This is a genomic window from Nonomuraea sp. NPDC000554 (genome assembly GCF_040300065.1).
Taxonomy (GTDB): Bacteria; Actinomycetota; Actinomycetes; order Streptosporangiales; family Streptosporangiaceae; genus Nonomuraea.
This window is the reverse complement of record NZ_JBEPDC010000009.1, coordinates 1-230,686: the sequence shown is the minus strand read 5'-3', so window position 1 is coordinate 230,686 and position 230,686 is coordinate 1. Positions and strand designations below refer to the sequence as shown.

Genomic DNA, 230,686 nt, shown 5'->3' with positions numbered 1-230,686 from the left:
GAGACACGCGACATCGAGGCCGCGGTGTCCGTGGCGGTCGAGCGCTTCGGCCGCGTCGACGTCCTCGTCAACAACGCGGGCATCGCCGCGCCGTCCGGCAAGGTGACGCACGAGATCGACGAGGACGAGTGGCAGCTGATGATCGACGTCGACCTCTCGGGCGCCTGGCGCGCCATCCGCGCGGTGGGCCGGCTCATGGTCGAGCAGCGCTCAGGCAGCATCGTCAACATCGCCTCGACCGCCGGCCTGGTCGGCTACCGGCACTTCGCCGGGTACGTGGCCGCCAAGCACGGTCTCGTCGGCCTGACCAAGGCGGCCGCGCTCGACTACGCCCCGCGCAAGGTCAGGGTGAACGCGCTGTGTCCCGGTTCGGTCCGCGACGACTCGCAGGTCGAGGGCCGGATGCTGTCGGAGATCGCGCGCTCTCTCGACGTCCCGGTCGGCGAGCACGAGGAGACCTTCGTCCAGGCCCAGCCCATGAACGCCCTCATCGAGCCCGACGACATCGCCTCGGCCGCCGTATGGCTGGCCTCTGACGAATCCCGGCAGGTCACCGGCAGCGTGCTCACGGTCGACGGAGGCTTCACAGCACGCTGACCCACGCCCTCGGACCCACGCCCTCGGAACAACACCCGCGGACCACGCCCGCGGCCCCACGCCCGCGCCGACTCGCGCTCACCGGGCCGTCCTGCCACTTCGGACCACTCCTGCTCTGGAGATCACGCGTGCCCCGAACCGATTCCCCCACTCCTCTCATCCCGGCCGACCGCCCACCATCCGCGCACTGCCACACCTGGCGCGTCAGGCTGCCCGACGGGGCCGACGCCGTCCGGATGGCCCGCGTCCTCGACGACGCGGCCCGCGCCTGGTGGGGTGCGGCCGCCGACCGGTCGCCCCGGCTCTGGGCCGAGCGCGTTCCGGCTGCCGGCGACTCCCCGACGGCGTGCCGCCGGCTCGAGTCCGAGACGCACCGGTCCCTGCGCGTGGAGGGGCCCGTGCTGCGCGCCGTGCTGCTGCAGTACGCGGACGGCCCCGCCGACCTCGTCCTCGCCGCGCACCGGGCGAACCTCGACCCCCTGTCGCTGCGGGCGGTGGCCGACGTCCTCACCGGACGCGCGCCACACGACCGGTTCACCTTCGCCAAGGCGGACCGCACTCCCGTCGCTGACACCGAGACGCTCAAACGGTGGCGCGAGGCGGACTATTCGGGACGCATTGAGTGGGCAACCGGCGACGACGCCGCAGGTGACCGCACCGGCACCGTGACCGTGGCGATACGCGGGTCGGCGGACGCGCGGGCCGCGGTCGCGGTGGCGGCCGGGCTGGTCCTGGGACGGTACGCGAACCAGGAGAACCCGGTCCTCGGCGCGCTGGCCCCTCTCCCCCGGCCGGAAGGGACGCTGGGGGCGTTCGACACCGGGGTGCTGCTGGCACCGGACCTGTCAGGCATGCGCAGCACGGCCGAGCTGGTGGCCGAGGCCGCCCGGATCCTCGACGGTCACGGCGGGCAGTGCGACTCGCGGCAGTACGCCGAACTCTGCGCGGAAGCCGGAGGCCGGGTGGTGGCGGGCCTCCTCTGCGACGGGCCGGCGGCCGAGGACGGCACGTACCTTCCGTGCCACACCGCGCCGTTCCCGCTCACGCTCGTGCCCGTCCGCGCCGGCGACGGCGGCCTCCGGCTGGAAGTGCGCCATCGGCTCGCCGAGGTGGACGGGGAGTCGGCCAGGCGCTTCGCCCGCCATGTCGCCCGCGCGTACGAGCAGCTGGTCGACGCGCACGACGACCTGATCCCCGCCGACGTCGAACTGCTGGACGAACCCGAACGGCAGCAGGTCGTCGCCCTCGGCCGCCCCGCGCGGCCACTGGACTGGCGGCCGGAGCGGATCGACGAGGTGTTCGCGGCCCGCGCCGCGGCCCGCCCCGACGCTGTCGCGCTCACCTGCGAGGGGCGCTCACTGACCTACGCGGAACTGGACGAACGAGCCGACCGGTACGCCGCCGCGCTGCGCGCGGAGGGGGTGCGCGCGGGTGAGCGGGTCGGCATCTGCCTCGATCGCTCGCTCGACCTCGTGGTCACCATGCTCGCCGTGCTCAAGGCGGACGCCGTCTACGTGCCGATGGACCCGGCCTACCCGGCCGACCGGCTGGCGTTCACGGCGCAGGACGCGGCCCTGCGCGTGGTGGTCGCACACGAGGACTTCCCCGGCGGCGAGCATGTCCGGGTCGTCCCGCCCGAACGCCTCGCGGCGCACGACGGCTCCGTGAACGACAGGCAGGTGAACGGGAGCGGGGGACGGCGTGGGCCCGAAGGGGCCGCGTACGTCATCTACACCTCGGGCTCCACCGGCCGCCCGAAGGGCGTGGTGGTACCGCACCGCAACGTGGTCGCCCTGCTGTCGGCCACCCGCGACGACTTCGGACTCGGCCCCGGCGACACCTGGACGCTCTTCCACTCCAGCGCGTTCGACTTCTCCGTCTGGGAGATCTGGGGGCCGCTGCTCACCGGCGCCCGCCTGGTCGTGGTGCCCTACTGGGTCTCCCGGTCGCCGGAGGAGTTCCACCAGCTGCTGGTACGCGAGCAGGTCACCGTACTCAACCAGACCCCGTCGGCGTTCGCGCAGCTCATGGAGGCCGACCGGCGCCGGGCCGAGCAGCTTGCGGTCCGGCTGGTGGTCTTCGGCGGCGAACCGCTGGACGCCCGCCCGCTGCGGGACTGGCTCGACCGGTACCCCGAGAGCCGGTGCCGCCTGGTCAACATGTTCGGCATCACGGAGACCACGGTCCACGTGACGGCACAGACCGTGACGCGCCGGGAGGCGATGGCCGGGTCCCGGTCGGTGGGGCACGCGCTGCCCGGCTGGCACCTGTACGTCCTGGACGAGCGTGGCCGTCCGCTGCCCTGTGGGGTGCCCGGCGAGATCTACGTCGGCGGGGAGGGGGTCGCCCTGGAGTACTTGGGACGTCCCGAGCTGACCGCGCAGCGCTTCGTGCCGGATCCGTTCACCGGCGGGCGCATGTACCGCAGCGGTGATCGGGGGCGGCTGCTGCCCGACGGCCGGCTGGAGCACCTGGGCCGGCTCGACACCCAGGTCAAGATCCGCGGCTTCCGCATCGAGCTGGACGAGATCCGCAACGTCCTGCTGGACGACCCGTCCGTCACGGCGGCGGCCGTGGTGCTGGGCGGCGACCCGGCGGGCGACGCCGCGGGGGTGCGCATCGACGCGTACGTGGTGTTGGACGGCGTGCTGGACGACGTGCTGGACGGCGGCGACACGGCGGGGGTGCGGCTGCGGGCCGCCAAGGTGCTGCCCGAGTACATGCTGCCCACCACGGTCACGGCGCTGGCCGCGCTACCGCTCACCGCGAACGGCAAGCTGGACGTCCGCGAGCTGCCCGCACCCGCCGCCGGGCCGGCGCGGACCTCCGCGAGGAACGTCCCGGCCGCGCAGGCACCCGGGGGCCCTGGGGGCGCGGAGGACCGCGAGGGACTGCCAGGCGCGGAGGACCGCGGAGGACTGGCGGGTGCGGAGGGCCGCGGGAGTTCCGCGGGTGACCTCGCGGCCGTGCTGGCCGTGGTCTGGGAGTCGGTGCTCGGCGTGCCCGTCGGCCTCGACGACAACTTCTTCGAGCTCGGCGGCAACTCGCTCTACGCGATGCGGATGGCGGCGTCCATGCGTGACCGGGGCCTTCCCGCCCTGCCGATGCGCGAGCTGTATCTCAACCCGACGGTGCGCGGCCTCGCCCGGGTCCTCGACGGAAGGCGCGCCCATGAGTGACCTGCTGGGATGGCTTTCGGACTCCGCGGATCCGGACACGCTCGAAGGACACGGCCGGGGGCCGTTCCCCGTCGCGTGCCCGCCGCACGCGGGGGTTCCGGAGGTGTTGGCGGCCTGGGGCGCCCTCCTCTATCACCACACCGGCCAGCGGGATCTCGCCTTCCACGTCATGCGCGGCGGCAGACGGGACGTGGTCCGCTTCACGATCGACCCTGCGAGACCGATCACCGAGGCGGCGACGTCGGCGGCACAGGCGCTCGACGCCGCGCAGCAGCACGAAGCCGCGCAACCATCCGAAGCCGGACGACCGTCCGAGGGCGGGCAGCCGTTCGAGGGCGGTGTGGAATCCCTTCCCGTGCTGGTCCACCGGCCGGGCGGGGAAGCGGTGCCATCCGGCCCGCTCGTCCTCGTCCTGGACGAGACCCCGCACCTGCGGCACGACCCCGCCAGAAGCCGTGCGGACATGGTCGCCCGGCACGCGGGCCATCTGGCCGCCGCCCTGGCCGTGGACTTCTCCCAGGTCGCGGTCCGGGACCTGGACCCGCTGTCCCCGTCCGAGCGGGCCGAGCTGCTGGACGGCTGCAACGACACGGCCCGCGACTACCCGAAGGACAGCCGGGTCGAGCAGCTGTTCGCCGAGCAGGCCGAGGCGACGCCCGGCCATCCGGCCGTGGTGCATGGGAGTACCGTCCTCACCTACGCGGAGTTGCACGGCCGCAGCACCCTGCTGGCACAGTCGTTGCGCCGGGACGGACTGCGCCCGGCGGAGCCGGTCGCGTTGCTGCTGCCGCGTACCCCTGACCTGGTCGTGGCGGCGCTCGCCGTCCTCAAGGCGGGCGGCTTCTACCTGCCGGTGGACCCGGGCTACCCGGCGGACCGGGTCTCCTACCTGGTCGCGGACAGCGGCGCGAGGTTGCTGCTGACCACGGGAGAGCTGATCGACCGGCTCGGCGAGGTGGCGGGGCGGGTCCGCGCCGTCGCGATCGACTCCCACGACTGGACGGCCGAGCCCGAGGCCCCGGCCCCTGGTGACACGTCCCCGGTCGCGGCAGCCGACGACGCGGCCGCGGCCGCGTCGGTAGAGGACCCAGCCCCCGGTAACGCGTCGGTCGAGGACCCGGCCCTCGGTGACGCGTCCGCGGTCGCGTACCTGATGTACACCTCGGGGACGACCGGCCTGCCCAAGGGCGTCATGGTCCCGCACCGGGGCATCGTCCGGCTGGTACGGGGCGTCGACTACGTCCGCCTGGACTCCACCACCAGGATGGCGCAGATCGGGGCGACCGCGTTCGACGCCTCCGTCTGGGAGATGTGGGGCGCGCTGCTCAACGGCGGCACCCTGCACCTGCTCGGCAGGGAGACCTTCCTCGACGGCGAGGAGCTGAAGCGGGCCCTGGCCGATCAGGGCATCACCACCGGGCTCTTCACGTCCGCGCTGTTCAGCCAGCTCGCGGACGAGGACCCGACCGTGTTCGGGCCGCTGCGCGACCTGCTCGTCGGAGGTGACGTGCTCTCCGCGAAGCACGCCCGAGCGGTGCTGCGCGCCAACCCGGGGCTGCGGCTCGTGAACGCGTACGGGCCGACCGAGAACGCGGTCATCTCGACCTGCCACCCCGTGACCGAGCCGGTCGGCGCGCGGGTGCCCATCGGCCGGCCGGTGCCCAACACCACGGCGTACGTCCTGAACCAGGACCGCCAGGTGCTCCCGGTAAACGTTCCCGGCGAGCTGTACGTCGGCGGCGACGGGGTGGCGCTCGGCTACCACGGACGCCCGGAGCTGACCGAGCGCGCGTTCGTCCCTCACCCCTTCCAGCCGGGCGACGTGCTCTACCGGACGGGTGACCGGGTCCGCCGGCTGCCCGACGGGTCGCTCGACTTCCTCGGCCGGACGGATCACCAGGTCAAGGTGCGCGGCTTCCGCGTCGAGCCGGGCGAGGTCGAGGCCGCGCTGCTGAACAGTGCCGGGGTGGGTGGCGCGGTGGTCGTGGAACGGCGCGTTCCGGGCTCCTCCGACAGCCATCTGTGCGCGTACGTCTCCGGCGACGGGCCGCTGGACGCGGCGCGGATCCGCGCGGAGCTCGCCTCGGTGCTGCCCCCTCACATGGTGCCGGCGTACCTCGTGGTGCTGCCCGCGCTGCCGCTGACCGTCAACGGCAAGGTGGACCGGGCCGCGCTCCCCGTCCCCACCTCCGACCCCACCGCGACGACACCGAACGGGGCGGCGCGGGACGAGGTGGAGCTCGCGCTGGTCGAGCTGTGGGAGGACGTCCTGGGCGTGCGCGGGATCGGCGTCGAGGACCCGCTCGACCAGCTGGGCGGCAGCTCGTTGACGGCGACCCGGGTGGCCGCCCGCGTCCGGAGGCGGTTCGGCGTGGCCTGCCCGGCGTCCGCGGTGCTGGCCGCCCGCACGGTCGCCGCGCTGGCCGAGGTCGTCCGCGCCGCCGGCGGCGCCGGTCCGGACGTGGAGGGGCCGCGTCCCGGCCTCGCCACCGAGCGGACCCCGCTGTCGCCCCAGCAGAAGGGCGTCTACGTCGAGCAGGTCAAGGACCCTTCGGGCACCCAGTACAACCTGCCGATCGTCGTCGACCTCCCGGGCCCGGTGGACCCCGGGCAGCTGCGCGCCGCTCTGGCCGCGCTCGTCGACCGGCACGAGATCCTGCGCACCGACGTCGCGCTGGACGACGACGGGCAGCCGTACCAGCGCGTCCACGAACGGCTCGCCGTCGTGCTGGACGAGGTCGACCTGCCCGGCGGCGCGGACCCCGACGACTGGACCGTGCGGTGGGTCCGCGCCTTCGACCCCCATCGGGCTCCCCTGTGGCGCACCGCCCTGGTACGGCACGGCGCGGGGACGCGGCTGGTCCTCGACGTCCACCATCTCCTCACCGACGGCTTCTCGCTCGCCCTGCTCATGGCTGAATGGGCGGCGCTGATGCGCGGCGACCGGCTCCCCGAGGTGGAGCTGCGCTACCGGGACTTCGCGCAGTGGGCGAACGGGCCGGAGAAGCGGAAGCTGTCCGAGGCCCACCAGGAGTTCTGGGCCGAGACGTTCGCGCGGCCGGTCACGCCTCTCGACCTGCCCACCGACCTGCCCCGGCCGCCGGTTCGCCGCACCGAGGGAGCCCACCTGCCGTTCGCGTTCGGCGCCGGGCGCAGCCACGCGGTCAGGGAACTGGCCCGCGCCGAGGGGCTGACGGCCTTCCACGTGCTGCTGGCCGCGTACACCGCCTTCCTCGGACGCGTGAGCGGCCGTGACGACGTGACGGTGGGGACCCCGGTTTCCGGGCGGCATCTGCCAGGCGTGGACGGGGCGCAGGGAATGTTCGTGAACACCCTCTGCCTGCGGGTGTACCCGGACCTCCGGCTGCCGTTCCGCGCGCATCTGCGGGCGGTGGCCCGGCACGCCCTGGCCGCCCAGGACCACCAGGACCACTCGTTCGACGCCCTGGTGGCGCTGCACGGGGAGCGGGACTTCAGCCGCCACCCGCTCTTCGACGCCTTCTTCGCGGTGCAGGACACCGGGCTCCACCAGGTGGACTTCCTCGGCGGCGGCCCCCGCTGGCGGCCGGACGCCACCCGACGCACGATCTTCGACCTCGACCTGCAGATCGACGACGCGCCCGACGGTTTCGAGGCCCGGTGGGCGTACGCCACGGACCTCCTGCTGCGCCCCACGGTGGAGCTGTTCCGCGACGAGCTGCTGGCCCTGCTGGACGCCGCGCTCGCCGAACCCGACACGCCGCTCGGCGAGCTCGGGCGCCCGCCGTCTCCTCAGGACGACCTGCCCGAGCTCGCGTTCGATTTCGACTTCTGATCCGACACCTGGAGAGCGCCATGCAATCTATCGAGACCCGGGGCAGGCTCAAGGTCGCGGCCGCGCAGCGCCCCCGCGAGGGAGCGTTCTGGCGGGCCGAGCTGGCGGAGCTGCCCGAGCGCGCCGGTTTCCCGTCCGACGCGACCGGGCCCGGCGACGGGACGGGCACGGCCGCCGCGCTCGACCTCGACGACGCCCTGACAGGCCGGCTGGAGAAGCTGACCCGGGGGCAGGACACCGCGCTGCGCTCCGTGCTGATCGCGGCGGTCGGCGCGCTGCTCCAGCGCTACACCGGCGCCGGGGAAGCCGTGCTGGCCACGCCCTCCATTCCCGTGGCGGGACGTCCGGAGCCGCTGGCGTCCTCGGTGGTGCTGCGGCTGCCGATCACCCGCGACACCACGCTGCGCGGGCTGCTCGGCGAGGTCAAGGACCGGCTGCGCACCGCGCTCGCCCACCAGGACTACCCGATCGAGCTGCTCGCCGAGGAGTTCGGGAGCGCGGCACGGGACGGGGACGACCCCTTCGCCGACGTCCTCGTCGACGCGGTGCGCGACGGCGGGGAGCCCGTCGAGCGGCCCGGCTTCCCGCTCGCCTTCGCCTTCGTGAGGAGGCCGGGCGGGCTGGCCCTGGAGTTGCGGCACCGTCCCGGCAGGCACACCGCGGACACCGCGCGCCGGCTCCTCGCCCACTGCGCGCTGCTGCTCGACCAGGCCACCGCCGCGCCCGACGCGGCGCTGGCCGCCCTCGACCTGCGTACCGACGCCGACCGCGCGGTGATCGCCCAGGCGAACGACACGGACGCCGTCTTCGAGGACACGGTGCGGCTCGACGAGCTGTTCACCCGGCAGGTCGCCGAGACTCCGGACGCCGTGGCCGTGGTGGGTGACGGATTCAGCCTCACGTACACCGAACTGGACGTCCGGGCCAACCGGCTGGCGCACACGCTGCGCGCCCGCGGCGTGGGCCGCGACCACCTCGTGGCCGTGCTGGCGGACCGTTCGCCGGAGATGCTCGTGGCCGTCTACGCCGTGCTGAAGGCGGGCGGCGCGTACCTGCCGATCGACCCGGGGAACCCGCCCGACCGCGTCGCCTACATCCTCCGCGACAGTGCCGCCCGCCTCGTCCTCTGCCAGCCCCGCCATCTCGGGCTCGTGGGTGAGGACATGACCGCGCTGGATCTGACGGACGAGGCCGCGTACGCGGCGAAGACGAGCACGCCACCCGTCGTGGGCGACGCCCGCGACCTGGCCTACGTCATCTACACCTCGGGTTCGACCGGCGACCCCAAGGGTGTGCAGATCGAGCACCGCTCGGCCGTCAACCGCATCAGGTGGATGCAGAAGGCGTACCCGATCACCGGCGCCGACGTCGTCATGCAGAAGACGCCCACGTCCTTCGACGTCTCCGTGTGGGAGCTCTTCTGGTGGATGTTCGAGGGCGCGTCGGTGTGCCTGCCGGAGCCCGGCGCGGAGCGGGACCCGGAGGCGCTGGCCGCCGCCGTCGAGCGGCACGGCGTCACCACGATGCACTTCGTCCCGCCGATGCTCGGCGCGTTCCTGGACTTCGTGGCGGGGGCGGGTGAACAGGCCAGGCTGGGGACGCTGCGGCAGGTGTTCGCCAGTGGTGAGGCGCTGCCGCCCCACCTGGTGCGCCGCTTCTCCGAGGTGGCCGGCGACGCCCGGCTGACGAACCTGTACGGGCCCACCGAGGCCGCCGTCGACGTCACCCACTACCCGTGCCGGGGCGACGAGAGCCGGGTGCCGATCGGCCGGCCGATCGACAACACGCGCGTCCACGTGGTCGACGCGGATCTGCGCCCGCAGCCCGTCGGCGTCCCCGGAGAGCTGTGCATCGCCGGGGTGCAGCTGGCTCGCGGGTATCTGCACCGCCCCGAGCTGACCGCCGAGCGGTTCGTCGCCGCCCCGCACGCGGGCGAGGAGCGCGTCTACCGCACGGGAGATCTGGCCCGCTGGCTGCCCGACGGCACGATCGAGTACCTCGGACGCATCGACCATCAGGTCAAGGTGCGCGGATACCGGATCGAACCGGGCGAGATCGAGGAGCGGTTGCGGCAGTACCCCGCCGTGCGGGACGCCGTCGTCGTCGCCCGCACGAAGGACGACGGGCAGACCTACCTCTGCGGGTACGCCCTGTCACCGGAGCCGCTCTCCGAGGACGAGCTGAAGGACCATCTGCGGCGGTCGCTGCCGGAGTACATGGTTCCCGCCCGCGTGGTCGCCCTGGAGTCCTTTCCGCTCACCCCGAACGGCAAGCTGGACCGCCGCGCGCTGCCCGAGCCCGGCCGCGTTCAGGCGGCCGAGTACCTCGCCCCGCGCACGCCACGGGAGGCGGACCTGGCCCGGATCTGGGCCGAGGTCCTCGACTGCGAGCGGGTCGGGGTGCACGACAACTTCTTCGCGCTCGGCGGCAACTCGATCCACTTCGTCAGCGTGCTGGCCAAGGCCCGCGCCCACGGCCTCGACTTCACCTTCCAGCAGTTCTTCCAGAACCCGACGGTCGCCGAGCTGGCCGCCCTCCCGGACGGCGAGGGGAACGCGGGCGTCCCTGCGTCGCGCCCGCTGGAACCGTTCGAGCTGCTGATACCCGAGGACCGGGCGAAGATCCCCGCCGGGGTGTCGGACGCCTACCCGATGACCCAGCTACAGGCCGGTCTGGTCTTCCAGAGCGAGTTGTCGCACAACACGGTCGAATATCACGACATCATCAGCTACACGATCCAGAGCGCGTTCGACGCCGAGTGCTTCGAACGGGCGGCGCGGGCCCTCGTCGCCGGGCATCCCATCTTCCGGACCAGCTACCACCTCACCGGCTACAGCGAGTACCTGCAGCTCGTCCACGAGGACGCGCCGACGCCGCTGCACATCGCCGACCTGCGCGGCATGACCGAGGACGAGCAGGACGCCTGGTACCGCGCGTGGGCGGAGCAGGAGAAGGCGCACCGCTTCGTCTGGACCGAACCCGGCCTCGTCCGGCTGCACGTGCACGTGCTGGGCGACGACCTGTTCCGCTACACCCTCAGCCAGCACAACTCCGCGCTCGACGGCTGGAGCATCACCCTGGTGCACACCACGCTGTTCGACGCCTACCACCGGCTCCTCGAGAACAGACCGGACCCCGCCGCCGACAACACCCTTGTCAACCACGCCCGCGACTACGTGGCGCTGGAGCGCCGGTCGCTGGCGACCGAGGAGCACCGCTCCTACTGGGCCGGGCTGCTCGAAGGCAGCGCCTTCACCGAGCTGCCCCGGACGAAGGACTCGGCGGACCCGGACGTCTTCCCCGTGGTGTTCCACGAGGTGGAGTTCCCGCGCGGCCTGTCCGACCGGATCGTGGCGCTGGCCGACGCGCTGTCCGTGCCGGTCAAGAACGTCGCGATGGCCGCGCACGTCAAGGTCCTGTCCCTGATCGCCGGCGAGCGCGACGTCATGACCGGTTACGAGCACAGCGGCCGGCCCGAGGCGGAGAGCGCCACGCGCGCGATCGGCCTGTTCCTCAACACGGTGCCCTTCCGGATACGGACCGACGAGGGCTCCTGGGAGGACCTCGTGCGCGAGGTCTACCGCTCGGAGGTCGAGCTGCTTCCCGCGCGGCGCTACCCGATGGCGCAGATGAAGCACGACCTGGGAACCCAGCAGGCGCTGTTCGAGACGGCCTTCAACTTCACCCACTTCTACCTGCTAAAGCAGCTCGAAGCGCGCGACGGCTTCTCGTTCCTGGACGTCCGGGCCAACTCGGAGACGGAGTTCGTGCTGCGCGCCGAGTTCTCCCGGCACTTCGTCACCGACGAGGTACGGCTCAGCCTGCACTACCACGCGCACCTCTTCGAGCCCTGGCAGGTGGCGCGGATGGGCGCGTACTACGTCGCCGCGTTCGAGCGGATGACGGCCGACCCGGCCGCTCCGCACCACCTCGCCGTGCTGCTGCCCGACGAGGAGAGCACCGCGCTGGCCGCGGCCGAACAGGGCGAGGGCCTTCCGGCGACCGTGGCCGACCTCCTGCCCGACCTCGTGCCCGACGCTGCCCGGTCGTTCCACGCGCGGGTCGTCGACGAGCACGGCCTGCGGGCCCCCTTCGCCACGCCCGGCCAGGTCGTCCTGGTCGCCGACGGGGACGAGACGGTGCCCACCGGGCTGTACGGACGCCGCCTGCCCGACGGCCTCCACGTCCTGGGCCGCCTCCCGGAGCGTCCCCGCCTGACGTTCCACCGTGCCCAGACGCGTTCCAGGGCCGAGGTTGCCGACGAGACGAGTCGCCGTCCCGTCACCGGCGTGCAGCTGCGCATCGCGGAGGCGTGGTCCAGGGTGCTCGACGTGCCGCTCGAGAAGGTCACCCTCGACGACAACTTCTTCGGGCTCGGCGGCAGTTCGCTCTCCGCCATGCGGGTGATCATGGAGCTGGACGGCCTCGTGTCGCTCACCGACCTGATGCGCAACTCCACGCTGGAGCCGCTGTGCCAGGTGGCCCAGGCCCACCTGGACGAGGGCGCCGGAACGCGGTCAGCCGGCCAGGACCTGCTCCGCCCCCTGTCGCAGGATCCGTCCCGAGCCCGGTGCGCCCTCGTGTGCTTCCCGTACGCGGGAGGCAACGCCATCAACTTCGAGCCGCTGGCCACGACCCTCGACAAGGCCGGCGGGGACGTCGCCGTCTACGGCGTGGAGCTGCCCGGACACGACCCGGGCCATCCGGACGAGCCGTTCCTGTCCCTGGAGGACGCGGCCCGGCGGGTGTCGGAGGAGATCCGCCGTGTCGTCGACGGGCCGGTGATGCTCTGGGGTCACTGCGTCGGTTCGGCCCTGGCGGTCGAGACCGCCCGGCTGCTGGAGGCCGAGGGCGTCCGCCCGCTCCACGTCTTCGTGGCCGCCAAGCTGCTGCACGACGCCGAGACCACCCGCGCGTCCGTGGCCCAGGCGGACGCGATGGCGGACGACGCCATCGTGCGGTGGCTCGTCGACGCGACCGGGTTCGCCGGGCTCGACGTGCTCCGGCCCGAGCAGGCGGCCTTCGTCGCGAGGACGTTCCGTCACGACTCCGGCTCAGCCAACGGCTACCTGCTGGAGGGGCCCAGGGCCAGGCTCGCCGCCCCCCTGACAGCGGTCTACGCCTCGGACGATCCGCTGACGCCGGGCTACGGGCAGCGGTACGAGGCGTGGTCGGCGTTCGCCGGCACGCCCCGGCTCGCGGAACTCGGCGACGGCGGCCACTACTTCTGCCGCACGGCGCCGGACAGCGTGGCCGAGCTGGTGATCCAGCGATGGCTGGAGAGCGCAGCAGATCAAAGGAATGAAGCGCACTGAGATGACCACCACCAACACACCCGAGGCCCTCACCCCTCCCACGCCTCTCCAGCAGCTGCTCGCCGGGGCGAAGAGCACGATGCCCTTCCTCGCGACAGCCATCCCCATGGGCATCGCCGGCGGGGTCCTGGGGTTGTCCAGCGGACTCTCCGGCTGGGCGACCCTGGGGCTGGCGATGGCCGTGAACTCCGGCACCGCCCAGTTCGTCGGTTTCGCCCTGATAGCCGACGGCGCCAGCTGGCCCGCCATCATCCTGACCACGCTCATCCTGGCCCTCCGGATGCTGCTGTACTCGACCATCCTGATCCCGTACGTCAAGGAGGTGCCCCAGCGGTGGCGGGTGCTGCTCGGCTTCGGGTTGATCGACGAGGTCTTCTTCGTGGCCATCGAGAAGCTGAAGAAGGGTGAGCTCACCCACAGCAAGCACCTGTTCTTCCTCGGCGCCTCCGGGCTCCTGTACGTCACCTGGATGCTGTCGACGGTGGTCGGCATGTCCCTCGGCTCGGTCGTGGTGTCCGACGTGCAGAAGCTCGGCCTCGACTTCCCGGTGACCGCCATGTTCGTCGCCATGCTCGCGATCGGGCTGACGAACTGGCGGGTGGCCGCGGCCATCGGCTCCGCGGGCGTGACCGTGATGCTGGCGCAGGGCCTGCCGTACAACCTCGGGGTCGTGCTGGCGGCGATCGTCGGCGCCGTGGTCGGCACCGGGTGCGAGTACGCGACGAAGAGGAAGAGCACGACAGCGAGCACCACGACGAGCACCACGACGAGCACCACGACGAGCAAGGAGAACGCGGAATGAGCATGGCCCTCCTGATCCTGGGCATGGGACTGTGCAGCTTCCTGCCGCGCTACCTGCCCCTGGCCGTCTTCGCCGACAGGGAGATGCCCCCGCTGGTGCAGACCCTGCTCCGGTACACGCCGCCGGCCGTGCTGGCCGCGCTGGTGTTCCCGGCCGTTCTCACCCCGTCCGGCCGCGGTGTCGAGCTGACGCTGTCGAACCCGTACCTGATCGGCGGCGTCGTCGCCTTCGTCGCGGGCCTGATCTCGAAGCGGTTCCTCCTCGTCACGGCGATCGGCATCGCGGCCTTCTATTTGAGCCGTGCGCTCCTCGGCTGAGCCGGGCCGCCCATGCTGGGCGCCGGCCGGCGGGCCAATGTTAGCGCTACGTTAAATCTGCTTGACAGCTTTTTATGAGCACGTTCGCGGTCGGTGGGCGAGTTTCGCTTTCGGGAATCACGGACTCAGCCCACCGATAAGCGAGCGCAGGCGTACTGCGCCGGGCGATGTGCGACGACTTCGCCATTCGACACGAAAATTTTCTGCGGCCCGCCCGCAGGCCCGCAGAACGAGCATTCACGTTAACCGACCTGAATGCCGCGAGAACGCGGCGAACTGCGCCGGCGCATACCTCGCCGTCGCGCGCCGCCAGGCCCGGGCGCCGGCCCGCGCCAGGCCGGATTGATCGCCGCAGCAGCGTCCGCCAGCCGCCCGAAGTGCGGACGCCGAGCCGTCCTGGACGACAAACCCGGTGGGCCCGGCAGCCGTTGGAACGAGACAAGTTTCCAAAAACGCGGCACCCGCATCTCGAATACCGGGATGCCGGGCTCAACCCGCACGTCAACTGATCACGGCCCTGACCACATCCTGATCCACAACATGTCAGGAAGGTGAATGGGCGCGAAACTATACGAATCAGTAGGCCTTGCGCGGTGATCTGGCTCTCGTTAGTGTGTGGACCCATCGGGTGCGGGCTCGCATTAAGAGACGGCCATCTTTCGCGTTCAGCCTGTACCACGGGCGAATCATCGAGAAAGGGCTGACTGGCTCCCTATGTCGACCGTCACCGTTAAAAAAGAATCACGTTCGCTGAACGTGACAATGCGCGTTCTCAATGGCATAGAACGCGCCGGAAACAAACTGCCGCATCCATTCTGGTTGTTCATCATTCTGAGCGTCGCGCTCATGGTGCTGAGCTGGATCTTGGCCTCGGCGGGGGTGTCGGCCGTGAACCCGGCCGACGGCAAGGCCGTCGTCGCGAAGAACCTGCTGTCAGCCGAGGGCGTCACGTTGATGCTCGGCAAGGCCATCGAGAGCTTCACCACCTTCCCCCCGCTGGGCACGGTCCTGGTGGTCATGCTCGGTGTCGCGGTCGCTGACCGCGCGGGGCTGCTTTCGGCGGTGCTCCGGCGCGGTGTCTCCCGCGTGCCGGCCCGGTGGGTGACCTTCGTGCTGGCCTTCACCGGCATGATCTCGCACGTGGCCGCCGACTCGGCCTACATCGTGCTCATCCCGCTCGGCGGTCTGGCCTTCTACGCCGTCGGCCGCAGCCCGATCGTCGGCGTCGTGGTCGCCTTCGTCTCGGTCGCGGCCGGCTTCGACGCCAGCCCCGTGGTCACCCCGCTGGACGTCATCCTCGGAGGCATCACCACCGAGGCCGCGCACACCATCGACCCCAGCTACACCGTCACCCCGCTGGCGAACTACTTCTTCTCCGTGGGCTCCTCGGTCGTGCTGGCCGCCGTCATCACCCTGGTGACGGAGACGGTGCTGACCAAGCGGGCCAAGAGCATGCCGATCGACGAGGACGCCGAGGTCGGCGACCTGGGCGAGCTGACGCTGTCGGCGCAGGAGCGGCGCGGGCTGCGCTGGTCCGGCGTCACGCTGCTGGTGATCGCCGCGCTGGTCGCGCTGGCCATCATCCCGGACAGCTCCCCGCTGCGCGGCGAGGGCGGCAGCCTGGTCACCGGCCCGCTCCTGGCCGCGATCTCCATCCTGCTCGGGCTGGCCTTCGCCATCATCGGCATCGTCTACGGCCGCATCGTCGGCACCATCAAGTCCAGCAGCGACGTGCCCGAGTTCATGGCGCACGGCATGCGCGAGATGGCGCCGGTCATCGTGCTGTTCTTCGCCATCTCCCAGTTCCTGGCCTACTTCAAGTGGACCGGCATCGGCACCATCGTCGCCATCCAGGGCGCGGCCGTGCTGAAGTCCGCGGGTGTCAGCGGCCCGGTGGTCTTCCTGGGCATCCTGATCATCGTCACCCTGATCAACCTCCTGATCACCAGTGGATCCGCCCAGTGGGCACTCGTCGGCCCGGTGTTCGTGCCGATGCTGATGCTGCTGAAGATCTCCCCGGAGGCCACCCAGGCGCTGTACCGCATCGCCGACTCCTGCACCAACGCCATCACCCCGATGAGCCCCTACTTCGTGCTGGTGCTCGGCTTCATCCAGCGGTACCGCAAGTCGGCGGGCATCGGCACGCTGATGTCGCTCACCCTGCCCCTGTCGCTGGCCATGCTCGTGGTCTGGACGCTGTTCTTCCTCGCGTGGTGGGCACTGGGCATCCCGCTGGGCCCCGGCGCCCCCGTCCGATAACCGATCGAAACCCGTGTTTGGAAAGGATCTCTAAGTGACACCGGCTCCCGTGTGGACCCGCCAGGCGTATCCGACCATGCTCGACGACCTGCGCAGACTGGTCGAGCTGGAAAGCCCGAGCAACGACAGACAACTCCTGGATCGGGCGTTCGACGCGATCAACGACTGGGCCGTCGACCGCATCGGGAAGCCGGACGAGTTCACCCGTCATGACGGCGGAGCGCACGGCGACGTGCTGGAGATGACCTACCACGGCACCGCCCCCGGCTTCGTCCTGCTGGTCGGCCACTACGACACCGTGTGGCCGGTCGGCACCCTCGCCGACTGGCCGTGGCAGGTCATCGACGGCATCGCCAGCGCACCCGGCGTCTTCGACATGAAGACCGGCCTCGTCCAGGCCGTTTGGGCGGTGCGCGGGCTGCGCGAGCTCGGGCTGCCGCACCCCTCGGTCCGCCTGCTGTTCAACGGCGACGAGGAGATCGGCAGCCCGGCCTCCCGCTCCCACATCGAGGCCGCCAGCGACGGCGCGCTGGCCAGCCTGGTCTTCGAGGGCGCCATCGACGGCGCCGTCAAGACCTCCCGCAAGGGCGTCGGCATCTTCCACGTGGCCACCACCGGCGTGGAGGCGCACGCCGGGCTCGACCCCACGGCCGGGGCCAGCGCCGTCCACGCCATGGCAGCGCTGATCACCCAGATCGCCGCCCTGGGCGCGCCCCAGCGCGGCACCACCGTCAACGTCGGCCTGGTCAACGGCGGCACCGGCACCAACGTCACCGCCGGACGGGCCACCTGCGGCATCGACGTCCGCGTCTCCGACCCGGCCGAGATGAGCCGCATCGACGCCGCCCTGACCTCGCTGCGTTCGCCGGACCCACGCGTCTCGGTCGAGCTGACCGGCGAGTGGAACCGGCCTCCCATGACCCCCAACCCCGCCTCCGAGGACCTGTTCGCGAGGGCGTACAAGGTCGCCATCGAGCACGGGTGGGACCTGCGCGAGGCAGGCGTCGGCGGAGCCAGTGACGCCAACTTCATCTCCGCCCTCGGCCGCCCCGTCCTCGACGGGCTCGGCCCCGTCGGAGCGGGCTCACACTCGCGGTCCGAGCACGCCATCATCGACTACATCCCCGAGCGCACCGCACTCACCATCGGTCTCATCTCCAGCTTCGCCCACTGAGGCGGAACGCCCCGGACGGCACCGCACGCGCACCAGCGTGCGGTGCCGTCTTCGCTTTCCCTTGTCGCCGGGGCGGGTCGCTCGAGAGCAGCTACCGCATCCATTGGTCCCGCTGTGAAGTAGGTCTGGCCCCACCCCCCCATACGTCCAGGCCCATACCGCGCCATCCATGCGCTCCCTAACGTCGACAGCACGCCAGACGACGCGAGGAAGAAAGAGACATGGAAACCAACCCCCATCACGGCCCAGGCGCGCTGCCCAGCCAGAGCACCGCGTCCCCGTCACGGTTGTGGTTCGTGGACAATCTGCGGACCCTGCTGATCTCGCTGGTGGTCCTGCACCACATCGCGGCCACGTACAGCGGGCTCCCGGCCTGGTACTACACCGAGAAGCCGACCAGCGGAGCCGTCGCGCTCGGCCTGACGGTCTTCCTGCTGGTCGACCAGGCCTGGTTCATGGGCGCGTTCTTCCTGCTCTCCGGCTACTTCACGCCCGGGTCGTACGACCGCAAGGGCCCGCGTGCCTTCCTGCGCGACCGGCTGATCCGCCTGGGGATCCCGCTGGTGACGTTCTACTTCGTGCTCAACCCGATCCTGTACGCCGGCTCCTACCATGGCGGCTCGCCGCTCGACGCCTACCTGCACACCATCGGAACCGGGCCGTTGTGGTTCGTCCTCGCGCTCCTCGTCCTCGACGGGTCCTACGCCGCCTTCCGCCTCGCGACCAGGAAGCGCCGGCCTCGCGAACGAACCCCCCAGTCGCCCACCTACCCGATGGTGATCGGGCTGGCGCTGGCGCTGGCCCTGGTGACATACGTGCTCCGGATCGCGATCCCGGTGGGCTTCGCGGTGCCGATCATCGGCTTCCCGAGCAGCGCCTACCTTCCGCAGTACATCAGCTTCTTCATCCTGGGGACCGTGGCGTACCGGCGCGGCTGGTTCCACGCCACCACCGCCCGGATGGGCAGGGTCGGGCTCGGCATGGCCATCGGCGCCACCCTGGTGTTCCTCCCGCCCGCGTTGGCCGGCGGGTGGGAGGGGCACGGCACCCTCAGCTCGCTGTTCTACGCGCTGTGGGACTCCACCTTCGCCGTCGGCGTCGTTCTCGCTCTGCTCACCTTCTTCCGCCGCAGGCTGAACACCCAGGGGCCGCTTGGCCGTTATCTGTCCGGTCATGTGTTCACCGTGTACGTGATCCACGCGTTCGTGGTGACGGCGGCAGGTTACGCCCTCAGCGTGCTGGATCTCCCCACGCTGGCGAAGTTCGCGATCGCGGCTGTCGTGGTGCTCCCGGCCTGCTTCATGCTCGCCGGCCCGATCCGCCGGCTCCCCGGCGTCCGCCGCGTGTTCTGAACGGGACGCGCGGCTCCCCTATGCCCGCCTCCACGGCGCCGATCTGCGGCAGGCCGACTTCTCCTGCGGCTCGCGGTGTTCATTACCTGCCGAGTAATCGACGCCATTACCTGGCTCCGCAAGACTTGTGACGTATCCGATGACAACCTCCAGGGAGGACTTCCTCATGCCGTACTTCGAGAGCCTCGATGGAACGAGCTTGTTCTACACCGACTGGGGCCAGGGCACGCCGGTGGTGTTCGTGTCCGGCGCCTGGCTCAGCAGCAGCTCGTGGGAGTTCCAGATGCTGCCGCTGTCCGAGCAGGGCATACACTGCATCGCCTTCGACAAGCGCGGTCACGGCCGCTCGGACTGGGTCGGCCACGGGTACGACTACGACACCCTCGCCGACGATCTCGCGGCGCTGCTCGACCACCTCGACCTGCGCGACGTGACCCTGGTGGCGCACTCGATGGGCGGCGGGGAAGTGATCCGCTACCTGTCCCGCCACGGATACGACCGGGTGTCACGCATCGTGCTGATCGCGGCCACCGCGCCGCTGGCGATCAGGACACCGGACAATCCTGAGGGAATCGACCGGGCCGTCTTCGACGCGGTGAACGCGGATCGGACCAAGGACCGCCCGCGCTGGATGGCCCAGAACGCCCAGGCGTTCTTCGCGACTCACCTCGGCAACAAGATCTCCGCCGAGCTCATGGAGTGGACCGTACAGAAGTGCCTCGACTGCTCGGCCAAGGCCGCCGTCGAGGTGATCAAGACGGGGTTCTGCACCGACCTACGCGAGGAGAGCGCCGCCGTCCAGGTGCCGACCTTGATCATCCACGGCGACGCCGACGCCTCCGCGCCCATCCATCTCTGCGGGCGACGGCTGGCGAAACTGGTGCCGGACAACGTCTACAAGGAGTACCCCGGCGCGGCGCACGGCATCTTCATCACCCACGCCGAGCAGATCAACCAGGACCTGCTCGACTTCATCAAGGAAAGCTGATCCTGAAGCCGCACGTCATGGGCTGACGCCGGGCGCGGACGTCCGCCCGGGCACAGCGCTCGGCCGGCCAGGTGTGCCGCCGGTCCGGCAGGGCTCGCCCGGCCGGCGGTGTCAGACTTGAGCCATGGCGGAACTGAACGGGGAGCCCGTACCCCCTGACGCGCTCCAAGCCTTGGGACTGGTCAACTACGGTCACTTCACTACGATGCGCGTGGAGGACCAGTGCGTCCGCGGCCTCTCCCACCACCTCGACCGACTGGCCCGTGACTGTCACCTGATCTTCGGCGCCGACCTCGATCGTGAGCGCGTCCGCGACCATGTTCGCCATGCGCTCCGCGACACGCGCGGCTCGACCGTCGTCAGGGTGACCGTCTTCGACCCGGATCTTGAGCTCGGGCACCCGGGCGCCGAGGCGCACCCGCAGGTCCTGGTCACGCTGCGGCCGGCAGTCCCGCTGCCGCCTTCGCCGATACGGGTGCGAACAGTGCGCTACCAGCGGGATCTGCCGGCAGTGAAGCATGTGGGGCTGTTCGGCCCTCTGCGCAGCCGCCGCGAGGCCCAGCTCGCCGGGTTCGACGATGTGCTGTTCGTCGACAGCACATCGTTCGTGACGGAGGGCGCGACCTGGAACGTCGGCTTCTACGACGGCGAACGCGTGGTCTGGCCGAGCGACGGCATTCTGCCCGGTATCACCATGCGGCTACTCCAGCAGGTTCACGACCAGACGATCACCGCCCCGGTCAACCTCGCCGACCTCGCCACCATGCAGGCGGCCTTCGCCACCAACGCCGCCATCGGCGCGCGCCCGATCACCGCGATCGACGGCCTCACTCTGCCCGGCGATCACCCCATCTTCGAACTGCTCCGCAAGGAGTACGAGCAGATCCCCGCGGAGACCATCTAGCCCCAGGCAGCCCGTACGGCCCCATCCCTCGAACAGAGCCCCCCGGTCCGGTCGCCGCGGCTGGGCCATGTGCCCTGATCATGTGTGGCGGCAGCTTCACGCCAGGTCAGAGTGGATGAAGTGAGACGACTCGGCCTGTAGGCCGGGCTCAGACGCCGCCCCTCTGTGACCCCGAACTTCTCCCCAACACCCCGTTTACGCTGGCTTTTTCGTCGTTTCCCGTCGTTATGCCGCTCTTCTGGTGCTCCGGCGGAACAGAGACGGAACAGGAACGCGGGACCCCGGAGCGCCGTAGTCACCGCTCCCCCATCAAGTCGGCCTCGGCAGACCCACCTCGGCAGCCCCGGAGCCTCACCGCAAGTCCAGAGGTTCGACCCGAGGCATCGGCACCGCACTCATTCGGCGAACTGAACTACGCCAGGACGCGGGAAGACCCCGAGCTCATGCAGGGCCAGACATCCATGCCGGACTCAGGCTAGGACACCGTCCGGCCGCTTGTTCGCTAACGCGGTCTTGCCCAAGCAGCCGGGCGGTTCGTGCCGCCGCAGGCACGGTCGCGGTTCGTCATCACGCTGCGGTTCTTGCTCGCACTGCCGTACCTGCTGTTCGCGCTGCCGCTCAGCACGCCGATCGCGGCCGGCGCGGCCGCGGTGGCGTCGATCGGCTTCGCCTCTACGCTGCTGTTGCAGGAGCGCCTGATCGCGCTGACCCGGTGAGGATGTTCGCGGCCAGGCACTGGGCCTGCACGTCACGGGCATGAAGGGGATGCAGGCGGTCGGGGCTACGCCGGCCGGCCTTACTGCGCAGTACCTACCCGTAGGCGCGGCGATGACCGTGGTGGCTGTGGCGTCGCTAGCCGTTACCGCGGCGCTCAATCCAGGCCTGCGGCTGTCGGACGGGAAACCGCCGCCCAGATCGCAGCTGACCGCTGCGCAAGCAGATCATCGAGTTGACGGCGCGAATCGCCGCGAGGTTGATCATCCACGTGCCGGATTCGGTGTCGGACCTGAACGGCAGCGTGAACGTGTAATGGATGCCTACAGTCGTGCCGATGATCGCGATCCCGGACACGCCGATCGCCACGATCCGACCGCCCGGAATGCGCCAGAAGGTGTCGTCGGCGTACCGGTCGGCGTGCTTGAACCCCCTGATGATCACGGGGCGAGGAAGAAGTAGCCGAACGGGAGCCAGAGCACCCTCGCGCGGGCGGTGGGCGCTGGAGGCGGACGCAACGGCGCCAAGTCACGACTGTGGAGCTGGCAGGGCAACGTAAAACCCTTCCCAGTTCCTCAGCTGGGCGCACATGAGAGGCTCAAGGTTCCGCACGGAAACCGGCTGGGTGATGCTCCCACGATGCACAGCCACCAGGAATCCGGATATGACACTGAATATCCGATCCTCCAGATCTTCTGGGGTACTGATGGCTCTATCGTTTGGACGATGTCGCACGATCGTTGTCGCTGGCTGCCCCGTCACGCTGGCGGCACTCGCCATGGCATGCTCGCCCGCAGCCGCGGCGTCACCCCCGGGAACGCCGCCCACACCGAGCCCCACGCAGATACCGGAGCAGGCCTTCCAGGCACCCCATGGCCTGGTGTTGAGCGTGAAGGAAATCGGCCCCAGCACACAGCCGGCCGACCTCCAGGTCGTCACTCTGTTCACCAAGGCCTCCGGCCAGACGTTCACCGGCGCGATGGCCGACCTCGACAAGCGGCTCGGAGGCACGCTCAGCGCCGTGCGTGACAGCGGCCAGTTCCAGGCGAACGCCCTGGAGACGCTCTTGATCAACCCTCCACCTGGCTCCATCGCCGCCCGGCGGCTGCTCGTCATCGGCCTGGGCGACGCCGGCCAGGCATCGCTGGATCTGATGAACAAGGTGGGCGCGGTCGCCGCCCGCGAAGCGGTGCGGACGCGATCGGCCACGGTGTCCTTCGCGCCCCTGCTGCGCGACCAGAGCTTCTCCCGGTTGGACACCGCGCAGGTCGGTGCCGAGGTCGTCGAGGGCGCACTCCTCGCCTACGACACCGAGGCCCGGTTTCAGCGCCAGGACCTGCAGCCCTGCTTCGCGCTCAAGCACTGGTACTACGAAGCCGGGCCGACCTACTACCCCGGCGTCGTGACGAAGGTCGGCCAGGCGGTGAAGGACGCGACTGCGCAGGTGAACCGGCGTGGTGACGCGCCTTTCGGCAAGACCGGCCCATCGCACGGCGCCTGCCGCATCTGATCGGTTCCGCGACGACCGCTTCGGGCTGGCCATTACGTAGACCCGAAGCCACAATCTTTAGACTTGCAAGAGGAGCCGGTGGCCATCCGTCAACGCGGATGCGCGTTCTACAAATGGACGTTGAAATACAGGGGAAGAATCCGCCATCCAGGTCGTCATCGGGCTTGCTGCGATCAATTCCTGGATAAATGCTCGCTTGATAACGGTCTGCGGTGAAACCGCCGGGGTAGCGTCATGTGTGTAAGTACAGCAAGGTGGTCCGAGAACGAAGACCGCCACGCGGTAGATGCTTCGCGTTGAGGCCAGCCCGTCAGGGTAGCTGGCCCTGAGTGCTGCCGTGTTTCAGGCCATGCGCGACTGGCGCCCGCATCTTCGGATGAACCCGGTTCCTCAATGAATCCGACAGGTTCGAATCGCGAGCGGGCCGAATGTGCCCGAGCGCCGATTGAGCGGGGCACCGTCGCCAAGGAGTTAGCACATGATCAACGCTATGCCCGTCGAAGGCGTCGTCCCTGACGCTGAAGCCGGCAACCCCGCAGATTTGGTCATACGCAATGGTCGCGTGTACACGCAAGATCCGGTGAGGCCCGCCGCTGCAGCCATCGCCGTTCGGGACGGTCGCGTCGTGGCCGTAGGAGACGACCAGGACATGGCTCCGTTCGTCGGTGCGGAGACCCGGGTCGTCGACGCGCTCAACCGGCGGATCATCCCTGGGCTCAACGACTCCCACCTCCACCTGATCCGGGGTGGTTTGAACTACCTTCTGGAGCTGCGCTGGGACGGTGTCCCGTCGCTGCGCATGGCGCTGTGGATGCTGCGCGAGCAGGCTGGGCGCACGCCCCAGGGCCAGTGGGTTCGCGTGGTGGGCGGCTGGACCGGTGAGCAGTTCGCCGAGCAACGCCTGCCCACGGTCTCGGAGCTGAACGCCGCGGCTCCGGAGACACCCATCTTCGTCCTGCACCTGTATCAGTCGGCCATCCTCAACCGGGCAGCTGTTCGCGCCATCGGGTTGACCAAGGACAGCGTCTCGCCTCCGGGCGGCCAGATCGTCCGCAGTCACTCCGGAGAACCTACGGGACTCCTTCTCGCGGCTCCCGCCGCCACGCTCCTGTACACCACGCTCGCCAAAGGCCCGAAGCTGGCCGAGCAGGAGCAGATCGGCTCCACGCGGCACTTCCTGTACGAACTCAATCGATTCGGCCTGACCAGCGCCATCGACGCAGGCGGCGGCTTCCAGAACTTCCCAGAGAACTACGGGGCGGTGATGAAGCTGACCGAGCAGGGTCTACTGACGATGCGCATCGCATACCACCTCTTCCCGCAGACGGCCGGCCAGGAACTGGACGACCTGCGGCGGTGGATCGGATCTGTCCGGCCCGCTGACGGCGACGAGTGGTTGCGGCTGAACGGCGCCGGGGAAAACCTCGCCTGGTCGCCCGCAGACTTCGAGAACTTCACCGAACCCAGGCCGCTGCGGCCGGAAAGAGCCGACCGAGAACTCGAGGTGGCGGTGCGCCTGCTGGTCGAAAACGGGTGGGGCTTCCGGCTGCACGCCACCTACGAGGAGACCATCCGGGCCAACCTCGACGTGTTCGACAAGATAGCGGGCGATGGTGGATTCCCCCGCGGTGTGCCCTGGTTCTTCGACCACGCCGAGACGGTATCCGAAGCGAGCCTCGACCGGATCGCCGTGATGGGCGGAAGCCTGTCCATCCAGAACCGGATGATGTTCCAGGGCAGCGCCTTCCACGACCGCTACGGACAGGCCCAGGCCGCCCAAGCGCCACCCATCCGGCAGATGCTCGATCGAGGCCTGCTCACCGCAGCCGGCACCGACGCCACCCGAGTCTCCAGCTACAACCCATGGCTGTCCCTGGAATGGCTGGTGCGCGGACGCACCATCGGCGGCCGTGGGCTCATGTCACCGGAGAACCGGGTCGACCGGGCGACAGCGCTGCGAATGTACACCGCCGCCGGCGCGGGACTGACCGGCGAAGCCGGCATCAAGGGCATCCTCAAAGAGGGCTGCTATGCCGACCTGGCGGTGCTGTCGCAGGACTTCTTCTCGGTTCCGGTGGAGGACATCTCCCACATCGAGTCGCTGCTGACCGTCGTCGGCGGGCGGATCGTCTACGCCGCAGGCGAGTTCGAAGGTCTCGCACCTCCCCAGCCCGCCATACAGCCGTCCTGGAGCCCGGTCGCCTTCTTCGGCGGGTTTCATCGCACCGTGCCTCCCACACTGCCTTCCGGCGTGCGCCAGGCTCAGGCTTTGACGGAGGCCGTCGCCGAGTCCGAGGAACACCGCCAGTGGCGTGCCGCTCGAGGCTTCACGAAGGACCGCGCGTCCTATGACGAAATCTTCGATTCCTGCTTCGTTCTGTGAACGTCAGGAATCGGGCGAACATATCACTCGAGAAAAGGAAAGAGAAATGGCGAACATCGGCAACGCGAAACCCGATCCCGCGGCATCGCTTCTCACTCCGCAGGACAGCGTCGTCCTTCTGGTGGACCATCAGCCGCAGATGTTCTTCGGCACCACCAGCACAGATCGAGGCTCGATCATCAACGCGACGGTGGGCCTGGCCAAAGGGGCCAAGGTATTCAACATACCGGTCATCCTGACCACGGTCGCGTCGAAGACCTTCTCCGGGCCGCTGTTTCCTCAGCTGGCGGAATGCTTCCCCGGCGTCGCCCCCATCGACCGGACCACCATGAACTGCTGGGAGGATCCCCGAGTGGTCGACGCCGTCAAGGCGTCCGGCCGGCCGAAGATCGTCATGGCAGGCCTGTGGACGGAGGTGTGCATCGCCCTCGCCTCCCTGTCCGCCGTTGACCAGGGTTATCAGGTGTACGTACCCACTGACGCTTGTGGGGGCGTCACAGCAGAGGCGCACGACAACGCCGTTCGGCGCATGGTCCAGCACGGCATCGTGCCAGTGACATGGCTCACCACCGTGCTCGAGTGGCAGCGCGACTGGAGCCGAACCCAGACCTACGACGCCATCACCGCCGTTATCAAGGAGCACGCCGGCGCCTACGGGCTGGGGCTGGCATACGCCCGCGCCATGCTCCCGCATCATGCGGCCGCAGCCTGACACGGCGGTGCCCGGCGTGCGCTGTTGACATGCGGTGTTCGCACAAGAGGACACCACCATGTCCGGCTTCCCGGCAGCCAACAGCCCCTTGGGCGGCAGAAGATGACGCAACGTGATGGCAACAACGCGATGGGGTCCACCACGGCTGCCGGATCCGTCTGGCAGCCGCTGGGCATCCGCATATTCCGCACCTTGTGGCTGGCTCAGCTGGTTTCCAACATCAGCACTTGGATGCAGACCGTTGGCGCTCAATGGCTGGTCACACAGGAGACGCAGTCGGCGAGCATGGTGGCTCTGGTTCAGACGGCGGCCAGCCTGCCCATCCTCCTGCTGGGAATCCTCGCCGGTGCCCTCGCTGACATCTTCAACCGCCGCCGGCTGCTCTTGGTCTCCCAGTTCGCCATGTTCGCCGCCTCAGGAGTGCTCGCCGTCCTGACCGCGCTGGGACACATGAACTCCTATGGGGTTCTGATACTGACCTTCGCGTTGGGCTGCGGCAACGCACTGATGACGCCCGCCTGGCAAGCCATCCAGCCTGACCTGGTGCCGCGGGATCAGATCTCGAGCGCCGCCAGCCTCAACGGCGTCAACATGAACCTCTCCCGGGCTGTCGGCCCGGCTATAGGGGGTCTCGTCGTGGCCCTGGCGGGCTCGGCTGCGGCGTTCGCCGTCAACGCCCTCTCCTTCCTGGTCACCGCCGCCGCGCTCCTAACCTGGCGTCACTGTCCCGAGCCGGACCCCTTGGGGGCCGAGCGGATTCTCCCGGCGCTACGAGCCGGCCACCGATACGTGCGCCACGCCCCTCGAGTACGCCGGGTGCTGACTCGCGCCTTGCTCTTCGTCCCCGCCGGGACAGCCCTCTGGGCGCTGCTGCCCGTCGTCGCCAACAGGCGGCTGGGGCTGGGCGCGAGCGGTTACGGCCTGCTGCTCGGCGCGTTCGGGGCCGGGGCCGTAGCGGGGGCAGTGGTGCTGCCGCGCATCCGGAGCCACTGGTCGAGCAATACCGCTCTGACAGGCGGCGGCGTGCTGTTCGCGCTGGCCATGACCGCACTGGCCCTCACCCGCAACCCGTGGATCGCCGCCGCGGTACTCACCCTCGCGGGGATGTCCTGGGTCTCTGTCTTGTCCACCCTCAATGCCCAGATGCAGGTCACGACGTCCGGATGGGTTCGTGCACGAGCTCTGGCCGTCTACCTGACGCTCTTCTCGGGAAGCATGGCGATCGGCGCCGCCGTCTGGGGCGCACTCGCCGAAAGAGCCGGCCTCATGGGCACCTTGCTGGTGGCGGCAGCGCTCATGGCGATCGGCTCGATCTACGCGTGGCGGTACCTCGCCATACCCGACACCCCCCTCGACCGATCCGCCTCGGTCCACTGGCCTGCGCCCACCATGCTGCTGGAGCCCTCGAAGGCTGACGGACCGGTGCTCGTCACCATCGAATACCACGTACCAGCCGACCGCGCCGAGGACTTCGTCGAGGCGATGAAGGACTTCGGTCTCTCGCGGCTGCGCACGGGCGCGCTTCATTGGGACCTTTATCAGAACGGGGCGGACCCCGATGTCTACCTGGAAACCTTTGTCGTGGCCTCGTGGGAGGAGCACTTGCGGCAACACTCCGCACGGCTCACCGGCTCGGACCGCGCGCTCGAGGAACGGGCTCGCTCCCTGGTAGATCCCACGGAACCCTTCCAGATCGCCCACTACCTTCCAGCGCAACTGCGTGACCGCAAGAAAGCACGACCATGACGACCCGCTGTCCCCTGCGCATGTCGTTCCGACCCCGGCAGAGCCGGCTCGCGGCGCGATCGACGCCAAGATCGAGAAAGACCTGGCGGAACAGCGCCGGAACAAGAAGGAAGCATGAACCCTCACCCCCTGGTCAGAGGGGTGGAAGTGACGAGTCGGCCTGTAGGCCGGGTTCTGTCCTTCGTTGCGAAGGGGCGACCATCCATCTAGGACCGCCGTTGCCGGCGGCCTCAAGCGGTCTACCCGCGCGGCTCGGGCGGGCAGCCCTCGAACGTCGCGCGCGGGACGCTCCGGAGAGCATCCCTTCTTGACCTTGCTCCGGGTGGGGTTTACCGAGCCGCCCACGTCACCGTGGGCGCTGGTGGTCTCTTACACCACCGTTTCACCCTTACCTCCCCATGGGGAGGCGGTCTGCTTTCTGTGGCACTTTCCCGCGGGTCACCCCGGGTCGGTGTTGCCGACCACCCTGCCCTGTGGAGCCCGGACCTTCCTCGGCGGGCCCGTGAAGGCCCGACGCGGTCGCCCGGCCGACTCGTCTGCACCAAGGTTATCAAACGCAACAACATCGGCGCCAAGATCGTCGATCAGCGGCAGGGTGGAAGCGGGGCCCCACCCTGCGGTTGGGTCATCCGACGGCGTAGGCTCGCGTGATCGTCTGCGTGACGCGATCGCCCGCGGCGTCCATCGCCGTGGCGCGCAGCGAGACGAAGCCCGGCGCGCCGGGGTTGGTCAGCAGCGCCGTCCACCCCGACGGGGCGGGGAGCACCGGCACCGCTCGCCAACTCGCGCCGTCGTCGGAGGAGACCTCCAGCTTGACGGACTTCACTGTGCGGCCGGGCGCCCCGGGGTTCCTCTCGATCCAGAGGGGCAACCGGGTCAGGGATCCCGGCTTCGCCCGGTTGGAGTCGTCGAGGCCGGCCGGCGCGTAGCGCACCGCCATCAGAGGCAGCGGCTGAGCCTTGGCCGTGTTCGCCGAACGGAACGTCCAGACGGCGTCCACCGCCGTGCTGAGCGCCGCGTCCGGCGTCTGCCTGCGCGCCGAGGCGCTCAGCGTGTAGGTCGCGGCGCCCGCGGGGAGCTGCGCCGTGAACTGGCACTTCTCCTCGTCCGAGACCGTGCAGTCGGCCAGCTCGGACTTCGCGATCACCTCGCCGCCGCCAGTGAGGGTGAGGGTGCCGGTGGCCGCGGCGTCGGCGCCGGTCCGTCCGGCTACACCGTCGGTGAACAGCCTCCCGGCGGAGAAGCTCAGCTCGTTCCCGGTGCGCTCGCCGCCGGAGGTGGCGAACGCCGGGCCTGTCACCGCGGCGTTCCACACCTCGTGGACGGGCCCGCGTTCCAGGCGCCTGCTGGTGCCGACCACCTCGGACGTGCCCACCTTGAACTCGGTGTCCCAGACGAATCCAGCGGTCCGGTAGTGCGTCATGGTGCCGGGCAGGTCGATGGTACGGGTCGGAATCGAGAACGACCCGTCGAGTTCGGGCATACGGGGCCCCAGCGCCACCTGGCCCTTGGCCGCGACTCCGGATGCCCGGTAGCTCGCGGCCACCTTCATCAGGTCGGCCGTCCGCGCGGTGTAGGTGGGGTCGTCCGGGATGCCGCCCGTGCGGTAGTCGACGAGGTCATAGCGGTATGGACTGGGCGAGGCGTCCTTCTTGTGCCAGACGGTTCTGGTCATGTAGCGCAACCCGGGCTGCCGCGCGGGAAGCACGAAGAAGTTCTGGTTGGGGTCGCCGCTCGCGGACCACCCGAAAAACCACGACCCGTTGGCGAGGGTGAGCTCAAGTGCCTGCTCGGGGACGGCGGTCGGCTCGTCCACCGAGAACCGGACCTGTTTGGCCTGCCGCGCGTCCAGCACCAGGTTCCGGTCACCGTTGTCGATCTTCAGCGGGATGTGCACGGTCGTGTTCTTGGACCCCTCGTAGATGTCCGCGTAGATGTTCCACTCGCCTTTCGGCAGCCGGACCTTCGCCACTCCCTGGCGGAAGGACAGGAACTCGTGGCCACCGGTCTGGAGGTTGTAGAAGTCCCCTCCGCCGACCGCGGGCTTGCCGTCCCTGCCGATGCCGGTGACGGTCACGTTGTAGGACTCCGGCTCCACGTACGCGCCGGCCAGCGTCCGGATGACGGCGGCGCCCGACCGGGCGGTGACGGTCCCGGGATAGTCCCCCGGCTGCTTGCCCTCAGCGTGGATCGTGAGGGTGACCGACGCCTCCCCTCCCGCAGGCACCTCCAGTCGCTGAGCCGACAGCTTCAGCACGTCACTGTCGGCGGTGAGGTCCAGGGTGACGGAAGCGTCGCCGGAGTTGGCGTAGGTGATGGTCCTGGTCGTCTCCCGCTTGCCGGAGCCCTGCCATGGGAAGGCGGCCCAGACACTGCCAGGCACGGCGACGACCGGCTGTGCCAGCGCGCGGACCAGGTCGACCCGCCCGGCGCCCTGCTGGTAGGGCGTGGCGCCCTCCGTGGGCTTGGCGCTGCCGATCAGTGCCGCCTTGAGCCGTTCGCCGTTCCAGTCGGGGTGCCGCTGGGCGAGGATCGCGGCGGCTCCGGCCACGTGCGGCGCGGCCATCGAGGTGCCGCTGTGCGCGACGTAGGGGCCGTCGGCCGTCCCCTTCGCCGCCGCCGCCACGATGCCGACGCCCGGCGCGGTGATCTCCGGCTTGATCGCGTGGTCGCCCTGCCTGGGGCCTCCGCTGGAGAAGCCGGCCACCTGGTCGGCCCTGTCGACCGCGCCCACGGTCAGGGCGGCGTCGGCGGTGCCGGGGCTGCCCACGCTGCCCACGCTGCCCACGCTGCCCACGCCGCCGCTGTTGCCGGCGGACAGGACGAACAGCGCGCCCGTCCGCGCGGACAGGGTGTTCACCGCCTGCTCCAGCGGATCGAGCTCCAAGGTATCGGGCCCGCCGATGCTCATGTTGATGACCTTGGCCTTGACCTCGGCGGCAGCCCACTCCATGCCTGCCAGCAGGGCGGAGTCGGTGATGCCCATGGCATCACCCACCTTGCCGACGGCAATCTTGGCATCGGGTGCCACGCCCCGGTACTTCTCCCCGGCACCGGCGATGATCGAGGAGACGTGGGTGCCGTGGCCCACGTTGTCCCTCGTGTCGGGGTCGTCGGTGAAGTTCCGCGACTGCGCGACCACGTCCTTGAGGTCCGGGTGGTCCGGGTCGTAGCCGCTGTCGAGGACGGCGACCGTGACGCCCTTGCCGGTCATGCCCTGCTTCCACGCCTCGGTGGCGCCGATCTGCTTGACGCTCTGGTCGAGAGTGAACGGGCGGCGCCCGTCGAGCCAGAGCTTGGTCTTCCCGGCCGCGAGTGCCTGCGGGCCGCCGACCAGATCCTTCCAGGTCTCCCCCGCGCCGGACTTGGGCACGCGCAGCGCGGTCATGCCCAGCTCGGCGAGCCGCCGGGTCTGCCGCGCCGCCCGCGGCACGGGCGCGAACCCCGCCGACGACTGCGTGATCAGCGGGATGTCAGTCGTGTCCGCGTCGCCGTACCGCCACTCCAGGAGCTGGGTGACGTCGAACAGCCGCTCGTCCAGGGCGCCCTCGGCCACCAGCGGCATCGCGTCGGAGGGCAGGACGTACAGATGGCCGTTGCGGCGCTGCGTGGCGTACCTCACCTGCCTGCCCGGCCCGGGCTCCACCCGGTGGCCGCCCCCGGTCAGGACGACGCGGTCGCCGGTCAACAGAGTGACGCTGCCCGTCGCCGGTGCCGTGCCTTCTCGCGTGACGCTCGCCTGCCCAGCCGGATCAGGCGCCTGGACGGCCCCGAAGCCGACCGATCCGGCCAGGACGGCGGCCGTCAGTCCTCTGCCTAAACTCATGCGTTCCTCTCAGCCGTACGGAAGATCGAACGCTTGTTATTACCCTTTGACGGCGGCAGAGTTCACGCCGCAGGGCGGCGCCATCACCACGTGCGGCGGCTGAGGGGTCGCATGGGGTCGGGCACCGGCATCAGCGCAGGTGCGCGGTGTCGTTGAAGGACTTCACCACGGACCGGCCGTCGGCGTAGTGCTCGACCAGCGACAGGCAGGCCACGTCGAGGTGCATGCGGTACAGCGCCTCCGGAGGGGCCATCAGGGCGAGCCGTAGCAGCGTCTTGATGGGCGTCACGTGCGACACCACCAGGACGGTGCGGCCCTCGTACCGTTCCAGCAGGCGGTCGGCGGCTCCCTGGACGCGGCGGGCGACGTCCGCGAAGCTCTCGCCGCCCGGCGGGGGCGTGCCGGGGTCGGCCAGCCAGCGGGTCAGTTCCTCCGGCCACTGGCGCTGGACCTCGGTGAACGTGTGGCCTTCCCAGTCACCGAAGTCGGTCTCTCTGAGGTCCTCGTCGGTCTCGATGTCGAGCCCGGTGCGCTGCGCCACCGCTTCGGCGGTCTGCCTGGCCCGCTTGAGCGGCGAGGTGACGATCGCGTCGAGCCGGTACGGGTCGCGCGAGAGCCTGTCGGCGGCGGCGGCCGCCTGCGCCAGGCCGTTGGCCGTCAGTTCGGCGTCACCGAGGCCGGAGAACCTGCGCTCCACCGACAGCGGCGTCTCGCCGTGCCTGAGCAGCAGCAGCGAGGTCGCCACTCTGGTCGGAGGCCCCCACCCGGTGCCCTGGCCGCGCTGCTGGGCGGTCGCCACGGACGCCGTGGGAGCCGACACGTCGAGGAGGTCCGTCTGTTCGGCGGAGGGAGCGGGCACGGAAGGAGTGGGTACGGAGGGAGGAGACACGGACGTCTCCTGGACGCCGCCCGCCTTCCAGGCCAGCCCCTTGGCCGCGGCGTCCATGGCCTCGTTGGCCAGCCGGTCGGCGTGCTGGTTGCTGGCGCGCGGGATCCACGTCCACTCCGTCACCCGCAGCCGCCTGGCCAGCTTGGACGCCTCCAGCGCCAGCGGCCGCAGCCCCTCGTTCTTGATCTTCCACCGCCCGGCCATCTGCTCGATGACCAGCTTGGAGTCCATCCGCACCGCGACGGCGGCCCCCTCGCCCGCCAGGTCGAGCACCGACCGCAGGCCGGCGATGAGCCCCCGGTACTCGGCGACGTTGTTGGTGGCGACGCCGATGGCCTCGGCCGCCTCCGCCAGGACCTGGCCGTCGGAGGCGTCCATGACCACGGCGCCGTAACCGGCGGGCCCGGGGTTGCCCCGGGACCCTCCGTCGGCCTCGATGACGTAGGAGGTCACAGGCCCGACTCTGGGGTGCGGACGAGGATCCGGCGGCACTCGTCGCAGCGCAGCACCTCGTCATGCGGCGCGGCCTTGATCCGGTTCATCTCGGCGATCGACAGGGCCACCTTGCAGCCCTGGCAGCGCCCGCCCCACAGCATGGCGGCGCCCACGCCGTACTGGGCCCTGAGCTTGTCGTAGAGCGCGAGCAGGTCGGCGGGGATGTCCCCGACGACGGCGGAGCGGCGGCCCTGCGTCTCGCCGGCCTCCTTGTCGATCTCGACGAGCGCGGCGTCGCGGCGGTCCTCGGCCGCGGAGCGGGTGGCGCCGACCTCGTCGCGCTGCCTGCGCAGGTCGCCCACCTTGGTGTCGGCGGCCTCGCGACGCTCCATGATCTCCAGCACGACCTCTTCCAGGTCGCCTTGGCGCTTGTGCAGCGAGTTGATCTCCGACTGGAGGCTGGACAGGTCGCGGGCCGAGGTGACGGCGCCGGAGTCGAGGCGCTTCTGGTCGCGGTCGGCGCGGGTGCGGACGGCGTCGACGTCGCTCTCGGCCTTGCTCTGCTCGCGGGCCAGGTCGCCCGCCTCGGTCTCGGACTCGATCACGTCCGTGGCGAGCTTGGCGTACCGCTTCGACAGCTCGTCGATCTCGGCCAGCTCGGGCAGGGTACGGCGGCGGTGGGCCAGCCTGTCGACCACCGAGTCGAGCTCTGCCAGGTCGAGCAGTCGCTTCTGGGCCTCAGGGGCTGCTTTCATGATCAATATCCTCTTGTCCAAGCATCGGTGACCGTGGCGGAGACACGCGTCTCAACGGTAACGCCACTCGAGCTTAGGACGGACGCGGCGCTGTCGAGCCAAGGCCATTCCGTGGCCCAGTGCGCGGCGTCGATCAGCGCGGGCCCGCCCTCCTCGAGGAACTCGCTGGAGGGGTGGTGCCGCAGGTCGGCGGTGAGGAAGACGTCGACGCCCGCCGCCCGCGCCGTGCCGAGGAGCGAGTCGCCGGCGCCGCCGCTGACCGCCACGCGCGACACGGGCCGCGACAGGTCGCCCGCGACGCGGATCCCCCATGAGGTACGCGGCAGCCCGGCGGCGGCCTGCGCGGCGAACTCGCCCAGCGTCGTCTTCGACGGGAGGTCGCCGATGCGGCCGAGGCCGCGCCAGGGGTCGTCGGGGAACGGCTGGAGCGGCACCAGGTCTCCGGTCAGGCCGACGGCGCGGGCCAGCGCGTCGGAGACGCCGGGGTTGGCCACGTCGGCGTTGGTGTGGGCGGTGTAGAGGGCGACGTCGTGCTTGATCAGCGTGTGGACGAGCCGGCCCTTGGGCGTGTTCGCGGCGACGGACGTGGTGCCGCGCAGGTAGAGCGGGTGATGGACGACGATGAGGTCGGCTCCCCAGTCGAGCGCCTCCTGGGCGACGGCCGCCACCGGGTCGACCGCGAACAGCACCCGCCGCACCGGCTGGGCGGGATCTCCGCAGACCAGCCCCACAGAGTCCCAGGACTCGGCCCGGGCGGGCGGGTAGGCCGCCTCGAGCTCCTCGATCACGTCCGTCAGCGTCACTGCAGCCACCTGGGCAGACTATCGGCCTTCCGGGGTAGGCGGAGATCGCGCGAGAGGGTGTCGCCGGGGGCGGCTCCGGCGTACCGTAAGTGGATCCTGACATGCGGAGGGACGGCATGGCGCCTAGGGTCGCGATCATCGGAGCGGGGTTCGGCGGGCTGTGCATGGCGATCCAGCTCGAACGGGCCGGGATCCACTCGTACACGGTCTTCGAGAGGGCCGGCGACCTCGGCGGCACCTGGCGCGACAACAGCTACCCGGGCGCGGGGTGCGACATCCCCTCGCATCTCTACTCGTACTCCTTCGAGAAGTACGCGAGCTGGACGCGCCGCTACCCCGGCCAACCCGAAATCCTCGGCTATCTGGAGCATTGCGCCGATAAATACGACGTCAGGCGGAAAATCAGGTTCGGTACCGAGGTCACCCGCGCCACCTTCGACGGCTCCCGCTGGCACGTCACCACGGCCGGCGACCAGGCGAAGGGAGAGGCGGGCAGCACACCGGACGGAACCGCGGACAGCCCCGCGAGCGGCCGCACGGGCGGACCAACCGGCGGGACGGCGAGCGGCGCGGGAGGCCGCGCGGCCGGCAGGGTCGAGATTTTCGACGTGGTCGTGATGAGCGTGGGCCAGCTCAACCGCCCCCGCCTGCCCGACATCCCGGGAATGGCGGACTTCGCCGGCGTCTCCTTCCACTCCGCCCGCTGGAACCACGACCACGACCTCACCGGCAGGCGCGTGGCCGTGATCGGCAACGGCTCGTCCGCCGCCCAGTTCATCCCCAAGGTCGCGGAACAGGCCGGTCACCTGACCGTCTTCCAGCGCACCCCGAACTGGGTCATCCCCAAGCCGGACGCCGCCTTCGGCCTCCTGGCCAGGTTGGCCTTCCGCTTCGTCCCCGGCCTCCAGCGCGCCTACCGCGAGTGGATCTACCGCTACGCCGAAGGCGCCCTCTACCCCGCGCTCGCCCAGGGCTGGAGCGCCGGCCTGCTCAGGAAGCGCGCCCTGGCCCATCTGGACGCCCAGGTCCCCGACCCCGAGCTGCGCGCCAGGCTCACCCCCGACTACCCGCCGGGCTGCAAGCGGGTGGTCATCGACAGCGCCTTCTACCCCGCGCTGACCAGGCAGAACGTCGAGGTGGTCACGGACGGGATCGCCGAGATCACCCCGAAGGGCGTGCGGACCGCCGAGGGCCTGCACGAGGTGGACACGATCATCTACGCCACCGGCTTCCGGAGCACCGAGTTCCTCTCCCCGATCGAGGTCGAGGGCCGCGACGGCCGCTCCCTGGAGGAGCAGTGGTCGGGCGGGGCCGAGGCGTACCTGGGCATCTCGGTGCCGAACTTCCCGAACCTCTTCCTGCTCTACGGCCCCAACACGAACTTGGGGCACAACTCGATCGTCTTCATGCTCGAGTGCCAGGTCAGGCACGTCATGGCGTGCCTGCCGCACCTGGCGAGGGGCCCGCTGGAAGTGCGTCCGGAGGCGATGGCGGCGTGGCGCAGGCAGCTGGACGCGGCGATGTCCCGCATGGTGTGGGGTGACGGCTGCCAGAGCTGGTACAAGACGGCGGCGGGCCGCGTCACCAACAACTGGCCGGGCCCGACCACCCTGTACAGGAGGCTGACCGCGAGGCCGCCCCGCCCGGCCTACCGCCGTGTGTGAAGGACTGAATTTCCCGGCAAAGCTTGTGCTGGCCGCCATTGGAACGGGCCAGGGACGCGGAGTAGCGTCCGAGTCATGACGATTCCCCTCCACCAGCGTGCTGTCGTGGCCGACACCCACAATGACCTGCTGATGGCGGTCTCCGCCCGGCCGCCGGAGCAGTGGGCCGCCTTCTTCCGCGAACGGTGGCTGCCTCAGCTCCTCACCGGAGGGGTGAACCTCCAGGTGCTCCCGGTCTTCATCGACGACCAGTACCGCCCGGAGGGCGCGCTCAGGCAGACGCTGCGCATGATCGAGTGCGCGCACGTCCTGGCCGAGGGGAACCCCGACGACGTCCGGATCTGCCTCGACGCCGCCGACATCGACCAGGCCCTGGACGAGGGCCGGATCGCGCTGGTCCTCGCGCTGGAGAGCATGCCGGGGCTCGACGCGAGCGTGGAGCTGATCTCGACCGTGCACCGGCTGGGCGTGCGGATCGCGTCGATCGCGCACTGGGGCCGCACCCCGCTGGCCGACGGCAGCGGCGAGGACACCACCGGCAGCGGCCTGACCTCGCACGGCGTCGCCGCCCTGGCCGAGATGGAGCGGCTCGGCATCGTCTTCGACCTCTCCCACCTGGGCGCGTCCGGCGTGGCGCACGTCCTGGAGCTGGCGTCCGAGCCGGTCATGGCCACCCACTCCGCGGCCCGCGCGCTGCGCGACCACCATCGCAACCTCACCGACGACCAGCTTCGCGCGGTGGCGGCGACGGGCGGCGTGGTGTGCGTGAACTTCTTCGCGCCGTTCCTCACCGACCGCGCCGACGTCTCGCTGGACGACCTGCTCGACCACATCGAGCACGTCGCGGACGTGGCCGGCATCGACCACGTCGGGCTCGGCCCCGACTTCGTCCGCGAGGTGATAGCGGAGCTCACGCCGCCCTGCTGCGAGGGCGTGAACAGCCTGGGCGTCGATCCGATGGCCGCGATCCCTGGGCTGGAGGGGCCGTCCGGGCTGCCCATGGTCACCGAGGGCCTGCTCGCCCGCGGCCTCCCCGAGAAGGACGTCATGAAGATCATCGGCGGTAACGTGCACCGGTTCCTGGGGGAGCGGCTGGCGTGATCGAGGACCTTGAGGAGCTGGTGCTCTGCGAGTCGTACTCGCGCGACCTGGAGGCCGTCGCCCGCAGCGCCGAGGTGGTCGCCGCGATGGGCACCCGGTACCTGGGCGCGCGGCCGGAGTTCCTCGTCACCGAGGGGGTCACGCACCTGCGCTGGACGTTCGGCACGCCTCGCGTGCTGCTGCTCGGCCACCACGACACCGTCTGGCCGATGGGCACGCTGCGCACGCATCCGTGGTCGCTGTCCGACGGGGTGGCCCGCGGCCCCGGCGTGTTCGACATGAAGGCCGGGCTGGTGCAGACGTTCCACGCGCTGGCCGGGCTGAGCTCGCTCGACGGCGTCAGCGTGCTGGTCACGGGTGACGAGGAGCGCGGCTCGCCGACCTCGTCCGGGATGGTGCAGGACGCGGCGCGCGGGCTGGCGGCGGCGTTCGTGATGGAGGCCAGCGCCGACGGCGGCGCGCTCAAGACGGTGCGCAAGGGGACGTCCCTCTACACCCTGCGCGTGCACGGCAGGGCGGCGCACGCGGGCCTGGAGCCGGAGAAGGGTGTGAACGCGGGCGTGGAGCTGGCGCACCACCTCCTGGCCATAGCGGCCATGGGCGCCGGCGACACCACGGTCACCCCGACGGTCCTGGCGGGCGGCACGACGCTGAACACCGTCCCCGCCGAGGCCACGCTCGGGGTGGACGTGCGGGCGGCGACGACGGCGGAGCAGCGGCGGGTCGACGCGGAGCTCCACGCGCTGCGTCCGGTGCTGCCCGGCGTGCGGCTGGAGGTGCTGGGCGGGCCGAACCGGCCGCCGCTGGAGGCCGGGATGTCGGCCGAGCTGTACACGCTGGCGCAGGAGCTGGCGGCGGGGCTCGGCCTGGAGCCGCTGACGTCCGCGTCCGTGGGGGGCGCGTCCGACGGGAACTTCGCGGCGGGGGCGGGCTGCCCGACGCTCGACGGGCTGGGCGCGGTGGGCGGCGGCGCGCACGCCGACGACGAGCACGTCGTCGTCGCCGAGATGCCGGGGCGCACCGCGCTGCTGCGCGCGCTGGTCGAGTCGGTCCGCGGGAGGAACACGGCATGACGGGCAGCGACGCCGCCGCGAGCGCGGCGGCGAAGGCCGGGGTGGAGGTCCGCGAGCTGCGCGAGATCGCCGAGTTCGAGGACGTCTACCGGCTTTTCGACGACATCTGGCACCCCGACCCGCGCAACGTGCCGATATCGGTCGAGCTGATGATCGGGTTCGCGCACGCGGGCGGCTACGTCGCGGGGGCGTACGAGGGGGGCAGGCTCGTCGGCGCGTCCGTCGGCTTCCTGGCGGCGGGGGGCGCGCTGCACTCCCACGTGACCGGCGCGGCGATCGGCCGCGGCATCGGGTACGCGCTCAAGCTGCACCAGCGGGCCTGGTGCCTGGAGCGGGACCTGACGCGGATCACCTGGACCTTCGACCCGCTGGTACGCAGGAACGCCCGGTTCAACCTGGTCAAGCTGGGCGCCAGGCCCGAGGAGTACCTGGAGAACTTCTACGGGGTGATGTCCGACGCGATCAACGAGGGCGACGAGTCCGACCGGCTGCTCACCGTCTGGCGGCTCACCGAGCCGCCGGAGGAGGGCGGCGGCCCGCCGTACCAGGTGGGCGTGCGCGCCGAGGGCGACCAGCCGGTGGTCGGACGCTGGGACGGCAGGACGGTGCTGGTCGGCACGCCGGGCGACGTCGAGACGCTCCGGCGGCGGGACCCGGGCGCGGCCAAGGCGTGGCGGCAGGCGGTACGGGAGGTGCTGGGCGGCCTGATGCGCGAGGGCGCGCGCGTCACCGACTTCACCGACCAGGGCGAGTACCGCGTGACCAGAGCCTGACCCCTCCCCCAGCGCTCCGGCACCACCGGGCTCATCCTTCACCAGAACGAGCCCGAAGAGAGGGGTTGACCTCAACCGAACTTGAGGTTGCACGCTCGAAGTATGAAGGTTGTCGAGGTGACGAGGTTCGGCGGTCCCGAGGTGCTCCAGGCCGGGTCGGCGCCCGACCCGGTCGCGGGCCCGGGGCAGCTGGTGGTCGGTGTGGCGGTCGTGGACGTCATGTCGCTCGACGCGCAGTTGCGGGCGGGCTGGGGGCAGGAGTGGTTCCCGTCCCGGCCGCCGTTCGTGCCGGGCACTGGCGTGGCGGGGCACGTGCTGTCCGTGGGCGAGGGCGTGGACGCGTCCTGGGTGGGGCGGCGGGTGGCCGCCCTGGTGCCGGGCGGCGGGTACGCCGAGCGGGCGGTGGCCGACGCCGCCACCGTGGTCGCCGTCCCTGACCGGTTGAGCCTGCGGCAGGCCGCCGCGCTGGTCCAGGTGGGCCCGGCCGCGCTCAGCCTGACGGACGCCGCCGAGCTGAAGCCGGGCGCCCGCGTGCTGGTCCTGGGCGCGGGCGGCGCGCTCGGGCTGCCGCTGGTCGCGCTGGCGAACGCCGCGGGCGCGCACGTCACGGCCGCGGCGCACGGCACGTCCAAGCGGGCGGCCGCCGTCCGGTTCGGCGCGGCGGAGACCGTCGACTACGGGGAGCTGGCCGGGATCGGTTCCGGGCCGGCCTGGCCCGGCGGGTACGACGTGGTGTTCGACGGTGTCGGCGGGCAGGTCGGGACGGCGGCGTTCCGGCTCGTCGCCCGTGGCGGGACGTTCTTCGCCTACGGCGTGCCCAGCGGATCGACCGCCGCGGTCGACCCCGGGGAGGCGGAGCGGCGCGGGGTGCGGCTGGTCGGCATGGAGCAGGTCCAGTTCGCCCCGGACGAGTTCAGGGACCTGGCGGAACGGACGCTGGCCGAGGCTGCGGCAGGCAGGCTCGCCACGCTCGTCGGGCTGGCCGTGCCGCTGGAACGGGCACGGGAGGCGCACGCCGCGCTGGAGAGCCGGGAGCTGGTCGGCAAGGCGGTGCTGCTGGTGACGTCCAGGGCCGTGCGGTACACCCGGCACGGCGGGTCCGACGTGCTCTCCGTGGACGAGGTCGCGATCCCCGAACCGGGCCCCGGCCAGGTGCGGGTCGCGGTCCGCGCGGCGGGCGTCAACCCGATCGACTGGAAGATCCGCCGCGGGTTCGTCGGCGGCGCGGTGACGGAACCGACCGGCACCGGGATGGAGGTCGCGGGCACGATCGACGCGCTCGGGCCGGGGGTCGAGGGCTGGCGGACGGGGCAGCCGGTGTTCGGCCGCGTCCCGGCCGGGGCCGCCGCGGACCACGTCCTGGCCGACCCGCGTGAGCTGCTGCGCAAGCCCGACGGGCTGCCGTACGCGCTGGCCGCCGCACTGCCGGTGGCGGTCGAGACCGCGCATCGGGTGCTGCGGCAGCTCGTCCTGCGGCCCGGCCAGACGCTGCTGATCCACGCGGTGGCCGGCGGTGTCGGGCTGGTGGCCGCGCAGCTGGCGATCGCCAGGGGCGCCCGGGTGGTGGGGACGGCCAGCGAGCGGCACCACGCGTTCCTGCGCGGGCTCGGCGTACACCCCGTTACCTACGGCGAAGGGCTGGAGGAGCGGCTCCCCCGGCCGATCGACCTGGTGCTCGACGCCTCGGGCAGGGACGTGCTGGAGCTGTCGGTCCACCTGACCGGCGACCCCGGCAAGGTGATCACCATCGCCGACTTCGCGGGGGCGGCCGAGCACGGGGTGCGCTTCTCGACCGGCTCCGACGGGCAGGCGATCGGCGAGATCTTCGCCGACGTGCTGCCTCTCGTGGCGCGCGGAGCCGTGCGGATGCCGATCGCGCGGGAGTTCCCGCTGGAGCGGACGGCCGACGCGCACCGGCTCAGCGAGGACGGCCACCTTCTGGGCAAGATCGTGCTCATCACGGAACCGTCCCTTCCGCGATAGCGGGCAGACTGGGCCCATGCTGGAAACCTCGGCCCGCCTGCTGAAGCTGCTGTCGCTGCTGCAAGCGCACAAGGAATGGTCGGGCCCCGAGCTGTCGGCGCGGCTCGGGGTGTCGACCAGGACGATCCGCAACGACGTGGAGCGGCTGCGCAGCCTCGGCTACCCGGTGCACGCCACTCCCGGCGTGGCGGGCGGCTACCGGCTGGGGGCGGGCGCGGCACTGCCTCCGCTGCTGCTCGACGACGAGGAGGCCGTCGCGGTGGCGGTCGGGCTCGGCAGGGCGGCGGGCGGCGGCGTGGAGGGTATCGAGGAGACCTCGGTGCGGGCGCTGGCCAAGCTGGAGCAGGTGCTGCCGTCCCGGCTGCGCCGCCGGGTCAACGCGCTGAACACGTACACGGTCCAGATCCCCGGCAGGGCCCCTTCGGTGCCGCCCGAGGTCCTGACGGTGATCGCGAACGCGGCCCGCGACCACGAGCGGCTCCGCTTCGACTACACCGGCCACGACGGCTCGGAGACCGTCAGGAACGTGGAGCCGTACCGGCTGGTCCACCGGCGCGGGCGCTGGTACCTGCTCGGCTACGACGTCGAGCGGCAGGACTGGCGGACGTTCCGGGCCGACAGGGTGCGGCCGCGCACGCCGACCGGGCCGCGCTTCCCCCCGCGCGACCTGCCCGACGGCGGGGACGTGGCCGCGTTCGTGGAGAAGGGCGTCAGCACCGCGATGTGGCGCTACCACGCGAAGGTGCTGCTGCACGCCCCCGCCGAGCGGATGCGCAGCCTGCCGCTGGGGCTCGAGGTCGAGCCGGTCGACGACGCCACCTGCCTGCTGAGGCTGGGCGGCGACGACCTGGCGGGGATCGCCGTCTGGATCGGCTTCACCGGCGTCGACTTCGAGGTGCTCGACCCGCCCGAGCTGGCCGAGCACGTGCTGCGGCTGTCCGAGCGCTACCGCCGGGCGGCCGGCCCACCCGAAGGGCGGACGGCCGTCAGCGGCCCGGCGTGACCAGGCCCGACTCGTAGGCGAGCACCACCAGCTGGGCCCGGTCACGAGCGCCCAGCTTGGTCATCGCCCTGCTCACATGGGTCTTGGCGGTGAACGGGCTGACCACCATGTGGGCGGCGATCTCGTCGTTGGACAGCCCGCGCCCGACCAGCGCCACGGCCTCGCGCTCGCGCTCGGTGAGCAGGCCGAGCTCGCCGGGCGGCAGGGTGAGCGGCGGCCGGGAGACGAACTCGCCGATCAGCTTGCGGGTGATGTCGGGCGAGAGAAGGGCGTCGCCGCGGGCCGCCACCCTGATCCCGTGCAGCAGGTCGGCGGGGTCGGTGTCCTTGAGCAGGAACCCGGCGGCCCCGGCCTGCAGCGCGTCGAAGACGTACTCGTCCAGGCCGTAGTTGGTGAGGATCACCACGTGCACGTCCGACAGGCGCGGGTCGGCGGCGATCCGCCTGGTGGCCTCGATGCCGTCCATGACGGGCATCTGGATGTCGAGCAGCACCACGTCGGGCAGGTGCTCGACGGCGAGCGCGACGGCCTGCCGCCCATCGCCCGCCTCGCCGACCACCTCGATGCTCTCCTCCGCCTCGATGAGCGCCTTGAACCCGGCCCTGATCAGCGCCTGGTCGTCGGCGAGCAGCACCCTGATCACGAGACACGCACCGGCAGGTCGGCGCGGACGGAGAAACCGCCCTCCGGTCTCGGCCCGGTCACCAGCTCGCCGCCGAGCGCGGCGACCCGCTCCCGCATGCCGGTGAGCCCGACGCCCGGCGGGTCCGCCGAGACGCCGCCCCGCCCGTCGTCGTCGACCTGGACGACCAGGCCGTGGGCGGCGTAGCCGACGAGCACGGTGGCGGAGGCGGGGCCCGCGTGGCGGGTGACGTTCGTCAGTGCCTCCTGGACGATGCGGTAGGCCGCCTGCTCCACCTCGCCCGGCAGCGTCCTGGGCCGTCCGTCGATCTTGAGCGTGGTCGGCTGGCCGGCGGCGCACGCCCGGTCCACCAGGTCGGGCAGCCGGTCGAGGATGCCGGTCGGCGGGTCGGCGTCGTCGCGCAGCACCTCCAGCGTGGCCCGCAGCTCCCGCATGGCCTCGCTGCCCGCCTCCTGGATGGCGAGCAGCGCGGGCGGCGGCTCCTCGCCGCGCTTGCGCGCGAGGTGGACGGCCACGCCCGCCTGGACCTTGATGATCGAGATGCTGTGGGTGAGCGAGTCGTGCAGCTCCCTGGCGATGCGCAGCCGCTCCTCCCCCGCGCGGCGCAGCGCCGCCTCCTCGCGGGTCCGCTCGGCCTCGACGGCGCGCTGCTCGATCTGCTGGAAGACCACGCCCATCACGGCCGAGGCGACGAACCAGCCGGCGACGGCGAGCGCGCCCTTGACGGCGGGCACGAGCGGCAGCCCATGGAGCAGACCGGCGCCGACCATGCCCGCTTCGAGCACCGCCGTGGCGATCAGCGCGAGGGGGTTGTGGCCGCTCTTGACCACGCTGAAGATCGTGATCAGCGCGGGCAGCCCGGCGACCAGCTCCGGCCCGTCCAGCAGCACGTAGCCGAGCGCGCAGGCCGTGGTGATCACCAGGACCGTCCTGGGCGCCCGCCGCTGCGCGTACAGGACGAGGGCGGAGGCCCCGAGCAGCAGATAACCGAGCGGCCCCGTGCCGGTGAGCGCGGCGTTGCCCGCCATCACGGCCGCCACGCCCAGCACCAGCACCACGTCGGGCATATGAGGTCTCGCCATGTCCGCACCTTACGGCGAAACCGGACAGAAAACGTCGTTCCGCGGTGCTACTCCCGGCGCAGTAGCGCCTGGCCGCCGTACTGCGTCCGGCTGCATCCTCGCGCACGACGACGGCACCCTGGTCGCCGGGCCAGCATCGGGGCGAGCGAAAGGAGCCGAGATGACGTATCGAGCGTTGCGGGCCGCCGGTTTCCAGGGGCGGATCCACCTGCCCGGCGAGGAGAGGTACGAGCTGGAGCGGCTGCCGTGGAACCGGGCGTTCGACCCCCGCCCTGACGTGGTCGCCGAGGCGACGGGGCCGGAGGACGTGCGAGCGGCCGTGCAGGTGGCCCGCGCGCTGGGGCTGCCGGTGTCGGTGCAGTCCACGGGGCACGGCACGGTGTCGTCCGCGGCGGGCGGGCTGATGCTGCGCACCTCGGGGATGGCGCGGGTGACGGTGGACCCGTCCTGGCGGACGGCGACCGCGGGGCCGGGGGCGCTGTGGTCGGACGTGATCGCCGCCGCCGCGCCGTACGGGCTGGCGCCGCTGTCGGGCACGCCGTGGGTGGGCGTCACGGGGTACACGCTGGGCGGGGGCGCGGGCTGGCTGTCGCGCGCGTACGGCCTGGCCGCCGACAGCGTGGTGCGGGCGGACGTCGTCACCGCGGACGGCGAGCCGCTGACCATCGGCCCGGACGAGCACCCGGACCTGTTCTGGGCGCTGCGCGGCGGCGGCGGCAACTTCGCCGTGGTGACGGCCCTGACCTTCCGCCTTTACCCGGTCGAACGGGTCTTCGCGGGCATGACCCTGCACCCCGTCGAGCGGGCGGCCGACACGCTGGCCGCCTACCGCGCGTGGGCGCCGGACGAGTCGGACGAGTCGAACACGGCCGTGCTGGTCATGCGGCTGCCGGACGGCGGCCGGGCGCTCGGCGTCAGGGCCGTCTGCCTGGCCTCCGCCGAGGAGGCGCGGCGGCTGCTCGCGCCGCTGCTGGACGCGGCGGGCGAGCCGGTCGGCGGCGGCATGGCCGAGCTCTCCTTCGCGGAGGCGGGCACCGCCATCGCCGGGCCGCCGAGCCCGCCGATGGCGGTCAGCCAGCACTTCGACCTGGTCGAGGACCTGCCCGACGACCTGGTCGGCGCGCTGCTCGGCTCGGGGGCGCGGGCGGTCGAGGTGCGGCACTGGGGCGGCGCGATGGCCAGGCCCGGCGCCGACGCGGGCCCCGCCGGCCACCGGGACGTGCCGTTCTCCGTCCTCACCATGGGCGAGCGGGTGGACCTCAAGGGGCACGCCACCGGGGGCACGTTCCTGAACTTCCTGACCGACCCGTCCAGGACCGCCTCCGCGTACACGGCCGGGGACCACGCCCGGCTGGCGCAGGTGAAGAAGGCCTGGGATCCCGACCGCGTGCTGCGTCCCGGCCACGCCATCCTGCCGGGCTGATCTTCACAGCGCGTCGAGGTACTCCTGCCTGACCTTGGCGCGTGACAGCTTGCCCGTGGGGGTGCGGGGCAGCTGGTCGCGGTACTCGACCACCTTCGGCCACTTGAACCTGGCGATCCGCGGCCCGCAGTGTTCGAGCAGCTCGGACGTGAGCTCGGGGCCCGGCGTGACACCTTCGGCCGGTTGCACCAGGGCGACCACGTTGTGGCCCCACTCCGGGTCGGGCACCCCGATGACGGCCGCGTCCGCGACCGCCGGATGCTCCAGCAGGGCGGCCTCGATCTCGGCGGGGTAGATGTTCACCCCGCCGGAGACGATCAGGTCCGTGCGGCGGTCGCAGAGGAACAGGAAGCCGTCCTTGTCGAGGTAGCCGATGTCGCCGGGGGCGTACCAGTCGCCGCGCATGCTGGCCGCCGTCTTCGCCGGGTCCTTGCGGTACTCGAAGGTGCCCAGGCCCGACCTGATGTAGATCATGCCGGGCTCCCCCGGGGGCAGTTCCTCGCCGTCGTCGTCGAGGATCCGGACCTCGAACGACGGCGCGGGCCTGCCCACGGTGCCCGGCCTGGCCAGCCAGTCGTGCGGCTTGACCGCGAACGCGATCGTCGACTCGGTGGAGCCGTAGTACTCGTACAGGACGGGCCCCCACCAGTCCATGATCCCCTGCTTGACCGCGACGGGGCAGGCGGCGCCGGTGTGGATGACCTGGCGCAGGCTCGACACGTCGTACCCGGCCTTGACCTCGGCGGGCAGTTGCAGCATCCGGTGGAACATGGTCGGCACCATCATCGCGTTGGTCACCTGGTACCGCTCGATCAGCTCCAGGACGGTGACCGGCTCGAACCGGGGCGCGATCACCACGGTGTGGCCCAGGTGCAGCGCGAACTGGGTGTGCGCGCACGGCGCCGAGTGGTACATGGGCGAGGTCACCAGGTGCACGCCGTCGCCCGGCCTGAGGTCGACGACCTCGCCGAGGAACCACGTGTACAGAGGCATGAGCGCCTCCGGCTCGGCGTCGGAGAGCGGGCGTTGCACCCCCTTGGGGAAGCCGGTGGTTCCGGAGGTGTACCACATGACGGCTCCGGCGGACCGCTCGCCCGGCGGGCTGGTCGGCCGGCCCTCGGCGAGCCCGCCGATGCCGGTCTCGGCGCCCGGCACGGCCTGTTCCGGGCCCGCGACCACGATCCTGGCGTCGCAGTCGTCCAGGATGTAGGCGATCTCGGAGTCGGTGAGATGCCAGTTGATCGGCACGTAGTACAGGCCGATCTGGCCGGTGGCCATCAGCATGACGACCGCGTCGAGCCCGTTGCGCAGCACGCCCGCCACGACGTCGCCACGGCGCAGGCCGCGCGCCCGCAGCCCGTGCGAGACCTGGTTGACCGTGGCGAGCAGCTCGCCGTAGCTGACGACCGCGCCGTCGGGGCCGACGACCGCGCGGCGGCCGGGGTCGGCCTGGGCGATCGCGTAGAAGCCAGGGAGGTCGGCGATATCGGTCGCGGGGTCCATCACAGCTCCAGCAGGTCGGCCAGGCGGGCGCGGTGCGCGCGCGGCGGGCCGAGCAGCACCTCGTCGGCCTTGGCCCGCTTGTAGTAGAGATGCGCGTCGTGCTCCCAGGTGAAACCGATGCCGCCGTGCAGCAGCAGATGGTCGCGGGCGACCTCGAAGCAGGCCCGCCCGACGTACGCCTGGGCCAGCGCGGCGGCCTCGGGCAGGTCAGCCGGTGACTCGTCGGCCGCCCAGGCGGCGAACCTGACGATCGACTCGGCCTGTTCGAGCTTGCAGTGCATGTCGGCGAGCCGGTGCTTGACCCCCTGGTAGGAGCCGATGAACCGGCCGAAGGCCACGCGGATCTTGGCGTAGCCGACGACGGAGTCGAGGGCGGCCCGCAGCACGCCGAGCTGCTCGGCGGCCAGCGCGACGGCCCTGAGATCACGCGCCCTGGCCAGCGCCGCGGTGTCGGTGCTGAGCACCCGGCCGCGGGCCGCGTCGAGGACCACCCTGGCCTGCCGCCGGGTGAGGTCGAGCGTGATGCGCGGCTCCCGGGTGGCGGCCTCGGCGTCCACGGCGACCAGCGCGTCACCGGTGTCGACGAGGAGCACGTCGGCGTCGAGGCCGTTGAGCACCTGCCCGGCGGTGCCGTTGAGCACCTCGCCGTCGCGGCTGACGCCCTCGACGAGCGTGGCGGTCAGGCGGCCCTCGGCCAGGGCGGGGAGCAGTTTCTCGTCGGGCGCCTGGGTGAGTGTGATCACGGCGAACACGCCGGCGAGGAACGGGCCGGGCAGCAGGGCGGCGCCGGTCTCCTCCAGGACGACGGCCAGCTCGGCGAAGCCCGCGCCCGCCCCGCCGTACTGCTCGGGCACGATCAGGCCGGACAGGCCCAGCTCGCCGTTGAGCCGCGCGTAGACGTCGCGGTCGTAGCCGTCGGGTGACTCGATCGCGCGGCGGACCTCGGCCGACGGCGAGGCCGTGCTCAGAAACGCGCGGACGGCCTCGCGCAGCTGCCGCTGCTCCTGGCTGAGTACCAGCTTCACCCCTGCGTCCCCACCTTCAGGTCCTTGAACGGCACGGTCTTGTCCACCCTTGGCTCGGGCGGCAGGTTCAGCACGCGGTCGCCGATGATGTTGCGCATGATCTCGTTGGTGCCGCCGCCCAGCGCCATCGCGGGGGCCAGGGAGATCGCGTGCGCGAGCGGGCTGTCGCCGACGACGGAGGCCGGGCCGGCCAGCCTGGTGGCGAGGTCGGCCCGGAACAGGGTCAGCTCGGCGAGCAGCAGCTTGGCGGCGCTGCCCCGGGCGCCGGGGAAGAGGCCCGCCCTCGTCTCCTGGGCGAGGCGCTGGTTGAACAGGGCCAGCGCGCGCGAGCGGATGTGCAGCTCGACCAGCTCGTCCCTGACCAGCGGGTCGGTGGTGTCGGCCGTCTGGCGCAGCGCTTCCAGGGAGGTCGGGTCGTCCTTCTGGCCGCTCATGCCGACCCCGGAGGAGATCGACAGGCGCTCGTGCAGGAGGGTCGTGACGGCGACGCTCCAGCCGTCGTTGACGTCGCCGACGCGGTGCTCGTCGGGGATGGGCACGTCGTCGAAGAAGATCTCGTTGAAGTGGGCCCGGCCGGTCATGTCCTTGAGCGGCCTGACCGTCACGCCCGGGTGGCGCATGTCCACCACGAACATGGTCAGGCCCCGGTGCTTGGGGACGTCCACGTCGGTGCGGGCGAGCAGCAGGCCCCAGTCGGCGTGCTGGGCGACCGACGTCCAGACCTTCTGGCCGTTGACGATCCAGCCGCCGCCGGCTCCGTCACGCTCGGCCCTGGTCTGCAGGCTGGCCACGTCGCTGCCCGCGCCCGGCTCGGAGAAGAGCTGGCACCAGATCTCCTCGCCGCGCAGCAGCGGCCGGACGAAGCGCTCGCGCTGCTCGTCGCTGCCCTTGTCGACCAGCGTGGGACCGGTCATGCCCAGGCCGATCGAGAAGACGTAGGTGGGCAGCGCGAAGTCGCGGGCCTCGGCGGCGAACGCGCGCTCCTCCGCCTGGGTCAGGCCCTGACCGCCCCACTGCTCCGGCCACGTGATGCCGGAGTAGCCGGCGTCGTAGAGTCTGGCCATGAAATCCCTGGCCTGAGTGATATCTAGGGAATCGCCCTTCGGGGCATTTTCGAGCAGCCAGTCCCTGGCGGCACGCCGATACTCGTCAAGGTTCACGTCGTCCCCTTCGCATCAGTGCTCACTTACTCTAACCAGCTCCACGCGACTGGCATAGAGCATCGTTCTGGCGACCTTTTGTCCCGATTTATCGCTGAATCTCCGTTAATTAGAGATGAAGCCACTTAGTGTGATCACCTGGCTACCAGGGGGGAGGCGTGGTCACACGGTTCGGGAGGTCCGTGCGCGCGCGGCTGACATTGCTCGCGAGCGTCACCATGGCGCTGTTCTGCCTGCTGGCCAGCTCGCTCCTGCTGTACGGCCTGCACAACACGGCCCTCGAATACCGCAAGAACGAGGTACTGGGTGTGGCCCTGCGCGTGGTTCACCAGGTCAAGCGCGGCACTCTGCCCGCGGTGGTCCCCACCGACCTCGACGGCATCCAGGTGGCCGACACCGCCGGGCGTGTCACGGCGTCCAGCGCGAACCTCGTCGGACATCCGCGCCTGACCACCTTCGTGCCGGACCCCGACGAGGTCAACAGCACCCAGATCATGTGCGGCCTGCCCGCGTTCCCCGGGCGGTGCGAGATCACGGTCGTCTTCCGGGTCTACGAGAAGGAAGGCGAGTACCTCATCTACGCCTTCGTCGACACGGTGCCCTGGTACGTCACTCCCGGCGTCCTCGCGTCCGTGGCGGGCGCGTCGGCCGGGCTCGTGGCGCTCGCCTGGTTCGGCACCTCGCGCGTGGTGGCGGGGGCGCTGGCCCCGGTCGACCGCATCAAGGACGAGCTGGCCGAGATCACCGCCACCGCCGACCTCCGTCATCGCGTGCCCGCCCCTCGCAACGTCGACGAGATCCGCGCGCTGGCGCGGTCGGTGAACCTGACGCTCGACCGGCTGGAGGCCGTGGTCGAGGACCATCGCAGGTTCGCGTCGGACGCCTCGCACGACCTGCGCAGCCCGATCACCGCGATGCGCGCCCAGGTCGAGGAGGCCATGCTGCACCCGGAGGACGCCGACTGGGAGCACACCGGACAGGCGCTCCTGGCCAGCCTCGACCGGCTCCAGGCCATCGTCGCCGACCTGCTGACGCTCGCCAGGCTCGACGCGGGCGAGCCCGGCGTGTGCGAGGACGTCGACCTGTCGGAGCTGGTCACCGAAGAGGCGTCCAGGCCGCGCTCGAAGCAGGTCGTCAGGACGCTGCAGCCGGGGGTGGTCGTCCGCGGCGACCGGCTGCGCCTGGCCAGGCTGCTGACGAACCTGCTCGACAACGCCGAGCGGCACGCCGACTCCACCATCATCGTGGCCCTCAGGCGGCACGACGGCCAGGCCGTCCTGGAAGTCCTGGACGACGGCGGCGGCATCGCCCCCGACCAGCGCGAGTACGTCTTCCAGCGGTTCGCCCGCCTGGACGCCTCCCGCAACGTCGACGCGGGCGGCACCGGCCTCGGCCTGCCCATCGCCCGCGACATCGCCCAGGCCCACGGCGGCACGCTCGCCCTCGAGGACTCCGACACCGGCGCCAGGTTCGTGCTGCGCCTGCCGGTCAAGGAGGGGTGAGCCGTGTTCACCCGGTGGTCGGTGCGGCGCAGGCTCACGATGGCGGCCCTGATGTACACGCTGGGCGGCTACCTCCTCACCGCGCTCCTGGTCACACCGCTCGTGCACGCGCTGCTCACCGAGCACGCGATCCAGGAGGCGGCCGCGGCCGCGCACCGCGTCTCGATCACCATCGAGCGAAGCTCCCCCGACAACCTCCGGCCCCTGGTCTCCACCGAGAACGTCGATCTCATCCAGGTGGTCGACGAGCACGGCATGGTCCGCCAGAGCAGCATCCGGCTCGCGAGCAAGCCGCCGCTCACCAGGATCCGGCCCGCCGACGACGGGCTGCGCGTCGACAGCACTTTCTGCACCGACCATGTGCCGGGCGAGCGCTGCCTGGTCACCGTCGGCGACCGGATTCCGGTCGGGACGTCGTCCTGGATGGTCTACGCCTACGTCAGCGCCATCCCCTGGTACATCGGCCCGTTCTACGTGGGCGGCATGCTGCTCGGCGTGGTGGCGCTCTCCTCGATCACCGCCGCCGTGGCCTCGCGCACCGTGACGAAGGCGCTGGCGCCGGTGGCGGCCATCAAGACCGAGCTGGCCGAGATCACCGCCACGGACCTGGGCCGCCGCGTGCCGCCGTCCCCGCACGAGGACGAGCTGGACCGACTCGCCAGGACCGTCAACCAGACCCTGGACCGCCTGGAGACGGCGGTCGAGCAGCAACGCAGGTTCGCATCCGACGCCTCGCACGACCTGCGCAGCCCGATCACCGCGATGCGGGCCCAGGTCGAGGAGGCCCTGCTGCACCCGGAGGACGCCGACTGGGAGTACACCGGACGGGCGCTCCTGTCCAGCCTCGACCGGCTCCAGGCGATCGTCACCGACCTGCTGACGCTGGCCAAGCTGGACGCCGGCGTGCCGTCGGCGAGGGAGGCGGTGGACCTGGCCGCGCTCGTGGAGGAGGAGCTGTCCCGGCGCTCGCACACCAAGCTGGTGGAGCTGCGCATGGGCGGGAAGGTGATGGTGACCGGCGACAGGCTCCAGCTCGCGCGCCTGCTGACGAACCTGCTCGACAACGCGGAACGGCACGCCGCGTCCAGGATCAAGGTGTCCGTGGGCGCCGTGGGCGTCCGGGCCGTCCTGGAGGTCGTGGACGACGGCGGCGGCATCGCCCCCGACCAGCGCGAGACCGTCTTCGCGCGGTTCACCCGCCTGGACGCCTCCCGCAACGTCGACGCGGGCGGCACCGGCCTCGGCCTGCCCATCGCCCGCGACATCGCCCGCGCCCACGGCGGCAACCTCACCATCGAGGACTCCGACATCGGCGCCCGGTTTGTCCTCCAAATCCCTCTGCGCAGTAGTTAGAGTTGCCCGCTGTGACTCCAGGTTTCAGCCGATTAAGACGCGAGGACTTACTGAAGACGGCGTGCGAGGTGATCGCGGAGCGAGGGTTCGGGCACACCAGGACCCTCGACATCGCCAGGGCCGCGGGGGTGAGCCAGGCCCTGCTCTTCTACCACTTCGAGACCAAGGACCGGCTGTTCGAGCAGGCCTTCTCGTACGCGGCCAGGCTCCATCTCAACGCGCTGAACCAGATAGAGAGGTCCGAGCGTTCACCGAGGGAGCGGCTGAAGCTGCTGCTCAAGCGCTGCTCGCCCACCGCCGGCCCGGACGGCTGGCGGCTGTGGATCGACGCCTGGGCGGAGTCGATGCGCAACACCGACCTGGAGGAGACCTCGCGGCGGCTGGACGTCCGGGGCAGGACGCTGCTGCGCGAGATCATCGAGGACGGCGTGGCGTCGGGCGACTTCGTCTGCGCCGACCCCGACGGCGCGTCCTGGCGGATCTTCGCGCTCAGCGACGGGCTGGCGATCCAGTGGAACGTGCACGGCAGGCTGCTGTCGCGCCGCCGCGTCGCGCAGCTGGTGCGGACGGCCGCCGCCGCGGAAGTGGGCCTGGACGTCGAGGACCTTTGAGCCGCCTCCCCCTTCCCAGACTTATTGGATGGTTCGTACAATTAGCTGGCGAGGAGAGGAGTTCACGCGATGACACCCGCACCGAGCTCTACCGCCGCCAGGGAAAGCGACGAGACGGTCGCGGACCGCCGCGCCTACCGGTCCGTCATCGAACGGCTGTCGAAGGCGTCGGTCGACAAGCACTGGGAGCCGTACCGGGACATCCCGTGGGACGACCCCGAGTTCCTCGTGGACCAGACCGACCCGCGATGGGAGCTACCGGACGTCGACAAGCTGGGCGGCCACCCGTGGTACCGGTCCCGCCCACCCGAGACCCGGGCGCGGATCGGGCTGTGGCGAGTGGCCACCGCGATGAAGATCGGGCTGCAGTTCGAGAACCTGCTCAAGCGGGGGCTGCTGAACTACGCCTACCGGCTGCCGAACGGATCTCCGGAGTTCCGGTACGTCTACCACGAGACCATCGAAGAGGGACATCACGGGATGATGTTCCAGGAGTTCGTCAACCGCACGAAGCTCCCGGTACGCGGCATGCCGGGACCGCTGTCGCTGATCGCGCAGGTCGCGCCGTGGATCCCGCTGATCTCGACCGAGCTGTTCTTCGTCTTCGTACTTGGCGGCGAGGACCCGATCGACCACGTCCAGCGCAAGGTTCTCAAGGACGACAGGGAGCACCACCCGCTGGAAGAGACGATCATGCGCATCCACATCGCGGAGGAGGCCAGGCACATCTCCTTCGCCCGGCACTACCTGCGCAACCGGGTGCCGCGGATGCCCCGCCACCGGCGGCTCATGCTGGGCGTCGCCTCGCCCGTCGTGCTCGGCGTGATGGCCGGGATCATGCTGGCTCCGCCGGGGCCGATGATCAGGCGCTTCCGGATCCCCGCGAGCGTCGTGGCCGAGGTGTACCTGCGCAACCGGGCCGCCAAGCAGGAGATCCGCGACTCCGTCGCCAGGACCAGGGAGCTGTGCGTCGACATCGGCCTGATCAACCCGCTGACCCGGCGGATCTGGCGGGCCATGGGCATCTGGTCGGACCCCCGCCCGGCCCGCTGACACCGGCCGTTCCCGCCGCCGGTCAGAGTCGCGGCCGCCTCGCGACCAGCACCTCCGTCACCGCGCGGTCGCGGACGTTCGCGACCCCCTCCGACAGGCGCCTGCCCTCGGTGAGCATCCCGGAATCCGGATCCACCGCGACGACCTCGCGCACCCGCGCCGCCAGCGGGATCGCCACCGTCACCGGACCACAGCCCAGGTCCATGACGCGGCTGCCGGGGCCGAGCGCGCGGGCCAGGTGCTCGATCGCCTCTTCCCCGTGATCCGGCCGGTCTTGGCGTAGTAGGAGGCCGCCCCGCCGAACAGGTCCGTCATGAGTGGGACCATAGACGGGTTTGGAAACGCTCGATGGAAGGCTTTGATCGGTGAGGCGGCTACTCACGGTCCTGCTGCTGGCCTGCGCCGCAGCCGGTATCGCCCAACCAGCGCTGGCGCACAACGTGCTGGTCGGCAGCGACCCGAAGGACGGGGCGACGCTGTCGTCGGTTCCCGAGCGGGTCACGCTGGTGTTCGACCAGACGGTACGCCAGGGGTACGCGCAGGTGGGGGTGACCGGCGCCGACGGCTCCGCGTGGGCCGACGGCGCGGCCTCGGTGGCGGCGGAGAAGGTGTCGGTCAAGGTCAAACCGCTGCGTCCGGGCGGCTCGTACGTGGTGGGCTACCGCATCCTGTCGGCCGACGGCCACCCGGTGACCGGCAAGATCACCTTCACCCTGTCGGCCGACGCCCGCCCGTCCCAACCAGACGCCGCGTCTCCTGCCGACACCGCGTCCCCTGTCAACCCTGCCGTCACCGCGAACCCCGGCACCTCGGCCGACCCCGCCGCCACCGCGGGCCCGGCGCATGACGCGAGCGCGGCCGACGCGGCGGAGGCCGCCGCGAACGGCGGGGCCGGGATGGCCGTCGTCTGGATCGTCGGCGCGCTGCTCGTGCTGGCGGCGGGCACGGCCGTCGCGCTGAGGCGCGCCCGCCCCTCCCCCGAGCACCCGGCACCCACCACCCACTCCCCCACGGAGCAGGAAGGCGAGCACCCCCAGAGCGCGGCGCAGCAGGATGAGGGGGCCCGGTCGTGAGCGTCGCCACAACCTCGCCGCAGCTGGTCGGGCGGCGGATGGCGGCCGGGCCGTTCGTGGTGTGCGCGATCGTCGCCGCCGTGGCCGCCAGCACGTTCACCGCCGAGGAGGCCGTGCCGGGGATCCCGATGCCGGGGCCGGTCGTGGCCGTGGGGCTGCCCGTCGTGCGGGTGCTGCTCGACCTGTGCGCCGTGGCCGTCGTCGGGCTGAGCCTGCTGCCCAAGCTGCTCGGGTTCGACCGGCCCGAGTCGACGGAGCCGGTCATGCGCCGGGCGCGTCCGGTGGCCGTCACCGCCGCGTGGGGCTGGGCGATCTGCGCGTTGCTGACGATCGTCTTCCAGACGGCGGAGCTCAACCCCGGCGGCGTCCCCACAGTGGAGATGATCGCCGGATACGTCGGCAGCGTGGGCACCGGCCAGGGCCTGCTGTTCAGCGCCGCCTGCGCGCTGGCGGCGGCCGGGATCGGCCTGATGGCGGTGCGGTTCGGCGAGAAGGTGCCCGCCGAGCTGCGTGTCATCGTGGCCCTGTTCGGGCTGCTGCCGATCCCGGTCACCGGCCACGCGGTGAACTCCGTCTGGCATGACCCCATCATGATCTCGATGGAGTCGCACGTGATGGGGGCGGCGGCGTGGGTGGGCGGCCTGGCGGCGATCGCGGTGTACCTCACGCCGCGCCCGGAGCTGCTGGCCGTGGCCCTGCCCCGCTTCTCGCGGATGGCGACCGTCTGCCTGCTGCTCGTTGGCCTGTCGGGCCTGGTCACGGGGCTGGGCACGATGGCGCTGACGCCCGGCGTGGAGCTGCCGGGCGCGATCGTGACCAGCCCCTACGGGCTGCTGGTCGTGGTCAAGCTGGCGCTGGTGGCGCTGCTGGTACCGCTGGCCGCGCACATCCGCTTCCGCCTGCTGCCCGGTATCCGTGCGGGCCTGGCCACGCGGGTGGCGGGCTGGATGGCGGCCGAGCTGGCGGTGATGGGGCTGGCCTACGGGGTGGCCGTGGCCATCACCCGCGCCTCGATCGGCTGACGCGTCCGCCTGCCGACCAGCCACTCCGAGGCCAGCCACGCGGCGAGCAGCCCAACCCCGGCCCACACCGCCGAGGACGTGGCCAGGGGCGGCGCCCCCAGCAGCCCCGACTGCCCCTTCAGCAGGCCGTACACCTGCCCCATGAGCGAGCTCTGCACGGTCAGCGTCCCGTACACCACGGCCGTCACCACGACGGACCCCAGCACGGCGCGGACCACCGGGATCCGGACGGCGAACGCCAGATCCACGAAGATCGCCCCGACGACCAGGAAGAACGGCACGGCGGACGGCGGGAACCCGGTGTAGGTGAGCAGCGGCCAGATCAGGGTCCTGAAGCCCACGTAGGAGGCGGCCACCAGGGTGGCCGCGCCGAACCTGCCGATCATCAGCCGGGCCACGACCAGCACGGCCACCCCGACGACGACCGCGTACACGGGATAGAGGAAGTCGGGGACCGGCAGCGCGAAGCCGGTCATCATCACCCGGTCGACCGGGCGTCCCATCTGGTCGGCGGCGAAGCGCAGCAGGATCGGCTCCGCGTAGGTGGCGTGGTTGTCCCAGGCGCCGATCGACAGGATGCCGTACTCCTGGTGCTGCTCGGGGAAGTGCACGTTCTCCAGGAAGAACGCGAAGAACGCGCCGAGCACGACCGTGCGCTCGCGCCCGGGCGGCGCGCCGGTGAACCAGCCGCGGATCACTCCGGCGATCATGAAGAACGTTCCAAGGTAGAGCATGATGTGGGACGGGCTCCACGACGTGATGTCGAGGCCGTTGACCCGGTGGTTGATCAGGTCGAGCGGCACCGCGACGAGGAAGATCCCGGTTCCCCACTGGATGAGCCGCAGCGCGGCCTTGTCGACCCCGTACCCGGTGTAGCCGTGGATGACGGTCAGCGCGACGGCCAGGGCGGTGCCCACCGAGTTGAGCAGGTGCGGCGGCGCGAGGTCGTCGCGGAGCCACTTGAAGTGCCAGGACACGTCCCAGGCCGAGCCGAGCACCTTGAGGGCGAACGCCACCAGCCATCCGTAGTACAGGACCCTGAACAGGTCCTGCGGAGTGTCGCGGCCGGGCAGGCCCCGCGTCCAGTACGGCAGGGCCCAGTCGGCGGCGCTCTTGAACATTGCTGGAGGCTTCACGGCAGCACATCTTACGGTCATCCGGCGCCCCAGCCCGCGATGCCCTGGTATCGGGCGAATACCCGGGTGACCTTCCGCGATTCCGGGGCCATCGACCCCGTACGGATCACCTACCAGCCTCGCCAGACGAGTTCTCCACGGGCTTGAGACGGGCGCTACGCACGGGTCGCCGAGGCTTTCAGTGAGTACATGAGGGGGATCCGGGGGCTGCCTTCCGGCCTGCGGAAGTACACGCCGTCGCGGACCAGCGTCGGGAAGCGCTGGAAGAGCGAGTGGTCGTGCTCGTGCAGGAAGTCCAGCCGCAGGCCCGCGCTCGCGAGGGCGGTGACCACCTCGCCGATGCCGTGCTGGAACTGGACCGACGTGTCGTTCTGGAGCACCTCCGACCCCGTGTACGTGTACGGGCACTGCCAGATCTGGGGGCCTGACTCGAAGTAGTCGTGAACGATTCTCGCCCCTTCCTCCTCGTCCAGCGTGTCGGCGATCGGGTGGAATTCGGCCAGGTAGAGGAAGCCGCCCGGACGTAGCAAGGCCGCGACCGTCTCGGCCCACCTGGTCAGGTCGGGCAGCCAGACCAGCGCGCCGATGCCGGTGTAGACGATGTCGTACCGCTCCCCCAGTGCCTGGACCGCGTCGTAGACGTCGGCGGTGACGAAGCGGGCGTCGATGCCTTCCTCCTCCGCGATGCGCCTGGCCTGCTCGACGGCCTTAGCGGAGAAGTCCAGCCCGGTGACCTCGGCGCCGAGCCTGGCCCAGGACAGCGTGTCGAGGCCGAAGTGGCACTGCAGGTGGACCAGGCTGCGCCCGGTGACGTCCCCGACCTCGTCGAGCTCGAACCGGCGGATCGTGCCGGCGCCCGCCCTGAAGGACGGCAGGTCGTAGAAGTCGCTCGCCACGTGGATCGCGACGCGTTCGTCCCAGGTGGCGCGGTTGACGTCCCGATAGTCGATCTCACTCATGCGCCGAGCCTATGGACGGGGCGAAGCGGCGGCCAACTCGTTTTCTAGCGGCGGCGCAGGCGTACGGGCAGGCGTTTGAGACCGTTCTGGAAGTTGGACGTGAGCCGCTGCGGCGTGCCCGCCGGTGTGACGTCCCAGGCGAGCAGTTCACCGAACACCGCCCGCAGCTGGACCCTCGCCAGGTGCGCGCCGAGGCAGAAGTGCGGGCCGAAACCGAAGCTGACGTGGTCGTTGGGGGTGCGGCCGACGTCGAAGCGGTCGGGGTCGGCGAAGACGGACGGGTCGCGGTTGGCGGAGGCGTGGTAGACGACCACCTTCTCGCCCGCCCCGATGCGCTGCCCGTCGAGGACGAGGTCACGGGTGGCCGTCCGCCTGAAGTCCATGACCGGCGGCCAGAAGCGCAGCATCTCCTCCACCGCCGTGCCCAGCAGCGCCGGGTTCTCGCGCAGCCTGGCCAGCTGACCGGGGTGTTCGAGGAGGGTGAGCAGGCCGCCCGGGATGCCGTTGCGCAGCGTCTCGTTCCCCGCGACGGCGAACAGGAAGAACATGTTCTCGAACTCGGCCTCGGTCAGGCCGCCCCTGAGCATGGCGGCCATGACGGACTCGTCGTCCAGCGGGGCCCGGGCGAGCGCGTGCGCGTACGCGAACATGTCCTCCAGCGCGGCTCTCGACCGCGGGTTCGCGCCGGGTCGCAGCTCGGGACGGGAGGCGACGGCGAGGCGGCCGATCGGGCTGAGCGACGCGGCCTCGGCCGTCGACAGGCCCGCGTAGTCGGCGTCCTGGTAGCCGATCACCCGCGAGGCCCAGTCGTACAGCAGCCGCCTGTCCTGTCCCGGCACGCCCATGACGTGCGCCAGGGTCCAGACGGGCAGGTCGGCGGCGACGTCCACGAAGTCGCACTCGCCCTCTGCGAACAGGGACGCCACGCGCTCGGCGATCGTCCTCTCCAGCGCGCGCACCGCCCTCGGGGTGAAGGCCGCCGCCACGATTCTGCGCAGCCTGGAGTGGTCGGGCGGGTCCGTGTTCAACATCATCGACTGGACGAACGCCAGGTCGGCTGGGGTGTCGGGGTCGCGGATCTGGGTGGCGCCCAGGTGCGAGGAGAAGTCGGCGGGGGTCCTGAGCACGTGCTTGACGTCGGCGTGCCGGAACACACCCCAGTAGCCCGGCCCCTCGCGCCAGGGCCCGACCGCGGGCTCCGGAATCCGGCAGACGGGAGCTTCCAGCCGCAACCGGGCGTACAGCTCGTACGGGACGCCCTGCGCGTAAGTGGACGGCAGGAAGACGTCGTCCACAGGGAGCGGACCTTGCCGGGAGTTGTCCACAGGGGCTTGCGGCATCTCCTCGCTCATGGGGTCCAGCGTGCATGATGGGCGCGTGACTCCAGAAGAAGGAGAAGCGATTCTCCGCGACTATTTCGCGCCCTGGGTGCAGCAGCTGGGGCTGCGCGTGGAAGAGACGGGCGAGCGGCACGCGATCGTCCGCCTGCCGTGGTCCGAGTCCCTGGCGAGGGAGGGCGGCGGGCTGAGCGGGCAGGCGATGATGGCGGCGGCCGACACGGCCACGGTCATCGCGATCTCCTCCGCCAGGGGCGGGTTCGTGCCGATGACCACGGTCCAGCAGTCGACCACCTTCCAGCGTCCGGTGGTGGGCAAGGACGTGCTGGTCGACGTCCGCATCACCAAGCTGGGCCGCACGCTGGCGTTCTCCGAGGTCACGCTGACCGCCGACGGGGCGGTCGAGCCCGTCGCGCGGGCCAGCACGGTCTACGCGCTCCTCGGTTGACGCCATGCACGCCATGCGGCGGCAGGCCGCATCTGCGCCGCTTCGGGGCGGCGGGTCGCATCTACGCCGCCCGGGGGCTGCGGGCCGACCGGCCGGCGCCCCACGGCCGTGCTCGCGGGGGATCTGGCCGGAGGTGGGCGCGACCAGCACGGATGACACGTCTCAGCGATCTCTCAGCTCGGATAAGTAGGCTCACGGCATGAAACGAGTGGCCGCGCTGGTCGCGGTGCTGGCCCTTCTCGGGGTGGCGACGTGGCTGGTGTGGCCGTCGGCTCCGCAGGTGCGCGGCCAGGACCAGACGATCACCGTCGTCGACGGGCCCGCCGACGACCAACGCGTCGACCTCGACGCCACCTTCTTCCCCCCGCCCGGCGGCGGGAAGGCGCCTGCCGTGCTGCTCGCGCACGGGTTCGGCGGCAGCAAGCAGAGCATGCGCGAGCAGGCCGTCCGCCTCGCCCAGGAGGGCTACGCGGTGCTCACCTGGTCGGCGCGCGGCTTCGGCCGGTCCACCGGCGAGATCGCGCTCAACTCCGCCGACTACGAGGTCAAGGACGTCAAGCAGCTCATCGACTGGCTGGCCAAGCGTCCGGAGGTGCGGCTCGACAAGCCCGGAGACCCGCGCGTGGGCATCGCGGGCGGCTCCTACGGCGGCTCGATCGCGCTGATGACGGCCGCCCACGACACCCGGGTCGACGCGATCGTCCCTCAGATCACCTGGTCCGACCTGGCCGACGCGCTCTTCCCGGACGCCACCGGCCAGGGGCCCGAGCACGGCGTGTTCAAGCGCATGTGGGCGGGCATCTTCTTCGGCAGCGGCAGCGGCCCGATCCAGGGGCTCGACGCGCTCAGCCGGCGGTCCGGCCCGATGACGGCCGAGCAGGCGCGGTGCGGCCGGTTCCTGCCCGCGATCTGCGAGGCGTACCAGCAGGTCGCCAAGGCCGGTAAGGCCACTCCTGAGGCCGTCGCGCTGCTGCGGCGGTCCAGCCCGGTCGAGGTCGCGGGCCGCATCAAGGCCCCGACGCTGCTCATCCAGGGGCAGCGCGACTCGCTGTTCCCGCTCGGCCAGGCCGACGCCAACGCCAAGGCCATCGCCGCCGCGGGCACCCCGGTGAGCCTCGCCTGGTTCGACGGCGGCCACGACGGCGGCAACGGCGAGGCCGACTGGGTGTACGACCAGACCACGGCCTGGCTGGGGCGTTACCTCAAGGGCGAGAACATCGCCACCGCCCCGGCCTTCACGGTCACCCGCGACGGCGGCCGCGACCCGGGCACCCGCCAGCGCATCCGCCTGCACCCGGAGACCGGCTCCTACCCCGGCCTCGGCGGCACCGCTGCCACGCAGGTCACGCTGAGCGGCCCCGAGCAGAACATCGCCAACCCGCCGGGCGGCGCCCCCGCCTCGGTGTCGACCGTCCCCGGAGTCAGCGGCCTGTTGGGCGGGGGTGGCCAGAGCAACGTGAGCGTGTCGCTCGACATGCCGGGCCAGGGCGCCTCCTTCGAGTCGCCGCCGCTCAGCGCGCCGCTCCAGCTCACGGGCGGCCCGACCGCCAAGATCAGGGTCTACGGCAAGGGCGAGGTGACCCTGTTCGGCAAGCTCTACGACGTAGCCGACACCGCCCAGCCGCCGATCCTGCCCGCCGGCCTGGTCGCGCCGTTCCGCGTCACCATCCCCGAAGGGGCGCAGAGCGCCGACGCCACGATCACGCTTCCGGCCGTCGACTACCGCTTCGCCCCCGGCCACCGCCTGCGGCTCACGGTCACGACCACCGACATGGGCTACGCGACACCGGCGGAGCCCGCGTCCTACCGGGTGGCGCTCGCCTCCCCCTCCCTCGCGGTCCCCACGGTCACGGCCCTCGCCGCTCCGGCGACGGGCATCGCCTGGTGGGTCTGGGCCATGCCGCTCGCCGCCGTCGCCGTGGCCGCCGTCCTCCTGGCCACGGGCCGCACACCGTCCCGGCGCCGCCGCACGACCGCCGCGCTCCCCGAGCCCGCGACCGCCTCAGCTGTCCCCTCGGCCAACGGAGCGGCCCACCTCAACGGAGCAGTCCACCTCAACGCCGCGACCACCGCCGACGGCGAGGACGTACCGCTGGAGATCAACGGGCTCACCAAGGCGTACCGCAACGGGGAACTGGCCGTCGACGGGCTGTCGTTCCGGGTCGAGCGCGGGCAGGTGCTCGGGCTGCTCGGGCCGAACGGGGCCGGGAAGACCACCACGATGCGGATGATGATGGGCCTCATCCGCCCCGACAGCGGCGAGATCCGGATCTTCGGCGACCCCGTCACCCCCGGCGCTCCGGTCCTGTCCAGGCTGGGGTCGTTCGTCGAGGGGCCGGGCTTCCTGCCGCACCTGTCCGGTCGCGACAACCTGCACCTGTACTGGGCCGCCACCGGCCGCCCCACGCAGGACGCCCGGTTCGACGAGGCCCTGGAGATCGCGGGGCTGGGCAAGGCGCTGGAACGGGCCGTCCGCACGTACTCGCAGGGCATGCGGCAACGCCTGGCCATCGCCCAGGCGATGCTCGGCCTGCCCGACCTGCTCGTCCTCGACGAACCCACGAACGGCCTCGACCCACCCCAGATCAGGGAGATGCGCGAGGTGCTCAAGCGGTACGCCCGCGACGGCCGTACGGTGATCGTCTCGAGTCACCTGCTGGCCGAGGTGGAGCAGACCTGCAGCCACGTCGTCGTCATGCACAGGGGTCGCCTGGTCTCCACAGGCCCGGTGTCGGTGCTCCTCGGCGCGGCCACCTCCACCAACGGCCACGGGCCTCGCCTCGAGGACGTGTTCCTCGACCTGATCGGAGAGAAGTCTTGACCGCCGCGACTGGCTACACGCCCCGCCGGACGCTGCCGCTGCGCGTGGAGATCGTCAGGCAGTTCAAACGCCGCCGCACCCTCGTCATGTTCGGCCTGCTGCTCGCCCTGCCCTGGATCCTGGTGGTGGCCTTCCAGTTCGGGCCGCAGCCGAACGGGCAGCAGATGGCGCTGCGCATCTCCGACCTGGCCACGGCCGGCGGGCTGAACTTCGCCGCGTTCGCCCTGTCGGTGTCGGCCACCTTCCTGCTGGTGGTGGCGGTGGCGCTGTTCTGCGGCGACACGGTGGCCAGCGAGGCCAGCTGGTCGTCGCTCCGCTACCTGCTGGCGGCGCCGGTCCCCCGCGACCGCCTGCTGCGCCAGAAGCTCGTCGTCGCCCTCGGCTACTCGGCCGCGGCCGTCATCTGCCTGCCGCTGATGGCCCTCCTGGCGGGCACCCTGGCCTTCGGCTGGAACGACATCCAGGTTCCCGGCACGGGCGAGACGATCCCGGCGCTCGACGTGCTGCCGCGGTTCGGCATCGTCATCGGCTACGCCCTGGTCAGCCAGCTCGTGGTGGCGGCGCTGGCCTTCCTGATCTCCACCGTCACCGACTCCCCGCTGGGCGCGGTGGGCGGCGCGGTGGGCCTGTGGATCGTCTGCAACATCCTTCAGGCGGTCGAGGCTCTGGGGGTCCTGCGCGAGTTCCTGCCGACCTTCTGGAACACGGCCTGGACCGACGCCCTGGCGCCGGAGCTCGACTGGAGCGGCATGGCCAAGGGCGCCTCGGTGTCGATCACCTACGCCGCCATCCTCATCGCGGTGGCCTTCCGCCGCTTCCGCCACAAGGACGTGGTCAGCTAAGACGGGCTCAGGCCCAGTGGGGCGGCTTGTTGTCGAGGTAGAAGGCGTCGGAGTCGTCGTCGCGCCACTCGCCCCACCCGAGGTCCGTGTCGTCGCCCGTCTGCTCAGGGAGAAATTCGCTCACGGAATACATGCTACCGAGAAGAACAAACCCGGCCCCGGCCCGGCCGCAGGTCCAAGGACAGCCCGAATCTGCGGGGGTACGATGCGATGGCAGGTGTCCCCTATTCCCCCGTGAGGTCGCCCATGGCCACCCCGACCGGCTGGCGGCGAGAGGGCAACCTGCCCGCGGAGCTGACCAGCTTCGTGGGCCGGACGCGCCTGCTCGCCAACCTCAAGCGGCATCTCGGTGAGTCGCGCCTGGTCACGGTCACCGGCATCGGCGGGGTGGGCAAGTCGCGCACGGTGCTGCGCCTGGCTCACCAGATCCGCTCGCAGTACCAGGACGGCGTGTGGTTCGCCGACCTGGCGCGGCTGCAGGACGCGGGGATGGTCAAGCACACGATCGCGTCCGCGCTGGGCATCGCCGACCAGTCGCCGCGCACCGAGTCCGAGTCGCTGTCGGAGTGGGTGGCCGACCGGCAGATGCTGCTCATCATCGACACCTGCGAGCACCTGGTGCAGGGGTGCGCCGAGCTGGTCGAGGAGCTGCTGGAGAGCAACCCGAACCTGAAGGTGCTGGCCACCAGCCGGCAGTCGCTGCACCTGCCGTACGAGCACGTGGTGCCGGTGCCGCCGTTGCAGGTGCCGGGCGACGACCCGGCCGAGAGCCTGTTCACGAACGAGTCGGTGCAGCTGTTCGCGCTGCGGGCCGGCGCGGTGCTGCCCGATTTCGTGCTGGACGAGCAGAACATCGGGCCCGTGGCGGAGCTGTGCCGCCGTCTCGACGGCATCCCGCTGGCCATCGAGCTGGCGGCGGTGCGGCTGCGTGCGCTGTCGGTCGACCAGATCCTGGGGTTGCTGACCGACCGGTTCAGCCTGCTCGCGGGCGCGAGCCGCACGGCGCTGCCCCGGCACCAGACCCTGCGGGCGGCCATCGGCTGGAGCCACGAGCTGTGCGAGCCCGCCGAGCGGCTGCTGTGGGCGCGGCTGTCGGTGTTCGCGGGCGACTTCGAGCTCGACGCCGCCCGTTCCGTCTGCGCGGACGAGCGCCTGCCGCAGGAGGACATCACCGACCTGGTGACGGGCCTGGTGGAGAAGTCGATCCTGATGATCAGGAGCGACCACGCGGGCGTCCGCTACAAGCTGATCGACACGCTGGCCCAGTACGGCGAGGAGTGGCTGGAGAAGCTGGGCGAGACGGAGAAGATGCGCCACCAGCACCTGGCGTACTACCTGAGCCTGGCGCAGCGCAGCGAGGACGCCTGGTCGGGGCCGCGGCAGATCTACTGGTTCGTCCGCATGCGGCAGGAGCACGACAACGTGCGGGTGGCGCTGGAGCACGCGCTACGGGCGCCCGGCGAGTCGCTGATGGGGCTGACGCTGCTGTCCTCGCTCTGGTTCATGTGGGTGTGCTGTGGTTTCGTCCGCGAAGGCCGGCTCTACCTGGAGCGCGCCCTGCAGGCGAACCCGGGTCTCAGCAAGGAGCGGTGCAAGGCACTCTGGGTTCTCTCCTACGTGCGCAGCGCCCAAGGCGACAGCCTGGGCGCGCTGGAGGCGGCCGAGCAGTGCAGCACCGAGGCGGTCAAGGTCGGCGACTCCAAGGCGGTCATCCTCGCGTCCAAGATGCAGGGCACGGCGGCTCTGTTGCAGGGCGATCTGCAGAAGGCCAGCGCGCTGCTGGGTGTGGCGATCGAGTTCAACACCGACAACAAGGAGCTCAATCCTGGCTTGCTGCCCGCCATCGTCGAGCTGGCCATCGTGCTCACTTCGCAGGGCGAGACCTACGAAGCCGAGTCACTCCTGACCGACTGCCTCCAGGTGTGCAGGGAACGCGGCGAACTGTTCGTCAGCTCCTACGCGCAGTGGGCGCTCTCATTGACACGACTGCAAGCAGGCAAGGGGGCGCTCGCGCTGACGAACGCCCAGGAGAGCCTGCGGGTCAAGCGACACTTCCACGACACGCTGGGCACCCTGATCGTGCTGGAGACGATGGCCAGGATCTACAGCACGCTGGAAGAGGCCGATCTCGCGGGCCAGCTGCTCGGCGCACTTCATCAGAACTGGAAGACGGCCGGGTTGCCCATGCTCGGCGCTCCGTTCCTCACCGTCGACCACGAGAAGTGCATCAAGGAGTGTGAGCGGCTGCTGGGCGCGGAGAACTACCGGCAGGCGTTCGCGAAAGGCGCCAAACTCGACCTGGATGAGGCGTCCGCGCTCGCGACAGGCGACGACCTGGACACCCCCTCCTAGATCATTCAGACGGTCTGCGTCCAATGGGTGTCGGGCGGCCACGCCTGAACGTAACGCGCGCTGCCCAGGGAGTAGTCGATGTGGCCGCGTACCCAGTGTTCGAGGCCCTGCACGTAGGCCAGCACCGCGGGTGTGCCCCAGACCTCTACGGACGCGCGCCGGGCGATCATCGCCTCCACGGCACGGTCGTGCATCATCGCCACCTCGTCGAGAGCCTTCTGCACCGAGTAGCCGCGATGGGTGACGAGCACGTTCACCAGGTTGTGACGGGCCCTGTCGTGTTTGCGCTCCTTGGCGTACGAGAAGAGGTCGTTGTCCCAGACCACGAGGTCATTGGCGTGCTCGGTAAGCGCCCGGATATCCGGATGGTGCCATTCTTCGGGCGTCAACCTCCGGTGGTTGGCGATATCGATGAGGGCGTAAACGGGATACATCGCACCGGTTCGGCGGCGCATGAACACGTAGTCTTCGGGGGTCGGCACCACATCCGACTCCCTGTTGGCCGCTTCCCAGACCTGCGCGAAAATGTACTCTTTGGTCGCTGTGCACCAGCGGTCGAGCTGGTCGCGCTCGGCGTGAACCGCAATGCGCGCCTTGAGCTCCTGCAGCGACTTGGCGAACACGTTGGTCGCCGGCTGATCGGGCTCGATGTCGTGGATGACCCGGAACATCTCTGGGAGCTCTCTGGCGATGAGGGCCGTGTGCCGGCTGTGGTCCTCGGATTCGCAGAAGCCGTCGTCGAAGGCGAACAACCAGATGCACCAGTCCATGAGGAGCTTGAGCATGTCCCGATCGACGAGCGGGTACGCGCGAGCGGTGAGCCAGCCGAACTTGGCGTTCTGATACCGCTCCAGCATGTCCGGCGCGTTGAGCATGCCTGACTGGAGCAGCCAACCGAAACTCTCTTCGCTTGCCTCGGCAACGTGCGGGTTCACCTCGCTCGCAAACGGACACTGTAACGCGGGGATGCGGAGGGGGGTCGCGCGTTCCGAGGTTGTGGCCATCTCAGTATGATGGCAATGATCAACATTCATTGCTATGTGGCGGAATGGCTCCTTTTCTTCACCTTTTGGCTATAGCCCTACGGTGCGAGCCAGTGCTCTAAGCCGAACATGCGCGCCGTGTCCAACGCGGAGGGCACTCCCTTGTTCGGATCGGCTCCCGCGTCGATATGCGCTCTGACCACGTCCGACTCCTTCTTGAACACCGCACCCGCCAGCGCCGTCTGGCCACGCTCGTTCGTGCGGTTCGGGTCGGCACCCCTCTCCGCGAGCGTCCGTACGGTCTCGGCGTGGCCGTGATAGGCCGCCAGCATCAGCAAAGTGTCACCTTTGCCATTGGTGAGATTTACCGGTACACCGGCCTCGACGTAGGCAATCAATGTCTCCGTGTCGCCCGCCCGCGCCAGGTCGAACATCCGTGTCGCGGACTCGTCCAGCTCCGGACCCACGTCCATCACACCATTCTGCCCCGATAGGGTGCCCTGCACGGAATCGTTCCGGCTTCCCGGAGGTTGCTGGAGAGAGTACCTAGGGAAAGGCTGTCCAACCGTGTACGACCCGAGGGATCTCTACCAGCTCGCAGGCGACGTGCCCGAGCTGGCTGATCCGGTGTTGCTGTACCACTTCGACGGATTCGTCGACGCTGGAGGCGCCGGACGTCTGGCGCTGGGCCACCTGCTGGCCGAACTGGAGCACCAGGTCGTGGCGACCTTCGACGTGGACCGCCTGCTCGACTACCGCTCCCGGCGTCCCATCATGACCTTCGACACCGACAGGTGGGTCGACTGCGAGAGCCCCGAGCTGGCCGTCCATGCCGTCACCGACGCCACCGGCACCCCGTTCCTGATCCTGAGCGGCCCCGAACCCGACAGGGAGTGGGAGCTGTTCGTCAAGGCCGTGGGCGGGCTCGTCGGCGAGCTCAACGTCAGCAAGCTCGTCACCGTGCACGGCATCCCGATGGGGGTCCCGCACACCCGGCCGCTGGGCGTGACCATGCACGCCAGCCGTCCGGAGCTGATCAACTCCCAGACCAGCGCATTCGGCCGCGTCCAGGTGCCGGGGAGCGTCGCCGGGCTGCTGGAGCTGCGGCTCGGCGCGGCCGGCCGCGACGCGCTCGGCTACGCGATCCACGTCCCGCACTATCTGTCGCAGGCCGAGTACCCGCACGCCGCGGTCGCCGCCCTGGAGGCCGTCACGCGCGGCACCGGGCTGGTCTTCCCCATGGACGCCCTGCGCGAGGCGGCCCAGCGCACGACCGCGGAGATCGAGGAGCAGATCCAGGCCTCGGCCGAGCTGTCCACCGCGATCAGCGGCCTGGAGCAGCAGTACGACGCGTTCGCGGGCGGCGCGGAGCGCGAGAACCTGATGGCCGAGCCCGTGCAGATGCCCACGGGCGACGAGCTGGCCGCCCAGTTCGAACGCTTCCTGGCGGAGCGCGACGACGATCACTGAGTGCCGGGTTAACCTGGGCGGATGAGCGACATCCAGGTCGGCCTGATCGGGTACGGCGTCGCGGGCGCGTACTTCCACGCCCCGCTCATCCACGCCACGCCCGGGCTGCGGCTGACAGCGGTCGTGACGCGGCAGCGCGACCGCGCCGAGGAGGTCGCCGCCAGGTACGACGCCGCCGTCGTGCCCCAGGCGGAGGAGTTGTGGGGCCAGTGCGACCTGGTGGTGGTGGCGTCCCCGAACCGCACGCACGTCAGCCTGACCGCCGAGGCGCTCACCCAGGGCAAGGCCGTCGTGGTCGACAAGCCGATGGCGCGCACCGCCGAGGAGGCGCGCTGGCTGATACGGCTGGCCGCCGACCGCGGCCTCATGCTGACGGTCTTCCAGAACAGACGCTGGGACGGCGACTTCCGCACCCTGCGGCGGCTGGTGAACGACGGCGCGCTGGGCGACGTGCTGCGCCTGGAGTCGCGCTTCGAGCGGTGGCGGCCGACGCCTAAGGGCGGCTGGCGCGAGAGCGGCGGCGAGGAGGAGATCGGCGGCCTGCTCTACGACCTGGGCAGCCACCTGGTCGACCAGGCGTTGCAGCTGCTCGGCCCGGTCCACCGGGTCTACGGCGAGTGCGACGTCAGGCGCGAGGGCGTCTCCGCCGACGACGACACGTTCATCGCGCTGTCGCATGCCAACGGCGCCCGATCCCACCTGTGGGCCGGCTCGCTGGCGTCCCAGGCGGGGCCGCGCTTCCGCGTCCTCGGCTCCCGCGCCTCCTACGTCAAGGACGGCCTGGACGTCCAGGAGAGCCGGCTGCGCGCCGGCGTCTCCCCGGACGAGCCCGACTTCGGCGAGGAGGCCGAAGACCAATGGGGCGTGCTCGGCACCGACGACGCCAACCGGCGCGTCCGTACCGAACCCGGGGCGTACCTGGACTTCTACCGCGGCGTGGTGGCGGCGATGCGCGACGACGCGCCGCCACCGGTGCGGCCGGAGGAGGTGGTCGACGCGCTCGAGGTCATCGAGGCCGCGCACCTGTCATCGACCCAGGGCATCGTGGTGCACCTGGGCTGACAGGCCCCCGAAAAGCCCGCTCAGTCAAGCAGCCGGGCCCGCATGGCCGCCGTGTCGTCCGCGGTCCACCCGTGCGACTCCAGCCACGCCAGCGGCCCGTCGTGCCGCTCCTCCAGCACCTGGAGGAACTGCCGCATGTACCGGGGGCGCGGCATGTGGTCGTCGGCCGGACGGGAGTCGAGGTCCGCGCGGTAGGTCTCGCTCGACCGCAGCCGGCCCAGGATCAGCTCCAGCCGCTCGCCCGTGGCCGCGTAGTCGTCGATCATGGCCTGTCTGGTCACGCCCGCCACCTCCAGCGCGAACGCCGTCAGCACGCCGGTGCGGTCCTTGCCCGCAGCGCAGTGGACCACGGCCGCGCCGTCGTTGAGCGACATCGCGCGCAGCGCGGCGATCACCGCCTCCGGGCGGTCGCGCAGGTAGCCGTAGTAGAAGCCGGTGACCCGGAGCTCCTCGTCGAGCTGGCGCTCCTGCCAGGGCAGCACCTTGTCCGCGTCGATGCTGTCGGCCTCGACGTCGGTGTGCGTGCCTCCCTCGGCGAACAGGGTCAGATGGTGATGGGTCACCTCGGGCACCCGGGTGAGCGGTCCCGGGCCTTCGAGCGAGACCTCGGCGTTCGAGCGAAGGTCCACGACGTGGCGCAGCTTCAGCTCGCCGACCAGCCTGGACACGTCGTCCTGGGTGAGCCCCTGGAGGTTGTCGGCGCGGAGGATGCGACCGTAGCGGGTGACCTCGCCGTCGCGGGTGGGCAGTCCGCCCAGGTCACGTACGTTGACAGCGCCTTCCAGAGCGATCCATCTCGTCATCTCGTTCACCTCACGACCCTATATGTCCGCCAAACGTGAGCGAATTCGAGCTTCATAACGCAGCATGAACATATGTATCCACGCGCGCTGCTCCCGAGGATGGTGACAGATCCGACGCTGCCCCCGGAGATCTCGGCCCAGCTGCGGTCCAGCCCACATGTGCTGCGCATGGCCAGAACCGGCCAGCAGGCGAAGTCGTCCTCGGCCGCCACCTGGCTGCTCGTGGTGCCGGGTCTGATGCTGCTCCTGTGGCTCCTCAGCAGGTCGGGCGTCATGCTGGTGGGCGGGGTCGGCCTGGGCATCTTCGGGCTGACCCGCTGGATGGCGGTGGACTCCTCCAACCGGTCCGCCAAGCGGCGGCTGGAGCTCGCCAGGGAGCACGCCCATCGGTACGTCCTGCCGGAGGACCTCGACTACCCGTGCCAGATGCTGCTGCGGCGGGCGCAGAACGCGGTCGACGCGATCCTCAGCTCGGACGTGAACAGGGCCGGACTGATCGACACCATCGACAACCAGGTGACGCTGCCCGAGGAGGAGTGGCAGATCTCCCAGCGGCTGGCGCGGCTGGCGGCCATGCACGCCGAGCACGGCAGGCTGGTCCCGCGTGAGCTGCCGACGGGCATGGAGGACGCGTTCAAGCCGTACGCCTCGGCCCTCGACGCCGCCTGGACGTCCCTGGCGAAACGCGTCCGGAACCTGGAGAAGTACGCCAAGCAGGTGCGCAGGGCCGACCGGGTCTACCACGCGCACATGCGGCTGGAGGCGCTGGCCGCCAGGACGCCCGACTACCAGCAGCTGGTCGCCGACACGGTCCGCGACGAGCTGGCGCACGTGCACATCGCGCGGCTGGCCGACCAGGCCGCGCACGTGCGCAGGATGTTCGAGGAGAGCATCGACATGGCCAGGCGGGCGGCGGGCGAGCTGGTCAGGGCGCCGCTCTCCTGAGGAGTTCCAGCGTCCGGCGCATGCCGGCCTCGTTGCCGAGGCTGCGGTAGATCTCGCGGGCCTGCTCCAGCGGCTCCACCGCCGCCCGCGGGCCCCCCGCGTCGAGGTGGGCCTCGCCCAGGTAGCGCAGGCTGAGCGCCATCCACCAGCGGTCGTCCAGCTCCTCGAACGCCTGGACGGCGCGGCGCAGCGCGGCCTCCGACTCCGCGATCCTGCCGAGCCTGGCCAGGGCCCGGCCTGAGGAGAGCGCGGTGCGGGCCACGCCCCACGAGTCGCCGAGCGCGACCAGGATCTCCTCTGCCCGGCGGACGAAGTCCAGCTCGCGTAACAGGTTCGACGGGTCGCCGACCTCACCGGCGGCGCGCAGGCAGCGGGCCTCCTCCCACAGTTCGCCGCGCTGCCTGAACATCTCGGCCGCGCGGTCTAGGCTGAAGCCCGCCCTGGTGAAGCCGTCCTGGGCGGCCCGGTGGTCGCCGTCCCTGTGCAGGCCGCGGGCCTGGGCGGCCAGCACCTCGCCGTAGGCGCGCAGGGTCTGCGCCTCGGAGTAGCGGTTGCCGTCGCGTTTGAAGATGGCGAGCGAGTCCTCCAGCAGCTCCCTGGCCTCCTCGGGGCGGCGCTCCGCGAGCCGCAGCTCGGCCAGGTTGCGCTGGGTGCGGGCCAGCCACCACAGGTCCTCCTCGGCCTTGAAGGCGGCGATCGCGCCGATCAGGTACTGCTGCGCGCGGTCGAGGTGGCCGTCGCTGAACAGCGTCATGCCGATGGTGCGCGTGGCCCTGGCCGCCCACCAGGTCTCGCCCAGCTCGGTGAAGATCTCCAGGGCCCGCTCGGCGCCCGCGCGTCCCTGCTCGTGCCCGCCCAGCCCGGCCTGGACGGCGGCGCGGTCCAGCAGCGAGATGGCCAGCGCCCGCCGGTCGCCGGTGCGGGTCGCGGCCTCGCAGCCGATCTCGGCCATCGCGTGCCAGTCGGCCCAGTAGGCGCGCAGCGAGTGGCAGAGCGAGCAGAACGCCCTGGCGAGCCCCCAGGTCAGCTCCCACAGGTCGAGCTGCCTGGCCAGGTGGACCATGGCGATCAGGGTCAGCCGTTCGGCGTTCAGCCAGTCGCCCGCGTGCACCTGGACCTCGGCGCTGGAGCGGCGGCCCGCCCTGCTCCAATCCTGCGGCCAGCGGTCCTGCGCGGCCTCCTCGGCCCGGCGGCGGTAGCCGTGCAGGACGCGCTCGAAGGCGGCCCTGCGCCGGTCGGGCTCGTCGGCCTCGGCCAGTTCGGCGGCGAACACCTTGACCAGGTCGTGCAGGCGGTAGCGGAGCGCGCCGGTCTGGTCGGTGCCGGAGCACTCGGCGAGCTGGGCGTCGATCAGCGCTTCGAGCTGGTCGCCGCCGTCGAGCCCGGAGATGTCGAGCAGCTCGCCCGCCACCCAGCCCGGCACGTCCGGGGAGGTGAGGCCGGACAGCAGGCGCAGCAGGCGGCGCTGCATGCCGGTGCAGTCGTCGTAGCTGAGCTGCACCGACGCGCGGACGCTCTTGTCGACCGTCTGCGCCAGTTCGAGCTGGTCCAGGCGGCGGCGCTCGTCGGCGAGCCGGTCGGCCATCTGGCGCAGCGTCCACTGCTCGCGGGTGGCGAGCCTGCCGCCGCAGATGTTGATCGCCAGCGGCAGGTAGTCGCAGAGCCTGACGATCTCCTTGGCCGAGTCGAGGTCGTCCACCACCCGCGCGCCGCCGGCGAGCCTGGCGAGCAGCTCGACACCGTGCGCCTCGCTGAAGACGCCGAGCTGGGTGTCGTGGGTGCCGTTGAGGAACAGCGGCTGGCGGGAGGTGACCATGACCGCGCAGCCGGGCTCGGCCGGGATGAGCGGTTCGACCTGGTCGGCGCCGTGCGCGTTGTCGAGGCCGATGAGGATCTTGCGGCCCTTGGTCCAGGTGAGCCAGAGCTTGCGCAGTTCGTCCAGGCCGCCGGGGTCGGTGGTCAGGCGGACGCCGAGCGCCCGCAGGAACCCGATCAGCACCTCGTCGGGACGTACCGGGGCGTCCACGCCGCCGCGCAGGTCGGCGTGCAGGCGTCCGTCGGGGAACCACTCGGCGACCTCCTGCCCGAACCTGGCCATGAGCGCCGACTTGCCGACGCCGCCCCTGCCGTACAGGGAGACCACGAGCGGCGGCGCGACGTCGCGGGCCTTCCTGCGCGCGCCGAAGACGGCGCGCAGCCTGGCGAGCGACTCGGCGCGGCCGGTGAAGTGCTCGGGGACGGGCGGCCACTGGTCGGGCGCGAGGGAGGGCGGCTCGCCGGCGGCGCTCTCCCCCCGGGGGCGCTCGGTGGTGGCCCAGGTGGTGAGCCCGACGAGGAGCGCGGCGGTGAGCGTCACGCCGACCTTGGCTATGGGTGGGATGTCCCAATCCACGGACGCCGCCAGGATGCTGGCGGCCGCGGCCGCGATGCCCGCGGACACGGGCGCAACCACTGGGATCTTCCTCCGCCTCTGTGGCGGTTTGTCCGGAAGCTGGGCTGTCACCTCACACCCCCTTCGGGGGTGATTCAAGCCGATGGGGCACGGCCCGCGCCAGCCGTACCCCAACGTTCACTCAAAGACCGATCACATGGCAGGTGGCGGTCATCGTCTTGGACGGGTCGCTCTCCGAGGTGGCGGTGAGCTTGACCTTGGCGAGCCTGTCGGCGCCCGCGTCCCGCGCGGCGTTGACCGTGACCATCGCCTGCTTGCCGAAGGCGACGGAGGCCAGCGCGTTGGGCACCTGGGCGGTCCAGCCCTTGCCCTGGACCTCGGCCTTGAGCCGGTAGACGTCGGAGTCGAGGTAGGCGCTGACGTCCTCCGGGTGCTGCCCCTGGGCGGGGGCCGCCTTGCCGGTGTTGAACAGCGGGAAGGTGCAGGTGGACAGGTTCTGGCCGGTGGGGACGCCGGCTCCGGGGAGCAGCCTGACGCCGCGCCGCTGCGGGCCCGCGCCGTCGAGGGACCGGATGGCGACCGTGTAGGAGAGCGTGCCGTCGCGGTCGCGCTTCAGGTCGGTGATGTAGAAGTGCAGGCGGTTGGCCTGGTCGACGTACTCGTACTGGCTGCCGGAGCCGGTGCCGGCGTGGAAGAGCGCGTCGGACAGCTGGCGGTAGTCGCCGATCGTGATCGGGACCTTGGTGCCGTCGGGCTTGACGTAGTCGGTCATGCCGATGTCCTGCGGGTTGGCGTCGATCACCCACTCGAACGGCGCGCGGTCCTGGTTCTTGGTCTTGGCCAGCAGGACTCCGGAGTCGGGGGTGAAGGAGTCGGTGCCGACGCGGTCCACGACCTCGACGGTGTAGTTCTCGTAGCCGCCGCCGTCGCAGAGCGGCTCGGTCTGGGTGGAGCACGCCGGGCTCTTGTCGCCGGTGTCGAAGGCGATGTTGACACCCGACAGCTCGTCCTTGCCCGGCTTCACCGCGCGGGCGATGACCCTGGCGGTGACCAGGCCGGACTCGTCGAGCGCCTCGCGTGACAGGCGCAGCACGTTCTGCTCGTCCACCATCTCCAGCTTGATCTTGTTGCGGAGCATGTGCTGGGCGCCCATCGAGGCGCCCGCGGTGGGCGGGATCAGCCAGCGGGAGTGCGGGCCGCCGGGGCCGTTGAAGCTGCCGCGGCTGAGCATCTCCCAGATGCCGGTGTAGGCGCGGCGGGCCGGCACGCCGTACGGGTTGTTGTAGTTGTCCAGGACGCCGAGGATGTGGCTGAGCTCGTGGGCGTAGACGGCCATGCCGGAGCTCTCCGCCTGGACGGAGTCGACGCCGATGTTGGCGTTGGGCCAGAAGGTCGATCCGGCCTGCCAGGACGTCCAGTCGACGTAGCGGGTCTTGACCCAGTTGGGGAGGTTGGGGTCGTCAGGCCCCCACTCGTCGGTCACGTCCTCCTTGTTCGGAAATTTCATTATTCCGAACTCCTGCCAGGTGGACGACTCGTCCTGGCCGGCGCTCAGGTAGAAGACGAAGTCGAACTGCTTGGCGGCCTCTTCCCCGATGGCGCCGACCCAGGCGTTGTGCCCGTCGGTGCGCAGGTTCTTGTTGCACGAGTCACCCGCCGGGCAGCCGGTGCCGCCCTGGAACTCCATCGCGTACTCGTGGTCCTTGCCCGGCATCTGGTACGGGCCGAAGCCGGTCAGCTCGACGCCGTAGCGCCCGCCCGAGTCCTCCATCCAGTACTCGTGGATGGTGTGGCCCTTGTTGAGCTGGTTGGGGGTGTTCAGGAAGTCCTGGTAGAACCGGGCCACCTGGTCGCGCGGGATGTCGTGCGCCTCGGCGCTCGGGTTGCGGAAGATGGTCGAGTTCTGCGGCTGGGTCACGACGAACGGCTGGTTCGGGTAGTCGAGCAGCACCAGCGCGCCCTTGAAGGTGCGCTTGGAACCCTTGACGCCCGGGTCGTTCCAGTTGGTGCCCGGCACCTTCTTGTAGTCCGCCCACGTCATGTGGTCGGGGTTCTCCCAGTTCTGCGGGTCGATCGGCTTGACGCCGCCGGTGGGACGGCCACGCAACGCCTGGGCCTCGTCCGGCGCGTCGCTCTGCCACGGCTGGGTCTGCGGCCAGTGGTCCTGGCGCCAGGGGTGTTCGGGGTCGCTGGGGGGTGCTGCGGAAGCGGGGGTCGCCATGAGGCTCACCGGGATCAGCACGATGGCCGCCAGCAGGCCCTTCAGCAGCTTCTTCGGGGCGTTCACGGCTTGACGGTATAGACGATGTTGACGGAGATCATCGATCAGCTGTAGGGAAGAATCGTAGGAACCTTTCCGACATTTGTTGAAACACGCAGGTGGAGTGGTGGCTGATCTCCAACGAACCGTGGACGAGCTGGCCGCGCGCCTCGACCGGCCGCTGCTGCTGGAAGACCGGCTGCAACGCGTCGTCGCCTACAGCGAGCAGAGCGGCGCCATGGACGACATCCGCCGCGACTCGATCCTGCGCAGGCACACGACGCCCGAGATCCGCCAGTGGCTGCGCGACGCCGGCATCCACGACGCGCCCGCCCCGCTGCGCACTTCGGGCGCGCCGCATCTCGGGCTGCTGCCGCGCGTCTGCGTCCCGGTGCGGCACGACGCCGCGCTGCTCGGCTTCCTGTGGTTCATCGACGTGGACCCGGCCATGTCCGACGCGCAGATCGCCCAGGCCGCCGCCACCGCCCCCGCCCTGGCGCTGGCCCTGTTCCACGAGAGCCTCGCCACGGGGCTGGCCTCGCACAGGGAGCTGGAGGCGGTCAAGGGGCTGCTGATGGGCGAGCGCGACGCGGCCAGGCAGCTCATCGAGGCGGGGGCGTTCCCGCAGGGGCTGCCGGTGACCGTGCTGGTGGCCAGGCCGCTGTCGGACGAGCCCGACCAGGCGCTGCGGCTCGCGCTCGAACAGGGCCTGCTCGCGCTGCGCCGGCGGCTGAGCGCCCACCACCCGCTGCACCTCGTCCGCTACGACCACGCGGCGCTGCTGGTCGCGGGCGTGCCCGTGGCCGCCGAGGAGGTGCACGCGGCCATGTCGGTGCCGGTCGTGGTCGGGATCGGCAGGGCCAGACCGGCGCTGGCCGAGGCGTCGGGCTCGTACAAGGAGGCGCGGCACGCCGCCGAGGTGGCCGCCAGGGTGCCCGGTCTCGGCCGCTCGGCGGAGTGGGCGCGGCTGGGCGTCTACCGGATGCTCACCCACCTGACCGACCACGAGCTGCACCCAGGGCTGGACCGGCTGCTCGACGACGACCAGCACCTGCCGCTGCTGGAGACGCTGGAGACGTACCTCGACCTGGCGGGCAGCGCGGTGGCCACGTCCAGGACGCTGCGCCTGCACCGCACGTCGCTGTACTACCGGTTGCGGCGGGTGCAGGAGCTGGCCCGCACCGACCTGAGCGACGGCGGCGAGCGGCTCGCGCTGCACCTCAGTCTCAAGCTCGCCCGCCTGTCCGGCCGCTACCGGCCCAGGGAGGCGGGGCCGGCGAGCTGATTGCGTGCCTGGCCGGGCTCACGTTTAATGCCGAGTATTGCCCAGAAGGAGATGATCCGACGGGGAGCTCCGATGCCGTCTCGTGCCAGGCCGGTTCTGCGGAAGCGCACGCCCGCGCCGGTCGTCCTCCACTCCGCCCCGCTGGTGCTGCCGATCAGCGCCGAGCCCGTCCGCGACGGCGCGGTCGCCGTGCGCGGCGACCGGGTGCTGCGGGTCGGAGCCAGAAGCGACCTGCTGGCGGCCCTGCCGGTCGTCCGCGAGCACCGCTGGCCGGGAACCGTCGTCGCCGGGCTGGTCGACGCCTGCTCCTCCGCTCCCGGCCCCGGCGTGACGGCGCGGGCCGAGGTCGTCACGGACCTGGCCGAAGCCGCCGGGTTGGCGGGCGTGGCGTACGTGCGGGTGGCGTGCCGCTCAGAACACGACTGGGAGGAGTCCGGACGCGACGCGCTGATCACCGCGATCCGCGAGGCCGACCTGCCGTGCGCCGTCGGCGTCGCCGCGCACACGCCCGACCCTCAGGTACTGGAGGATGTCGCCGTGCTGGCCAGGACGTTCGGCCTGCGCCTGCTGGCGGACGCCGGCCGGCACTCCCTCGCGGCGCTGGACGAGGCGGGCGTCCTCGGCCCGCACTGCCACGTGGCCTGCGCCAGGCCGCTCGACCCGGGCGAGCGCAAGCTGCTCAGGTTGCGCGGCAGCGTGGCGGCCGTGTGCCCGGCGGCCGCCGACGACTTCCTCGCCCTCTTCGACGAGGGCAACCGCGTGGCCCTGGGCAGCGGCGCCACCGGGCTCCTCGGGCAGGCCCACGCCATCCGCGAGCAGGCCAGGCGGCGCGGTTCCCGGGTGCGGGAGCTGGACCGGAGGCTGGTCGAGGCCGCCACCTCGGGCGGGGCACGGGCGCTCGGCCTGCACCGGGGCGCGGCCAGGATCGGCTCGCTGGGCCCCGGCAGCCGCGCCGACTTCGCCGTGTTCGACGCCGGCGGGCGTCATCCGTACGCGGCTCTCCTGGCCCAGCCGCCCTGCCTGGCCACCGTCGTCGGCGGCGCCATCACCTGACCCGCTTCAGCGGAACTGCTCGTCCACCTGGTCCAGCAGCGCCGCGAGCTGCGAGCGCTGCTCGTCGGAGAGCACTGCGAACAGCTCGCGCCCCGCCTGCCTGCGCGCCTCGCGTGACCTCTCGTCCGCCTGCCGCCCCTCGTCGGTGAGCACGACCAGCGTGGAGCGGCGGCTGGCCGGATCGGCCTCCCTGCGCACCAGGCCCGCCTCCTCCAGCGCGTCGACCACGGGGGTGACCGAGCGCGGCACGATGCGCAGCTCCTCCGCGAGCCGGACCATCCTGAGCGGCCTGCCGGCGTCGGCGAGCACCCTGAGCGCCCGCGCCTGCCCCGGGCTCAGGCCGAGGGGTTCGAGGCGGCGCACGTAGCCGTGCCGCAGCCTGCGGCTGACCCGGTGCATCAGCTCGGACAGTTCGACGTCCTCCATGGCAGAAGTTTAGCCGGAATAACTATGAGCTAGCCTCTGTTTGAGCCTACATCTGAAAGGAGCCGCACTTGGCAGAGGAACCCCGCGCGCCGCTGAGGCGCATCGTCAAGCTCTTCCACGGCTACCGCACCCGGCTCGCCCTGGTGGGCACCCTCATCCTGCTGTCGTCACTGGTCTCGCTGGCCTCGCCGTTCCTGCTGCGCGAGGTGCTCGACGTGGCGATCCCGGCGCGCGACGCCGGGCTGCTCACGCTGCTCGCGCTCGGCATGATCCTGGTGGCGGTCACCACGAGCGTCTTCGACGTGCTCCAGACCCTGATCTCCACCACCGTCGGCCAGCGCGTCATGCACGACCTGCGCACCGCCGTCTACAGCCACCTGCAGCGCATGTCGCTGGCCTTCTTCACCCGCACCAGGACGGGCGAGGTCCAGTCGCGCATCGCCAACGACATCGGCGGCATGCAGTCGGTCGTCACCTCCACCGCCACCTCGATCATCTCCAACCTCACCAGCGTGATCGCCACGATCGTGGCCATGATCGCGCTCGACTGGCGGCTGACCGTGGTCTCGCTCCTGCTGCTGCCGCTGTTCGTGTGGATCAGCCGCAAGGTCGGCAAGGAGCGCAGGCGCATCACGGCCGAGCGGCAGCGCAAGCTCGCCGGGCTGGCGTCCATGGTCCAGGAGTCGCTGTCGGTCAGCGGCATCCTGCTCGGCCGCACGATGGGCCGCTCCCCCGAACTGACCCGGCGCTTCACCGGCGCGTCCGGCGAGCTGGCCGACCTGGAGGTCCGCTCCAGCATGGCGGGCCGCTGGCGGCAGTCGTCGATCCAGATCGTGATGGCCGCGATGCCCGCGCTCATCTACTGGGCCGTGGGCTACACCGGCAGCATCTCCGTCGGCACCCTGGTGGCCTTCACCACGCTCCAGGCCGGCATGTTCCGGCCCGCGGTGTCGCTGCTGCGGCTCGGCGTCGAGGTGCAGAGCTCGCTCGCGCTGTTCGGCCGCATCTTCGAGTACCTGGACCTGCCGGTGGACATCCACCCCGGCACGCGCACGCTCCCGGACGTGCGCGGCGAGGTCCGCTTCGAGCAGGTCGACTTCTCCTATGGCGAGACGCCCACCCTCACCGGCGTGGACCTCACTGTGCCGGCGGGCACCAGCCTGGCCGTCGTCGGCGAGACCGGCTCGGGCAAGACCACCCTCAGCTACCTGCTGCCCAGGCTGTACGACGTCACGGGCGGCCGGGTGACGATCGACGGCGTGGACGTCCGCGAGCTCACCTTCGACACGCTGGCCGACACCGTCGGCGTGGTCTCCCAGGAGACGTACCTGTTCCACGCCTCGATCGCCGACAACCTGCGCTTCGCCAAGCCCACCGCCACCGACGAGGAGCTGGAGGCCGCCGCCCGCGCCGCCCGCATCCACGACCACATCGCCTCCCTGCCCGACGGCTACGACACGCAGGTGGGCGAGCGCGGCTACCGCTTCTCGGGCGGCGAGAAGCAACGCCTGGCCATCGCCAGGACGCTGCTGCGCAACCCGCCGGTCCTGATCCTGGACGAGGCCACCAGCGCCCTGGACACCCAGACGGAGCGGGCCGTCCAGGAGGCCCTCGACGCCCTCGCCAAGGGCCGTACCACGATCACCATCGCGCACCGCCTGTCCACGGTCAGGGACGCCGACCAGATCGTCGTCCTGGACCACGGCGAGGTGGTGGAACGCGGCGCCCACGACGACCTGATGGCCCGCGGCGCCCACTACGCCGCCCTGGTGAACAGAGACCTGGAGCTGGTGTGAGCGGCGTCCGGACGTACTCTCGGTAGCGTGCAGAACACCCGATACGCCCCATCCGGCATGGTGTGCAGCGTCGACCACCTCGCGTCCGCCGCCGGGGTCGCGGCGCTCGACCGCGGCGGGTCGGCCGCCGACGCCGCCATCGCCGCGAACGCCGTCCTGGCCGTCGTCGCCCCGCACATGTGCGGGCTGGGCGGCGACCTGTTCGCGCTCGTCCACGACGGGACGGTGACCGCGCTGAACGCGTCCGGCCGGGCCGGCTCCGGGGCGGACCCGGCCCGGCTGCGCGCCCAGGGGCATCGGCGCATGCCGCACCAGCACGACGTCAGGTCGGTTCCGGTGCCCGGCTGCGTGGACGGCTGGCTCGCCCTGCACGCCAGGTACGGCCGTCTCCCCCTCGCCGACCTGCTCGGACCGGCCGCCCGGCTGGCCCGCGACGGCTTCCCCGTCTCCCCGCTGATGATCCCCGGCGCACGGGCCGCCGCCCAACGGCCGGGCGGCGGCGACTTCGCCCGGGCCCTGACGGCGGGCGACCGCATGTCCAGGCCCGGCGTGGCGCGCGCCCTCGAAGCCATCGGAGCGGGCGGCCGCGACGCCTTCTACCTGGGCGAGTTCGGCGAGGGCCTGATGGAGCTCGGCGGCGGCGAGTACGCGGAGTCCGACCTGGCCAAGCCGAACGCCGACTGGGCCGAGCCGTTGCGGGTGCGCGCGTTCGGCCACGACGTCTGGTCGGTGCCCCCGAACTCGCAGGGCTACCTGCTGCTGATGTCCCTGGCCATCCTGGACGGCCTGGACCTGCCCGCCGATCCCCGCCACCCCGGGTGGGCGCACCTGCTGTCGGAGGCCGCCCGCGTCTCCGGCCACGACCGGCCGGCCGTGCTCCACGAGGGCGCGGAGAACGTCCTGTCCCCCGGTGAGATCGCCCGGCGGCGGACGCTGGTCGCCCCGACCGCGAGACTGCGCCTGCGCGCCCCCGCCGGCGCCGGCGACACGACCTACCTGTGCGCGGTGGACGGCGACGGCCTGGGCGTCTCGCTGATCCAGTCGAACGCGTCCGGCTTCGGCAGCATGCTCTTCGAACCCCGTACCGGGATCAACCTCCACAACCGCGGCATCGGTTTCTCCCTGGAGGCCGGCCATCCCGCCGAGTACGGGCCGGGCCGCCGCCCGCCGCACACGCTGGCGCCCGCGCTGATCACCCGTCCGGGCGGGGAGCTGCGCACGGTCGTCGGCACGATGGGCGGGGACGCGCAGCCGCAGATCCTGCTCCAGATCATCACCAGGCTCCTCAGGCACGGGCAGTCGCCGGGCCAGGCCGTCTCCGCGCCCCGCTGGAAGCTGAGCACCGGCAACGGCTTCGACACCTGGGACACCCCCGACGGCCAGGGGCTGGAGCTGGAGGAGGGCGCGTCCTGGGCGGACGGCCTGGCCGCGCTCGGCCATCAGGTGGCCCCGCTGCCGTACGGGAGCGCGTTCGGCCACGCCCACCTCATCGACGTCCGCCCCGACGGGATGCTGGCCGGAGCCGCCGACCCGCGCGCCGTCATCGGCGCGGCGATCGGGCGCTAGCCCCGTTGGACCGCACGGGACAAGGATGGGCTGTCCCGGCCCAAAGGATGCCAAGTCAGAGGATTCGCGACTGGTCGCTGGGTAGAGAGCGACGTATGACCGAACAACCTCCGGACCGATACGGCTACAGCGACGAGCAGTGGATCGAGGTCGAGGAGTGGAACGACGACCTGGGCCTCCGGCACGAGATCGCGGAGAACGACCCCGGGCACGCGTACACGCTCGACGAGCGGCTGCGCTGGGAGAAGCCGGAGCGCGCGCACGCGCCCCGGGCCGGGCACCGGATCACCCAGCCCGACGAGGGCCTGGGATCCGACACCGAGAAGGACGAGGTCGGCCAGGACTGGGGCGAGGACGGCGGAGACTTCTCCGCCGAGGAGCGCGCCGTCCGCGTCGACCGCGATGAAGACCTCAGCTGAGCCGCTCCAGGGCGGGCAGCAGGGCGTGCAGATCGTCGGCGATCACGTCGGCGGCCTTCGCCTCCGGCCGCTCGGCGTGCAGGTAGCCCCACGGGCCGCGGCGCAGCAGCGCCGTGCGCATGCCCGCCCTGCCGGCGGGCAGCACGTCGTTGTCGAGCCGGTCGCCGACGTAGAGGATCTCGCCGGGCTCGCGGCCCGCGACCTCGGCGACCCTGGCGAAGAACTCGGGCGCGGGCTTGGAGACGCCCCAGCCCTCGGAGGTGTGCACCGAGTCGACCGGCAGGTCCATCGCGATCAGCGCGTCGTAGGCCCTGGCGGGCTGGTTGCCCGCGACGATCACCTGGTATCCGGCCTGCCCCAGGGCGCCCAGCGCCTCGCGGACGTCGGGGTAGAGGTCGTCGGCGTCGAAGTGGTTGCGCAGACTGTCGGGTTCGTCGCGGGCCCAGGCGGCGAGCTCCGCCTCGATGTCCAGGCCGGGGCGCACCAGCTCGAAGGCGTCGCGGTGGGAACGGTCCAGGGCGGCCATCCCGCCGAGCGCGCCCATCATCACGAACCCGCTCACGCCCAGGCGGTCGGCCCAGCGCGACCAGATACGCGTCTCGTCGATGAGCGTCTCACCCACGTCGAGCACCACTGCCTTGATCATCAAACCTCCAAGTCGGTCGTCCCCCCACTTTACGGATCAAATCCGCATCTCTCGAAGGGGACCTTCCATGCAGCAGGGCGACGACGCCAAGAACCGGCAGCTCGACGAGCACCGCGTTCCCGCTGACGATCTCCCGATGACCACCGACCAGGGCGTCCGGGTCGACGACACCGACAACTCGCTCAGGGCGGGCCTGCGCGGGCCCACGATCATGGAGGACTTCCACTTCCGGGAGAAGATCACCCGTTTCGACCACGAGCGCATCCCCGAGCGCGTCGTCCACGCCCGGGGGGCCGGCGCGTACGGCGAGTTCGAGCTCTACGAGCCGCTCACCGACCTGACCAGCGCCCGGTTCCTCACCGACGCCTCCGTCAAGACGCCGGTATTCGTGCGGTTCTCGACCGTCGGGGGGTCGCGCGGCTCCGCCGACACCGTGCGGGACGTGCGCGGCTTCGCCACGAAGTTCTACACCAGCGAGGGCAACTTCGACCTGGTCGGCAACAACTTCCCGGTCTTCTTCATCCAGGACGGGGTCAAGTTCCCCGACTTCGTGCACGCGGTCAAGCCGGAGCCGCACAACGAGATCCCGCAGGCACAGTCGGCGCACGACACCTTCTGGGACTTCGTCCAGCTCCAGCCCGAGACGCTGCACATGGTGATGTGGCTGATGTCCGACCGGGCCATCCCGCGCAGCTTCCGCATGATGCAGGGCTTCGGCGTGCACACGTTCCGGCTCGTGAACGCCGCCGGGGAGGCGACGTTCGTGAAGTGGCACTGGCGCCCCAAGCTCGGCACGCACTCGCTGGTCTGGGACGAGGTGCTGCGCATTCAGGGCAACGACCCCGATTTCAACCGCCGCGACCTGTGGGAGGCGATCGAACGCGGCACCTTCCCCGAGTACGACCTGTGCGTGCAGCTCGTGCCCGAGTCGTCCGAGCACGACTTCGAGTTCGACCTGCTGGACCCGACGAAGATCATCCCTGAGGAGCTGGTGCCGCTGCGGCCCATCGGGAAGATGACGCTCAACCGCAACCCGCAGAACTTCTTCGCCGAGACCGAGCAGGTGGCCTTCCACCTGGGCAACGTGGTGCCGGGCATCGACTTCACCAACGACCCGCTGCTGCAGGGCAGGCTCTTCTCCTACCTGGACACGCAGCTGCTCAGGCTGGGCGGGCCCAACTTCCCGCAGATCCCGATCAACCGGCCGCTCGCGGACGTCCGCAACGACCAGCGCGACGGCTTCCACCAGCACCTGATCCACGAGTCGCGCACCAGCTACGCGCCCAACTCGATCAGCGGCGGCCACCCGGCGGCCACCGAAGGCTACCGCCACTACCAGGAGCGGGTGGACGGCTCCAAGATCCGCAAGCGCAGCCCCAGCTTCGACGACCACTACAGCCAGGCCACGCTGTTCTGGAACAGCATGTCGTCCTGGGAGAAAGAGCACATCGTCGCCGCGTTCCTGTTCGAGCTCGGCCACGTGGAGCGCAGGACCATCAAGGAGGGCGTTGTCGGCCACCTGGCGTCCATCCACCCCGACCTGGCGTCGCAGGTGGCGCGCGGGCTCGGCCTGCGGGCGCCGCAGGGCGCACGGGTCCACGCCACGGCCTCGCTCGCGCTCAGCCAGGCCGACCAGCCCAGGAGCGTGGCCACCCGCAAGATCGCCATCCTGATGGCCGACGGCACGGACGCGGGGGCGGTGAAGGCGCTGAGGCAGCGCCTGGAGGAGCAGGGCGCAGTCTGCGAGGTGGTGGCGCCGCACGAGGGCAAGGTCGCGGACGTCCCGGTGGACCGGCAGCTCAGCGCGGTCAACTCGGTCGTCTACGACGCGGTGGTGGCCTCGGACGGCGCCGTGCTGTCGCAGCTGGGCCGCGCCAAGTTCTTCGTCGCCGAGGCCTTCAAGCACGGCAAGGCGATCGGCGCGGTGGGGACGGGCACGCTGCTCCTGGACGCGGCGCGGCTGCCGGGCGACCAGGGGGTGGTGAAGGGCGACGACATCGCCCAGCCGTTCGCGGAGGCGGTGGCGGCCCACCGCTTCTTCGACAGGGACGTCACCACCCTCCCCGCCTGACCGCAACCCCGGCCGCCTCGCCCTATCAACAGGGCGAGGCGGCCGTTCACTGAGGCCGCGCCGCCATGGGATACTCAGCGTGCCCGTTCGAACACGAAGGGACAGATTCTGATGGTCGCCATGACGATCCGCCAGCAGGCCACCGAATCGGAACGCACAAGCGACAGGAAGACGCCACACACCGCTCGAGATCTGTTCGATGCCCTGCCCCCTCTCCCAGGCTTCCGGGCCGAGGTCATCGAAGGGAAACTCATCGTGAGTCCGCTGGGCACTCCAGAGCACGTCTGGGTCGCGGCCGACCTGCATGACGCCCTGCTTCCGCTCAGGAAGGAGCGCGGGTGGCGCGGAGCGCCGGGTGGCACGAACGTCTGCATCGAAGGGTCCCGCGACTCCCTGGTGCCGGACTATGTGCTGTCTCCTCCCGACTGCCCGCGCTGGGGCACGCTGGAGCTCAAGTCCTCGGGGGTCCTCATGGTCGCCGAGGTGGTCTCGCCGAGCAGCATGCACACCGATCATCATGAGAAGCGGCGCATCTACGCCCAAGGCGGCGTGCCTGTCTATCTGCTGATCGATCCGCGCCCCAAGCACCCGACCGTCACCGTCTTCAGCCACCTTGACGACGGCGCCTATCAGACGCGAACCAGCGTCGCCATGGGCACACCGCTGCTGTTGCCCCATCCGGTCGACTTCGAGCTCGATACCTCGATCTTCAAGGCGTGAGTTGTCCTCAACGTTCCCGGTTCGAACACGGAAGGGAGTTCCGGTGGCGGCCGGACCTCACGCCGAGTTCGTGAAGGCCGACGACAGGCGCATGCCCGCGACGGCCCGAGAGCTGTTCGACGCGCTCCCCGAACTCCCCGGCCTGCGGGCCCAGGTGATCAACGGCAGCCTGATCGTGAGCCCTGTCGGCCCCCCGAACACGCCGACCACGCAATGCGCCTCTTCCAGGCCGTCATTCCGATCTTGGACACGCACGGTTGGGAAGCCTTCACCGGCAACGTCGGCGTGTGCGTTGACGGGCCGCGAGAGCCCGTCGCGCCTGATTTCGTGCTCAGCCCACCCGACTGTCCCCGCTGGGGCGACCGAGAACTGCTGTCCTCAGGGCTGATCATGGTTGCCGAAGTCGTCTCGGCCGGAAGCGCCGTGCGGGATCGGCTGGAGAAGCCCGCCGTCTACGCCACAGGCAGTGTGCCGATCTACCTTCTGATCGACCCCGTCGCGCAGCCTCCCGCACTCACGGTGTACAGCGACATCAAGGACGGCGCCTACAGCGCGACCACCACGGTGTCGATCGGCAGCCCGCTCCGCCTCCCCGACCCCGTCGACTTCGAGCTCGACACCTCGATCTTCAAGGTGTGAGCTTCTCCATCGCCTTGGCGATGCGCTTCTCCGAGACCGGCGTGGGGGTGCCGAGAGTCTGGGCGAAGAAGCTGACCCGCAGTTCCTCGATCATCCAGCGGATCTCCAGCACGTCGGGGTCCGCCCTCCGGGCCGGCGGCAGCTTGGCCAGGACGTCGTGGTAGGCGTCCTCGACCTTGTGGACGCGGTCCATCCACTCCTCGTCACGCCACGGCTCCTCCGGGAGCTTGGTGAGGCGGCGTTCGATGGCGCGGAGGTAGCGCAGGATGTCGGGCAGGCGCCCGTGGCCGGTGGCCGTGACGAAGCCCGCGTAGACGAGCTTGCCGAGCTGGTCGCGGATGTCGTCCGTGGAGGCGCTGCTGCGCTGCGAGTCGAGCAGGGTGCCCGCCGCGTGCCAGACGCTGAGGATCTGCTCCACCTTCGCCAGCACGTCGGCGGCCGTCTCGAACAGCTCTGAACGGACGTGCTGGTAGAGCCGGTCGAACGAGACCGGGTCCCAGGCGGGGCCGCCCAGGTCGGCCATGAGCTTGTCGACCGCCGCGTTCACCACGTCGTCGAAGAGCGCCACCGCGCCACCGTGCGGGCTGCGCGACAGGGCCAGCTTGGCCTGGTTCGACAGGCCGCCCAGCAGGGACTTGGCGGGGTTGGTGACGTTCAGCAGCAGGAGGCGGCGGGTGCCGGGCCAGTGGGAGCGGCGCTGCTCCGCCTGCGTCTCGTAGATCTTGATGGAGATTGAGTCGCCGTCGTCGACGAGGGCCGGGTAGCCCTTCATGCGGCCCTGCTCGAACACCTTGGGGAGGGTGCCGAAGCTCCACGTGTGCAGGCCGGTCTGCTCCAGGTCGTCGGCGGCGGCCGAGAGGGTCTGGCGCAGGCGCGGCGCGAGCCGCCGCTTCAGCGCGTCGAGGTCCTTGTCCTCGGCGATGGTCTTCTTGCGTTCGTCGATCACCCGGTACGTGATGCGCAGGTGGTCGGGCACCTGGTCGAGCTGCCAGGCATCGTGCGGCACCCGCACCCCGGTGAGCCGCAGCAGCTCCCGTTCGACCGCCTCCAGCAGCGGCTCGCCGCCCTGACTGACCCCGGCCAGCACCTGCTTGGCGTAGTTGGGCGCGGGGACGAAGTTGCGGCGCAGGTTCTTCGGCAGCGACCTGATGAGCGCGGTGATCAGGTCTTCGCGCAGGCCGGGGATCTGCCAGTCGAACCCGTCGGAGCTGACCTGGTTGAGCACCTGGAGCGGCACGTGCACGGTGACGCCGTCGGCGTCGGCGCCGGGCTCGAACTGGTAGGTCAGCTTCATCCGCTGGCCGAGCTGGCGCCAGGCGTCGGGGTAGTCGCGGGCGCTGACGTCGGCGCCCTCGTTGACCAGCATCTCCGGTGAGAAGGTGAGCAGGTCGGGAGTGTCGGCTCGGGCCTTCTTCCACCACGAGTCGAAGTGCCGCGCCGACACCACGTCGGCGGGGACCCGCTGGTCGTAGAAGTCGAACAGGGCCTCGTCGTCGACCATGATGTCGCGGCGGCGGGCCCGGTTCTCCAGCTCCTCGACCTCGTCGAGCAGCTTGCGGTTCTCGCGGAGGAACTGGTGGTGGTTGTCCCAGTCGCCCTCGACCAGCGCGTGGCGGATGAACAGCTCCCGGGACAGCTCGGCGTCGATCCGGCCGTAGTTGACCTTCCGCCCGACCACCAGCGGCAGGCCGTACAGCGTGACCTTCTCCAGCGCGATGACCGCGCCCTGTTTCTTCTCCCAGTGCGGCTCGGAGTAGCTCCGCTTGACCAGGTGCTGGGCGAGCGGCTCGACCCAGTCGGGCTCGATCTTCGCGTTCACCCGCGCCCACAGCCGGGACGTCTCGACCAGCTCGGCCGACATCACCCACTGCGGCTGCTTCCTGGCCAGCGCCGAACCGGGGAAGACGGCGAAACGGGCGTTGCGCGCGCCGAGGTACTCCTGGATCGGCCTGCGCCCGTCGGAGGCGCGTTTCTCCATGACCTCCTTGACGCCGACGTGCGACAGCAGCCCGACCAGCAGCGACACGTGCACCTGGTGCGGATCGGCCGGCTGCGCGTTGGGCTGGACGCCGAGCGACTGGCGGATCTGGCTGTAGATGTCCTGCCACTCACGTACCCGCAGGTAGTTGAGGAACTCGGCCTTGCACAGCCGCCGGAAGGCGCTGGAGGACAGCTCCTTCTGCTTGTCACGCAGGTGGTTCCACAGGTTGAGGTAGGACAGGAAGTCGGACTCGGGGTCGGCGAAGCGGCGGTGCTTCTCGTCGGCCTGCTGCTGCTTGTCGGTGGGACGTTCCCGAGGGTCCTGGATCGACAGCGCGGCCGCGATCACCATGACCTCGCGCAGGCAGCCGTTCTTCTCCGCCTCCAGCACCATGCGCCCCAGCCGTGGGTCGACCGGCAGGTTGGCCAGCTTGCGGCCGATCGGCGTGAGCTTGCCGTGGCCGTCGAAGGCGCCCAGCTCATGCAGCAGGCTGACGCCGTCCTTGACCTGGCGGCGGTCGGGCGGCTCGACGAACGGGAACGCCTCGATGTCGCCGAGCCCGATGGAGGTCATCTGCAGGATGACGGAGGCGAGGTTGGTGCGCAGGATCTCGGGGTCGGTGAACTCCGGCCTGGCGAGGAAGTCCTCCTCCTCGTACAGCCTGATCGCGATGCCGTCGGAGGTGCGTCCGGAGCGCCCCTTGCGCTGGTTGGCGCTGGCCTGGGAGATGGCCTCGATCGGCAGGCGCTGCACCTTGGTGCGGTGGCTGTAGCGGGAGATGCGGGCGTAGCCGGGGTCGACGACGTACTTGATGCCGGGGACGGTCAGCGACGTCTCGGCCACGTTGGTGGCCAGCACGATGCGGCGGCCGGTGTGGCGCTGGAAGACGCGGTGCTGTTCGGCGGCGCTCAGCCTGGCGTACAGCGGCAGCACCTCGGTGTTGCGGAAGTCGGCCTTGGCGAGCGCGTCGGCGGCGTCGCGGATCTCCCGCTCGCCCGACAGGAAGACCAGGATGTCGCCGGGGCCCTCGCCGACTAGCTCGCGGCAGGCGTCGACGATGCCCTGCGTCTGGTCGTCCTCCTCGTCGAGCGGACGGTAGCGGACCTCGACCGGGTAGGTGCGGCCGGAGACCTCGATGATCGGGGCGTCGTCGAAGTGCCGGGAGAAACGCTCGGGGTCGATGGTGGCGCTGGTGATGACGACCTTGAGGTCGGGACGTTTCGGCAGCAGCTGCTTGAGGTAGCCGAGGATGAAGTCGATGTTGAGGCTGCGCTCGTGCGCCTCGTCGATGATCAGCGTGTCGTACTGTTCGAGCAGCCGGTCGTTCTGCAGCTCGGCCAGCAGGATGCCGTCGGTCATCAGCTTGACCAGGGTGCGGTCGCTCGCCTGGTCGGTGAAGCGGACCTTGTAGCCGACCACCTGGCCGAGCTCGGTGCCGAGCTCCTCGGCGATGCGCTCGGCCACGGTGCGGGCGGCGATGCGGCGCGGCTGGGTGTGACCGACCAGGCCCCTGACCCCGCGGCCCAGCTCCAGGCAGATCTTGGGGATCTGGGTGGTCTTGCCGGAGCCGGTCTCGCCCGCGATGATCACGACCTGGTTGTCGCGGATCGCGGCGAGGATGTCGTCCTTGCGCTGGGCGACCGGCAGGTTCTCCGGGTAGGACACCTCCGGCACGGCCTCACGGCGGCGGGCCAGCCGTTGCTCGGCACGCTCCACGTCGGCGAGGATCTCCGCGGCGATCTTATCCCTGGCTTCGCGGGAGCGCACCCGGCGCACGCCGTCGAGCCTGCGCCGCAGCCGCCGCTGGTCGCGCGGCATGAGCTCGGGCAGGCGTGACTGCAGTTCGGTGAACGGAGAGGACAACGCGGCGATTCCCATACTGCTGACAAGGATATTTGAGCCCCGCAAGCCCGGAGCCAACGGCCTATCGTGCCTGACGGCCATCGCCTGGCGCATCCGATTATCCCGTGATTGCCCACGGCGGGCCCACTCTCCCCAGAGTTGCGTCGTGGGCAATCACGGTCACTAGTAAGACTCTCAAGGAGCCCGTGTGGTTGCGTCCTCTCCCGACGATCTTTGCTGACGCCCGTCAGGCGCGGGAGCACCGGCGGTCGCGATCAGAGGGCGGCGCGCGCGGCGCCGATGATGCCCGCCTCGTTCTCCAGGGCGGCGGGCACGATGGGGGTGTCGATGTGGACGTGCGGCAGGAACTTGTCGGCCTTCTTGCTCACTCCCCCGCCGATGATGATCAGCGACGGCGAGAACAGCATCTCCACGTGCCGCAGGTACTCCTCCACCCGGTCGGCCCACTTCTCCCAGCTCAGCTCGTGCTCCTCGCGGGCGAGGGCCGAGGCGCGCTGCTCGGCGTCCTTGCCGTGGAGCTCCAGGTGCCCCAGCTCGGTGTTGGGCACCAGGACGCCGTCCCTGAACAGGGCGCTGCCGATGCCCGTGCCGAACGTCAGCATGAGGACGGTGCCGCGCTGGTCGCGGCCCCTGCCGAAGGCGACCTCGGCCAGGCCGGCGGCGTCGGCGTCGTTCAGCACGCGCACGCCGCCGAACAGCTCGTTCGCGTCCACGCCGATCCAGGAGTGGTGGACGTTGGCGGCGGTCATCACCACCCCGTCGACCACGACTCCCGGGAACGTGACACCGATCGGCCCCTCCCACGAGAAGTGCTTGACGATCTGCGCCACCACCTCGGCGACCGGCGCCGGTTTGGCGGGTTGCGGGGTGGGAATGCGCAGGCGCTCCTGGGTGAGCGTGCCCGCGTCCGTGTCCACGGGCGCGCCCTTGATGCCGGAACCACCGATGTCGATGCCGAGAACGTCCATGTCCGTTCACTTTCCCGTAGGAGGCGAATATTCACGAACCCTACTGAACCGGGTCCGTGCTGCCCGCGTATCACCCGTCACAAGCGCTAACAAGGAGGCACGGATGCGGCCACGCATCATCACGCTCTGCGCTGTTGCTGTCGTTCTGGGAGCGACGCTCACCACCCCTGCAGAGGCCACGACGAGGACGCGGTTCGACGTCGTCAACCTCGTGTCGGATATCAAGGGCAAGGCTGTCGTCACCGACGCGAAGCTGGTCAACCCGTGGGGGCTGGCCATGGGCAAGACCCTGTGGGTCTCCGCCACGGGCACCGGCACCGCCACCGTCTACTCCGGCACGGGCAAGAAGGAGCAGACCGAGGTCGCCATCCCGGGCGGTGCGCCGACGGGCCAGGTGTTCAACTCGGGGCAGGGATTCACCGTCAAGGGCAAGCCCGCCACCTTCATCTTCGCCAGCCCCAGCGGCGCGATCACCGGCTGGAACGCCGAGGCCGACCCGAAGAACGCGATCATCGCGGCGTTCACGCGCGGGGCCGACTACAAGGGCCTGGCCCTCGTCCGGACCGGCAACGGCGACTTCCTGCTGGCCGCCGACTTCGCGAACCGGCGTGTCAACGCGTTCAACGAGGACTTCCGCCAGATCAAGCTGGACCGCTCGCAGTTCAGGGACCCGGCGGTCCCCTCCAGCTACTCGCCGTTCAACGTGGCCGTGGCGAACGACCACGTCTGGGTGGCCTACGCCCAGCGTGACCCCGCCACCGGCAAGTCCGTCGCGGGCGCGGGCAAGGGCATCGTCAGCCAGTTCACCCTGGACGGACGCCTCACCGGGCGCATCGCCCGCGTCGGACTCAACGCGCCGTGGGCGATCACCGCCGCGCCGCGCTCCTTCGGCCAGTACTCGGGCGCGCTGCTGGTCGGCAACTTCGGCGACGGCACCATCCACGCCTACAAGCGCAGCCGTCACCTCGGCCCACTGCTCGACTCCGCCGGCAGGCCGATCGTGCTGCCCGGCCTGTGGGACCTGGAGCCCGGCACCGCCGCGACCGGCGGGGAGAACGCGCTCTGGTTCGCGGCGGGCATCGACAAGGCCCAGCACGGCCTGCTGGGCCTGATCAGGTTCGGCGCCGCCAGGGCCACCACGCCGACGCCGTCGACGACCACCAAGACCACCACCAAGGCCACCACCCCGCCGCCCAGTCAGTCGCCCTACCAGGGCTACTGACCCCGCTGACGTTTCCGGCACGGTTGGCGCGAGCCGTGCCGGAAACACGCCTCTCACCAGGGCGGCAGATACAGTCGCAGCGTGAACGATCAATCCTTCAGCGAGTGGCTGCGCCTGCGGTGCGAACCTGAGTGGACGGCGGTGGTCACCCACCCGTTCGCCATGGCGATCACGACGGGTGAGGCCGACATGCGGCGCTATCTGGAGCAGGACTTCCAGTTCGTCGACTCCTTCACCGCGCTGCTCGGGGCCGCTGTGGCGAGCGCGGACACGTTCGAGGCGCGCGTCCCGTACGGGCGTTTCCTGGGGCAGGTGGCGACCGCCGAGGAGAAGACGTACTTCCACCGGGCGCTCGAGGCGCTGGGCGGAAGCACGGCAGCGCGGCTCGAACCGGTGACGGAGGCGTTCAGGCGGCTCATGGACGAGGTCCGGGCCGCACAGGACTATCCGCTGATCGTCGCGGTGCTGTGCGTGGCCGAGTGGAGCTACCTGGGCTGGGCGTCGCGGGCCGTCGAGCCGCCGCCCGAGAGCTTCGTCCACCGGGAGTGGATCGAGCTGCACGAGGGCGAGGAGTTCAGGGCGTGGGTCGGGTTCCTGCGGGGCGAACTCGACCGGCTCGGCCCCGACCTGGACGAACGCAGGCGGGACGAGGTGCTCGGGATGTTCAGGCGGGCCGTCGAGCTGGAGCGGGACTTCTTCGACATGGCCGTCGGCGGTTGATCACTTGATGGGCCAGGTGACGGTGCGCGCCAGCGATCCGCGCGTGTCGTGCCGGTGGCGCTGCCGCGAACGCCGTCCAGCTCGTACGCCGATGGCCCGTATAATGCCAGACCATCCTATCTTCCATCCTGTCCCATCTTTCACTCGAATAGCAGATGTCGGCCGCGCCGGTTCGCGCCCCGAGACAGGGCTGACCTGGTGATCTTGCGGGTGGTATCGCCATGATGTCACCCCTGTGCCGATCCTCCCGGAACGAAGGAAGCCGTTCATGGCCCAGGAACGCGAAGGCCAGAAGAAGCCAGCATCGATCAGCAGCTCGGACCTGTGGAACCTGGAAGCCGACCCGGCACGTCTGGAGACGCTGGCGGAAACCTGGCGCACCCTGGGGGGCAGGGCGAAGTCCGCGCAGGGCAAGGTCCATGACGCCGCGCAGCACGTGTTCTCCAAGGAGTACTGGACTGGCCTGACCGCGGACTCCTTCAACGACTACCGCAAGAGGCTGACCTCCGACGTCGAGGTGTTCAGCGCGTGGGCGACCAACATCGCCGACACGCTCGACATCACGGCCACCACGCTGCGCGTGCAGCAGGGGCTCCTGGACGACGAGAAGAAGAAGATCAGCGCGGTGCCGTCGACCACGGACCTTTCCGGAGTGACCTTCCACCCGAAGGACGAGGAGCAGTCGAGCCTGGTCACGAGCGCGATCTCGGCGGCCAAGGAGATCCGCGGGCGCGTGGACGACGTGCTCGACGAGAAGCGGCAGGACCTGAAGTTCTACACCGAGCAGTTCGACGAGATAGCCAAGCAGTGGAAGCCGCGTTCGGTGCGCCTGGTGAACCTCAACGTCGGTCAGGGCGCCGGCAACTCCCCCGGCAACTCCGCCGGCACGGACTCCGGGAAGGACATCGACACCATCGCGCAGGCGATCACCGACCAGGGCGCGGACCTCGCCACCGTGCAGGAGGTCTTCAAGCACGACATGCCGAACCTCGAGGAGGAGCTCGAAAAGCGCACCGGCGACAACTGGGACGTCAAGTTCGAAGAGGCGAGCACGAAGTACCACGCCGGCGACGGAGTGTCCATCTTCGGCCTCAAAGTGCCCGTCGTCGACGACGTCGCCTTCGCTCCGTTCGGCAATGCCGTGCTCGTCCGCGAGGGCGACGTCATCGACGGCACGGGAGACAGCGACCGGATCAAGCTCGACGTGCCCGGCGGCAAGATCGACGTTCCGGCCAACGAGCCCGGGGGCGGCATCCACCAGATCGACGACGGCGAGGGCCGGTCCGCGGCCAGAACCGAGATCAACATCAAGCCCAGGTGAGCGGGCGGCCTACCAGTTCGGGATCTCCACGTCGACCCGCTGGCCGTCGTGGTCGGAGGTGGCCCCGTCGAACAGCGTGGGCTGCTTGTCCATGATGAAGGCCGGTGAGCCGGCCACGTGGTCGATGCGCGTGCCCACGGGCGAGGTGGGGACGATCTTTCCGTCGTCGTTGGTCGCGCCCGAGTAGACCGTGTAGCCCTCCTGCTTGAAGGCGTGGATGGCGGCACCGGAGGACGTGTTCTTCGGGTCGTCGCCGTTGTTCGTCACGGCGTTGAGGTCGGCGCCCAGCAGCGACGGGCCGCCGTTCATGGCGTCGTGCAGCTTGTCGATCTGGCCGGTGCGCACGTAGTCGTCGTAGCCGTGCAGGCCGTGGCTGTGCACGTGGGCGCTGTAGACGTCGAAGCCCTTGCTCGCACCGGCGAAGAGCCGGTCGGCGACCTTGTCGTCGAGCTCCTTGAAAGCCTTGATGACCTTGCGGAGCCGCGCCTCGTCGGAGTCGAGCACTCCGGCGAGGATCTCCGCCAGCCTGTCGGCGGCGACCTGCAGGTCAGCGTGCGCGGACCCCGCCGGGTTCGCCTTGGCGGTGTTGCCGAACGCGTTGGCGCTGGGCACGCTCGACACCGGGACGTAGGTGACGGCTCCGGGGCCTCCGGCCAGGGCCGTGCGGCCCTCCTCCACCTTCTTGCGAGCCTCGTCGACCTGGTCGGCCAGCTTGCTCACCGGGTCGAACTTCATGCTTGCCTCGTCACCCATGGCCGCCAAGCCTAGCCACCGCGTGATCGGACCGTCCATATCACGCGGTGACCGTCTCGCTGCGACCTCAGAGCACAGCCGCGAGGTCGGCGACGCCCCGGTAGTGGACGCCGGTCATGCCGAGCGCCCTGGCGGCCTCCACGTTCGCCAGGCGGTCGTCGACGAACAGGCAGCGCTCGGGAGCGACGCCCGCCCGTTCCGCGGCGATCTCGTAGATCCGCCTGTCGGGCTTGGCCACCCCCACCCGGGCGCTGCTGACCACGTCGTCGGCGAAGTAGGCCAGCCCCAGCCGGTCCAGGTGCTCCTCCAGGGTGTCCATGGCGTTGGTCACCAGGATCACCGGCACCCGTTCCTGGGCCTTGGCGAGCAGCGCCCTGACGTCCTCGTCCACCCAGAACGGCACGTCGGCGAAGTCGGCGACGGCCTGCCTGGCGCGTTCGTCGCCGCCCAGCGCGACGGCGAGCGCCTCGGCCCACTCCGCCGCGGTGATCGTGCCGAGCACCGCGGGCGTCATGAGCTCGGGGGCGAAGGCGGTCTTCATGACCGGGAGGCCGTAGCGGGCCTCGATGGCGGCCTGCGCGGCGTGGTCGAACTGGCGGAGCACGCCGTCGAAGTCACAGAGAACTGCGTCGTAGGGGGTCACAACCACCCATTGTGCTGGGCCAGGCGGGCTGCCTCGATCCGGTTCCTGGTGTGGGTCTTGCCGATGGCCGACGACAGGTGGTTGCGGACCGTGCTCTCCGACAGGTGCAGCCGGCCCGCCACGTCCGCGATGGTGGAGCCGTCGAGGGCGAAGGCCAGCACGTCGCGCTCGCGGTCGGTGAGGGGGCTGGGCCCGGCGTTGAGGGCGGCGGCGGCCAGGGCCGGGTCGATGATCCGCTCCCCGGCCACCGCCCGGCGGATGGCGGCCGCCAGCTCCTCCACGGGCCCGTCCTTGACCAGGAAGCCGGCGGCCCCGGCCTCCATGGCGCGGCGCAGGTAGCCCGGCCTGGCGAACGTCGTCAGCACCAGCACCGCGCAGCCCGGCAGCGCGGCGCGCAGCTCGGGCAGCACGTCGAGGCCGGTGCGGCCGGGCAGCTCGATGTCGAGCAGCGCCACGTCGGGCCGGTGCCGCTCGGCGGCGGGCAAAATGTCGTCGCCCGCCGGCACCTGGGCGACGATCTCCAGGTCGTCCTCCAGGCCGAGCAGCAGCGCCAGCGCGTCGCGCATCATGCCCTGGTCCTCGGCGATCAGCACGCGGATGGTCATGGGGACACGTTAGTTCCAGAACGCCAGCCGGTGTTCGGCGGCGTAGTCGACGGTCCTGATCGCGTGGGGCGCCAGCGACAGCGTGCCCCTGCCGACCCGCGGCCAGGCGGGCAGCCCGGACGTGTTGGGGTTTCCGGTCCTGGCGAACGCGGCCCAGTAGGCGGTCATCCGGTCCGACAGCTCCTCCTGCGCCGGGGTGAAGCGCGCCTTGGGGTCCGCGAACAGGTACGGCAGGTCGGCGGCGTGGTAGGCGCCCCAGTCGAAGTCGGCCTCCAGCGGCAGGAACATCGGTGCCCTCCTGTCGGCGAACTCGTAGCCGTAGACCGGGACGTGCCTGGCCAGCAGCGTGTTCTGCTCGTGGGTGGCGCGGGCCCACATGCGGTCGGTCAGCACGGCGGCCCAGGCCAGGCTAGGCGACTTATACCGCTTTTCCGGATATTTCCGCAGGATCTGGTCGGCCTTGTCGCCGAACGCCTCCCGTACGAGCTTCGGGTAGTCCGGCGACTCGCCCTGCACGTCGTAGTTCATCCCGACGAACATGCGATGCTCGTCCCTGGTCGCCCCCGCCAGCACCGGCACCCGGTGGAAGCGCCCCTCGCGCAGCGCCTCGGCCGGCGACGACGGCAGCACGTCGTTGCCGTACGCGTAGACCTGGAAGACGTTCATGATGTACGGCACCGCGAGGATCTTCTTCACCGGCAGCGCCCGCAGGCACGCCAGGTCCGAGCAGCCGAGTCGCTGCGCGTACTGCCGTCCCATGGCGGCCACCTCGGCCTCGGGGCGCCAGGCGAACGACGGGGAGGCCGGGATGCCCGGCCCCATGCTGTTGGCGGGCATGTCCATCATGGCCTCGCCGCTCTGCATGATCGCCCGCTGGAACAGCCCGCGCGCGCCGGGCGAGGTGAGCTGCCCGCCGATGGCCATCGCGCCGTAGGAGACGCCGAAGACGGTCACGTTGCCCGGGTCGCCGCCGAAGGCCGCCGCGTTGCGCCGGACCCAGCGCAGCGCCTCCTGCTGGTCCTGGAGGCCGAACGTGCCCGAATTGCGCAGGCCCGGATAGCCGAATCCGCCGAAGACGCCCAGCCGGTAGTTGATCGTCACGACCACCGTGCCCTTGGCGGCCAGCTTCCGCGCGTCGGAGAAGTGGCCGGCGCCCAGCGCGCCGTCGCCGTGGATCCACACCATGACCGGCCGCTTGGTCGCCTTCTTGGCCGGGGTGGTGACGTTCAGGTACAGGCAGTCCTCGTTCTCGCTGCGGGTCGGCGCGTAGTCGGAGCCGACCTGCGGGCACATCGCGCCCGGCTTCGTGGCGTCCCGGACGCCCTGCCACGCCTTGGCGGGGCGCGGCGCGTCCCATCGGACGGCGGTGGCGTAGCGGATGCCGCGGAAGAGGCGGTACGCCCCGGTCACCTCACCGCGGACGGCGCCCGCGTCCGTCCTGACGACCGCGGGGTCGGCGGCGGGGTGCGAGGGGGTCACGCTCCCGGCCAGGAGCACGGCCGCGGTCAGTAGTGTTCTCATGCCCCAACCGTCTCGAACCGGCCTCTGGATCAGGAAGGTTCATGCGTCCGCTATGGCGTGGGACAAAAGTCCTGAAGCGATCGGCGGCACTACCATCTCCGAGACGGGATTCGGCATCGGAACGGTAGGGCATGAAGGATCATCAGCTGCCGCGCGTGCTGTGCCAGCTGTTCGCCGACGGCGGCATGGGGCGCACCCTGTCGGTCGGCCTGCCCGAGGGCGACGTGGTGTGGCCGGATCCCGGCTACACGCTGCAGGGTGAGGCGGCCAGGCCCGCGTTCTGGATGAGCGACTCCCCCGCGGCCGGCGGCGAGTGGGCCCGCTTCCGCGCCGCGCACCCGCGCAGCGGCCTGTGGCCGGTGCTGCTGGACGAGTCGGCGCAGCCGTGGTCGGTCGGGCAGATCGTCCCCGACGAGGCGCGGCAGATCGACCACTTCACCGCCGAGGGGTTCATGGCCGAGGTGTGGCAGGAGTGGGTGGCCCAGATGCCTCCGGACGCGATCGCGGAGCTGGACCCGTTCGGCGCGATCTGTCCTGGTCTGGCCCCGCCGGGCAGGCTGGCGGCCGATCCGGGGGCGGTCGCCGACTGGTACGCGGGGCAGCTGTCGGGCAGGGGCATGCCGCTCGGCCTGGTCGCCGCGCACCGGGGCGCCGACGCGCTGGCCGTGATGGGCTGGCAGGGCGCGCTGCACCACAACGAGTGGATGGTGCCGATGGCGGCCGTGGTGCGGAGCTGGGAGGACCGGTTCGGGGCGCGGGTGGTGTCCGTCGGCTTCAACACGCTGGAACTGAGCGTGGCCGCGCCGCCCGTCGAGCCGGAGCACGCGCTGCACGTGGCGGCCGAGCACTGGACGTTCTGCCCCGACAACGTCGTCCAGGGCCCCGGCGACCTCCAGGCGTACGCGGAGCAGATCCTCGGCGGGCACGCCTGGTCCTTCTGGTGGGACTGACGCTAGGGCTCGGCCGGCGAACCGGCCGAGCCTCCGGTGGCGAGCGCCGGAGCGTGCCCAGTGGACGGCCCAGTGGACGGCGCTGTGAACGGCCCAGTGGACAACGCTGTGGACGCCGTCAAGGGAGCCGGGCCACTGCGCCGTAGTTGCCCGACGAGGCGGGCTGCGACGACGGTTCGCCGGCCTCGGGGCGCCAGCTCGGCACCCAGACCAGGCCGGGTTCCAGCAGGTCGAGCCCGTCCAGCAGGTCCTCGACCTGTTCCTTGGTCCGGATGGCGTGACCTGGCAGCGTCATCGCGAGCAGGTCCCTGATGGCGGGCAGCAACTCCGGCGGGACGCCGTCGAAGGTGGTCTGCAGCAGTGCCAGGTAGCTTCTCTCCGGTACGACCTGGCGCAGCCGTTTGATCACATAGCGGGCCTGCTCGTCGTCGTTGAGGCTGTGGGTCGACACCAGCAGCACGGCCAGGGGCCTGTCCCAGTCGATGAACGTCGTCACGACCCTGTCGGCGAGCACGTCGTCGATCTCGCGCACGTCCCCCTCGACCACGCGGACCAGGTCGTTGACCGGCTCGATGGTGGCCTGGGCGTTCACCAGGACCAGGGGGTCGCTCTCCACGTACACCATGCGGACGGCGGGGTTGCCGGGCGTGTCCCGGGCCACGTCGTGGAGCTGGCGCCCCGGGGGCAGCCCGCTGGGCACTCCACTACCAATGATCATGAACTGGTCAACGCCGTCGGCAACCAGATGGCGGACCACGCGAGCCAGGTAGCGCAGGACGGCCTGCGCGGCGGCGGTGGTGATGGGGGCCGCCAAGTCGTAGCGCCGCATCGCATCGCGATCGGCTACGAAGTGGTTCTTTCCTCCTGCGGCGGCGTCGAGAATCCGGGTGATTCGCGCCTGAGTGGTGTCGAGATTGGCCAGGTTTCGGATGGCACGCTGACGCACTGAGTGTTGCCCCTTTCCCCTCGCCATAAGTAGTAACGGGAAAGCTGGTCTCTCAACCCCACTGATGACCAGAGTCAATATGATCCAAAGGACCATGCTTGACAACACATGAAGCGCTAGTAATTCGGGAAATATCTATTTCCATTTTTACCGGACAAGTCTGACGAGAATCCGCCGAACCCGTGCGCGACCCTTTCACGGTGCGCGTGGAGCAGGTCCAGGGTCTCGTCGCGGGTGGTGGTGGTGACCGACAGCTTGGTGAACGCCTGGTGGTAGGCCTCCACGGAGCCCGGGTCGGTGATCAGCACCTCTGAGTCGATGGCGTGCGAACAGGCGATGTCGGGCTCGAACGCCTCGGCGAAGCGCCAGAGCGTGAACGGGCCCGTGCGGGGCAGGTAGGCCGGCTCCTCCATGGGGACGACGTGCAGCGAGACGTTCGGACGTTTCGCCTGGCTGATCAGTGCGTCGAGCTGGCCGAGGAGCACGTGAGGCTCCGCTATCGAGCGCAGGAGGACACCTTCGTCGATCACCGCCCACACAACGGGACCTTCGTCGGCGTACACCAGTCGCTGGCGGGCCAGGACGATCTCCACCGCCGCGTCGGCCGTCGTCTGGCCCAGATAGTCCAGGCCGGCCACGGAGATCGCGGCTCTCGCATACTCCTCGGTCTGCAACAGCGGCGGGACGAACTGCGTGTGGTACGTCCGGATCAGCGAGGCACGCTGTTCCAGCGCCGCGGTGGTCGCCAGCCACACGGGCACCGAACTCCGGTCGTACCAGGCGGGCTCGCGCTCGCCGCGGGCCAGCGACATGACGTACTCGCGGGCCGGGGTCGTGGTCACGCCGTACAGGGTCAGCAGGCGCTCCACGGTCGCGGGCGCGGGGGCGATCCTGCCGTCCTCGACTGCTTCGACGGCGGTCACTCCCTTGCCCAGGGCGCTCTCGACCTCCTCCGGTGTCATGCGGACCGACAGCCGAAGGGCACGCAGCCGCTCACCGAGCGCCTCACGCTGCGAACCCGTCAGCAGGACCGCCGCCTGCGGGATCTCCAGGGCCGACCTGGGGTGTTCCGACAGGCCCTCGGCCTGTCGCGCGAGCTCGATCACTCCGCGCAGCACGGTCAGCGACCCCTCGGAGAGCCCGGAGGCCGACAGCCCGATCGCGGCCGCCCGCACCTGCAGGTCATCGACCGTGCCCGACTCGAGGAAGTCCTCGCCCACCAGCCACCCCACGCTCACCTGGAGGCATTCGGCCAGGGCGCGCAGGACGCCGAGGGTCGGATTGGTCTGCTTGCCGGTGCGGAGCTGGCTGACATAGGCCCGGGTGATGGGGATGCCGGCCGCGGTGAGCGCGGCCGCCACCTGAGCGCCAGAGAATCCGCGCTTGTTCAGCGCGAGATCGAGTCGCTCGGCGAAATTCGCCACTCGTAGCCTCCTGCTGCCGTGAGCGCCTCCAGAGTAGACGAAGCCGTGATCCTCGTCGCCTGTCCATGGGGGCCTACCTGCATTACCTACCATATGGAAACTGACAGTTGACACAAAGGAGCAATAACGGCCACCATCGGACCGGACGTGGTAACTGACACTTAACAGCCGGACCGGTTCTGCGAAGCCGCCGGCAAGGGGGTGGCCGCACGTGCCCATCGATCCCCATGGCATCTCGTGGTTCGTCAGGACCCCGCGCTCGCCAGCCCAGGACCGGATCATCCAGCGCATCTGCGTCCGCGCGGCGCCAGAGGGAGCACAGGTCCACGTGGCGACCCTGCCGCTCGGCGGAGTCCAGGTCTGGACCGACAGCTCCCGCGACCAGTGGATCATCCACCACCGGATGGCACGGGAACTGCGGCTGGCCGGATGGCACACCGAGACGGGCGCGGAACGCCTCATGGTTCTCGGGTGGAGCGCCGCCTGCCTGATCCACCGCGCCCGGATGCTCGCCGCCGCGCTGTCAGGGCGGCTCGCCGACTACGACCAGACGACGCTCGCCGCGGTCGTCACCGCCAACCGGTTACGCGAGGACGGGTTCCCGGTCGAGGAGATCGTCCCCGAGGTCGTCAGCCGCCTGGAGCGGGAGCTGCGCTGGCCCGCCAGGCTGGCCGACCTCGAAGGGCTCAACCGCACCGCCAGCCTGGAACCCATGCGGCTCAGACTGGCGCAGATCGCCGGTCTGGAAGCCCAGGTGAGCCGCCGCTGCGCCGCGCACCTCGCACTGGCCTCGCAGGTCACCGCGACCGTGCTGGGCGACGACCAGCCCACCTGGTCGAGCCCCGACGCGCCGCGCGCCGGCCTGACCGAGCGGATGGTCGCCGCGAGCGTGCCCAACCAACCTGACGGCCCGCTGACCACCACCGTGGCGGGTGGCGTGCCCGTCGCCGCGACGCCGAGCTACGCGGAGTCGGCGCGATGACGCTGACACCCATCCGAGCGTACGTCGCGGGCCCCGCGCAGGGGCCGGCGTCACGGACGCCGAACAGGGTACGACGCTACTTCATCCTGCGGCTCATCGCCTCAGGCGCGGTTATAGCGATCATGGCGGACAGCACGGCCACCACGCTGGCGATCCCGGTGCTGGGCCGCGACCCGATAGCCGCCGGGCTGCCGCTCGCGGAGATCACCTGGGTCAGCACGATCAACTTCGCGGCCGTCGCCGCGCTGCTCGCCACCGCGGGCCGCTTCGCCGACCTGCTCGGCAGGCGCAGCGTGCTCGCGCTCGGGCTGGCCCTGTACGGGCTGGGCGCGACGACCGTCATCGCCGCCCCGACCTGGCCCATGCTGCTCGCCGGGCGGCTCGGGCAGGGAATCGGCGCGGCACTGATGTTCCCGTCCTCGCTGGCGCTGCTGCTCGGCGAGCTGCCACCGAACAAGCGCGCCGGCGCCGTCGCGCTGTGGAGCGCCTCCTCCGGAGCCGGCGCGCTGGCCCTGCAGGGCGGCGGCGGGTGGCTGGTGGAGGAGTACGGCTGGCGCGGGCTGTTCCTGCCCGGCACGGCGCTGGCGGCGGTGCTGCTGGTGCTGACCCCCGCGCTGCCCCGCTCACGCGGCACCACGCGGCGCATGCCCGACCTGTTCGGCGCGCTCCTGCTGGTGGGCGCGATCGCCGCCGCCGTCCTCGCCATCTCGCAGGGCGAGGTGTGGGGCTGGACGTCCACGCGCACCATCGGCTGCGCGATGGCCGCCGGCCTGCTGCTGGCCGGCGCGCTCGCGACCTCGTGGCAGAACCCCGGCGGCGCGATCGACATCAGGCTCTGGCGCCGCCCCGGCTTCCTGTGGGCCGGTGGCGCGTCCTGCCTGTACGGAGCGGCCTCGTACGTGGTGCTCTCGATCGGGCCGCTGTACCTGAAGGAGTCCGGGTTCGACAGCGTCAGCCTCGGCCTGTGGCTCACTCCCATCTCCGTCGCGATGGTCGTGTCCAGCCCGCTGGCCGCGATGGCCAGCCGGCGCATCGGGCTGAACGGGATCATCTACACGGGCGCCCTCACGCTCGGCGGAGGCTGCGCGCTCCTGCTCGCGCACCCGTACCCCAACCTCTGGTGCCTGCTCGGCGCGCTGCTGCTCGGCGCCGGCTTCGGCGCGCTGTCCACCGGCACGTTCACGGTCGGCACGATGGCCGCGGACCCCGGCCAGTACGCGGCCGCCGCGGGCGCCGTCAACACTTCCAGGATGCTCGGCGGCGCGATCGGCGTGGCAGGAGCCTCTGTGCTGGTCGACCGGCCGATCGTGGACGGGCCGATGCCCGGTTTCGCGTCGGTCCTGATGGCCTGCCTGGCGGTCGCCGTCGTGCTGGCCGTGGCCGCCCTCACACGGGTCGCCAGATCGTCGTCGCGCCGGCGGGCGGCCCGCCCCACGCGGCGCGAGGCCGAGGCGGAACTCATCGTGCTCCGTCGGCTCCTCGCCGAGCTGCGCGACAGCTTCGTCCAGGTGCGCAGCGAGGCCGAACAGGAACTCGCCCGCTTCAACGTGCACGACCTTCCCGCCCCCCGCGTACCCGCCCCTCGCGTACCCGCACCCCCAGCCGCGAACCAGCGCTGACAGGAGTGACCCCATATGGCCGCCGACGCCCTCCGCAAGCCGTACCTCCGCCCTTATGACACCCCCAGCCGCGGGACGCGGCCCGTCCCGCCGCCCGCGTTCGGCGACCAGCGCGACGCCACGCCCACCGAGATCGCGCCCGCCCAGCCGGCGGAGCCGGCCCCGGCGACGGCGCAGACCCTGCACCTGCTGCGACACATCCAGCAGGTCTCCGAACAAGCCATCACCGTGATCGACCAGGCGCTCGACCGCGCGTCCTGACCCCCGGAGGCAAGCCATGCTCACCATCAAGGTCGACTCACCGGCGGACGTCGCCGAGGAACGGCAGCGCGAGTTCGCCGACACCGTGATCGGGGCAGCGGTGAACGTCTTCGGCGTGGAACGCGCCGACGTGCGGCTCGTCCTCACCCAGGACGGGACGGACGACGAGCGCGAGCGCCGGGAAGCGGCCTTCTGGGCCGCGGCTTGGTCGGGCTGCTGATGACCGCCGTCCTCACCCCTCCGGAAACCCTGCCCTACCAGGTCAGCGGGCCCGTCGTGCTGGCGCTGCGGCGCAAGGCCGCGGCGGTGGCCGAGGCCGAGCTGAAGCGGCTCGCCTCGCGCGCCCCCGACCTCGACGCGCGCTCCCGCGCCGAGGTCAGGCGCTCGATCCACCGCGTGGTCGAGGGCTTCCTGCGCGAGCCGATCGTCCGCGTCACCACGTCGGCGGGCTCCCCGCTCGGCGACCGCTACGTCGACGCCATGTGCGAGCTGTTCGGCCTCGAGCGAGGCACGTCGTGAGCCGGGGCAGGGTCGGCGTCCTGGTGCCGCCGGCGAATCCCGCGGCGGAGCCCGAGCTGGCACGGTTGCTCGGGTCCCGCGCCGACATGCACGTCAGCCGCTTCCCGGTACGGCCCGGCTACTCGCTGGCCGAACGCCTGGAGATGTACAACGCCGCCCTGCCCGACATGATCCGCTCGTTCGGCGGCCTGCGGCTCGACGCGCTCGTCATGGCCTGCAGCGGGTCGCGCTACCTGATCGGGCCCGAGCAGGACCGCTACCGGTGCGAGGAGCTGAGCAAGGAGTTCGGCGTGCCGTTCGCCTCCGCCACGCTCGCGACCTGGGAGGCGTTCGAGCACGTCGGGACGCACGACTTCATTCTCGTCTCCCCCTACCAGCCGTGGCTGACCGAGCTGGCCGAACGGTTCTGGGCGGAGGCCGGCCTGAGCGTCACCAAGGTGGTTCCGGTGTTCGCGAAGGGCAGGACCTCGCCCTACGACGTCACCCCGGCCGAGCTCGTCCGCCAGGTCGAGGAGGCCGACCTGCCGCACGACGCGGTGGTGCTCTTCAGCGGCACCGGCATGGCCACGCTGCCCGCGCTGGGCTCGCTCGGCACGGGCAACGACCGGATCCTGCTGACGTCCAACCTGTGCAGCGCCTGGTGGGCGCTGTCGCAGGCGACGGGGCAGCCGCTCACGCTCAGCCGGGTGCCGCACCGCCGGGCCGCGCAGAGGCAGCACTCGTGAACGGCGTCGTGGTGGTCGGCGCCGGCCCGGTCGGGCTGACGGTGGCGCTCACCCTGGCCAGGGCCGGGACGCCCGTCACCGTGCTGGAGCGCGAGAGCGGCCTGACCAGGCAGTCGCGCGCCTCCACCTTCCACCCGGCCACGCTGGACCTGCTGGACGATCTCGGCGTCGCGTCCCGGCTCGTCGGACGCGGCAGGGTCGTCGACCGGGTGCAGTGGCGCGACCGCGCGGGCGGCGTCATCGCCGAACTGCCCATGGCCTGCCTGGACGGCCTGACCAGGCACCCGTACCGGCTGCACGCCGAGCAGTCGTCGCTGACTCCGCTGCTGCTGTCGGCCCTGTCGGCCTACCCGCACGCCCAGGTGCGGTTCGGCACCCGGGTCGACGGGGTGGCCGAGGGCGGCGCGGGCGTCCGGATCCGGCTGGGCAGGAACTGGGCCAGGGCCACGTACGTGATCGCGGCCGACGGCGCGCACAGCACCGTGCGCAGCTCGCTCAGGCTGCCGTTCCCCCGCTCCTCGTACCCGACCCAGGCGCTGCGCGTCTTCACCGACTCGCCACTGGACCGGTTCCTGGCCAAGCTGGCGCCGCTCACCTACGTGCGCGACACCGAGCAGTCATGCAGCCTGCTGGGGCTGCGCGACCACTGGCGGATCGTGTTCAGGATCCCGATCGACGCCCGCGACCCGCTCTCGGCCGGCAACGTGGCCGCGCTGGTGCGCAAGGCGCTGCCGGAGGCCGGCGAGCAGGTCCGCGTCATCGGGGCCGACCGGTACGGCCTGGCCAGGGGCGTGCTGTCGTCCTTCAGGCACGGCCGGGTGCTGTTCATCGGCGACGCGGCGCACCTGACCTCCACCGCCGGCGGGCTGAACATGAACGCCGGCCTCCACGACGCCGTCGATCTCGGCCGGCTGCTCCCGGCGGTGCTCGACGGCTCCGCTCCTCCCGCCGCGCTCGACTCGTGGGCCTGGCGGCGGCGGACCGTCCTGCTCGAACGGGTGATCCCGCGCAGCGAGGCACGCGTCGCCGGCGTGCAGGACCGCAACAGCGCCAGGCTGGCGTCCGCCATGGCCGGAGTGCGCGCCATCGCCGACGACCCGGACGCCACCCGCACCTACCTGGCACAGGCTTCCATGCTCGACACCGTCCCCCATCTGGTGAGGCGTAGCTGACATGCGGATCTGGTTCCAGAAACACACCGTCGAGGGCCGTTCGGCGCTGCTGGACAAGCTGTACGCCGAACACCTGGCCAAGGTCTCAGGGCCTGGCACCCACGTCGAGGTGCACACGCTGCCGCCGGGCACCTACGGCAGCACCCTGCCGGAACATCTGGTCGGCTACGGGCAGATCGGCCTGATGTTCGGCGACTACTTCGCGCGCACCGCCGTCGAAGCCGAACGCGACGGCTGCGACGCCTGGATCAGCGGCGCCGGCCAGGACCCCGGCCTCGCCGTGGCCCGCTCACAGGTCGCCATCCCGGTCGTGGGGTACGGGGACGCGGTCTGGCAGGCGGCGCGGATGGAGCGGCACCGGCTGGGCGTCCTCGGGTTCATCCCCGGCCTGGTCGAACCCATCATCGGCAACATCCGTTCCGCGGGCGCCGAACTGGCCTCGTACCAGGTGGTCGAGGACGGCGCCCGGCTCGTCGAACAGGCCCTCAACAGGGACTTCGAACCGCTGCTCGACGCCTACGGCGAGGCGGCCAGGCGCGCCGCGCAGGCGGGGGCGCAGTGGCTGGTCCCCGCAGAGGGCATCCCCAACGTCATCCTGGTGCACCTGGGCGTCACCGAGCTGCACGGCCTGCCCGTGATCGACCCGGGCGGGCTGGCCATCAAGACCGCCGAGCACCTGTGCGAGCTGCGCGCGCTGCACATCACGGCCCGCGCGAACACCGGCTACTGGCTGCGGCTGGCCGACACGTCCGTGGTGGCGCAGGTCCGCGCGGCCCTGGAAGGGGCGTCATGAGCTTCCCCGTCGACCGTCCGCGCCGACTGCGGCGCACGCCCGCCCTGCGCGGCCTCGTCGCCGAGACCCGCCTGCACCCGGCCGACCTGGTGCAACCGCTGTTCGTCCGCGAGGGCATCACGGAACCCCGGCCCATCACCTGCATGCCGGGCCAGGTCCAGCACACCCGCGACAGCCTGCGCAAGGCCGCCGCTGCCGCCGCCCAGGCGGGCGTCGGCGGCCTGCTGATCTTCGGCATCCCCGAGGTCAAGGACCGCGACGGCCGCGGCGCCTGGGACCCCGACGGCATCACCCAGCAGGCGATCGCCGACGTCGCCGAGGAGGTCGGCGACGCGACCGTGGTGGTCGGGGACGTCAACCTGGACGAGTTCACCGAGCACGGCCACGTGGGCGTCCTCGGCCCCGACGGCGACGTCGACAACGACGCCACCCTGCTCGCCTACGCCGACGTGGCCGTGGCCCAGGCCGACGCGGGCGCGCACGTGGTGGCCCCGAGCGGGATGATGGACGGCCAGGTCGCCGCCGTCAGGGCGGCACTCGACGGCTGCGGCCACGAGCGGGTGCCGATCCTGGCCTACGCCGCCAAGTACGACTCGGCCTTCTACGGCCCGTTCCGCGACGCCGTCGAGTCGCGGCTGAAGGGCGCCCGCTCCACGCACCAGCAGGACCCCGCCAACCGCCGCGAGGCGCTGCGCGAGGTGCTGCTCGACGTCGAGGAGGGCGCCGACATGGTGATGGTCAAGCCGGCCGGCCTCTACCTCGACGTGGTCCGCGAGGTCGCCGACACCGTCCACGTGCCGGTGTTCGCCTACCAGGTGTCGGGCGAGTACGCGGCGATCGAGGCCGCGGCGGCGCAGGGCTGGCTGCTGCGCGAGCGGGCGATCAGGGAGAGCCTGACCGCGATCCGCCGGGCGGGCGCGGACAGCGTCATCACCTACTGGGCCACCGAGGTCGCCGAGCAGCTGCCGCGCTGACCGGCGGGACGACAGGGAGGAGCTGGCATCCGGATGATGTGGCGGGATCTCTCGGACGACGCGCGCGCCGCGATCGGCGAGCTGTGCGACGACTACGGCTCCCACCTGTACGACTACTGCCTGACCGAGCTGTCTCCCGCGGACGCCGAGCTGGCGGTGGCGGGGTCGCTGCTGTCGGCGCACGCCCGCGCCAAGCTGATGCCCGACCAGTCGCGGCTGCGTCCCTGGCTCTACGGGCTGGCCCGCTCCCACCGCGGCGCGGTCGCCTCCCCGGCGAGCACCGGGACGTGGTCGCGTCCGGGAAAGATGCCCGACCTGCTGCCCGAGGCGCTGATCACGCTCCCCGGGCCGCAGCGGGAGCTGCTGGACCTGTCGGTACGGCACGGCCTCACCCACGAGGAGATCGCGGCGGTCTTCGGGGTGGGGGCGGGCCTGGTGGAGTCCATGGTGGATGAGGCCGCCGACGGGCTGGAGAAGTGGTTCGCCGCGGTGATCGCAGCCAGGACCAGTGAGGGGTGTGTCCGGCTCGCGGCACTGGTCTCCGCGTGGGCGAGGGCGCCCGGTAGGCGGACGCGCACGCAGATCAGCCACCACATCCCGGCCTGTGCGGCCTGCCGGGCCGCCCCCAGGACCCTGGGGGCGGCCCGCCTCCTGCGCCAGCTGCCGCTCGCCGCCGCTCCCGGCACCCTGCGGGACTGGCTGGGGCGAGCCCGCCCGATGCCGGACGTGCGGGGCCTGTGGCGGATGGACGGGTTCCCGTTCCAGCCGCACGCCCTGCAGGACCCCGTTCCACCTCCGACCTCCCCGGTCTCCGGCCCCACGACGGGGACCGGGGAAAGCTCCTGGCCCGCGGCGGGCGCGGCCGTCGCGGGCCAGGAGCGCACCACCTCGCCGCCGCCGAAGCACTCCCGCGCGGCCCCGAAACCCTCCCGGGTGGCGCCGTTCCCGCCGCCCGCGGAGCCCTCGCGGGTGGCGCCGTTCCCGCCGCCCGTGAGGCCCGCCCGTACGGTCCCGCTCGCTGCTCCGGTCGCCTCCGTCGCCTCCTCCTCGGCGGTCCTGTACGAGGAGGTCACGTCGGAGGAGGAGCACAGGTGGGAGGAGTTCTGGCGGGACCGTCCAGACGAGGCCGACCCCGAGGCCCGCATCACGTTCAGGTCGGTGGCCAAGGTGGGGCTGCTCATCGGCATCGCGATCCTGCTCGCGGCGCTGGCCTGGTCGGCCGTCCACGCCCGGCAGCGGTCGAGCGTGGTCTCCCAGCCCGGGCCGGCTGTCACGCTCGACCTGGGAGACCACACCGGTTAGAAGAAGGTGAACTCCTGCTCGGGCTGCGGCAGGTCGAAGCGCCTCGGCCCGCGGAAGGTGGTCGCGTCCTTCGGCACGTCCGTCAGCGGCGTGCCGACCGTGGTCGGGACGGAGACGCTGCTCCTGGCGAGGTCGACGGTCACGGTCGCGCCCGTGCCCTCCTCGTCGCTGTAGGTGGCGTCGGTGCCCGCGACCACCAGGGCGAGCCTGTGGCCCTTCCTGAACGTGTAGTCCTGCGGCAGCGTCTGCCATCTGACCGTGCCGTACGTCCCTGGCGGCAGCGGCGCCGGGCTGCTCAGCGAGTCGCGGTTGCGCACGTCGATCCAGCCCCGCGCGACGATCTCCGCGGGACGGGTGGCGACGTTCGTGGCGACCTTCTTGTAGCAGGCGTCGTCGGCCGCGGTGCTCTCGCCGTGGCAGTCCTCCTCGGCGAGGGTGGTGATGCCCTGGCCGCGCCGCCAGTCGACCCGGGTGGCGTCGCCCAAGTCGACGAGCATCGCCGTCAGGTTGGAGGTGGGCTTGTCCAGTTTGACCCGCAGCTCGGCCGTGGGCGTGCCCGACAGGCGCAGGTCGAGCGGCAGCGCGCCGGTGGTGAACGCGACCCGTCCCGGCTTGGACGTGCCCACGTCGGCGATCATGTCCGACTCCTGGAGCGCCACGTCGGTGAACGTGGCGGTCGCGCCCTTGGCCGCGGGCACCAGCCCCAGCGTGCCGTCGCCGGCGGGACGGAGCGGCAGCCTGGCGGCCGACGGGGCCGGCCAGTCACGCTGGGTGATCCACTGGGCCGGGCCCAGCTGCACGTCGGCGCGCGGCTCGGCCATGACGTCGTTGCGCACCCCCTGCAGCCAGCGGTCGAACCAGCGGTGCAGGGTGTCGACCCACAGGTCCCTGCGGCCCTCGAAGTCGAACGGGTCCACGTGCTGGTACTGGCCGACCCAGATCTTGCGCGGCACGCCGCGCCTGGCCAGCCCCTGCCACCAGGTGGAGAAGTTGTCCGGCTTGACGTTCAGGTCGTTGACCGTGTGCACGACGAACACGCTGGCCCTGACCTTGGACACGTCGCCGAGCCGGCCGGCGAGGTAGTCGCGCTCGTTCCAGAAGGCGTTGTAGTCGCCGGTGTCGTCGCCGTCCTCGGCGTCCATCCGGTCCCGGACGGCCTGGCACTTGGCCTCGGGGTCGGTGTCGACGTAGTTCGCCAGCCAGGACGCGTAGTCGTGGTTGTAGATCACGCCGTTCGACCGCTGGTACCTGTACCAGGAGCTGATCGCCGAGATCGGCACGATCGTCTCCAGGCCCTCGACGCCTGTCGCGGCGACGGCGTTGGCGAGGGTGCCGTCGTAGGACTTGCCGATCATCCCGGCCTTGCCGGTGGTCCAGTCGGCGACGGCCGGGGAGCCGTCGGCGCGGAAGGCCTTGGCCCTGCCGTTCAGCCAGTCGATGACCGCCTTGCCGCCCAGCACGTCGGCCTCGCCGCCGATGTCGGGGCAGCCGTCGGACCTGGTGGTGCCGAGCATGTCCACGTTGAGGACGGCGTAGCCGCGCGGCACGAAGTAGTTGTCGTAGAACAACGGGAATTTCGCGACATTTCCGGAAGCGTCGTAGATCTTGCGTTCGCCCTCGTTGCCGCGTCCCGAGTTGTCGTAGTAAGGGCTCTCATCCATGATCACCGGCACTTTGAGCCCCGGGCCGGACTCCTTGGGCCTGATGATGTCGACCCGGACCCTGTCGAGCCGGCCGTCGGAGTCGCTGTCGACACTCGACTCGACGTAGACGTGCTCGCGGACCGCGTCCGCATAGGAGAAGACCGGCTGGGTGCGGCCGTTCTGGAGGGTGATCGTCGGCGTGATCGTGGGCGTGTCCGCCTGGGCGGGGGTCGCGAGAGCCAGGGTGAGGGCGACGGCGAGGAAGGCCGGGCGTAAGGGTGGCACGCGTGTCCTCCTGGGAGAGAAAAGTACCCGCAATCTCTCAAACGGCCAGGAACCTGACAAGATTCTTTCCATGAACGGTGCAGACCGAGTCCGAGGCTGCCTGCTCGGCGGGGCGATCGGCGACGCGCTGGGCGCGCCCGTCGAGTTCGCGTCGCTCAGGGACATCCGCAGAATCCACGGCCGGGAGGGCGTCGCCGGCTACGTCCACGACTGGCGCGGCAGAACCGGCCTGATCACCGACGACACCCAGATGACCCTGTTCACCGTCGAAGCCCTCACCCGCGCCCTGCGCCTCTCAGCGAGCACTGTCACATCGAGCAGGGACCTTCCGGCTGCCGGCGGAAGCGCCTCGGGTGGGAACGCTTCGGATGCCGCCGGGATCGGCGGTGTCGGCTCAGGTGTCGGTTCAGGGGACGTGGTCGTCGCGGTGCGGGAGGCGTACCTGCGGTGGCTGGACACCCAGGACCACCCCACTCCGCCGCCGTCGGACCGATCGCACCGCACCGGGCGGCTGCGCGAGGAGGGCTGGCTGTACTCCCGCAGGGCACCGGGCAACGCCTGCCTGTCGGGGCTCCATCAGCCCTTTCCCGGGCCGTCCCCGTTGGGGGAGCCGGGGCCGGTGAACCCGTCGTCCAAGGGATGCGGCACCGTGATGCGCTCGGCGCCGTTCGGACTACTCACCGCGCGTCCCCCGGGCGGGCGACCGGCGGCGCAAGACCCGCGGGACGCGTTCGAGCTGGCCGCCGCCTGTGCGCAGATCACCCACGGACACCCCACCGGTTACCTGGCCGCGGGGGCGTTCGCCGCGATCGTCGCCCACCTCATGGCGGGCCGGCCGCTGGCGGACTCCGTGTCCCACACACTCGACCTGCTGAGCCACCACCCCCGGCACGAGGAGACGTCCGGCGCGCTACGGGCGGCGGTCACACTCGCCGGCGGCGGTGAGCGCACTCCGGAGACCGTCGAGTCGCTCGGCGGCGCGTGGGTCGCCGAGGAGGCGCTGGCCATCGGCGTCTACTGCGCGCTGGCGGAGCCGTCCGTGGAACGCGCTCTGCTGCTGTCGGTCAACCACTCGGGAGACAGCGACTCGACCGGCTCGGTCTGCGGCAACCTCCTGGGGGCGCTGCACGGCGCGTCCGCGCTCCCGGCGAGCTGGCTGCGCCCTCTCGAGGGACGTGACACGATCGAGCGCCTCGCCGACGACCTGTGCCAGGCCGCCGGCTGGGACACCCTCTGAGCAGCACGACCGACAGCGCCCACCAGGGCGACCACTCCCCGAGCAGGAGACCGACACGACGACCACGCCCTTGGACGAGCGCCTCCCCGAACAGACATCGGCGAGTGGCCGGATGCGGCCATCGCTTCTCCGAGAGTTGCCCGTTGATCGGCTTAGGCTGGGAAGGACCTGAGGACCAGAGAAGAGGTTGCATGCGAAACGTGGCGCGGACCTCCCTCGTCGACGCCGCCATCGAGGAGCTCCGCGAGGAGATCACGAGCGGGGCGTGGCCGGTGGGGACGAAGATCCCGTCCGAGAGCCAGCTCGCCGAGTCGCTCGGCATGAGCAGGCTGTCGGTGCGCGAGGCGGTGCGGGTGCTGGCGCACGCCGGCCTGCTGACCACCAGGCAGGGCGACGGCACGTACGTCACGGCGACGGACGAGTCGAAGATCGCGCTCCGCCGCCGCCTCGACAAGGCGGCCGCGATGGACATCATCGACGTCCGGCGCGGCCTGGACCTGGTGGCGGCCCGGCTGGCGGCGACCAAGCGGACCGAGCAGGACCTGCAGGGCCTGCACGAGACACTGCGACGCAGAAACGCGGCGGGCCGCGCGGGCGACCTCGACGGTTTCGCCGACGCGGACGTCGACTTCCACCTGCGGGTGGCGGACGCCGCGCACAACCCGCTGCTCGGCGAGCTGTACCGGAGCATGAGCGAGGCACTGCGCGACAGTGTCCGGGGCATGGAGGAGGCCGCACTCGAACCCGACACCTCGCACGAGGACCTGCTGCGCGCGATCGAGGACGGCGACGCGTCCCGCGCGGTGGCGGTCTCCGTGGCCATCCTCGACCAGCAGCAACGCGACCTCTGAAGCCCCGCGCAGCCCGCCCGCCGCGTCGCGCGGGCTGCGCAGACGGAAGCCGCCGCCGGCGCCGAGCCCGCCGACCTCGGCCAGGCCACCCTGCCGGCCTGACCTGGCAGGACACCGATGCGATGGGGGACGCGGTCGAGGGTAGGAAGCACGCATGTGCAGATGGCTCGCCTACAGCGGTTCTCCGATCATTCTTGACGAACTCCTCTTCAAACCGGAGCATTCGCTGATCGAGCAGAGCCGCTTCGCCCGGTTGGGAGCCGAGACCACCAACGGCGACGGGTACGGTCTGGGCTTGTACGAAGACGGCACCGACATCCCGCCCACGGTGGTCCGGAGCACCACACCGGCGTGGAGCGACCTGAACCTGCGCGAGCTCGCCGGCCACTTCCGCTCGCGGCTGTTCTTCGCGCACGTTCGCGCCTCCACCGGATCCGCGGTGCAGCAGACCAACTGCCACCCCTTCAGGTACGGACGGTGGCTGTGGATGCACAACGGGTCGATCGCCGACTTCAGCCGCCTCAAACGTGATCTTGTATTCGCCGTTGACCCAGAGCTCTACCCGGCGATCCTGGGCTCGACGGACTCGGAGGTCATGTTCTTCCTCGCGCTCACCTTCGGGCTGCGCGACGACCCGCCTGCGGCGGTGAAGCGGATGGTCGGCTTCGTTGAGCGGATCGGGCGACTGCACGGCGTCGAGCACCCGGTCCAGATGACCATCGCGACCTCCGACGGTGAGCGGTTGTGGTCCTTCCGGTACTCCAGCGTGGGTCGGTCGCGGTCCCTGTTCTACAGCACCGAAGTACGCAGTCTCCGGCAACTGCACCCGGAGGTCTTCGCCCAGGAGCAGCTGTCCGACGACGCGCGGCTCGTCGTTTCCGAGCCGCTGCGAGACCTGCCTGGCGCCTGGAACGAGGTGCCCGAGTCGACGTACATCGTGATCGAACACGGGACGCATGAGACACATCCGTTCCGCCCCACGCCGCCCTCGTAGGTATGGCGCGCCGCCGTCCTGCGGGTCGATCTCGCCGTCACCGCGCCCATCGTCCTGGACGTTCGTCGCGCTAGGCTCGCCGCATGGTCACCCGCCGTGCCGACGCCGAACGGAACATCGCCGCGATCCTCGACGCGGGCCAGCGGGTGCTGAGTTCCGATCCATCCGCGAGTGTCGCGGAGGTCGCCAAGGCGGCGGGCGTCGGGAGGGTGACCCTCTACGGGCACTTCCCGTCGCGGGAGTCGCTGGTCGAGGCGGTGCTCACCCGCGCGGTCGCGCTGGCCGACGCGAGCCTGGAGGACCCGCAGCTGGACGTGCTGCCCGCCGTGGAGGCCCTGTCGAGGCTGGTCCGGTCGTCGTGGGAGGTGCTCGACCGGCACAGCGCGCTGTTCGTCGCCGCCGACCGGATGATGCCGTCCGAGCGGATCCGCGAGCATCACGCGCAGCCGTTGCGCCGGATCGAACGGCTGATCGCCCGTGGCCGCGACGACGGCGACTTCCGCACCGACCTGCCCCTGTCGTGGCTGGTCAGCACGTTCTTCGCGATCCTGCACACGGCCGCGGGCGAGGTCGAGGCGGGCCGGCTCGACCGGGCCGACGCGGGCGAGGCGCTCACGCTGACGCTGCGCTCGCTGCTCAGGGGATGAGCAGGACGATCCCGCCCGCCATCCCGAGGACGACCGAGGCCACGGCGGCCACCTGCGCCTGCCAGCCCACGACCGGCGTCCCCGTCCCCTCCAGGGCGAAGACCGGACGGATCCAGCGCACGTTGTAGAAGACGCTGGCCACCGTGTTGGCGGCGGCCACGACGGCCAGCCAGGCGTAGCCGCCGTCCCAGGCCGCCGCGAGCATGAGCAGTTTGCCCAGGAAGACGGCCGTCGGCGGCGTCCCGATCAGCCCCAGCAGGCAGGTGACCAGCGCGAACGCGGCCCACGGCGAGCGGCGGGCCAGCCCGGCGTAGTCGCGCAGGTTGTCGAGGCCGGTGGCGGCGACCACGGCGAACGCGCCGAGGTTGGTGACCGCGTAGGCGGCCAGGTAGAACAGCAGCGCCGGTTCCGCGAGGTCGGTGCGTCCCGCGACGGCGACGGGCACCAGCAGGTAGCCGGCCTGGCTGATCGTCGAGTAGGCGAGCAGGCGGCGCACGTTGTCCTGGGAGAAGGCGGCCAGGTTGCCGAGCGTCATGGTGGCCACGGCGACGACCGCGAGCAGGTCCGGTTCCTGGAACGCCGAGCCCGACAGCCGGAACAGCGCCACGAACGCGCCGATCTTCGGCACGGTCGTCACGAACGCGGCCACCGGCCTGGACGCGCCCTCGGTCACGTCCGGCACCCAGAAGTGCGCGGGCACGCCTCCGGCCTTGAACAGCAGCCCGGCCAGCAGGAGGATGACGCCCGCGACGGGGGCGCGCAGCCCCGCGTAGGAGGTCGCGCCCGCGGCGCCGTACGTGATGGTGACGCCCGCCAGCATCAGCACGCCGAGGAACGCGCCCATCAGGTAGTACTTGAGCGCAGCCTCGGTGCCCGGCGCGTCCTTGGCGAAGCCGGCGAGCGCGTACGCGGGGATGCTGGCCAGCAGGTACGCGGCGACGAGCACGAGCAGGTCGCCGGCGCCGGCCATGAGGACGGTGCCGAGCGCGGAGAGCAGGATCAGCGTGTACACCTCGGTCTCGCGGCTGTTCCCCCTGGCCCAGCCGGCGGCGAGGCAGAGCGTGAACAGGGTGGCGAGCGCGACGATGAGCCGGGCGGCGTCGGTGAGCGGGTCGACGGCGTAGGCGTCGAAGGCCGTCATGCCGGGCGCGCCGAGTACCGCGACGGTGGCGGCCGCGGCTCCCGCCAGGGCGAGGCCGCAGATCCAGGCGACGATCCGCTGCCGGTGCCGGGGCGCGACCAGGCCGGTGAGCAGCCCGGTCACCGCGCCGGCCAGGATCAGCAGCTCGGGCAGCAGGTCCAGCGGGTTCGCGGTCATCGGCTGACCAGGTTCACGATGGCGGCCGAGGCGGGCTCGACGACGTCGAGCAGCCAGCGGGGGACGAGGCCGATGGCCAGCGACAGCGCGAGCAGCGGCGCGATCGCGGCCAGCTCGCGCGGGCGCACGTCGGTGACTCGCGGCGTCAGCTCGCCGGGCGAGCCGAGGAAGGCCCGGTGCAGGACGCGCAGGAACAGCGCGGCGGTGATCAGGATGCCCAGGATGGCGAGCGCGCCCGCCCAGACCGCCCCCGCCCCGATCACGCCCGTGAAGATCTGAAATTCCGCGATGAATCCGGACAGGCCGGGGAGGCCGAGCGAGGCGAACACGGCCACGGCGGTGAGCCCTGTCAGCACCGGCGCCCTGCCCGCCAGGCCGCCGTACCGGCCCAGCTCATAGCTCTCCGCGCGGTCCCACAGGACACCGGTCAGCAGGAACAGCGCCCCCGTGACGAGCCCGTGGCTGACCATCTGGACGACCGCGCCGCTGACCGCCAGCTCCCTGGCGGGCGTCCCGCCGGCCAGGCCCGCGGCGCCGAAGGCCAGCACGATGTACCCCATATGGTTCACGGACGTGTACGCGACCAGCCGTTTCAGGTTCTCCTGCGCCAGGGCGACCAGGGCGCCGTACAGCACGCTGACGACGCCGATCACGATGACCACCCGGGCGTAGGACCGCCACGCCTCGGGCAGCATCGGCAGGGCGATCCGCGCGAATCCGTACGTCCCCATCTTCAGCAGCACTCCGGCGAGGATCGCCGAGCCCGCGGCGGGCGCGTCGGTGTGGGCGGGCGGCAGCCACGTGTGGAAGGGCACCGTCGGCGTCTTGACCGCCAGCCCGACCCCGATCGCGAGCAGCACCAGCGCGCCCGCCCTTGACGGGTGCGCGGTCAGCTCGACCATGTCGAAGGTGTGCGGTTCGCTGCCGAGGTACAGGCCGATGAAGCCCAGCAGGAGCGCCAGCGAACCGAGGAAGGTGTAGAGGAAGAACTTCAGCGCCGACCTGGCCCTGTCGCCGTGGCCCCAGCCGACGATCACGAAGTACATGCCGACGATCGACAGGTCGAAGAAGACGAAGAAGAGCAGCAGGTCCAGCGCGGCGAACAGGCCCGTCGAGACCGTCTGCAGGAACAGGAAGAGCGCCGCGTACGCCCGTGGCCGCCTCGGCTCGCGCAGCGAGTACCCGGCGCAGAGCAGGAACAGCAGCGCCGTCATCGCGATCAGCGGCAGCGACAGCCCGTCGACGCCCACGTGATAGCCCGCGCCCACCGACGGCATCCACCTCAGCCGCTCCTCGTACCCGAGGCCGCCCCGGTGGCCCGCCCACATCCGGACGACGAGCGCCAGGTCGACCGCCGAGGCGGCGACCCGCGCCCACGCGGCGACCCGTCCGGGCAGCCGGAACGCGGCCAGCGGCACGGCCACGACCAGCGGCAGGAAGATCACCAGGGAGAGCACGCGCACCTCATCAGCGCGAAGACGACGGCCAGCAGGATCAGGCCCACGGCGGCCTGGGCAAAGTAGGTATGGATCTGCCCGGTCTGCGGACGCCGGGCGAGCGCGCCCAGCCGTCCCGCTGCCGCGGCCACCGTCTGGACGATCCCGTCCACGCCCGTCTCGAACGGCCTGGCGGCGAGGCGGGCGGCGGCCATTCCGGCCCGGGGCACGGCGTTGACGGCCGCGTCGAGGACCCGGTCGTCGAACCAGGCCGCCGCCCGGGCCAGCGCCACGAGCGGCCGCCACCCGACCACCACCGCCACCGCCTCCAGCCGGAGCCACTCCCCGAGCAGCCCGCCGGAAACAGCCGCCGCCTTCGCGGGGAGCCGCACCTCCCCCGCCTTCGAGGGCCGCTCGCCGGACACCGCCGCTTGGGCCCGTCCCGCCGCCACCGTGACGGCGAGGACCACGGCCAGGGCCAGCCCGCCGGAGACGGCGAGCTCCACCGCGGACGGGCCCGGCACGCCCGCCCGTCCCACGAGCCGCGACCAGCCGTCGAGCAGCAGCGGCAGCCCGAGCGTGGCCGCGCCGACGGCGAGCACCGGCAGCGGGAGCCGCTCCAGCACCCCCACCCGCCCGGTTCCCTCGTCCCTGGAGCGGCCGTCGGCGGGCCGCCACACCGCCACCAGCGCCCGGGCGGCGTACCCGGCCGACAGCAGCGCCCCCGCGAGCGCCACCGCGTACAGCGCGGGCTGGCGCACGGCGGCGAGGATCGCGTCCTTCGTCAGCCAGAGCGACAGCGGCGGCACCCCGGCGAGCGCCAGCGCCCCGATCCCGAACGCGACGCCGACCAGCGGATATCGCCGGGCGGCGCCGTGCAGCTCGGCCAGCCGCTCGGTGCCGAGCGCGGTCAGCCACGCCCCCGCCGCGAGGAACAGCAGGCTCTTGACCGCGGCGTGCGCCACGAGGTCCGCCGTGCCGCCCGCCACGGCGGACACGCCCGCCGCGAGCACCATGAACCCCAGTTGCGCGCAGGTGGACGCCGCCAGCAACTGTTTGAGGTCCCGCTGGGCCACTGCGACGGCCCCGAGCAGCAGTGCGGTCAGCGCCCCCGTCCAGGCCACCAGTGTCGCCGCCCACCCGGTGGCGGCGAGCAGCGGCTCGACGCGCAGCAGCAGGTACGCGCCCGCCGCCACCATGGTCGCCGAGTGCAGCAGCGCGGACACGGGGCTGGGGCCCGCCATCGCCCGCGACAGCCAGAAGGAGAACGGCAGCTGCGCCGACTTGCCCAGCGCGGCGACGACGATCCCGGCTGCGACGAGGTCGCGCCGGCCGTTCGCGGGCAGCCCGGCCAGCGCCAGTGCTGCCGGACCCGGCGCCGTCGTCCCGGCGAGTGCGGCTCCGGCGGCCAGGTAGAGCCCCAGGTCGCCCGCCCGGGTGGTGACGAACGCGATGGTCGCGGACCGCGCGCGCACCGGGTCCCGCCACCAGTAGCCGATGAGCGCGTACGACATCGCGCCCATGACCTCCCAGGCCATCAGCAGCAGCACCAGGTCGGTGGCGGTGACCGTGGCCAGCATCGCGCCGACGAAGATCAGCATCAGCCCGTGGAACCTGGCCTCGCGCAGCTCTCCCGCCGCGAACACCAGCACGGCCAGCGCCACCGCCGCCACGGTGACGGCCAGCACCGCCGACAGCCCGTCCACGGCCAGCCCGGACGGGCCGAACAGCTGCGTGCTCACGCTCGGACGGGCCGCCGCCGCCCATCCGGCCAGCGCCAGCGTCGCCGCGGCCACGGCGATCGCGACGGCCCGGGGCGCCCGGCGTACCAGCAGGAGGAGCCCGCCCGCGACGGCGGGCAGGCCGGGCAGCAGCCAGAGCAGGGCGTTCATCCCTTGAGGTCCCCGGCGTCGTCGGTCACGTTCACGTCGCGGGAGCGGAAGATCGCGGTGGCGACGGCGAAGCCCATCGCCATCTCCAGGGCCATCACGGTCACCGCCACCAGCACAAGGACCTGCCCGTCCGCGCTGCCCGGCGCGACGTAGTACCAGAACGCGCCGCCCGCCACGATCAGGCCGTTGATCATCAGTTCCAGGCCCATCATCAGCATGACGATCGACTGCTGCGACAGCGCGCCGTACAGCCCGACCGCGAACAGCGCGGCGGCGAGCAGCAGGAAGGTCTGCAGGGTCATCGGTCGTACCGCCCCCTGTGCGTGGCGAGCACCACCGTGGCGATCATCGTCGCCAGGATCGCGGCTCCGATGACCATCATCACCAGCATCTTCTGCCCCATGATCGACAGCCCGAGCGCGTGCGTGGGGTCGGGGGGCGGCCGTCCCTTCCTGGACGGCCAGGGAGCCAGCAGCGCCCCCGCCGCCAGCAGCACGAACACGGCGACGGCGATGGCCGCGGCGCCTCGCCTGTTGTGGACCATCGTCATCGGCATCAGGCCCGCCGGGTTCATCATGTACATGATCATGAAGACGGCCATCACGAGCATCTCCATGACCATCATCAAGACGATCAGCGCGCCCAGGTAGCGCAGGTCGATCAGCAGGAACGTGCCGCCCACCGCCAGCAGCGACGCCAGCAGCGCGAACGTCGCCCTGGCCATCGAGTCGACCACGAACACCGCGACCCCGGACGCCACCGCGAGCACGCCCAGGCACCAGAAGGCGACGTCCATCACAGCACCACGATCCCGACGACCAGCAGTTGCGCGAGCGTGGCGGGAATCAGCACCGTCCAGGCGAACCCCATGAACCGATCCATCCGGACGGCGGGCAGCCGGTGCCTCGCCACCACCAGCAGGGCGAGCACGGAGACGGTCTTGACCAGGGTCCACGCCCAGGCGGGCAGCACCGGGCCGGCCCCGCCGCCCAGGAACAGCGGTACCGCGGCGGCGGCCACCACCACGAGCACCGCATAGCGTCCGGCCTGGAAGACCAGCCGGTCCGGGCCGGAGAGCTCGGCGGGAACCCCTCCGGCGACGTCCCGCCCGAGCGGCTGGTCCATCGGGCCCCAGAACGCCATGGCCAGCGCCGAGACCAGGTACACCAGGAAGGCCACCGGCATCCAGACGACGAACCACATCTCACGCTGGGCGTCCACGACGTCGCCGAACCGCAGCGACCCCGCCCCCAGCGCCACCGTGATCAGCGCGAACATGTGCGGCAGCTCGTACGCCACCCCCTGCGCCACGAACCGGTACCCGCCGACCAGCGGCCCGACGGCGTTCACCCCCCAGCCGACCAGCCAGAGCGCCCCCCAGACGCACACCTCCATGGCGTTGAACCAGACGATCCCGACGTCCAGGTCGGTCACCGGGGTACGGCCGAGCGGCAGCACCACGGCGGCGAGGACGGGGGCGACGAGCAGGGTCACGCTTCCTGCCCGGGTCAGCAGGGCGTCGGGGAGCAACGTCCGCCGCCGCTGCTGGACCAGCAGCCGGGCCACCTCCCTGCCCACCGCCCCGACCCCCCACAGCACGCCACCCCGCGCCTGGGCGCGCCAGGGCCCGCCGTTCGTCAGGGCGGCGTCGAGCGCGGCGGCCAGCCAGGCGAGCGCTCCCAGCGACACGACCAACCCCAGCGCCTCCCCCATCAGCCCACCACCGCCCCGAGACGCCCCGACAGGCATGCGCTAGCCATGGGACGTTCCCTGAGGGTGTGGTCGGGTGGGGAGCTGGTCGAGGTCGGGGTCGAGGCTGGCCACGATCAGCCGCGCACCGGCCCACTCCGCCCCGCCGAGCAGCGCGGGCAGCACATCCAGCAAGGCGACCGACGGACGCTCGCCGACAGACCCTCGCGGCCCGTCTTCGCCGAGCACGGGGCCGTGGTCGTCCAGGGCGCTGATCGCCGCCGCGGTCCAGGCCAGCCACCGGTACGTCCTGTCCAGCACGTCCCCCTCGACCCGTCGCAGCGCGAACCCCGACACCCCGGGTCTGGAGGGCGCGAGCTCGATCGGCCCGAGGTCGCGGAGCATCCAGGCGAGGAGCTTCGACCTGCGGACGCGACGGGCGAGCCGGGCGTGGCCGTCGGCCAGTTCGGCGCGGGACGCTCCGGCGAGCGCCAGGTCCCGCAGCCACCTGCTCTGCCGGGCGGCGTCCGGCCACCCGGCGACGGCGAGCAGCCGTCCCAGGCTGTCGAGATGCGCGGCGGCGCGACGCCGTTCCGCCTCGCCCCGCGTCACGGCCGGCCCTTCCGGCGCGGCGAGCCACGGTTCGTCCCAGAAACGCCTGCCAGTCTCCTGCCTGTCGGGCACCCTGACCGCCGCCTGCTGGATCACGTCCCCCTGGAGGACCGTGTCGACGACCAGCCCGCTCGGCCAGTCGGCGAGCACCGGCCCGAGGGGCACGTGCAGCCGGTCGAGCGTGAGCCCGTCGCGATCCGGCCCCCTCCCAGCCATCGCCACACCACCGGGGCTCCCCATGTGCTGCTCATGCCCCCCGTGGCCGCCCGTGGCCGCCTGGCCGGGGACGTCCGGGACGCGCTCGGCCGCGTCGCGCCGTTGCGCCGTCTCGTCGGCCAGCAGTTCGGCGGCCCGATCCAGCTCCGACGCCACCTGCTCGGACGTGGCCTCCGCCGCCAGCTCCACCAGCGCGCGGGGGCCGGGGATGTCGGACCAGACCGTCCGCACCGCGGCGGCCAGGTCGTCGCCGGGCAAGCCGCACACCACGAGCAGCCCCGCCTCCCCGGGCGACAGGGCGTCGCCCCACCCGCGACGGCCGAGCTCCCCTTCGACGAGCAGCCGCGTACGCGTCCCGTACCGGACGCCGACGACGAAGGCCCGCGGCCGCGCCGCCGCCCGCCTCAGCAGCCACCCGCTCAGGCCCACCGGAACGCCCCCTCCCGCCAGGCGTAGGCGACCCCCACCAGCAGCAACCCGAGGAAGGCGAACATCTCCACGACCGCCTCGACCCCGACCTCGGCCACCACGAGCGCCCACGGATACATGAAGACCATCTCCATGTCGAAGGCGAGGAAGAGCAGCGTCACCGCGTACCAGCGGACGTGGTACCGGGACATCGCGTGCTCCTGGGGCCGCGCCCCCGACAGGAACGGCCCCACCCGTACGACTCCCGGCGGCGAGACGGCCGCCGAGACCAGGTACACCCCCGCGCCCCCCACGGCGAGCAGCACCAGCAACACCAGCACGGCCACCTGCCCACCTCCACGGCATCAGCACAGGCACCCCACCTGCCCGCCCAGCGATCCGCCTCACCTGGGGGCCGAGCCAACCGCCTCTACGAGCGGACCAGGCGGGCGATGGCGTGCGCGGCCTCCTTGACCTTGAGCTCCGCCTCGGCGCCGCCCTTCTGGGTGGCCTCGGCGACGCAGTGCGCCATGTGCTCCTCCAGCAGGGAGAGCGCGAACGACTGCAGCGCGCTCGTCGTGGCCGACACCTGAGTGAGGATGTCGATGCAGTACTTGTCGTCCTCCACCATCCGCTGCAGGCCGCGGGCCTGGCCCTCGATTCGGCGCAGGCGCTTGAGGTGGTCCTGCTTGTTGTCCGCGTAACCGACCATCGGTCCGTCCCTTCGTTCACCCACACCGAGCAACACGGTACCCCCCCACCGTATTCCGAACCGCCATGAACGATGTACGCTAACTCGAACATCGCTGTACGAGTTATCGGAGACCCCCATGCGTGCCCTACCGGCACTGGTCCTGCTCTGCCTGGCCCAGTTCATGCTGATCATCGACATCACCGTGGTGCAGGTCGCGCTGCCGACCATCGGCACCGACCTGGCGCTCGACCGCGAGGCGCTCACCTGGGTGGTGACCACCTACACGCTCTGTTTCGGCGGCCTGATGGTGCTCGGCGGGCGCCTCGCCGACTCCTTCGGCGCCCGCCGCACGCTGATGGCGGGGCTGACGCTGTTCACCCTGGCGTCGCTGCTGTGCGGGCTGGCCGCGAACGGCGTCCTGCTCGTCGCGGGCCGCGCCCTGCAAGGAGTGGGCGCCGCCCTGCTGTCGCCGTCGGCGCTGGCGATCATCACCGGCTCGTTCCACGGCCCGCGGCGCAACAGGGCGCTGGGCGTCTGGGCGGCGATCGGCGGCTCGGGGGCCGCGGTGGGGGTGCTGCTCGGCGGCCTGCTCACCGCGGGCCCCGGCTGGGCGTGGGTGTTCTACGTGAACGTCCCGATCGGGCTGCTGGTGCTGCTCGCGCTGCCCGCCGTGGTTCCCGCCTCGCGCGGCGAGCGCCAGCGGGTGGACGTGCCGGGCGCGCTGACGGTCACGCTGGCCACCGCGCTGCTCATCTACGGCCTGGTGAACGCGGGCGACGGAGGCTGGGGGACGGCGGGCACGCTGCTCCCGCTGGCCGGCGCGGCCATCTGCTACGCGGCGTTCGTCCTGATCGAGCGGCGTGTCAAGGCGCCGCTGATGCGCGTCGAGACGATGGCCCGCCGCCCGGTGCTCTCCGGGACGTTCGTCATGCTCCTCGCCACCGGCAGCATGCTGGCCCTGTTCTTCCTCAGCACGCTCTACCTGCAGCACGTTCTGCGCTTCAGCGCGCTGGAGACGGGGCTGCTGTTCCTGCCCGTGGCCGTCGCCATCACGCTGGGCGCCCAGCTCGGCGGCCATCTGATCGGCCGGATCGGCGGGCGTCCCGTCGCCGTCGGCGCGTTCGCGCTGACCGCGCTCGGCGCCGCCCTGATGACGCGCATCTCCCCCGACGCCGGCGCCTACACGACGCTGCTGCCGGGCTTCATGGTGGCGGCGTTCGGCATCGGCCCCGCGTTCGTCACGGCCACCACCACGACCATGGCCAACGTCCCGCACGGCGAGGCCGGGGTCGCGTCCGGGGTCATCAACACCTTTCACGAGCTGGGCGGGTCGATCGGCGTCGCGGCGGTGTCCTCCGTGGCTGCCGCGAGCCTGGCCCCCGGCGCCACCGGCGTCGGGGGCTTCACCACCGCGCTGACACTCTGCGCCGTGGCCGCCGTGGCCGCCGCCCTGGCCTCGCTGGGGCTGGTCCCCTCAGGCAGGCCGTCAGGCGCGTTCGTCGGCCACGGGCACGGACACTGAGCCGTCACGGCTTGTTGTTCATGAAGCGGGTGATCTTCCAGTCGCTGCCCGACTTCTTGAGAATGTAGAACTGCCGGCCCTTCTCCTCGTTCGACGTGGTGGTACGGACGAACGCGAGGTCGGTGGCGGTGAGCGTCTCCTCGAAGGTCGGCGTGGCGCTCTTCCATGAGCTCATCTTGCTCTTGAACAGCGTGCGCAGCGCCTGGGTGCCCTGCGCGGTCGGCTCGCCGGCCACCGCGGCCAGGCCGTCACTCGCGAACGCGTTGACGACCTGGTCCACGCTCCCGGCCTTGAGCGCGTCGAAGAATCCCTGGACCGTGCCCTTGGGCGTGGTCTGCACGGCGGTCGTGGTGGGTGACGGGCTCATCGTCCCGGTCGGGCTGGTGGTCGGGCTCCCCGACTCGTAGGGGCTCTCCGACTCGTACGGGCCGCCGGACTCGTAGGGCTCGCCCGGGGTCTCGGGCTCGGTTCCGGGCGGACTCACAGGCGGTGACTGGTACGTCGTCGTTGTGGGCGACGCGGCGGACACGTTTCCCACCGCTCGCATCGGCTGCGAACCGCTCGCGGCGCAACCCGTGACGAGTACTGCCGGGAAGACCGCGGCCAGCAGGTAGGCCCTGCGCTGGAATATCGTCATGGCCGCTTGATTCCCGCCCAGCCTGTACCCGAATGCCCTGTTTGTCCACTCAGCACGGGTCCTTTACGGACTTTGATCGGGTATTACTCACGGTAACGGTTCACTCAAATTGGTGAGATCGTTCAGAGGTCCGATCGTTGCCGAGCCGCGACCAACGCTCGGCGACCCCGCCGATAGCGTCCATCCAGTGCCGCAGATCGACATGAACCAGAGCACGACCCCCCAGACTCAGCCCCTCCCGCAACGCGAGGACGCCGAACGATGTGACAACGTCACGGACAGCCGGCGGTGTGTCTTACCGGCGGGCCACCAGAGCGCCCACGTCTATCCCCCAGCCGAGCCCGCGCCCGGGCAGAACAGCGACCCTTCCGAACCAGCGGGCGACTCGGCCCCGTGACGCTCCCAACCAGCCGGGACGGCGGCGAGGACCGACGGACATCCCGTGGTCACCACGTCAGCGCCGCGGCCCGGATGCGGGACGGCTTCCCGAAGGCTCATCCCGGTCGCGTGAGCAACGTCCATGCGGGTCACCCTAGCCAAACCCGCTCCTTCCGCACCGGCAAACGATCATCTCCCGCAAGCAATGCCGGCAAACCCGCCGGAGCCCTGGCCCCTAAGACCAACTCGCGCCTGCGAGCCAGGAATCCGTAAGACGCCTTGCACAAATTTCGTCAGGTGCCTTACGGTTCGCGGGTGAACTTCGATTCCGCGCGTTCCGCGCCGCAGACGTACGCCGATCTGGTCGACCGGCATGGATCCCCGCTCGGCGTGGAGGAGGCCCGCAATCGCTGGGGCCGCCTGGTGCGCGACGCCGAGCGCGACGGGCGCGTCACGCTGATCACCCGCGAGCGCTGGGAGTGGGCCGCGCTGGTGCCGGTCGCCGAGGTGTCGGAGCCGCTGACCGGCCTGCCCGCACTGCCCCTGTCGCAGGCCCGCGGCAAGCTCGGCGACCTGGTCCGGCAGGTCACCCGGCCGCACGCCAGCGGCGAGCTGTTGACCCGCCACCGCAGGCCGGTGGCCGCACTGGTCGCCGCGGTGCAGCTGGCGCACCCGATCGCCTCCGAACGCGGCCCGGCCGCTGAGACCCTGCTGTACGACGGCCACACCATCGTCCTGGCCTTCGACCCCGGGCACACGGGCCAACCGGCCGAGCCTGTCTTCACCGCCACCGCCCGCGACGGCGACGGCGCCGAAACGGCCTTCGGCGCCGGCGGCAGCATCGGCGAGGCCCTGCTCTCGCTCAGCCCGTCCCGAAGGTCCGTGCCCGGCGAGGGCCCGCTCTGAAGGCGTCAGCCCGCGAGGCGTCGCAACGGCTCGTCGGCCAGCCTGAACTTGATCCACTCGTCCTGCGGCTCGGCGTCGAGCGACTTGTAGAACCCGATCGTCGGCTCGTTCCAGTCGAGCACCGACCATTCCAGCCGCTCGTACCCGCGCTCGGCGCAGATCGCGGCCAGCTCGCGCAGCAGCGCCTTGCCGTGGCCCCCGCCACGACGCTCCGGACGGACGTACAGGTCCTCCAGGTAGATGCCGTGCACCCCCCGCCACGTGGAGAAGCTGAGGAACCACAGCGCGAAGCCGACCACCTCGCCCTCCTCCTCGGCGACATGGGCAAAGGCGGCGGGCGACTCGCCGAACAGCGCCGCGCGCAGCTGCTCCTCGGTCGCCCGCGCCTCGTGCGCGGCCTGCTCGTACGTGGCCAGTTCCCGGATCAGGTCGATGATCACAGGTACGTCATCAGGGGTGGCATAGCGAATCACAGGCCCAAGGGTATGGCGGCTACCGCGTGCCCAGGACGATGCCGGCGATCCGCTCGACCGTGCCGTACTCCCCGGCGGACGCCCGGTTCTTCGTCACGCCGACGCTGATGCCGGTGGCGGTGTCGGCGAAGGCCGCGGTGCCCCCGCTGCCGAACATCCCGAACACGGTGGGCCTGTCGAGCAGGCCCACCGCGTAGCCGAGCCCCCAGGACGTGGGCATGGCGCTGACCTCGTCCGTGCCGGTCACGGCCGCGGACGACAGCTCGCGCAGCCGCTCGGGCGAGACGAGCTTCCCGCCGAGCAGGGCGTCGTACATCGTGGCGACGGCGCGGGCGGTCATCGTGCCTCCGGCGGGGATGTCCGAGGTCAGCACGTCGGTGCGGTTGCTGAACGCGGCGTCGGGCATGGCCCTCGTCGGGGCGGCCGTGTACCCGTCCACGACTCTGAAGAAGGGGATCTCGGCCAGCATCTCGGCGGGCATCTCCATCGCGGGGCTCGAGTCCTCGATCCTGGCCACCCGTCCCAGCTCCGGCTCCGGCACGCCGAAGAACAGGTCGTCGGCCACCCCGAGCGGGCCCGCCACCTCCTCCCGGAGCACCTGCGAGACGCGCTTGCCGGTCACCCTGCGGACGACCTCGCCGATGAGGTAGCCGAAGGTCTGCGGGTGGTAGCCGAACGCGGTGCCCGGCTCCCACCAGGGCGTGGCGTCGGCGATGGCGGCGCACATCCGGTCCCAGTCGCACAGGTCCTCCGGCGTGGTGTCCACCGGGACGCCCGGCACTCCGGCCGCGTGCGTGAGCGCGTGCCGCAGCGTCGCCCGGCCCTTGCCGTGGGCGGCGAACTCCGGCCACACGTCGGCGATGCGCAGGTCGTAGTCGAGCGCGCCGCGCTCGGCCAGCACGTGGACGACGGCGGCGGTCACCCCCTTGCCCGTCGAGGTGCTGTAGACCAGCGTGCCGGACGTGAAGGGACGGCCCGTCTCCGGGTCGGCCACGCCCGCGACGGCGTCGACCAGCAGCTCTCCCCGCTGGTGGACGGCGACCTGCACGCCCCGCTCGGCGCCGGTCTCGACCAGCTCGTCGATCGCGGCCTGCACGTCCTTCTGAAGGTCAGTCATGATCATTTCCTCTCGTTCGCGGCGAACACCCCATGAGACGAGCGGGCCGCGGAAAAGGAATCGCTCAGAGGGACGCGGGAAGGCCGAACGCGGGGACATACTCATCCCCGTACGTGGTGATCTGCGTGATCAGCCCGTCCTCGACGCGCAGGACCGCCAGCCAGGACGGCGTGAACCCGCTCTCACCGGGCCTGCGCAAGTACGCGGCGGCGGCGGGCTGGCGGTTGGCCCGCGTCGCGAGGAGCCGCCAGTCGCCCCACGCCTCCGGCCCGACCATGGCCGGAGTCCAGGCCGCGACGAACGACTCGCGGCCCAGCAGCCAGATCGGCTGGGGCGGCATCGACTGCCACACGTCGTCGCGCAGCACCTTGCCCAGCAGGCTCGGGTCGGCGTGCTCGACGGCCTCGATGTAGCGGCGCAGCACGGAACGCTCCTCGGCGGTGGGCTCCGCCGACCACTCCAGCCGTCGCGCCGGCAGGACCTCCTTGACCGTCGGCCTGGCCCGCTGCAAGGCGCTCTTCACCGCGGCCACGGTCAGCTCCAGCGACTCCGCCGTCTCCTGCGCCGACCAGCCGAGCACGTCACGCAGGATCAGCACCGCCCGCTGCCTGGGCGGCAGGTGCTGGATGGCGACGAGGAACGCCAGCTCGATGGTCTCCCGCTCGATCACCACGTCGGCCAAGTCGAGCAGTTCGTCCGGGTACGGCTGGAGCCACGGCACCGCCTTCGCCGCGGGCGGCTCGACCCCCGCGTCGGCCACCACCGGGACGGCCCGGGGCTGCGGCCGGCGCGGATGCGCCCGCAGATGGTCGAGGCAGGCGTTGGTGGCGATCCGGTACAGCCAGGCCCGCAGCTCCGACTCGCCCCGCAGGCTGTCGCGCCCCCGCCAGGCCCGCAGGAACGTCTCCTGGACGAGGTCCTCGGCTTCGTCGAAGGAGCCGAGCATCCGGTAGCAGTGCACGTGCAGCTCTCGCCGGTGCTCCTCGACGCGCTCCCCGAACCCGGTCGCCATGGGCGGAAGCGTAACCCAAACGTCGCGAAGCGCGTCCCGGCCGTGGCACTGTGGAGACGTGCCCGATCACCCCCGCACCCCCGACGCGCTCCCCCACCCGCAGGACGCAGCGCCCCTCACCCGAGACACGCTCCCTCGCACCCGTGACGCGGCGATCGACGCCGTGCGGAGCGGCCGGCAGCTGCGCTACCTGTTCTTCTGGGGCCACCGCCCGGCCCGCGACGGCGGCGTCGGAACCGGCTGCCTCAGCCAGTGGTGGCCCGTCACCTTCACCGAGTCCGGCCACACCTTCGCCTCGGCGGAGCACTACATGATGGCGCACAAGGCCTGGCTCTTCGGCGACGACGAAACCGCCCGCCGGATCCTCGCCAGCGGCCATCCGGGCGAGGCGAAGTCGCTCGGCCGCGAGGTCCGCGGCTTCGACGACGCCACCTGGGACACCCACCGCTACCAGATCGTGGTCCGCGGCAACATCGCCAAGTTCGGCCAGCACCCAGACCTGAAGCAGTTCCTCCTCGCCACGCACGAACGGCTGCTGGTGGAGGCCAGCCCGCACGACCGCATCTGGGGTATCGGCGTGACCGCCTCCGACGACCGCGCCGCCTCCCCGCTCACCTGGCGCGGCCTGAACCTCCTCGGCTTCGCCCTCATGGACGCCCGCGACGCCCTCTCATAGGCCGCGACACCTGGGCGATCCGGCGGATCACGCGTGCCCGGCGGCCGCGGTGAGCGGCTTCGGCTGGTCGTCCTCGACGCCGCGTCCCAGAAGCAGCGTGCCCAGCCACAGGAACGAGATCCCGGCGGCGACCAGCGGCGAGTTCCTGCCGACCGCCAGCATCGCCACCGCCAGCACGACCACGCCGATCGTCACCACGGCCGCGCTCGACGCCGTCACCCGGCGCATCCACGCCATGACCACGGCCAGCACGAGCAGAGCCCCGACGAACAGCTGCGCGCCGACGCCGTAGACGACCACCTCGACCCCCGGATACCCCTGAAACCGCTCGAACAGCGCCCGCATCGCCTCCCCGTCAGCCGCCCCGAATCCGGCCGCCAGATCGACGGCGACCTGCACCAGGTTCACGGCGACGCTCAGCAGCCCCACCCCCACGGCGACCTCGACGGCGACCCTCCGCCCCCGTGTGTCGGGCGCGGCCCTGCGCCGCAACTCCAGCAGCATCACGCCGAAGAACAGGAACGCGACCACCCAGACGGCGTGCGCCGCCGTCCACCAGGGCCCAGGCACCAACCCCCCGCCTATGGGACGCATCAGGACCCATCCGCCCAGAAACGCGGCGGGCGCGACGGTGAAGGAGGCTCTGGCGACGGCTGCGAGGCTCACGCCCCCACCCTGCCCGCCCACTCCCGGCCGGGCCCATCAGTGATCACCCCTGATCAACCCCGACGTGTACCGGACCCCACCTCAGGGACCCCGTCCCCTGCCAGCCGACACCACGACATCACCCCAGGTCAGGCCGCGTCTCCCCGGAACGTTCGGACCCCTGCCGGAACGGCCTTCCGGAGCCGCGGGCAGGGCACGTCACGGCTCCGTCGCCAGGCGGCGGGAAGGTCCGCCCAGAGCCCCGAAACTGTCGGTGTGGCAGGCAAGAATGAGACCCATCATGGTGATCTCTCCTCCCTCCCCGTTCACCGCGGTCCGCTCCCCGTCGGGCGGCATCGTGGTCTTCTACGTCGGCACCGACCCGCGCCTGACGGCCGAACAGGCCCTGGCCTTCTCCGACCAGCTCCGCGAGCTCGCCACCGCCACCACCGACTCCTGACCGCCGGCCGGCCGCGCCCCGGCTACGGCGTCCTGACGAGCCGAACGCTCACGGGCGGCTGACCGGGCGGAGGCGGGCTCAGTCGCCGTTGAGCACCCGGGTCATCCACTCCAGGGTCCCCGTGCGCAGGGCCTCCTCGGCCAGGCGTTTCCCCGTGGTGGTCTTGAGCGCGGCGAGAGAGCTGTCGATCCACGGCTGCATGTTCTGGTGCCCCTGCTCGCGGTACTCGACGGCCTGGAGGAGGCATTCCAGCTTGTCGGCGTCGCGGGCGCAGACGGCTTCGAGGCTGACCTTCTCCTCGTACTCGCCGACCGCGCCGCTCACCATGTCCGCCACGGGCTCCGGCACGCCGCGCATCTGGTCCGCGGTGACCTCCTCGTTCATGGCCGCCTTGAGGTAGCGCTTGCCGACGTACGGGATGTCGGTGATGCGGGTTTCCTGGCTGTCGTGGAACAGGCTCATGAAGGCGGCGCGCTCAGGGTCGCCGCCTTCGAGGACGGCGATGACGCTGGCGATGATCGCCGCGCGGAACGAGTGGTCGGCGATGCTCTCCGGATCACGCACTCCCGCCACGAGCCAGCCGGTGCGCTTGTACCGCTTGAGCAGCCCGACCTCGTACAACAACCCCGTCAGTCCCGCGATGTCGTCCACCACGAAGGCCCCCCTTCCATCCGCAGCACGCCCTGCGCCGAGCGTAGACGACGTCCCCGACCTCGTGCCGCAACCGCGGCGACACGCCGCTCGCGCCTGCCCAGGAGACCGGCACATCCGCGAACAACCCGACGCCGGGGATCTGGACGCCCCGCGGTGCTGTTGTACTGCCACTTGCTTCCCGCCCCCGCCCCGAAGGGACGCATGGCCTTCAGCGCGACCTGCCGTGCGCAAGGTAGACGAGGTCAGGAGGCCGTGGCCTTGACGTCCCGCAAGAAGGCGCTCACGGCGGACCGGAAACCGGTCGAGTCCTCGGTCCACGGCAGGTGACCCGCACCCTCCAGAACCACCCGCGACACGCGCGGCAGCGCCCGCTCCAATGAGTCCACGGACCAGCGCGGGCGGATGTCCTCCGCCCCGTCGACGATCAGCGTCGGGACGCGCAGCGCCTCGCACTGCGCCCGCAACGCGGAAGTGCCCCAGAGGCGTTCGTCCTGGGCCATCAGAGCGGCGTTGCACGCGAAGTTGACGCCGAGCCAGGGGGTGTCCATGCGCTCGGCGTGCTCCAGCGCTCGCCCCTGGTCGGCGAAGTCCGCCGACCACTGCAGGACCGCGAACTCCCGGTCCTCCGCGTCCGTGCGTTCCCGGTTCTTCAGCGTCTCCCAACGCTCCAGGTTGCCGTCCAGCCCGCGTCGCAGGTTGCGCTCGTACTCGGCGTGCCAGACGGCATCACGGTCGATTCCGGTGCCGGCGACGTAGACCAGCCCGCTCACGCGCTCGGGGTGGTCGAGCGCGTACCGCAGAGCCAGTTGGGCACCCCAGGAGTGGCCCAGCAACACCATCGTGTCCAGCTGGAAATGCCGGCGAACGGCATCGAGATCCGCCACGGACCGCGCCATCGCATACGGGCCGCACCGCTGCGAGCGGCCGCACCCCCGCTGGTCCCATCGGTGCACGACCGCGACGTCGGCGAGCAGCTCGGCCACGTCTTCGAAGGTGTCCCACAGACCCGGGCCTCCGTGGCAGCAGACCACCGGATCGCCCTCACCGGTCCGGACCGCCCAGAGCCGAACGCCGTCCTCCGTCAGAATCGCCTCGTCCACGTCGGCCATTCTGGCCCATGGACGCCCCGCCGCGGGGAGGCGGCGTCGATGCCGGGGCATCGGCGCCGCTCCTCGGGGTGCCGGTCAGCTCGCGCCGGGAACCGTCACGGGCTGCTCCTTGAACGGGAAGCCGGTCTTCGTGGCGTCCTGCTGCAGGCTGTTCAAGGAGTCCTTGCCTGCGTCGACGTCGGTCGGAGTGGCGGTACCGCCCTTCAGCTTGTCGGTCAGGGCGGTGAACTTGCTGCTGACGGACTCGACGGCCTTGCACAGCGTCGGGTTGGCCGCGGCGAAGCGCTTGGCGACCTTCAGCTGATGCAAGGCGAAAGCACCCGCGATCGCAGCCTTCACGAACGCGCGCTTGCGACCCTCCGCTCCGGCACTGAAGCCGCCGCTGCGCAGGGGCTTGTAGATGTAGCGATGGAAGGCACCCAGCGCGAGACCCGCGTGCAACGCGAAGCGGGTCTTGGCGAACCGCTTGGTGTTACCTGCCGTCGGGCATGCGGAGTTGTACTCGGTGTCGTTGCCCGGGGGCGCCGTGGCAACCACCGCAGGGTTGGTGGCGACCGCGCCTTCGGGCACCAGGGTGTCGGTCTTCTTGCCGCCGCAGCCGACGAGCAGCCCCGCTGCCAGCAGAGCCGCCGCCGCGTTCACGGCAACGGATCGAACTCTCCGTACAGCCACTTCGTCCCCCTATGGATCCCTGTGCGCTTTCGCGACGCACCGGTCCGCGGTCCCGCGGGGTATCTCGGATGCCGGACCACCGCAGGTCCATGTGCTCGCTGCCCTCCGTCTCATCCACTCGCGAACTGACAGCGGTCGCTCGTACGACGCGGCCCGCGGGATGACCTCTCGGGTGTCCGCGAGCCACGGCTGAGCGCTGTCGTACGACGAGCTTGCCGCCCTGGTTGTGGTTTAAGCGCGCTTTTGCCGCGTCCGGGCTGTCTCAGCACCGTGGCCAGCCGGACATTTTGGAGCGGAATGACCGTTGTGCGTATCCGGCCTTCGGAGTACAACCGTCGCCCACATGGCGTTCACATCCGTCGGACGGTCATCGAGCTGGAGGCGGTTCGCCCACGTCAGGCGCGTCGCTGTGCGCGAATCTCCCGGACCATGTTCAACACCCGCAGTGCGTGCTCTTCCGCGTCGTCGCAGTCCATGACGACGGGCCACACTGCGGGCATGAACATGATCCTTTCGCCGTTGGCCCGCAGGCAGAAAAGATCGATCAGGGTGGGAGGGGAGGAAGTCATCTTCCCCCCATCATCCCACGTCAGGCGCCGCGCGTGGGGAAATCCTCAGCTCTCACGGGCTGTAATGCGCGGCGCCCACACCCTGGCGACCTTCAGCGGCCAGGCCGGACACCTGGGGACTTCACCCGGAAGATTTGACTCCCGCTCCTCCCGTCTCGCCGCCCTTGCCCTTCCCGTGGCCCTTCCCGTGCCCCTTGCCGTTGCCCTTTCCGCCCTTCCCCGGCGGGTCGGCGCTCTCCCCCTGCTGGTCGATGGGTTGCGTCTGCGTGGTGATGGCGCCGATCGGCGCAGGGTCGTGGTCGTCAGCGTGGGCGGCGGCCGAGCCCGCCGTCCAGACGATCCCGGCGAGCGCGGAGCTCAGTACGGCGACGGCGACATGCTTGTGCTTCAACATCCCTCACTTCTACGTTGAGTAACGACGCCGTCACTCTAGATGACAAGAGGGTGCCCGGGAAGCCATGCGGACTCAGCCGTCGGCCCTCACGTCGCGGAACTCGCGCCCGTGACCGTCCTCGCGGATCGTCAGCGTGAGGAGCGGGGTGCCCCGGACGACGATGACGGCCTTTCGGGCGCCCGCGTGAGTTGAGGGCACTCTTACGTCATGTAGCCCCGTTTCCAAGATCGGAAACGGGGCTACATGACGATCAGACCCGGCTCGTGTTCGTCGCGCACATCCCGGATCTGCGGGCGTCCGAGGCGCGTTCGTCGGGTACGGATGGAGACGGCGCCGTGTGAGAAGGGCCCCATACGCGCAGTACAGGGCTGTTGCCCCAACGGATAGATCTGACCATAGGCCGGCGTTCGACACGGCCTATGGTCAGAGACCAGGGATCGATGTCAGCGCTACCGCGCGCACCCGGCGAGTTCGGGCTGCGACGGCGGGGTGTTCTGGGTGCCGAAGAAGAGGTTTGCGCAAGCGCTCACAAAGGTCGGATTCTCCTCAGGCACGAAATGCCCCGAGTCGGGCGCAACCGCGGAACGAACGTCGTCGGCGACCTTGCGGAACGAGTCGGCGATGCCCCCGAACGAGTACTGTCCGCCTATCGCCAGCACCGGCATGGGCAGCCGCTTCGCCGCGTTGGCCTTGTTGTTCTCCGCGTCCCCGGCGAACGCCCGGTAGTACCCGTACCCCGCGCTCCGCTTGGCCGGATCGGAGTAGGCCAGGTAGTACGGCTCGCGGTCGATGGCATCCTTCCGGTAGGACGCGTCGTAGATCATGCCGAGGTACGTGCTGACGTCCTCGTTGTCCATGATCCGCTCGGGAATCGGCGCGGGAGACGAGTTGAACCGGAAGTGCCAGCTCAGCCCGTACAGCTCCTCAAGACCGAAGCCCGACAGCGGCGCCTCGATCACGGCGAGGCGGGTCACCTCGGTGGGGAAGTCACGCGCGTACGGGTACGCGACCAGGGTGCCGACGTCGTGGCCCATGATCTGCACCTGGCGGAAGCCCAGCTGATTCACGGCCTGGCGAATCCGCCGTGCGGTGGTGACCTTGTCGTAGCCGCCGGCCGGCACCGTGGAGTCTCCCAGCCCCGGCAGGTCGAACGCGATCACGGTGTGGTCGCGGGCAAGTTCGGGCATCACTTTGCGCCACATCAACCACGTCTCCGGCCAGCCGTGCAGGAGCACGATGACCGGGCCCGATCCGCCCTTGACGTAGTGGAGGACGCCGCCTTCGACAGCGACCTTCCCGTGCCTGAACCCGGGCGCGAAGAGCGCCGGACCCTCGGTGGGCTCCTTCGGGGTTCCACTCGCGTCGGCGCCGGCAGTCATGGTGAACAGGGCCACCAGGGCGACAAACGCGCTGATGGCGGCCCGCCCCAGTTTCCTGACGCGTAGCCTTGGTCTCGGTGTTTGCACGGCAACGCGCGCGGTTGTTTCCTCTTGCGGCATATCCCGTTCCCTTTCCGAGCGCAGAGAACCACGTGACGATCCAGCTTTTGGCGGTACGGGCCCACTTCCGCGATGCACCGATTACCGATCGGCGCGCACGGCCATACCAAGGCCGTGAATAGCAGTGGAGGCGGTGGATCGCTTGGCGTCACGTGGTCGTGTGAATCCTGCACGATCGGAGATCATGCCGTCTTCTTCGATCGTGCTCTTTACCGAGCTTGCGAACCCACGGCAGCGACTCAATATGTGAGACTTGAGCACCCACCAAGGTCGCACAGCGACAGGGACACTTTGCCGCGTCCAACGTTCCACCGCCGCCACTGGGGCCTCCGCGTGAGCGGCCCAGCGCCTGCCGTCCATGACTGGTTCGTGATCCAGGTCAGCCCCTTGCCCGGAAAGACGGCGGACTTCCCGCCGCCTGGCCTCGGCCGCGATCGCGGCGAAGGTGGGTGCTGCCGCCAGGCGATCAGCCTTGTGGCAGGGATCGTAGAAAGGCGATCAATGCTTCGTTGACGTCCTCGGGTCGTTCCTGTTGGATCCAGTGGCCGCAGCCCGGCAGCACGATCGCCTCGCGCGCGTGCGGTACGGCTGCCGCACGGCCCGCGATCAGGTCCGCGGCTCCGGGCAGGGTCCCGGACAGGTCCCGGTCACCGGTGATGTAGAGGGCAGGCTGCTGGATGACGGCGTTGTGCCAGGGGTGGGTGAGCGCCCAGTTGCGGTCGAAGTTGCGAAACCAGTTCAGGGCAGGGGTGAAACCGGTGCGGGCGAAGTCTGCGGCGACGGTGTCGATGTCCTCCTCGGTGAGCCAATGGGGTAGCTTGCTCGGCTCCGGCCAGATGTCCAGCACGTGGCCGCCTGCGGGGATGATCGGGCTCCACGGGTATCCCTCGGCGGAGGCCCCGTAGAGCGCGCGGCGCACTGTTGCGCGCGGGTCTTGTCCGAGCTGATGGTCGGCGACGCCTGGCCGCTGGAAGTAGGCGGAGTAGTAGTTCGCGTAGTCCTCCCCTGCGGCGGCGCGCAGCGCGGCCAGATGAGGGCCGTCTGTGTGCGGCTGGAAGGGGGTGCTCAAGGACGCGACTCCGCGTACCACGTCGGGCCGCATCAGCGCCGTGTGCCAGGTGACAACCCCGCCCCAGTCGTGTCCGGCCAGGACAGCGTGTTCCTCGCCGAGTACGTCGATCAGGTGGATCACGTCGCCTACGGTGTGCAGGATCGTGTAGTCCTCGACGGCGTCCGGCTGGTCGGTTCGCCCGTAGCCGCGCTGGTCCGGGGCCACGGCGTGATATCCGGCCGCGGCCAAGGCCAGGAGTTGGTGGCGCCAGGAATACCAGGTTTCTGGGAAGCCGTGGAGCAGCACCACCAGCGGCCCTGAGCCCGCCTCCGCGATGTGCATGCGGATTCCACCCGCTTGGACGAAACGGTGGGTGATCTCGGTCATCGAGTTGCCTTTCGGGCGATGCTCTCGGCCCGCTTCTGGGCTGAGGGCGCTCGGGTCTGTTCTTGGTGCGCTTACGCCGGGGCAGGGCGTGGCGTTGCCGTGGCGGGCGGCTGCTGGGGGCGCCTCGGCGGGCAGGCGGTGTCGGGTGGGGTCGGGTGGGGTCGCTTCAGTCGCACTGCCCCGGTCCGGTGCAGGCGGGGGCGTCCTGACCGGTGCCGGCCTGCTCGCGGGCGGCGGTCCGCGCCCACACCCTCCGCAATTTGTCGAGGAATGTGCCGGCCGGTTGGGCGCCGGAGACGAGGTGCCGCTCGGCGAAGACGAACGCAGGTACGCCGCTGATGCCGAGCCGCCGCGCCCGCTCTTCGTCCGCCTGGACCGCGTCGGCGTAGTCGTGGCCGGCGAGAATCCGGCGCGTCTGGTCGGGGGCGAGCCCGGCCTCGGCGGCCAGCTGTACGAGGTTTTGTGGCGAGCCAAGGTCGGCGCACTCCTCCGTGTAGGCCCGCATGAGCCTCTCCCGCACGGCGTCGCCGACCCCCACGTCGTCGGCGTACGCCTGCAATCGGTGGGCGTCGAAGCTGTTCACCACCCGCGCGTCGGCCACCTGGTAGTGCAGTCCCATCTCCGCGGCGAGTCCGGTGATCCGGTCTAGTTGGGCCCTGATCTGCACGTGGTGCATGCCGAGGTCCCGGCGCATGCGCTCGGAGATGGTTTTCGTGCTCTGCTTCGGGGCGTCCGGGTCGAGCTGGAACGCCCGCCACCGCACCTGTACGTTCGCGCGATGCTCGAATGTGCTCAGCGCCAGCTCGAACCGGCGCTTCGCAAGGAAGCACCACGGACATACCAGGTCCGACCAGATCTCCACGCTCAGTTCATTCATGGGCTGACCGTAGCTCTGGAGCTATATTTTGGTAAGTATGTACCTGAGAGTGTGCCCCTAACCTTGCCGTAGGAGTCCTGGTGACCGAGGCAACCACACCCCGCCGACATGACGTATTCCACAGCGACTGCCCAGCTCGGGAAGTCTTCGATCACGTCGCCAGCCGCTGGGGAACGCTCATCCTGTGCGCCCTGGGCACCGGATCGCACCGGTTCTTCGAGCTGCGCGACCGGGTCGGCGGCATCAGCGAGAAGATGCTGTCGCAAAACCTCCGCCTCCTCGCTCGCGACGGCCTTATCGAGCGCACCGTCGAACCAGCCACACCACCCCGCGTCAGCTACACGCTGACACCGATCGGCGCCGAACTCGCGACCCGGCTGCAAGAGCTGATCGAGTGGATCACCGTGCGCGCCGATGACGTCGCCGTAGCGCAACGCAGGTACGACCGGGCCGCGCGCAGCCGCTGACCGACTTCAGCCAAGCGATCCCACTGAAGGGCCGTTACCGAGACGCCCGGCCGACCTCACCCGGGCCGATCTGCCCTCATTTCGTCCGGCGGCGGCTCGGCTACTCGGTGATCTGCCGCCCGGAGTTCCTGGGGCAGGAACTCCCACGGGATCGCGGTGTAGAGGGACGAACAAGATCCCACACAGCGCCTTGCGGTCATCCGGGCGCTTACGTCCCAGATGAGGGTGCGCCGCTCCACCTTCGGTAGCCGCGGCTCGATCCGCTCCCACAGGCTGCCATGCACGCTCCCCGGCAGTGGTCGCGATCAGCGCTGACCGTCACCCAGAAATTGCCGCGCGCCGCGCAACTTGACCTGAAGCCGCCGTTGAGTCATGGCGCAGTCCAAGCGCACGTCCATAGGGCCGGGCAACCTGGTGTCCGCCCGCCGGCCTGAAGGCAAATGGTCCGCGTCGAGGCCATCGCGGCGAGCGATGAGCAGCCCAAGTTCGTATCGGCTTACCGCATCGGCTCCAGCGATGTGGTGGACACCGCGATACTCAGATGCGGCAAGTTCCAAGAGCGCCGCAGCAAGGTCAACGACATGCACGGGACACCGCACGTCATCGGTGAACAGCACTCCTGTCGACCTGCCGGTGGCCAGTGAATGCACCAGGGCCTCGTGCGAGGAGTCACCGTCACCAATGATCAAGGATGTTCGGGCTATGACCGCAGTCGGCACGATCGCGTTCACCGCTGTCTCGGCGGCGGCTTTGGCCGCACCATACGGGCTGATCGGATCAGGGACGCACGTCTCGTCATAGCGAATCGCAGCGCCGGAGAAGACCGCGTCGCTCGACACATGGACGAGGCGTCCACCCGCCTTGGAGACAGCGAGAGCCACGTTCACGGCGCCGATCGCCGTGGTCGTCCAATCCGTCTGACGGTACGCAGCGTCAATGACCACCTCCGGCCGGAAGGCGCCGATCAGCGCATCGACGTCCTCTCGTCGGCGCACATCGAGCGGCAACCACTCAACGCCGGCGGTCTCCCCAGACCGGGTCAGATACGTCGCAGCAACCTCGTGCTCTGCCAGCAAACACTGTCGAGCGAGCTCACTGCCGAGAAAGCCACTACCGCCGACGATGAGGGTTCTCATGGCCGGTCACCATAGTTGATCAGCCGGTCCGAGACGGCCGCCGGACTCATAACCCGTTTCTACAATCGGAGACGGGGGCGGGCTGTGCTTGGCCCCAGTGCGTAAGCTCTTTGGTTCCTCGGAAGGGTGACGAGGACCTCTCGGCGGCGTATTCGACGGGCTCGTCTCGGGTCGGAGACGTGCAGGATCTCAGCTGTCTAGCGTTGCTTGAGGCGGAGTGCTTCTTTGCGGGTTTCGGCCTGGATAGACCGCTCGCGCTCCAGCCACGCTGGGTTCTCCGCCTTCAGCGCATCGATCTCAGCGGTGGTGAGCGGTCTGGTGATCCCGCCTCTGGCCAGGCCGGAAATGGAGACCCCGAGCTTCGCGGCGATGACCTGCTTGGGGTGCGGGCCGTTGCGGCGCAGGTCAGCGAGCCAGGCGGGTGGCGTCGACTGCAACTCGTTCAGCTCGTCCCTGGAGACGACACCCGCCTGGAACTCGGCGGGAGTGGCCGAGAGGAGGACACCCAGCTTCTTGGCCGCAGTCTCGGGCTTCATCGTCTGGATGGTCTTCGGTTTGGGCGAGGTCATGGCGTCAAGGGTAGTCAGTCGGAACGGGTTCCCCTGACATCGGTACCCTGAGGAAGTGACTGATGGGGAGACCGGCAGGGTGTTCCGGCTGGCGTATGTGCCCGGTGTGACACCCGCGAAATGGGTCAACGTCTGGACCGAGAGGATGCCCGGCGTGCCGATTACCCTGGTCGCGGTTCCCGCCGCCGAGGTGGTGGGACTCCTGCGGGATGGCGGCGCCGACGCCGGATTCGTCAGGCTGCCGGTCGACCGGGACGGGCTCAGCGTGATTCCCCTCTACGTGGAGACCACGGTGGTCGTGGTGCCCAAGGACCACGCCGTGGCCGCCGTCGACGAGGTGGCCACCGCCGACCTGACCGACGACGAGGTGTTCCATCCTCTGGACGACACCATCGAGTGGACGGTCCGGCCCGGGCTGCCCGCGTTCACCCGCCCGGCCACAACAGCGCACGCGGTCGAGTTGGTAGCGACCGGCACTGGGCTTCTCCTGGTTCCGCAGTCGCTGGCACGCCTCCACCACCGCAGGGATCTCACTTACCGGCCGGTGCAGGACGCGCCGCAGTCTCAGGTCGCGCTGGCCTGGCCCACGGACGCGACCACCGACCTTGTGGAAGATTTCATCGGCATCGTCCGCGGCCGGACAGTGAACAGCTCGCGGGGCCGTGCCACCGCCTCCCCTGCGGAGAAACGGGCACAGCGGCAAGCACCAAAACCCGTACAGAATGGCTCCGGCCGCCGGGCCGTGCCGGCCAGCCGTAAAAGGAAGGGCCGCCGGCCTCGGTGACCTGCAGCCCCGAACCTCCGGTTCAGCCCCACAGCGGCGAACGCGTCACGCTGACGCTGCGACCCAGACGGGTCTCGGGACCACCGCCTACGCTCGGCGCCTGCTCGCGCGGCGGATAGGACGGCGCGCCCCTGACCCTGTCGCGGGGGTGAGCCGTCGTGAGCGCCGCTGGCTGATCGTCTACGGGGTGGTGCTCGTCGGCGGCACGATCGCCTGCCTGACTGTTTTCGTGACGATCACCCTTCCGGTGACAGCAACCTTGGTAGTCCGTTCGGCTCGGGCTTTGACCTCCTCGCACAGCCTCGCCGCCTCGGTTGACGCGGCGGCGGTCCTGGCTCTTCTGGCCACGGTTCAACTGCTCTGACTGCGCGCCTGGTGGCGGCGCCACGGTCATCGCTTTCACTTTGGCCGCACGCCCAGAGCGACGCACCAGTCATGAGGTCATCCGGACCTTGGCCCGGACGCGACTGATGTGATCGACGATAAGTCCAACGACGAGGTCCGGCCGGTGCCTGTGGACCTGGTGCCCCGCACGCTCGGCGACGACGTGCACGGCGTTCGAGGACAGCCGCAACAGATCGACCTGCAGCGGATGCCAGACGGAGTAGAAACGCCGCCGTTCGGCTATGGCCGTCGCGTCCGTGCACAGGGGATCGTCACGACTGGAGGACACCACCGTGAGAGGTATCGCCCACAGGCTGGCTGCTCGGCGGCGGACCTGTACGGGGCTGATGGTGACTGCGGCCGCCATCTCGCGAAGCGCCGTGCGGCGTTGCCGAACGCTGAGGTCGAACGCGATCCTGGTGGAGACGAACTCTGACGGTAGGCGCCGGGCGTCGGCTTCGCGGCGAGCTCGGCTGCGAACAGCCGGACGATGTATCCCCCGGGCCGCCCAAGTCGCGGGCAGGCCTGCGCACGGTCGCCATCCCGGCAACCATCATCCCGGCGCTCCGCGACCACCTGGAGAGGTTCACCGGACCTGAGGAGGACGCGCTGATCTTCACGGGATCACGAGGCGGCGTCCTTCGTAGGAGCAACTTCCGGCGCGCGGCCAAGTGGGACGAGAACACGCGGAAGATCGGTTTCTCTGGCCTGCACTTCCACGATCTTCGGCACACGGGCAACACGATCGCGGCCAGTTCCGGCGCGAGCCTGAAAGATCTCATGCAGCGGATGGACACGACTCCGTACGCGCCGCGCTGATCTATCAGCACAGCACAGCGGAAGCAGACCGCAAGATCGCCGACGCGATGAACGCCATGATCAACGAGGACATCCCGGACGACGATGACGGACCCTCGGGGGTGCACGCCCGCGTGGGCCAATGGCACGCTAATGGTACGAAGCCCCGTTTCCAAGATCAGAAACGGGGCGTTTTCGCTGGTGGGCGGTACTGGTATCGAACCAGTGACCCCTCGCTTGTAAGGCGAGTGCTCTACCGCTGAGCTAACCGCCCCTGATCGGCACTACACCTTACGACACCAACGGCTCCGATCGCACATCCAGCGCCCAGCCCGGGCCCAGTTCGGGGCGGCCTGCTGCGCGCCAGCCCAGGAGGGAGGCGCCGAGCATGCCGGCGTCCACGCCGAGGGCCGCCGGGATCAGTGGCGGGGCGGAGCGGAAGGCGAGGCGTTTGACGAGCCGGGTGCGGACCGGGTCGAAGAGGGCGGGGCCCGCCTCCGCCAGCCCGCCACCCAGGACGATCATGGTGGGGTCCATGAGGAGGGTGTACGTGGCGAGCGCCAGGGAGAGGGCCTCCACGGCCTCGTCCCAGACCTCTATCGCCACGGGGTCGTCCGAGGAGACGACCTGTTCCGCGCGGACGTTCTCGACGCCCGCACGGAGGCTGTAGCGGCGGCCGACCGAGGCGGCGGACGCGTAGGTCTCCAGGCAGCCGAACTGGCCGCAGGCGCACTGCTCGCCGTCGGGGAAGACCGGGATGTGGCCGATCTCGCCGCCCCAGCCCGAGGCGCCGCCGTACGGCTCGCCAGCGACGATCATGGCTCCGGCGATGCCGGTGCCGATGGGGAGGAAGAGGAAGTCCTGGACGCCTCTGCCCGCGCCCATGACGCTCTCCGCCAGGCCGCCCGTGCGCACGTCGTGGCCGAGCATGACCGGGACGTCCAGGGACGTGAAGTCCGCCGCCGGGACGTCTCGCCAGCCGAGGTTCGTCGCGTAGACGGCCGTGTCGGCCGAGACCAGGCCGGGTACGGCGAGGCCCACGCCGGCCGGGACGCCTTCACCGGAGGCGGCGAGGTGGCTGATGAAGTCGCGGATGGCGGCGACGACCGCGTCCGGGCCCTCGGTGCGAGGGGTGGGACGGCGCTCGCTCAGCAGCACAGCGCCGGACTCGGTGACCAGGCCGCCCTTCATGGACGTCCCACCGACGTCGAGTGCGACGACGAACGAACTCATTGCGGACACGGAAGGAGACGATAGCGCAGCTCACCGAATGTCCGGAAAGATGAAGCTCCAGGATTCCTCGCCGCCCTGCCCGAAGGGCTCAGGCGCGTCCCAGTACCCGGTTGAGCGCCGCCTCCACCTCGGCGGACAGCCCCGGCGGGGCGCAGGGGGCGACGAACGCGTCGGCCCGCGCCTGGCGCACCGACCCGCAGGCCCGGCACTCCACCTCACCGAGGCGGCAGATCAGCGAGGTGGACGCGCAGGTAGCGCAGGTGTCGAGGTCGAGGTCGTGCAGCCGTTGACAGTCCGGGCAGATGAGCACCTGCGCCTCGTGACGGACCCCGCGCTTCCAGGGGCTCACGCCACGGACCGGGTCGGTCTGCCGGGCCCCGCAGCGGTAGCAGGGCATCGTTTCCTCCGATGTCAAGAAATGTCGGCGAGTGCCTTGATGTAGTCGGCGACGTCGCGCGCCTGGCCGATCGGATTGACCACCGACCACCGGATCACGCCCGCGCCGTCGATGACGAAGGTCCCCCGCTTCGCGAACCCCTTCGTCTCGTCGAACACACCGTACGCCCGCGCGACCTGTCCGTGTGGCCAGAAATCGGAGAGCAGCGGGAACGCGTAACCCTCCTGGTCCGCCCAGGCACGGTGAGTGAACAGGGAGTCGACGGACACGGTGAGGAGCTGCGCGTCGGCGTCGAATGCGCGCAGCGCCGACAGCTCGCCGTGGCAGACCCCGCTGAAGGCGAGCGGATAGAAGACCAGCACGACCTTCCTCCCCCGAAAGCCGGAAAGCTTCACCGGAGTGCCGTGCTGGTCCTGGAGTTCGAAGTCTGGAGCTAGGGCGCCGACCTCGGCAGAACGTTCGTTCACGCCTGTCATCCTGCCGCATGGCAGGCGCTCTGGCTCCCTAGCGTCGGCCCTTCGGCGAGACCAGCCTGGTTCCGGACCAGTCTGGGGCGGCGGAGATGCTGCTGGTCTGCGAAAGACCTGCGGTAGCGGCATCCTCCCCGATGTCGCTCGGCTCCACGTGGCCGTCGCGCCCGGCCTTGGGAGTCAGCAGCCAGATCTGGCCGCCTTCGGCGAGTGATCGCATGGCGTCACTGAGGACGTCGAAGAGGTCGCCGTCGCCGTCGCGCCACCACAGCAGCACCACATCGACGACGTCGTCGGTCTCCTCGTCCAGCAGCTCGTTGCCGGTCAGGTCCTCGATGGAGTCGCGAAGCTCGTCGTCGACGTCCTCGTCCCAACCGATCTCCTGCACCACCTGACCCGGCTTCAGGCCGAGTCGTTCGGCCAGGCCGCGCTCGCCCTGCGCCTGACCCGCGGTCGCGCTCACGTTTATCCCTCCTGCTTGAGTGGCCCCGCATATGCGGTTTATCGCTTCGGGACAGTCCACACGCTGTGACCCTCAGTCGTCAACGGTCGCCACGGGTGCGGCCGTAGTCGGCCAGAATCAATCCGACAAAAACGACAGGCGAACCTGACGTTGCGGGTTGTCGACATTCAGGTCGACCAGCGCGATCGACTGCCACGTGCCCAGCGCCAGCCTGCCGCCCAGAACCGGGACGGTCGCGTACGGCGGGATGAACGCGGGCATGACGTGCGACCTGCCGTGACCACGCGAGCCGTGCGCGTGACGCCACCTGTCGTCGGCGGGCAGCAGGTCGCGCAGCGCGGCGAGCGTGTCGTCGTCGCTACCTGACCCCAGCTCGATCAGCGCCACGCCCGCCGTCGCGTGCGGGACGAAGACGTGCAGCAGCCCGTCCTCCCCCTGAGCCCGCACGAATTCGGCGCATTCCGAGGTGATGTCGTGCACCGTCTCTCGTGAGCCCGTGGCCACGGAAATGATCTGAGATCTCACACACAGATTCTACTGAGGCACAACGACCGCATCAGGGCCGGGAAACACCAGCCCGGTGTGCCCGTCGTCGAACCGCACGATGTACGGAGGCCCGCCGTCCCTGCCGTGGACCTCGATGATCACTCCGCCCCGGTCCCTCTCCCCAACGGTATTCCCGTGCACAAGGAGCCGGTCGCCTACCGTCGCGTTCATACTCACCACATTGGTACGACCGGGGACGTACGAAAAGAGGCAACTTCCGCCCCTCATGCGGGGAGGGCGAATGATGACCCAAACGTTACGCGCCGCTCACGCGATGGCGCCGGGTCGCGGGTGCGGTCACAGCTTGCATGGACAGGAGTGACCCCATGGGGATGGCGAGGCCCTGGCAGCCCCATGGGAGGCACCTCTGAGGGGACGGTTAGACTCGCGCGGCACGTCTGCCGACATGGATGACAGTTCTCCCTCTTCACGGCACTGTGAGAAATTTCGTAGCTTTTCCCCGCTTGTTAAATTGGCGGCGAGATGTAACCTTTGGTGGAAATTCGTCCGACCATCGGTGGTCTAGGCCACCGGTAACGGCCCTGCCAGCAGGGACACCGTGGTTACCCGCCAGTAGAGATGCACTTTCTACCGCGAGCGACCAGGATGGAAGGCGACCCAGACCAGACATCAGTCATCCTCGGAAGGCGAGACCCAGTGGCTTCCGGACGCCAGCGTTTCTCGATCATCAGCGACGGCCTACCCAGCCAGCTGCCTGATGTCGACCCCAGTGAGACCAACGAGTGGCTCGAATCCCTCGACAACGTCGTCAAGACGGAGGGCCGCACCAGGGCCCGCTACCTGATGCTCCGCATGCTGGAACGGGCCCGCGAGCACCAGGTCGGCGTGCCGGGCCTGCGCAGCACCGACTACATCAACACGATCCCGCCGGAGCGGGAGCCCTGGTTCCCCGGCGACGAGCACGTCGAGCGGCGCATCCGGGCCTACATCCGGTGGAACGCGGCGATCATGGTGTCCCGCGCGAACGCCCGCACCAACGTGGGCGGCCACATCGCGACCTACGCCTCGGCCGCCTCGCTGTACGAGGTGGGCTTCAACCACTTCTTCCGCGGCAAGGACCACGGCGAGTCGGGCGACCAGGTCTTCTTCCAGGGTCACGCCGCCCCGGGCATCTACGCCCGCGCCTACCTTGAGGGGCGGCTCAACGAGGCCCAGCTCGACGCGTTCCGCCAGGAGCTGTCGCACGGCTTCCACGGCCTGCCCTCCTACCCGCACCCGCGGCTCATGCCCGACTTCTGGGAGTTCCCGACCGTCTCGATGGGGCTGGGCCCGATCGGCGCGATCTACCAGGCGCGGTTCAACCGCTACCTGCTCAACCGCCAGCTCAAGGACACCAGCCGCAGCCACGTCTGGGCCTTCCTCGGCGACGGCGAGATGGACGAGCCCGAGTCGCTCGGCGCGATCGGCCTGGCCGCCCGCGAAGAGCTCGACAACCTGACCTTCGTCATCAACTGCAACCTGCAGCGGCTCGACGGCCCGGTACGCGGCAACGGCAAGATCATTCAGGAGCTCGAGTCGTACTTCCGCGGCGCGGGCTGGAACGTGATCAAGGTCGTCTGGGGCCGCGACTGGGACCCGCTCCTCGCGGCCGACGTCGACGGCGTCCTGGTCAACCAGATGAACACCACCCCCGACGGGCAGTTCCAGACCTACTCGGTCGAGTCGGGCGGCTACATCCGCGACAACTTCTTCGGCGGCGACCCGCGCCTGCGCAAGATGGTCGAGCACCTGACCGACGACGACATCCGCAAGCTGTCGCGCGGCGGCCACGACTACCGCAAGGTCTACGCGGCGTTCAAGGCGGCCCGCGAGCACGTCGGCCAGCCGACGGTCATCCTGGCGCAGACCATCAAGGGCTGGACCCTCGGCAAGGACTTCGAGGCCCGCAACGCCACCCACCAGATGAAGAAGCTCACCAAGGCCGAGCTGAAGGAGTTCCGCGACCGGCTGTACCTGCCGATCCCCGACTCCGCGCTCGAAGGTGACCTGCCGCCGTACTTCCACCCGGGCGAGAACGACCCGGAGATCGAGTACATGAAGGAGCGGCGGGCGGCGCTGGGCGGCGTGCTGCCCAAGCGGGTCGTCCGCGCCAAGCCGGTCAAACTGCCCGGCGACGACGTCTACAAGACGTTCGGCAAGGGCTCCGGCAAGCAGCAGGTCGCCACCACGATGGCGTTCGTCCGCCTGCTGAAGGACCTCATGCGCGACAAGGAGATCGGCCACCGGTTCGTGCCGATCATCCCCGACGAGGCCCGCACGTTCGGCCTCGACGCGATGTTCCCCACGGCGAAGATCTACTCGCCGCACGGCCAGACCTACGAGGCCGTCGACAGGGAGCTGCTGCTGTCGTACAAGGAGTCCACCGAGGGCCAGATCCTGCACGAGGGCATCAGCGAGTCGGGCTCGATGGCCTCGGCGATCGCCGCGGGCACGTCGTACGCCACGCACGGCGAGCACATGATCCCGATCTACATCTTCTACTCGATGTTCGGCTGGCAGCGCACCGGCGACCAGATGTGGCAGATGGGCGACCAGATGGGCCGCGGCTTCCTGCTGGGCGCCACCGCGGGCCGCACCACGCTGAACGGCGAGGGCCTGCAGCACGAGGACGGCCACACGCCGCTCATCGCCTCGACGAACCCCGCCGCGGTCTCCTACGACCCGTCGTGGGCGTTCGAGGTGGCGCACATCGTCAAGGACGGCCTGCGCCGGATGTACGGCGAGCAGCCGGAAGACGTCTTCTACTACCTGACGGTCTACAACGAGCCCTACCTCCAGCCGGCCGAGCCGGCGGCCCTCGACGTCGAGGGCCTGCTCAAGGGCCTGTACAAGTTCGCCGACGGGCCGCAGACGCAGGGGCCGAAGGCCAACATCCTGTCGTCGGGCGTGGCCGGGCCGTGGGCGATGGAGGCGCAGCGGCTGCTGGCCGAGGAGTGGGACGTGTCGGCCGACGTGTGGTCGGCGACGTCCTGGTCCGAGCTGCGCCGCGAGGCCCTGGCGTGCGAGGAGCACAACCTGCTCAACCCCGACGCCGACCAGCGCGTGCCGTACGTGACGCAGGTCCTCTCCGGGGCGCAGGGGCCGTTCGTGGGCGTCAGCGACTACATGAAGGCCGTCCAGGACCAGATCGCGCAGTGGGTGCCGGGCGACTGGTCCTCGCTGGGCACCGACGGGTTCGGCCTGTCCGACACCCGCTCGGCGCTGCGCCGGCACTTCCACGTCGACGCCGCGTCGATCACGCTGGCCGTGCTGACCCAGCTCGTGAAGCGGGGCGAGCTCGACGGCGAGGTGCTGCGTGAGGCGATCGCCCGCTACCACCTGAAGAACGGTGTCACCGAGGCCGGTGGCGCGGAGAGCAACGACACCCAGTCGATGGGGGTCTGAGGCAGCAGATCGGCGCCCCCGCGAAATCTCCTTCGCGGGGGCGCCGCCGCGTCCGCGCGGTCGTACGGAAAGCGCCTGCGCGAGGCACGCGCGCCACCGTCCCCACTGGGTGACGGTCTCCCGTATTGTGGGCACTACTTCCCCCTGAAACACTTCGAGGGGGATGTTGTATGCGCCATGTCCTTGCCGCCGTCACCGTGATCGCGGCAGCTGTCTCCGCCTGCGCCAGCGCACCGGCCGTGCCCGACGCCGACCCGGAAGGCGCCGTCACCGTCAAGCCGGTCGCCTGGGGCCCCTGCACGGATATCAAGCGTCCCCAGGGCGCGACGCCCGCTCAGGAAGACACCACGGTCAGGTGCGGCAAGGTGACCGTCCCTCTCGACTACTCCAAGCCGAACGGCGACACGATCGACCTGGCGCTCATCAAGCTCTCCGCCACCCACCCGAACAAGCGGATCGGGTCGCTGGTGTTCAACTTCGGCGGGCCTGGCGCGTCCGGCGTCGACACCCTCGACCAGGCGGCCAAGGCGTTCGGCGTGCTGCGCACCCGCTACGACCTGATCAGCTTCGACCCGCGCGGAGTCCAGCGCAGCGCGGGCGTGCGCTGCGGCACCGACGCGGAGATGGAGACGTACGCGGCGCTCAACACCCTGCCCATCAACGCGGAGACCCGCGCGAAGGGCAAGGCGGCCAACCAGCAGTTCGCGCAGCACTGCGAGCGTGACGCGGGCAAGGTCCTGCCGTACGTCGGCACGGCCAACGCGGCCCGCGACATGGACCGCATCCGCGCGGCGGTCGGCGACCCCAAACTCAACTACTTCGGCATGTCGTACGGGACGCAGCTCGGCGCGGTCTACGCCACCGAGTACCCCGAGAACGTCGGCCGGATGGTGCTCGACGCGCCGCTCGACCCGACGGTCGACTTCGAGCAGCGCGCGCTCGCCCAGACGAGAGGCTTCCAGCAGGCCTATGAGAGCTTCCTGAGGTGGTGCGTCAAGGAGGGCTGCGCCCTCGGCGCCAATGCGAAGGCGGCCGACGACAACATCGAGAAGCTGTTGCACCAGCTCGCCGCCAAGTCGCTGCCGGTCAACGGCCGCCAGCTCACCCAGGGGCTGGCCTCCACGGCGATCGCCGCGGCGCTGTACTCCGACCTGACCTGGCCGTTCCTGGAGACCGCCCTCGCGCACGCGGTGAACGGCAAGGGCGGAGGGCTGATGTACCTGGCCGACACCTACACCGGCCGCAACCCGGACGGCACGTACTCCACGCAGCTCTCCAGCTTCCCGGCGATCACCTGCGTGGACAGCACCGAGCGGCCGGACGAGGCGCTGCTGCGGCGCACCGAGGCCACCGCGCTGAAGATCTCGCCGATGTTCGGCAGCGAGGGCCCGGGCGGGCTCTGCCGGTTCTGGCCGGCCGGGGGCAGCGACCAGGCCCGGCACGTGGACGCGACGGGGTCGAAGCCGATCGTGGTCGTCGGCGGCAAGGGCGACCCGGCCACGCCGTACCAGTGGGCGCCCAGGCTGACCGCGCAGCTCAAGACCGCCACGCTGGTGACGTACGAGGGCGAGGGGCACGGCGCGTACACCTCCGGGAACAAGTGCGTGACCGGCGTGGTGAACGCCTACCTGCTCAACGGGAAGGTGCCCGTGAAGGGCACCACCTGCGCCGCCGCCTGATCTAGTGTCGGTCGGATGACGGACTACTGCGAGCTGGTCGAGGCGGAGGCCGCGCGCCTCGTCGAACTGGTCACCGGCGCCGACCCCACGACGCCGGTGCCCACCTGCCCCGGCTGGACGTTCGCCGACCTGGTCACCCACGTCGGCACGACGCACCGGTGGGTGCTGCACATCCTGACCACCAGGACGCGTGAGCGCATCTGGTCGCGGGACGTGCCCAACGGCCTGGAGCCCGGCCAGAGCGGCGATCCGGCCTGGCTCGCGGCCGGCGCCGCGGACCTCCTGGCCGCGTTCCGCGCCACCGAGCCCGACACGCCGCTGTGGAGCTGGGGCAAGGACCAGCACGCCGGATACTGGGCCCGCCGGATGCTCTTCGAGCTGGTGATCCACCGGGCCGACGCCGAACTGGCGCTCGGCCTGGAGCCGGTGATCCCGCAGGCGACGGCGCTCGACGGCATCGAGGAGTTCCTCGACAACCTCCCGTACGCGGGCTGGGTCACCAAACGCCTGGCGGAGCTGGGCGCGGAGGGGGCCACGATCCACCTCCACGCCACCGACTCGCCAGGCGAGTGGACGATCACCCAGGGCCCCGCGGGCAGGATCGCCTGGGAGCCGGGCCACGCCAAGGGCGACGCGGCCGTCCGAGGCCCGGTCGGCGACCTGCTGCTCCTGCTGTACGGCAGGCGCAGCCCCGACACGCTCGCCGTCTTCGGCGACCGCGCCTGGCTGGACCGCTGGCTGGCCAAGGCCAACTTCTGAGCCCTGGACGCGCCGCCACTCGGCGGTCGGCGGCGTGCCCAGGGCCAGGGCGGCCACTCGCCGGGAGCGGCCCGTGCGCGGAACCGGGTCGGCGGGGAAGGTGCCTGACCGGCCTGCGACGATCATCATCTGCTGTTCAAGATCCCGATCGCAGGCGAAGGCGATGCCGCCCGCCGCTCTCACACTTCTCGAACAAAGAAACGATCTAACGGGTGAGCGACAACCCTATGTCGGTGTTTTCGACCGACTAGTCGAGCAGCGTGCCGTGGACGACCATCTCCGGCACCTCAGTGGCGAACCCTTCGAGCGGACGGTCGGGGCAGCGCTCGGCGGTGACGGTGGCCGAGGCGATGCGGTCGAGGCGGAAGACGCGGACGTCGTCGCGGAGGCGGCACCAGGCCACCAGATACCAGAAGCCCCCGCGCCCGCCCAGGAACACGCCCGGCTCGACGTCGCGCGAGGTCAGCGCGCCCTTGGCGTCGGCGTAGTCGAGCCTGAGCACGCGGCGGCGCAGCAGCGCCTCCTCGATCGTGCGCGAGATGCCCTCAGCGCCGAGCGGGTTGATGCGGGCGTGGTCAGGCGGCAGGCTGACCAGCTGGACGCGGCGGGCCAGCTCTCTGGCCAGCTCGCCCTCCGGCCCCGGCATGGCGGCGACGACCTTGCGTAACGCGCTGCGCGCCTGCCTGCCGAAGGGCTGGTCGCCGGCCTGGCTGAGTGCCACGGCGATCGCGACGGCTTCCGCGGGGGTGAAGTTGAGCGGCGGCAGCGACATCTTCTTGTCGATGGCGTAACCGCCCTTGCGCCCCGGCTCGGCGTAGATCGGCACCCCCGACTCCTGCAGCGCGGCGAGGTCGCGCTCGATCGTGCGCACGCTCACCTCGAACCGCTTGGCGAGCTCGCGGGCGGAACGACAGCGTGGGGAGATCGCGCGCAGGTCCTCGACGAGCGCGTAGAGCCGGTCGGTACGGTTCACAAGCGCGACGCTACGCGCCGGCACCGACAATCACCGGCCAGGGACGGCCCGGGGAAAGCCTTCCCTCACCCCGCGGCCACAGGCGTCTCACGCAACGGCCACCAGGCCGGATCGACGCCCTCGGCGTCTCACGTCCCCGCCGGGTCTTCGCCCGTCCAGGCCAGGAGGTCGGCGAGCGGCCAGGTGTTGACGATCCGGTCGGCCTCGATGCCGCACCGGGCGGCCCGCTCGCAGCCGAAACGCTGCCAGTCGAGCTGCCCGGGCGCGTGCGCGTCGGAGTCGATCGAGAACAGGCAGCCGCTCTCGTACGCCTGGCGCATCAGCCGCTTGGGCGGGTCGAGCCTGTCGGGCCTGGAGTTGATCTCGACGGCCACGCCGAACCGGCGGCACGCCTCGAACACCAGCTCGGCGTCGAACTCCGACTCGGGCCTGCGCCCGCCCCGCGCGGTGCCGGCCCGGACGATCCGCCCGGTGCAGTGGCCGAGGACGTCCACGTGCGGGTTGGCGATGGCGGTCACCATCCGGCGGGTCATCTCGTAGCGGTTCATGCGCAGCTTGGAGTGGACGCTCGCCACGACCACGTCGAGCCGTTCCAGCAGCTCGGGCTCCTGGTCGAGGGTGCCGTCGAGGTTGACGTCCACCTCGATGCCGGTCAGGATCCTGAACGGCGCGAGCCGCTCGTTCAGCCTGGCCACCTCGTCGAGCTGCCTCTTCAGCTTGGCGGCCGACAGGCCGCGGGCGACGGTCAGCCGGGGCGAGTGGTCGGTCAGCGCCAGGTACTCGTGGCCGAGCCCCCTGGCGGCCTCGGCCATCTCCTCGATCGGCGAGCCGCCGTCGGACCAGTCGGAGTGGCTGTGCAGGTCGCCCTTGAGCGCCGCCCGCAGCGCGGCGGTCTCCTCGTCCAGGTCGGCGCCCTCGGTGGCGCGCAGCCTGCGCAGGTACGTCGGGACCTGCCCGTCGAGCGCCTCGGTGATCGCCAGCGCGGTGACCTTGCCGATGCCGGGCAGCTGCCCCAGACCGCCCGAGCGGGCGAGCCGGGCGAGCTCGTCATCCGGCAGGTCGGCGACGACGGCGGCGGCGCGCCGGAAGGCTTGCACGCGGTACGTCGGCTCCGCCGCCCGTTCCAGGAGGAAGGCGATCTCGCGCAACGCCTCGACAGGGGTCATGTGGCAATTCCTACCCTAGTCATCGGCAACACCGTGTATGGAGATGGAAGGACGGGACCGCTAGGCTGATCGGCCAATGAAGGCAGGAGCTTATGGGGCAAACGTCGCCAACGGTGCCACCCTCACCACCGCGGTCGAAATCGTCCAAGGTGATCACGCTGACCATCGTCGGCCTCGTGTCGGTCATGCTGACCGGATGCGCCGCGGACGACGATGACGTCACGGCCGACTGCGTCGACACCACCACCCAGCTGCCCGACGGCACCTACGAGGTCGTGGACGACTCCTTCTGCGAAGATGACGCCTCCTACGCGTACGGCGATGACGACGACGGTGGCGGCGGCAACCACTACTTCTACAACGGCTCCCGCGGCGCCTACCACTGGTACTACGGCGGCACGAGGCACGGCAACCGTGTCCGCTCCGGCACCACCTACCGCCCGTCGGACGTGAACATCAGCAGCCGCAACGGGCGCAGCATCCAGCGCGGCGGCTTCGGCAGCCACTGGGGCGGCGGGGGCTGACCGGTGCGGCGCGAGCACGGCACTCCCAGGGACGGCTGGGAGACGATCATCGAAAGCCAGGGCCTGCCGTACCACCGCACGGCCCACCCTGAGGGACTGACCCGCCCCTACTGGGACGAGTCCACCCACTACGTCTTCACGCTGGACGAGGTGGAGGACCTGGAGACCCAGGTCGAGGAGCTGCACGGGATGTGCCTTGAGGCGGTCGAGCACGTCGTCTCGGCCGGCCGCTTCGCCGACTTCGCCATCCCCGAGTGGGCGGCCGAGGAGGTGGCGCGCTCCTGGCAGCGGCGCGACCCCTACCTGTACGCCCGCTTCGACCTGCGCTACAACGGCACGGGCCCGGCCAAGCTGCTGGAGTACAACGCCGACACGCCGACCTCGCTGGTGGAGTCATCGGTGGTGCAGTGGTTCTGGCTGAAGGACGTCCACCCCGGCGACGACCAGTGGAACTCCGTCCACGAGCGGCTCATCGACCGCTGGCGCGAGCTGGCGCTGCCCCCGGGCCCGACCCACTTCGCCTGGACGAACATGGACGAGACCGGCGAGGAGGCGATGACCCTGGCCTACCTCCAGGAGACCGCCGAGCAGGCCGGACGCCACACGGTCGCCATCGCCATGGAGGACATCGGCTGGGACGCGCTGAACCGCCGCTTCGTCGACATGGAGGAGCGGATGATCCGCTCGGCGTTCAAGCTCTACCCGTGGGAGTGGATGCTGGCCGACGCGTTCGGCCGCCACGCGGTGCGGCACTCCACCTGGATCGAGCCGCTGTGGAAGGCGCTGCTGTCGAACAAGGCGCTGCTGGCGATCCTGTGGGAGCTGTTCCCCGGCCACCCCAACCTGCTGCCCGCCTACCTCGACGGCCCTCGCGAGCTGACCTCGTACATCTCCAAGCCGCTGCTCGGCAGGGAGGGCGCGTCCATGCGGATCGTGACCCCGTCGGGCACGAGCGAGACCCCCGGCTCCTACGGCCAGGAGGGCCACGTCTTCCAGGCCTTCGACGCCCTGCCCGAGTTCGACGGTCAGCGTCCGGTGCTCGGCGCCTGGGTGGTCGGCGACGAGGCCGCCGGCCTGGGTATCAGGGAGACGACCGGCCTGATCACCGATGACACCTCGTCCTTCGTCCCCCACCGAATCGAGTGAGCATGTCCCTCCTGGAAGTTCTCGCCCGCGGCGCCGGAGCCATCGCCGCCTACGCCGCCGTCGGCGTGGTCCTGCTGATCGTCGGCTTCTACGTGATCGACATGGCCACGCCCGGCAAGCTGAGCGCGGTCATCCGCACCGAGCGCAACCCGAACGCCACCCTGCTGGCCACCTCCGCGCTGGCCGCGGTCGGCCTCATCGTCGCCGCGTCCATCTGGTCGTCCGGCGGCAGGCTGGTCGAGGGGCTGGCGGGCACCGTCGTGTTCGGCCTGGTCGGCATCGTGGTGCAGACGGTGGCCATGCTGGTCTTCGACAAGCTGGTCGGCATCTCGGTGCGCGATCTGGTCAAGGAGGAGGAGCTGCAACCGGGCGCGCGGCTGCTCGCGGTGACGCACGTGGCCATCGGGCTCATCACGGCCGTCGCAGTCATCTGAGTGGACCTGGCACTCTGGTAGGCGTGACGGACCGCATCCGTGAGGACACCACTCGCAGGCTGGAGCGCGCCATGGGCTCGCTCGGCACCGCGGCCATGGCGCGCATGGACGACCAGCTGCCGTGGTTCCGCGCGCTCAGTGCCGAGGACCGCTCCTGGGTCGGGCTGGTGGCCCAGGCGGGAATCGCCGCGTTCGTGGAGTGGTTCCAGCACGCCGGCGAGAACCGGCCCACGCCCAGCATCGAGTTCTTCGGCACGGCCCCGCGCGAGCTGAAGCGGTCGATCTCGCTCCAGCAGACCGTCGACATCGTCCGGATCGTGGTCGAGGTGGTCGAGGCGCGCACCGACGAGCTGGCCGCGCCGGGCGGCGAGGACCAGCTGGAGCAGGCCATGCTCCGCTACACCCGCGACGTCGCGTTCGCCGCCGCCCACGTCTACGCCCGCGAGGCCGAGGCCAGGGGCTCCTGGGACTCCAGGCTGGAGGCCCTGATCGTCGACGCGCTGGTGCGCGGCGAGGTCGACGACGGGCTGCACTCATGGGCGGCCGCGCTCGGCTGGACCTCCTCTCCCGTGGTCGTGATCGCCGGGCAGGCGCCCGACGACGACCCGCGGGCGGTGATCGACGGGCTGCGCGAGAAGGGCCGCCGCATCGGGATGGACCTGCTCGCCGGGGTGCAGGCCGACCGGCTGATCGTGATCGTCGGCGGCGCGGGCAGCGTGCACGACGCCGCCAGGCAGGTCGTGGCCCGCTTCGGCGAGGGCCCGATCGTCATCGGCCCCGAGGTGCCCGACCTGCACTCCGCCCCCAGGTCGGCCAGGGCCGCGCTGGCCGGGCTGAAGGCGGCGGCCGGCTGGCCCGACGCGCCCCGCCCGGTGCACGCCGAAGACCTGCTGGCCGAGCGGGCGCTCGACGGCGACAGCGACGCCAGGGGCCAGCTCGTCGAGAACGTCTACCTGCCGCTGGCGGGAACGCCGCTGCTCGATACCCTGGCCACCTACCTGGAGCAGGGCACCTCGCTGGAGGCCACCGCCCGGCTGCTGTTCGTGCACCCGAACACCGTCCGCTACCGGCTCAAGAAGATCACCGAACTGACCGGCTACCAGCCGACCGAGGGCAGGTCGGCCTTCACGCTCCAGGTCGGGCTGATCCTCGGGAGGCTCTCGGAGAGCGCCGTAACCTGGCGGGCGCTAACGTAATCGCCCCGAAACCCACACTGTGGGGTTCTTACAAAAGACCGAGGACAAAGTTCGTACGGATCCTTACCCTCGTGTTGGAGTTCTACAGGGCATGGTGAATTACGTGCTTGTACTCGTCGCTCCGGGCCAAGGTGCCCAGACTCCAGGTTTCCTGACACCCTGGCTCGAGCTTCCCGGCCTGTCGGACCGGCTGGCAGCCTGGTCCGAGATCGTCGGGCTCGATCTGATCGCCTACGGCACCACCGCCGGCGCCGACGAGATCCGCGACACCGCGGTCGCCCAGCCCCTGCTCGTGGCCGCCGCGCTGGCGTCCGCAGAGGCGCTCGGCGCGACTCCTGACGTGCTGGCGGGGCACAGCGTCGGCGAGCTGGCCGCCGCCGCGCTGGCCGGGGTGCTGACGCCCGAGCAGGCGCTCACCCTGGTCCGCGAGCGTGGCCAGGCCATGGCCAAGGCCGCCGCGATCACCGAGACCGGCATGACCGCCGTGCTCGGCGGCGTCGAGGCCGAGGTGCTGGCCGCCATCGACAGGCACGGCCTGACCCCCGCCAACATCAACGGCGCAGGGCAGATCGTGGCGGGCGGCACGCTGGAGCAGCTCGCCGCCTTCAAGGACGACGCACCGGCCAGGGCGCGGCTCATCCCGCTGTCGGTCGCCGGCGCCTTCCACACGGCGCACATGGCCCCGGCCGTCGAGCACCTGCGCGCGGCCGCCGCCACCATCGTCCCCGCCGACCCGCGGGTCAAGCTGCTGTCGAACGCCGACGGCCAGGTCGTGACGGCCGGCGCCGAGCTGCTCCAGCGGCTGATCGGCCAGGTCAGCAACCCCGTCCGGTGGGATTCCTGCATGGCCACGATGGCTGATCTCGGAGTCACCCGGATGATCGAACTGCTGCCGGGCGGCACCCTGACCGGCCTGGCCAAGCGTGGGCTCAAGGGCGTCGAGACCGTGGCGCTCAAGACCCCAGACGACCTCGATGCGGCCAGGGAGCTGATCAAATGAGGATTCCCGACGTCGCCCCGGGCGCGAGGATGCTGGCCCTGGGCCACTACCAGCCGGCCACCGTCGTCACCAACGACGACCTGGCCAAGAACATGGACACCAACGACGAGTGGATCCAGTCACGCGTCGGCATCAAGGAGCGCAGGGTCGCCCCCTCCGGCGAGTCCGTCGAGGACATGGCCGCTCAGGCGGGCGGTAAGGCGCTGGCCGCCAGCGGCCTGTCGGCCGACGACATCGACCTGGTCATCGTCGCCACCTGCACGCTCGAGACGCAGATCCCCAACGCCTCCGCCATCGTGGCCCACCGCCTCGGCATCAACTCCCCCGGCGCCTTCGACGTCAACGCGGCCTGCGCCGGGTTCTGCTACGCGCTCGCCACGGCCAGCGCGGCGGTGCGCGGCGGCGCGGCCAGAAACGTGCTGGTCATCGGGGCCGAGAAGCTGTCGCAGTGGGTCGACTGGACCGACAGGTCCACCGCCGTGATCTTCGCCGACGGCGCCGGAGCCGCGGTGGTGGGCCCGACCGACACGCCGGGCATCGGGCCGGTCGTCTGGGGCAGCGCGGGCGACAAGTCCGACGCCATCATCATCCAGGACCGCGACGACTTCCTGCACCAGGAGGGTCAGACGGTCTTCCGCTGGGCCACCACCGCGCTGCACCCGGTGGCCAAGGAGGCGTGCGAGCGAGCGGGCGTCGATCCGTCCGAGCTCGCGGCCTTCGTCCCGCACCAGGCCAACCTGCGGATCATCGAGGCGATCGCCCGCAAGCTGGGCGCCGACAAGGCGGTCATCGCTCGCGATATCGTCACCGCCGGGAACACCTCGGCCGCGTCCATCCCGCTCGCGCTCTCCCGCATGGTAGAGCGAGGCGAGGTCCGCTCCGGCGAGCTCGCCCTGGCCCTGGGCTTCGGCGCGGGCCTGACCTATGCGGGGCAAGTGATCGAGATTCCGTAGGATCCGGTACGGCTCGCCGTACCTGACACAGCTTGTACGGTGCGAGCCGTACAGAACCCAGAAAATCCAAAGGAGAACTAGCGACATGGCTGCCAGCGAGCAGGAGATCCTCGAGGGCCTCGGCAAGATCATCAACGAGATCACCGGTATTCCGGCCTCGGAAGTCACCCCCGAGAAGAGCTTCGTCGACGACCTCGACATCGACTCCCTGTCGATGGTCGAGATCGCCGTGGCCGCCCAGGACGAGTTCGGCGTCGAGATTCCCGACGACCAGCTCAAGAACCTGAAGACGGTCAAGGACGTCCTCACCTTCATCCAGAACTGACCACATCCCCGCTGATCGATCAAGGAGCGCGAAACGTGAGTGCAAACCGGGTACGTGTCGTCGTCACCGGGCTCGGCGCGACGACGCCTGTCGGTGGAGACGTCACCTCGACCTGGTCGGCGCTCCTCGCCGGTCAGTCGGGCGTCAGAACCCTGACCGAGGATTGGGTCGACACCGTCCCCGTGAAGTTCGCGGGGACGGCCGCCGTCGACCCGACCGAGGTGCTGCCCCGGCCGGAGTCCCGCCGTCTCGACCGCAGCGAGCAGTTCGCCCTGGTGGCTGCGCGCGAGGCCTGGCAGGACGCGGGCGCGCCCGACGTGGCGCGCGAGCGGCTCGGGGTCGTGGTCTCGAGCGGCATCGGCGGCATCAACACCACGCTCTCGGCCTACGACACCTACAAGGAGCGCGGCTGGAACCGGCTGTCGCCGTTCACCGTGCCGATGCTCATGCCCAACGGCCCGGCCGCCTGGATCGGCCTCGACCTCGGCGCCCAGGCCGGCGTGCACGCCACCGTCTCCGCCTGCGCCTCAGGCGCGGAGGCCATCGGCTACGCCATGGACATGATCCGGAGCGGCCGCGCCGACGTGGTGGTCGCCGGTGGCACCGAGGCCGCCATCCACGGCCTCAACATCGCCGCGTTCGCCGCGGCACGCGCGATGTCCACCCGCAACGACGACCCGGCGGGCGCGTCCAGGCCGTGGGACCGTGACCGCGACGGGTTCGTGCTCGGCGAGGGCGCGGGCATCGTGGTGCTCGAGTCCGAGGAGCACGCCAAGGCGCGCGGCGCGCGGATCTACGCCTACGCCGCGGGTGTCGGCTACTCGGCCGACTCCCACCACATCACCCAGCCGGAGCCGGAGGGCCGGGGCATCATCATGGCGATGACCCAGGCGCTCAACGACGCCGACGTCACGGGCGCCGACGTCAGGCACGTCAACGCGCACGCCACCTCGACCCCGGCCGGGGACGTCATCGAGGTCCAGGCGGTCGCCAAGGCCATCGGCACGCACCCGCTGGTCACCTCCACCAAGTCCATGACGGGCCACCTGCTCGGCGGCGCGGGCGGCATCGAGTCGGTCTTCACGATCAAGTCGCTGCACCACCGCATCGTGCCCGCCACCATCAACCTCGACAAACTCGACGACGGCATCGAAGTGGACCTCGTCTACGGCGAGAACCGCGCACTGCCCGAGGGCGACATCGCCGCGGTCAACAACTCGTTCGGATTCGGCGGCCACAACGCGGCCGTCGTGTTTAAGGGAGCCTGAATGACCGTCCTCGACAACCGGGTGGTGACGCCCGGCTCCGATCAGGAGCCTGCCGATCCCCGCGACCCCCTCGTCCGTCTGACCGCGCTGGTCGACGAGGGCTCGCTGCGGCTGATCACTCCCGAGGACAAGAGCGGCGTGCTCGCCGCCATGGGCCGTGTCGAGGGTGTCCCCGTCGTCGCCTTCTGCAGTGACGCCCGCTTCCAGGGCGGCGCGATGGGCAGCGAGGGCTGCGAGCACATCGTGCACGCCTACGACGTGGCCGTCCGTGAGCGGGTGCCGGTCATCGGAATCTGGCACTCCGGCGGTGCGCGACTCGCCGAAGGCGTCGAGTCGCTGCACGCCGTCGGCCGGGTCTTCGCCGCGATGACCAAGGCGTCCGGCGTGGTGCCGCAGATCTCCGTGGTCGTCGGGCCCGCCGCCGGCGGTGCGGCCTACGGCCCCGCGCTCACCGACCTCGTGATCCTCGCCGACTCCGGCCGCATCTTCGTCACGGGCCCGGACGTGGTCCGCAGCGTCACCGGCGAGGACGTCGACGCGGCCTCCCTGGGCGGCCCCGAACCGCACAGCAAGCGCAGCGGCGTCGTGCACGTCGTCACCAAGAACGAGACCGACGCGCTGCTGAAGGCGCGCCAGCTCGCCTCGCTGCTCGGCCACCAGGGCCGGGTGCGCTCGTCCGGCATCGATGAGATCGACTTCTCCAGCCTGCTGCCGGAGTCGGCCCGCCGCGCCTACGACGTCAAGCCGCTGGTCAACGGCCTGCTCGACGAGCCCGGCATCGAGCTGCACCCCAAGTGGGCGCCGAACATCGTCACGTCGCTCGGCCGCCTCGGCGGCCGGACGGTCGGAGTGATCGCCAACAACCCGATGCGGCTCGGCGGCTGCCTCGACGCCACGTCCGCCGAGAAGGCCGCCCGATTCGTTCGTATGTGTGACGCTTTCGGAGTGCCGTTGGTTGTCCTCGTGGACGTACCGGGTTACCTGCCCGGCGTGGGCCAGGAGCACGACGGCGTGGTCCGCCGCGGCGCCAAGCTGCTGCACGCGTTCGCCGAGGCGTCCGTGCCGCGCGTCACGCTGGTGACCCGCAAGGCGTACGGCGGCGCGTACATCGCGATGAACTCCCGCGCCCTCGGCGCGACCAAGGTGTTCGCATGGCCGACGACCCAGGTCGCGGTCATGGGCGCGGTCGCCGCAGTGCGCATCCTCAAGCGGCGCGAACTGGCGGCGGCGCCGGAGGAGGAGCGCGCGGCGCTGGAGCACCGGCTCGCCGCCGAGCACGAGCAGCTCGCCGGCGGCCTGGCCAGGGCCCAGGAGATCGGCGTGATCGACGAGGTCATCAAGCCGGAGGAGACGCGCGGCGCGATCGCCAAGGTCCTCGCGCAGGCGACCCCGGCCAGGGGCGCCCACGGGAACATCCCGCTGTAACGCGACCTATCCGATGGGGCCCCGCACCTGTTCAGGTGCGGGGCCCCATCGGCGTTCCCGGGTCACACCGCCGCGTGCAGCCAGCGGACGGGCGCGCCGTCGCCCGCGTACCTGAACGGCTCCAGCTCCTCGTCCCACGGCCTGCCGAGCATCTTGTCGAGCTCGTCCTCCAGCACGCACCGCCCCTGGGAGGCCGTCATCATCACGGTGCGCAGCCGGTCTTCGGGGATCATGATGTCACCCGCGGCTCCGATCACCGCGGTGAAGGCGCCCAGCGTCGGCGTGTAGGCGTGGCGCGAGCCGTCGACACCGGACGAGGCGTCCTCGGTGATCTCGAAACGGAGGCGCTGCCAGCCCATGAGGGAGGAGGCGATGGCCGCCGCGATGCCCGGACGGCCCTCCCACTCCGCCTGCGCCCGCACGACATTGGGCGCGGCAGGTTGGGGTGTCCACGTCAGATCTACGGGCACGCCAAGGACACCCGCGACCGCCCATTCAATATGAGGGCACAGCGCGGGCTGAGCCGAGTGGACGTACAGCACGCCACGAGCAGACACCGGACCTCCCGATTCGGTACGAGGTGCGCCTTCCCCAACGGCCTCGACCCGGGATGATCACAAGTGACTAGGGAGAGACTACCGTCGGTTGCCATCGGACACCAGTGGGGGGCCATACCAAGTTGTTGCGGCTGTGGCGCGTGACACGGGCCCGAGCGAGGAAAGATACCGGCTCATGGACATCCAATCAGTCGGTGAAGCGCTGATCCGGCCAGGTCAGGTGCTGACCGATCGCAGCGCGCTGTCCGCCGTGGCCCGCTGGACCCAGGCGGTCGCCGAGGCAGACGGCGTGTGCGTGCTCCACCTGACACCCGGCGCCGACCCGTGCGAGGTCGCCATGGAGCTGCGGGAACAGGGGTTCAGGGCCTCGCCCAACCACGTGTTCGCAGGCCAGCCGCTGTTCTTCGGCGGGCCCGCGAGCAGGCCGTTCCCCGTCAAGCCCGTGCACTACCGACAGGGCAGGTCGCGCTCGCCGGTGACCATCGGCCTGCTCGACACCGGCGTGGCCCGGCACCCGTGGTGGGCCAACAGCGGCTGGTACACCGAACTGGGCCCCGAGAGCGCCGACGCCACCGAGGGCGGCCAGGCCGGGCACGGCACGTTCGTCGCGGGCCTGCTGCTGCGCCAGGCGCCGGGCGCCTCGCTGCGGGTCAGCCGGGTGCTCGACGCGAACGGCGTGGGCGACGAGGCGAGCGTGGTGCGCGCGCTGCACCGGATGCGGCGGTTCCCGCCACAGGTGCTCAACCTCTCCTTCGGCGGGCACACCTTCGACGACCGGCCACCGCCCCTGCTGGCCGACGCGCTCGGCTCGATGCCCGACACGGTCGCCGTCGCCTGCGCGGGCAACACGGGGAGCGAGCGGCCGTTCTGGCCGGCCGCGCTGACGGGCGTCGTCGCGGTGGGCGCCGTCGACCCCACCGAGCAGCAGCGCGCGCCGTTCTCCGCGCACGGCCCTTGGGTGGACGCCTGCGCCCGGGGGGAGTGGCTGACCAGCAGTTTCCTGGAGCGAGGCGAGTTCGACGGCTACGCGACCTGGAGCGGCACGTCCTTCGCCACGGCGCTGGTCGCCGGGGCCATCGCCGACGCGGCCAAGGAGCGGCCGGTGCATGACGCGGTCAAAGGGCTGCTCCATCGGGAGGGGGCCCGGCAAATTCCCGATCTGGGAGTTCTCGTCCCGTCGAGTCTGTAGAGTTTACGCTCAGTCCCCGGCCAATCACGAGGAGGTAGCTATGACCTCCTGTGAGGTACGGCAAGGAGTCAGCATGGACGAGCCACGCGAGCCGGCGGAGCTGCTCAAAGCCGCGGCTGACGACGACCGCACCGCCTGGGACGAGCTCGAGTCCCGGTTCGGGCCGCGCATGTGGGCGGTCGCCCGCGCGTGTGGTCTGAACAGCGCCGATGCCGCCGACGCGGTCCAGGGAGCCTGGCTGCGCCTGCTGGAGCATCTGCACACCATCCGTGACCCCGCGGGCATCGGCGCGTGGCTGGCGACGACCACGCGCCGCGAGGCGATCCGGATTCTCAGGAAGGAGCCTCCGGGCCTTCCCTCCTGTGACGTCGTGTTCGATCCAGATCCAGCGTCGGCGGTCCTCGAAGCCGACGGGAGCCGTCTGCTCTGGCAGGCGGTCTCCACGCTCAACGAACCATGCCGCACTCTGCTCCTGCTGGTCGCAACGGGCCAAGGAAGCCAGCAGGTGGCGATGCGGCTGGGGGTTCCGGCAGGCAGCGTCGGTCCGACCAGGGCCCGATGCCTGAACAAACTGCGCACCCTGATCTCACAACAGGAGACGGTGCAATGAACAACGACGAATACTTCCTAGCGGCCCTCCGGCTCGCTGCCGGAAACGACCCGATCCCTGGGCATGTGTCCGCCGCCGCGCGTGACGCCTTCGGGCTGCGGGTCTCGCAAGCGGTGACCGCCAACCCCGCCGAACGCGCCGCACCCCGCGGCGTGCGCGGCATGGACGGTCCCCACATGGTCCGGTTCGTCGCCGCCGGCCTCACCTTCGACCTGGAGGTGACCGTGGGCGACGGGCTCATCGACGTCGCCGGGCAGGTGTCCCCGCATCCCGGAGAGGGCAGCCATGTCGACGTCCGGACCCCGCATCTGACGCTCACCCGGCGTCTGTCCCGATCCGGCCAGTTCGCGGCCACCGGCCTGCCTCCGGGCTGGCTCAGCGTGGTGTGCCACCGTCCTGGCCAGTCCCCCGTCCAGACCAGGTGGGTACGTATCCGCCCATGAGGCAGGGGCCAGGGCCGCACCCTGGCCCCTGCGCGAAGCCGAAGGCGGCACGATGCCGACACCCGAGCACCACGCCGCGCGGCCCGGCCTCCAGGAGCGCGACGCGCTGGTCGCGGCGGCCGACGCGGCCGTGTCGCGGTCGGTCGTCGATCCCGAGCAGGCGTTCCACGCCGGACGCGCGGTGCTTCGCGCCGCCCAGCGGACGGGCGCGGTCGAAGCAGCGGTCGTGGCGCTGCGCGCACTGGCGCTGTCGGTCCGCGAACTGGGCGATCTGGAGGCCGCCGAAGGCTACCTGAGGCGGGCCATCGCCACCTGCGGAGCGCCGGGCGAGCGGATCGCGCAGGCCAGGCTCTCGCTGGTGACCGTGCGCACCGAGCGCGGCCATCCCCTCCAGGCGTTACGCGTGGCCGCCCTGGCGTGGGCGTACCTGTCGCCGCTCGACCGGGCCAAGCTCGACACGCAACGCGCCGTGGCGTTGGCCCACCTGGGCCGTTACCAGGAGGCCATCGCCTCGTGCGACCGGTCGCTGGTCGCGCTCGTCACCGCGCCCGGCACCGCCGACGACCGCAGGTTCCTGGCGGGAGGGCTGCTCAACCGCGGCCTGGTGCACGCCTACCGCGGCGACTGGGACTCCGCCATGCGCGACATCACCGCCTGCCTGCAGATCACCCAGCAGGCCGGGCTGGACCACCTCGCCCGCCTGGCCGCCGCCAACCTGCCGTTCCTCGCGGTCCGGCGCGGCGACATCGCGGGGGCGTTCGCGCACTACCGCGCCGCCGAGGACACCCTGTTCGGCTTCCCCGAGCGGCTGGCCACCATGCGGGCCGACTTCGCGGGCGCCCTGCTGGCCGCGCACCTGCCGGGAGAGGCCAGGGCGCTGCTCAGCCTGGCCGTGCCGGATCTGGAGACGTCCGACGCGCACGTGGCGCTGGCCGAGGCGCGGCTGAAGCTGGCCCAGGTGGAGCTGCTGACCGGCGACGCGCGGCGCGCGCTGTCCGTCGCGGAACGCGCCGCGCGGGAACTGGCCGCACAGGACCGCGACGCGTGGCTGCCGCTGGCCAGGGAGGTGGTGCTGCGGTCCAGGCTGGCGCTGGAGGGCCCCACGTCCGGGCTGGTGGACGAGCTGGTCGCGTGCGCCGACGAGATGGAGGACGGCGGCCGGCACCTGGTGGCAGCCGCCGCGCTGCGCCTGGCCGCGGCCGAGGCGGCGCTGGCCATCGACGACCAGCCGGCCGCCTCCGCCCAGCTCGCCCGCCTCACCCTGGACGCCAGGAAGCACCGCGTGCCCGCGGGCGCCAAGCTCACCTCGCTCGCCTCCGAGTTGCAGGCCAAGCATCTGGCGCAGGCGTCACAGGTGCCGCCCCTGGTGCGCCAGCACGCGCTCGCGCTGGAGGCGGCGGTGCGCGAGGACGTCACGGGGGCGCTCGTCGCGGTCCGCGACGGGCTGGCCGAGGTGGGCGGGCAGGCGGAGACGTTCGACGACCCGTCGCTGCGGGCGCACGCGGCGCGGGCGGGCGAGCGGCTGGCGGCGTTCGGGCTGCGGCTCGCGGTGCGCGACGGCGACGCGGCGGAGGTGTTCGACTGGGCCGAGCGGTGGCGGTCGGTGACCGCGCCCCGGCAGGCCGCCTGCCTGGCCGATCCCGAGCAGGTCCGGGCGGTGCTGGGCGACTCGGCCCTGGTGGAGTTCGTCGTCGAGGACGGCTCGCTGCTGGCCGTGGTGATCACCGCCGAGCGTGTCGCGCTGCGGCGCCTGGGAGCGATGGACGCGGTCGCCGAGGCGCTGGTACGGCTCCGGTACGCGCTACGCACCTCCAGCGGCCCTGGCGAGTCCGGGTCGAGGACGTCCGGCGGCTCTGGTGGCTGCGGACCGTGGCCCTCCGACGGCCCGGTCGAGGCCGCCGCCGCGGACCTGGAGGAGATGCTGCTCGGGCCGCTCGCCGCCGCGCTGCGCGACCGGCCGCTGGTGGTGGTGCCTGCCGGGGTGCTGCACACGCTGCCGTGGGCGGCGCTGCCGTCCCTGCGTGGCCGGCCGGTGAGCGTGGTGGCGAGCGCCGCGGCCTGGCTGGAGGCCCGGCAGCGCGCGCCCGTTCCCGCCGACCGCCCGGCGGTGGTCGCGGCGGCGGGCCCGGCTCTCACGCACGCGCAGGCGGAGGTCGCGCGGGTGCTCGGCTGCCACCCGGGCGCGCGGGAGATCCCGGCGCGGACGGACGCCGTGCTGGCGGCGCTGGCCACGGCCGACGTGCTGCACCTGGCCGCGCACGGCGTCTTCCACGCGCGCAGCCCGCTGCTGTCGGGCATCACGCTCGACGACGGCCGGCTCATGGCCTACGACCTGCTGGGGCTGTCGCGGGCGGCGGGGCTGGTGGTGCTGTCGGCGTGCGACTCCGGCATGGCCCGGACGCCCGCCGAGGGCGCGCCCCTCGGCCTGGCGGGCACGTTCCTGGCCAGGGGCGCGTCGTGCGTCGTCGCCGGGCTGCTGCCGGTGGGCGACGAGGAGGCGCTGGCCGTGATGACCATGTTCCACGAGCTCGTGGCGGCCGGACGGCCACCCGCTTCGGCGCTGGCGGCGGCCTCGGCCGCGTCCGAGGTGTGGTGCTTCGCCTGCTTTGGCGCGGGCGACCAGCCCGTGGTGAGCGGCGCGGGCCGATGCGGCGGGATCTGATGCGACTCGGTCTGCTCCCACGCGGCCTGTCCGGCGTGGGCGATCAGCCGGTGGCGACCGGGCGGGCCGGGTCGGCGACCCAGTTGGACCACGAGCCGACGTAGAGGGCGGCGGGCAGCCCGGCGATCTCCATGGCCAGCACCTCGTGCGCGGCCGTCACACCCGAGCCGCAGTACGCGCCCGCCTCCACCCCGTCAGTGACACCCAGCGCCGCGAAGCGCCGCCGCAGCTCGGCCGCGGGCAGGAACGTGCGGTCAGCGCCGACGTTCTCGGTGGTCGGGGCGCTCACCGCACCCGGCACGTGCCCGGCGACCGGGTCGATGGGCTCCACCTCGCCCCGGTACCGCTCGGCTGCCCTGGCGTCGAGCAGCACGCCCCTGGTGGCCAGCGCGGCGGCCTCGTCGGCGTCGAGCAACGGCATGCCGCCGGGCTCGGCGGTGAAATCCCCCTCGGCCACCTGCGGACGCTCCTTGGACAGCGACCCCGCCCAGGCGGCGAGCCCGCCGTCGAGCACCCGGACGTCCTGGTGGCCGAAGTAGCGCAGCGCCCACCAGGCGCGAGCGGCGCTCATGCCGCCCGCGTCGTCGTACACCACGACCGGGCGGCTGCCGGACACGCCGAGCCTCCGCATCGCCCGCTGGAAGTCCTCAGCCGAGGGGAGCGGATGGCGCCCCAGTTTGCCGGGAGGGGCGGCGAGGTCGGTGTCGACGTCGCAGTAGACGGCTCCCGGGATGTGCCCCTCGTCGTACAGCCCGATCCCGGGTGGCCCGCCGAGCCGGTGCCGCACGTCGAGCACGCTCGCGCCGTGGAGCGCGGCGAGTTCGGCAAAAGTGATCAACGGACTCATCGGCTGCTTACCTCCAGAAGTGGGACGTGCTGCTCGGCCGCGGTCATCGAACCGTGATAGCCGGTGAACAGGGCCTCGATCGGGTGCCGGGACGGGGCGGTGATGGCCAGATCGGCGTACGGGACGGCCACGACGTCGCCGATGCGCCCCAGCCAGTCGGCGCTGACCCGCGGCCCGAACCAGCCGGACTCGACCGCCTCCTGCCGCGGCACCACCCAGGCGCGACCCGCGAGAATCGCCCGCCACGCGTCGAGCACGTCGCCGGCCGCGCCGGGCTCGGCGTACACGTGTCTGGCCCTGGCCTCGCCGCCCAGCATCGCCACGCCGGCGGCCAGCTCGGGGACGCTCTCGGCGTCGATCTTCTCGGTCACGTTGACCATGCCGTGGTCGGCGGTGACGTACAGCACCGAGCCGGGAGGCAGGGCCGCGGCCAGCCGCTCGGCCATCGAGTCGACGATCTCGAGCTGGCGCAGCCACTCCTCGCTGCCCCACCCGGTCATGTGGCCGGCCGCGTCGAGATCGCCGTAGTACACGGTGACGTGCGCCCTCGGCTCGGCCAGGGCCGCCCGTGCCCGCTCGACGCGCTCGTCGACGCTGTCGGCCGGCAGGTAGCGGACGCCCCGGTAGACGGCCTCGGTCAGGCCGGTGCCCTCGAACTCGGCGGGTGCCACGTACGAGGAGGCGATCCCGGCGGCCGTGGCGCGCTGGTAGACGGTGGTGGCGGGCTGCCACTGGAGCGGGTCCATGACCAGGCCGCCGGGCAGGGTCCAGCGCAGGCAGTTGAAGACGTGGCGGGTGCCGGGGACGGCGAGCGTCAGCCCGACCATGCCGTGCTCGCCCGGCGGGATGCCGGTGCCGAGCGAGCACAGGCTGGTGACGGTGGTGGCGGGGAATCCGGCGGTGAGAGTGCGGCCCGTGGCGGCCGTGAGGAAGGGTGCCCGGTCGGGGTGCGCCCTCAGCAGTTCGGCGCCGAGCCCGTCGACCAGGAACAGGCAGACCCGCTCGGCGGGCTCCAGCCGCAGCACGTTCTGCCCGCCCACGCCCAGGGCGGCCAGCAGGGACGGCGTCAGGTCCGCCAGCGACGCGGAGCCGTACGACGGCACCAGCGGCGGGTTGTCGGCCATGCCCCGATCCTAGTGACCCCGCCCGTGTGGACGGCGGCCGGTGAACCGCGGGCGCGTCAGGCGGCCGCCCTGGCGGTGGCCTCCGAGAGGGCCTTGGCGAAGGCGAGGACGTGCGTGACCGCTTCCGGGCCGTCGGCCGCCTCGCTGACCCGGAGGGAGAGGTCGTCGGCGGTGATCGCGCCCGTGTAGCCGTGGTCGGCCTCGCAGTTCTCGTCGCCGCAGGTCGCGGGTTCGAGATCCACGTGAGAGATGGCGCCCCAGCCGATGGTGAGCGTCACCTCGGTCGGCGGCACTCCGGGGACGTAGGACGCGGGGTCGGGGACCACGCGGGTGACCGCCACCGACTGGACGCGGCTCAGGCGGACCGCCTCCGTGGTGGTCGAGGCGTGGGAGGTGGAGACGCCCTCCACGGCCGGGTGCTCGTCGGTGTGGCAGACCAGCAGCCTCGTCGCCGACAGCACCAGGACGGTGACGTGCCTGCGTACCTCCATCGCGGGATCGAAGGTGGCCTCGTGGTGGACCACGAAGGCGGTGACGGCCTCCTTGCCCAGCGCGGATTCGACCGCATCGGTGACGAGGTCGGGGTAGTAGCCGCTGCGCTCTATCGCCTCACGCAGACCCGCGGCGGAGACTCGGGTTTCCCTCATGGGTCCATCCTGCCAGGGCTACGCTGTGCGCTCACCCCGTGGACATATCGCTATATAACATTTATTTAAATGGTTATTGCGATAAATGCTATCTTTTATGTTTTAATGAGCGCTTGGCGTGGGAAAGACCTGGCTTCATGCCAACCTCCGGGGGCCGCCGTCGAGACGCGGGCCCGGTGGGGTGCGGAGGGTGGCCCTGGCGCCGAGCACGATGACGCCCGACTCCCCCACCAGCACCGGGTCGAGGTCGAGCCGCGCCAGCTCCGGCAGGTCGTGCGCCAGACGGCCGACTCTCACCAGGAGGTCCTCCAGCGCGTCCACCGCGACGGGCGGGTAGCCGTACTGGCCGAACAGCAGCGGCGCGGCGCGGACCGACCGCACCAGCCCGGAGGCGTCCTCGGCGGTCAGCGGGGCCAGGCGGAAGCCCTGGTCAAGCAGGAGCCGCGCGGTCACCTCGCCCAGCCCGAACGACACCACGGGCCCGAACGCCGGGTCCTCGACGACTCCCACCACGGTCGGCACGGCGGGCTGCGGCGCCATCCGCTGGACGGCCAGCTCCACGTCCGCGCCGAGCTGCTCGGCGAACTCGGCGTACGCGTGACGCACGCTCTCCGGCCCCCCGAGACCGAGCCGGACGGTTCCCGCGCGGCGTGCGGCCTCCGGATCGGCCACCTTGAGCACAACCGGCCAGCCGAACCGCTCGGCGGCGGCCACCGCCTCGTCGGGCGACCGGACGACCTCGGCGGGCCAGACGGCGAGCCCGTAGCAGGACAGCAGCTCGGCCGCGTCGATCTCCACAAGCGGCCCCGGCGCGGCGAACAGCCCGGACGCGGGGACCCGCGCGGCGCGCTCGCCGGACGCGGAGTCCCCAGGCCCGGCGGAGGGGCCGGAGAGTTCAGCGGCCGCAGGTCCGGCCCCCTGCTCAGGCTCCCGCGGAAGGATCTCCGAGGGAGAGCCGGCGAGCCGCCCCGCAGAGGTTTCCACGCGCCAACCGACGGGCTCCTCCGCAACGGTTCCCGCGCCCGAGCCGGCGGACTCCCCCGCAGGGGTTTCCGCGCGCGAACCGACGGGCTCCTCATGAAGGGGTTCCGGGGGCGAGGTCAGGGCGCGGAGGGCCAGGGAGCGGGCGCGGTCGGTGTCGATGCCGTCCAGCTCCGGCGGCGGGACGGCCGGATGGGCGCGCCAGGTCGCGTACCGCACCACGTGCGCGAGCGCCCTCACCGCCTCCTCCGGCGCGGCATAGGACGGGATGGACCCGGGCCCGGGCGTCGCGCCGTCGCCGGTCCTCAGGCAGGGGTGCATGCCGAGGTAGCCCTCGAAGGTCGCGAGCACAGGCTTCCCGGCAACACCCCTCTCGGAGGCGGCGCCGGACACGCGGAGCAGTTCGGCGGCGACCGACCCGGCCGTGCCGGGGATCGGCGGCATGTAGATCACGACGGCCGCGTCGACGTCGGGAGAGGCGAGCACGTCTTCCAGCGCCGCGCCGAACTCGGCGGCCCCCGCGGCGGCCCCCAGGTTCACCGGCGGGCGGGGCTCGAGCCCGGCGGCCACGCAGGCGTCGACGGCGAGCAGCCCGAGCGCGTCGGAGTTGGTGACCAGCCCGACCCGCGGCCCCGACGGCAGCGGCTGGTACGCCAGGAGCTGCCCCACGTCGAAGAGCTGGATGAGGTCGTCGACCCGGATCAGCCCGGCCTGGGAGAACAGCGAGCTGATCGCCGAGTCGGACAGCCTGAGCGCCTCGGCCGAGTGCCCGGCCGGGCTGCCGCCGGACTTGACCACCACGATCGGCTTGACGCTCGCGATGCGCCTGGCCAGGCGGGTGAACTTGCGCGGGTTGCCGAGCGATTCGAGGTAGAGCAGGATCACCTCGGTCGAGGGATCCTCCTCCCAGTACTGCAGCAGGTCGTTGCCCGAGACGTCCGCCCGGTTGCCCGCGGAGACGAACGACGAGATGCCCATGCCGCGCTGCGCCACCCGCTGGAGCAGCGCGGTGCCGAGCGCGCCCGACTGGCTGAAGAAGCCGACCCGCCCGCGGCCGGGGACGGTGGCGGCGAGGGTGGCGTTCAGCTTGACGGCGGGGTCGGTGTTGGCGATGCCCAGGCAGTTGGGGCCGACGACGCGCAGCCCGTACGCGCGGGCGATGCGGGCCAGCGCGTCCTGCCTGGCGCGGCCCTCGGGCCCGGTCTCGCCGAACCCGGACGAGACCACCACCAGCCCGTGCACCCCCTTCTCGGCGCACTCCTCGACCACGTCGATCACGCTCTCGGCGGGGACGGCCACCACGGCGAGGTCCACGTCGCCGTCGATCGCGGTCACGCTCGGGTAGGCCCGCACCCCGGCCACGGCGCGCACCTCGCGGTGCACCGGGTAGACGGGGCCGGTGAAGTCGGCGGCGAGCAGGTTGCGCAGCACGGTCTGGCCGACGCCGCCGGGTTCGCGGGAGGCGCCGACGACGGCGACGGAGCCCGGCGTGAGGAGCCTGGCGATCGACCTGGCCTCGGCGGCGTGCTCGCGTGAGGTGGTGACCTCGGTGGAGGTGACGGTCGGGGTGAGGTCGAGCGTCATGCGGACGACGCCGTCGGCGAAGCTGCTCTCGGCCGTGTATCCGGCCTGGCGCAGCACGCCCATCATCTTCATGTTGGCGGGCAGCACGTCGGCGACGAACCTGGCGATGCCGTGCTCACGGGCGGTGGCGGCGAGGTGTTCGAGCAGCACCGAGGCCACTCCCCTGCCCTGGTGCGCGTCCTCGACGAGGAAGGCCACCTCGGCCTCGCCCGGCTCGACGCGGTCGTAGCGGATGACGGCGACCATCTCGGCGCCGATGGTGGCGATCAGCGCGACCCTGGTGACGTAGTCGACGTTGGTGAACCGCTCGACCTCCCGGTCGGACAGCCTGGGGTGCGGTCCGAAGAACCGGAAGTAGATCGTCTCGGGGGAAAGGCGGGAGTAGAAGGCGCGCAGCCGGTCGGCGTCGGCGGGCCTGATCGGGCGCACGTGCGCGGTGCCGCCGTCGGCGAGGACGACGTCCGCCTCCCAGTGGGCCGGGTAGTGAGCCTCCACAGTCCCGAGCGTAGCCCCGGTTCCCCTGTGCCACGGCTCTTGGGGCCCGTTGGGCAACGCTTGTGCATCGACTGTGCGCCTGTGTCCGTGGTCGGCCCCACGGGCAGGCCGGAAGCTGTTAGTTTTGCCGGTGGCCAGGCTCGTTCTGTAGGCAAGGTGGTGGCATCATGACGCGGGTCGTCGTGGTGGGCGATCTCATGACCGACGCGGTCGCGCGCGCCCGTTATGCGCTCGCCAGGGCGAGCGACACCCCGGCGATCGTGACGATGCACGGTGGCGGCTCAGGGGCGAACATCGCCTCATGGCTGGCCGTCGAGGGGGCCGAGGTGGCCTTCATCGGGCGCAGGGGCGCCGACATCACCGGTCGTAACCGTGACATGGAGCTGATGGGCTACGGCGTCGACGCCCGGCTCGTCATGGACCCCGAACGGCCGACGGGCACCTGCGTGGTGCTGGTCACGCACAAGGGCGAGCGCACCATGCTCTCCGATCCGGGGGCCAACGCCGCGCTGTCGCCCGAAGATCTGCCGCGCGACCTGTTCAACGGCGGCGGCCACCTGCACCTGTCGGGTTACACGCTGATCAACGAGGGGTCCCGCGACGCCGGTCTGGCGGCGCTCGACATGGCCCGGCGTTCCGGGATGTCCATCTCGGTCGACTGCGCGTCGTCCGCGCCGCTCGACCGCACGGGCGCCGAGCCGTTCCTGGAGTGGACGAACGGCGTGAAGCTGCTGTTCGCCAACGCCGAGCAGGCGCGCGTGCTGACCGGCCGCGACGACCCGGAGGCCGCGGCGAAGGTGCTCACTGCCTGGTTCCCGCAGGTCGTGATCAAGATGAACGTCGACGGCGCGCTCTGGTTCGGCAACGGGCGTCCCGACCCGGTCCGGGTGGCGGCCGACCCGGTCGACCGGATCGTCGACGGCACCGGCGCGGGCGACGCGTTCTGCGCCGGGTTCCTGCCCACCTGGCTCGACGGCAAGCCACCGGCCGAGGCGCTGGCGAGCGGCTGCCATCTGGCGGCCAAGGCGATCATTCACCTGGGTGCTCGCCCGCGGCTCTAGTGCGCGCCCTGCGGCCGGGTGACCCCGGGAAGGTCGCTTCCTTCGAGGTCACGCACTTCATCGGTGAGGGCGGCCAGGGCGGTGTCTACCTGGGCGTCGGCGCGGGTGGCGAGCGAGTGGCGATCAAGATGCTGCACGCCAGGTTCGCCGACGACTGGCAGGCGGTCCGGCGCTTCGAGCGGGAGGCCGAGGCGGCGCGCCGGGTGGCCGAGTTCTGCACGGCCCGGGTACTCGAGGTGGGGGCGCTCGACGGACGTCCGTACATCGTGAGCGAGTACGTCGAGGGCCCTTCGCTCCAGCGGCAGGTGAGCGCTGAGGGCCCGATCACCGGGTCGGCGCTCATCCGGCTGGCGGTCACGACGGCGACGGCGCTGGCCGCGATCCACCGGGCCGGGGTGATGCACCGCGACTTCAAGCCGAGCAACGTGCTGCTCGGCTCCGACGGCGCGCGCGTGATCGACTTCGGTATCGCGCGAGCGCTCGACCTCAGCCAGAGCCTCACCACGAGTGTGGTGGGCACGCCCGCCTACATGGCCCCGGAGCAGTTCCACGGCAATCCGCTGCCGGCGAGCGACGTGTTCGCCTGGGCCGGGACGATGGTGTACGCCGCGACCGGGCGGGCCGCGTTCGGTGTCGGGACGCTGCCCGCGGTCATGCACCGGATCCTGGCCCTGGAGCCGGACCTGTCCGGGGTGCCGGAATCGCTGCTGCCGGTGCTGCGGGCGGCGCTGGCCAAGGATCCGTTCGCCCGCCCGACGGCCGAGCAGCTGTTACAGGCCCTGATCACGGCCCCGCCCCCGATGGCGCCACCCGGCATGGGCCCGAGGACGATGTCGTCCCCCCACCCGGCCACACCCCCCACGACCGTGCCCGGCCTGCTCAGTCCGGTGCGGCGGCGGGCGCTCCTCGCCTCGGCGGGCGCGGTGGCCACCGCGCTGGTGGTGGGGGTGACGGCGTGGCTGTGGCCGAGACAGCCGGACCCACCGCTGACCCAGCCGACCGGCAGGAACGCCGCGCTGACGACGGTGCTGAACCCGTCAGTGAAGAAGGGCGGCGTGGTGCGGTTGGCCACGTCCCTGACGCCCGACTCGACCGATCCGGGCAACATGTACTACAAGGAGATGTGGAGCCTGGTCAGGCTCTACGGCCGGGCCCTGACCATGTACCGTCCGGCGCCAGGCGCGGCGGGCCTGCAGCTCGTCCCCGACCTGGCCACCTCGCTCGGCGAGACCACGGACGGCGGGCGCACCTGGACCTACCGCCTGCGCGAGGGCGTGCGCTACGAGGACGGCACACCGATCAGCGCCAAGGACGTCAGGCACGCGATCCTGCGCAGCATGAGCGACGCGCTGCCCAACGGCAGCAGCCACTTCGACCAGCTGCTCCGCCCGCCGACGTCGAGCGCGATCGAGGCGCCCGACGACCGCACGATCATCTTCCACCTGAACCGCCAGTTCGCCACGTTCGACCAGGTAGCGGCGCTACCGGAATCCATCCCCGTTCCCGAGGACACGGACGCGGGCGCCGGCTATCGCACTCGGGTGGTCTCCTCCGGCCCGTACATGTTCTCCGGCGTCAGGGACACGGAGCTGATTCTGGTGCGCAACCCGTACTGGAAGCCCGACCTCGACCCCAACCGCACGGCCCTGCCCGACAGGTTCGAGGTGAGCTTCAGCCGCGACCAACGCGAGATCGACGCCCAGCTCGCCAGCGGGGCCACGGACGTGAGCCCGGCCATCTCGCCGGACGTCTCCCCGCAGCTCGCCCCCCGCACGGACGTCGCCGTGACGACCGCCCTGCACTTTCTGGCGATCAACCCGCAGGTAGCGCCGTTCACGAACCAGAAGTGCCGCCAGGCGGTGGTCGACGTCCTCGACCGGGTGTCGGCGCGCGACGCGTTCGGCAGTGGTGAGGTGGCCACGACGCTACTGTCGCCCGTGATCACCGGTAGGCAGCCGCAGGGCCTCGACCGGCGCGGCGACGTCAACGCGGCCAAGAAGGACCTCGCCGACTGCGGGCAGGGTGGCGGCTTCACGACCGGCTACATCTACCGCGACATGCCGGGCGAGGAGGCTCTGGCGAAGGCCGTGCAGGCCACGCTGGCCAAGGTCGGCATCACGGTGACCCTGGAAAAGCGGTCTATAGCCGATTTCTACAGGAAATCTGGTGGCAGCCCAACGTATCTCAAGGAAAAGGGGATAGGGCTGGTCTCCAGGGTCTGGCAGCCCGACTGGCCGGACGCGGAGTCGTCCCTGTCGGCACTGGTGGACAGCAGGCAGATCATGGAGAAGGGCAGCTCGACCAACGTGAGCGTCCGCCTGCCCGTCATCGACAGGTTCGTCGACCAGGCCACCCGCGAGCTGGACCCCGCGCGGCGAGCCGCGGACTGGGACCTGGTCGAGAGCGAGACGCTCAAGGCAGGAGTGCTCGTACCGCTGATCTGGGACACCCGGCCGCTCCTGCGCGGCAAGGACCTCACCAACCTGCACGTCAGCCCCGTCTTCGACGGCTACGAACTGCTCACCATGGGAGTGAACCGCCCGTAGGAAGCCACGGCGGCGTCAGGACGTGGCGGCCAGCGCCAGCGGCAGCACGGCGGGGGCGCCCGCGTGGCGGACCAGGGCGGTGGCCAGCGTCATCGTCCAGCCGGTGTCGACGCGGTCGTCGATCAGCAGGACGGGCCCGCCGCACCCGGCGACGGCGGCGCTCAGCTCCTTCGGCATGGCCAGCGTGCCCCTGACCGCCTGCACCCGCTTGGCGCTGTTGAACTGCTGCCCGGGCGGCCCGGCCCGGTAGCCCAGCTCGCCCAGATAGGTGAGCCGCCCCACCTGCGCGAGCCGCTCCGCGAACCCGCGCACCAGCAGCGGACGGGACGAGGACGGCACGCTGACCACGGCCACCGGCCGCTCCCGCCACTCCCACGCCGTCAGCACCTGGACCACGGCCGCGAACATGTCGTCGGCCATCGGCCCGTCGGGGGCGTGGAACAGCTCCCGCAGCCGGTTGCCCCAGCCGATGTCGGTCAGCCGGCCCAGCGCCCGGCCGGGCTCGGCGCCGAGCTCGGGCTTGATCCGCCCGGACAGGTCGGACAGGCCGGTCGGCCACTGCCTGCGGGCCTCGATCTCGACGCCCGGCCTGCTCAGCCGCTCGCGGGCGGTCTCGACGGCCTGCGCGGCGATCTCGGGAGAGCGGTGCCGCCCGGTGCAGTTGTCGCACCGCCCGCACGGACCGGCCGCGTCGTCGTCGAGGCGCTTGCGCAGGTACTCCTCCCGGCACTCGGCCGTCGTCAGGTAGCCCAGCATGGCCTCCTGCTCGGAGCGGCGCTCGGCGGCGATGCGCGTGTACCTCTCGGTGTCGTACTCCCAGGGCTCGCCGGTCGCCTCCCAACCGCCCTTGACCCGGCGGACGGCGCCGTCGACGTCGAGCACCTTGAGCATCATCTCCAGGCGGCTGCGGCTCAGGTCGACGGCCGTCTCCAGCGCCGGGGTGGACATCGTGCCGCGCTCCTCCAGCGCCCCCAGCGTGGCCCGGACGACGGGCTCGGGAGGGAAGGCCAGGGAGGCGAAGTAGGCCCAGATGTCGCGGTCTTCGGTGCCGGGCAGCAGGATCACCTCGGCCCGCTCGACCCCGCGCCCGGCCCGGCCCACCTGCTGGTAGTAGGCGACGGGCGACTGCGGCGCGCCCACGTGCACGACGAACCCGAGATCCGGCTTGTCGAAGCCCATGCCGAGCGCGCTCGTCGCGACCAGCGCCTTGATCTTGTTGTTGAGCAGCGCGTCCTCGGCCTCCAGCCGTTCGGCCTGGTCGGTCTGGCCGGAGTAGGCGGCCACCTCGTGCCCCTGCTCGCGCAGGTAGCCGGCGATCTCGTGCGCCGCGGCCACGGTGAGCGTGTAGACGATGCCGGAGCCGGGCAGCTCGTGCAGCGTCTGCGCCAGCCAGGCCAGCCGCTGCTCGGCCGTGGGCAGCCGCACGACGCCGAGGTGCAGGCTCTCGCGCTCCAGCGGCCCGCGCAGGACCAGCGTGTCGTGGCCCATCTGCTCGGCCACGTCGCGGGTCACGCGGGCGTTGGCGGTGGCCGTGGTGGCCAGGACCGGGATGCCGGGCGGCAGCTCCTCGAACAGCGGGGCCAGCCTGCGGTAGTCGGGACGGAAGTCGTGCCCCCAGTCGGAGATGCAGTGGGCCTCGTCGACGACGACCAGCCCGGCGCTCTCGGCCAGCTCGGGCAGCACGTTGTCGCGGAAGTCGGGGTTGTTCAGCCGCTCGGGGCTGACCAGCAGCACGTCGACCAGGCCGTCGGCGACCTGCCCGTACACCTCCTCCCACGCCTCGGGGTTGGCCGAGTTGATGGTGACGGCCCTGATGCCGGCCCGTTCGGCGGCGGCGATCTGGTTGCGCATCAGCGCGAGCAGCGGCGAGACGATGACCGTCGGCCCCTCGCCCAGCTCGCGCAGGAGCGCGGTGGCGACGAAGTAGACGGCCGACTTGCCCCACCCGGTGCGCTGCACCACCAGCACCCGGCGCCGCTCGACGACGAGCGCCTCGATCGCGGCCCACTGGTCGTCGCGCAGCCTGGCGTGCTCACCGGCGAGCGCCCGCAGCCTGCTCTCGGCCTCGTCGCGGAGCATCGCCACATCGGGGGCTTCAGTCATGTGCTCCTTGTTACCAGGTTTCCCCGACGTTTTGGCCACGACGCTTTGGCCACGGGCGGTCAGACCCCCTACGTGTCGGCGTGCTCGGGGAAGGCGTTGACGGTGACGCGGTGCATGCGGCGGCGTTCGGTGTAGTCGGCCACCGCGTAGTGCTGGGTGGGCCGGTTGTCCCAGAACGCCAGCGTCCCCGGACGCCACTTCAGCCTCACCTGGAACTCCGGCGACCGGATGTGGTCGTTGAGCAGCGGCAGCAGGGCCTCGTTCTCCCGGTCCGTCAGCCCCACCAGCCGGGTGGTGGACGCCCGGTTGACGAACAGCGCCTTCCTGCCGGTCTCGGCGTGGACGCGTACCACCGGCCGCTCGATCGGGGGCCACTTGGCCTGGATCTCCGCCAGGTCGAACGGGTGCCCCTTGGAGATGGCCTTCTTCATCGACATCGTGATGTCGTGCACGGCCGTCAGCTCGTCGCACAGCCGCCGCAGCGAGGGTGAGAGCGTCTCATAGGCCAGGTAGGTGTTGGCCCAGCAGGTGTCGCCGCCCACGCTCGGCAGCTGGACGCAGCGCAGCAGCGACCCCATCGGCGGGGTCGGTTCGAAGGTGTTGTCGCTGTGCCACTCGTCGCCGCCCTCGCCCTTGGGGTCGGTCTGGTCGAGCACGTGGATGGGGGTGTCGGCGTCCTTCTTGAAGGCCGGGTGGTTCAGCGTGCCGAAGTTGAGCGCGAACCGCAGGTGCTGCTCGTCGTCGATCTCGGCGTCGCGGAAGAACAGCACGAGATGCTTCAGCCAGCCCGCCCGCAGCGTGGCGACCTCTTCCTCGGACAGCGGCTTGCGCAGGTCGACCCCGGTGACCTCGGCGCCGATGTGCTTGGTCACGGGATGGAACTCGATCATGACGCCTCCGGAGAGCGGTGTGCCTCTCTCCGGAACGTAACGCCCAAGCAATTGCTTGGTCAAGAGCGAAGAGGTGGCGGCGTACCGGCGTTGGAGTCGCGGGCACCTGATTCTCTTCGGCACAATGTTCGACATGGCCCGACGTCCCACTGCACCCCCGCCCGAGGATTTCGAGGAGCGCATCGTCGACATCGACGTCTCCTCCGAGATGCGCAACAGCTATCTCGAGTACGCGTACTCGGTGATCTACCAGCGCGCCCTCCCCGACGCCCGCGACGGCCTCAAGCCCGTGCAGCGGCGCATCCTCTACTCGATGAGCGAGATGGGTCTGCGTCCCGACCGGGGCCACGTCAAGTGCTCGCGCGTCGTCGGCGACGTGATGGGCAAGCTCCACCCGCACGGCGACACCGCGATCTACGACGCCCTGGTGCGGCAGGCACAGGCGTTCTCCATGCGCCTGCCCCTGGTCGACGGCCACGGCAACTTCGGCTCCCCCGACGACCTGCCCGCCGCCATGCGGTACACCGAGGCCAGGCTGGCGCCGGCGGCGATGCTCATGGTCGACGCCCTCGACGAGGACACCGTCGACTTCAAGCCCAACTACGACGGCCAGGAGACCGAGCCGACGGTCATGCCGTCGGCGTTCCCCAATCTGCTGGTCAACGGCACCTCCGGCATCGCGGTCGGCATGGCCACCAACATGGCCCCGCACAACCTCGTCGAGGTCGTCGCGGCCGCCCGCCATCTGATCAAGAAGCCCGAGGCCACGCTCGACGAGCTGATGCGCTACGTGCCCGGCCCCGACCTGCCGACCGGCGGCTCGATCATCGGCCTCCAGGGCGTCCGCGACGCCTACGAGAGCGGCCGCGGCACCTTCCGCATGCGGGCCACGTGCACGATCGAGCAGATCACGCCGCGCCGCAAGGGCATCGTGGTCACCGAGCTGCCCTACAACGTGGGCCCCGAGCGGGTGGTCACCAAGATCAAGGAGCTGGTGACCAGCAAGAAGCTCCAGGGCATCAGCGACCTGAAAGACCTCACCGACCGGCACAAGGGCCTGCGCCTGGTCATCGAGATCAAGAACGGCTTCATCCCCGAGGCGGTGCTGGAGGAGCTCTACCGGCTGACGCCGATGGAGGAGACCTTCGGCATCAACAACGTCGCGCTGGTCGACGGCGAGCCGCGCACGCTGGGCCTGCGCGAGATGCTGCGCGTCTACGTCGAGCACCGGCTGAACGTCGTGCGCCGCCGCTCCGAGTACCGCCGCCGCAAGCGCGAGGAGCGCCTGCACCTGGTCGACGGCCTGATCATCGCGCTGCTCAACATCGACGAGGTCATCCAGGTCATCCGCTCGTCCGACGACTCGGCGCAGGCACGGGCCCGGCTGATGGAGGTCTTCGACCTCACCGACATCCAGGCCGCCTACATCCTCGACACCCCGCTGCGCCGCCTCACCCGGTACGACAAGCTCGAACTCGACCGCGAGAAGCAGACGCTGAGCGACGAGATCGCCGAGCTGACCGCCATCCTGTCGTCCGACACCCGCCTGCGGCAGGTGGTCTCGTCCGAGCTGACCGACGTGGCCAAGAAGTACGGCACGCCGCGCCGCACGGTGTTGCTGGAGTCGTCGGGCGTGCCGCGCGCCGCGGCGGTCACCCTGGAGGTGCCCGACGACCCGTGCCTGGCGCTGCTGTCGTCCACCGGGCTGCTGGCGCGCACGTCCGACGCGACGCCGCTGCCGGGCGAGGGCGAGCGCGCGGCCCACGACGTGCTGGTCTCGGTCGTCCGCACCTCCGTCAGGGGCGAGGTGGGCGTGGTGACGTCGGAGGGCAGGCTGATCCGCATCCCGGTGGTCGACCTGCCGACACTGCCCCCCTCGGCCAATCCGCCGACGCTCTCGGGCGGCCATCCGGTCTCCGAGTTCGTCGCGCTGAACCCTGACGAGACGGTGGTCGGGCTGGGGTCCCTCGACCCCGACAGCCCCGGCCTGGCGCTCGGCACCGCACAGGGCGTGGTCAAGCGGGTCGTCCCCGACTATCCGGCCAACCGCGACACCTTCGAGGTCATCACCCTCAAGGACGGCGACACGGTCGTGGGGGCCGCCGAGCTCGAATCCGAGGAGCACGACCTGGTCTTCGTCTCCTCCGACGCCCAGCTCCTGCGCTACCCCGCCTCGCTGGTGCGTCCGCAGGGCCGTCCGGCGGGCGGCATGGCGGGCATCAGGCTCGACGGCGACGCCAAGGTGATCTGGTTCGGCGTGGTCGACCCGACCCGTCCGGCGCAGGTGGTCACGGTGGCGGGCTCCTCGACGGCACTGCCGGGCACCCAGGTGGGCGGCGGCAAGCTCTCCGACTACGCCGAGTTCCCCGCCAAGGGCCGCGCCACGGGCGGCGTCCGCGCCCAGCGCTTCCTCAAGGGCGAGGACGTCCTGCTGCTGGCCTGGGCGGGAACCGCTCCGGCGAAGGCGGTCTCGGCCACGGGCAAGCCGATCCCGCTGCCCGACGAGGTCGGCCGTCGCGACGGCTCCGGCGTCCGGCTCACGCACACGATCGGCGCCGTCGGCGGCGCGCTGGGCTCCGGCGAGGCGCCCGCGACCGCCGCTGGAAGCCCCTCCGAGGACGCGCCCGAGGAGGAGTAGCCGGTCTCTCCGGTGCGGATGTCACGCTCCGGGCGTCCGCACGGCTCTCGGGATGCGGCCGCCCACGCCACGGAGGCGGGGGCGGACCAGGAGAGCGTGACTATTGACACCTCGGATGTGCGTGCCGGCGCCGAGCAGGGCCTGGAGGCGCTGCGCACGCCGGACGAGCGGTTCGACGGGCTGCCCGACTACCCGTTCGAGCCGCACCACGTGGAGGTCGGCGCCGGGCTGCGGGTGCACTACGTCGACGAACGCCCGGCCGTGGCGGCGCCCGGCGAGACCGTGCTGCTGCCGCACGGCGAGCCGACGTGGAGCTACCTGTACCGGCACGTCATCCCGCCGCTGGTGGCGGCCGGGCACCGGTGCGTCGCCGCCGACCTCGTCGGCTTCGGACGCTCCGACAAGCCCGCGTCCCGCTTCGCCTACACCTACCAGAGCCACGTCGACCGGCTGCGCGAGACGGCGGGGCGCAGCAGTCCTTCCGAGAGCGCGTTCCCGGCGCCCAGGGGCAGCCGCACACCACGATCAGGAACGCCGGTCACTTCGTCCAGGAGGACCAGGGGCCCGCGCTCGCGACCGTGATCAACGACTTCATCGGCGCGGAGGCGAGCTCGTGAGCCACATCCGCACGCCGCTGAACCCGCGGTCCTGGTCGGTGGTGGTGGGCGGCTTCAGTCTCTGCACAGGCAGAACGTGTGCCCGGCCGGGTCGAGGAAGACGCGGAAAGTGCCCTCCTCGCTCGGCTGGACCTCGTGCTTGACCGCGCCGATGCGCAACACCTGCGCCTCGGCCTTGTCGAGGTCGTCGACCGTCACGTCGATGTGCAACTGCTGCGGACGGTCGGAGCTCGGCCACTGCGGCGGCTGGAAATCCGCGACCCGCTGGAAGGCCAGCCGCTTGGGCGGCCCGCCGTCGGTCACCACCATCCAGTCGTCGTCACCGCCCGGCGCGACAGGCCAGCCGAGCAGTTGGGAGTAGAACTCCGCCAGCTCACGCGGGTTCGGACAGTCAAGGACAGTGGTACGGAATCGTGCGATGCCGTTCAAGAAACACCTCCAGCAGAGTCATATCAGCGACCACCGACAACAATGGACCCATGGCTGCCAACTCGTTCATGGTTCCCTTGGGCACACCCGCACCCGGATTCGACCTGACCGCCATCAGCGGCGGCAGCGTCTCCCTCCTGGACCTCAAGGGCTCCCCCGCCACCCTTGTGGTCTTCCTGTCCAACCACTGCCCCTACGTCCGCCACATCGAGCAGGGCCTCGGACGTCTGGCCGCCGACTACGGCTCCCGGCTGTCGATCGTCGCCATCTGCAGCAACGACAGCGTGACCTATCCCGACGACGACCCCACACACCTGGCGGAGCAGGCGGCCAGGGCCGGGTTCACCTTCCCGTACCTGCTCGACGACACGCAGGAGGTGGCCAAGGCGTACCGGGCCGCGTGCACCCCCGACTTCTTCCTGTACGACGCCCACTTCAAGCTCGCCTACCGGGGCGAGTTCGACAGCGCCCGGCCCGGTAACGACGTCCCCGTGACGGGTTCGTCCCTCCGCGCGGCCATCGACGCCGTCCTGTCGGGAGAGCCCGTGAACCCCGACCAGTCTCCGTCGATGGGCTGCGGCATCAAGTGGAAGCCCGGCAACGCCCCCGCCTGACACCGCGCCCCACCCGGCTCGCTCCCGCCTGGCGGCCTGCCCGACCCAGGCGGGAGCGGCTACCTGGCGCCTTTCGCGAAAGCCGTCAGGCGGAGGCGTGGACGGCGGCGGGGAGGGCGAGCAGGAGTTCGTGGGGCTCGCCGCCGGGCCAGTGGCGGATCAGGCGGTGACCGCCCTCGCCCGGGTCGAAGTCCTCGCATCCCAGCGGGCCGAAGCAGCCGGCCCGGTCCAGCATGGCGATGAGCGGGTCGTCGTCCGGCAGGCTGGCCGCGTAGGCGGCGGCGTCGAGGAGCGCCAGCGCGGACCTGGCGTTGCGACCTCCGTCGTTGGACTCCACCCGGTCGAGACGGCGCCGGGCGTGGGCGCGCAGGCATGCGGCGAGCGATTCAGACCTACTCACGACATCCTTCTTCAGGTAACACACTTTGGGCTACGACATCATCACGCATCGTAAGCGCTGATCGTGGGATGTTGCCCAAGTCCCGCCTGTCGGCCCCCCGGAAAGCATCATCAAAGCGACATGCGGAATCATCTTTGACATGAGTGCGTTCGACGATCTGTTTGCCGCCAACGCGAAATACGCCAACAAGTTCCGAAACTCCGACCTGACTGGCCGGGCAGCCCGCGGCCTCGCCGTGGTGACCTGCATGGACTCCCGGATCGACCCGCTCGGCCTCCTCGGACTCAAGGCGGGAGACGCCAAGATCCTCCGCAACGCCGGAGCCCGTGTCACCGACGACGTCCTGCGTACCCTCGTCCTGGCGGTCTACCTGCTGGGTGTCGAACGCGTCCTGGTGATGCCGCACACCGACTGCGGCATGGCCAAGGTCACCGACGACGACGTCCATGCGCTCACCACGAGCCGCGGGGTCGACACCCGCAGCCTGGACTTCCACACCGTCCCCGACCAGAACGCGGCCCTGCGCCACGACCTGACCCGCATCAAGTCGTCGCCTTTCCTTCCGCCGGATCTACCGGTGGGCGGCGCCATCTACGACGTCCGCACGGGCAAACTGCTGCCGGTCGCCCCGTGACGACTTTCTGCTTCATTCAATAACCAACCGCTTTGTGACATATATCGCACACATGTGATACGTCACTTAGCAGTGATCTCCCCTGTGATATTTCTGTGACCCGTCGGCGATCTTGTTCGCCTACGACAGAACGGGGACGTCATGTTAATCATCAATCCGGCGCCGCCTAACGATCGGTGATCGTCGCCGGGGACCCATCCCCGCTCGACGCCCTCAGGTCAGACATGCGGCCGCACCCGGTGCGGCCGCATGCCACGCACCGTTTTCATCACGTTAGGACGGAAATTGCGTAATTCTCTCAACCGTTCCATCGGCCGTCTGGCGCTCGGCCTGAGCACGGTGACCGTGCTCACCGGCGCGACCGCGTTCGAGGCCTCGGCCGCGGCCCTGACGCCTCTCCCGTCCGCCGGCCAGAGCGCCGAAGAGACCGCCTCGGCCCAGGCCGCCGCTCAGGGCAAACCCATGCCCGTGCCCAGCCTGACCGACGAGGCCAGCACCACCGTCGCCAACCCCGACGGCAGCTTCACCGCGACCATCACCTCGGGCCCCTCGCAGGTCCAGCGCGACGGCCAGTGGGTGCCCATCGACACCTCGCTCGCCGAGGACGGCGCGGTGCTCAGGCCGCGCGCCTCGCGGGCCAAGGTCGAGGTCTCCAACGGCGGCGAGGGCACGCTGGCCAAGATGACCGACGACAACGGCCGCGTCTTCTCCATCAAGTGGCCGACCGCGCTGCCCAAGCCGGTCGTCAAGGACAACGTCGCCACCTTCACCGACGCCGCGGGCCCTGGCGCCGACCTCGTCGTCACCGTGCTGCCCACGGGCTTCCGGCACGACGTGGTGCTCCGCGAGCGTCCCCCCGGCCCGCTCGAACTCCGCATCCCCGTGCAGACGGACGGCGTGGAGCTCTCCGAGTCCGCCGAGGGCCGCCTCCTGCTGACCAGTACGGCCGGAGACGACAAGGTGGTGGCCGCCGCGCCGCAGCCGGTGATGTGGGACTCGAAGGGCCACGGCAAGCCGCGCGGCGACTCACTGTCGAAGATCGACACGGCGGTCGAGACGCAGAACGGCACCAAGGTCCTGGTGCTCAAGCCGGACGCCAAGTTCCTGGCGGACCCGGCGCGGGTCTACCCGGTGACCGTCGACCCGGTGATCACCCTGCCGGGCGTGACCGACACCGACGTCGCCACCTCCTGGGCCGCCCACCCCGGAGACCCGATGATCATCGCGGGGACCATGCCATGGGAGAACGGACAGGGCGGCGACATCATGCGCAGCCTGGTCAAGTTCGACACCCGCAAGCTGACGGGCAAGCGCGTCATCTTCGCGAACATGGCGATGTGGAACCTGGAGACGAACGCCTGCGGTCTCAGGGTGGGCTCGGGCCTCACCGCTCAGCGGATCACGAGCGCGTGGGACGAGACCGACCTGAACTGGGACAACAAGCCCACGACCACCGAAGAGGGCCAGGTGACGAACCGCATGGGCCGCGGCCGCACCTGGACCGCACCGTGCCCCGGCGGCGCGGGCTACCTGTCCTGGCCGATCACGAAGATGGCCAAGGCCTGGGCCTCGGGGGCCGCCAACTACGGCGTCCAGCTCAAGGGGGCGGACGAGAAGGAGGCCACCAACTGGCGCGCCTTCGCCGCCTCGGAGAACAAGGACGAGGGCGTCAAGCCCCCGACCCTCACGGTCATCTACTGGCGCTGACCTCCACCAGGTCACACACGTCACGTCCATGGAGTGACGCCTCGGCAGCACCGACCGGCTCTGAACCGTCCGTTCGGTGACCGGCGAGGCCACCCACTCGGGCTGACCAGTTAGCTCCACAGGGGCCGGGACGATTCCCGGCCCCTTCCTCATGCCCGCGGAGATCATCACCCGACCACAGCACCTGCCGCGACCCCCGCCACCGGTGCGACACCCGGCCGCTGCGCCTTCGCCGCCAGCCGCTGGGGCATTCGCCGCCGCCCGCTGAGGGCGTTCGCCGCCAGGGCAGTGATAGCCGCGCAGCCCGCGACGCACGGCGCAGGAGCCCGACCGCTCAGGGGCGCTGCCGCCGGCCGCTCAGGGTGTCGGCTTGGAGCGCATCTGCTCCACCTCGTCCTGGAAGAGGGCCTGCGTCCGGCGCAGGAAGCCGGTGATCAGCTCAAGCTCCTCGTCGTTGTAGTCGCCCAGCGACGCCCGCCACGCCTTGATCAGCGGAGCGAACACCGGCGCCACGTCGGCGCCCGCCCGCTGCACGTCGACCGTCACCACGACCTTGCGCCGATCGGCGTCGTCACGCTCACGCCGCACGTACCCCACGGACTCCAGCCGATCGATGACCCCGGTCACGGACGCCGTGGTGATCCCGGCACGCCGGGCCAGTTCGCTGGCCGTCAGCGGCCCTTCGCTCAGCAGGTTCAGGCAGTGCAGGTCGGTGGTGTTGATGCCGATGCGCACCGCCGCCGCCTGGCTCATCGAGACCGACAGCACGTTGGTCTTCCGCAACTCCTCGAGCAGCCCGGCCACCAGGGACGCACGTCTTGACATCGCGACGCAGACTCCTTAACGTTCCAGATATCTAGGAAAACTAGAGATATGGTTCTCTAGCGACTAGCTTATCGGAAGGACATCACGATGAAAGACATCGTCATGCGCCTGTACGACGAGGTGCTCAACCAGGGCAAGCTGGACGTGGTCGACGAGATCTTCGCTCCCACCTTCACCGGAACCGGCCCAGCGCGGCCGGGCCCCGAAGGAATCAAGCAGCTCTCAGAGCACATCCGCTCGACTCTCACCGAACCGCACTTCGACGTCCAGGACATGGTGGCCGAGGGCGACAAGGTGGCCACCAGATGGGTCCTCCAGGGCACCCACTCCGGCGCCTTCTTCGGGCTCCCCGCCACGAACCGTCCCGTGGAGGTACGCGCCTGCGTCATCTTCAGAATCGAGAACAACCAGATCGCCGAGTTCTGGCCGGTCATCGACACGAGCTCACTACGTGCCGCCTAACCTGCGAACCCGCCATGCGGCCGCCCGATCCACGACGCGCCGCCTGACCCACCAACGCGCGACGCACCGCTCAGGCCCAACCCGCGAACCCGCCATGCGGGCCGCTCAACCTCCGAAACCTGACACGTGAGCCGCTGGACACCGCCTGGCACTCGCTGGGCAATCAGAACCACGGCGCCTCAACAGAGGCCAGGAACGAGCCTCCAACCCCCGGAGGACCGCTCTCAGAGCCCAGCCTCCAACCAGCGGAGCGCCCTCAGCCCAGACCGGGTCGGCGGAAGGGCCCGTCGCCCCACGGCGTCTGGACCCCTCCGACCGGCTACCAGGTGCTCACGCGTCGATGGCGTCGCGGTCGACCTCGGCGGCGCTGCTCACGATGAACTCGCGGCGAGGCGCCACGTCGCTCCCCATCAGCAGGCTGAAGATCTTCTCCGCCCCTTCGGCGTCCTCGATGCGGACGCGGCGCAGGATGCGGTGGCGCGGGTCCATGGTGGTCTCGGCCAGCTGGTCGGCGTCCATCTCGCCGAGGCCCTTGTAGCGCTGCACCGGGTCCTTCCAGCGCTTGCCCCGGCGCTCCAGGTCACGCAGCACCTTCTGCAGCTCGGCGTCGGAGTAGCAGTAGATGTACTTCTCTTTGCCCCTGCCGGGGTTGGTGAGCTCGATGCGGTGCAGCGGCGGGACGGCCGCGAACACGCGCCCGGCCTCCACCATGGGACGCATGTAACGATGGAAGAGCGTCAGCAGCAGGCAGCGGATGTGGGCGCCGTCGACGTCGGCGTCGGCCATCAGGATGATCTTGCCGTACCTGGCCGCCTCGATGTCGAACGAGCGGCCCGAGCCGGCCCCGACGACCTGGATGATGGCCGCGCACTCGGCGTTCTTGAGCATGTCGCTCACGGACGCCTTCTGCACGTTGAGGATCTTGCCCCGAATCGGCAGCAGAGCCTGGAACTCGGAGTCGCGGGCCAGCTTGGCGGTGCCGAGCGCGGAGTCTCCCTCGACGATGAACAGCTCGCTGCGGTCGACGTCGTCGTTGCGGCAGTCGACCAGCTTGGCCGGGAGTGCCGAGTTCTCCAGCGCGCTCTTGCGGCGCTGGTTGTCGCGGTGCTCGCGGGCCGCGATGCGGGCCTTGGCGGCGGCGACGATCTTCTCCAGGACGGCCCGCAGCGGCTGCTTGTAGCCGCGCGGCGGGTTCGCGAACAGCTCCTTGAGCTCGCGCGAGACCACGTGGGAGACGATCCGGGTGGCGGCCGAGGTGCCGAGGACCTCCTTGGTCTGGCCCTCGAACTGCGGCTCCGGCACCCGGACGGTGACGACGCCGGTGAGCCCCTCGAGGATGTCCTCCTTGGTGACCGGGTCGTCGCCGTTCTTCAGCAGGCGCGTCTCGCGCAGCAGCTCGTTGATGGTGCGGACCAGGCCGCGCTCGAACCCGGTGAGGTGCGTGCCGCCCTTCGGGGTGGCGATCACGTTCACGAACGAGCGGACGGTCGACTCGTACCCCTTGCCCCAGCGCACGGCCACGTCGACGGTCAGCTCGCGCTGCACCTCGGTGGGGGTCATGTGCCCCTGGTCGTCGAGGACGGGCACGGTCTCGTGGAAGTGCCCGAACCCCTGCATCCGAAGGACGTCGCAGACGGCCTCGTCGCGGGCCAGGAACTCGGTGAACTCGGAGATCCCGCCGTCGAAGCGGAACTCGTCCTCGACGCGCTCCTCGTGCCTGCTGTCGATGACCACCAGGGTCAGGCCGGGCACCAGGAAAGCGGTCTGGCGGAGGCGGACGTGGATCTCGTCGACCGAGACCTCGGCGTCGGGCAGGAAGATCTGCGTGTCGGCCCAGAACCGGACCCGGGTGCCCGTGACGTTCTCGCGCAGCTTGCCGCCGTCGCGCAGGCCGGATTTCTTCTTGAACTTGGCGGTGGGTCCGTCGCCGTCGAACACGCCGGGCACGCCGCGGCGGAAGCTGATCTCGTGGATCTGGCCGTCGCGGTCGACCTCGACGTCGAGACGCGAGGACAGGGCGTTCACCACGGACGCGCCCACGCCGTGCAGGCCGCCGGACGCGCCGTAGGAGCCGCCGCCGAACTTGCCGCCCGCGTGCAGCTTGGTGTACACCAGCTCGACGCCGGCCAGGCCGCTCTTGGGCTCGATGTCGACGGGAATGCCGCGGCCGTTGTCGCGCACCTCGATCGAGCCGTCGGCGTAGAGCTCGACCTCGATGCGGTCGCAGTGGCCCGCCAGCGCCTCGTCGACGCCGTTGTCGACGATCTCCCAGAGGCAGTGCATGAGCCCGCGGCTGTCGGTGGACCCGATATACATGCCGGGCCGCTTGCGGACGGCCTCGAGGCCCTCAAGCACCGACAGGTGACGAGCCGTGTAACCCGTCTCCACTAGCGTCACGCCCGCTCCTCTGTTCTCGCCATCGAACACGTGTGCGCAGCCTACCGCCTCTTCCCCTGCGCACGCGTACTAGCTTGCCATGACGGCGCGTTTACCGTTACCAAGCGGCTGATCACCATTACTTACGGACACATTCTGCTCTGGGCGTAGCGAGGGGGTGATTGGGAACGTCCACGTCCGGTTAGATGTTGTTCCAAGTGACTGACGCCAGATCCTCGCTTCGGCGGGGGTGACCCGAAAGGCGATACGTGACTGGAGCTCTCGCCCCCGTTAAGCCGCTGACGGCCCTCGACCGCTGCGACCGTTGCGGTGCCCAGGCATACATTCGTGCGACCCTGCCCGTGGGCGGGGAGCTGCTGTTCTGCGCCCACCACGGGCGTCAGCACGTGGCAGCGCTGCGCGACAAGGGCGCCGACATCCTGGACGAGTCGGCTCGGCTCAGCGAAACCCCGGTAATTGCCCCCAACGACGAGCGTTGATCAACTGCTCGTCTTAACGAGATAACCGCATATCGCGTAAAACGAGGACGGCGGTTCCGGCATGCCCGGAACCGCCGTCCTCGTTTGGGTCTGGCCCCCAGCGCCGGGTTGTCACCGTTGTGCGTCCCTGTCTGGACGCCTTTCGGTCGTCCTCCCGCAGCGACGTCGCCGAGCCACCGCCCGACTCCGTCCCGCCCCTCGCCTTCCAGCTGCCACTCACCTCCATCTTCGCCACAGAACGCGACGCCGAGAGCGCGCGGCGGCGCCCATGGAGAGGCGCCTGCGTCCTGCCGGCGCTCTCCGGCCCCGGTCAGGGAGATCGTCCGCCCTGCGTTTCGTGGCCCGGGCCCGGAAACACCCTGCCGGGCGCCCGGCGGGCGTCGTCCGTCAGCGGAGGCGGTAGTGGTAGTGACCGCGCAGTTCGAAGCCCTCACTCCGGTACAGCGCCTGGGCGGCCTCGTTCCGGGCCGTGGTGCACAGGTAGGCGGTACGTGCGCCGCTCCGCCGTACCAGGGCTCGCAGGACGCTGCGGGCCAGGCCGCGGCGGCGCGCCTGCGGCAGTGTCGCCATGCAGTAGATGCCGAGCGTGTCGCCCTGCGGCACGCCTCTGCCCACGGCGAGCGCCACGCCGTCCTCCTCGAACGCCGCGTACCAGGCGGGGACCCCGGCGCAGATCCGCACGGCCGCCTCGACGCCGAGTTCGTAGCGTCCGTCGACCGACCACCACGTCTTCAGCCACCCCGGCCAGGGACGGTCCTCGACGCGCACCTCGTGGGCGGGTTCCAGGTCGCCAGGGGTGGCCGCCATGATGACGGTCGGGTCCACCAGCTCGTACCCCCTGGACGCCAGCTCGCCGTCGAGCCCCACAGGTGTCCCGGGCCCGATGGAGAAGACGCAACGCTCTCCGCGCTCGGCGTAGAAGGCCTCGGCGGCGGCGATCGCGCCGTCGAGATCGGCGGGGGCGCTCAGGGCGAGGACGGAGTTGGCGCGCTTGGTCACGCCTCCGGCGTGGCGCAGGATCCAGCCGTCCAGGGGCTGCTGGTCGTAGGCGGGCCAGGCCTCGTGAACGAGCAGGTCGAAATCCATCGCCGCAGCCTAGCCGACGTACCGGTCGGCTCTCGCTGACCAGGGCTTATAGGCTGTGGCGTTGTGCTGATCCTGCTGCCGCCCTCCGAAGGCAAGGCGCCGGAGGGAAGCGGTCCCCCTTTCGGCGACCTGTCCTTCCCGGCCCTCGACAAGCCGCGCAAGCGGGTGCTGGCCGCCCTCGTCAAAGCGTCCAGGCGGCGTGACGCCCTGGACGTCCTGGGCCTGACGCCCGGCCTGGCAGGCGAGCTGGCCAAGAACCTGGCGCTCAGGACCGCCCCCGCCCTCCCCGCTGCCGACCTCTACACGGGCGTCCTCTACGACAATCTCGGTCTCGGCACCCTGGAGGGCGAGGCGAGGAGGCGGGCAGAGGAGTCCGTGCTCATCTTCTCCGGGCTGTGGGGCGTGCTCCGGATCACCGACCGCGTCCCGCCGTACCGGCTCTCGATGGGCGTGAATCTGCCGCCTGTGGGGGCGCTGGCGGCTTTCTGGCGTCCCACGATCTCCAAGGAGCTGGACCGGCTTCCGGGGCTGGTGGTGGACCTGCGCTCGGGCACCTACGCGGGCGCGTGGCAGCCGGGCGAGCGGTCGGTGGCGGTACGGGTGTTCCGTGACGGCAAGGTCGTCAGCCACATGGCGAAGGCGACTCGCGGCGAGATCGCCCGGACCCTCCTGCGAACCGGAGCCGACCCCGCCACGCCCGACCAGTTGGCCAAGGTCCTGTCGGACCTCGGCCACGCCGTCCACCTCACCGAGCCCCCGCGCACCGGCCGCCCCTGGACCCTCGACGTAGAGGTCGGTGAGCCGGCCCCGGCTCGCTGACCACCGCGAACCCGCTCGTCAGTCCGTGAAGTCGTCCAGGTGATCCTGCGCCCAGGTGGCGAAGGGGCGAGCGGGGTGGTCGGTCAGTTCCTCCACCGCCGAGGTGATCTCGACGGGCGTGCCGTCGTTGGACTGCCACCAGTCCAGGAGCCCCTCGGCGTAGCGGTCCGGGATGTATTCGGCCATCTCCGCTTTCCACTCCTCCCTGGTGACGGGCTTCGTCGTGACGGGCCTGCCGGTCACCCTGGCGAGGGTGTCGATCTGCTCGGCGAAGGTCAGCGACTGCGGCCCGGTCAACGTGTACGCCCGGCCGCCCCGCTCGGGGTCGGCGAGGACGGCGAGAGCCGACTCGGCCACGTCCGCCTCGTGGATGGGGTCGGTGTGGGAGTTGGGGAAGGGCAGGCTGATCGGCTGGCCGGACTTGATGGACCAGGCCCACGCCAGGGCGTTCCCCGCGAAGGACCCCGGACGCAGCAGCGTCGCACGCAGGGATGAGGCGGTCAGGGCCCACTCCACCTCCAGGTGCGAGGCGGCCAGGGGCCTGGCCTCGGCGTCCGGGGCGAGCACGGAGGACGAGGAGAGCAGCACGACGTGCTCGACCCCGGCTCGGACCGCCTCCTTGACGAAAGCGTCGATATGGGAGGCCTCGGCGTAGAGGAAGACCGAGGTCACCCCTTCCAGCGCGGCGGGGAAGGTGGTGGGGTCGCTGAGGTCGCAACGGACGATCGCGGGGTCGCCGGGGCTCTTGGAGCCCAGGCGGACCTGCAGGCCGCGCTGCCGCAGGAGGGCGGCGAGGTTCCTGGCGACGGCCCCACGGGCGCCGGTAACGAGGATGGTCATATCGGTGAATGTCCTATCGATTCGGGGGGATGGATCTCGCCGGTGACAGCCCGGCTGGAACGAGGCCGGCGGCAGGCGCCGACGAGCGGTTCCCGCTGGATCGCGACCGGCTGGAGGCGCTGCTGGCGGATCGGGTGTCGTGCACCGGCGCGGCGAGCCTCCGCCAAGGCCCCTTGACGCCGGGGCCCAAGGCAGGCGGCCGGGCCGAATGGGTACGATGTAGAGCGTGACGCAATAGCTGCGTCACACAAAGATTGCATGACGCACATAAATGTGAGGTATGGAGCGGCCCCATGTCAAACCGAGCGGAGAAGTTGACGCGGATCCTCGCCGAAAGCCAGCGGCACTACGCCGCGTATGTGCTGTTCAACCAGGCGATGGCCGACAGCTTGGGCATCCACTCCACCGACCTGCAGTGCGTGGCGCTGCTCGACCTGGAGTCCGGCCCTGTCAGCACGGGCGAGATCGCGAAACTGACGGGCCTGACGCCCGGGTCCGCGACGCGCCTGGTCGATCGCCTGGAGAAGGCGGGTCTGGTGGTGCGGCACGCCGACCCGGCGGACCGCAGGCGGGCACTGGTCGCCCTGGCGCCCGAGGCGGACGCCCGCATCGGAGCGGCCTGGGACGAGCCGGGAAAGGCCTTCTCGGAGGTGCTGGAGAGCTACGACGACGGCGAACTGGCCGTCATCGCCGACTACCTCCGCCGGGCGGCCGACGTCGGACGCGCACAGGCGGAACGGATCACCTCACAGAGCCACCCGCACCCCTGACCCCACCGGCCAGACCACACAGCCGCGCGAGAACCGAGGGCAACCGCACCAAAGGCATATCCGCCGGATCACAGGAGCCCCGCCATCCCCATGCCGACAAGAGACCCGGCATACCCCTCAGGGAGAACAGAACCTCGAGAAACCTGGGGTCCCAGCGCCGTACGGCCGGGGGCAGGGATCCCGCGCGTGCCCACGGGCATGGCCGGAGGCAGGGGATCCCGCGCGTGCCCACGGGCGCCAGGAGACACACCGAGCCCCCACAGCACCCGCCAAGGGCGCCCGACAAGGGCCAGAAACGCACCGAGCCCCGCACAGGAATCCTGTGCGGGGCTCGGGTGGAACGACGTCAGTCCAGGTAGTCGCGCAGCACCTGGGACCGTGACGGGTGCCGCAGCTTGGACATCGTCTTCGACTCGATCTGCCGGATGCGCTCGCGCGTCACCCCGTACACCTTGCCGATCTCGTCGAGCGTCTTCGGCTGCCCGTCGGTGAGGCCGAATCGCATCGACACGACGCCCGCCTCGCGTTCCGACAACGTGTCGAGAACGGAGTGCAGCTGCTCCTGCAGCAGCGTGAAGCTGACGGCGTCGGCCGGGACGATGGCCTCGGAGTCTTCGATCAGGTCGCCGAACTCGCTGTCGCCCTCCTCACCCAGCGGGGTGTGCAGGGAGATCGGCTCGCGGCCGTACTTCTGGACCTCGACCACCTTCTCGGGGGTCATGTCCAGCTCGCGGGCCAGCTCTTCCGGCGTGGGCTCGCGGCCGAGGTCCTGCAGCATCTGCCGCTGGACCCGGGCCAGCTTGTTGATCACTTCGACCATGTGGACCGGGATGCGGATCGTGCGCGCCTGGTCGGCCATGGCACGCGTGATCGCCTGCCGGATCCACCACGTGGCGTAGGTGGAGAACTTGTAACCCTTGGTGTAGTCGAACTTCTCGACCGCGCGGATCAGGCCGAGGTTGCCCTCCTGGATGAGGTCCAGGAACAGCATGCCGCGACCCGTGTAGCGCTTGGCCAGCGAGACCACCAGGCGGAGGTTGGCCTCCAGCAGGTGGTTCTTGGCCCGGCGGCCGTCTTCGGCGATCCACTCGAGCTCGGCCCGGACGTCGACCGGCAGGCTGTCGGTCTCGCCGCCGCCCAGCTGCTCCTCGGCGAACAGGCCCGCCTCGATACGCTTGGCCAGCTCGACCTCCTGCTCGGCGTTGAGCAGGGGGACCTTGCCGATCTGCTTGAGGTAGTCCTTCACCGGGTCGGCGGTGGCGCCCGCGGCGGCGACCTGCGCGACCGGCGCGTCATCGTCGTCGTCGGACAGGATGAGGACTTCGTCTTCGCTCTTCGCCGCGGCGGCCGCGGCCGCGTCGGCGGCCTTGGGCTCGTCGTCGGACTCGTCGTCGCCCTCGGCCTCGGAGTCACCCTCAGCGGTGATCTCGTCGTCGTCGACCTCGATGTCTTCGAGGTCCTCCAGCTCGACATCGCCGTCGAGCTCGATCTCCTCGTCGTCGTCGACGCCCTCGGGGCCCTTGGACTTGGTCTCGGCAGGCCCAGCGCTTTCTGGCTTGGCCTTCTTGGCGGGCGCGGCCGGCGCGGCCGCCTTCTTGGCCGCAGGAGCGGCCTTCTTCGCGGGAGCCGCCTTCTTGGCGGCGGGCTCGGCTTCAGCGGCGCCGACGACCGCGGTCACGGTCTCGGGCTGCTGCTCTTTGGCGGCCGCTGCCGTCTTGGTCTTGACGGGGGCAGCGGTACGGCGCTTTGCTGGACCACGAGACTTCTTGGGCGCAGCCGAATCCGCGGCGGTCACCACCACGGTCACGCCCTCTTTGCTGAGGTTCCGCAAGAACGCGGCGGCGTGCGACATGGGGATGTCCGCCTCCTCGAAGGCTTGACGGACATCCTCAGACTCGAGGAAACCCTGCGAGCGCCCACGCTCGAGCAGTCGCTGAATGACGGGCTCGTTCAGCTCTTGTGGCTTCGAGCGAGTCGAACTTGCAGGCGACACGAACACCTCTCGAACGAACGCGTGGCGACAATGGACCCAGATGCCCGCTGGGGGGCTGTTGCCTCTCTCGGAGATCGGTGAGGCCGTGCGGACCGCGACGGACCTGCCCAGCATTCTGGCACGACCTCGCACTCAGTACGGCCACCTCCCGGCGGTTGACCTCCACCCTAGGCCGACCAAGACAGTAGTGCGTACGTAAGCGCGCCACTGATACCCGAAAGCAACCCTTATGACTGTTTCATTCAGTCACTCTTCGTGGCGGGCGGCACGTGGATGGCCAGGGCGGTAACGTCATCATCTTGTTCATATCCAGACAACATCCGGTCAACCAGGAAATCCAGCAACATGTGCGGATTGCTGACGACCTCAGGCGGCGCTTCGGTCACAACACTGCAAAGCTCGGCGAGCCCTGCATCCAGCCCCCGCTTCCTGTTCTCGACCAGACCGTCGGAGTAGAGCACGGCGGTATGGCCGGGCGGCACCACGAACCGGAACTGCCTGCGGCTGGTCGGCCAGCCTAGCGGAGTGCCCGGCTCCGCGTCGCAGAGGATCGCCGTGCCCTGCGGCGAAACCAGCACGGGCGGTGGGTGACCGGCCAGCGCCAGAGTCCCCTCCCCCGTGACCGGCTCGACCACCATGTACGCCAGCGTCGTGACCTGCTCCTCTTCCTCGGTCGCGTCGAAGACCCTGTCGAGGCCGGTCAGCACGGCCGCGGGCGGCGGATTGGTCAGCGCCAGCGCCCGCATGGCGTTGCGGATGCGCCCCATGCCCGCCGCGGCCTTGACGCCCTTGCCCATGACGTCGCCGACGACCGCCGCGACCCGTCCGTCCTGCAGCACGAACGCGTCGTACCAGTCGCCGCCGACCTGCACGTGGCGGCTGCCCGAGCGGAACCGCTGGGCCAGCACCAGCCCCTTCACCACCGGCAGGCGGTCGGGCAGCAGGCTGCGCTGGAGCGTTTCGGCCGTGCGGTGCTCGCGCTCGAACAGGGTGGCCCGCTCGACCGCCAGCGCGCACTGCCCGGCGAGCGCCTCCAGGAAGACGCCGTCCTCCTGAGAGATCTTCTGCGGCCTCGTGAACGAGAAGCGGAGCGCTCCCAGTGCGCGTCCGGCCGCGAGCAGCGGCAGGCCCACCCAGGCGCGCTCGTCACTGTGCGTGAGGTAGTTGTCGAGCACCTGCTCGTCGCCGCCGGCCTCGAGAAGTTGCGCCTTGAGGCTCTCGGGCGACTCGGCGAAGACGGGCCTGCGGCTGTTGACCGCCATGGTCATCACGCTGGAGTTGGCCAGCGGGATCTCCTCGCCCGCGGTGCCGGACGCCTCGGGGACGCCCTCGCCGTTGATCAGCTTGAGCGCGGCGCGGTCGGGGTCGAGCAGCGCGACCGCCGAACGGTCGGCGGCGAGCGCGGTGCGGCCGACGTCGATGATGACCTGCACCACCTGCTCGACCGTGAGCGCCTCAGCGAGTATCGCGGTCGCGCCCTGCAGTCGCGCGGTGCGCAGCGCGGCGGCGCCGAGCTGGTCGGTCAGCCTGCCGCGCATCTCCTCGGCCTCGCGCTGCGGCGTCACGTCGGTGTTCGCGCCGACCCACTCGACGACTCTGCCGTGCCTGATGATCGGGACGGCCCGCACCTCGAAGTGCCGGTAGCCGCTGGCCCGGGTGCGGACGCGGTAGTTCCACTCGAACATGGTCCGGCCACGCAGCGCCTCCCGCCACGCCTCCTCGGTCTGGGGGCGCTCATCCGGATGGACGGCCTCCAGCCAGCCGTGCGCGAGGTACTCCTCCAGGCCCTGGCCGGTGATGGCGCGCCACTGCGGCGCGTCCTCGACGACCGTGCCGGTCGGGGAGGTGATCCAGACCAGCTGCGACTGGGCCTCGACCAGCGAGCGGTAGCGCTCCTCGCTGCGCCGCAGGTCCTCCTCGGTCTGGCGGCTCTCGGTCACGTCCAGGCCGACCAGCGCGATCGCCTTGAGCCCGCCCGCCTCGTCGTGGACCGGCGAGAACGACAGCGACCAGTGGCGCGTGTCGCCCTCGGACGAGCGCACCCGCACCCGGCTCTCGGTGACCGGGCCGTCGCTCTCGATGACGGCCTGCACGGCGTGGGTGATGACCTGGCTGAGGTCGGCCGTGAGGGTCTCCACCGGCGGGCGGCCGATCAGCCGGTCGGCCTGCACGCCGACCACCTCGGTGAAGACGTCGTTGACCCGCTGGACGAGGCCGTCGGGATCGAAGAAGGCGAAAGCGAACTCCGCCTCCGAGAGCATGCCTCTGAAGAGGGCGGAGTCTGAGATGTCCACATCCGACTCCCGGGGACGAGGAACGGAGGTCTCGGCGCTCATGGTCGGCACCTCCGTCGCGTGCCAGGGTCTCCCACGCGGCACATCTCCATAACTGTGTATCGGCGTAGCGCAGCTCCGGGCGACCGGATCCTGCAGTACATCATCGGCGATGGGCAGGCGCGGACGGAAGCCCCGGCCGCCATACGGTCATCGCATCCTGTCAAAATCGCTCCACGTTGCGCAGCAAGATCAGGCTACTTGGCCTTCGCCGCGCGCTTGGCCTCCTGTTTGGTGGCCCGCACCCGACCCAGGCTGTCGGCGTCGATCACATCGGCGACCGACCGGAACGACCCCTCCTCGCCGTACAGGCCCGCGGCCTCGCGCCACCCGGGCGGCTGGACGCCGAGCTGCTTGCCCAGCAACGCCAAAAATATCTGGGCCTTCTGCTTGCCGTACCCGGGAAGTTCAAGAAGCCGCTTGAACACTTCCTTGCCGTCGGACGCGTCAGCCCAGATCTTCTCCGGCGCTCCGTCATAATGCTCGACAAGATAGGCGGCCAGCTGCTGCACCCGCGCGGCCATGCTCTTCGGGTATCGGTGCACGGCCGGCTTCTGGGCGAGCAGCGCGATGAACGCCTCCGGTTCGTAGGAGGCGATCTCCTCGGCCGTGAGGTCGTGCCCGAGCCGCTCGGAGATGGTGTACGGCCCCGTGAACGCCCATTCCATCGGGACCTGCTGATCGAGCAGCATGCCGACGAGGAGGGCGAGCGGGCTGCGGCCGAGCAGCTCGTCGGCCTCCGTCCGCTGGGCGAGCTGGATGCGCATGGGAACAGCTTCGCATGAAAGCCGCCCGCGAGAAGTGAACACAGGCGTCGCGGAGGCTTGACACCAGCACGAGAAAAGATGAAATGAGAGCGCAAGTCGCCCTGAGTCCACTCCTGGGGGTTTGCCCCGGGCCACCAGAGGAATCTCACATCTATGCTCGCTCTGGCCACACGCTTCCTCAGGGAGCCGGTCAGTCTCAGGCTGGCCGAAGAGTTCCTGACCGTGCCCGTGGACACGATCGACCGCTGTGTGGCCGACGTGTGCGCGTGCGCGCAGCATCTCGGCATCAAGGCGACCCCGGAGATCGTGGAGCGCATCGCACGCGAGCATCTGCTCGCGATCGTGAACTCCGCACCGCCGCCCCGGAGTCCCCGATAACATCGGGGAAACCAGGCCGCGTTCTACGCACCGTTTGCGCCTGGAATGCGAGAGAGTGAGGGCGTGCGCCGACACCGACGAGATCCCCGGGAGAGCACCCCGCCAGACGACGTGTTCAAGGAGATGGTGCAGGCGGCACGCGAGTTGCTGGCCGTGCGCAGTCCCCTCGACGCCGAACTGATGGTCTCCGACATGATCGGAGCCTGGTGGGGCAGGCGCGTCAGAGGTGGCGACGTCGAACAGGTTCTCGGCGAGGGGCTGGTCGACTACGCGGCCAAGGCCGGAACCCCGGCGTCGTTGACGCTGCTGATCTGCCTCGCCTATCTCGGAACCGCTCGCCAGGGCGCCAAGGCGGAGGGCGCGGCGCTGGCGATGATGGAGTCGGGCGTGGCCAGGCCGGGCTGGGCCGACCGGGTCGGCGCCGTCAAACCCACCGGCTGCTACGTCTCCCGCGACGCCTACGGCGACCAGGACACCGTCATCTGCACGTTCGCCTACCGATTCAGCGGCGAGGCGGGTCAGAGCACCGACTCGCACGCGCTGGTCGTGGTCGTCGACCACAACATGTCGGGCATGGCGCGCGACGCCTGGGTGTCGTCCCACGTCGACAAGCTGCTGGAGCAGGCGCGCGCCGAGGCCGCCGGCAACTCGATGCTGCTGTTCGAGGAGATCGAGCCCCAGCAGGCCAGGGCGCTGCTGGAGTCGGCGATGAAGGCCACCGGCGAGCCCAAGACGCCGCCCCCGGTCAGCGAGAGCTACAGCGCCTACCACGCGTTCGCCAGGGCCAGGCTGAAGGCGCTGCCGCCCGGCCGTAAGCGTCCGGCCCCCTTGCACATCGAGGCTCCCTACAGCCGCGAGCGGCGGGCCATGCTGGCGGCCGAGTTCCTCGCCTCCGACGCGGCCGAGCACCTGTCCGACCCGTCAGCCGCCTCGCGCTGCGCCGACCACATCATCGACTACGGCTGCGAGCAGGACTTCAGCAGGCCGCTGCGGGTGAGCCCGACCAAGTGCGAGACGTTCCTGCTCGACTGGCTGCCCCGCAAGGTGATGCTCAGCGTGGCCGAGCAGGAGGCCATGCCGCACGTGCTGTCGGCCTGGGTCCGGTTCGCGGCGCGCCGCACCGGGCTGCCCGAGCAGGGCCTGAAGGCCACGCTGGACGCGGTGTGGGAGGCGACCGGCAAGTTCCCCGAGGCCTACCGCGACCCGACGTCGTTCGGGCTCGACCGTCCGCTGCTCGAACGGCTGCTGCCCGACGGCGACCTGTCGGCGCTGGCGAGGCGGGTGTTCGCGTTCCCGTTCCTGCAGGGCGTGCACAACGGCGTCGACCTCGACCGGCTCAACCCCGCCGACGAGGCCGACCGGCGGGCGCTGCTGGAGATCGACCACGTCGGCGAACTCGACGAGGAGCACCTGGCCTGGCACGAGGAGATCGCCACCCGGCTGTGGGAGGGCGACCCGCCGCAGCTGTGGGAGGCGGCCCAGCGCCTGCTCGACCTCGGCCACGACCGCCACGAGGTGCTGCACGTCCTCATCGAGATCGCCGAGCGCATCGGCGACGACCCCGAGGAGCTCGCCGCCGCCCTGGACGACATCGCCGACATCCCCGACGAGATCTAGAATTTCGTTCTATGTCGATGTACACCCGGCTGGCGGCGGGCCGCTACCTGGCCTCCGAGCACACCCAGGGGCCATGGGACCCCGCGACCCAGCACATGGGGCCGGTCACCGCGCTCATCGTGCACGAGCTCGCGCAGACCGCCCCTAGGGCTGGGCTCGAACTGTCGAGGCTCGCCGTGGACGTGTTCGGCCCGGTGCCGATCGGCGAGCTCGAGGTGCGCACCGAGGTGATCCGCGACGGCAAGCGCGTCCAGTGCCTGGCGGCCACCGTCTCCTCCGGCGGGCGTGAGCAGGCCAGGGCCACCGCCTGGCGCATCCGCGAGGCCGGCACCCCCGCCACTCCCGCGCTCGCCGCTCCCCCGATCCCGCCGGCGGCCACCGACTCGTGGCTCTCGACCGGGTTCGGCTACGGCAAGGCCACCGACTGGCGGTTCGTCAGCGGCACGGCCGGGGCGACCGGGCCCGCCACCGTCTGGGGCAGGGTCCTGATGCCGCTCGTCGAGGGCGAGGAGATCACCCCGCTGGAACGCCTGGCGCTGTTCGCCGACAGCGGCAACGGCGTCAGCCAGGTCCTGGACTTCGCCACCCACCTGTTCGTCAACGTGGACCTGACGATCTCGCTGTTCCGCGCGCCCGCCGGCGAGTGGGTCTGCATGGACGCCGCCACCGTCATCGGCCCCTCCGGACGCGGCCTGACCCGGTCCACCCTGTTCGACCAGGACGGCGAGGTCGGCACCGCCACCCAGACACTCTTCGTCGCGCCGAGGTAGCCGCTCGCGCGATGATGGAAGCATGGTGATCGACCTCAACGCGGACCTCGGCGAAGGCTTCGGCGTCTGGCGGCTCGGCGACGACCTGGCCCTGCTGGACATCGTCACCAGCGCCAACGTCGCCTGCGGCTTCCACGCCGGAGACCCGGTGACCATCAGGCGCACCTGCGCGGCGGCGGTCGACCGCGGGGTGTCGATCGGGGCGCAGGTGTCCTACCGCGACCTGGCCCACTTCGGGCGCAGGGAGATGGACGCCGATCCGGAAGAACTGTGCGCGGAGGTCCTCTACCAGCTCGCCGCCGTCGACGGCATCGCGCGGGCCATGGGCGGGCGGGTCTCGTACGTCAAGCCGCACGGGGCGCTCTACAACCGCATCTGCCGCGACGAGGAGCAGGCGGCGGCGGTGATCGACGCCGTGGCCGACTACGATCCGTCCCTTCCCGTCCTCACGCTGCCGGGGTCGGTCGTCCACACGGTGGCGGCCGCGCAGGGGGTGCGCACGGTCACGGAGGCGTTCGCCGACCGGGCCTACACGCCGGCCGGGGCTCTGGTGTCGCGCCGCGAGCCGGGCGCGGTCATCCACGACCCGGCGGCGGTGCCGGCGCGGGCCGTCCGGATGGCCGTCGAAGGCACGGTGACGGCCGTCGACGGCAGTCAGGTGCCGGTCCAGGCCCGCTCCATCTGCGTCCACGGCGACACGCCGGACGCCGTCCGCCTGGCGCAGGCCGTCCGCGACGGGCTTCTGGAGGCCGACGTGGTCCTCCAGGCGTTCGCATGAACCGCACACGCCGCCGGACGGGTCCACAAGGGGGAACGGCGGTGCCGGGGTGATCCGGACGGCCGGAGAGCACGGGCTGCTCGTGGAGACCGGCGCGCTCGCCCTCTCGCACCGCCTCGACGCCCTCCTGTGCGCCGATCGGCCCCAGGGCGTGGTCGAGATCGTCCCGGGCCCCGAGACGGTGCTGGTGATCGCTCCGGGGGCCGACCAGCAACGGCTGCGCGCCCAGCTGACCGCGCTCCTCGCCAGGTGCGAGCGGCCCTCCGCGCCCGCGACCGCGCGCACGGCCGGCGAGGCCGTGGTGACCATCCCGGTCGTCTACGACGGCGAGGACCTGCCGGCCGTGGCCGAGCTGGCCGGGATCCCGACCGGCGAGGTGATCGCCAGGCACACCGGCCGCGAGCTGGTGGTGGGATGGCTGGGGTTCGCGCCGGGGTTCGCCTACCTCACCGGGCTGGACGAGACGCTGCACGTCCCCCGGCTCGACACGCCGCGCACCTCCGTCCCCGCCGGCTCCGTGGCGATCGCGGGGCCGTACTCGGCGGTCTACCCCACGGCGTCTCCGGGCGGCTGGCGGCTGCTGGGACGCACCTCCCTGCGGGTCTGGGACGTCCACGCCGACCCTCCGTCGCTGTTCCGGCCCGGCACGCGCGTGCGGTTCGAGGCGGCATGATCGAGGTGCTGTCGCCCGGCCCGTACGCGACCGTCCAGGACCTCGGCCGGCACGGCTACGCCCACCTGGGCGTCCCCTCCTCGGGGGCGGCCGACGCGGAGAGCCTGCGGCTGGCCAACCGGCTCGTCGGCAACCCGGAGGGGGCGGCCGGGATCGAGCTGACGTTCGGGCTGGCCGTGCTCCGGTTCCGGGCGGGCGCCTGGATCGCCCTCACCGGCGCCCCCTGCCCCGTGAACGTCCACCCGGCCGCAGCGCAGTGCCCTTCCGCGCGGGAAGCCCGGCACCCAGCGGAGCGAGAGGGCGGTGCCGACGAGGTCCTGGGAGCGGCCGTGGCCGCGGGCCAGGCGGCAGGTGGTCGGGCTGCCCGTGCCGGGGGCTTGGGCGCGGGTGGGCGGCCGGTCAGCGTCGGTGGGGCTGGGATGGGGGTGCCGTTCTGGGTCGCCGAGGGCGCCGAGCTGCGGCTCGGGACGCCCGCGTGGGGCCTGCGGACCTACCTGGCCGTACGCGGCGGGGTCGCCGTGGAGCCGGTGCTCGGCAGCCGCTCCACCGACTCGCTGTCCGGCCTCGGCCCGGAGCCGCTGCGCACGGGGGCTCTCCTTCCCGTGGGCGACGTGCGGGCGCTGCCGCCGATCGCCGTCGACCTGGCCCCGCCACGCGACGCACGTCCGGCGGTGCTCAGAGTGCTGCCGGGGCCGCGCGACGACTGGTTCGTCCCGGGTGCGCTGGCTGACCTGTGCGCCGGTCCGTACCAGGTGAGCCAGGACAGCAATCGGGTCGGCGTGCGGCTGTCCGGGCGGGAACTGGCGCGGGCCAGGCGCGGCGAGCTGCCCAGCGAGGGCATGGTCACCGGAGCCGTGCAGGTGCCGCCGAGCGGCCAGCCGATCGTCTTCCTCGCCGACCACCCGCCGACGGGCGGCTACCCGGTGATCGGCGTGCTGGCCGCGGCGGACCTGCCGATCGCCGCCCAGCTACGCCCGGGCGACGAGATCCGCTTCACCACCCGCCGCTGACCCGAAACGCCAGGATCCCGGCGAGACACCGCCTCGGAACCACCGACGACCCGGCAGGCTCCACCCGGGCCGATGGGGCGCTACCGGGCGCCGGGGAAGCCCGTTTCAGTCACAGTTCCACCTGGCCGCTGATGCAGGTCACCGCCGCGCCGCCCACCCAGACGTTCTGGTCGGTGTCGGTGGAGATGCGGACGCGGCCCGCGCGGCCCAGCACGGTGCCCTGGGCGGCCACGTACGGCGCGGCGGCCCGGCCGGTGCGGAGCAGCCACTGAGCCACGGAGGCGTTGAGGCTGCCCGTGACCGGGTCCTCGACCATGCCGCCCTCGGCCGGGCAGAACGCCCGGACCTCGAACGCGTGCGGCGCCCCCGCCGGGTACGGCCCCACCACCCCGATGGACAGCTCCGTCGCGCCAGGACGCAGCGCGAGCACCGCGTCGGCGTCCTTGAGCAGCACGGCCACCCAGCCGGGCCCGTTGTCGGCCCACTCGATGTCGACGATCTCGCCGCGTTCGATGCCCAGCACCTCGGCGACCCGCTCGACCAGCGGCTCCTCCACCGTTCCTGAGCGCAGCAGCGGCGGCGCGGCGAACGCGAGGCCGTCGCCGGTCTTACGCACCCGCACCAGCCCCGCCCCGCACTCCTGCACGATCGTCTCCGCCGCTCGCGGCACGCCTCCCGCCTCCAGCCAGGCGTGGCAGGTGCCGAGCGTCGGATGCCCGGCGAAGGGCAGCTCCGACGTGGTGGTGAAGATCCGCACCCGGTAGTCGGCGTCGGACGTGGTGGGCGGTAGCACGAACGTGGTCTCGGACAGGTTCGTCCAGTGGGCGAAGCGCTGCATCTCCTCGGTGGTCAGCCCGTCGGCGTCGAGGACGACCGCGAGCGGGTTCCCGTGGTACGGCGTGGTGGTGAACACATCAACCTGACGAAATTCGCGCGACATGCCCCAAGTTTCGCAGAACGCCGTCAGAACGCCCGGAGCCACTCGCCCCCACGATCGCCAGGAGGCGCGAAGCTCCCGCGACCACCGTGAAGCAAGCCGACACGTTCTCACGGTGGCACCACCACCCGGCCCCAGCGGCCAACGACGGGCGGCGTGATCGGGGCGGGAGACTCCGGGCTACTCACTCGATGCGCTCGATCTCGCGGGGCTCTGGAACTACTCCACGGCCAGAAGGGATTCGATGCGCTCCACCGCCGTCTGGAGGGCTTCCTGCGGGACGTCTTCGAAGAGTTCGAGGGCGACCCGGGAGTTCTTGGGCTCCCAGACGCCGGCGACCCGCCCCTCGTGCACCACGACCGGCGAGATCCAGCCCGCCTGACGGCTGACCTTGGGCTTCACCGGCGCCGGAATGAGGGGCTCCAGATTGCGCGGGGCACCAAGGATGTACTGGTCGAACCCCGGCAGCAGATGGACCTCGCCGGACGGCCGGGTGACCGCGAGGTCGTCGAGCTGCTCGGTGAGGGCGAGCAGAGTGCGGCCGTCGTCGGTTCCGACCTCCGTCAGCTCCGGCCCGAGGTCGCGGAACCACCCCTTGAGCACGGCCTTCCTCGCCACCCCGCCGAACAGCCAGGTGTCGAACATCTCGGGCGTCGCCGGGCCGTGCGCGCCGAGGTAGGCGCGGGCCAGCCGCACGCCCGCCTCCTCGGACGGCGGGAGCGTCGCGCCCCAGCCGGGAAGCCAGCGGCGCGGGGCCACGAAGGTCACCCTGCCGTCGCGCGGCGGGCCGTAGCACAGCTCGCCCAGGCGGCTGAGCGGCTTGAGCAGGGCTCCCCAGCCGGAGGTGAGCGCCTGTCTGAGGTGGGCGTCGCCGGTGACCTGGACGACCGCCTCGACCAGCTCCTCGCGGGTGAGCGGCTGCTCCCCCAGCGCGTGCGGGACGGCCTCGATGATGGCCGAGATCTCGGCGGCGGTGACGCCGTGGCCGCGCTGCCACGAGCCCTTCTCCCAGAACCGCAGCGTGGCCAGGGCGGCGCAGTAGCCGGCCAGCTCGTCGGAGGGCAGGAGGTGCAGGGTGCCCCGCATGATCCAGGTCTTGACCAGCGTGCGTTCGTGCCAGAGGGCCCGGTCGATGGCGCCGGGGTCAGGTTCGGCGCTGCGGACCGCCACGGCCAGCCGCGCCGACGAGCTCACCTGGGCCTGCACACCGCACAGCCTGCGCGCGACCGCCACCACGTCGGACCCGCCGGCGGGGCTCACGAACTGCCTGCGCAGGCGCCAGGCGAGGATCTGCGGCCAGGTCAGCTGAATCGTCACGCGTCCACTTCTACACGCCGCCACCGACAGCTTCGGACGGCCGCTGAACTCCAGCCGCCGTCCCCGAAAGGGCCGCTGACGCGCAGCCTGCCGTCCCCCCAGACGAGGTCGTCGATGTGGGTGACCGGACGAGATGCCGGGCCGGTGGGAGCGGCCGGTCAGCTGGTGAAGCCGATGTCCTGGTAGCGCAGGTCCTGGAAGCCTCTGGCGCCGACGTTGGCGAGTGTCGCCTTGGCCGCCACGCTCTGCGGCCGCTGGTACAGCGGCAGGACGTTCACCAGCTCCCAGATCAGCACGTCGGCCCGGTTCGCGTCCGCGTGGGCCTGGGCCTGGTCGAGGTTCTGGACGGCCTTGCTCATGGCCTGGTCGATGGCCGCCGACCCGGTACGGCCGAAGTTGGCGTTCCAGGTCTTGCCGTCAGGGGCGTTCGCGTAGATGCCGTAGCTGCTCGACACCGGGAACGGCGTGCCGATGTACGAGAACGGCGTGATGTCGAAGTTGCCGGGGATGACGTACTTGGTGAAGAAGTCGTCGCTGGGCACGGCCTGGATCGTGAGCTTGACCCCGATCTGGGAGAGCATGCTCTGCGCCAGCTCCCCTTCCGCCTTGCTGACCTGGACCCCCGAGGGGACGACGAAGCGCAGGTCGAGGTTCTTGCCGTCCTTCTGGCGGACGTTCCCGTTCAGCCGCCAGCCCGCCTCGTCCAGCAGCTGTCCGGCCCGCTGCGGGTTGTACACGCCGTACTGACCGGCGTTGTCCTGGTAGCCGTCCTGGGTGTTCATGAAGAAGTGGTTGTTCAGCAGCGTGATCGGCCAGTCGAGGCCCTGCAGATCCGACTGGGCGATGGCCTGGCGGTTGATGGCCATCTGGATCGCCTGGCGCACCCGGACGTCGTTGAGCTTGTCGCTGGAGCCGTTGAAGGTGAAGTGGCGGAAGTCGGGACCCGCCGCCTGCCTGACCTGCGCGCCCGGGGTGGCCTTGGCACGGGCGTAGTCGGGGGCCGACGGGCCGACGTCGGCGAGGTCCAGCTCGCCGTTGCTGAACGCGCTGATCATCGCGTCCTGCTCGGACGCCCGGTAGATGATCTGGTCGAGCTTGGCCCGGTCGCCCCACCAGCGGTCGTCGCGGACGATCGTGATGGTCTTGGCGGTCTGGTCGAAGCTCTTGAACCTGAACGGCCCGGAGGTCACCGGGATCTTGTTCAGCCAGGCGTTGTTGAAGGCGTCGGGGGTCTTGTTGGTGGAGGCGGGCATGAGCGGGCCGAAGAGCGACTGCCAGTCGCTGAACGGCCTGGCGAACGTGACGACCACCTGGTAGTCGTCCTTGCCCCGCTCGACCTTCTGGATGTCCTGGTAGCCGGTGGAGGAGACGATGTGGAAGCGGCGGTCGCGGCCGTTCAGCGCGTGCCACTGGGCCTGGTAGTCGGCCCAGGTGATCGGCTGGCCGGTGGACCACTTGGCCTTGGGGTTGAGCATGTAGGTGACCACCTGCTTGGGGCTCTGCGCGGTGATCGTGGCGTCGAGCAGGTAGTCCTTGTTGGGGGAGATCTCGGCCTTCTCGTTGGAGATGAACGGGGACGGCAGCAGCGCGTTGCTGACCACGGCGGCCATCGCCAGATTGCCGTCGACATGGTTCCTGTTCCACTGGCTGGGGAACTCGCTGATGCCCCAGCGCAGCGTGCCGCCGTCCTTGACCTTCTCGCGGGGCTGCGGGTTGATGTCGAACGCCTTCATCGCCACGTTCCCTGAAGGGCTGCCGGTTCTGCCGCGGCCGGTTTCGGTGCCGCAGCCGGCCAGCGGCGGGATGACCGCCGTGAGTGCCAGGACGGCCACCACGAGACGTGATGCCTTCATCGAACGGATCCCTCCAGATCTAGCTGACTTCGAGCTTCTCGGCGTAGTGGCAGGCCGCGCCGTGGTCCTCGCCGAGCGGGCGCACCTCGGGCTCGACCGTGACGCACGCCTTCCGCTCGTCGTCGGTCAGGCCGGACCTGAACAGGGGGCACCGGGTGCGGAACCGGCAGCCCGACGGCGGGTCGGCGGGGCTGGGGAGGTCTCCTTCGAGCAGGATCCGGGTGCGCGACCGTTCGCGTACCGGGTCGGGTATCGGGATCGCCGACAGCAGCGCCTGCGTGTACGGGTGCCTGGGGGTGTCGTAGACGGCGTCGACCTGCCCGATCTCGGCGATCCTGCCCAGGTACATCACGGCCACCCGATCGGCGATGTGCCTGACCACGGCCAGGTCGTGCGCCACGAACAGGTACGACAGCCCGAGCTTGGCCTTGAGCGCGTCGAGCAGGTTGATCACGCCTGCCTGGATCGACACGTCGAGCGCGGAGACGGGCTCGTCGAGCGCGACCAGCCGGGGCTCCAGGGCGAGGGCGCGGGCGATGCCGATGCGCTGGCGCTGGCCGCCGGAGAAGTCCTGCGGGTAGCGGGCGGCGTGCGACGGGTCGAGCCCGACCAGCGCGAGCAGCTCGCCGATCCGCCTGCCGGGGCGTCGCGTGCCGTGGGCGCGCAGCGGCTCGGCCAGGATGTCGTAGACGGTCATGCGCGGGTCGAGCGAGGCGAGCGGGTCCTGGAAGACGACCTGGAGGTCGCGCCTGATCGCCATGCGGGAGGCGCCCGACAGCCGCCCGGTGTCGTGGCCGAACAGCTCGATGCGGCCCTGCTGCGGCCTGACCAGCTCGAGGATCTCCATCAGCGTGGTCGTCTTGCCCGAGCCGGACTCGCCGACCAGCCCGAGCGTCTCGCCCTCGCGGATGTCGAAGCTGACGCCCGCGACCGCGTGGACGGTGCCGATCCGGTGCCTGAACACGGTGCCGCGCATCAGCGGGAACTCCTTGACCAGGCCGTCGACCCGGAGCACCTGCTGCCCGCGCGGCGCGCCCGCGGGCGCCATGGCGGGCACGACGTGCTCGGCGGGCATGCGCGGCCTGACCTCCTCCCAGCGGATGCACGCCGCCCGGTGGCCGGGCCCGACGTCGAACAGCGGCGGCTCGCCGTCGTCGCAGGCGTCGACCTTCAGCGGGCAGCGCGGCGCGAACGGGCAGCCGGGCGGCAGCGCGGCGGGCGAGGGCGGCTGGCCCTCGATGGGCACGAGCGGCTGCCGCTCGCCCCTGTCGACGCGCGGCACCGAGCTGAGCAGCCCCGCCGTGTACGGCATGCGCGTGCGGTAGAAGACGTCGTCGACGGCCCCGACCTCGACCGGGCGGCCCGCGTACATCACCAGCACCCGGTCGGCGAACCCGGCGACCACCCCCAGGTCATGGGTGATCAGGACGATCGCGGCGCCGGTCTCCTGCTGCGCCTTCTTCAGCACCTCCAGCACCTGTGCCTGGATGGTGACGTCGAGCGCGGTGGTCGGCTCGTCGCAGATGATCACGTCGGGGTCGTTGGCGATGGCCATCGCGATCACGGCGCGCTGCCGCATGCCGCCGGAGAACTCGTGGGGGAAGGCCATCGCCCGCTTCGCCGGCTCGGGGATGCCGACCAGGTCGAGCAGGGCGACGGCCTTGACCGCGGCCTGCTCCTTGGTCACCTTCTGGTGGACGCGCACGGCCTCGGCGATCTGGTCGCCGACCCGGTAGACGGGGGTGAGGGCCGACAGGGGGTCCTGGAAGACCATCGACATGGTCTTGCCGCGGAAGGCCGTCAGCTGCCTTTCCGGCGCCCCGAGCAGCTCTTTGCCATGCAGCCTGACCGACCCGGTGACCTTCGCGCTGGGTGGCAGCAGGCCCATGACCGCGGCCGAGGTGACGGACTTGCCCGACCCCGACTCGCCGACGATGCCCAGGACCTCGCCCTGCCGCACGGCGTAGCTCACCCCGCGCACGACGGGCACGTCGCCGAAGCTGACGTGCAGGTCGGTGACCTCCAGCACGGGCGTCATCGCGACCTCTTCGCGCCGGGGTCGAACGCGTCGCGCAGCGCGTCGCCGACGAGGTTGACCGCGAGGACCGTGACGATCAGCAGCCCGGCGACGAACCAGAACGTCCACGGCGCGTAGAGGGCGGTTCTGGAGCCGTCGGCGATGAGCGTGCCGAAGGAGACGTCGGGCGGCTGGATGCCGAAGCCGAAGTACGACAGCGAGGTCTCGGTGAGGATGGCGGCGCTGACGTTCAGGGTGGCGTCGACGATCAGCAGCGACGACAGGTTGGGGATCACGTGCCTGAAGATGATCCGCACCGCCGGGACGCCCATGAACCGGGCGGCCTGGACGTACTCCCGCTGCTTCAGCGAGATCGTCATCCCCCGGACGATCTTCGCGGTGACCATCCACAGGAACAGCGCCAGCATGATCACGAACAGCACCCAGTCGCCGGGGCCGAACAGCGGCGACATGATCGCCAGGATGAGGAAGGCGGGCAGCACGAGCAGCAGGTCGGTGAGCCAGGTGAGCGCCCGGTCGGTCCAGCCGAGGAAGTACCCCCCGAACGCGCCCACGACGGCGGCCAGCGCGGTGGACACCAGGGCCGCGAGCAGGCCGACGATCAGCGACTTCTGCATGCCGCGCAGCGTCACCGCGTACACGTCGGCGCCGGTTTGGAGCGTTCCGAACCAGTGGCGGGCGGACGGCGGCTGCATGAAGGCGGTGAAGTCCTTGTCGGTGTAGGTCCACGGGCTGAACAGCGGCCCGGCGAAGGCGAGCAGGAACATCAGCGCGAGCACGGCGAAACCCGCCTGCCCCTGCCGCGACTCGAAGAACCGCCTGGCGACGACCTTCCCCCTGGAGGGCGCCCTGAGCTCGACGAGCTCCTCCGCCAGCTCCTCCTCCGACAGCGTCATCCGACCCTCACCCTCGGGTCGAGCGCGGCGTGCAGCAGGTCGGAGGCGAGCGAGGCGAAGAGCACGGCGATCGCGGCCAGGAAGGAGATGGCCGCGACGGTGTTGACGTCGTTGGTGAAGATCGAGTTGATGAGCTGCTCGCCCAGCCCGTGCCAGCCGAAGATCTTCTCGGTGAAGGTGGCCCCGGTGAGCAGGGTGCCGAAGGTGAACGCGAAGTAGGTCACGACGGGGATCAGCGCGGTGCGCAGGGCGTGCCGGGTGAGCGCGCTGCGCCTGCTCAGCCCCTTGGCCATGGCGGTGCGGACGAAGTCGGCGCCGACCACGTCCAGCATCATGTTGCGCTGGTAGCGGCTGAAGACGGCGATCAGCCCGACCGACAGCGAGACCGTGGGCAGGATCAGGTGCTGCAGCCGGTCGAGCAGGCCGCCCCAGAACCCGGTGTCGAGGCCGACGCTGTACTCGCCGCTGACCAGGAACACCTGGGTGCCGAAGAGCTGGTCGTTGGCCCACGTGCCGAACAGGATCAGCATGTTGGCGAGCACGACGACGGGCACGGCGAGCACCACGAACGACAGCCCGGTGGAGAGCCGGTCGAACAGTCCGTACTGCCTGACCGCGGCGAGGGCGCCCAGCAGGACGCCGAGCAGGCTGCCGAAGATCAGCCCGAGTATCACGAGCCGGAACGTGACGCCCATGCGCCGCTTGAGGTCCTCGTTCACCGGGCTGCCCGTGACGGTCTTGCCGAAGTCGCCGTGCAGCACCCCGGTGGCCCAGGTGGCGTACCGCTGGATGAGCGGGGTCTTGTCGTTCAGGTTGAGCGCGGTGAGCTGGGCGTCGACGACGGCGGGCGGCGGCTTGGGCGTGCGTTCTGCGTAGTTCGAGCGGGGGTTGAGCGCGCTGGCGGCGAGCAGGTAGGCGAGGCTGGACGCGACAGCCACGAGCACGACGTAGTTGAGCAGTCTGCGGGCCAGGAACCCCGCCATCGTCCCCCCTCCGACACGCACGACGTGTAGCCATATTGCTACACCATGTGAGTACGAGGATGCACCAAAGTGCCAAAGAGGAGTGTGATTAGCGTCCGGAAAGTTCGTCCACGGCGGTGCGGACGTCCTCGCTGGTGATCGTGGTCAGCTCGGCCGAGCTGGCCGACTCGCCCAGCCCCGCCAGCCGGACGTCGCGGCGCATGGCCGCGCGCTCGAACAGCGACCTGGCGAAGCGGCCGTTGCCCAGGCCGTCGATCAGCCGCTCGTCGCACACCCACGCGAAGACCTCGTCGAGGTCGCGCAGTGCGTCCTCGTCGAAGCGGTCGCCCGCCTGCTCGGCCAGCAGCACGGCGATCTCCGACAGTTCGCTCCGCGAGTAGCTGGGGAAGGCCACGCGCTGGTTGAACCGGCTGGCCAGGCCGGGGTTGGTGGCGAGGAAGTCGTCCATCTCGCGCTCGTAGCCGGCGAGGACGATGACGAGCCTGTCGCGGTCGTCCTCGGCGCGCTTGAGCAGGGTCTGCACGGCCTCGGCGCCGAAGGCGTCGCCGCTGGAGTAGCCCGGGTTGACCAGGCTGTACGCCTCGTCGATGAACAGGACGCCGCCGAGCGCCCGGTCGACCAGCTCGTTGGTCTTGATCGCGGTCGCGCCGAGGTGCTGGCCGACCAGGTCGGCCCGCTGCGCCTCTACCACGTCGGGCCTGGCCAGCAGGCCGAGCGCGGCGAAGATCCGGCCGACCACCCTGGCGACGGTGGTCTTGCCGGTGCCGGGCGGGCCGGCGAACACGAAGTGGCGCATCTGCGGCGGCGTGGGCAGGCCGCGCTCCTGGCGCATCCGCGCCACCTGGAGCTGGGCGGCGATGGCGTGGACCTGCCGTTTGACCGGTTCGAGCCCGGCCATCGCGTCGAGGTCGGCGAGCGCGTCCTCCAGGGTGGGGGTGTCGGCGTAGCCGCGGAAGCGGGCGGTCAGCTCGCCGAACGCCTTGGTCACGTCGGCGGTGGTGGTGGTCACGAGGTCCTGGGTCGAGGGAGTGCCACCCCCGCCGACCACGCGCACGTCGCGGGCCGTCGCCGCGGCCTCGACCAGGCTGCGCGCGAACCGGGCGTTGCCCAGCTCGTCGACCAGGCCGCGCCGCTGGACGTCCTCGAACTGGCCGAGCAGCGCCTGGCGGGTGTCGGGCGCCATGGTGTCGCCCCTGCGGCGCTGGAGCAGCTCGGTGATCTCGGCCAGCTCGGCGGGCGAGTAGCTGGGGAAGCGGACCCTGGTGGCGAACCTGCTGGCCAGGCCGGGGTTGGAGGACAGGAACGAGGTCATCTCCTGCTCGTAGCCCGCCAGGATGATGATCAGCCGGTCGCGGTCGTCCTCGGCCCGCTTGAGCAGGGTCTGCACGGCCTCGGCGCCGAACCTGTCGGGCTGGCCGTCGGAGGAGTTGACCAGCCCGTACGCCTCGTCGATGAACAGCACGCCGCCGAGCGCCCGGTCGACCAGCTCGTTGGTCTTGATCGCGGTCGCGCCGAGGAACTCGCCCACCAGGTCGGCCCGCTGCGCCTCGACCACGTACGGCGTCTCGAGCAGCCCGAACGCGTAGAAGATCTTCGCGAGCGTGCGGGCGACGCTGGTCTTGCCCGTGCCGGGCGGCCCGACGAAGACGAAGTGCCTGGTGGGACGGCCGGTGGTGTAGCCGGCCTCGGCCCGCAGCCTGGACGCCTCGATGGACGCGGCGATCGAGCGGACCTGCTCCTTCACCGGCGCCAGCCCGATCATGCTCTCCAGCTCGCCGAGCGCGTCCTCGACGGAGATCTGCGGCAGCGCCGCCTGCTTGTCGGACCCGGCCTCCACCCGGCCCTCACGCACCCGGACCCGCACCTGCTCCTCGACGGCCATCTCGGCCCTGGCCCTGCGGGCGACGAAGAAGCGGTAGACGAGGACCGCCGCGGCCGCGCCGTAGGCGACCCAGACGGCGACGGCGTCGGAGACCAGGGCCAGGGCGGCGGCGAGCATCCCGGCCGGCACCAGCGCCATCAGCGCGCTCTGCCACGGCGGCACCCAGCGGATGAGGTGGGCGGCGGCGGCGACGGGCAGACCCAGCAGCGCCAGCAGGATCGGGGCCGCCGAGTGCGGCGGGAACAGCGCGGCGAACAGCGGCGCGAGCGCGCCCCAGGCGGCGAGCACCAGGACGGTCGCGGCGGCGCGGGGGAAGCGCAGGGTCAGCGCGACGAAGCCGAGCGCCACCAGGGTGATGAGGAAGGTGCGGAGCAGTTCCCAGCCGAGTGCGGCGCCGAGGCCGACCGCGCCGACCAGCACCACGACGTACAGCACCCGCCGGACGGCGGGGGGAAGCTGGAAATACCGCAGCCGCACCTGTTCAAACAGATCCCGCGCCGCACCCCGCCCCGCAGCTCGGACCCTGTCGGACTCACGCATCACGCCTCCCCGGTCCGCCCCCGGTTATACCGCACCGGACCGGGGATTGGGCGGACCTGACACGCTGGGTGTGCCCGGCGTACACGGCGATGCGGGATCCCGGCTACCGCCGCTGGTGCCGTCCGGGGAAGCGGCCCACGCTGACCTGTGTGGGGGTGACGCTCAGGACGTCCGAGCCGGGCACCGCGACGCCCCGCACCTCCACCCAGAACCGCTGTCGCAGCGGATCCACCGCGAACACGGCCACCCGCGGGTCCCCGTCCGGCCCGTCGGCCTCCGCGACCAGCCGCAGCTCCCCCGACGGGCTGACGGTGGCCGTCGCGCCCACCGCCCTGGGCCCGTCGCGGCCGGCGTACGACAGCACGACGCTTCTGGCGAACGCGAACGCCCGGCGCACCTCGGGGCTCAGCGCCACCGACGGCGCGGCCCCCATCGGCAGGTCGCTCATGATCAGTGACGTCCGCCACGGACCCGGGCCGCCGCGCCACCACGCGCGCGCCGCCCGCGCCCCGAACACGGCCGCCACCGCCGCGAGCGCGGCCAGCCCGGCCCGGTACGTCCAGACGTGCCCCAGGACGCCGCCTGCCGCGCAGCCGGCCGCACCCAGGGCCGTCAGGGAGGTCGCGGCGAGCAGCCACCGGTCCTCCCGCCACGGCGCCCGCCGGTAGGCGCGCAGCAGCGGGTACGGCACCGCCACCGCGGCCACCGCCGCCCTCGGCTGCACCACCAGCGCCAGGCACACCAGCGGCGCCAGCGCCGTCCAGGTCCTGCCGAGCAGGATCCAGCGGGTCACCCCGGCGTTCCGCCTGGCCGTGCGCTCGCCGGCGGCCCCCGCGAACTGGTCCAGGGCGCGCAGCGGGCGCCCGCGCCAGGTGTCGGCCAGCGCCCGCAGCGCGGCCAGCGCCGGCCAGCCGAGCACCGCGATCCCGGCCAGCCCCGTCCACACGGGACCGAGCGACGAGGTGACGGCGGGCGTCGCGCCCAGCGCCAGCCAGGCGGCGAACGCCGTCACCGACAGGGCGGCCGACGCCACGGCCGCCCCCAGCCAGGGGTCGCGTCCCAGCATGGCGGGCACGTACGTCCAGACCCGCACCCTGCGCGCCTGCCTGACGGTCAGCGGGACGAGCAGCAGGAGCACGGCGAGGCCGCCGAGCTGGGCGAGGCCGCCCCTGTCGAGGGCGAGCGCGGCCGCCGCGACGGCGACCGTGGCGGCGGCGGCGAGCAGGCGGGCCTGGCGCGTCCAGACCTCCAGCGCCCGCCTGGCCCTGCCGGTCTCGCGCGGGTCGAGCGGCCAGGCGGGGTCGTGGTGGGGGCGGGGCCGGTCCCAGCGCAGCAGCGCGAGGCCGAGGTTGGCGCGGGCGTGCGACTGCCCGCCGTCCCTGGCGAGCGCGGCCAGGTAGGCGGCCCGCGCGCGGCCGTGCTCGGCGCGGAGCAGCGCGAGGTCGCCGGCGAGCACGTACGGTTCGGGCTCCTCGGGGGCGAACGCGCGGGCCTGGGCGGCGTGCCCGGCGGCGTCCTCCCACCGGCCGGGGATCCGGCGCAGCGCCGAGGCCAGGCGCAGATGGGCCTGCCAGGAGCCGGGGGCGAGCCGTACCGCCCGTTCCGCGGGGGCGAGGGCGTCCGCGGCGCGGCCCTGGCGTTCGTGGGCGAGGCTGACCAGCCGCCAGGCCCATTCGCTGCCGGGGTCGAGCTCGGCGGCCCTGCGCGCGGACGCGAGCGCGGCTTCCGGGTTGCCGGCGCCGAGCTGGCCGGCGGCGAGGGCGCACCACCCTCTTGGGGACCGGTCTTCGTCGCCGGATTCCGCGGTCCCCACGAGTCTCATGATGACCGACGGATGAAAATTAGATAGATCCGGACATATGGCTGTGTCTCTCTAGAGAGGTGGTTGCTGACCCGTGGATCAGTCCATACCGCTTTTGCCGGGTGGCTGACTTCGCCTAAGCTGCCACGCAAGTTCAGGCGGGCCCGTTGCAGTCAGATCGGCCCGCAAGGAGGCGCATGACCGTTACACAGGCCGCACCCCTCGTCAGGCGTGCCGTTCAGGAGCATCGGGACAACCGCTGGTCCATCCTTGTGCTGCTCTGCCTGAGCCTGCTGCTGATCACGGTCGACGCCACCGTCCTGCACATCGCGGTGCCGGCGCTGACGGCCGCGCTCGAGCCCTCCGCGGTGCAACTCCTGTGGATCATCGACGTCTACTCGCTGGTCGTCGCGCCGTTGCTGATCATGTTCGGCTCACTCGGCGACCGCTACGGACGCAAACGGCTGGTGCTGTCGGGGTTCGTGCTGTTCGGCCTGGCCTCCGCCGGCGCCGCCTTCGCCCCCACTCCTCTCACTCTCATCCTGGCCAGGGCGCTGCTCGGCGTGGGCGGCGCCATGATCATGCCCGCCACGCTGTCGCTGATCCGCCAGGTGTTCACCGACCGGCGCGAGCGGGCCATCGCGCTCGGCGTCTGGAGCGCGGTCGCGGCGGCGGGCGCCGCCATCGGGCCGCTCATCGGCGGGGTGCTCGTCCACGTCTGGTGGGGCGCCGTCTTCCTGATCAACGTGCCGATCCTGGCCGGGCTGATCCCCGCCGCCGCGCGGCTGCTGCCCGAGTCGCCCCGACGCGCCGGAGAGCCCTGGGACGGCCTGAGTGCCGGCCTGTCCGTCGTCGGCATCCTGGCGCTGGCCTTCGGCCTGAAGGAGGCGGGGGCCGGCAGCCTGATGCCGCTCTGGGCGTCCATCGCGGTCTTCCTGGCCGGCGTGGGGCTGCTGGTGTGGTTCGTCAAGCGGCAGTCACGGCTGGCCACGCCGCTGCTGGAGGTCGGGCTGTTCCGCGACCGGGCGTTCACCACCGGCGTGGCCGGGGTGCTGCTGGGCGTCTTCGCGCTGGTCGGGCTCCAGCTGATGCTGGCGCAGTACCTCCAGCTCGTCCTCGGCGACAGCCCGCTGCACGCCGCCCTGCGGATGCTGCCGCTGGTCCTGTCGGCCATCTCCGGAGGGCTCGCGGCGGCGCACATCCTGCCCAGGATCGGCATGCGGGCCACGATGAGCGGCGGGCTCGGCCTGGTCGCGCTCTCCCTGACGCCCACGCTCAGCTGGGGGGTCGAGGGGCATCCCGTGATGCTCGCCGTCTGCTTCGTGGGCATCGGGTTCGGGGTGCAGGTGGCGCTGCTGGCCGCGTCCGACACCATCATGTCGTCGGTGCCCGAGTCGCACGCGGGCGGCGCGGCGGCGATCGAGGAGACCGCGTACGAGCTGGGCGCCGGGCTCGGCGTGGCCGTGCTCGGCACGATCACCAGCCTGGTGTACGCGCCCGCGCTGCACACCGTGCCGGGCGTGTCCGGCGGCGAGATGGACAAGGCCAGGCAGTCGCTCGCGGGAGCCGCGCACGTGGCCGACCAGGTGGGCGGCAGCGCGGGCGGCGCGCTGCTCGACGCCGCGCGGTGGGCCTTCGTCAACGCGCTGCACACGACCGTGGTCGTGAGCGTCGTCCTGCTCAGCCTGACCGCCACCGCCGTGGCCCTGCTGCTCCGGCGGGACCGAGGTGTGTGATGTCCCGATCAGGGCAGACCACTAGCGTGAGACAGGCCCTCCGTGATCTCGCAGCGCTTGTCGCCCGCCTCGGTGTGGGCGGCATCTTCTTCGCCAACGGCTGGACCAAGCTGGAAGTCGGCTTAAGGGCCACCGGAGAGCAGTTCCTCAACCAGGGCGCTCCCGCCCCCGGCGCCTGGGCCACGGTCACCATGCTCACCGAGCTGATCGGCGGCGCGCTGCTGATCGCCGGGCTGGCCGTGCCGGCGATGGGGCTGATCCTGTTCGCCGAGGCGCTGGCGGTGTTCGTGGTCGCGCCGCCTCTCAACCCCGTCAGCCTGAACGAGCTCATCCTGCTGGGCGCGGCGTCGCTGCTGCTCGCCGTCGTCGGCGCCGGGCGGCTGTCGGTGGACCACATGGTGGTGATCCGGCGCAGGGAGTCGGCCGCCGCCAGCGAGTTCGCGGCCGACAATGAGGCTGACGCGGTCATCTCGTCCCTGCGCGACCCCGACTCGCCACGGCCTGCCGCCAAGACCCCGTCCGCGCAGGCCGAGCCGTCCGCGACCGGCTCGGACGAGGCGAAGCCGTCCAGGTCCGGCGCGGGCAAGACGTCCAGGGCCAGGGGCTCGCAGGAGCCGGGGGCCGCCCCGGAGGACACCGCGCCGCGCCCGCGGGCGCGGCCGTCCGGCGAGGAACCGGCGCCCGCCGAGCGGCCGGCGCCGGGCGACACGCTGGTGGCGGGACGCAAGAAGCCGGCCTCGCGCGGCCGCCGGACGTCCTCCGGCGACTGACCGCCCCGCGCGGGATCAGCGCCTGTCGACCGCCAGCCGCGAGCGGGCCGTGAGCACGGCCGCCCCCGCCGCGAGCAGCAGACACGCCCCCACCACACCCAGGACGAGAGGGACGGGCACGACCAGCGCGACCCGCGTGCTCATCACCGTGGCGAGCCCCGACCGCATCCCGAGCAGTGTCGGCAGCGCCACCAGCAGGCCGAGCACGGTGCCGAGCGCGACCACCAGCACCGACTCGGCGACGACCGCCCGCAGCACCTGCCGCGCCGTCGCCCCTGCCAGGCGCAGGACGACCAGGTCGCGCGTGCGGCCGGCGGCCGACATCGCCAGCGTGCCGGCGATCGCCACGCCCGTGTACCCGGCCGACACGATGACGAGCAGCACCGTGAAGAGCCATACCAGGCGGTCCTCCTCGTCATCGGTCTGCGCCGCGTAGGCGTCCATGCCGACGACCCTGGCGCCGAGCCCCGCGGGAAGCGCGGACGGCGCCCGCCCGGTGACGAACGCCTCGGCGGCCAGGGCTGACGGGTCGTGCGTCCTGACCAGGTCACGGGAGAGCAGCACGCTCGACAGCGCCTCGTCGACGACGGCGGCCACCGTCACCGGGACGGTCCGGCCGTCCTCGAAGGTCAGCCGTACCGCCTGGCCCGCGCGCCACCCCCGCTCCTTGGACACCCAGGACTCGATGACCATGCGGTCCCCGCCGACCTCGGCGAAGGAGGGGTCGGCGCCGACGGCGGGAACGGCCTCGCCGTCCTCGCCGTACACCGCGGTGGGCAGCAGGGACGCACCGCCCGCGGCGGCCGCGTCCGACAGACCGGGCGTGCCCTCGGGCACGATCACCGCCTCCGCCCGGACCGACGTGGCCCGCGCGGCGCTGACCGCGGCGGCCGTGGTCTGCACCATCCCCGTGATGAGGACGGCGAAGCCCACCGTGACCAGCACCGGAGTGGCGGTCGACGCGGTACGCCGCACCGCCACCAGCGCGCTCTCCCGCACCAGCATGCCGGTGGCGCCGCGCAGCCGCCCGAGCGGCCAGGTCACCAGCCGCGCCACCGGCGGGACGATCGCCGGAGCCAGCAGCGCCAGCCCGAGGATCAGCGCCATCGCCGTGTAGAGCGCGTAGCTCACCAGCTCGTTGCCGGCGGACCCCGCGGTGACGACGGCGCCTGCCAGGCCGCTCACGCACAGCAGCCCGCCGCCGATCCATCTGCCGCGCGGCATCGGCCGCTCGTCGACCGCGGCCTCGCGCAGCGCCTCCAGCGGGCTCACCCGCGCGGCCCGCCGGGCGGCCGTCCACGACCCGAGCAGCGCGACGACGACCCCGACCGCGAACGACCCGGCGAGCGGCAGCGGCTGGATCGACACCGTGAAGCTCCGCGGTTCGAACCCGGCCGTCACCAGCAGCTCCCCCAGCCCCGGCGCCACAACGGCGCCGAGGACGACGCCGGCCGCCGAGCCCAGGGCGCCGATCGCGAGCGCCTCGCGGTACACCATCCCGCGCACCTGGCGCGGTGTCGCGCCCACGGCCCGCAACAGCCCGAACTCGTTCCGGCGTTGCGCCACGGCGAACGCGAACGTCGAGGCCACCACGAAGATCGAGGCGAACGCCGCGAGCGCGGCCATGGCGGTCAGGACCTGCATGCCGATCCACCGGATCCGCGCGTCGTCCAGCGGTTCGAGCGCGACCCGCGCCTCCCCCGCGAAGACCCTGCCGGCCCTCCCCACCACGTCTCGCGCGGTCGCCTCGATCGAGGCGACGCCCGCTCCCCTCTCGGCGACGAGCCCGATCGTCCTGACCCCGCCGGCCAGCTTCGCCGCTTCGCCGTCGCCGAGGTAGAGGCCGGGCCCGTCGGTCGTGCCCGACACCGTGTACGTGGCGGGCCCCCGCGCGGTCAGCACCGTGACCCGCGACCGCACCGCCAGGCCCAGCCGCCGGTCGGCGACGACCTCCCCGTCGCGGCGCGGCGGCGCCCCCGAGATCAGCCGGTACGCCCCGAGCGCGGCGGCCGACCACGCGTACCCCTGATGGCCCTCCACCGGGGTGCCGCCGACGACCGGTTGGGCGTAGAAGGACCTGTCGGGCACGGCCACGGCCACGCCCGGGACGGCCTCCAGCGCCCGCTGGAGCGACTCGACCTGGTCGGGCGACCAGGGCCTGTCGGGCGTGAAGTTGCCCTCGGGCCGCTCGATCGCCGGGGCCGCGACCAGGACGTCCGCCCGCGAGAGCCGCTCGGGCAACCGCGGACCGGCCGACAGCAGCGCCGTGCTGGTCACGGCGACGATGGCCACCCCGAGCAGGAGCGCGACGAACGTGCCCGCGAAGGCGCTGCGTCGCTCCCGCAGGGTGGCGTACAGGCGCCTCAGCACGCCGCCGCCTCCAGGTTCGCCATGCGGGCCGCCACCGCCGCCGCGCTCACCTCTCTGGCGAACTCCTCCACCACCCGGCCGTCGGCCAGGAACAGCACCCGATCGGCGCGGGCCGCCGCCAGCGGGTCGTGCGTCACCATGATCACTGTCTGTCCCTGGCGGTCGACCAGGCCCCGCAGCAGGTCGAGCACCTGCCGCGACGCCTTCGTGTCGAGCGCGCCCGTCGGCTCGTCGGCGAACACCACCGCCGGGCGGGTGATCAGCGCCCGGGCGATCGCCACCCGCTGCTGCTGCCCGCCGGACAGCTGGCTCGGCCGGTGCTCCAGCCGGTCCGCCAGGCCCACCTCGTCCAGCGCCGCCCGCGTCTGCGCCGGCGACGGCCCGCGACCGGCCAGCCTGAGCGGGAGGGAGACGTTCTGCTCCGCGGTGAGCGCCGAGACCAGGTTGAACGCCTGGAAGACGAACCCCACCCGCTCGCGGCGCAGCAGCGTCAGCCCCGTCTCGTCCAGCTCTCCCAGGTCGGCGCCGTCGATGACGACCTGTCCCTCCGTCGGCCGGTCCAGCCCGGCCGCGCAGTGCAGCAGGGTGGACTTGCCCGATCCGGACGGGCCCATCACGGCCGTGAACGTCCCGGCGCGGAAGGCGGCCGTCACCCCGTCGAGCGCGGTCACCATCCGCTCCGGTGGCCCGTACGTCTTGCGTACCGACCTCAACTGAACTGTCTCGTCGATCTCCATGGCACCCAAGCCAAGCCGCCCGCGGGCCCGGCGCGCATTGGCGCTCGGGCGAGAGTGCACGGTAGACCCAGCACTACTGCCCCGCCCTGCCGGCTCGGATAGCGTCGGAACGTGCACGCCAGGTCCGCCATCCAAGCCCTCAGCCGGCGGCCGTCGGCCTTCCTGCGCTCGTCGTGGCCCTGGCGCTCCCTGGCGTACCTGCTCGCGAGCGCGCCGCACGCCGCGCTGGCCATGGCTGTCGTCTTCACGGCGTACTCTCTCGGCGGCGCCGCCGCGTCCGCGGCCGGGTTGCTCGTGGTCGCGGTGCTGGGGCTGCCGGTGGCGGCCTTCGAGCGGGTACGGCTGCGCCTGGTGGACCCGCTGCCCGCTCCCCGACGGCACGGGCGCCGCGGCCTGCGCGCCCGGCTGGCCGACCAGGCGACCTGGCGGGACTACGGCTTCGCCCTGCTGGTGCTGGTCGGGATGTGGGTCATCGACCTGGGCGTGATCAGCCTGGCCAGCGGTCTGCCGCTCATGCTCCTCTCGGGGCCGCTGCAGCCGGCCACGGGCGTCCTGCTCGGCCTGCCCTTCGCCGTCGCGGGCCTCGCGCTGCTCCCGCTGGCCGCCTACCCGATCGCCGCCTGGGCGGGAGCGCGGGCCATGATCACGCGTGCCGTGCTCGCGCCGAGGGACGCGGAGATCATCCGCTCGCGCGCCCGGCTCGTGGACGCCTTCGAGGGCGAGCGCCGCAGGATCGAACGCGACCTGCACGACGGCACCCAGCAGCGGCTCGTCGCGCTCACCATGAAGCTCGGGCTCGCCCGGCTCGACCTGCCGCCGGGCTCACCCGCCGCCGAACAGGTCGGGCAGGCGCACGAGGAGGCGAAGCAGACGCTGGCCGAGCTGCGCGAGCTGATCCGCGGCGTGCATCCGAAGGTGCTGACGGACCGAGGGCTGCCCGCCGCGGTGCAGGACGTGGCCGGCCGCTCCCCGATCCCCGCCGACGTCCACGTCACGCTCCCTGGGCGGCTGCCCGTCCCGGTGGAGGTGACCGCGTACTACGTCGTCTCCGAGGCGCTGGCGAACGTGGCCAAGCACAGCGGGGCCGCGCGCTGCCAGGTGCACGCCAAGGTCAGGGGCGGCACGCTGGTCGTGGAGGTGAGCGACGACGGGGCGGGCGGGGCCGACCCGGAGGCGGGGTCCGGGCTGGCCGGGCTGGCCGACCGGGTGGCCGTGGTCGACGGCGTCATGACGCTGTCCAGCCCGCCCGGCGGCCCGACGTCGGTCCGCGTGGAGATCCCCCTGTGACGCCCGGTCACATTTCTGCCGTCAGCCGGGCGATCACCCGCATCTTGTTCATCGCGTCCAGGGCGGCGACCTTGTAGGACTCGGCCAGCGTCGGGTAGTTGAACACGGCGTTGACCAGGTAGTCGACCGTGCCGCCGCAGCCCATGACGGTCTGCCCGATGTGGACGAGTTCGGTGGCGCCCGTGCCGAACACGTGGACGCCCAGCAGCCGCCGGTCCTCCGAGGAGACGAGCAGCTTGAGCATCCCGTACGAGTCGCCGATGATCTGCCCCCTGGCCAGCTCCCGGTAGCGCGAGACGCCCACCTCGAACGGGACCTTGTCCCTGGTCAGCTCGTCCTCGGTCCTCCCGACGAAGCTGATCTCCGGGATGGTGTAGATCCCGATCGGCGGCAGTTCGCCCAGGTCGCCGACCGATTCGCCGCACGCGTGCTGGGCGGCCAGCCGGCCCTGCTCCATCGAGGTGGCCGCCAGCGCGGGGAAGCCGATCACGTCGCCGACCGCGTAGATGTGCGGGACGGCCGTGGTGTAGTTCTCGTCCACCTTGATCCGGCCCCGGTCGTCGGCGGTGAGCCCGGCGGCCTCCAGGCACAGCTCGGCCGTCTTGCCCTGCCTCCCGGCCGAGTACATGACGCAGTCGGCCGGAATCCGCTTGCCGCTCTCCAGGACGGTCAGCGCCCCCCTCGGCCGTCGCTCGACCGCGGCGACGCTCTCGCCGAACCGGAACGTCACGGCGAGGTCCCGCAGGTGGTACTTGAGCGCCTCCACGATCTCCAGGTCGCAGAACTCCAGCATCCGGTCGCGGCGCTCGACCACGGTGACCTTGGTGCCGAGCGCCGCGAACATCGAGGCGTACTCGATGCCGATGACCCCGGCCCCGACGACGACGAGGGTCTCGGGCACCCGGTCGAGCCGCAGGATCGCGTCGGAGTCGATGACCGTCCTGTCGTCGAACTCCACGGTGGACGGGCGGGCCGGCGAGGTCCCCGTGGCGATCACGATCTTCTCGGCGGTGACCTTCCTCTCCTCGTCCCCGGTGATCCCGATCGTGTGCGCGTCCAGGAACCGGCCGGTGCCCTGTAAGACCGTCACATGGTTGCGGCCCAGCTGGCTGCGGATGACCTGGATCTCCCGGCCGATCACATGCTGCGTGCGCATCCCGAGATCCGCGACCGTGATCTCGTCCTTCACCCGGTAGCTCGCTCCGTACAGCTCCCGCTGGTTCAGGCCCGTGAGGTAGAGGACCGCCTCACGCAGCGTCTTGGACGGGATCGTCCCGGTGTTGATGCACACGCCACCGAGCATGTGCTGCTTCTCCACCACCGCGACCCGCTTGCCGAGCTTCGCCGCGGCGATCGCCGCCTTCTGCCCGCCGGGGCCGGTTCCGAGCACAAGAAGATCAAAGTCATACATCTGCGCAGACCTCCCGATAAGGAACCTACTCACCGGGTCGCCGCCGATCCAGCCGAAGTTTCTCCATGTGCGCTCTGCCGCTCTTCGGGCGGCAGACGTCGTCGGACGGGCCGGTCGCCAGCGCTCCTGAGACAGGGGGCGATAGTTGGCCCCTGGAACCGATAGTTGGCCCTTAGCGGTTGTTAACGGCCATGGGAATCCTGGTAGGTGGCCATGGAAATCACTCGATCATGCCCATGTGTCGCAGTACGGTCTAACACTTGGCCGGACTTAAGAGGGGAACCGTTATGAGCTCCGCCACCTACATCGAACCTGCTGAATCGGAACCCGAGATCGCGCTGGTCGGCGGTGACGTCACCGAGGGCGTCGTGCGCGTCGGCGACACGGTGCGGCGTCCGGTCGGCTTCAACGCTTCGCTCGTCCATGCCTTGCTCCGCCACCTGGAGGTGGTCGGGTTCGCGGGTGCCCCGAGGTTTCTCGGTATTGACGCGGCCGGACGTGAGGTGCTGACGTTCGTCGCCGGCGAGGTTGCCGGACAGCCGAGGCCTGCGTGGATTGCCGACGAGGCGCGGTTGGCTTCGGTAGGCCGCCTCGTCCGGGCTTACGATGACGCGGCAGCCAATTTCGTCCTCCCCGAAGGGGTCCGGCCCTTCTCGGGGCTCGGCGAGATCGCCGTGCCGCCGGACATGCCGCCCGCACCGCCCTATCCGGTCGAGCTGGTCGGGCACATGGACTTCACGCCTGACAACATTGTGTTCCGAGATGGCGAGGCCGCGGCGCTCATCGACTTCGACCTGGCCAAGCCGGTCTCCAGGGTCGACGAGGTGTGCAACGCGATGCTCTATTGGGCTCCGCTGGGTGATCCCGTCGACGCAGATCCGCTCCTACGGGACGTCGATGCGCCGCGCCGCTGCCGGATCCTCGCCGACGCCTACGGGATGTCGGATACGGATCGTTCCCGACTCGTTGAGGTGGCCGTCATGCGGTCGAGGCGGGCGTGGTTCTCGATGAAGCAGATCGCCGAGGCGCAGGGCGGGGGTTGGGCACGGATGTGGCGGGAGGGCGCCGGCGATCAGATCAAGCGGCAGGAGGCGTGGTTGGAGCGAGAAGGCGCGGCGATCGAAACGGCGCTGACCGCTCCGTAGGTCACTTCGCGACGGGAGCAACGACGATCTCACCGACATCGGACAAGTCGTTCCGAAACGCGGTGACAGCCCACGCCCATCTGCCCAGCGGTCCGGGGAGCTTGTCAATGGGCTCGAGCACACACCGACCCCGACGCGTTCGACGCTGCCCTACGAGCGATCGCTACCGAACTCGAGAACTCCGGCCACCTCGTCGATTACCAGCACTGGCGCACCGCACTACAGAACTGGTGACCTATATGGACCGCATCCCATCCGAGACCAGCAACCACCCGACGTCCAAGCTGCTTGGCGCCACCGGAACCGGCCTTCTAACTGGCCCGCCAGCCCTCACCGCCAGCTGAAGCACTACTCCTGCCCCCGCTACAAAGTCCTCAGGAAAACGCTCGAGGTCTTTGCCGCCGAGCTCATAGCTCAAATCGACCAGACACAGCTGTCACTCTGAGGACCGACTCACCGCCCCGCACAGAATCAGAAACCGACGAGGGGCCAACTATCTGTTCCAGGGGCCAACTATCGCCCCCTGTCTCAGCTTCGGCTCGGGCGCGGATCGCCGGGGCCGAAACTGTCGGTGCCACGCGCCATGATGGAACCATGACCGACGCGCCCCCCAGCACTCTCCTCGCAGATCAGACGGCCTACGCCGAGGCCGTCCAGCTCGCCCTCGACTCCGCCGCGGCCTACTACCGCGACGGCACGTCCACGCTCGACGACGACGCCTACGACCGGCTGGTCCGCGGCATCCAGGCGTACGAGGCCGAGCACCCCGACGCGGTGTTGCCGACCTCGCCGACGGGCAAGGTCGCCGGCGGCGCGGTGGTCGGCGACGTGCCGCACACGGTGCCGATGCTCAGCCTCGACAACGTCTTCGGCGCCGAGCAGCTGGCCGACTGGGCCGCCTCGCTGGAGCGTCGGCTGGGCCGCCCGGTCACGGCCTGGAGCGTGGAGCCGAAGCTCGACGGGCTGGCGATCACCGCCCGCTACCGCGGCGGGCGGCTGGCGCAGCTCGTCACCCGCGGTGACGGCACCGCGGGCGAGGACGTCAGCCACGCCATCGGCACCATCGTGGGGCTGCCCGCCCGGCTGGCCGAGCCGGTCACCGTGGAGCTGCGCGGCGAGGTGATGATGACCGCGTCGCAGTTCGAGGAGGCGTGCGCCAAGCGCCAGGCGCATGACGGCACCTCGTTCGCCAACCCGCGCAGCGCGGCGGCGGGCACGCTGCGGGCGCAGGACCGGCCGTACGTGTGCGAGCTGACGTTCTTCGGCTACGGTGCGCTGCCGCACCCCGACGACTCCTCCGAGCTGGCGGTGCGGCTGCGCGAGTCGCCGCACAGCGAGGTCATGGCCTGGGTGGCCGGGCAGGGCGTGCAGACACCGGCCGTCACCGACGTCGGCGGGGTCGTGGCCGCCTCTCTGGAGCAGGTCCAGGAGCGGGTCGAGCTGATCGCCGCCAAGCGGGCCGAGCTGGCCTTCGGCATCGACGGCATCGTGATCAAGTGCGACCTCGCCGCCGACCAGGCGCAGGCGGGGTTCAGCTCGCGCGCCCCGCGGTGGGCGATCGCCTACAAGCTGCCCGCCACCGAGAAGATCACCAAGCTGGTCGGCGTGGAGTGGAACACCGGCCGCACGGGCATCATCGCCCCCCGCGCCGTGCTGGAGCCCGTCGAGCTCGACGGCAGCGTCGTGACGTTCGCGACCCTGCACAACGTCGCCGACATCCAGCGCCGCGGGCTGATGCTGGGCGACAGCGTCGTGGTCTACAAGGCCGGCGACGTGATCCCCCGGGTCGAGGCCCCGGTCGTCCACCTGCGCACCGGCGACGAGCAGCCGATCGCGATCCCGCAGGTCTGCCCGTCCTGCGGCGACGCGATCGACGCCTCGCAGGAGCGGTGGCGGTGCGTGCGCGGGCGCGCCTGCCGGGCCATCGCCTCCATCGGGTACGCCGTGGGCCGCGACCAGCTCGACATCGAGGGCCTGGCCGAGAACCGCATCCTCCAGCTGCTCGACGCGGGGCTGATCGTCGACTTCGCCGATCTGTTCTACCTGACCCGCGAGCAGATCCTCGGCCTCGACCGGATGGGCGAGGTCAGCACCGACAACCTGCTGGCCGCCCTCGATCGGGCCAAGGGGCAGCCGCTCAGCAGGGTGTTCTGCGCGCTGGGCGTCCGCGGCACCGGCCGCTCGATGAGCCGCCGCATCGCCAGGCACTTCGGCAGCATGGCCGCCATCCGCGCGGCCGACGCCGAGGCCATCCAGGCCGTGGAGGGCATCGGCCCGGAGAAGGCCCCGGTGGTCGTGGCCGAGCTGGTCGAGCTCGCCGACCTCGTCGACAAGCTCGTCAAGGCCGGGGTCAACATGACCGAACCGGGCTGGGTCCCGCCGGGCGACCCCGCCGACACGGTCGGCTCCGAGCTGCCCCTGGCCGGGATGTCCGTCGTGGTCACCGGCGCGATGAGCGGGGCGCTGGAGGCGCTGTCCCGCAACGAGATGAACGAGCTCATCGAACGCGCCGGCGGCAAGGCCTCCTCCAGCGTCTCCGCCAAGACGTCCCTGCTGGTGGCGGGAGAGAAGGCAGGCTCCAAACGGGCCAAGGCCGAAAGCCTGGGCGTGCGCGTCGTCGACCCCGAGGAGTTCGCCGGCCTCGTCGGCTCGTTCCTCTGATCCGTCTTGCCTGGGGCCTCGATCACGCCATGACGGGATGGTCTCGGCGAGCCGCCCGGGGCGTGCGGGTCAGCCGGCCGTGCGGGCGGCCGTGCGGGCGGAGTCGTCGTAGGCGGCCAGGACCGTGTCGGCGTGGCGGAAGGCCCAGTCGCCCAGGGCGCGGATCGGCACCAGCAGGTCCTCGCCCGCCTGGGTCAGCTCGTACTCCACCCGCGGCGGGGCCTCGGCATAGCGTCGGCGTTCGACCAGGCCACAGCGTTCCATGCGGCGCAGGGTTTGAGTGAGCACCTTCTGGCTGATGCCGCCGATCTCCCGGCGGAGTCGGCCGGGGCGCATGGGCCCCTCCTTGAGGGCGAACACCACCACCGGCAGCCAGGCATGGGCGAACAGGTCCACGGCCAGACGGGCCGGGCAGTCGGCGATGAACTCGCCGTAGGGCTCAAACGGGGCGTCGTCGTGGTGGTCCACGCTCGCCAGTCTCCCGCATCCGTTGGGCACCTGGAGGTGCCTATCAGCCCGCCTACCGTCCTCGTGGAAAGCCGAAGTTCAGGCGAGGAAGAGGGAAGACATGCGTATTGGCATACTCGGGGCCGGGCAGATGGCCGAGGCGCTGGGATCGGGCTGGGCGCGGGCGGGGCACGAGGTGATGGTCGGCGCACGGTCGCCGGAGAAGGCGCGCAAGCTGGCCGAGGGGATCGGGGCGGGCGCCCGCGGCGGTGATCTGCGGGCCGCGGCGGAGCACGGCGAGGCGTTGCTTCTGGCCGTACCGGCCCTGTCGGTGGACGGGATACTCGCCGAGGTCGGCGCGGCGGACGGCGCGTTGGCCGGGCGGACGCTGATCGACTGCACCAACGCCTACGAGCCTGACGCGTTCACCGACGCGCCGGGCTCGTTCCTGCTGACCGACGACGCGGTGGCCGAGCGGGTGGCCAGGCTGGCCCCCGGGGCGAGGGTCGTCAAGGCATTCAACGTGTGCGCCGCGGAGGTGTGGACCTCCCATGCAGGGCGCGGGCTGGGGGTGCCGCTGTGCGGCGACGATGAGCGGGCCGTGGAGATGGTCGCCGATCTGGTGAGCGATCTGGGGTTCGAGCCGGTACGGGCCGGTGGACTGAGGCGGGCGCGATACCTGGAGGCCGTGAGTGTGTTCGTGGTCGGCCTGTGGTTCGCCGGGTACGACGCCCGCCAGATGCTGCCGCCCCTCCAGGAGGCCTTTGCCCACTCTGACGCCTGACACCGCTCAAGGGTTAAGAAGGATCAGCGGACGAGGCCTCGCCAGCAGATGATCGCGGCGGCAGGAGTCACGAACGCCTCGCGGATGCCGTCGCGGACCTCCCAGCGAATGCGTAGGCGGCGGAACCAGCCGTGGGCTGGATCGGGGAGCTCGAGGGGATCGACCGCACCCTCCAGTGCTTGCGCGGCAAGCGCGCCGACGCACCCGCCAGGTTGATCTCGGGATGCCGCCATCGGCACAGCCCGATAACTGAGCCACCCGGACCGCTCCCAGCGGCTGAGTCACGCCGGGAGCGATCCGGTGAAGCGCCCTCAACGCGGCATTATGCGGCGTTTCCGTCGCCTGTGGTGCGGACGCGACGAGGTCACTGACTGTGCTGGTGCCCTGCGAGGCCTTACCGAATGTCTCCAGACCCAGCGTTCGCCGACTACCGATTTTCTTTGTTCCGGGCTTGACCTTGCCCCAAGGTCAAGGTCCGACGATGGCCTGCATGAACAACAACGCACTGCACACCGTCGAGGCCCAGATCCGCGAGCAGGCCGCCACCTACTGCGAGTCCAACAACGTCCCCGGGTTCGTCGCCGGCGTCTACCACGCCGGCGAGCAGATCGTCGTCGCCCACGGCACCGCGAACGCCGCC

201 protein-coding genes, 1 tRNA gene and 1 other RNA gene (1 of these 203 cut by a window edge) are annotated in these 230,686 nt (G+C 71.1%); 110 read left to right on the top strand and 93 right to left on the bottom strand.

The genetic code is table 11. The features are described 5' to 3' along the window. The 13 genes from ABT294_RS19585 to ABT294_RS19525 all read left to right on the top strand — a co-directional run. Window positions 1-597: the 3' portion of a mycofactocin-coupled SDR family oxidoreductase gene (locus ABT294_RS19585; protein WP_350807473.1), read on the top strand. The gene continues 228 nt to the left of window position 1, outside the view; only the last 597 of its 825 coding nucleotides appear in the window; its start codon lies off the left edge, out of view; it ends in the stop codon at window positions 595-597. A 128-nt stretch (window positions 598-725) separates the two neighbouring features. After that, window positions 726-3,776 (top strand): amino acid adenylation domain-containing protein, encoded by a 3,051-nt coding sequence (locus ABT294_RS19580; RefSeq protein ID WP_350807389.1) that lies wholly within the window; start codon window positions 726-728, stop codon window positions 3,774-3,776. Next, on the top strand, window positions 3,769-7,590 hold the full coding sequence (locus tag ABT294_RS19575) for a non-ribosomal peptide synthetase (RefSeq protein ID WP_350807388.1): 3,822 nt from the start codon (window positions 3,769-3,771) through the stop codon (window positions 7,588-7,590). Before ABT294_RS19580 ends, ABT294_RS19575 begins: the two co-directional genes overlap by 8 nt. 20 nt (window positions 7,591-7,610) lie before the next feature. Beyond that, on the top strand, window positions 7,611-12,905 hold the full coding sequence (locus ABT294_RS19570; protein ID WP_350807386.1) for a non-ribosomal peptide synthetase: 5,295 nt from the start codon (window positions 7,611-7,613) through the stop codon (window positions 12,903-12,905). A gap of 1 nt (window position 12,906) precedes the next feature. Further along, window positions 12,907-13,707 carry an AzlC family ABC transporter permease gene (locus ABT294_RS19565; protein ID WP_350807385.1) on the top strand — a complete coding sequence of 267 codons (801 nt, stop codon included), beginning with the start codon at window positions 12,907-12,909 and terminating at the stop codon, window positions 13,705-13,707. Next, the gene (locus tag ABT294_RS19560) at window positions 13,704-14,024 is read left to right on the top strand and encodes an AzlD domain-containing protein (RefSeq protein WP_350807384.1); all 321 of its coding nucleotides are present in this window, start codon (window positions 13,704-13,706) and stop codon (window positions 14,022-14,024) included. The genes ABT294_RS19565 and ABT294_RS19560 overlap by 4 nt, the downstream gene beginning before the upstream one ends. 714 nt (window positions 14,025-14,738) lie before the next feature. Beyond that, a complete protein-coding gene (locus ABT294_RS19555; protein WP_350807383.1) occupies window positions 14,739-16,283 on the top strand; it encodes an AbgT family transporter in 1,545 nt (514 codons plus the stop codon). Between the two features lie 34 nt (window positions 16,284-16,317). Beyond that, window positions 16,318-17,457 (top strand): M20 family metallopeptidase, encoded by a 1,140-nt coding sequence (locus ABT294_RS19550; protein WP_350807382.1) that lies wholly within the window; start codon window positions 16,318-16,320, stop codon window positions 17,455-17,457. Between the two features lie 221 nt (window positions 17,458-17,678). Beyond that, a complete protein-coding gene (locus tag ABT294_RS19545) occupies window positions 17,679-18,809 on the top strand; it encodes an acyltransferase family protein (protein WP_350807380.1) in 1,131 nt (376 codons plus the stop codon). After that, entirely contained in the window at window positions 18,733-18,906 is a 174-nt protein-coding gene (locus ABT294_RS19540) for a pentapeptide repeat-containing protein (RefSeq protein ID WP_350807472.1), read from the top strand. Before ABT294_RS19545 ends, ABT294_RS19540 begins: the two co-directional genes overlap by 77 nt. 42 nt (window positions 18,907-18,948) lie before the next feature. Continuing rightward, on the top strand, window positions 18,949-19,797 hold the full coding sequence (locus ABT294_RS19535; protein ID WP_350807379.1) for an alpha/beta fold hydrolase: 849 nt from the start codon (window positions 18,949-18,951) through the stop codon (window positions 19,795-19,797). Window positions 19,798-19,921: 124 nt separating this feature from the next. After that, the gene (locus ABT294_RS19530; protein WP_350807377.1) at window positions 19,922-20,701 is read left to right on the top strand and encodes an aminotransferase class IV family protein; all 780 of its coding nucleotides are present in this window, start codon (window positions 19,922-19,924) and stop codon (window positions 20,699-20,701) included. A gap of 536 nt (window positions 20,702-21,237) precedes the next feature. After that, window positions 21,238-21,417 carry a hypothetical protein gene (locus ABT294_RS19525; protein ID WP_350807376.1) on the top strand — a complete coding sequence of 60 codons (180 nt, stop codon included), beginning with the start codon at window positions 21,238-21,240 and terminating at the stop codon, window positions 21,415-21,417. A gap of 136 nt (window positions 21,418-21,553) precedes the next feature. Here ABT294_RS19525 and ABT294_RS19520 read toward each other — a convergent pair whose 3' ends face one another. Next, entirely contained in the window at window positions 21,554-21,859 is a 306-nt protein-coding gene (locus ABT294_RS19520) for a hypothetical protein (RefSeq protein ID WP_350807373.1), read from the bottom strand. A 220-nt stretch (window positions 21,860-22,079) separates the two neighbouring features. On the opposite strand from ABT294_RS19520, the gene ABT294_RS19515 reads away from it, so the two are divergent. The 4 genes from ABT294_RS19515 to ABT294_RS19500 all read left to right on the top strand — a co-directional run bounded on the left by ABT294_RS19515 (window position 22,080) and on the right by ABT294_RS19500 (window position 27,766). Further along, on the top strand, window positions 22,080-22,925 hold the full coding sequence (locus ABT294_RS19515) for a M17 family peptidase N-terminal domain-containing protein (RefSeq protein ID WP_350807372.1): 846 nt from the start codon (window positions 22,080-22,082) through the stop codon (window positions 22,923-22,925). 478 nt (window positions 22,926-23,403) lie between these two features. Next, a complete protein-coding gene (locus ABT294_RS19510) occupies window positions 23,404-25,308 on the top strand; it encodes an amidohydrolase (protein ID WP_350807371.1) in 1,905 nt (634 codons plus the stop codon). A gap of 46 nt (window positions 25,309-25,354) precedes the next feature. Further along, on the top strand, window positions 25,355-26,020 hold the full coding sequence (locus ABT294_RS19505) for a hydrolase (protein ID WP_350807369.1): 666 nt from the start codon (window positions 25,355-25,357) through the stop codon (window positions 26,018-26,020). 102 nt (window positions 26,021-26,122) lie between these two features. Then, window positions 26,123-27,766, top strand: coding sequence for an MFS transporter (locus ABT294_RS19500; protein WP_350807368.1), 1,644 nt, complete (start codon window positions 26,123-26,125; stop codon window positions 27,764-27,766). Between the two features lie 147 nt (window positions 27,767-27,913). Here ABT294_RS19500 and rnpB read toward each other — a convergent pair. The 5 genes from rnpB to ABT294_RS19475 all read right to left on the bottom strand — a co-directional run bounded on the left by rnpB (window position 27,914) and on the right by ABT294_RS19475 (window position 34,474). Continuing rightward, window positions 27,914-28,301: RNase P RNA component class A (gene rnpB / locus ABT294_RS19495), an RNA gene on the bottom strand. A 90-nt stretch (window positions 28,302-28,391) separates the two neighbouring features. Then, on the bottom strand, window positions 28,392-31,592 hold the full coding sequence (locus tag ABT294_RS19490) for a S8 family serine peptidase (RefSeq protein WP_350807367.1): 3,201 nt from the start codon (window positions 31,590-31,592) through the stop codon (window positions 28,392-28,394). Between the two features lie 130 nt (window positions 31,593-31,722). Next, entirely contained in the window at window positions 31,723-32,934 is a 1,212-nt protein-coding gene (locus tag ABT294_RS19485) for a bifunctional RNase H/acid phosphatase (protein WP_350807366.1), read from the bottom strand. Further along, complete coding sequence (locus tag ABT294_RS19480) at window positions 32,931-33,671, bottom strand: zinc ribbon domain-containing protein (protein WP_350807363.1); 741 nt, start codon at window positions 33,669-33,671, stop codon at window positions 32,931-32,933. The genes ABT294_RS19485 and ABT294_RS19480 overlap by 4 nt, the downstream gene beginning before the upstream one ends. Before the next feature lie 2 nt (window positions 33,672-33,673). Then, window positions 33,674-34,474 carry a Nif3-like dinuclear metal center hexameric protein gene (locus ABT294_RS19475; RefSeq protein ID WP_350807471.1) on the bottom strand — a complete coding sequence of 267 codons (801 nt, stop codon included), beginning with the start codon at window positions 34,472-34,474 and terminating at the stop codon, window positions 33,674-33,676. 116 nt (window positions 34,475-34,590) lie between these two features. Between ABT294_RS19475 and ABT294_RS19470 the strand changes: the two genes are divergently transcribed. The 6 genes from ABT294_RS19470 to ABT294_RS19445 all read left to right on the top strand — a co-directional run bounded on the left by ABT294_RS19470 (window position 34,591) and on the right by ABT294_RS19445 (window position 42,071). After that, window positions 34,591-36,138 carry a flavin-containing monooxygenase gene (locus ABT294_RS19470; protein WP_350807362.1) on the top strand — a complete coding sequence of 516 codons (1,548 nt, stop codon included), beginning with the start codon at window positions 34,591-34,593 and terminating at the stop codon, window positions 36,136-36,138. A 75-nt stretch (window positions 36,139-36,213) separates the two neighbouring features. Further along, the gene (locus ABT294_RS19465) at window positions 36,214-37,239 is read left to right on the top strand and encodes a dipeptidase (protein WP_350807361.1); all 1,026 of its coding nucleotides are present in this window, start codon (window positions 36,214-36,216) and stop codon (window positions 37,237-37,239) included. Continuing rightward, the gene (locus ABT294_RS19460; RefSeq protein ID WP_350807359.1) at window positions 37,236-38,312 is read left to right on the top strand and encodes a M20 family metallopeptidase; all 1,077 of its coding nucleotides are present in this window, start codon (window positions 37,236-37,238) and stop codon (window positions 38,310-38,312) included. Before ABT294_RS19465 ends, ABT294_RS19460 begins: the two co-directional genes overlap by 4 nt. Then, window positions 38,309-39,085: a GNAT family N-acetyltransferase gene (locus tag ABT294_RS19455; protein WP_350807358.1), complete on the top strand. Its 777-nt coding sequence runs from the start codon at window positions 38,309-38,311 to the stop codon at window positions 39,083-39,085. Before ABT294_RS19460 ends, ABT294_RS19455 begins: the two co-directional genes overlap by 4 nt. A gap of 102 nt (window positions 39,086-39,187) precedes the next feature. Further along, window positions 39,188-41,068 (top strand): zinc-binding dehydrogenase, encoded by a 1,881-nt coding sequence (locus tag ABT294_RS19450; protein ID WP_350807356.1) that lies wholly within the window; start codon window positions 39,188-39,190, stop codon window positions 41,066-41,068. A gap of 16 nt (window positions 41,069-41,084) precedes the next feature. Beyond that, complete coding sequence (locus ABT294_RS19445; protein WP_350807355.1) at window positions 41,085-42,071, top strand: helix-turn-helix transcriptional regulator; 987 nt, start codon at window positions 41,085-41,087, stop codon at window positions 42,069-42,071. Here the strand turns inward: ABT294_RS19445 and ABT294_RS19440 are convergent. Next, window positions 42,055-42,714: a response regulator transcription factor gene (locus tag ABT294_RS19440; RefSeq protein ID WP_350807354.1), complete on the bottom strand. Its 660-nt coding sequence runs from the start codon at window positions 42,712-42,714 to the stop codon at window positions 42,055-42,057. The genes ABT294_RS19445 and ABT294_RS19440 overlap by 17 nt on opposite strands. Continuing rightward, a complete protein-coding gene (locus tag ABT294_RS19435) occupies window positions 42,711-43,796 on the bottom strand; it encodes a sensor histidine kinase (RefSeq protein ID WP_350807353.1) in 1,086 nt (361 codons plus the stop codon). The genes ABT294_RS19440 and ABT294_RS19435 overlap by 4 nt, the downstream gene beginning before the upstream one ends. Before the next feature lie 160 nt (window positions 43,797-43,956). Here ABT294_RS19435 and ABT294_RS19430 point away from each other — a divergent pair, with 160 nt between their 5' ends. Further along, a complete protein-coding gene (locus tag ABT294_RS19430) occupies window positions 43,957-45,219 on the top strand; it encodes an FAD-binding oxidoreductase (RefSeq protein ID WP_350807351.1) in 1,263 nt (420 codons plus the stop codon). Between the two features lie 3 nt (window positions 45,220-45,222). Here the strand turns inward: ABT294_RS19430 and ABT294_RS19425 are convergent, their stop codons facing one another. From ABT294_RS19425 to ABT294_RS19415, 3 genes are read right to left on the bottom strand one after another with little or no spacing between them, the layout of a single operon-like run. Next, window positions 45,223-46,722 (bottom strand): AMP-binding protein, encoded by a 1,500-nt coding sequence (locus tag ABT294_RS19425; protein ID WP_350807350.1) that lies wholly within the window; start codon window positions 46,720-46,722, stop codon window positions 45,223-45,225. Further along, window positions 46,722-47,747 carry an acyl-CoA dehydrogenase family protein gene (locus ABT294_RS19420; protein ID WP_350807349.1) on the bottom strand — a complete coding sequence of 342 codons (1,026 nt, stop codon included), beginning with the start codon at window positions 47,745-47,747 and terminating at the stop codon, window positions 46,722-46,724. The genes ABT294_RS19425 and ABT294_RS19420 overlap by 1 nt, the downstream gene beginning before the upstream one ends. After that, window positions 47,744-48,907, bottom strand: a complete 1,164-nt coding sequence (locus ABT294_RS19415; RefSeq protein WP_350807348.1) for an acyl-CoA dehydrogenase family protein — start codon at window positions 48,905-48,907, stop codon at window positions 47,744-47,746. Before ABT294_RS19415 ends, ABT294_RS19420 begins: the two co-directional genes overlap by 4 nt. A gap of 158 nt (window positions 48,908-49,065) precedes the next feature. Between ABT294_RS19415 and ABT294_RS19410 the strand changes: the two genes are divergently transcribed. The 4 genes from ABT294_RS19410 (at window position 49,066) to ABT294_RS19395 (ending at window position 53,426) form a co-directional block, all read left to right on the top strand. Then, window positions 49,066-50,409: a sensor histidine kinase gene (locus ABT294_RS19410; RefSeq protein ID WP_350807346.1), complete on the top strand. Its 1,344-nt coding sequence runs from the start codon at window positions 49,066-49,068 to the stop codon at window positions 50,407-50,409. A 3-nt stretch (window positions 50,410-50,412) separates the two neighbouring features. Then, window positions 50,413-51,762 (top strand): sensor histidine kinase, encoded by a 1,350-nt coding sequence (locus ABT294_RS19405; protein ID WP_350807345.1) that lies wholly within the window; start codon window positions 50,413-50,415, stop codon window positions 51,760-51,762. 11 nt (window positions 51,763-51,773) lie between these two features. Beyond that, the gene (locus ABT294_RS19400) at window positions 51,774-52,373 is read left to right on the top strand and encodes a TetR/AcrR family transcriptional regulator (protein WP_350807344.1); all 600 of its coding nucleotides are present in this window, start codon (window positions 51,774-51,776) and stop codon (window positions 52,371-52,373) included. A gap of 69 nt (window positions 52,374-52,442) precedes the next feature. Next, window positions 52,443-53,426, top strand: coding sequence for an AurF N-oxygenase family protein (locus ABT294_RS19395; protein WP_350807343.1), 984 nt, complete (start codon window positions 52,443-52,445; stop codon window positions 53,424-53,426). Window positions 53,427-53,448: 22 nt separating this feature from the next. Here the strand turns inward: ABT294_RS19395 and ABT294_RS19390 are convergent, their stop codons facing one another. Together ABT294_RS19390 and ABT294_RS19385 are read right to left on the bottom strand one after the other, a co-directional pair. After that, window positions 53,449-53,610 carry a hypothetical protein gene (locus ABT294_RS19390; RefSeq protein WP_350807341.1) on the bottom strand — a complete coding sequence of 54 codons (162 nt, stop codon included), beginning with the start codon at window positions 53,608-53,610 and terminating at the stop codon, window positions 53,449-53,451. Next, the gene (locus ABT294_RS19385; RefSeq protein ID WP_350807340.1) at window positions 53,607-53,741 is read right to left on the bottom strand and encodes a hypothetical protein; all 135 of its coding nucleotides are present in this window, start codon (window positions 53,739-53,741) and stop codon (window positions 53,607-53,609) included. Before ABT294_RS19385 ends, ABT294_RS19390 begins: the two co-directional genes overlap by 4 nt. Before the next feature lie 50 nt (window positions 53,742-53,791). On the opposite strand from ABT294_RS19385, the gene ABT294_RS19380 reads away from it, so the two are divergent. Both ABT294_RS19380 and ABT294_RS19375 read left to right on the top strand, forming a co-directional pair. Next, window positions 53,792-54,499, top strand: a complete 708-nt coding sequence (locus ABT294_RS19380; RefSeq protein WP_350807339.1) for a copper resistance CopC family protein — start codon at window positions 53,792-53,794, stop codon at window positions 54,497-54,499. After that, window positions 54,496-55,521 carry a CopD family protein gene (locus tag ABT294_RS19375; RefSeq protein ID WP_350807336.1) on the top strand — a complete coding sequence of 342 codons (1,026 nt, stop codon included), beginning with the start codon at window positions 54,496-54,498 and terminating at the stop codon, window positions 55,519-55,521. Before ABT294_RS19380 ends, ABT294_RS19375 begins: the two co-directional genes overlap by 4 nt. On the opposite strand, the gene ABT294_RS19370 is transcribed toward ABT294_RS19375, so the two are convergent. From ABT294_RS19370 to ABT294_RS19360, 3 genes are all read right to left on the bottom strand, one after another. Beyond that, entirely contained in the window at window positions 55,479-56,657 is a 1,179-nt protein-coding gene (locus ABT294_RS19370; RefSeq protein ID WP_350807335.1) for a hypothetical protein, read from the bottom strand. The genes ABT294_RS19375 and ABT294_RS19370 overlap by 43 nt on opposite strands. A gap of 155 nt (window positions 56,658-56,812) precedes the next feature. Then, window positions 56,813-57,616: a class I SAM-dependent methyltransferase gene (locus ABT294_RS19365; protein ID WP_350807334.1), complete on the bottom strand. Its 804-nt coding sequence runs from the start codon at window positions 57,614-57,616 to the stop codon at window positions 56,813-56,815. A gap of 44 nt (window positions 57,617-57,660) precedes the next feature. Then, window positions 57,661-58,968 (bottom strand): cytochrome P450, encoded by a 1,308-nt coding sequence (locus tag ABT294_RS19360; RefSeq protein ID WP_350807333.1) that lies wholly within the window; start codon window positions 58,966-58,968, stop codon window positions 57,661-57,663. Between the two features lie 25 nt (window positions 58,969-58,993). Between ABT294_RS19360 and ABT294_RS19355 the strand changes: the two genes are divergently transcribed. From ABT294_RS19355 to ABT294_RS19340, 4 genes are all read left to right on the top strand, one after another. Then, window positions 58,994-59,401 carry a PaaI family thioesterase gene (locus tag ABT294_RS19355; protein ID WP_350807332.1) on the top strand — a complete coding sequence of 136 codons (408 nt, stop codon included), beginning with the start codon at window positions 58,994-58,996 and terminating at the stop codon, window positions 59,399-59,401. 199 nt (window positions 59,402-59,600) lie between these two features. Continuing rightward, complete coding sequence (locus ABT294_RS19350) at window positions 59,601-62,222, top strand: CocE/NonD family hydrolase (RefSeq protein WP_350807330.1); 2,622 nt, start codon at window positions 59,601-59,603, stop codon at window positions 62,220-62,222. Next, a complete protein-coding gene (locus ABT294_RS19345; RefSeq protein WP_350807329.1) occupies window positions 62,219-63,064 on the top strand; it encodes an ABC transporter permease in 846 nt (281 codons plus the stop codon). The genes ABT294_RS19350 and ABT294_RS19345 overlap by 4 nt, the downstream gene beginning before the upstream one ends. Before the next feature lie 246 nt (window positions 63,065-63,310). Beyond that, on the top strand, window positions 63,311-65,416 hold the full coding sequence (locus ABT294_RS19340) for an ATP-binding protein (RefSeq protein WP_350807328.1): 2,106 nt from the start codon (window positions 63,311-63,313) through the stop codon (window positions 65,414-65,416). A gap of 5 nt (window positions 65,417-65,421) precedes the next feature. Here the strand turns inward: ABT294_RS19340 and ABT294_RS19335 are convergent, their stop codons facing one another. Both ABT294_RS19335 and ABT294_RS19330 read right to left on the bottom strand, forming a co-directional pair. Next, window positions 65,422-66,420 carry a terpene synthase family protein gene (locus tag ABT294_RS19335; protein WP_350807327.1) on the bottom strand — a complete coding sequence of 333 codons (999 nt, stop codon included), beginning with the start codon at window positions 66,418-66,420 and terminating at the stop codon, window positions 65,422-65,424. Between the two features lie 77 nt (window positions 66,421-66,497). Next, the gene (locus ABT294_RS19330; RefSeq protein ID WP_350807324.1) at window positions 66,498-66,872 is read right to left on the bottom strand and encodes an ankyrin repeat domain-containing protein; all 375 of its coding nucleotides are present in this window, start codon (window positions 66,870-66,872) and stop codon (window positions 66,498-66,500) included. A 94-nt stretch (window positions 66,873-66,966) separates the two neighbouring features. Here ABT294_RS19330 and ABT294_RS19325 point away from each other — a divergent pair, with 94 nt between their 5' ends. Together ABT294_RS19325 and ABT294_RS19320 are read left to right on the top strand one after the other, a co-directional pair. Continuing rightward, window positions 66,967-67,869, top strand: coding sequence for a proteasome assembly chaperone family protein (locus tag ABT294_RS19325; protein ID WP_350807322.1), 903 nt, complete (start codon window positions 66,967-66,969; stop codon window positions 67,867-67,869). 21 nt (window positions 67,870-67,890) lie between these two features. Then, the gene (locus tag ABT294_RS19320; RefSeq protein ID WP_350807319.1) at window positions 67,891-68,931 is read left to right on the top strand and encodes a Gfo/Idh/MocA family oxidoreductase; all 1,041 of its coding nucleotides are present in this window, start codon (window positions 67,891-67,893) and stop codon (window positions 68,929-68,931) included. A 20-nt stretch (window positions 68,932-68,951) separates the two neighbouring features. Here ABT294_RS19320 and ABT294_RS19315 read toward each other — a convergent pair whose 3' ends face one another. Continuing rightward, window positions 68,952-69,734 (bottom strand): tyrosine-protein phosphatase, encoded by a 783-nt coding sequence (locus ABT294_RS19315; protein ID WP_350807317.1) that lies wholly within the window; start codon window positions 69,732-69,734, stop codon window positions 68,952-68,954. A gap of 72 nt (window positions 69,735-69,806) precedes the next feature. Between ABT294_RS19315 and ABT294_RS19310 the strand changes: the two genes are divergently transcribed. Beyond that, entirely contained in the window at window positions 69,807-70,679 is an 873-nt protein-coding gene (locus ABT294_RS19310) for a hypothetical protein (RefSeq protein ID WP_350807315.1), read from the top strand. Here the strand turns inward: ABT294_RS19310 and ABT294_RS19305 are convergent. Both ABT294_RS19305 and ABT294_RS19300 read right to left on the bottom strand, forming a co-directional pair. Beyond that, window positions 70,660-73,131 (bottom strand): ATP-binding protein, encoded by a 2,472-nt coding sequence (locus tag ABT294_RS19305; protein ID WP_350807312.1) that lies wholly within the window; start codon window positions 73,129-73,131, stop codon window positions 70,660-70,662. The two genes, ABT294_RS19310 and ABT294_RS19305, sit on opposite strands and share 20 nt — an antisense overlap. Window positions 73,132-73,252: 121 nt before the next feature. After that, window positions 73,253-75,358 carry a M6 family metalloprotease domain-containing protein gene (locus ABT294_RS19300; protein ID WP_350807311.1) on the bottom strand — a complete coding sequence of 702 codons (2,106 nt, stop codon included), beginning with the start codon at window positions 75,356-75,358 and terminating at the stop codon, window positions 73,253-73,255. Between the two features lie 100 nt (window positions 75,359-75,458). On the opposite strand from ABT294_RS19300, the gene ABT294_RS19295 reads away from it, so the two are divergent. Both ABT294_RS19295 and ABT294_RS19290 read left to right on the top strand, forming a co-directional pair. Continuing rightward, on the top strand, window positions 75,459-76,616 hold the full coding sequence (locus ABT294_RS19295; RefSeq protein WP_350807310.1) for a PucR family transcriptional regulator: 1,158 nt from the start codon (window positions 75,459-75,461) through the stop codon (window positions 76,614-76,616). A gap of 72 nt (window positions 76,617-76,688) precedes the next feature. Then, window positions 76,689-77,669 (top strand): amidohydrolase family protein, encoded by a 981-nt coding sequence (locus tag ABT294_RS19290; RefSeq protein WP_350807309.1) that lies wholly within the window; start codon window positions 76,689-76,691, stop codon window positions 77,667-77,669. Between the two features lie 6 nt (window positions 77,670-77,675). Here ABT294_RS19290 and ABT294_RS19285 read toward each other — a convergent pair whose 3' ends face one another. Next, window positions 77,676-78,095: a MarR family winged helix-turn-helix transcriptional regulator gene (locus ABT294_RS19285; protein WP_350807308.1), complete on the bottom strand. Its 420-nt coding sequence runs from the start codon at window positions 78,093-78,095 to the stop codon at window positions 77,676-77,678. Window positions 78,096-78,163: 68 nt separating this feature from the next. Here ABT294_RS19285 and ABT294_RS19280 point away from each other — a divergent pair, with 68 nt between their 5' ends. The 3 genes from ABT294_RS19280 to ABT294_RS19270 all read left to right on the top strand — a co-directional run bounded on the left by ABT294_RS19280 (window position 78,164) and on the right by ABT294_RS19270 (window position 81,876). Beyond that, on the top strand, window positions 78,164-79,891 hold the full coding sequence (locus ABT294_RS19280) for an ABC transporter ATP-binding protein (RefSeq protein WP_350807306.1): 1,728 nt from the start codon (window positions 78,164-78,166) through the stop codon (window positions 79,889-79,891). A gap of 27 nt (window positions 79,892-79,918) precedes the next feature. Then, window positions 79,919-81,457, top strand: a complete 1,539-nt coding sequence (locus tag ABT294_RS19275; protein WP_350807305.1) for a gamma-glutamyltransferase family protein — start codon at window positions 79,919-79,921, stop codon at window positions 81,455-81,457. A 95-nt stretch (window positions 81,458-81,552) separates the two neighbouring features. Continuing rightward, window positions 81,553-81,876, top strand: coding sequence for a DUF5709 domain-containing protein (locus tag ABT294_RS19270; RefSeq protein WP_350807303.1), 324 nt, complete (start codon window positions 81,553-81,555; stop codon window positions 81,874-81,876). Here the strand turns inward: ABT294_RS19270 and ABT294_RS19265 are convergent. Beyond that, a complete protein-coding gene (locus ABT294_RS19265) occupies window positions 81,869-82,522 on the bottom strand; it encodes an HAD family hydrolase (protein WP_350807302.1) in 654 nt (217 codons plus the stop codon). The two genes, ABT294_RS19270 and ABT294_RS19265, sit on opposite strands and share 8 nt — an antisense overlap. 67 nt (window positions 82,523-82,589) lie before the next feature. Between ABT294_RS19265 and ABT294_RS19260 the strand changes: the two genes are divergently transcribed. The 3 genes from ABT294_RS19260 to ABT294_RS19250 all read left to right on the top strand — a co-directional run bounded on the left by ABT294_RS19260 (window position 82,590) and on the right by ABT294_RS19250 (window position 85,952). Continuing rightward, the gene (locus ABT294_RS19260) at window positions 82,590-84,593 is read left to right on the top strand and encodes a catalase (protein ID WP_350807299.1); all 2,004 of its coding nucleotides are present in this window, start codon (window positions 82,590-82,592) and stop codon (window positions 84,591-84,593) included. Window positions 84,594-84,713: 120 nt separating this feature from the next. Beyond that, the gene (locus tag ABT294_RS19255) at window positions 84,714-85,313 is read left to right on the top strand and encodes a Uma2 family endonuclease (protein WP_350807298.1); all 600 of its coding nucleotides are present in this window, start codon (window positions 84,714-84,716) and stop codon (window positions 85,311-85,313) included. A gap of 243 nt (window positions 85,314-85,556) precedes the next feature. Beyond that, entirely contained in the window at window positions 85,557-85,952 is a 396-nt protein-coding gene (locus tag ABT294_RS19250) for a Uma2 family endonuclease (RefSeq protein ID WP_350807297.1), read from the top strand. On the opposite strand, the gene hrpA is transcribed toward ABT294_RS19250, so the two are convergent. Together hrpA and ppgK are read right to left on the bottom strand one after the other, a co-directional pair. Further along, window positions 85,942-89,811, bottom strand: a complete 3,870-nt coding sequence (gene hrpA, locus ABT294_RS19245; protein WP_350807295.1) for an ATP-dependent RNA helicase HrpA — start codon at window positions 89,809-89,811, stop codon at window positions 85,942-85,944. The two genes, ABT294_RS19250 and hrpA, sit on opposite strands and share 11 nt — an antisense overlap. A 239-nt stretch (window positions 89,812-90,050) precedes the next feature. Further along, window positions 90,051-90,764, bottom strand: coding sequence for a polyphosphate--glucose phosphotransferase (gene ppgK / locus ABT294_RS19240; protein WP_350807294.1), 714 nt, complete (start codon window positions 90,762-90,764; stop codon window positions 90,051-90,053). A 103-nt stretch (window positions 90,765-90,867) separates the two neighbouring features. On the opposite strand from ppgK, the gene ABT294_RS19235 reads away from it, so the two are divergent. The 3 genes from ABT294_RS19235 (at window position 90,868) to ABT294_RS19225 (ending at window position 94,027) form a co-directional block, all read left to right on the top strand. After that, the gene (locus ABT294_RS19235; protein WP_350807293.1) at window positions 90,868-91,986 is read left to right on the top strand and encodes a TIGR03118 family protein; all 1,119 of its coding nucleotides are present in this window, start codon (window positions 90,868-90,870) and stop codon (window positions 91,984-91,986) included. Between the two features lie 81 nt (window positions 91,987-92,067). Continuing rightward, window positions 92,068-92,706, top strand: coding sequence for a TenA family protein (locus tag ABT294_RS19230; protein ID WP_350807292.1), 639 nt, complete (start codon window positions 92,068-92,070; stop codon window positions 92,704-92,706). Window positions 92,707-92,974: 268 nt separating this feature from the next. After that, window positions 92,975-94,027, top strand: a complete 1,053-nt coding sequence (locus tag ABT294_RS19225; protein WP_350807290.1) for a hypothetical protein — start codon at window positions 92,975-92,977, stop codon at window positions 94,025-94,027. A gap of 9 nt (window positions 94,028-94,036) precedes the next feature. Here ABT294_RS19225 and ABT294_RS19220 read toward each other — a convergent pair whose 3' ends face one another. From ABT294_RS19220 to ABT294_RS19205, 4 genes are all read right to left on the bottom strand, one after another. Next, entirely contained in the window at window positions 94,037-94,780 is a 744-nt protein-coding gene (locus ABT294_RS19220) for a hypothetical protein (protein ID WP_350807289.1), read from the bottom strand. A gap of 67 nt (window positions 94,781-94,847) precedes the next feature. After that, on the bottom strand, window positions 94,848-95,423 hold the full coding sequence (locus tag ABT294_RS19215) for an HAD family hydrolase (RefSeq protein ID WP_350807287.1): 576 nt from the start codon (window positions 95,421-95,423) through the stop codon (window positions 94,848-94,850). Then, a complete protein-coding gene (locus ABT294_RS19210) occupies window positions 95,420-96,028 on the bottom strand; it encodes a response regulator (protein ID WP_350807286.1) in 609 nt (202 codons plus the stop codon). The genes ABT294_RS19215 and ABT294_RS19210 overlap by 4 nt, the downstream gene beginning before the upstream one ends. A 9-nt stretch (window positions 96,029-96,037) precedes the next feature. Beyond that, window positions 96,038-97,549, bottom strand: coding sequence for a carboxylesterase/lipase family protein (locus ABT294_RS19205; protein WP_350807285.1), 1,512 nt, complete (start codon window positions 97,547-97,549; stop codon window positions 96,038-96,040). 131 nt (window positions 97,550-97,680) lie between these two features. Between ABT294_RS19205 and ABT294_RS19200 the strand changes: the two genes are divergently transcribed. Next, window positions 97,681-98,499: a DUF4253 domain-containing protein gene (locus tag ABT294_RS19200; protein ID WP_350807283.1), complete on the top strand. Its 819-nt coding sequence runs from the start codon at window positions 97,681-97,683 to the stop codon at window positions 98,497-98,499. A 118-nt stretch (window positions 98,500-98,617) separates the two neighbouring features. On the opposite strand, the gene ABT294_RS19195 is transcribed toward ABT294_RS19200, so the two are convergent. Both ABT294_RS19195 and ABT294_RS19190 read right to left on the bottom strand, forming a co-directional pair. Then, on the bottom strand, window positions 98,618-99,472 hold the full coding sequence (locus ABT294_RS19195; protein WP_350807282.1) for an SAM-dependent methyltransferase: 855 nt from the start codon (window positions 99,470-99,472) through the stop codon (window positions 98,618-98,620). Between the two features lie 89 nt (window positions 99,473-99,561). After that, window positions 99,562-100,869 (bottom strand): helix-turn-helix domain-containing protein, encoded by a 1,308-nt coding sequence (locus ABT294_RS19190; RefSeq protein ID WP_350807281.1) that lies wholly within the window; start codon window positions 100,867-100,869, stop codon window positions 99,562-99,564. Window positions 100,870-101,080: 211 nt separating this feature from the next. Here ABT294_RS19190 and ABT294_RS19185 point away from each other — a divergent pair, with 211 nt between their 5' ends. Genes ABT294_RS19185 through ABT294_RS19140 form a run of 10 tightly spaced genes read left to right on the top strand, consistent with a single transcriptional unit; the run spans window position 101,081 to window position 109,216 of the window. After that, window positions 101,081-101,851 carry a hypothetical protein gene (locus tag ABT294_RS19185; protein ID WP_350807280.1) on the top strand — a complete coding sequence of 257 codons (771 nt, stop codon included), beginning with the start codon at window positions 101,081-101,083 and terminating at the stop codon, window positions 101,849-101,851. Continuing rightward, entirely contained in the window at window positions 101,848-103,470 is a 1,623-nt protein-coding gene (locus ABT294_RS19180) for an MFS transporter (protein ID WP_350807278.1), read from the top strand. The genes ABT294_RS19185 and ABT294_RS19180 overlap by 4 nt, the downstream gene beginning before the upstream one ends. A gap of 15 nt (window positions 103,471-103,485) precedes the next feature. Then, window positions 103,486-103,731 carry a hypothetical protein gene (locus ABT294_RS19175; protein ID WP_350807277.1) on the top strand — a complete coding sequence of 82 codons (246 nt, stop codon included), beginning with the start codon at window positions 103,486-103,488 and terminating at the stop codon, window positions 103,729-103,731. Window positions 103,732-103,747: 16 nt separating this feature from the next. Further along, the gene (locus ABT294_RS19170; RefSeq protein WP_350807275.1) at window positions 103,748-103,951 is read left to right on the top strand and encodes a hypothetical protein; all 204 of its coding nucleotides are present in this window, start codon (window positions 103,748-103,750) and stop codon (window positions 103,949-103,951) included. After that, window positions 103,951-104,250, top strand: coding sequence for a glutamyl-tRNA reductase (locus ABT294_RS19165; protein WP_350807274.1), 300 nt, complete (start codon window positions 103,951-103,953; stop codon window positions 104,248-104,250). Before ABT294_RS19170 ends, ABT294_RS19165 begins: the two co-directional genes overlap by 1 nt. Beyond that, the gene (locus ABT294_RS19160; RefSeq protein ID WP_350807273.1) at window positions 104,247-104,975 is read left to right on the top strand and encodes a maleate cis-trans isomerase family protein; all 729 of its coding nucleotides are present in this window, start codon (window positions 104,247-104,249) and stop codon (window positions 104,973-104,975) included. The genes ABT294_RS19165 and ABT294_RS19160 overlap by 4 nt, the downstream gene beginning before the upstream one ends. Continuing rightward, window positions 104,972-106,147 carry an FAD-dependent oxidoreductase gene (locus ABT294_RS19155; RefSeq protein ID WP_350807271.1) on the top strand — a complete coding sequence of 392 codons (1,176 nt, stop codon included), beginning with the start codon at window positions 104,972-104,974 and terminating at the stop codon, window positions 106,145-106,147. Before ABT294_RS19160 ends, ABT294_RS19155 begins: the two co-directional genes overlap by 4 nt. 1 nt (window position 106,148) lies before the next feature. After that, window positions 106,149-106,940, top strand: a complete 792-nt coding sequence (locus ABT294_RS19150) for an aspartate/glutamate racemase family protein (protein ID WP_350807270.1) — start codon at window positions 106,149-106,151, stop codon at window positions 106,938-106,940. After that, the gene (gene hemB, locus ABT294_RS19145; RefSeq protein ID WP_350807268.1) at window positions 106,937-107,914 is read left to right on the top strand and encodes a porphobilinogen synthase; all 978 of its coding nucleotides are present in this window, start codon (window positions 106,937-106,939) and stop codon (window positions 107,912-107,914) included. The genes ABT294_RS19150 and hemB overlap by 4 nt, the downstream gene beginning before the upstream one ends. 33 nt (window positions 107,915-107,947) lie before the next feature. After that, window positions 107,948-109,216 (top strand): RNA polymerase sigma factor, encoded by a 1,269-nt coding sequence (locus tag ABT294_RS19140; RefSeq protein ID WP_350807267.1) that lies wholly within the window; start codon window positions 107,948-107,950, stop codon window positions 109,214-109,216. Here the strand turns inward: ABT294_RS19140 and ABT294_RS19135 are convergent. After that, window positions 109,213-111,144: a Xaa-Pro dipeptidyl-peptidase gene (locus ABT294_RS19135; RefSeq protein ID WP_350807266.1), complete on the bottom strand. Its 1,932-nt coding sequence runs from the start codon at window positions 111,142-111,144 to the stop codon at window positions 109,213-109,215. The genes ABT294_RS19140 and ABT294_RS19135 overlap by 4 nt on opposite strands. Before the next feature lie 70 nt (window positions 111,145-111,214). On the opposite strand from ABT294_RS19135, the gene ABT294_RS19130 reads away from it, so the two are divergent. The 4 genes from ABT294_RS19130 (at window position 111,215) to ABT294_RS19115 (ending at window position 114,873) form a co-directional block, all read left to right on the top strand. Continuing rightward, a complete protein-coding gene (locus ABT294_RS19130) occupies window positions 111,215-112,381 on the top strand; it encodes an ADP-ribosylglycohydrolase family protein (RefSeq protein ID WP_350807264.1) in 1,167 nt (388 codons plus the stop codon). Between the two features lie 191 nt (window positions 112,382-112,572). Continuing rightward, window positions 112,573-113,232, top strand: coding sequence for a FadR/GntR family transcriptional regulator (locus ABT294_RS19125; protein ID WP_350807263.1), 660 nt, complete (start codon window positions 112,573-112,575; stop codon window positions 113,230-113,232). Between the two features lie 154 nt (window positions 113,233-113,386). Then, a complete protein-coding gene (locus ABT294_RS19120) occupies window positions 113,387-114,226 on the top strand; it encodes a class II glutamine amidotransferase (RefSeq protein WP_350807261.1) in 840 nt (279 codons plus the stop codon). 83 nt (window positions 114,227-114,309) lie between these two features. After that, window positions 114,310-114,873 carry a TetR/AcrR family transcriptional regulator gene (locus tag ABT294_RS19115; protein WP_350807260.1) on the top strand — a complete coding sequence of 188 codons (564 nt, stop codon included), beginning with the start codon at window positions 114,310-114,312 and terminating at the stop codon, window positions 114,871-114,873. Here the strand turns inward: ABT294_RS19115 and ABT294_RS19110 are convergent. From ABT294_RS19110 to ABT294_RS19070, 9 genes are all read right to left on the bottom strand, one after another. Next, the gene (locus ABT294_RS19110; protein WP_350807259.1) at window positions 114,863-116,191 is read right to left on the bottom strand and encodes an NADH-quinone oxidoreductase subunit N; all 1,329 of its coding nucleotides are present in this window, start codon (window positions 116,189-116,191) and stop codon (window positions 114,863-114,865) included. The two genes, ABT294_RS19115 and ABT294_RS19110, sit on opposite strands and share 11 nt — an antisense overlap. Beyond that, window positions 116,188-117,648: a complex I subunit 4 family protein gene (locus ABT294_RS19105; protein WP_350807257.1), complete on the bottom strand. Its 1,461-nt coding sequence runs from the start codon at window positions 117,646-117,648 to the stop codon at window positions 116,188-116,190. Before ABT294_RS19105 ends, ABT294_RS19110 begins: the two co-directional genes overlap by 4 nt. Then, on the bottom strand, window positions 117,633-119,519 hold the full coding sequence (locus tag ABT294_RS19100; RefSeq protein ID WP_350807256.1) for an NADH-quinone oxidoreductase subunit 5 family protein: 1,887 nt from the start codon (window positions 119,517-119,519) through the stop codon (window positions 117,633-117,635). The genes ABT294_RS19105 and ABT294_RS19100 overlap by 16 nt, the downstream gene beginning before the upstream one ends. Further along, window positions 119,516-119,821 (bottom strand): NADH-quinone oxidoreductase subunit NuoK, encoded by a 306-nt coding sequence (gene nuoK / locus ABT294_RS19095; protein ID WP_350807254.1) that lies wholly within the window; start codon window positions 119,819-119,821, stop codon window positions 119,516-119,518. The genes ABT294_RS19100 and nuoK overlap by 4 nt, the downstream gene beginning before the upstream one ends. Then, window positions 119,818-120,315, bottom strand: coding sequence for an NADH-quinone oxidoreductase subunit J (locus ABT294_RS19090; protein WP_350807253.1), 498 nt, complete (start codon window positions 120,313-120,315; stop codon window positions 119,818-119,820). Before ABT294_RS19090 ends, nuoK begins: the two co-directional genes overlap by 4 nt. Continuing rightward, the gene (locus ABT294_RS19085; RefSeq protein WP_350807252.1) at window positions 120,315-121,232 is read right to left on the bottom strand and encodes a complex I subunit 1 family protein; all 918 of its coding nucleotides are present in this window, start codon (window positions 121,230-121,232) and stop codon (window positions 120,315-120,317) included. Before ABT294_RS19085 ends, ABT294_RS19090 begins: the two co-directional genes overlap by 1 nt. A 39-nt stretch (window positions 121,233-121,271) precedes the next feature. Continuing rightward, window positions 121,272-122,465 (bottom strand): hypothetical protein, encoded by a 1,194-nt coding sequence (locus ABT294_RS19080; RefSeq protein WP_350807249.1) that lies wholly within the window; start codon window positions 122,463-122,465, stop codon window positions 121,272-121,274. Next, window positions 122,456-122,791 carry an NADH-quinone oxidoreductase subunit A gene (locus ABT294_RS19075; RefSeq protein ID WP_350807248.1) on the bottom strand — a complete coding sequence of 112 codons (336 nt, stop codon included), beginning with the start codon at window positions 122,789-122,791 and terminating at the stop codon, window positions 122,456-122,458. Before ABT294_RS19075 ends, ABT294_RS19080 begins: the two co-directional genes overlap by 10 nt. Window positions 122,792-122,874: 83 nt before the next feature. Continuing rightward, complete coding sequence (locus tag ABT294_RS19070; RefSeq protein ID WP_350807245.1) at window positions 122,875-123,156, bottom strand: metal-sensitive transcriptional regulator; 282 nt, start codon at window positions 123,154-123,156, stop codon at window positions 122,875-122,877. Between the two features lie 118 nt (window positions 123,157-123,274). Here ABT294_RS19070 and ABT294_RS19065 point away from each other — a divergent pair, with 118 nt between their 5' ends. After that, window positions 123,275-124,660, top strand: coding sequence for an MFS transporter (locus ABT294_RS19065; RefSeq protein ID WP_350807244.1), 1,386 nt, complete (start codon window positions 123,275-123,277; stop codon window positions 124,658-124,660). A gap of 4 nt (window positions 124,661-124,664) precedes the next feature. On the opposite strand, the gene ABT294_RS19060 is transcribed toward ABT294_RS19065, so the two are convergent. Continuing rightward, window positions 124,665-125,297 carry a nuclear transport factor 2 family protein gene (locus ABT294_RS19060; protein WP_350807242.1) on the bottom strand — a complete coding sequence of 211 codons (633 nt, stop codon included), beginning with the start codon at window positions 125,295-125,297 and terminating at the stop codon, window positions 124,665-124,667. Window positions 125,298-125,990: 693 nt separating this feature from the next. On the opposite strand from ABT294_RS19060, the gene ABT294_RS19055 reads away from it, so the two are divergent. Further along, complete coding sequence (locus ABT294_RS19055; RefSeq protein ID WP_350807240.1) at window positions 125,991-126,581, top strand: hypothetical protein; 591 nt, start codon at window positions 125,991-125,993, stop codon at window positions 126,579-126,581. Between the two features lie 5 nt (window positions 126,582-126,586). Here the strand turns inward: ABT294_RS19055 and ABT294_RS19050 are convergent, their stop codons facing one another. From ABT294_RS19050 to ABT294_RS19040, 3 genes are all read right to left on the bottom strand, one after another. Beyond that, entirely contained in the window at window positions 126,587-127,054 is a 468-nt protein-coding gene (locus ABT294_RS19050) for a GNAT family N-acetyltransferase (RefSeq protein WP_350807239.1), read from the bottom strand. A gap of 19 nt (window positions 127,055-127,073) precedes the next feature. Next, a complete protein-coding gene (locus ABT294_RS19045; protein ID WP_350807237.1) occupies window positions 127,074-128,171 on the bottom strand; it encodes a serine hydrolase domain-containing protein in 1,098 nt (365 codons plus the stop codon). A 64-nt stretch (window positions 128,172-128,235) separates the two neighbouring features. Then, window positions 128,236-129,183 carry an RNA polymerase subunit sigma-70 gene (locus tag ABT294_RS19040; RefSeq protein ID WP_350807235.1) on the bottom strand — a complete coding sequence of 316 codons (948 nt, stop codon included), beginning with the start codon at window positions 129,181-129,183 and terminating at the stop codon, window positions 128,236-128,238. Window positions 129,184-129,337: 154 nt separating this feature from the next. Between ABT294_RS19040 and ybiA the strand changes: the two genes are divergently transcribed. Beyond that, window positions 129,338-129,859: a riboflavin biosynthesis intermediates N-glycosidase gene (gene ybiA, locus ABT294_RS19035; RefSeq protein WP_502912076.1), complete on the top strand. Its 522-nt coding sequence runs from the start codon at window positions 129,338-129,340 to the stop codon at window positions 129,857-129,859. A 27-nt stretch (window positions 129,860-129,886) separates the two neighbouring features. Here ybiA and ABT294_RS19030 read toward each other — a convergent pair whose 3' ends face one another. Then, the gene (locus ABT294_RS19030; protein WP_350807231.1) at window positions 129,887-130,525 is read right to left on the bottom strand and encodes a hypothetical protein; all 639 of its coding nucleotides are present in this window, start codon (window positions 130,523-130,525) and stop codon (window positions 129,887-129,889) included. Window positions 130,526-130,805: 280 nt separating this feature from the next. Between ABT294_RS19030 and ABT294_RS19025 the strand changes: the two genes are divergently transcribed. Then, window positions 130,806-130,964 (top strand): hypothetical protein, encoded by a 159-nt coding sequence (locus tag ABT294_RS19025; RefSeq protein WP_350807229.1) that lies wholly within the window; start codon window positions 130,806-130,808, stop codon window positions 130,962-130,964. Between the two features lie 78 nt (window positions 130,965-131,042). Here the strand turns inward: ABT294_RS19025 and ABT294_RS19020 are convergent, their stop codons facing one another. The 8 genes from ABT294_RS19020 to ABT294_RS18985 all read right to left on the bottom strand — a co-directional run bounded on the left by ABT294_RS19020 (window position 131,043) and on the right by ABT294_RS18985 (window position 138,176). Continuing rightward, window positions 131,043-131,618 (bottom strand): HD domain-containing protein, encoded by a 576-nt coding sequence (locus ABT294_RS19020; protein ID WP_350807226.1) that lies wholly within the window; start codon window positions 131,616-131,618, stop codon window positions 131,043-131,045. A 242-nt stretch (window positions 131,619-131,860) separates the two neighbouring features. Next, the gene (locus ABT294_RS19015) at window positions 131,861-132,718 is read right to left on the bottom strand and encodes an alpha/beta fold hydrolase (RefSeq protein WP_350807225.1); all 858 of its coding nucleotides are present in this window, start codon (window positions 132,716-132,718) and stop codon (window positions 131,861-131,863) included. Between the two features lie 84 nt (window positions 132,719-132,802). After that, window positions 132,803-133,369 (bottom strand): hypothetical protein, encoded by a 567-nt coding sequence (locus tag ABT294_RS19010; protein WP_350807223.1) that lies wholly within the window; start codon window positions 133,367-133,369, stop codon window positions 132,803-132,805. 720 nt (window positions 133,370-134,089) lie between these two features. After that, a complete protein-coding gene (locus ABT294_RS19005) occupies window positions 134,090-134,362 on the bottom strand; it encodes a hypothetical protein (protein WP_350807221.1) in 273 nt (90 codons plus the stop codon). A 72-nt stretch (window positions 134,363-134,434) separates the two neighbouring features. After that, the gene (locus ABT294_RS19000) at window positions 134,435-134,560 is read right to left on the bottom strand and encodes a hypothetical protein (protein WP_350807220.1); all 126 of its coding nucleotides are present in this window, start codon (window positions 134,558-134,560) and stop codon (window positions 134,435-134,437) included. 251 nt (window positions 134,561-134,811) lie between these two features. Continuing rightward, window positions 134,812-135,741, bottom strand: coding sequence for an alpha/beta fold hydrolase (locus ABT294_RS18995; RefSeq protein WP_350807218.1), 930 nt, complete (start codon window positions 135,739-135,741; stop codon window positions 134,812-134,814). A 586-nt stretch (window positions 135,742-136,327) separates the two neighbouring features. Continuing rightward, window positions 136,328-137,299, bottom strand: coding sequence for an alpha/beta fold hydrolase (locus tag ABT294_RS18990; RefSeq protein ID WP_350807217.1), 972 nt, complete (start codon window positions 137,297-137,299; stop codon window positions 136,328-136,330). Window positions 137,300-137,465: 166 nt separating this feature from the next. Then, the gene (locus ABT294_RS18985; protein WP_350807215.1) at window positions 137,466-138,176 is read right to left on the bottom strand and encodes a DsbA family oxidoreductase; all 711 of its coding nucleotides are present in this window, start codon (window positions 138,174-138,176) and stop codon (window positions 137,466-137,468) included. An 80-nt stretch (window positions 138,177-138,256) separates the two neighbouring features. Between ABT294_RS18985 and ABT294_RS18980 the strand changes: the two genes are divergently transcribed. Further along, the gene (locus tag ABT294_RS18980; protein ID WP_350807213.1) at window positions 138,257-138,643 is read left to right on the top strand and encodes a winged helix-turn-helix transcriptional regulator; all 387 of its coding nucleotides are present in this window, start codon (window positions 138,257-138,259) and stop codon (window positions 138,641-138,643) included. Window positions 138,644-138,948: 305 nt separating this feature from the next. Here ABT294_RS18980 and ABT294_RS18975 read toward each other — a convergent pair whose 3' ends face one another. Next, on the bottom strand, window positions 138,949-139,779 hold the full coding sequence (locus ABT294_RS18975) for an SDR family oxidoreductase (protein ID WP_350807212.1): 831 nt from the start codon (window positions 139,777-139,779) through the stop codon (window positions 138,949-138,951). Window positions 139,780-139,976: 197 nt separating this feature from the next. Further along, on the bottom strand, window positions 139,977-140,348 hold the full coding sequence (locus ABT294_RS18970) for a DUF5997 family protein (RefSeq protein ID WP_350807210.1): 372 nt from the start codon (window positions 140,346-140,348) through the stop codon (window positions 139,977-139,979). Window positions 140,349-140,403: 55 nt separating this feature from the next. On the opposite strand from ABT294_RS18970, the gene ABT294_RS18965 reads away from it, so the two are divergent. From ABT294_RS18965 to ABT294_RS18955, 3 genes are all read left to right on the top strand, one after another. Further along, window positions 140,404-141,132 carry a LysR family substrate-binding domain-containing protein gene (locus tag ABT294_RS18965; RefSeq protein WP_350807208.1) on the top strand — a complete coding sequence of 243 codons (729 nt, stop codon included), beginning with the start codon at window positions 140,404-140,406 and terminating at the stop codon, window positions 141,130-141,132. 148 nt (window positions 141,133-141,280) lie between these two features. Next, window positions 141,281-141,496 (top strand): hypothetical protein, encoded by a 216-nt coding sequence (locus tag ABT294_RS18960; RefSeq protein WP_350807207.1) that lies wholly within the window; start codon window positions 141,281-141,283, stop codon window positions 141,494-141,496. A gap of 108 nt (window positions 141,497-141,604) precedes the next feature. After that, window positions 141,605-141,952, top strand: coding sequence for a hypothetical protein (locus ABT294_RS18955; protein ID WP_350807204.1), 348 nt, complete (start codon window positions 141,605-141,607; stop codon window positions 141,950-141,952). Between the two features lie 561 nt (window positions 141,953-142,513). On the opposite strand, the gene ABT294_RS18950 is transcribed toward ABT294_RS18955, so the two are convergent. From ABT294_RS18950 to ABT294_RS18920, 7 genes are all read right to left on the bottom strand, one after another. Then, a tRNA-Val gene (locus ABT294_RS18950) sits at window positions 142,514-142,588 on the bottom strand. Between the two features lie 17 nt (window positions 142,589-142,605). Further along, a complete protein-coding gene (locus tag ABT294_RS18945) occupies window positions 142,606-143,547 on the bottom strand; it encodes an ROK family protein (RefSeq protein WP_350807470.1) in 942 nt (313 codons plus the stop codon). A gap of 88 nt (window positions 143,548-143,635) precedes the next feature. Next, on the bottom strand, window positions 143,636-143,944 hold the full coding sequence (locus tag ABT294_RS18940; RefSeq protein ID WP_350807203.1) for a hypothetical protein: 309 nt from the start codon (window positions 143,942-143,944) through the stop codon (window positions 143,636-143,638). A gap of 14 nt (window positions 143,945-143,958) precedes the next feature. After that, window positions 143,959-144,420, bottom strand: a complete 462-nt coding sequence (locus ABT294_RS18935) for a peroxiredoxin (protein ID WP_502912074.1) — start codon at window positions 144,418-144,420, stop codon at window positions 143,959-143,961. A gap of 28 nt (window positions 144,421-144,448) precedes the next feature. Continuing rightward, window positions 144,449-144,877: a DUF3052 domain-containing protein gene (locus ABT294_RS18930; RefSeq protein ID WP_350807198.1), complete on the bottom strand. Its 429-nt coding sequence runs from the start codon at window positions 144,875-144,877 to the stop codon at window positions 144,449-144,451. A gap of 117 nt (window positions 144,878-144,994) precedes the next feature. Continuing rightward, a complete protein-coding gene (locus ABT294_RS18925) occupies window positions 144,995-145,402 on the bottom strand; it encodes a secondary thiamine-phosphate synthase enzyme YjbQ (RefSeq protein WP_350807196.1) in 408 nt (135 codons plus the stop codon). A 9-nt stretch (window positions 145,403-145,411) separates the two neighbouring features. Beyond that, window positions 145,412-145,594, bottom strand: coding sequence for a DUF1918 domain-containing protein (locus tag ABT294_RS18920; RefSeq protein ID WP_350807194.1), 183 nt, complete (start codon window positions 145,592-145,594; stop codon window positions 145,412-145,414). Window positions 145,595-146,080: 486 nt separating this feature from the next. On the opposite strand from ABT294_RS18920, the gene aceE reads away from it, so the two are divergent. From aceE to ABT294_RS18905, 3 genes are all read left to right on the top strand, one after another. Next, window positions 146,081-148,828 (top strand): pyruvate dehydrogenase (acetyl-transferring), homodimeric type, encoded by a 2,748-nt coding sequence (aceE, locus tag ABT294_RS18915; protein ID WP_350807193.1) that lies wholly within the window; start codon window positions 146,081-146,083, stop codon window positions 148,826-148,828. Between the two features lie 170 nt (window positions 148,829-148,998). Beyond that, window positions 148,999-150,507 (top strand): alpha/beta hydrolase, encoded by a 1,509-nt coding sequence (locus ABT294_RS18910; protein WP_350807192.1) that lies wholly within the window; start codon window positions 148,999-149,001, stop codon window positions 150,505-150,507. A gap of 15 nt (window positions 150,508-150,522) precedes the next feature. Then, on the top strand, window positions 150,523-151,266 hold the full coding sequence (locus tag ABT294_RS18905) for a maleylpyruvate isomerase family mycothiol-dependent enzyme (protein ID WP_350807191.1): 744 nt from the start codon (window positions 150,523-150,525) through the stop codon (window positions 151,264-151,266). A gap of 247 nt (window positions 151,267-151,513) precedes the next feature. On the opposite strand, the gene ABT294_RS18900 is transcribed toward ABT294_RS18905, so the two are convergent. Further along, complete coding sequence (locus ABT294_RS18900) at window positions 151,514-152,239, bottom strand: helix-turn-helix transcriptional regulator (RefSeq protein ID WP_350807190.1); 726 nt, start codon at window positions 152,237-152,239, stop codon at window positions 151,514-151,516. Between the two features lie 128 nt (window positions 152,240-152,367). Further along, window positions 152,368-153,405: a PHP domain-containing protein gene (locus ABT294_RS18895; protein ID WP_350807189.1), complete on the bottom strand. Its 1,038-nt coding sequence runs from the start codon at window positions 153,403-153,405 to the stop codon at window positions 152,368-152,370. 149 nt (window positions 153,406-153,554) lie between these two features. On the opposite strand from ABT294_RS18895, the gene ABT294_RS18890 reads away from it, so the two are divergent. The 9 genes from ABT294_RS18890 (at window position 153,555) to ABT294_RS18850 (ending at window position 161,676) form a co-directional block, all read left to right on the top strand. Next, window positions 153,555-153,929 (top strand): hypothetical protein, encoded by a 375-nt coding sequence (locus tag ABT294_RS18890; RefSeq protein WP_350807188.1) that lies wholly within the window; start codon window positions 153,555-153,557, stop codon window positions 153,927-153,929. A gap of 3 nt (window positions 153,930-153,932) precedes the next feature. Beyond that, window positions 153,933-155,075 carry a glutathionylspermidine synthase family protein gene (locus ABT294_RS18885; RefSeq protein WP_350807186.1) on the top strand — a complete coding sequence of 381 codons (1,143 nt, stop codon included), beginning with the start codon at window positions 153,933-153,935 and terminating at the stop codon, window positions 155,073-155,075. Between the two features lie 2 nt (window positions 155,076-155,077). Then, complete coding sequence (locus tag ABT294_RS18880) at window positions 155,078-155,509, top strand: DUF350 domain-containing protein (protein WP_350807184.1); 432 nt, start codon at window positions 155,078-155,080, stop codon at window positions 155,507-155,509. Window positions 155,510-155,580: 71 nt separating this feature from the next. After that, complete coding sequence (locus ABT294_RS18875) at window positions 155,581-156,705, top strand: PucR family transcriptional regulator (RefSeq protein ID WP_350807468.1); 1,125 nt, start codon at window positions 155,581-155,583, stop codon at window positions 156,703-156,705. A gap of 103 nt (window positions 156,706-156,808) precedes the next feature. Further along, complete coding sequence (locus ABT294_RS18870; RefSeq protein ID WP_350807183.1) at window positions 156,809-157,705, top strand: ACP S-malonyltransferase; 897 nt, start codon at window positions 156,809-156,811, stop codon at window positions 157,703-157,705. Further along, a complete protein-coding gene (locus ABT294_RS18865; RefSeq protein ID WP_350807182.1) occupies window positions 157,702-158,658 on the top strand; it encodes a beta-ketoacyl-ACP synthase III in 957 nt (318 codons plus the stop codon). The genes ABT294_RS18870 and ABT294_RS18865 overlap by 4 nt, the downstream gene beginning before the upstream one ends. 85 nt (window positions 158,659-158,743) lie before the next feature. Beyond that, window positions 158,744-158,983 carry an acyl carrier protein gene (locus ABT294_RS18860; RefSeq protein WP_350807180.1) on the top strand — a complete coding sequence of 80 codons (240 nt, stop codon included), beginning with the start codon at window positions 158,744-158,746 and terminating at the stop codon, window positions 158,981-158,983. Between the two features lie 35 nt (window positions 158,984-159,018). After that, complete coding sequence (gene fabF, locus ABT294_RS18855; protein ID WP_350807179.1) at window positions 159,019-160,251, top strand: beta-ketoacyl-ACP synthase II; 1,233 nt, start codon at window positions 159,019-159,021, stop codon at window positions 160,249-160,251. Continuing rightward, window positions 160,252-161,676 carry a carboxyl transferase domain-containing protein gene (locus ABT294_RS18850; protein ID WP_350807177.1) on the top strand — a complete coding sequence of 475 codons (1,425 nt, stop codon included), beginning with the start codon at window positions 160,252-160,254 and terminating at the stop codon, window positions 161,674-161,676. It abuts the gene before it with no gap. 62 nt (window positions 161,677-161,738) lie between these two features. Here the strand turns inward: ABT294_RS18850 and ABT294_RS18845 are convergent, their stop codons facing one another. Continuing rightward, window positions 161,739-162,233: a DUF3145 domain-containing protein gene (locus tag ABT294_RS18845; RefSeq protein WP_350807175.1), complete on the bottom strand. Its 495-nt coding sequence runs from the start codon at window positions 162,231-162,233 to the stop codon at window positions 161,739-161,741. Window positions 162,234-162,408: 175 nt separating this feature from the next. On the opposite strand from ABT294_RS18845, the gene ABT294_RS18840 reads away from it, so the two are divergent. From ABT294_RS18840 to ABT294_RS18825, 4 genes are all read left to right on the top strand, one after another. Further along, window positions 162,409-163,422 (top strand): S8 family peptidase, encoded by a 1,014-nt coding sequence (locus tag ABT294_RS18840; protein ID WP_350807173.1) that lies wholly within the window; start codon window positions 162,409-162,411, stop codon window positions 163,420-163,422. A gap of 73 nt (window positions 163,423-163,495) precedes the next feature. Next, window positions 163,496-164,032 (top strand): RNA polymerase sigma factor, encoded by a 537-nt coding sequence (locus tag ABT294_RS18835; protein WP_350807171.1) that lies wholly within the window; start codon window positions 163,496-163,498, stop codon window positions 164,030-164,032. After that, window positions 164,029-164,475 carry a hypothetical protein gene (locus ABT294_RS18830; RefSeq protein ID WP_350807170.1) on the top strand — a complete coding sequence of 149 codons (447 nt, stop codon included), beginning with the start codon at window positions 164,029-164,031 and terminating at the stop codon, window positions 164,473-164,475. The genes ABT294_RS18835 and ABT294_RS18830 overlap by 4 nt, the downstream gene beginning before the upstream one ends. A gap of 52 nt (window positions 164,476-164,527) precedes the next feature. Beyond that, window positions 164,528-167,137, top strand: coding sequence for a CHAT domain-containing protein (locus tag ABT294_RS18825; protein WP_350807169.1), 2,610 nt, complete (start codon window positions 164,528-164,530; stop codon window positions 167,135-167,137). A gap of 43 nt (window positions 167,138-167,180) precedes the next feature. Here ABT294_RS18825 and ABT294_RS18820 read toward each other — a convergent pair whose 3' ends face one another. The 4 genes from ABT294_RS18820 to ABT294_RS18805 all read right to left on the bottom strand — a co-directional run bounded on the left by ABT294_RS18820 (window position 167,181) and on the right by ABT294_RS18805 (window position 172,815). Beyond that, entirely contained in the window at window positions 167,181-167,984 is an 804-nt protein-coding gene (locus ABT294_RS18820) for a sulfurtransferase (protein ID WP_350807168.1), read from the bottom strand. Further along, window positions 167,981-169,108: an alkaline phosphatase family protein gene (locus ABT294_RS18815; protein ID WP_350807167.1), complete on the bottom strand. Its 1,128-nt coding sequence runs from the start codon at window positions 169,106-169,108 to the stop codon at window positions 167,981-167,983. The genes ABT294_RS18820 and ABT294_RS18815 overlap by 4 nt, the downstream gene beginning before the upstream one ends. A gap of 56 nt (window positions 169,109-169,164) precedes the next feature. After that, window positions 169,165-169,755: a DUF5998 family protein gene (locus ABT294_RS18810; RefSeq protein ID WP_350807166.1), complete on the bottom strand. Its 591-nt coding sequence runs from the start codon at window positions 169,753-169,755 to the stop codon at window positions 169,165-169,167. Between the two features lie 135 nt (window positions 169,756-169,890). Then, a complete protein-coding gene (locus ABT294_RS18805; RefSeq protein ID WP_350807165.1) occupies window positions 169,891-172,815 on the bottom strand; it encodes a bifunctional acetate--CoA ligase family protein/GNAT family N-acetyltransferase in 2,925 nt (974 codons plus the stop codon). Between the two features lie 167 nt (window positions 172,816-172,982). Between ABT294_RS18805 and ABT294_RS18800 the strand changes: the two genes are divergently transcribed. Both ABT294_RS18800 and ABT294_RS18795 read left to right on the top strand, forming a co-directional pair. Next, entirely contained in the window at window positions 172,983-173,876 is an 894-nt protein-coding gene (locus ABT294_RS18800; protein WP_350807163.1) for a carbohydrate kinase family protein, read from the top strand. Further along, window positions 173,876-176,422 carry an ABC transporter substrate-binding protein gene (locus ABT294_RS18795; protein WP_350807162.1) on the top strand — a complete coding sequence of 849 codons (2,547 nt, stop codon included), beginning with the start codon at window positions 173,876-173,878 and terminating at the stop codon, window positions 176,420-176,422. The genes ABT294_RS18800 and ABT294_RS18795 overlap by 1 nt, the downstream gene beginning before the upstream one ends. 15 nt (window positions 176,423-176,437) lie before the next feature. On the opposite strand, the gene ABT294_RS18790 is transcribed toward ABT294_RS18795, so the two are convergent. Both ABT294_RS18790 and ABT294_RS18785 read right to left on the bottom strand, forming a co-directional pair. Continuing rightward, window positions 176,438-178,525, bottom strand: coding sequence for a RecQ family ATP-dependent DNA helicase (locus ABT294_RS18790; protein WP_350807161.1), 2,088 nt, complete (start codon window positions 178,523-178,525; stop codon window positions 176,438-176,440). A gap of 68 nt (window positions 178,526-178,593) precedes the next feature. Then, the gene (locus ABT294_RS18785) at window positions 178,594-179,415 is read right to left on the bottom strand and encodes a TauD/TfdA dioxygenase family protein (protein WP_350807159.1); all 822 of its coding nucleotides are present in this window, start codon (window positions 179,413-179,415) and stop codon (window positions 178,594-178,596) included. 124 nt (window positions 179,416-179,539) lie between these two features. Here ABT294_RS18785 and ABT294_RS18780 point away from each other — a divergent pair, with 124 nt between their 5' ends. Both ABT294_RS18780 and ABT294_RS18775 read left to right on the top strand, forming a co-directional pair. Then, on the top strand, window positions 179,540-182,053 hold the full coding sequence (locus ABT294_RS18780; RefSeq protein ID WP_350807158.1) for a DNA gyrase/topoisomerase IV subunit A: 2,514 nt from the start codon (window positions 179,540-179,542) through the stop codon (window positions 182,051-182,053). Window positions 182,054-182,149: 96 nt separating this feature from the next. Continuing rightward, complete coding sequence (locus ABT294_RS18775; RefSeq protein WP_350807155.1) at window positions 182,150-182,635, top strand: alpha/beta fold hydrolase; 486 nt, start codon at window positions 182,150-182,152, stop codon at window positions 182,633-182,635. An 89-nt stretch (window positions 182,636-182,724) separates the two neighbouring features. On the opposite strand, the gene ABT294_RS18770 is transcribed toward ABT294_RS18775, so the two are convergent. Further along, window positions 182,725-183,099 (bottom strand): VOC family protein, encoded by a 375-nt coding sequence (locus ABT294_RS18770; protein WP_350807154.1) that lies wholly within the window; start codon window positions 183,097-183,099, stop codon window positions 182,725-182,727. A gap of 50 nt (window positions 183,100-183,149) precedes the next feature. Between ABT294_RS18770 and ABT294_RS18765 the strand changes: the two genes are divergently transcribed. Then, on the top strand, window positions 183,150-183,713 hold the full coding sequence (locus tag ABT294_RS18765) for a thioredoxin family protein (protein WP_350807152.1): 564 nt from the start codon (window positions 183,150-183,152) through the stop codon (window positions 183,711-183,713). 85 nt (window positions 183,714-183,798) lie between these two features. Here ABT294_RS18765 and ABT294_RS18760 read toward each other — a convergent pair whose 3' ends face one another. Next, entirely contained in the window at window positions 183,799-184,113 is a 315-nt protein-coding gene (locus tag ABT294_RS18760) for a hypothetical protein (protein ID WP_350807151.1), read from the bottom strand. 139 nt (window positions 184,114-184,252) lie between these two features. Between ABT294_RS18760 and ABT294_RS18755 the strand changes: the two genes are divergently transcribed. Together ABT294_RS18755 and ABT294_RS18750 are read left to right on the top strand one after the other, a co-directional pair. Further along, a complete protein-coding gene (locus tag ABT294_RS18755; protein ID WP_350807149.1) occupies window positions 184,253-184,747 on the top strand; it encodes a beta-class carbonic anhydrase in 495 nt (164 codons plus the stop codon). Window positions 184,748-185,032: 285 nt separating this feature from the next. Then, complete coding sequence (locus tag ABT294_RS18750) at window positions 185,033-186,454, top strand: DNRLRE domain-containing protein (RefSeq protein ID WP_350807148.1); 1,422 nt, start codon at window positions 185,033-185,035, stop codon at window positions 186,452-186,454. 357 nt (window positions 186,455-186,811) lie between these two features. Here ABT294_RS18750 and ABT294_RS18745 read toward each other — a convergent pair whose 3' ends face one another. Then, a complete protein-coding gene (locus ABT294_RS18745) occupies window positions 186,812-187,279 on the bottom strand; it encodes a MarR family winged helix-turn-helix transcriptional regulator (RefSeq protein ID WP_350807146.1) in 468 nt (155 codons plus the stop codon). Between the two features lie 87 nt (window positions 187,280-187,366). Here ABT294_RS18745 and ABT294_RS18740 point away from each other — a divergent pair, with 87 nt between their 5' ends. Then, complete coding sequence (locus tag ABT294_RS18740) at window positions 187,367-187,741, top strand: ester cyclase (protein ID WP_350807145.1); 375 nt, start codon at window positions 187,367-187,369, stop codon at window positions 187,739-187,741. 330 nt (window positions 187,742-188,071) lie between these two features. Here the strand turns inward: ABT294_RS18740 and ABT294_RS18735 are convergent, their stop codons facing one another. Continuing rightward, window positions 188,072-190,138: a DNA gyrase/topoisomerase IV subunit B gene (locus ABT294_RS18735; RefSeq protein ID WP_350807143.1), complete on the bottom strand. Its 2,067-nt coding sequence runs from the start codon at window positions 190,136-190,138 to the stop codon at window positions 188,072-188,074. Between the two features lie 248 nt (window positions 190,139-190,386). Between ABT294_RS18735 and ABT294_RS18730 the strand changes: the two genes are divergently transcribed. Beyond that, window positions 190,387-190,617 (top strand): DUF7455 domain-containing protein, encoded by a 231-nt coding sequence (locus ABT294_RS18730; RefSeq protein ID WP_350807142.1) that lies wholly within the window; start codon window positions 190,387-190,389, stop codon window positions 190,615-190,617. 387 nt (window positions 190,618-191,004) lie between these two features. On the opposite strand, the gene ABT294_RS18725 is transcribed toward ABT294_RS18730, so the two are convergent. After that, window positions 191,005-191,703 (bottom strand): GNAT family N-acetyltransferase, encoded by a 699-nt coding sequence (locus ABT294_RS18725; RefSeq protein ID WP_350807140.1) that lies wholly within the window; start codon window positions 191,701-191,703, stop codon window positions 191,005-191,007. Between the two features lie 63 nt (window positions 191,704-191,766). Between ABT294_RS18725 and ABT294_RS18720 the strand changes: the two genes are divergently transcribed. Further along, a complete protein-coding gene (locus ABT294_RS18720; protein ID WP_350807139.1) occupies window positions 191,767-192,522 on the top strand; it encodes a YaaA family protein in 756 nt (251 codons plus the stop codon). A gap of 18 nt (window positions 192,523-192,540) precedes the next feature. On the opposite strand, the gene ABT294_RS18715 is transcribed toward ABT294_RS18720, so the two are convergent. Beyond that, window positions 192,541-193,362 (bottom strand): NmrA family NAD(P)-binding protein, encoded by an 822-nt coding sequence (locus tag ABT294_RS18715; RefSeq protein ID WP_350807138.1) that lies wholly within the window; start codon window positions 193,360-193,362, stop codon window positions 192,541-192,543. A gap of 293 nt (window positions 193,363-193,655) precedes the next feature. Between ABT294_RS18715 and ABT294_RS18710 the strand changes: the two genes are divergently transcribed. Then, window positions 193,656-194,132, top strand: a complete 477-nt coding sequence (locus ABT294_RS18710) for a MarR family winged helix-turn-helix transcriptional regulator (protein ID WP_350807137.1) — start codon at window positions 193,656-193,658, stop codon at window positions 194,130-194,132. 346 nt (window positions 194,133-194,478) lie between these two features. Here the strand turns inward: ABT294_RS18710 and ABT294_RS18705 are convergent, their stop codons facing one another. The 3 genes from ABT294_RS18705 to ABT294_RS18695 form a co-directional block, all read right to left on the bottom strand. Further along, window positions 194,479-196,125 carry an RNA polymerase sigma factor gene (locus tag ABT294_RS18705; protein WP_350807135.1) on the bottom strand — a complete coding sequence of 549 codons (1,647 nt, stop codon included), beginning with the start codon at window positions 196,123-196,125 and terminating at the stop codon, window positions 194,479-194,481. 242 nt (window positions 196,126-196,367) lie between these two features. Continuing rightward, a complete protein-coding gene (locus ABT294_RS18700) occupies window positions 196,368-198,461 on the bottom strand; it encodes a SpoIIE family protein phosphatase (RefSeq protein ID WP_350807134.1) in 2,094 nt (697 codons plus the stop codon). Window positions 198,462-198,655: 194 nt separating this feature from the next. Further along, window positions 198,656-199,225, bottom strand: a complete 570-nt coding sequence (locus ABT294_RS18695) for an HhH-GPD-type base excision DNA repair protein (RefSeq protein WP_350807133.1) — start codon at window positions 199,223-199,225, stop codon at window positions 198,656-198,658. A gap of 153 nt (window positions 199,226-199,378) precedes the next feature. Here ABT294_RS18695 and ABT294_RS18690 point away from each other — a divergent pair, with 153 nt between their 5' ends. The 6 genes from ABT294_RS18690 (at window position 199,379) to ABT294_RS18665 (ending at window position 204,451) form a co-directional block, all read left to right on the top strand. Further along, entirely contained in the window at window positions 199,379-199,603 is a 225-nt protein-coding gene (locus ABT294_RS18690) for a hypothetical protein (protein ID WP_350807131.1), read from the top strand. 123 nt (window positions 199,604-199,726) lie between these two features. Beyond that, window positions 199,727-201,220, top strand: coding sequence for a hypothetical protein (locus ABT294_RS18685; RefSeq protein ID WP_350807467.1), 1,494 nt, complete (start codon window positions 199,727-199,729; stop codon window positions 201,218-201,220). An 11-nt stretch (window positions 201,221-201,231) separates the two neighbouring features. Further along, a complete protein-coding gene (locus ABT294_RS18680; RefSeq protein WP_350807129.1) occupies window positions 201,232-201,990 on the top strand; it encodes a thioesterase family protein in 759 nt (252 codons plus the stop codon). A gap of 22 nt (window positions 201,991-202,012) precedes the next feature. After that, window positions 202,013-202,768 carry a LamB/YcsF family protein gene (locus tag ABT294_RS18675; protein ID WP_350807128.1) on the top strand — a complete coding sequence of 252 codons (756 nt, stop codon included), beginning with the start codon at window positions 202,013-202,015 and terminating at the stop codon, window positions 202,766-202,768. Window positions 202,769-202,817: 49 nt separating this feature from the next. Further along, complete coding sequence (locus ABT294_RS18670; RefSeq protein ID WP_350807127.1) at window positions 202,818-203,441, top strand: 5-oxoprolinase subunit B family protein; 624 nt, start codon at window positions 202,818-202,820, stop codon at window positions 203,439-203,441. Beyond that, complete coding sequence (locus ABT294_RS18665) at window positions 203,438-204,451, top strand: 5-oxoprolinase subunit C family protein (RefSeq protein ID WP_350807126.1); 1,014 nt, start codon at window positions 203,438-203,440, stop codon at window positions 204,449-204,451. The genes ABT294_RS18670 and ABT294_RS18665 overlap by 4 nt, the downstream gene beginning before the upstream one ends. Before the next feature lie 109 nt (window positions 204,452-204,560). Here the strand turns inward: ABT294_RS18665 and ABT294_RS18660 are convergent, their stop codons facing one another. The 8 genes from ABT294_RS18660 to ABT294_RS18625 all read right to left on the bottom strand — a co-directional run bounded on the left by ABT294_RS18660 (window position 204,561) and on the right by ABT294_RS18625 (window position 216,719). After that, on the bottom strand, window positions 204,561-205,391 hold the full coding sequence (locus ABT294_RS18660) for a PhzF family phenazine biosynthesis protein (RefSeq protein WP_350807124.1): 831 nt from the start codon (window positions 205,389-205,391) through the stop codon (window positions 204,561-204,563). Window positions 205,392-205,607: 216 nt separating this feature from the next. Beyond that, a complete protein-coding gene (locus ABT294_RS18655) occupies window positions 205,608-206,705 on the bottom strand; it encodes a winged helix DNA-binding domain-containing protein (RefSeq protein WP_350807122.1) in 1,098 nt (365 codons plus the stop codon). 158 nt (window positions 206,706-206,863) lie between these two features. Next, window positions 206,864-208,558 carry an ABC transporter family substrate-binding protein gene (locus ABT294_RS18650; RefSeq protein WP_350807121.1) on the bottom strand — a complete coding sequence of 565 codons (1,695 nt, stop codon included), beginning with the start codon at window positions 208,556-208,558 and terminating at the stop codon, window positions 206,864-206,866. A 19-nt stretch (window positions 208,559-208,577) separates the two neighbouring features. Beyond that, on the bottom strand, window positions 208,578-210,596 hold the full coding sequence (locus ABT294_RS18645; protein WP_350807119.1) for a dipeptide ABC transporter ATP-binding protein: 2,019 nt from the start codon (window positions 210,594-210,596) through the stop codon (window positions 208,578-208,580). Continuing rightward, a complete protein-coding gene (locus tag ABT294_RS18640; RefSeq protein ID WP_350807118.1) occupies window positions 210,593-211,492 on the bottom strand; it encodes an ABC transporter permease in 900 nt (299 codons plus the stop codon). Before ABT294_RS18640 ends, ABT294_RS18645 begins: the two co-directional genes overlap by 4 nt. Beyond that, window positions 211,489-212,475, bottom strand: a complete 987-nt coding sequence (locus ABT294_RS18635) for an ABC transporter permease (RefSeq protein ID WP_350807116.1) — start codon at window positions 212,473-212,475, stop codon at window positions 211,489-211,491. Before ABT294_RS18635 ends, ABT294_RS18640 begins: the two co-directional genes overlap by 4 nt. 88 nt (window positions 212,476-212,563) lie before the next feature. Further along, complete coding sequence (locus ABT294_RS18630; protein ID WP_350807115.1) at window positions 212,564-214,897, bottom strand: AAA family ATPase; 2,334 nt, start codon at window positions 214,895-214,897, stop codon at window positions 212,564-212,566. Between the two features lie 103 nt (window positions 214,898-215,000). Continuing rightward, complete coding sequence (locus ABT294_RS18625; protein WP_502912071.1) at window positions 215,001-216,719, bottom strand: hypothetical protein; 1,719 nt, start codon at window positions 216,717-216,719, stop codon at window positions 215,001-215,003. 176 nt (window positions 216,720-216,895) lie between these two features. On the opposite strand from ABT294_RS18625, the gene ABT294_RS18620 reads away from it, so the two are divergent. Then, window positions 216,896-218,434, top strand: coding sequence for an MFS transporter (locus ABT294_RS18620; RefSeq protein ID WP_350807111.1), 1,539 nt, complete (start codon window positions 216,896-216,898; stop codon window positions 218,432-218,434). Between the two features lie 26 nt (window positions 218,435-218,460). Continuing rightward, on the top strand, window positions 218,461-219,204 hold the full coding sequence (locus ABT294_RS18615) for a DoxX family protein (protein ID WP_350807109.1): 744 nt from the start codon (window positions 218,461-218,463) through the stop codon (window positions 219,202-219,204). Window positions 219,205-219,219: 15 nt separating this feature from the next. Here the strand turns inward: ABT294_RS18615 and ABT294_RS18610 are convergent, their stop codons facing one another. Together ABT294_RS18610 and ABT294_RS18605 are read right to left on the bottom strand one after the other, a co-directional pair. Continuing rightward, the gene (locus ABT294_RS18610) at window positions 219,220-221,574 is read right to left on the bottom strand and encodes an FtsX-like permease family protein (protein WP_350807108.1); all 2,355 of its coding nucleotides are present in this window, start codon (window positions 221,572-221,574) and stop codon (window positions 219,220-219,222) included. Beyond that, window positions 221,568-222,311 carry an ABC transporter ATP-binding protein gene (locus ABT294_RS18605; RefSeq protein ID WP_350807107.1) on the bottom strand — a complete coding sequence of 248 codons (744 nt, stop codon included), beginning with the start codon at window positions 222,309-222,311 and terminating at the stop codon, window positions 221,568-221,570. The genes ABT294_RS18610 and ABT294_RS18605 overlap by 7 nt, the downstream gene beginning before the upstream one ends. A gap of 111 nt (window positions 222,312-222,422) precedes the next feature. Here ABT294_RS18605 and ABT294_RS18600 point away from each other — a divergent pair, with 111 nt between their 5' ends. Then, on the top strand, window positions 222,423-223,598 hold the full coding sequence (locus ABT294_RS18600; RefSeq protein WP_350807105.1) for a sensor histidine kinase: 1,176 nt from the start codon (window positions 222,423-222,425) through the stop codon (window positions 223,596-223,598). Window positions 223,599-223,605: 7 nt separating this feature from the next. Here the strand turns inward: ABT294_RS18600 and sthA are convergent, their stop codons facing one another. Then, window positions 223,606-225,009, bottom strand: coding sequence for a Si-specific NAD(P)(+) transhydrogenase (gene sthA / locus ABT294_RS18595; RefSeq protein WP_350807104.1), 1,404 nt, complete (start codon window positions 225,007-225,009; stop codon window positions 223,606-223,608). Window positions 225,010-225,296: 287 nt separating this feature from the next. On the opposite strand from sthA, the gene ABT294_RS18590 reads away from it, so the two are divergent. Further along, window positions 225,297-226,154 (top strand): aminoglycoside phosphotransferase/kinase family protein, encoded by an 858-nt coding sequence (locus ABT294_RS18590; RefSeq protein WP_350807102.1) that lies wholly within the window; start codon window positions 225,297-225,299, stop codon window positions 226,152-226,154. A 594-nt stretch (window positions 226,155-226,748) separates the two neighbouring features. Further along, a complete protein-coding gene (ligA, locus tag ABT294_RS18585) occupies window positions 226,749-228,815 on the top strand; it encodes an NAD-dependent DNA ligase LigA (protein ID WP_350807100.1) in 2,067 nt (688 codons plus the stop codon). 69 nt (window positions 228,816-228,884) lie between these two features. On the opposite strand, the gene ABT294_RS18580 is transcribed toward ligA, so the two are convergent. Continuing rightward, window positions 228,885-229,283, bottom strand: a complete 399-nt coding sequence (locus ABT294_RS18580) for a winged helix-turn-helix transcriptional regulator (protein ID WP_350807098.1) — start codon at window positions 229,281-229,283, stop codon at window positions 228,885-228,887. Window positions 229,284-229,383: 100 nt separating this feature from the next. Between ABT294_RS18580 and ABT294_RS18575 the strand changes: the two genes are divergently transcribed. After that, on the top strand, window positions 229,384-230,046 hold the full coding sequence (locus ABT294_RS18575) for an NADPH-dependent F420 reductase (RefSeq protein ID WP_350807097.1): 663 nt from the start codon (window positions 229,384-229,386) through the stop codon (window positions 230,044-230,046). Window positions 230,047-230,686 lie beyond the last annotated feature (640 nt).

Coding starts and splice junctions, on each gene's coding strand:
- ABT294_RS19575 (WP_350807388.1), top strand. CDS start 3,769: ATGAGTGACCTGCTGGGATGGCTTTCGGACTCCGCGGATCCGGACACG.
- ABT294_RS19570 (WP_350807386.1), top strand. CDS start 7,611: ATGCAATCTATCGAGACCCGGGGCAGGCTCAAGGTCGCGGCCGCGCAG.
- ABT294_RS19565 (WP_350807385.1), top strand. CDS start 12,907: ATGACCACCACCAACACACCCGAGGCCCTCACCCCTCCCACGCCTCTC.
- ABT294_RS19560 (WP_350807384.1), top strand. CDS start 13,704: ATGAGCATGGCCCTCCTGATCCTGGGCATGGGACTGTGCAGCTTCCTG.
- ABT294_RS19555 (WP_350807383.1), top strand. CDS start 14,739: ATGTCGACCGTCACCGTTAAAAAAGAATCACGTTCGCTGAACGTGACA.
- ABT294_RS19545 (WP_350807380.1), top strand. CDS start 17,679: ATGGAAACCAACCCCCATCACGGCCCAGGCGCGCTGCCCAGCCAGAGC.
- ABT294_RS19535 (WP_350807379.1), top strand. CDS start 18,949: ATGACAACCTCCAGGGAGGACTTCCTCATGCCGTACTTCGAGAGCCTC.
- ABT294_RS19530 (WP_350807377.1), top strand. CDS start 19,922: ATGGCGGAACTGAACGGGGAGCCCGTACCCCCTGACGCGCTCCAAGCC.
- ABT294_RS19515 (WP_350807372.1), top strand. CDS start 22,080: ATGACACTGAATATCCGATCCTCCAGATCTTCTGGGGTACTGATGGCT.
- ABT294_RS19510 (WP_350807371.1), top strand. CDS start 23,404: ATGATCAACGCTATGCCCGTCGAAGGCGTCGTCCCTGACGCTGAAGCC.
- ABT294_RS19505 (WP_350807369.1), top strand. CDS start 25,355: ATGGCGAACATCGGCAACGCGAAACCCGATCCCGCGGCATCGCTTCTC.
- ABT294_RS19500 (WP_350807368.1), top strand. CDS start 26,123: ATGACGCAACGTGATGGCAACAACGCGATGGGGTCCACCACGGCTGCC.
- ABT294_RS19490 (WP_350807367.1), bottom strand. CDS start 31,592: ATGAGTTTAGGCAGAGGACTGACGGCCGCCGTCCTGGCCGGATCGGTC.
- ABT294_RS19480 (WP_350807363.1), bottom strand. CDS start 33,671: ATGAAAGCAGCCCCTGAGGCCCAGAAGCGACTGCTCGACCTGGCAGAG.
- ABT294_RS19470 (WP_350807362.1), top strand. CDS start 34,591: ATGGCGCCTAGGGTCGCGATCATCGGAGCGGGGTTCGGCGGGCTGTGC.
- ABT294_RS19465 (WP_350807361.1), top strand. CDS start 36,214: ATGACGATTCCCCTCCACCAGCGTGCTGTCGTGGCCGACACCCACAAT.
- ABT294_RS19455 (WP_350807358.1), top strand. CDS start 38,309: ATGACGGGCAGCGACGCCGCCGCGAGCGCGGCGGCGAAGGCCGGGGTG.
- ABT294_RS19450 (WP_350807356.1), top strand. CDS start 39,188: ATGAAGGTTGTCGAGGTGACGAGGTTCGGCGGTCCCGAGGTGCTCCAG.
- ABT294_RS19445 (WP_350807355.1), top strand. CDS start 41,085: ATGCTGGAAACCTCGGCCCGCCTGCTGAAGCTGCTGTCGCTGCTGCAA.
- ABT294_RS19435 (WP_350807353.1), bottom strand. CDS start 43,796: ATGGCGAGACCTCATATGCCCGACGTGGTGCTGGTGCTGGGCGTGGCG.
- ABT294_RS19430 (WP_350807351.1), top strand. CDS start 43,957: ATGACGTATCGAGCGTTGCGGGCCGCCGGTTTCCAGGGGCGGATCCAC.
- ABT294_RS19425 (WP_350807350.1), bottom strand. CDS start 46,722: ATGGACCCCGCGACCGATATCGCCGACCTCCCTGGCTTCTACGCGATC.
- ABT294_RS19395 (WP_350807343.1), top strand. CDS start 52,443: ATGACACCCGCACCGAGCTCTACCGCCGCCAGGGAAAGCGACGAGACG.
- ABT294_RS19385 (WP_350807340.1), bottom strand. CDS start 53,741: ATGACGGACCTGTTCGGCGGGGCGGCCTCCTACTACGCCAAGACCGGC.
- ABT294_RS19365 (WP_350807334.1), bottom strand. CDS start 57,616: ATGAGTGAGATCGACTATCGGGACGTCAACCGCGCCACCTGGGACGAA.
- ABT294_RS19360 (WP_350807333.1), bottom strand. CDS start 58,968: ATGAGCGAGGAGATGCCGCAAGCCCCTGTGGACAACTCCCGGCAAGGT.
- ABT294_RS19350 (WP_350807330.1), top strand. CDS start 59,601: ATGAAACGAGTGGCCGCGCTGGTCGCGGTGCTGGCCCTTCTCGGGGTG.
- ABT294_RS19340 (WP_350807328.1), top strand. CDS start 63,311: ATGGCCACCCCGACCGGCTGGCGGCGAGAGGGCAACCTGCCCGCGGAG.
- ABT294_RS19335 (WP_350807327.1), bottom strand. CDS start 66,420: ATGGCCACAACCTCGGAACGCGCGACCCCCCTCCGCATCCCCGCGTTA.
- ABT294_RS19330 (WP_350807324.1), bottom strand. CDS start 66,872: ATGGACGTGGGTCCGGAGCTGGACGAGTCCGCGACACGGATGTTCGAC.
- ABT294_RS19320 (WP_350807319.1), top strand. CDS start 67,891: ATGAGCGACATCCAGGTCGGCCTGATCGGGTACGGCGTCGCGGGCGCG.
- ABT294_RS19315 (WP_350807317.1), bottom strand. CDS start 69,734: ATGACGAGATGGATCGCTCTGGAAGGCGCTGTCAACGTACGTGACCTG.
- ABT294_RS19310 (WP_350807315.1), top strand. CDS start 69,807: ATGTATCCACGCGCGCTGCTCCCGAGGATGGTGACAGATCCGACGCTG.
- ABT294_RS19290 (WP_350807309.1), top strand. CDS start 76,689: ATGCCGTCTCGTGCCAGGCCGGTTCTGCGGAAGCGCACGCCCGCGCCG.
- ABT294_RS19285 (WP_350807308.1), bottom strand. CDS start 78,095: ATGGAGGACGTCGAACTGTCCGAGCTGATGCACCGGGTCAGCCGCAGG.
- ABT294_RS19270 (WP_350807303.1), top strand. CDS start 81,553: ATGACCGAACAACCTCCGGACCGATACGGCTACAGCGACGAGCAGTGG.
- ABT294_RS19265 (WP_350807302.1), bottom strand. CDS start 82,522: ATGATCAAGGCAGTGGTGCTCGACGTGGGTGAGACGCTCATCGACGAG.
- ABT294_RS19260 (WP_350807299.1), top strand. CDS start 82,590: ATGCAGCAGGGCGACGACGCCAAGAACCGGCAGCTCGACGAGCACCGC.
- ABT294_RS19255 (WP_350807298.1), top strand. CDS start 84,714: ATGACGATCCGCCAGCAGGCCACCGAATCGGAACGCACAAGCGACAGG.
- hrpA (WP_350807295.1), bottom strand. CDS start 89,811: ATGGGAATCGCCGCGTTGTCCTCTCCGTTCACCGAACTGCAGTCACGC.
- ppgK (WP_350807294.1), bottom strand. CDS start 90,764: ATGGACGTTCTCGGCATCGACATCGGTGGTTCCGGCATCAAGGGCGCG.
- ABT294_RS19235 (WP_350807293.1), top strand. CDS start 90,868: ATGCGGCCACGCATCATCACGCTCTGCGCTGTTGCTGTCGTTCTGGGA.
- ABT294_RS19225 (WP_350807290.1), top strand. CDS start 92,975: ATGGCCCAGGAACGCGAAGGCCAGAAGAAGCCAGCATCGATCAGCAGC.
- ABT294_RS19220 (WP_350807289.1), bottom strand. CDS start 94,780: ATGGGTGACGAGGCAAGCATGAAGTTCGACCCGGTGAGCAAGCTGGCC.
- ABT294_RS19210 (WP_350807286.1), bottom strand. CDS start 96,028: ATGACCATCCGCGTGCTGATCGCCGAGGACCAGGGCATGATGCGCGAC.
- ABT294_RS19205 (WP_350807285.1), bottom strand. CDS start 97,549: ATGAGAACACTACTGACCGCGGCCGTGCTCCTGGCCGGGAGCGTGACC.
- ABT294_RS19200 (WP_350807283.1), top strand. CDS start 97,681: ATGAAGGATCATCAGCTGCCGCGCGTGCTGTGCCAGCTGTTCGCCGAC.
- ABT294_RS19195 (WP_350807282.1), bottom strand. CDS start 99,472: ATGGCGAGGGGAAAGGGGCAACACTCAGTGCGTCAGCGTGCCATCCGA.
- ABT294_RS19180 (WP_350807278.1), top strand. CDS start 101,848: ATGACGCTGACACCCATCCGAGCGTACGTCGCGGGCCCCGCGCAGGGG.
- ABT294_RS19175 (WP_350807277.1), top strand. CDS start 103,486: ATGGCCGCCGACGCCCTCCGCAAGCCGTACCTCCGCCCTTATGACACC.
- ABT294_RS19170 (WP_350807275.1), top strand. CDS start 103,748: ATGCTCACCATCAAGGTCGACTCACCGGCGGACGTCGCCGAGGAACGG.
- ABT294_RS19165 (WP_350807274.1), top strand. CDS start 103,951: ATGACCGCCGTCCTCACCCCTCCGGAAACCCTGCCCTACCAGGTCAGC.
- ABT294_RS19150 (WP_350807270.1), top strand. CDS start 106,149: ATGCGGATCTGGTTCCAGAAACACACCGTCGAGGGCCGTTCGGCGCTG.
- hemB (WP_350807268.1), top strand. CDS start 106,937: ATGAGCTTCCCCGTCGACCGTCCGCGCCGACTGCGGCGCACGCCCGCC.
- ABT294_RS19140 (WP_350807267.1), top strand. CDS start 107,948: ATGATGTGGCGGGATCTCTCGGACGACGCGCGCGCCGCGATCGGCGAG.
- ABT294_RS19130 (WP_350807264.1), top strand. CDS start 111,215: ATGAACGGTGCAGACCGAGTCCGAGGCTGCCTGCTCGGCGGGGCGATC.
- ABT294_RS19125 (WP_350807263.1), top strand. CDS start 112,573: ATGCGAAACGTGGCGCGGACCTCCCTCGTCGACGCCGCCATCGAGGAG.
- ABT294_RS19120 (WP_350807261.1), top strand. CDS start 113,387: ATGTGCAGATGGCTCGCCTACAGCGGTTCTCCGATCATTCTTGACGAA.
- ABT294_RS19115 (WP_350807260.1), top strand. CDS start 114,310: ATGGTCACCCGCCGTGCCGACGCCGAACGGAACATCGCCGCGATCCTC.
- ABT294_RS19110 (WP_350807259.1), bottom strand. CDS start 116,191: ATGACCGCGAACCCGCTGGACCTGCTGCCCGAGCTGCTGATCCTGGCC.
- ABT294_RS19100 (WP_350807256.1), bottom strand. CDS start 119,519: ATGAACGCCCTGCTCTGGCTGCTGCCCGGCCTGCCCGCCGTCGCGGGC.
- nuoK (WP_350807254.1), bottom strand. CDS start 119,821: ATGACCCTGCAGACCTTCCTGCTGCTCGCCGCCGCGCTGTTCGCGGTC.
- ABT294_RS19090 (WP_350807253.1), bottom strand. CDS start 120,315: ATGGACGTCGCCTTCTGGTGCCTGGGCGTGCTCGCGGTGGCGTCCGGG.
- ABT294_RS19085 (WP_350807252.1), bottom strand. CDS start 121,232: ATGGGGGAGGCGCTGGGGTTGGTCGTGTCGCTGGGAGCGCTCGCCTGG.
- ABT294_RS19070 (WP_350807245.1), bottom strand. CDS start 123,156: ATGGTCGGTTACGCGGACAACAAGCAGGACCACCTCAAGCGCCTGCGC.
- ABT294_RS19065 (WP_350807244.1), top strand. CDS start 123,275: ATGCGTGCCCTACCGGCACTGGTCCTGCTCTGCCTGGCCCAGTTCATG.
- ABT294_RS19060 (WP_350807242.1), bottom strand. CDS start 125,297: ATGACGATATTCCAGCGCAGGGCCTACCTGCTGGCCGCGGTCTTCCCG.
- ABT294_RS19045 (WP_350807237.1), bottom strand. CDS start 128,171: ATGACTGACCTTCAGAAGGACGTGCAGGCCGCGATCGACGAGCTGGTC.
- ABT294_RS19040 (WP_350807235.1), bottom strand. CDS start 129,183: ATGGCGACCGGGTTCGGGGAGCGCGTCGAGGAGCACCGGCGAGAGCTG.
- ABT294_RS19025 (WP_350807229.1), top strand. CDS start 130,806: ATGGTGATCTCTCCTCCCTCCCCGTTCACCGCGGTCCGCTCCCCGTCG.
- ABT294_RS19005 (WP_350807221.1), bottom strand. CDS start 134,362: ATGTTGAAGCACAAGCATGTCGCCGTCGCCGTACTGAGCTCCGCGCTC.
- ABT294_RS18995 (WP_350807218.1), bottom strand. CDS start 135,741: ATGACTGCCGGCGCCGACGCGAGTGGAACCCCGAAGGAGCCCACCGAG.
- ABT294_RS18990 (WP_350807217.1), bottom strand. CDS start 137,299: ATGACCGAGATCACCCACCGTTTCGTCCAAGCGGGTGGAATCCGCATG.
- ABT294_RS18985 (WP_350807215.1), bottom strand. CDS start 138,176: ATGAATGAACTGAGCGTGGAGATCTGGTCGGACCTGGTATGTCCGTGG.
- ABT294_RS18975 (WP_350807212.1), bottom strand. CDS start 139,779: ATGAGAACCCTCATCGTCGGCGGTAGTGGCTTTCTCGGCAGTGAGCTC.
- ABT294_RS18970 (WP_350807210.1), bottom strand. CDS start 140,348: ATGACCTCGCCCAAACCGAAGACCATCCAGACGATGAAGCCCGAGACT.
- ABT294_RS18945 (WP_350807470.1), bottom strand. CDS start 143,547: ATGAGTTCGTTCGTCGTCGCACTCGACGTCGGTGGGACGTCCATGAAG.
- ABT294_RS18940 (WP_350807203.1), bottom strand. CDS start 143,944: ATGCCCTGCTACCGCTGCGGGGCCCGGCAGACCGACCCGGTCCGTGGC.
- ABT294_RS18935 (WP_502912074.1), bottom strand. CDS start 144,420: ATGACAGGCGTGAACGAACGTTCTGCCGAGGTCGGCGCCCTAGCTCCA.
- ABT294_RS18920 (WP_350807194.1), bottom strand. CDS start 145,594: ATGAACGCGACGGTAGGCGACCGGCTCCTTGTGCACGGGAATACCGTT.
- ABT294_RS18910 (WP_350807192.1), top strand. CDS start 148,999: ATGCGCCATGTCCTTGCCGCCGTCACCGTGATCGCGGCAGCTGTCTCC.
- ABT294_RS18905 (WP_350807191.1), top strand. CDS start 150,523: ATGACGGACTACTGCGAGCTGGTCGAGGCGGAGGCCGCGCGCCTCGTC.
- ABT294_RS18895 (WP_350807189.1), bottom strand. CDS start 153,405: ATGACCCCTGTCGAGGCGTTGCGCGAGATCGCCTTCCTCCTGGAACGG.
- ABT294_RS18880 (WP_350807184.1), top strand. CDS start 155,078: ATGTCCCTCCTGGAAGTTCTCGCCCGCGGCGCCGGAGCCATCGCCGCC.
- ABT294_RS18875 (WP_350807468.1), top strand. CDS start 155,581: ATGGGCTCGCTCGGCACCGCGGCCATGGCGCGCATGGACGACCAGCTG.
- ABT294_RS18865 (WP_350807182.1), top strand. CDS start 157,702: ATGAGGATTCCCGACGTCGCCCCGGGCGCGAGGATGCTGGCCCTGGGC.
- ABT294_RS18860 (WP_350807180.1), top strand. CDS start 158,744: ATGGCTGCCAGCGAGCAGGAGATCCTCGAGGGCCTCGGCAAGATCATC.
- ABT294_RS18850 (WP_350807177.1), top strand. CDS start 160,252: ATGACCGTCCTCGACAACCGGGTGGTGACGCCCGGCTCCGATCAGGAG.
- ABT294_RS18840 (WP_350807173.1), top strand. CDS start 162,409: ATGGACATCCAATCAGTCGGTGAAGCGCTGATCCGGCCAGGTCAGGTG.
- ABT294_RS18835 (WP_350807171.1), top strand. CDS start 163,496: ATGGACGAGCCACGCGAGCCGGCGGAGCTGCTCAAAGCCGCGGCTGAC.
- ABT294_RS18830 (WP_350807170.1), top strand. CDS start 164,029: ATGAACAACGACGAATACTTCCTAGCGGCCCTCCGGCTCGCTGCCGGA.
- ABT294_RS18825 (WP_350807169.1), top strand. CDS start 164,528: ATGCCGACACCCGAGCACCACGCCGCGCGGCCCGGCCTCCAGGAGCGC.
- ABT294_RS18820 (WP_350807168.1), bottom strand. CDS start 167,984: ATGAGTCCGTTGATCACTTTTGCCGAACTCGCCGCGCTCCACGGCGCG.
- ABT294_RS18815 (WP_350807167.1), bottom strand. CDS start 169,108: ATGGCCGACAACCCGCCGCTGGTGCCGTCGTACGGCTCCGCGTCGCTG.
- ABT294_RS18810 (WP_350807166.1), bottom strand. CDS start 169,755: ATGAGGGAAACCCGAGTCTCCGCCGCGGGTCTGCGTGAGGCGATAGAG.
- ABT294_RS18800 (WP_350807163.1), top strand. CDS start 172,983: ATGACGCGGGTCGTCGTGGTGGGCGATCTCATGACCGACGCGGTCGCG.
- ABT294_RS18790 (WP_350807161.1), bottom strand. CDS start 178,525: ATGACTGAAGCCCCCGATGTGGCGATGCTCCGCGACGAGGCCGAGAGC.
- ABT294_RS18785 (WP_350807159.1), bottom strand. CDS start 179,415: ATGATCGAGTTCCATCCCGTGACCAAGCACATCGGCGCCGAGGTCACC.
- ABT294_RS18780 (WP_350807158.1), top strand. CDS start 179,540: ATGTTCGACATGGCCCGACGTCCCACTGCACCCCCGCCCGAGGATTTC.
- ABT294_RS18765 (WP_350807152.1), top strand. CDS start 183,150: ATGGCTGCCAACTCGTTCATGGTTCCCTTGGGCACACCCGCACCCGGA.
- ABT294_RS18755 (WP_350807149.1), top strand. CDS start 184,253: ATGAGTGCGTTCGACGATCTGTTTGCCGCCAACGCGAAATACGCCAAC.
- ABT294_RS18745 (WP_350807146.1), bottom strand. CDS start 187,279: ATGTCAAGACGTGCGTCCCTGGTGGCCGGGCTGCTCGAGGAGTTGCGG.
- ABT294_RS18740 (WP_350807145.1), top strand. CDS start 187,367: ATGAAAGACATCGTCATGCGCCTGTACGACGAGGTGCTCAACCAGGGC.
- ABT294_RS18725 (WP_350807140.1), bottom strand. CDS start 191,703: ATGGATTTCGACCTGCTCGTTCACGAGGCCTGGCCCGCCTACGACCAG.
- ABT294_RS18715 (WP_350807138.1), bottom strand. CDS start 193,362: ATGACCATCCTCGTTACCGGCGCCCGTGGGGCCGTCGCCAGGAACCTC.
- ABT294_RS18710 (WP_350807137.1), top strand. CDS start 193,656: ATGTCAAACCGAGCGGAGAAGTTGACGCGGATCCTCGCCGAAAGCCAG.
- ABT294_RS18700 (WP_350807134.1), bottom strand. CDS start 198,461: ATGAGCGCCGAGACCTCCGTTCCTCGTCCCCGGGAGTCGGATGTGGAC.
- ABT294_RS18695 (WP_350807133.1), bottom strand. CDS start 199,225: ATGCGCATCCAGCTCGCCCAGCGGACGGAGGCCGACGAGCTGCTCGGC.
- ABT294_RS18690 (WP_350807131.1), top strand. CDS start 199,379: ATGCTCGCTCTGGCCACACGCTTCCTCAGGGAGCCGGTCAGTCTCAGG.
- ABT294_RS18685 (WP_350807467.1), top strand. CDS start 199,727: ATGGTGCAGGCGGCACGCGAGTTGCTGGCCGTGCGCAGTCCCCTCGAC.
- ABT294_RS18680 (WP_350807129.1), top strand. CDS start 201,232: ATGTCGATGTACACCCGGCTGGCGGCGGGCCGCTACCTGGCCTCCGAG.
- ABT294_RS18675 (WP_350807128.1), top strand. CDS start 202,013: ATGGTGATCGACCTCAACGCGGACCTCGGCGAAGGCTTCGGCGTCTGG.
- ABT294_RS18665 (WP_350807126.1), top strand. CDS start 203,438: ATGATCGAGGTGCTGTCGCCCGGCCCGTACGCGACCGTCCAGGACCTC.
- ABT294_RS18660 (WP_350807124.1), bottom strand. CDS start 205,391: ATGTCGCGCGAATTTCGTCAGGTTGATGTGTTCACCACCACGCCGTAC.
- ABT294_RS18650 (WP_350807121.1), bottom strand. CDS start 208,558: ATGAAGGCATCACGTCTCGTGGTGGCCGTCCTGGCACTCACGGCGGTC.
- ABT294_RS18645 (WP_350807119.1), bottom strand. CDS start 210,596: ATGACGCCCGTGCTGGAGGTCACCGACCTGCACGTCAGCTTCGGCGAC.
- ABT294_RS18640 (WP_350807118.1), bottom strand. CDS start 211,492: ATGACGCTGTCGGAGGAGGAGCTGGCGGAGGAGCTCGTCGAGCTCAGG.
- ABT294_RS18635 (WP_350807116.1), bottom strand. CDS start 212,475: ATGGCGGGGTTCCTGGCCCGCAGACTGCTCAACTACGTCGTGCTCGTG.
- ABT294_RS18630 (WP_350807115.1), bottom strand. CDS start 214,897: ATGCGTGAGTCCGACAGGGTCCGAGCTGCGGGGCGGGGTGCGGCGCGG.
- ABT294_RS18625 (WP_502912071.1), bottom strand. CDS start 216,719: ATGAGACTCGTGGGGACCGCGGAATCCGGCGACGAAGACCGGTCCCCA.
- ABT294_RS18620 (WP_350807111.1), top strand. CDS start 216,896: ATGACCGTTACACAGGCCGCACCCCTCGTCAGGCGTGCCGTTCAGGAG.
- ABT294_RS18605 (WP_350807107.1), bottom strand. CDS start 222,311: ATGGAGATCGACGAGACAGTTCAGTTGAGGTCGGTACGCAAGACGTAC.
- sthA (WP_350807104.1), bottom strand. CDS start 225,009: ATGTATGACTTTGATCTTCTTGTGCTCGGAACCGGCCCCGGCGGGCAG.
- ABT294_RS18590 (WP_350807102.1), top strand. CDS start 225,297: ATGAGCTCCGCCACCTACATCGAACCTGCTGAATCGGAACCCGAGATC.
- ligA (WP_350807100.1), top strand. CDS start 226,749: ATGACCGACGCGCCCCCCAGCACTCTCCTCGCAGATCAGACGGCCTAC.
- ABT294_RS18575 (WP_350807097.1), top strand. CDS start 229,384: ATGCGTATTGGCATACTCGGGGCCGGGCAGATGGCCGAGGCGCTGGGA.